The sequence below is a fragment of the Paenibacillus sp. 32352 genome (assembly GCF_002042965.1).
Lineage (GTDB): Bacteria > Bacillota > Bacilli > Paenibacillales > NBRC-103111 > Paenibacillus_S > Paenibacillus_S vulneris.
The window spans coordinates 576,716-807,401 of the sequence record NZ_MZNT01000001.1; the positions used below are offsets into that span (position 1 = coordinate 576,716).

The following is a 230,686-nucleotide window of genomic DNA, read 5'->3' on the forward strand; positions in this document are numbered from 1 at the left end:
GATATGAAAATAACCATTTTAGCAGGAAGCAACCGCAAGCAGTCCACAAGCTCGCAATTATGCCGCTATATTCAAACGGTATTGGAAGGTCATGAATGCGATGTAACGCTGATTGAATTAAATCAGCTTCCCATTCCATTCTACAGTCCGGATGCAGAATATGCAGACGAGAATTTGCAATTCATGAAGACACAGCTGCTGGAGGCGGACGGGATCGTGCTGGCGACTCCGGAATACCATGGAGCACCGACAGGGGTATTGAAAAATGCGCTGGATCATGTAGGCTTCGACCATTTCGACGGGAAGGTTGTGCTGTCTGTGAGCTCAACAGGGGGAGCGGTGGGCGTCAGCTCGCTGCAGCAGCTGCAAACGATCGTACGCAACGTGCACGGGATTAACTGCCCGGAATGGATTTCGATTGGCGGAGAGCAGCGGCTCTTTACTCCTGAGGGGGTGCCCGCCGATAGCAAAACGAAGGATCGGGTACACCGGACGTTGTCCTATTTTGTCCAAATGGTGAGCAAGTTTCGCAAGTAACGAAGAGTTGGAGTGGAATCAGGTATGACCATCTTGAACAACGATTGGCAGGCTCTGCTTGCTTCGGAATTTGAAGAGCCTTACTACAAGGAGCTTCGCCAATTTTTGAAGAATGAGTATAACACCCGTACCATTTATCCTGATATGTATGATATTTTCAATGCCCTTCATTTGACCCCTTATGCTTCGGTAAAGGTCGTTATCCTGGGGCAGGACCCTTATCACGGACCGGGCCAAGCGCATGGATTGAGCTTCTCGGTCAAGCCGGGGGTGCCTGCACCTCCTTCATTGCAAAATATGTTCAAGGAGCTTCAGGATGACTTGGGCTGTACCATACCTAATAACGGATATTTGGTACGCTGGGCCGAGCAGGGCGTGCTGCTGCTCAACACGGTGCTTACCGTGAGGGAAGGGTCACCCAATTCTCATAAGGGAATGGGCTGGGAAAGATTCACTGATCGTGTCATCTCGCATCTGAACCAAAGGGAAGAGCCCATTGTGTTTATCCTGTGGGGAAGTCATGCCCAGCAAAAAATGCAGCTGATCACGAACCGCCATCATTTCATCCTGCGGTCGGTTCATCCGAGCCCGTTGTCGGCTTATCGAGGTTTTTTCGGCAGCAAGCCCTATTCGCAAACGAATCAATTTCTTAAGAGTATCGGCTCGCCCGAAATTGACTGGCAAATTCCGAACTTATAATATTCCAAGATCGTCGAAGACCCCGCCGGAGCTGCTCCGTACGGGGTCTTATCATGGGATGACAAAAATAAATTCACTTATAATCTACATTCGCGGTGTACGTATTAACCGCATTCCACAACAAAAACTCGTCTACGCCGTTATCCTTCAAAGCCCTGATTTGCTCTTCAATTTCATGCTTGCCGTATTTGATATAGCCCTGAACCCAGGAGGCGGTGAAATCCTGAATCCACGGTCGGACAATAGGTTGGATGCTGCTGATCGGCTCGAGCTTTTTATGTGTATCCTTGATGGCGCCGTTAATCGTTACATAAGGCTCGGCATCGGGAACCTTGGCGCCGAACCAGCCAGGACCATAGTGGCTTGGATAAATCATCGGGCAGATGACGTCCACATTTTCCGAAATTTTCTCGAAATCTTGTCCGATCCCTTCCGCCGCAGGCACGGAAGCTGCATATCCGAAGATATCCACCGAGACTCTGACACCCAGAGGGGCCAGCTGCTCATGAGCATATTTCACAAATTCGGCTACCGCATCGATTCTTGAACGCTCGTCTTTGTCATATTTTAATGTATCCGCACGTTTCTCAAAGCCTTCCGGGAAGCGGACGTAATCGAACTGGATTTCCTTGAAGCCTGCTTTGGCTGCTTCTTTGGCAATGGCAATATTATAATCCCACACTTCTTTTTTGTACGGATTGACGAAGCTGTCTGGCGTCGCTTTTCCGTTGCCCCAGACGCTTCCGTCCGGATTCAGGAAGGAAAGCTCGGGGTGCTTTTTGGCCAAGACGGTATCCTTGAATACGACAATCCGGGCAATCGGATACACTTGATGCTCCTGCAGCGTGCTTATGAGCTTGGGCATATCGGGAATGATCTTTTGGGTCGTTTCCATCGCCGCCAGCTCGGCGTTGCCGGTATCGTATGTAATGTAGCCCCAGTCGTCCTTAATATCGATAACCATGGAATTAAGCTCGGTATCATCCATTAGCTTCATCAATGTATTGAGCCTGGAACCGCCCGCGCTGTGGGCAGTGACGTATACGCCCTTGACCTTGGGTGCGTCCTTCTGCGGGTCTATCTTGTTAACGGGTCTTAGGTAGCTTCCGTCAGAGCTGTTCGAGCCCGAAGCCTGCTGGACGACGGCATTTTTCGAATCAAGCGAAGCTTGCACCAGCTGTTCGAAGCTGACATCCGGATGATCTGTTTGAACCTGACCCATGACCATCAAGAGCGATGCTAATAATAATTCCATGCTATTCGATCTCTCCTTGCCAGAATGATATGTTTTATTATAATAAAAGAGTCAGTAGGTTCATAGAGAACTTTGACGCATTTTGTAGAAATGTGTGTTTCATTATATTACCCAAAAGAGGACCGGTGCTATGAAAAAACAAATATGGACCCTGCGTGGACTTCTTTTCTCTTATTACGCAACTACAGCGGTTCTAATGCCTTTTCTTCCTATTTATTTCGGACTTAGGGGCTATTCTTCATCGCAAATCGGTTTATTGATGATGTTCGGACCGTTCGTAGCCATATTCGCACAGCCTCTTTGGGGATATTTAAGCGATCGCTATAATACATCGAAGCTGATTATTGGCATTCTGTGGCTGCTTACGTTTCTGTCTAGCGCAGGAATTTTTTATACGAACAGCTATATGTGGGCGTTTCTTTTTATGCTGCTTCTTTATTTCTTCATGCTGTCCTCGGTACCGCTGCTGGATAGTCTGACCATCAAGGCGACGATACAGGCGGGACTTACCTATGGATCGGTGAGGATGTGGGGATCAATGGGGTATACGCTGACGGCGATGACGGCGGGTCTTGCGCTTATCGCTATGGGCGGAGTTCTGCACATCCCTTGGCTCTATTGGTCACTCTGGATTCTTCCGTTTGCTCTGCTCTATTTCTTGAAGGATGATAAGGGCAGCGGCCAGCGGATTTCATTAAGCGCGTTGTCGAGTGTGCTTCAGAACCGGCTGTTTTTATGGTTTCTGTTTCTTGTCTTTATCTTGATGGTGCCGCATCGGATGAATGACGGGCTGTTTGTGCTTTATTTAAAGGATTTGGGTGCCAGCGATTCGATGGCAGGATGGGCTTGGGCGCTTGCCGCGCTGAGTGAAATCCCTACATTCGCTCTATTTGGAAGAATCATGCACCGGTTTCACGAGCTGGCGATCCTTGGCATTGTAGCTGTACTGTATACCGTTCGCTGGATACTGTATGCTTGGATTACGGATCCGAATCTATTGATTTGGTTTCAAATGTCGCACTCCGTTACGTTTGCCGTCTTTTGGATCGTTGCGGTGCAGTATGCCGTTCGGCTGGTTCCGGAATCGATGCGGTCTACGGGTCAAGCCATGCTGTCGGCGGTCTTTCTGGGCCTTGCCGGCATTACAGGAGGATTTGTAGGCGGATATATTAAGGATGAGTGGGGAGGGCACGCCATGTACAGCTTTGGAGCCGTATTGACGGCTGCTGCTGCCGTTCTTATCCTGGGGACGCATGCTTACTTGCTCAGGCAAAAAAAATCATCCGGCCTTGATGGCGGATGAGAGGTTGATTATTTGTTGGTTTGATGGTTTGCGTTATCGTGCTGTTGATGAGCTTCGGCAGCCGATACGAGTTCTTTCTTTGGTGCAGGGGATTCTTCGGTAGAACCTGAGTTGCCGTTGCCTGTTGTAGCGTCTTTAAACTCGCGGAACATCTTGCCGAAACCGCGTCCGAGCTCGGGTAATTTGTTCGGACCGAACAGCAGCAAAGCAACGAGAGCGATTAGTATGATATGCCATGGTGAGAGTGCGCCCATGCGATCAACCTCCGTTTTATAGTCTTGAATCTATCATACCATTATTTAAGGTATTTATATGTATAAATTATTACGAAAACATAAATTTTTTCGGCTAAAGTCGAAAATAAAGACGCCCTCAGTGGAGCAAGGCGTCTTTTTGATGTTCGGAAATGCTGTATTGAATAATTTCCATTGCATCCTCCGCTTCCAACGCTTCAAGCCCGTTACGCAGTACAATCTCAAAATCGAGTTCGGACCGCTTCAGGAAAGGATACAACTCGGGAGTCAATCTCATCACAATCGTCGATAACTTTACTGTTTCCACAAGCATCACCCTTTCTCATCATCTGGTGGAGAAGAATAGGCAAAACTTCCGTGAGCAGAACAGGTAAAGCATGAGGATGGAGTGAAATTACTGACCTCATTATAACATATTTTATGATAAAAGGTATGGGATATGTTTCTAATAATTTCTTTAGACGATCTTGATCTAACCTCGTCTGAACTGCCCCATGATGGAGATGGTTTCCACTATGTTGACGAAGGCGTCGGGTGCCGCTCTGCGGATCAGATGCTGCAATTCGACGAGCTCGTATCTTGTCGTTACGGTCATAAGCATGTGCTGCTGATGCTTGGTATAAGCGCCTTCGGTGCTCAGGACCGTCACACCCCGCTGGATCTTCATCAGCTGCTCAAGCAGCGCGTCTTTATTGCGGGTCACGATGAATACGGTCACCTTCAAATGCCGGGTATGGATCGTATCGATAATTTTGCCGCTAATGAAGATGGAGAGCATGGAGTATAAGGCCAGGTCCCAATTTTCCTTGAGATAGCCGAGAGTGACTATGACGATTCCATTCAAAACGAACAGAGAGGTCCCTAACGGGAAATCCCGTTTTTGCGTAATGATGGAGCCGATAATGTCGAACCCGCCGGTGGAGCCTCCCACCCGCATGCAGATGCCTGCGCCTATCCCGACTAGAACCCCTCCGGTCACAGCTGCCAGTATCTCGTCTTGAGCAAAAGCATGCTTAGGAATGATGTTCATGAGCCAGGAGGTGACAATGACAGAGACGACGCTCAGAATAATGAATTTACGCCCGATCTTCAGCAAACCCCATATAATGACAGGAAGGTTGCTGATAAAATATAGCATTGCGATATTCCAGCCGGTCAAGTATCCGACAATCATGGAAATGCCGGAAATGCCGCCGCTTAGCAGCTGATGCGGAATAAGAAACGAGTTGAAGCCGATGGAAACCAGTACCGAGCCGATAATCGTTACTATGATAGAACGGGCCCAATGATAAACCATAGAAGGTGCCTCCATAATGTCATTGTACATCTATATACAGTATGGAGCTTGTTTCCTGATTTCAATCATGAGCGGTACATAACGGGAACCATATACGCAAGAAATAGCCCTGCGGCAGCGAAGGACTTTCGCCAGCAGGGCTGGGTACGGCTTATTTTCTTTTGAATGAACCCGATCGGGTGCTTGTGCTTGGCGAAGATTTCGAGCTGGAGCTAGGAGCTTTGTAGGTTGGGCTCGAACCGTCGTTCTTGCGAATATTGCTGCTTGAGCTGCTACTTCCTGAGGAGGAAGGAGGCGTTGTCGCTTTCGAACCGGTGCTGAAGCTTCCTTTCCGCTCGGTGGTCGACGGCGCCGTCGTGCTGCTTCCGGATTTGGATGTCGACGAATTGGGCGAAGCCTGATTTTTGCCGTAATCGTCATACCGCTGCGTACCCGTATATCCGCGATAATCGCTGCTTCCCCGGCTGCTGTTGAACCAGCCGCCCCCGAACAAGGACTGCAGCAAGGAGGCCGCTACATAGCCTTGAAGGAAGGAGGAGTCATAATTTTGCTTGGCATACTCGATGGAATCCAGCTCTACCAAGGTGTTGCTTGCGTTGTTAGGATCCTTCTGCAGGTTGATGATTTTATTATCGTATACAAGGAACATTTGATCCGCCGATTCCTTGCTCGTTTCCTTCGGCTTTTCGTTGCCCGCGATTTCCTTCGCTACGGTAGGAACGTCCTTGCCTTCGACGGAATAAATTTTGGCCGTGCTTTTACCCTGGCCCTGAACGTCAATTAAGGAGTAATTGTCTTTAATATAATTGCCTGCGTTGCCGCATGCCGTAAGAAGGGCAAAGACCAGCAGCATGGCAAGCCACTTGAACGATCGCTTTTTCATCGCAGTATCACCTCCATACAAAGATGCGAGCGAATCTTGGGCGGCAGCAGGTCAAGATTAACGGCTGCCTTTGATGAACTTGATTTGTCCCACCGGCGTCTTGCTTCCCTCCATCGCGATAAACTTGCCGTCCTGCCATTGAAGGAAGAAGTATCGTCCGTCCGGTCCGAAATAGCGCCAGATCATGAGCTCGTCATTGCCGCGGAAATCCGTATGTCCGTCCGCCCGAACCATGTCGCTGCGATGGTTTTCCAGCTGGAACGTAGCTTCGCCGTCAAGATCGAGCTCGGTCGGCACGTCATGAGGGCTGTCCAGCGAGCCTTCAACAAATTGGCAGAGGAAGCATTCGTAGGTGCGACCCTTTTCGACCAGCAGGCAGGCGAAGGAGTTGCCGTTCTGCAAGTAATAGGCGTACCGGTGAGGCGGAAACCCTCTATCAAAATAAGTAAGCTTTCCCGAGACCACATATTCCTCGAGATCCACGTTTATAATATCTCCGACCTGGGTTTCTTCAACAGGATTTGAGGCCTTAACAGGAGGCTCTTCTTTGTTGCTTTTAATGATGTTACCCACTCTTTTCCAAATCGACATAGCCATTTCCCCTTTACGATATATCATAAAAAGATGATCTTCTTGAGACTATTATACATATTATATACGATCAAGCGGAACTTAAGGTTTCACCGTGAAATTTCTGGAATATCATTTCCGTTTGTGGTATAATACTAAAGATATTCTTAAGTACGGCCTTGCGTATTTAAATTCGAATGCTTCGGACGCATTTTGCAGATACAATATAAGGATATAGGAGTCGCACTTAAGGGTAAAAATAACAAAGAACCCTACATTAAAAGGAGATTAGATCATTTGAAAACTTTTGCAGAATTCGGCTTAGAGCCAAAGGTACTTCGAGCCATTACAGAGATGGGTTTTGAAGAATCCACACCAATCCAGGAAAAAGCTATTCCCATCGCAATGGATAACCGCGACCTGATCGGGCAAGCACAAACCGGTACAGGAAAAACCGCTGCCTTCGGAATTCCGTTGGTTAACAAAATCGATGTGAAGGAAGAAAAAATCGTCGCTTTGATCATGTGCCCTACCCGCGAATTGGCCATTCAGGTGGCTGAGGAGATCGAGAAGCTTGGAAGATTCAAGGGGATCCGTTCCCTTCCGATCTACGGCGGTCAAGATATCGTGAAGCAAATTCGCGCATTGAAAAAGAGACCACAAATCATTATCGGTACTCCAGGCCGTTTGCTTGATCATATCAACCGCAAAACCATCAAGCTGGACGACGTGCAAACCGTTATTTTGGACGAGGCGGACGAAATGCTGGATATGGGCTTCATGGAGGACATTCAATCCATCCTGAAGTTGGTTCCGGAAGAACGTCATACCATGCTGTTCTCCGCAACGATGCCGGTCAACATTCAAAAGCTGGCTCACCAGTTCCTGAACAACCCGGAGCATGTATCCGTCATTCCTAAGCAAGTTAGCGCACCTCTGATCGATCAGTCGTACATTGAGCTGCACGAAAGACAAAAATTCGAGGCTCTGTGCCGCCTGATTGATATGGAAGCTCCAGATCTTGCGATTATTTTCGGACGTACGAAGCGTCGTGTCGACGAGCTGTCCGAAGCGCTGCAAAAACGCGGCTATACGGCAGAAGGTCTGCATGGTGATTTGTCCCAGAATCAGCGTGACAATGTCATGCGCAAATTCCGTGACGGAAGCATCGACGTGCTGGTAGCAACGGACGTGGCAGCCCGGGGCTTGGACGTTTCCGGCGTAACCCATGTTATTAACTTCGATTTGCCTCAGGATCCTGAGAGCTACGTTCACCGCATCGGCCGTACCGGCCGCGCTGGTAAGGAAGGCGCAGCGTATACGTTCGTAACGCCAAGAGAAATCGATCACTTGTACTTTATCGAGAAGATCACTCGCCATAAAATTACAAGAAAACCGATGCCTAGTCTGGCGGAAGCGATCGAAGGCAAACAAAAAATTACAGCCGAGCGCATCCTTGAAGTGCTTCAAAAGGATGACCACAATGAATATAAAGGCTTGGCGATTCAATTGTTGGAGCAGCATGACTCCGTTCATCTGCTTGCCTCCGCATTGAAGCTGCTGACAGGCGATAAGAAGGAAATCGAGATCGAATTGACTCCGGAAGAGCCGCTGCGCGCTAAGAAAAGAAGACCAGACGTACGCAGCTCCGGCCGCAGACCATCCGGTCCTTACGGAACAGCCGGCGGTGCACGCCGCGGCGACGGCAGATCGTATGACCGCGACCGTTCCGGTTACTCTTCGAAACCTCGCAGAGACGGCGGCGGAAGAGACTACTCCCGCGATAACCGCGGAGGACGCTCCGAGGGCCGTGAATATAATCGCGACCGCGGGTTTAACCGTTCTACTTCTTCCCGTTCCAACGAGGAATTGGTTAAAAATTAATGAAAAAGGTGGAGCTTTCTTTATGAAAGCCCACCTTTTTTTTGATGCAAACGGATTGGAAATGCATATCGGGATGGTTCTCGCGGGAACCCTCGAAGCCATCTTAAAAGAAGCAGCCTTGAAGAATGATAACAAGCAGGATAAACAGGACAAGGATGATGCCGGTTGAGGTCCATACATTTGCTCCAACGGACATGGTTGCCAACCTCCTTTACTTGTGTGAATGCCGGGTGCTACTATAGCATATGACTATAGACGAAAACCGCATAGACAGCTACCTAGTTGATGAAAAATAGGCTATAATATAGCTTATATAGATATCAGCACATGTAGATCGCTAAGGAGGGCTTATATTGGAGTTTAGAGGGTTAATGGGGGGATTTTACCGTATATCGGAATGGATCATGCGGTTATCCGTTATAAATGTGTTATGGGCGCTTTGCTCGCTGCCGGTTTTTATCGTAGGGCTGATGGGCCTCATGTCGCTCCAGATTGACGAAACCTTTTCGCAATTTTATTTCTTCCTTCTGATACTCGGCGTTTTGTCACCGTTTACACTTTTTCCTGCAACTGCGGCCATGTTTTCGGTTGCCCGCAAGTGGCTGACCGGTGAAGAAGATGTGCCGTTGTTCAAAACCTTTTTCCGCGGATATAAGGAAAACTATAAGCAAGCCATGCTGGGCGGTCTTATCTATTTGGTGTTCGGGATCGTTATCGGTGTCAATTTATATTTCTACAACACGAGGCCAGGTAATTTAAGTCTGTTGAAATATTTGATCTTGATGCTGACCGTGCTGCTTACGGTATCGCTGTTTCATTTTTTCTCCATCTTATCCCATCTTCATATGAAGCTGCTTCAAATAATTAAAAATGCGGTGCTGATCTCGATTGGACATCCTGTCCGCTCGATTTCAATGCTGGTATTAAATGGAGTTGTCATTTATTTCAGCTTCGCCAAATTTACGTTCCTGATCCCGTTCTTCATGGGCAGCATTGTTGCCGTTATTTCGTTCTGGCACTTTAACCATATCTTCGGCCGGCTGCAGGAGAAGCAGCAGGAGTTGGCCGAGAAGGAATCGGAGGCGCAAGCCGCCAGTGACGAGCAAACAGCGCTTGAATCCGGTACGGATCAAGCAGAGGCAGACCATGCAGAGAAGAAGGAACCGTCCTCAGCTGCGGCAATGAATCAACAGGATGATGGCGGGCATACTAAACCTGACAAACCATAGAAATTTTGCTATGGCAGCAAGTTCTTCTTGTTCAAGGTTTACATTCCGTCGAGAAGATCATATAATGAATGTACAACAAAATCCTGCGATGTTCGTTTCGGTTTTAAGTTGTTTTGAACCAATGACTGTTTCTTGGGAGTCCTACATTGTAGCGTTGCTGACATGCCCCCGAAAAGGGACCTCAAACACGCTTCTGCGGACACCCACCTGCGAGAGCGGGTTTGAAACGCTAAATCGGACGGCATATGCGGGTTTTTTGCTGTAATTTCGCTGCTTTAATTCATAGTCTGTATTGAAGCAAGTGCCAAAAGCGTTCCTGTTGAATTCGTTTATCATTTCATGCTATGTCTACGACCTGCATCTTTTGAATTCAGGAGATAGGGGACAAGCTCTTTGGTATCTTACCTTCATTGCATTAAAGCGGTGTAGAAACAGATTGAAGGAAAAGATATGAAAGGGTGACTAGGTTTTGAAACTGTTTATCGACACAGCCAATGTGGAAGAAATTCGCAAAGCAAATGATCTGGGAGTCATTGCGGGGGTTACAACCAATCCTTCTCTTATCGCTAAAGAGGGCAGAGACTTCTTCGAAACGGTTAAGGAAATTGTTTCCATCGTAGGAAATGTTCCTATCAGTGCCGAAGTAATTAGTCTTGAAGCTAAAGAAATGGTTGAGCAAGGACGCAAGCTGGCCGCATTGGGCGAAGGCATCGTTGTTAAAGTGCCAATGACGGAAGAGGGCTTGAAAGCAACCAAGATTTTCACGCAAGAGGGCATTAAAACCAACGTAACCCTGATTTTCAGCTCTACTCAAGCATTGCTTGCAGCACGTGCAGGAGCAACTTATGTGTCTCCGTTCATCGGCCGTTTGGACGATATCAACCAAGTGGGTATGAACCTGATTAGAGAAATCAGCGAAATTTTCAAAGTACACAATATTTCCTCGGAAATTATCGCGGCTAGCGTTCGTCATTCCGCTCACGTGATTGAAGCAGCTTTGGCAGGTTCGGATATTGCAACCGTTCCTTATAAAGTCATTCAGTCCATGGCCAAGCATCCTTTGACAGATGCAGGAATTGAACGTTTCCTCGCCGACTGGGAAGGCGCGAAATTAAGCCAGTTCTAATTTCGGTACATATAAAAAAGCCTGTTCAGCTAACTGAACAGGCTTTTTTAATTTCATAGGGTATCCCGCAATTATCTTGATATCGGTCAGCCTAGAGGCCAACGCCACACTTAGCAACGCCCCGGCCTTGCCATTACCCTTCCGAAGAGGAGGAGGCCAGATCCGTTAATTGATGCAATGTCGATTTGAGAGTGGGGTACAACGTACGGAATACTTCATAGTATTTCTCGTACTGTGCTTGATTCTCAGGCTTTGGTTCTACCCGGTCGACAACTTGTATCCATTGCTCGCATAAATCGCTTATATCCCGTTGTAGAACGCCTGAAGCGGCCATGACTGCGGCACCATAGGCAGGGCCGTCCGTCGAATTGACGGTGACGACAGGATAACCGAAAATGTCGGCGATCATTTGTCTCCAGAACAAGCTGCGAGCACCGCCGCCATTGACGCGCAATTCTTTGATTTCAATGCCGGAGGCCTTAATGAGCTCCAGCGAATCGCGCAGGCCGAAGGTGATTCCTTCAAGAACGGCGCGGGTAAGGTGAGCTTTGCCATGACGCAGGTTCAGGCCGATAAAGCCGCCGCGAGCCTTAGGATCGGGATGAGGCGTACGCTCACCGGTTAAATAAGGCATGAACAGCAGCCCTTCGCTTCCGAGCGGAGCCGATGCTGCAAGCTCTGTCAGCAGCTCATACACATCGCGGCCTTCTGCCGCGGCTTGTTTTTGCTCCTCCTGTGCAAGGTGGTTCTTCCACCATTGGAACGACCCTCCGGCCGCGAGCATGACGCCCATGCGATGCCATTTGCCGGGAACGCCATGGCAGAAGGAATGCAGCCTGCGCTGTTCGTCGGCTTGATAGGAGTCGTCATGTACGAAGACGACACCCGAGGTGCCCAGAGCGACGGAGGCGATGCCTTGCTTCACAACGCCGACGCCCACCGCGCCGCAGGCCTGGTCGCCGCCTCCGGCGACAACAGGCGTACCGGGTGCAAGGCCGGTACGTTCAGCCGCAGCCGATGTCAGTCGGCCTGCAATATCATTGCTCTCATAGAGCGGAGGCAGCCATTCCATAGGAATGCCGAGCCCTTCCACCACTTCCGTTGACCAGCGGCGGTTAGCCACATCCAGCAATAAAGTCCCGCTCGCGTCGGCCATATCCATGCCGAACTCTCCCGTAAGCTGCAGCCGTACATAATCCTTCGGCAGTATCAAATGTGCTGTCCGCCGGTAATGTTCCGGCTCCTCATCACGAAGCCAGATGACCTTCGGAGCTGTAAAGCCGGTCAAAGCCTTGTTGCCTGTAAGCCTTCCGAGCTCCTCCGAGCCAATCGTTTGTTCGATCCATTCGCATTGTGCAGCTGTCCGCTGGTCACACCAGAGCAGGGCAGGGCGGACCACCTTCCGCTCGCTGTCGAGGAAGACTGAGCCGTGCATTTGTCCGGACAGCCCAATGCCCGCCACGTCTTGACCGCTTATAGCCGCCTTGTCCAATAGTGCACGTATGCAGTCGGCCGTTCCCTGCCACCAATCCTCCGGATGCTGCTCCGCCCAGCCAGGCTGCGGCTGAAGAAGCGGATATTCCACGCTGTGACTTGCCTTTACCTTACCTTGATCATCCACTAAAATACATTTAACAGCGGATGTCCCCAAATCGATACCAAGAAAATAGGTCATGATCTTCACCTCAAGCATAAATTAACTTTGTTTATTAAATAAACAAATGCGTGATATAATATATTCGCAGGCAAATTGAAAATTCCTGCTGACTTTTGGTACCTGGTTATATAAAATAAATTTTGCTAGCGGTTAAAGGAAACGGATGGTGGAAAGCAGTGAAGCGTGGGACAATGTCAGGGGATAGCTCCCTGTTAAAATCGATCAATAAATCAACTTTGCTCAAGTTAATCAAACTACATGCACCTATCTCCCGGGCGGAGCTTGCCAAGCGAACCAAGCTGACCCGGGCAACGGTATCGGCTCTTGTAGAAGAGCTGATGAGCGAGCATTGGGTAGTTGAAACGGGGATCGGAGAATCCAGCGGCGGCCGCAAGCCCATGATGCTGGAGATTCACCATAAGGCAGGCCACATTATTGGCGTCGATCTTCGGTCGACCAACATGCTCGTTCTGGTTACGGATATGTGCGGAGCCGTGATACGCAAAACATGGTATCCCTACGAGCAAGGAGAAAGCGCAGAGGGGACGTTGCGGCAGCTGTTGTCGATCCTGAGGCAGGAGCGTGCGGCTCTGCCTGCTAGTCCACTCGGCTTGCTTGGCGTCGGGATAGGTATTCACGGCTTCGTGGAATATCCGTCCAGCCGCATCTTATTCGTGCCGCATACAGGCTGGAAAAAGCTGAATTGGAAGGACGCGATCGAGGAACAGCTGGGTATACCGGTCATCATTGATAATGAAGCGAACCTGGCCGCTCTGGGCGAATTGGAATTCGGCGCTGCTGCGGATTGCTCCAATATGCTGTATTTAAGCGTCGCCGGAGGGATCGGGGCAGGCCTTGTACTGCAAGGCGAATTATTCAGAGGCAATAACGGCTATGCCGGGGAAATCGGGCACACGACGATGGAATTGAACGGACGCCCCTGCTCCTGCGGCAATCGGGGATGTTGGGAGACATATGCATCCGAGAGAGCGATTGCGAATGATTTGCATGTCGAATATGCTCCGGGATTTACCGAACGGATATTGGACAGGCTGAATAAAGGAGATGCCGAGGCAATCGCGGTGGTTCGTAAAGCAGGTCTGCATTTGGGGGTCGGTATCGGGAATATGATGCATACCCTAAACCCGCAAATGATCGTTATAGGTAACGCCATGGGACAATACGCCCCTTGGATCAACGAGAGCATTCATGAGTCCTTGGATTCGAGATTCTCTTATTTAAGCTCGTTCAGCGTCCGTGTGGCCTACTCCCGGCTGGGAGAGGATTGCTGTGCTTTGGGTGCGGTTTCCGCTGTCATTCGCGAGAAAATGATCGGTTAGAAGCTACCCTTTTGAACGTCCAAAAGGATCTGGTTCTCCAAGTACAATAAAGGCATTTTTTGTCATCCAGCTGTAATATTTCTTCATCTGTTTATCATAAAGATGTCAAAAATGTGAAATAACTCTTTCTCAATCCATCAAACAATGATATGATAAAAGACAGTGTAAACCGGATTTTGTATTGTACTTCAATGAGGAGGGAAGGCTTTGTTAAAGCGCACCTTAATCGGCCTTATTCGCAGCCACGAAACAACAGGGGAAAGAGCGAAAGATCCGGCTTTGAAAACCCGATACTATAAACTTTCGATGGATCAGGTTTGGGATGAAGTCACCAATATGTTTAAGAAAATGAACGGCTACAAGCTGCTTCATGAGGTGAAGAATGTCGGGGAGATCGTTGTAGAGAAAAAGACGATCACAGGTCGTACGCAAGATATTACGTTAACCTTATTTGCTATTAATCCGGTAAAATCGGCTGTGGATATTTATTCAGCATCCAGGGGCTCGTTAGGTGATCTTGGTTCGAATTATCGGACTATCCTTGAGATATACAGACAATTGGATAAGCGGCTTGCTGCTTATAAAGTTGACAAGTAGTAGCGAATTTCTTACAGAACAGGCAGCAAACATAAAAACAGCGGGAGAAGCTGGGCTTCTCTCGCTGTTTTTTCTTGGGCAGCTGTATGTATGATTACACTAACTTCTTAACAGCTTCCACTGCTGCTTCATAGTTAGGATGCTCGGTCATTTCGCCCAAGTACTCTACGTATTGAACGGTGTCGTTAGCATCGATAACGAAGATGGATCTCATCAGCAATTGAATTTCTTTGATCAATACGCCATAAGCTTCGCCGAAGGATTTGTTCTTGTAGTCGGACAAAGTAACGACTTTGTCGATGCCTGCAGCACCGCACCAGCGGGATTGAGCGAACGGAAGGTCAACGCTGACTGTCAGCACCACTACGTTATCGCCAAGCTTAGCTGCTTCTTCGTTGAAACGGCGGGTTTGCGCGTCGCATACACCGGTATCCAAGGAAGGAACTACGCTGATCAGCTTCACTTTGCCTGCATAGTCAGCCAAAGATACTTGCTCCATCAGGTTTTTGTTTACTTTAAAATCAGGAGCTTTGTCTCCTACCTTGATTTCTGGACCTACTAAAGTAATCGGATTGCCTTTAAACGTTGCTACTCCGGTACGTTCTTGTGCCATGGAAATGGGCCTCCTTAAATACAATGAGAATGATTGGTATTTAACCTTCATTTATTATAAACTTTTTATTAGGAACTTGTCCAATCGGAAGGAGAACCGTTGTGGAACTTAGACAGCTGCAATATTTTGTGAAGGTAGCCCGAAAACAGCATGTGACCCAAGCGGCCGAGGAGCTGCATGTGGCCCAATCGGCGGTGAGCCGCCAAATCCATCAACTAGAAGAGGAGCTCGGTGTGTCCTTGTTCGTTCAGAAGGGCCGCAATTTGCAGCTGACTCCAGTCGGCAAATTATTTTTAAGCCGGGCGGAAGCGGTATTGACCGAATTGGAAAGAGCGGTTATTGAGGTCCGCGAATTTCTCGATCCGGAGGTAGGGGAAATTCGGATCGGGTTTCCTCATAGTCTGGGCATTTATCTGCTTCCGACCGTCGTCGCGAACTTTCGCCAGTCCCATCCGAACGTCAAATTCAAGCTGCGTCAAGGCACATATAACAGTCTGATCCGCGATGTGAAGAACGGGGAGATAGACCTGGCCTTTATTTCGCCTCTGCCGAACAGAAATGAGCATGTCAGCGGAGAACTGCTGCTTCAGGAGGAAATGTACGCTATCGTCCCCCAAGGCCATGTACTGGCCGATTATAACGTGATCCGATTGGAGCAGCTGAAGGATGAGGCGTTCGTTATGTTCAGCGAGGAATACTCGCTTCGGAATATCGTACTGGAAGCCTGTGCCAAAGCGGGTTTTGTACCCCGGATAGGATTTGAAGGCGAGGAAACGGACACGATACGCGGCTTGGTTGCTGCGGGAATGGGGGTCAGTCTCCTGCCGGAAATGGCATTGACCGAAATCAGCCAGCTGCAGCCTGCCAAGGTAAGGGTCATTGAGCCGCAGGTTACACGCAGCGTAGGGCTGATTCATAGGGCGGGGGAGAAGCTGCCGCTCGTAGCTGAGGTATTTCAACAATATTTACTTGAATTTTTTAATTGCAAAAAATAAAGAGAAAATGAAAAACGCCGCAGAAGCGGCGTTTTGTTGTTTGTATGCGATTAGTCGTTGTTGCGGTTGGTGAAGATCATAATGTACTTCACGAGCTCAAGGAGAGAGATCAGTGCAGCGGCTACGTAGGTGAGCGCCGCAGCATTCAGCACCTTGGCCACTCCGCGCTCTTCATCGTTCGTAATGAAGCCTTCAGCGACCATCAAGTCTCTGGCGCGGTTACTTGCGTTAAACTCTACAGGCAGCGTCACCAGTTGGAACGCAACGGCCGCGGAGAAGAAAATAATACCGAGTCCGAGCAAGAAGCTGAATTGCTGGAAGATCAATCCCGCGATAATGAGCAGCGGAGACACGCCGGAAGCGAAGTTCACGACCGGGAACATATTGTGCCGGAGCGTAAGCATCGGATAGGACACTTTATGCTGGATGGCATGACCGACTTCGTGACAAGCAACGGAAATGGCTGCGATCGAATTCTCATAGTACACAGGCTCGGATAAGCGCACAACCCGATGAATCGGATCGTAATGGTCGCTCAAGGCGCCTTGTACAGGCTCGATCGGCACATCGTACAATCCGTTGGCGTCGAGCATGCGGCGGGCCGCTTCATACCCCGTCATCCCGGAATAAGTAGGTACTTCCGCCCATTTGTTGAATGTGCTTTTGACTCGGAATTGAGCCCAGAGAGAAAGCAGAAAAGCGATGATGATCAAAAAATCCATCGGGTGAAAAAACATGGCAGCAGACCTCCTTACAAATTAGGAAAAGGGGCTTTTACCCAATAGCAACAGCAAGGCTTCGATACACGCAGCTGTATGCGGTGTGAGCATCTTGTTGAAATATTTCAGCTGGGACGGCTTAAGCTTGTCAAGAATCGGACTGATCTCCTGCACTTCCTTCTGCAGCTGCTGCAGGTGAAGCTGGATATTCGTCAATTTATCGGTAACGATCTCATCGTGACTTACTTTGGTCCACAACTTTAAGCTCGCCTTGATTTCCTCTAAGGTATACTTTTCCCTTTTCATATTTTCAATACGTTTGAGTCGCGTTAAAGTTTCATCGCTATACAAACGATAATTAGTATCTGAACGTTTCTCCGGCTCAATGAGTCCTAGCTTCGTATAATAGTCAATCGTTCTAGGACTGACATTGGTCAAACGGGCCAGCTCACCGATTTTATACAGCTTCATATCCCCATGGATATCCCCTCCTATATAGAATCTTATTAATTAGTATGTATGTATATCTGATGCTCTTTAGTATTTATGATAACTGATATCAAACCATACAGTCAAACGTTATGCTTTTGCATAACGCCTTATGCTTTTTCGTGCAGCTGACGAAGGTAAGGCACCGAGCCTTGAAGGAGGGAAATTATATTATAAAAGCATTAGCTCGTACTCATTTGTCATAAAATATAACATTGAAATAAGAAAAACACTAGTAATTATGTTGTAAAACCGAATTATGCGTATTTTATGTAAGGTTATTTTTCGTTTTTTACCGTTTTTTTAGGAAAAATCTATTGTCAAAACAAAATACGCTGTATATAATGACATTAAGATTTTCAATTCATGTTATATAAATTAACATTAAAGAGGAAGTGGTTAACCATGTTTAAGAAGTTGCTTGTTTCAACAGGTGTCCTATCTATGCTGGTACCTACTATGGCTTTTGCTGCAGATGATAAAACACCGGCACAGCTCGCAAGCGCCATCGACTCTGTATGGGTGATGCTGGCAGCGATCTTGGTTATTTTCATGCAAGCGGGGTTCGCACTTCTGGAAGCTGGGTCCACTCGAATGAAAAATGCCGGCCATGTTGCCGGGAAAACCATTCTTACCTTTGGTATATGCGCAATAGCCTTCTGGGCTATCGGTTTCGGCTTTGCCTTTGGTGACGGCAACAGCTTTATAGGGACGGGGGGCTTCTTCCTGGATGGAACTCAAGAACAAGCGACAGCATCCATAAGCCTTTTTGCAGAATCTCCTATTCCTATCGGTATCTTGTTCTTGTTTCAGCTTGCTTTTTGCGGCGTTTCCCTTGCCATCGCTTGGGGCGGCTTTGCGGAGCGCGGTAAGCTTCCGGTGTACTTCATCTTCGGGATTTTGTTCACGGTATTGATTTATCCGGTAGTAGCTCACTGGGTATGGGGCGGCGGCTGGCTGGGTCAACTGGGCATGCAGGATTTTGCCGGTTCGACTGTTGTTCATTTGCAAGGTGCGACAGCAGCGCTGGTAGCTACTCTTTTGCTTAAACCCCGCATTGGCAAATACAATAAAGACAGAACTCCAAATTTGATTCCGGGGCATAACCAAGTATTATCCGTACTCGGCGTTATCATTCTTTGGATCGGCTGGTTCGGATTTAATGCAGGCTCGACTCTGAGTGCAACGGGCGACGGATTCTTCGGCTATGTGGCCTTAACAACGAATCTGGCGGCGGCAGCCGGTGCGGTAGCGGCTATGGTGGTATCCTGGATGTACTTCGGCAAGGCGGACATTCCAAGCATGTTGAACGGGGTTCTTGCGGCTCTGGTTGCCATCACGGCAGCATGCGCTTTTGTAACTCCACGCGACGCCATCATTATCGGGGCTTTGGCAGGCATCATTACCTTCTTCACGGCACAATGGTTTGAAAAAGCAGGCATTGACGATCCGATTTATGCCTTCTCGGTGCACGGGATCGCAGGAATTTGGGGGACACTGTCCACGGGCATATTTGCAACACCGGAATTGGCTGAGAAAGTGGGAGTCGGTAAAGCCGGGCTTCTGTATGGCGGAGGCGTGGAGCAGCTGGGAGTTCAAGCATTGGGGGTATTCGGAGCGTTTATCTTTGTTCTTATTCTATCCTTTATAATTCTGGCTATTATAAAAGCTACCGTCGGTCTGCGTGTTACCGAAGAAGAAGAAATTATCGGTCTCGATTTGTCGGAGCACGGAACCTACGGTTATCCGGAGCAAATGAAGAAATCGGCAGCGGGCGGTGCCCACACAGTTTAGATAGTTTTAGAGAGACAATAATTCGACAGGCTGAAGGAGATGCTGCATGGAGCTGAACTCAATGGAAATGATTCGAACGGCAATTCAATCGGCAGGCTGCACCGGGCAGCTGCGTCTATTGCGGGATCAATTGCATGAGGAATTTGAGCGGCGTCTCCTTCACGCCTATTCCTTGGATTGGAATCGGGAGTTAAACCGGATTCACGATATGATGATTGCCCGGGTTGTGCAAATAGCCGAGGAAACGATGCTGCAGGAGGAGGGGGCCGCGGTGCCTGTCCCTTATGCCTTTTGTCTCTTCGGCAGCGGAGGGCGTGGAGAGCAGACGCTCTGGAGCGATCAGGACAACGGATTGATCTATGCAGATCCTGCGGATTCGGAAGAGATGGAGAAAGCCAAGACGTATTTCGCAGAACTGGCACAGCGGAGTAGTCAGATGCTGCTGGAGCTGGGCTACCCGCCCTGCTCGGGCGGCGTGATCTGCACCAATGACAGATGGCGTAAATCATGGAGCGGCTATCGCTCGATGCTCTTCGAATGGCTTCAAGATCCTCATTGGGAACACATGAGATATCTGCTTATTATGGCGGATATGCGTGCGATATATGGCGATGGGGAATTAGTCCGGCGCCTTATACAGGAAGTAACGAGCTATGTGGAACGGAATCCCATTATCCTGGAGCATTTGCTTCATAATACGCTTCATCACAAAATATCGCTGGGCCTATTCGGCCAACTCATTAAAGAGAGATATGGAGAAGATGCCGGAGGAGTGGATATCAAATACGGCGCTTACATCCCCATTGTAAATGGTATTCGCCTTCTTGCCATCGAAGCGGGCTTGAGCGAGACGTCCACGGAAGGGCGTATAACGAAGCTGCTGGAGGCAGGGGCTGTTGAAGAGGAGATTGCCCAAGACTGGCTGGAGGCTTTGGCCATCGCGTTGAAATTCCGCTCCCTGACCCCTTTCCAAGTGGAGAATGGAAGCTATACGACGAGAGGGAAGCTTCCGGCTGATAGGCTGACCAAAGAACGCACGAGTGAATTGAAGCTGTGCCTGCGGATTGGGAATGATCTCCAGAAATACGTGAAAAAAGCTGTGCATAAAGAGATAGAGCAAGGTTAGAAGCACGCTAAACTTAAGAGGTGATATCACGTGAAAGACATGAGACCTGCGGGGCGGATGTGGCATCTCTATAAAATGGGCGGTCTCACCCCTGCGCTTACCTCCATGTTTGATGCGCATAGCGCCCAGCAGATGGCTTTCATTCGATCCATTATGAAGGAGCAAAGGAAAAACTCCTTATACGATATCCCCCTGGAGACGGTGGAACTGGTTGTTTTCGACTTGGAAACGACCGGTTTTTCGCCGTATAACGGGGATGAGATCATTTCGTTCGGAGCCGTAGCGGTTAGAGGCGATTCGGTGTTGGAGGAGGAAACCTTCTACAGTCTTGTTAACCCCAAACGGCCAATACCCGATCATATCGTGGAGCTGACGGGAATATCGAATGAAATGGCCGGCAAGGCTCAGGATTTGATCGGAGGGCTTCGCGCGTTTCTCGAGTTTGTGCAGCAAAAGCTGCTGGTTGCCCATGGAACGGGGCATGACAAGCATTTTTTGAATGCGGCCTTATGGAAAACGTCCAAAGTCAATCTATCGCACCGGATGCTGGATACTATGATGCTTGCCAAATGGCTGCACCCGAAGCTGCAGCAGTATGATCTGGATACACTGCTGGAGCTGTACGGCATTGAAGTGACGAACAGGCACCATGCACTAGAGGATGCTAAAATGACGGCTCGCTTATGGGGAGGGCTGCTGCAAGAAATTCGCTCCAAAGGGATTCACAATTTGGGAGATCTGTACTCCCGGCTTAGCCATCAACATTAAAACCTTCAGCACAGTCGGGTGCCGAAGGTTTTTTTGACTTTGTTAAAGATTTCACAAGACTTTCCAGCTTCAAACTGCTGAGGCACTTTTTATAGCAGGTTCTCATAGAGTAGTCCGCCAGTTCACAGGAAGAGCATGAATCGTTTGCTCGTCCGTCTGTACAAATCGGTAGGCTCGGATATCAGGACCATCCAGACGAACCAGGGAGACAATCCAATGGGTCGGAATTTGCTTCCATGAGGTCTGCATATCTTCATCGGATGGAACGGCGGCAGCCATAGGATGGGAATGCAGAATGCCTACAACGGTTCCTTTATTTCCTTCAGCAGGGGCAGGGTATATATATGGAAGCATTGCGGCCGGATCCATGGAAAAATGCCGCAAAGGATCATGCGAAGCATTAGCGATAGGAGCAAAGCCGTCAACAAAGATCCCCACATCGGTTTCAACTCCTAGAAGGAATCCGCATGCCTCATAAGGATGCTGACAGATACAGTAACTCAATATCTCAGTCCTAATCTTATCAGGAAGCAGGATAGTATAAGACAATGACATCATCCTTTTACATTCAGATGATGTCATTATAGCTTGCCGGTTCTTCAGCAATCAACCGATATTCCCTTGCGGCTTAATGAGGAAAAAAACGAGCCCTAGTGTAATGAGTGAAAGGGCAGTAACGGATATAAACACCGTTTGATGTGATATATCCATCATCCAGCTGAACAGCGGCGGACCGAACGCTACCCCCAAAAATCGCAGGCTGTTATAGATGGAGGTGATCATGCCGCGCTCTTCCTTTTGAACGGATCCGGTGATCATTGTATTCAGACATGGAAGCAGCAGCCCTGTACCGATACTGCTTACTGTGAGAAGACCTATCAAGAAATAGATGTTTTTTCCGAGGAAGAAAATACATGCACCCAAGGATAAAGTCATCAAAACCATCCCTATATTCATCAGCCATCTCATCAGTGTTCCGTTTTTCTTAATATTAGCGCCCGTTGTATAAGAGGTCACGACCATGCCTAATAGCGGAATGGCCAGCACTAACCCCTTCATAACGCCTTTGACATTATACGGCGCATCCTCCAGTATGTCCGACAAATAAAACAAGACGCCGAACAAAATAAACAATGCTAATGATCCGGAGAAAAAAGCGGTAATGAGCCAGCGGCCTTTTTGCTTAAGGATGGAGCCGATTTTTTGCAAATAGGGCTTTAGCTTTGGCGGGGCCTGTTCTTTTTTGGGCTCCTTCAGGAAAAACATGACGGATAGCAGTGATAGCAGACAAAACACAGGAAATGCAAAAAATGCCGCATACCAGACGATAAGCGCTAAGAGCGAGCCCAGAATAGGACTCACTACCTTGCCTATCCCGTTAGACGCCTCGGTAAGACCAAGCACCTTGCTTTCGGTCGCACCCTTGTATAAGTCTCCTGCCAGTGCCATCGCAATGGCTGCCGTTCCTGCGGCCCCGAGTCCCTGAATCGCTCTTGCGATGATGACAATCCAATACGATTTCCAAACAGCGCCAAAGCCGGCCAGCACTCCTGCAGCACCATAAATAATTAAAGAAGGGATCATAATGCCTTTGCGGGAAAAACGGTCGGACAAATAGCCTGAAATCGGAATGATGATCCCCGCGGTGACGGAAAACAGGGTGATAACCAAGCTGCTCTGGAATTTGCTGATTCCAAGCTGCTCCTGCATTTGCGGCAGAATCGGAACTAGCATCGAGTTGCCCAGAACCAGCACAAGCGGGACGGAAGCGATAGCGATAAATTCCCATATGGAGCCTTTGGAGCCCCCGGCTTTTTTATTTGACGCTGTATTGCCGGACGTCTCCGTTTGCTCCGGGGAAATATCACTTTCGAACGTGATGTTCAATAATTTTTTCGATTTGGTCTTTTGCATCTGCAGAAATTCTCCTCTTCAGCTGCTTATTTAACGTAATCCTAATGTACCCTTCCTTCAGGCTCAACATTCTTCATTCATATGCCAAGGAAGGGGGAACTAAAAAAGCTCCTTTCTGGGTACAATAGATGAAATGAAAGATAATCGTATGGACCTGTACAACGGAAGATGGCTTCCTAGAGGTTGCTTAATAAGGAGTGCGCGCTCATGAAACGAAATGTTCCTGCTGTATGCATCGCATTATGCCTGGTCGTATTGGCGGCTTACCAGACGCTGCTGAATCCGGGGCTGGAAGCGGAAGCCGCTCCCTTCAGGGAAATGAAATACAATCAGCCTGTCCCGTCCTTTACGCTTCAGGGGCTCGATGGGAAAACGTATCGGGTAGGAGGGCAAAGGGACAAGCCCTTGATGATTAACTTCTGGGCTTCCTGGTGCGGTCCTTGTAAGGAAGAAGCCCCTGATCTGGCGAAAGTGTACGAGAAATATAAGGATAAATTCGACCTGTATGCAGTCAATGTAACGAGAGAGGACCGAATGGCTGATGTCCAAAGCTTCGTCAAACGGAATGGCTTTACGTTCCCCGTGCTGCTGGATAAAGAGGGGACAACGGCGGAGCTATACCGCATACTGTTCGTTCCGACGAGCTTCCTGATCGATAAGCAGGGGGTACTTCGCGAGGTTATCCATGTGCTGCCTCCGGAGCAGCTGGAGCAAAGAATTCAGTCATTGATTCAAGGATAAAAAAAGCTGTCTTCAACGCAGGTCACAGTACCATGCGTTAAGACAGCTTTTCTGTTGAATTGATCAATGATTCACGATGCCTACGCGTTCCTTAAGATCTTCGGAATGCGCCAGCGCCGTTTTGCCGATGAGAGCATAGCGGATACTGTCTACGAGAGCGTCCCAGCTCGCTTCGATTACGTTATCCGACACTCCGACGGTGTTCCACGAATTATTGAAGTCGGTGGATTCGATCAACACACGAACTTTAGCGGCTGTCGTATCCTTCTCATCGAGGACACGAACCTTATAATCGCTTAAATGAACGCTGTTCAGAGTAGGATAATACTGCTGGAGACATTTGCGAAGGGCGTTGTCCAGTGCGTTCACTGGACCGTTGCCTTCGGCCGCGTTGTATACGGTCTCTCCGTTCACTCTAAGCTTAACGATAGCTTCGGTGACTACAGGGTGGTTAGCGGATTTGACTACCATAATCTTGAAGGATTCCAATGTAAAGGCTTCTTCCAGCTTGCCATACGCGTTGCGGATCAGCAGCTCCAAGGTTGCGTCGGCTCCTTCGAATTGGAAGCCCTGATGCTCCATGTCCTTGATTTGCTCTATTAACTGCTTCGTTTGTTGATTGCTGGTATCGAAATCAAGTCCCAGCTCCTGCGCCTTGAATACCAGGTTGCTTTGTCCGGCCAGCTCGGATACGAGAACTCGCTGCTTGTTTCCGACAAGCTCGGGGGCGATATGCTCGTAAGTGCTGGAATTACGAAGGATCGCAGACACGTGAATGCCGCCTTTATGAGCAAACGCAGCCGACCCGACGTAAGGCTGGTTGATGGGCAGATGCATATTAGCGATTTCGCTCACGTAACGCGCTACGGTAGTCAGACTCTCCAGCTGTTCGCTGCTGATACATTGATAGTTCAGCTTAAGCTGCAGGTTCGGGATAATAGAGACCAGGTTCGCATTCCCGCATCTTTCGCCGAAGCCGTTGATCGTACCTTGAACCTGCGTGGCGCCTGCCATTACGGCTGCCAGGCTGTTCGCAACGCCAAGCTCGCAGTCGTTATGAGCATGAATACCTACCGGGCAGGAGACGGTTTGCTTAACCACCGTTACAATGTCCGTAATCTCATGAGGCAGGGAGCCTCCGTTCGTATCGCACAGAACGATCCAGTCCGCACCTGCTTCCTCTGCCTTCTTGATCGTCTGCAGCGCATACTCGGAGTTGTTTTTGTAGCCGTCGAAGAAATGCTCCGCATCATAGATGACTTCCAGTCCGTTGCTTTTTAAATATTTGACGGAATCATAGATCATGGCCAGGTTTTCTTCCAAAGTCGTCTGGATCGCTTGATGAACGTGGAAATCCCACGATTTGCCGAATATCGTAGCAACAGGCACCCCGACCTCCAGAATGCGGTTGAGGTTCACATCGTTCTCTGCGAGAGTATCTTTGCGGCGAGTGCTGCCGAACGCAGTAATTTTGGCATTTTTCAGATCCAATTCCTTGACGCGGTTGAAAAATTCAATATCTTTATTGTTGCTTCCGGGCCAGCCGCCTTCGATATAATGAACGCCAAGAGAATCCAGCTTACGGGCAATTTTCATTTTGTCCTCGACAGATAAGCTTATACCTTCGCCTTGGGTACCGTCTCTTAATGTGGTGTCGAAAATTTTTACGGGATTAGCCATGGATTGTCCTCCTGATCATACTGAACTACTCTAAACATAATTGTAATATTATATCACAATATTTCCCGATAAGGATATTGTTTTCACAAAATAGATGGAATGTCCGCCTTGACCGCTATATCGCAGAATTGTATGCTGAGACTAGCTGTTCTAATGCTATTTTACGGTGAATAGGATGATGGGGGGTACTAAAAACAACATGTCTGAACAAAGAATAAAGCCAATACCGGGTCCGCATCAGGATCGTGCGGAGCTTGCGGCATTGAGTCCGGCGACGGGCCGGCCGGATGATGCGATGATTGCGTTCAAATATAGTGCAGTGGTGCCCGCCGAATATGAGCAGTTTCAATAATGCAGCTTATCCTGTAAACGGAAGGGTCATTCTTCATATCGATATGAACGCATTCTACTGCTCGGTACACGAAGCGGTGGACCCTGAGCAGTACAAGGGCAAGCCGACCGCAGTCGCAGGCAGCGTAGAGCTGCGAAAGGGCATCATTGTTACCTGCTCCTATGCTGCCAGAGCAAAAGGAATCAAGACAGGCATGCTGGTTGGACAGGCGCAGAAGCTGTGCCCGGAGCTGATCCTCATTCGTCCGGATTTTGATTTATACCGGCAGTTTTCAAGACGCTTCATGAAAATTGCTTACGAGTACTCCCCGCTCGTAGAGGCTATGTCCATAGACGAATGCTATATTGACATTACGGGCTCCAAGCAGTTCGGTACTCCGCTGGAGATTGCGGAGCAGATTCAGAAGCGGATTCGCAACGAGCTCATGCTGCCTTGCTCGGTGGGAGTTGCTCCGAACAAGCTGCTTGCGAAGATGGCTTCCGATATGAAGAAGCCAAACGGCATTTCGGTGCTGCGGAAGCGGGATGTCCCCCGCGTTCTCTGGGACAAGCCTTGCGCTTACCTGTACGGAATCGGAGGCAAAACGGCGGAGAAGCTTAAGCGCCTGAACATTCATACGCTCGGACAGCTTGCCCAGGCCAGCGATAAGCTGCTCTCGGAGCAATTCGGCGTACTAGGAGCCCATCTGAAGCGATCGGCTAACGGAGAGGACGATTCACCGGTACAGTCCGAGCAGGATCCAAGCAAATCGATCGGGCATACGACAACGCTGCCGAATAATTATACGGAACGGGCGGATATTCATCGGGTTTTTCTCAATCTGGCCGACCAGGTCGGCAGACGTCTCCGCAGACAGAAGCTGCTGACCCAAACCGTACAAATTACAATCCGCGATCCCGATATGAAGACGATCACGAGAGCATGCAAATTAAATAATCCGACAGAAAATCGGGAAGATATTTACGAGATGGCATGCAAGCTGTTCGAGGATCATTGGCCTGCGGGGAAGCCGGTCAGGCTGCTCGGCATTACCTTACAGAATCTGCTCGACAAGACAGAGGCGCCGGTACAGCTTGATCTGTTCGATTATCAGAAGCAGCCGCTGAAGGAAAAGCTTAACCAGACGATGGATGCGCTTCGCGATAAATTCGGCGAGCACGCTATTCTAACAGCTGGCATGCTAGGTAACGATCCGTCGACATTAATTCGCAATCATAAAGCAAGAGGGACCTCGCTGCAGATGGATCATTTGAAGCAGCATCCTCTGGAGGAAGATTAGGATGATACCGTTCATTGGTTTTGCTGGCTTCTCCGACAGCGGGAAGACCACGCTGATCTCAAGACTCGTGAAGCACTACCAGAATCAAGGAATCCGGGTTGGCGTGATTAAACATGATGCCCATGGGCATTATAAAGAAGCGGCCGGTTCGGACTCATCGCAATATATTCATGCAGGCGCTTCTGCCGCTATCGTCGTCTCACCCGAATCTTATATCGTGTATCGAAGGGAACCCCATACGCTTGAGCAGATGGTGGAAAAGCTTCAATCCGAGGCACTGGATCTGATTCTGGTAGAAGGCTTTAAACAAGGGAAGCACGACCAAATTGCCTTGTTCCGAAGCGAGGAACAGGCGAATATTATAAACCAGCTTCCCAGGGAGCCTGTCGCTGTCGTTGCACCGATGGAACTGACGGGTTGCTGCCCGGATTTTGTTCCACATTTTGCCCCGGACGACATTGCATCCATTGCGGAATTTATTCTTTTACATATAAAGTTTAACGCCTGTGAAGACGGTTGCTAGACTTTATATTTGAACTTTCCTGCGTTTTATATTATATTTTAGGTAAAGGCCGCTAAATCAATAGGGTTCTCAAATATAGGGAGGAATATTACAATGGCAAAATACACTTGGGTTGATAAAGAAACCTGTATCGCATGCGGTGCCTGTGGTGCAACCGCTCCTGACATCTATGACTACGACGATGAAGGCTTGGCAGAAGTCATCTATGAGGGAGACGGCAACAAAGGCGTAACCGAAATTCCGGAAGATCTGTACGATGATCTGCAAGACGCTCAAGACGGCTGCCCAACGGACTCCATTAAAGTTGCTGACAGCCCGTTCAACTAATGCTCTCTAGTTCGATAGTTCATTAGACGATGAAGACCTGTTATTAGGTAAATATACCTAGTAATGGGTCTTTTTGCATGTTTCTTTAATGAATCTTTATGATATGATGGAAGATTTGTGTTACTATTAGGTACGAAACTTGGGTTGGAGGTTGGAAGCACGAATGAAGAAATCATTCAGTAAATCTGCGGTTATTACCATTGGCAATGCATTAGTCATACTGCTTTGTTTTAGTTTTTTGGTTATCGGTCTCTGGAGAGTGCTGTCCAATCAGGCGTTCGATTTCAACTTGAAGCAGTCCATGACCGGACAGCCGCATGAGGATATTGTCGTCGTAGGAATTGATACTGAATCTATCAAATCGATCGGACCCTATCCTTGGGACAGGAAGGTGTATGCGGAGCTGGTAGAGCGTCTTGAGCATGCCGGAGCGAAGGTGATCGGGTTTGACGTCGAGTTCTACACAGAGAGCGGCAATCCGGAAAGCGATAAGACGTTTGCTGAAGCCCTGTCTAAATATAAAAATATTGTTCTCCCGTCCCATGCGGAAGTAGAGAGTGAATTTGCCCGCACCATGAGGATTAAGGAAGGAGACTGGATTACAGCGAGGAGTGTCCAGCAGCCTATCCCGCTGTTCCGGCAATATGCGAATCCATCGCATATCAATGCGACCTACGACAGCGGAGGTACGATTCGTACCAACTGGCTGCAAATCAACACGCCCGAGGGCGTCCTCCCTTCGTTAGGGCTGGCTATGGCGCAGCTGGGTGGAGTGGATGTGAGCAAATATCTGAATGCTCCGGCTATCCAGAACCGGCCCAAATCGGAGATGTACATTAAATGGGATGCGAACGAGCTGGATTTTGAGACGATTCCGGTTTCCCGCGTAGTAAGCGGTACGGTTCCCGATGATGCATTCAAGGACCGTTTTGTCCTGATTGGCTATACCGCTCCAGGATCGGATGAAGGGATAACCCCTATCGAGGAGCACATGCATCTGGTCTATGCCCATGCGAATATATTGAACCAAATCTTGAAGCAGCAGTGGATTCAGCCGGGGAACGGAGCCGTCACAGTCGCTTTGGCGATCCTGATGGTGCTTTTGTACGGTTTTCTGACATGGAAATTAAAGCCTATTACCGGTCTTATCGCCATCTTTATATTATCCATCCTGCTGCTGCTTGGACAATATCTATCCTTTGCCTACAGTGATTATTATATCGATACGATAGGGGCGGTCGGCAGCGGACTCATATCGTATTTAACCAATCTTGCCATGAAAACCTATTTTGAGACCAAACAAAAGAATTATATTACCAAGCAGTTCGGACGATACATATCACCGGATCTGGTAAGGGAGATTGCCCAAAGCGATTCGGAAATCCAGCTGGGAGGCATCAGCAAGGAGCTGACCGTCATGTTCCTGGATGTGCGCGGGTTCACGCCTCTATCTGAAAAGCTGAAGCCGGAAGAGGTGGTAGACTTTTTGAATTTGATGTTCAACCTGATTACGGAGCGTGCATTGGAGAATCATGGAACCATCGATAAATTTATCGGGGATGCGGCTATGATCCTGTATAATGCTCCATTGGATGTGCCTCATCATCCCTATCACGCAGTGAAGACCGCCTATGAAATTCAAAAAGGAATGGAAAAGGTCCGAGCGGATGTTATGAAAAAGTATGGGGTTACCATCAGCGTAGGGATCGGGATCAATACAGGGGATGTCGTCGTAGGAAATATCGGGTCCTACCTGCGGGTCGACTACACGGCTATCGGAGACAATGTCAATACGGCGGCCCGAATCGAGTCGAGCACGAGCGCCAATCAAATTCTTGTTTCGGAATCTACCTATGAGCTGACAAAGTCTTATTTTGAGTACAACTATGTTGGTGAAAAGCTGATGAAGGGGAAAAGCAAGCCATTGAAGCTGTTTGAGGTTGTAGAATGGAAGTCGGCTCCAGATAAGGGGAAGGAAGCGTCCCAGGTGTCATAAATCGCCATTTTTTGCATTGCCAATTGCTGCCTGCCAAATTACAATTAACTAGAGAGCGGCAATCGCCATTTAATAGAATGTCCGTAAGTTGAGAGGAGCATTATTGTGAAATTCGATAAGAGGATTGGGGTACATAACGGCAATAGATTTATAGCGATGTTCGTCATAGGCTGCATGTTCATTTTTATGCTATCCTCCGTTTGGGTTCCATCCGTAGATGCCAAATCGACGCGTGCGGCCATAGTGACCGAGGTCATTGGCGACGTCAGCGTACGGAAAGCCGGCGGTTCAAAAACGTTTACGGCCTATACAGAGATGACCCTGAATCAGGGGGATTTCATCACGACCGGCAGCAATTCGTCCTTAACATTGAAGATAGCCGACCGAGATGATGAAATTACGCTGGGTGACAATACGGAAATCTCCATTACGGAACTGATTGATTCGGGTAATGGAAAGACGTCCAAATTCAAAATGTGGGCAGGGTCGGCCTGGGCCAAGGTCAAGAGCCTTGTCAGCTCCCAGGATGAATATGAGATTGAAACTCCGACGGCGGTCATGGGGGTAAGGGGAACTCATTTCCTGACCATGGTAGATCCTATAACAGGCCAGACCACCATGGTCACTACGGCAGGTGTCGTTCATGCGGAGACTCACAATGCGGATTCAATCGGTTCTGGCCCAGTTAGCCGAAGTGTCAATGTGTATCCTTCACAGCAGATTAGTCTGGACTCCAGAGATCCGTCCATCGATCTTCGGACACAAACGAATTATGCGGATTTTGGGGGAATCATTCATCAAGCATCCCCGAAAGTGCTGGAGACGATAATTAGAGATTATCCCGATATTGCGAAAGAAAATGAAGAGCTCAAGCAAAGATTGTTAAACAATTTCCAAAGCGGTATCCAGAAACCGGACGGCAGCATTCTGAAGCTGCAAAGCCTGGAAGATCTGAACAGAGTGACCGCGAATTTCGATGCGTTCATCCCTGCTCTTGCCAAAGCGGCGGTTGATGCCGGAAAACTAAATCAGGCAGTCATAGACAGAGTGAATGAGCAGCTCAAGGATATGTCCAAAAAGATAGATTTGAACGCGCCGCCTGTCCTGGACACATCGGCAGGCATCGATCCGGACATTCAAGCCTTGAAACAATCACAGCAGGAGAAGCCCGGACGGTTTACCGAGGAATATGCAAAGCTTCAGGAACTCATTCAGATGTACAAGGATGCCATTAATGCAATTAGAATCGAGAATGGACAGTTGGCGGATGCCAACCGGAAGCTGATGGATGAAGCGAATGAATTGGCCAGGCTGCAGCTGAATCGGGCAAATAATGACGGCAGTAGTACAAACCCAGGGAGCGGGGGCACAGCAGTCGGTGGAGGCAGCAGCGGAAGCGGAAGGCCATCGGGAGGAATCCGTCCAGCCCAGCCGGAGCTGGTGAGTCCAACAACCGGTATCACGACTTTCAATCCGGCGGTGTTACGCTGGAAGGCTCCAGTCGGTCAGACGGTGTCCGTGTATCATGGCAGCGAGCTGCTGGGAACGGTAGAAGGGAGGGGCTCTGAGGAAGTAACTATGACTCTGGGCGTTCTTCCGGAAGGAACATACCGCTTGACAGCAGAATCCGTTCGCAATGGAATACCTAGCGTATCGTTATCATTACCTCCTATCACCATCTCGGAAATGCCTATATTGATTAGTCCTACAGCCGATTGGATTACCAACGTGCCGGTGGTAGCAGCTAAAGGTCCGATCCAAACAAAGCTTAAGATCCTGAACCAAGGTCAGGTGATAGCAGAAGCGGACGGCCAGGGGGACCGGGAGGTTACTATTCCGTTAAACAGCCTGGTGACGGACCAATTAAAGGTCTACGATCAATTGACACTAGTAGGCGAGAGAAACGGTAAGCAGACGAAGCCGGTGCCTCTTCCGAAAATAACGACTGACGGCTCCATGGGAGTGCTCCTGAAATCGGCAGTCAAGCAAAATAATACGGTTACGGCAACCCTAGCAATGAAAAACTTCGTGAATGCCAAGGCTCTTTATGCGGCTGAGGTTCATCTGGCCTATGATAACAGGCTTAGCTATTCAGGGGATGGAACGGTAACCAAAAATCCGAATACAGTATTCGGCTCCCTGCCCCAAAGTGTGGAAGTATTAAAACAGTCGAAGGGGACCGGACAATCGGAGCTGATCTATGCGGCGACCAACTTTGGTACCGATGCCGATGCAGGCTTAATTACCGTTGACGGAGAAAAGCTGCTAGCCGCGATTCCTTTGACATTATCCGGAACGGATACAAACGGCTTGAAGGTAAAGCTGCTTTATTACAAAGTGGTTGACAAAAACGGGAATGTCATAGCGGAAGTCAATCTGCAAAACAATCCGGTCGAAATACCGGTTAACTAGACCTTGCATAGAGGGGAACAGAAATCTTATGAAAAAATCAGCGAAGCTGTTATTTTCCTCGGTCGTTGCCGTCAGCTTGATTGGCGGAGGTACCGGGGCGTCGGCAGCATCTATCGCCAAGGACGGATTAAGAAACAGCAGTGGGCAAATCATGATGGATATTACGACCTATGCCGGTCTTGGAGATGACGGCAGTCATGATGATGCGAACAGACTGCAAGCAACGTTCCGCAGCCCGTTCGGCTTGCTAGTGCGCAAAGACGGAACCTTGCTTGTGTCTGACCGGAGCAATCATTTGCTGCGCAGCATCTCCGGCTCCCAGGTAAGCAGTATGGCAGGCATGATCATCGGGAAGGACAATAAGGGCTTCCCCATTGGCGGGCGATATGATGATATTGCCACTCGTTCCGTCTTTCAACAGCCGGCGGGGCTGGCCCAAGATGCTCAAGGGAATCTTTATGTCGCTGATGCAGGCAATAATGCCATTCGAAAAATCGATGCTTCCGGCAAAGTCGTTACGCTTGCGGGTAACGGATTGATCGGGAATAAAGACGCCAAGGGGATGGAAGCGACCTTTAATCAGCCGCAGGATGTTGCAGTAGGGGCAGATGGCAATGTTTATGTAGCTGATACATTAAATCATGTCATAAGGAAGGTCGCTGCCGACGGCACGGTGACCACGCTGAACGCACCCTCCAAAAGAGTCGTGGAGGTAACCCCGGGGCAAGCTGTGTGGAGCGGAGAATATTTGGACGGGGATATCGCCAACGCCAAGTTTAACGAGCCGACGGGGCTTGCCATCGACAGCAAAGGGAATTTGTACGTAAGCGATTCCGGCAATCAAAGGATCCGGTATATAGATTTTGGAACCGGCAAGGTAACGACGGTGGCCGGCGGCACAGCTGTAGGTGAGCCGTTGTATAGTAAGACAAGTCTGTATGCAGACGCTGGGTATGAGGACGGCGATGCCTTGAAGGCACGCTTTAACTATCCGATGGGTATTGCGTTGACGCCTGAGGGCGGTTTGCTTATCGCCGACAGCATGAATCATTCTATTCGGTACCTATATGATGGCAAGGTGGTCACGCTGGCTGGAGATACCGCATTAGCAGCCGGGGAAGCGGACGGAATTGAGCGCTCCGCCCAGTTCCACAAGCCGACGGATGTCGCTGTAGCCGACGACGGATCGGTCTATATTGCCGATGCGTTCAATAATAAGATTCGCCAGCTTCAGCTCTATAAGCTGCCCGCCGGTTTGCTGAAGGATAACCATGTCAAGGTTGTGCTGGAATCGACGGTGCTGGCATTCGAGGCCCAGCCCGAGATCGTGAATGACCGCACCATGGTGCCGGTTCGGGCTGTAACTGAAGCGTTGGGCTATCAAGTAAGCTATGACGAAGTGAACAGAAGCGTTCAACTGACAAAAGGCGGCGTAACCGTAGAGTTGTATGTAGACAAGACCGGGCTGAAGAAACGGGAACAGGGTAAGCCCGAGATGGCCATAGACACAGATACGGCTCCTTATATCAAGCAGGACCTCACATTCGTCCCGGTCCGTTTTTTTGCTGAAGAGATCGGGCTAGACGTACAATGGGATGAAGGGACAAGATCGGTCCTGTTGCGAACGAAGCAAAGGAATAAATAAATTCAGGGTGCAAAGACCTATACTGTAAAGAAAGGAAGTTTTGATTCTTTCACAGCATAGGTTTTTTTGGAAGCATTAGGACCTCATCAGAGTCTCAAACGATTAATGCTGCTTCAAATCATCGCAGTTCATACGGTCATGACGGGAGGAGTAGTCGGTGTCCGACTTGCAGCAGCTTCACGATAAAATTGCTGAATTGGAGCAAAAAAACAACGAGCTTTCCTTCTTGCTCTATTCGGCGCTGCTGGCGTACAGCAGCTTGAATGACAAGGATGAGCTTGTCTCGATGAGCGTGATTCGTTCTTTGGTTCTGGCCTTGGATTCCAGAGACCCGTATACGGCAGGCCATTCCTCAAGGGTTGCCTTATATTCCCTATGGATTGCGAGAGAACTGCAACTTCCGGAAGAGGAGTGCAAGCATTTTTACCGGGCTGCCCTGATGCATGACATCGGAAAAATCGGCGTACCCGACAAGGTGCTTCTGAAGGCAGACAGTCTGGATGACGAGGAGTTTCACATCATGATCTCCCACACGACCATTGGCGCAAGAATCTTATCGAGAATGGAGCCGGAGGAAAGAATGCGTCAGGCGACTGAGGTAGCGAAGTATCATCATGAAAAGATGGACGGCTCCGGTTACCCGGACGGACTTCGGGGGGATGAAATTCCATTCTTTGCAAGAATTGTTGCCGTGGCCGACGCCTTTGACGCGATGACTACGGATAGGCCGTACTCGAAAGGAAGGAGCTACCGGGACGGCCTCAGCGAGCTCATACGCTGTAAGGGCACTCACTTTGATCCCGTCGTGGTGGAGGCGTTCGAGAAGGTCATGGAGCAGCGGGACTATTTGGAGGGGGATTCCAAACTGGCGGAGCAGGTATAATTCCGAAGAAGCATTTCTATCAAGCACACAAGCCCGGATTACCACATGAAGCCAATACGGTTCATTGAGGTTTTCGGGTGTTTTTGTCTGGCCCTTTAAAAAAGCGGGACGGTTGCCGATATTAATGGGAGAAGGTGGAAAGAAGGGGTCGGTCGCCATGAAAGCAAAAGACCATGATGAGCAGCTGCGCCAGTTTTTTCAGCATCATCCGTTGGAAAATCCGGCGTATCTGAAACAATATGTTCGCGAGCATCCGAACAATAAAATGGCCTGGTACCTGCTCGGACGGGAATATGACGCACAGGGCAAGCGCGGAAAGGCGCTGTACTGCTACACGCAAGCAGGCGAGATCTATGAAGCGTTCGAGAACCAAACGATCGCTGTATCGCCTGAATCGGAGCAGTCCTTGCGCCAATGGGAGCAGCAAAGCAGAAGGAAGAAGCTGCAGCGGAGGCTTCGTTGGGCGGCATTGAGTGTCTTCATGGTGCTGGGAGTTTTATTGGCGCCTGAGCTGCGCCAGAATAAGGACGGAGAACGAGCAGCCCTGCCTGCCGGGATGACCCGGGAGCAGGTTCAGGAGACCAAGGTTTATTACGTTACCGGAGCCAAAAGCAAGGAAAATACCGCCGCGGCGCTGCAGGAAATGCTTCTCAAGGAACGGGTGAACCGCTACGCGATTTTGGCGTATGGCAAATCGACCGAGGACGGGAAATGGATTTCCTGGACCAAATCGCCTCCGATTCTTCTTTCTGTCGAGGGGAAAGAGGATGCAGCGTTGCAGCAGATCCAGTATCATGACGCAGAGAGCTGCAGCTGCCAGCCGACAGATGCAAGCAAACCGAAGGCAATTTTCGCGGCTTGGGCGGAACAGCGTGAACAGGAGCTGATCCTGAGGTCTGCGTTGGCTTCATACAAGCAGAGAACCGGCAAACCCCCGGAAAGCTTGAAGGATTTAAGCCAGCCTTATCCTAATAATGTGCTGCCGGGGGTAACCCCTTTTATGGAGCAGCTGTTTGAGCAGGGGAACCCATCGGGGGGCGGAGAGCTTCCCGCAGGCGAGTCCGGCGGAGGAGAAGCTGGCGGCGCAGCATCTCAGCCAGCCGAACCTAACGGTTCCTCCATCGGCACCGGCGGCCTGGTGAAGCCTTTAACCGAGCCGCTTCGCATCGTGGTGGATAAGAGCACGCATCGGCTGGCTCTTGTAAGCGGCCAGATCATTGTCAGAAGCTATCCGGTAGGCTTAGGCGCGGACCGTACGCCGGAAGGCACATTCGAAATATCAGAGAAGGTCCGCAATCCGAACGGGAAGTCCAACGGTGAATTCGGAAGCCGGGGCATGACGTTATCCGATACTCAATATGCCATACATGGAACGAACAAGCCGTCGAGCATCGAAAAGGATCAGTCGCTTGGCTGCATCAGAATGCTGAAGGAGGATGTCGAGGAGCTGTTCGATATGGTTCCTCTCGGGACACCGGTGACCATCGGCAAGGGTCTGCTTCCTACCGAGATCAAGCGGGGGGCCCCGGTTCTCCAGCTGCCGGCACAGACGGAAGAGACGAACCCCGGCAAAGTGTATAAATGGTTAAATTAAAGAGGAGCTGTCCCTTCGTCTTAAGGTTGGAAGGGAGGCTCCTTTGTTTTTTTCTTCATTTAAGCGCTTACTTGTTGAAAATAAAGAGCAAGATCATGATGACAACAATGGCCGCAAATACAGAGCTCGTCCAAATGATAAGCTTCTTGTTGACCGTTTCTTTCGGTTTACGCTGCTGCAAGTACGTAGGTTTTTTTCGATTCATAGGAATTCGCCCTGCCTTTTTCCATAGTTTAAGCATATTTTAACATAATGTCCCCCCTAAACAATATCATTTTGAATAGCCGGTCCTCTTTATTTTTCACGCATAAAACGATAAACTGTTCAAGTAGAGCTACTTACAGAGAACGGTTAGGGGAGAACGATTGCATGCTTTATAAGAAAATAGCAAAACCGGTGCTGTTTCGGATGGATCCGGAAAAGGCGCACCATTTGATCATAGACGGGCTACATACGGTAGGAAAGCTGCCGGGGGGCAAAGCTCTGCTGAAAGGGATGTACGGCGTTCCCGAATATGCGGAGCTGGCAACGACACTTTGGGGTCTTCGCTTCGCCAATCCGGTCGGGTTGGCGGCAGGCTTGGATAAGAACGCCAAGGCGGTCCCCGGCTTTTCTAACATTGGCTTCGGATTTATGGAGGTCGGCACGGTAACGCCAAAGCCGCAGCCGGGCAACGAGCTGCCGCGCTTGTTCCGATTGCCTGAGGATCATGCCTTGATTAACCGGATGGGATTTAATAATGTCGGGATTGATGCGATGGCGGGGCATCTGCGGGAAGCAGGCAACAGAAGCATTCCTGTAGCTGTCAATATCGGTAAAAATAAAATAACCCCGAACGAGCAGGCCGAAGAGGATTACCGCTTATGTATTCGTGGGCTGTACGCTTACGGCGATTTTTTTGTCGTGAACATCAGCTCGCCGAACACACCGGATTTGCGAAATTTGCAGCATGGGGATGATTTGTCCCGATTATTGGCTGCAGTGAAGGATGAAATGCATCAGCAGCATCAAAAGCACGGAGGTCCCGAGAAGCCTGTACTGGTGAAAATAGCGCCGGATCTGGAGCAAGAGGAGATCGGGTACATGGTTGCAACGATAGTGAACAGCGGGGTTTCCGGTATCATTGCCTCCAATACGACCATATCCCGGGCGGGATTGACCGATAAGCATAAAGGTGAAACAGGCGGATTGAGCGGAAGACCGTTGACGGAGCGTTCAACGAAGCTCATTCATACGATTTACGCGGCTACGGAAGGCAAGCTTCCGATTATTGGCTCCGGCGGTATTTTTACCGCAGAAGACGCCTATGCCAAAATATGTGCAGGGGCAAGCCTGGTAGAGGTCTACACGGGAATGATTTATGAAGGGCCGGGGTTGATCAGACAATTGAACGAAGGACTTCGGTCACTGCTGCGCAAAGACGGCTTCAAGCATATCTCCGAAGCGGTTGGATCGGCCCATAGACGTTAGCAGGTTAGCAGGAATGGAGGAACACGGATGGACGGACGAGACTGGAAAAAATTTTTATTGCCTTACGAGCAAACGGTAGAGGAAATGAAGGTTAAGTTCAAGACGCTTCGCACCGAATTGAAGGCTCGCGAAGAGTATTCTCCAATAGAGTTTGTAACAGGACGTGTCAAGAAGATTTCGAGCATTTTGGAAAAAGCCAAACGATTGAATGTTCCTATGGAGCAGTTGGAGACGGGGATTGAGGATATAGCGGGCATACGCATCATGTGCCAGTTTGTAGAGGATATCGAACGGCTTGCCGAACTGATCCGCGAGCGCGAGGATATGACGCTAGTCTACGAGAAGGATTATATTCGCAATAAAAAGCCTAGCGGTTACCGAAGCTATCATATGATCGTAGAGTATCCTGTGCAGACAGCGCTCGGAATGAAGCGGGTGCTGGCTGAAATCCAAATTCGGACTCTTGCCATGAATTTTTGGGCTACCATCGAGCATTCGTTAAATTATAAATACCGGGAAAGCTTGCCTGAGGACGTTATCAAGCGGTTAAGCAAGGCCGCTGAAGCGGCCTATCAGCTGGACGAAGAAATGAGCAGCATCCGCGAGGAAATCGTAGAATCGCAGCAAATGTTTGAGGATAAATCCAATATTGTAACGAGAGTGCTGAACGGCATTCAGGAGCTCTATTTTTACCGTCGAGTGCGTGAGGCTGCTCAATTTCAGCTGAGGTTTAATGAAAATTGGGAAATCGAGGACATGTGGTATTTCAAAGAGCTGCTAAGTGAAATCGATGAGGCGATTGGACGGGCGAAAAAAGGGCACCAGGAATAACGGAGGTGCAGGATGCAGGCTTCGTATGATAGGCTGTATGTGGAGTTTATCTATTACTTTAATAGGACACGGGATTATTTCGAATGCCATGAAGTGATGGAGGAGCTTTGGATGGAGGAAGGCCGGGCTCCTTTGTATCAAGGGCTCTTGCAGGTCGCAGTTGGTCTCTATCATCACCGCAACGGCAATCTGAGCGGTGCTGTCAAGCTCTTTACGGCGGCTTTGGAGAAGCTGGAGCCGCGGCAGGCAGAGGGGCCTGGCATAGACCTGCCAAAGCTGGTAGCGGACAGCAAGCTCTATTTGCATCGTTTGGAACGGATAGAGGAGGAGCCCTTCCTATTTTATGATTTGGATATTCATATCTCCGATCCGGTACTGAACCGCCTTGTGGAAGAGCTGTGCGAGAACCCGCCGAAACCTCATGAAGACGGACATGAATAGGGATCAAGACCGTTGTAGCCCGGAGCTATAGCGGTCTTTTTGCGTTCATATAGGTACATGATAGATTCGGCAGCAATACGTAAACTAGAGGGCGGCTTCATTTGTCTTAGAATAAGACATAAATAGATGAGTTACAGACATTAAAATGTAAGCGTTTCCGTTATAAAATAAAAGCGATGCATTTGAAAAAGTAAAGTAACTAAAGGGGGATACAAAAATGAAAAAGCTGTCCGTAGTCTCGCTCGCACTTTGCTTTACCGTATCGCTGGTTGGCTGTAACGGAACGGAGAAGCCCGCTGCGCCAACAGCCCAAGAAAAGCCTTCTGACACCATTCCCGAGCTCAGTAAGGACAAGGTCACAGTAAAAATAATGGCAAGCGGAGGAATGCTCTCCGATGATGAGGTAAAGAAATATATAGCCGATCCGGTTGCCAAGAAGTATCCCCAAATTACGATCGAAAGGATCAACGCCTCTGCGTCTAAGCTGCCTGAGCTGATATCGGCTGGAGAAATTCCCGACATTGTCGCTAACTATCCGGGGCCAATGGGCAGCAATCTGGCGGAATATAAGCTTTTATTCAATATGGAGCCGTTGATTAAAAAATACAGATTCGACACGAGCCGATTTTCGCCTGAAGCACTGGAAACGCTGAAAATTGCCGGAGGTCAGGATTATTTGGCCGGACTGCCCGCCTATACGAACTCCTTCGCGCTGTTTTATAACAAAGATATATTCGATAAGTTCGCCATTCCTTATCCCAAGGAGGGGATGTATTGGGATGAGGTTGCAGAGCTTGCCAAGAAGCTGACAAGGACGGATAACGGCGTTGCTTACCGGGGAATTTTTCCAGACGGCATCGGCCGCATTCAGCAGCAGCTGTCCATTCCCTTCGCCGATTTTAACTCGAACAAATCGCTTCTTATGAGCGATCAATGGAAAGAGGCCTTCCAGCTGTGGGGCGCTCAATTCAAAATTCCCGGCTTAACCGAAGGCGATTTCAAGGTGCCGAACGCGGGTAAAAATCAAACGGCCTTCGTGAACGGCACTTTGGCGATGATTGCCAGTCACAGCAACCTGCTGAACACGCTAAAAACCGCTCCTCAGATCAACTGGGACATGGTGACGTATCCGCAGCACCGCAAGGCGCCAGGGATCGGGCAGCGGCTCGACTCCCCGATCTTGTCCATTACAGAGCAAAGTAAAGTGAAGGATGCGGCCTTCCTTGTGCTGGACACCATTTTGTCCGATGAGGTTCAAGCCGAGATGATGCGTGGAGGCCGGATGACCGTTCTGAAGGACGAGAAGCTGAAATCCGAATTTGGCAAAGGCTTGAGGGAATTCGAGGGCAAGAATTTGGCCGCGATGACCAAGCTGAAGTTCGCGGTAATGACACCGTTTAAATATTTGCCGGATGGAGATGTCGATAAAATTTTAACGAAAGCATTCAATGCATATATCGTGGATGAGACCGACTTGAATACCGCTCTTCGTACTGCGGATGAGGAAATGAACAAGCTGATTCAGGACAAATTGCGTAAATAAGCTGTGCACAAAGAAAGGATTGCTTTTCATGCTCTGTCTTCTCATCGAAGAAGGGGCATGGGAAGCAATCCTTTTGTTATAGCTGAGGGTAGTTTAACCGTGTTACTGGGAGCTTTTATATTTTTGCAAAAACTGCTTAAAGGTATCGGCGGTATGTCCCTGCTCCCCGGCAGCGGCGATCCCGCCTTCGATCCGCTCCACTTCCTTACCGCCTTTGTAGTAAATCAGCGTAGGAGTGTACTTAATATTATATTTACTCCAGCCGTCCTTGAACTCCTCCAAATTGAACTGCTTCACGTCGAGGTTCAACTCTTTGGTCATCGGATATAGGATTGGCGTGGTGCGTTTACAGTGAGGACACGTCGATGCGAAATAATAAAGGAAAAAATCCTCTTTATTGCTTAATTTCTTATCCAGCTCCGCAGGCATAATCAGATTCTGATAGTTCGGGTCGTTCAGCAGCTTGACGGTTTCGGGATTCAGCTTCTCCGGTGCTACGCCGTAGGGGTTATTGGCGTATTGGCTGTTCTTGGCTTTATCCGATTGTTGATTAATCACGTAAATGGCTGCGAACAAGACAACGATAATGGACAAATAAATAGCGAGCTTTTTCATACATTCCCTCTTTCCGGAAAAAATAGCATGTTTCAAACCTATTCATTCGCCGGAGTGGGCCGGATTTCCTGTTATATTGCCGAGCGATTATTGAAGGAATTTCGACAAAAGCGTGGAATAATTCAATAAGCATTTTCGTTCTGCCTTTATGACTATACAACGAATAGACTGCGGGGAATTTGACTTGCGTAAACAACGGATTTCCATCCATCCTTATCTATGGCTTCTCTTGGGTCTTCTAGTACTGAGCGGCCTGTTTTATTCGGTGTATTTCGTCTTTATACCCAAATCACAGCATGCTTCACAGGTCAATGCCGCAGAAACTACCAAGGACCGGGCTAAAGTATTTACGTCCGCCGCTCCTTATCGTGTGTTGGAGGACTACAAGCTCAAGAATGCAGACTTGCCGATATATGATTTCGGTAAGCTTCAAATAACCAAATCAAAAATTAGCCGGGGGATGGCACTCAACGTCAAGAAGGGTCACGTCTTAAAGCAATATACAACCCCGGACGGGAATGGAATGCTGTATTTTATCCAGAGGGAGCAGAAGCTGGAGAACCAGGCGTGGACACAGGTGGACATGGCAGCCATGGAGCCTCAAGCTGACCAGCCCGTTCAAGAGACGATTGCTTATACCTTCGGTCCCATGACGGAGCCGTTCACGCAATCCACACAGCTGTGCGGTTTTCTGTCGGATCATGAATTTTTGTATACGACTGTCCTGAATGACGAACAGCAATGGGTTTATCAGGTCAACAAAATGAACCTGGCCTCCAAAACCATTACCCCCGTGCTGGAGCTGTTCCGATATGAAGAGCTGCCCAGCAATGCAGGGAAGGCTTTGCCTGTTATATATTCCGCCGTCTTGACTCCGGATATGAAGCATTTGTTTGTTCGAGACAGCATCAACGGCATTACCCATTATGATTTGCAAACAGGGGCGAGGAAGTGGATCGTCAGCGGCTCTAATGAAATTCATCCCGGCGAGCATTTTGAAATCATCGGGAACAGCGGCATAGCTATCTATGGCGCTAACCGCTATCAGAGCGATGTGTCTTGGATCGATATGAACGACGGCTCGATACGCCAGCCTTTTAGTTCAGAGCAGGGGTTCGTTGATCCGGGAACGGATGCAAAAGGCAAGGTTATGTATTATAATTTTACTTATGACCGAAGCGACAGCAACGTTTTGAAGGGTGACAATCAGACGCTGCTCTTGTCCTATGGAGTTCAGCTTGTTGATTTTAAGGGGAATATGTTAAAACGATTCGCGCTTCCAAAGGATTCGAAGGACAGGCTGGAATTCGGCGGGTACAGCGAAAGCAAAAAGGCGGTTCTGCTGCATCAGTATACGATAGGAACGAACAGCAAAGGGGCAGCCTATAAAAAAACGGTTCGCTGGCTGATCGGGGATATGGCCACAGGCACGATGACGGAGCTGAAAAAGGTGGATGTGCCGGACAGCTGGGATAAAAACGATATCGTATTCGGTAAAATATGCATAGAGCCTTATTCTCCTGCAGCCGAAGCGCAGGTTTTTGTCAATGTTGCGGATAACAGCTATTATATGAGCCGCTGGAAAACAAAGCAGGTTGCGCTGCATCAGGATGAGGATGTCGTTATGTTCGCGGACGTGGTCAGCAAAAGAGTGTTCTCGAGCTCTTTCACGCGGCCGGATCTCCTGGTTGCAGCCTTCAGCTATAAGAAATATAATTGGGACAATCAAGATTTCGGCTGGATGAACGGACGCTGGATGGCTCGTTATCAGAACCAGCCGGATGGAGATAAAATTTTCTTTTTTCAAATTAATTAGTGCATAGTTGCGGAAAGTTGGACAACAGGTATGGGCAGTCAGTTGCCTGAAGCATTTGTAACGAAGATGAAATCATTGCTGGGAGAAGAATTTCCGGCATTTATAGCCTCTTATGAGGAAGCAAGGAGGTACGGCCTCCGTGTCAACACTTTGAAATGCAGTGTGAACGAATTTCTATCCTTAATGCCTTCCCTGCAGGAACCGATTCCTTGGACCTCGACAGGGTACTATTACCAAGAAGAAGATAGACCGGGCAAGCATCCGTATTATCATGCAGGGCTGTACTACATACAGGAGCCGAGCGCTATGGCGCCCGCAGAGCTGCTGGATGTTCAGCCCGGCGAACGGGTGTTGGATTTATGTGCCGCCCCCGGCGGGAAATCGACTCAAATTGCCGCCAAGCTGCAAGGGCAAGGGCTGCTGGTTACGAACGATATTCATCCGGACAGAGTCAAGGCATTAGTCAAAAACATAGAATTGAACGGCGTTCGAAATGCGGTGGTGTTGAATGAGCGGCCCGACAAGCTGCAGCACCCGTTTCGGGCGTTTTTTGATAAAATATTGATCGATGCTCCATGCTCCGGCGAAGGCATGTTCCGCAAGGAAGAAGAGATGGCCAAAGCCTGGCATCCCGACTGGGTAACCCGTTATGCTTCCATGCAGCGGGATTTGCTAAGGCAAGCCGCTATCATGCTTCGTCCCGGCGGACGCATCGTCTATTCGACATGTACGTTTTCCCCGGAAGAGAACGAGGCGATGATCGCGCAATTTATTGCTGCCCATCCCCAATTCCGAATTGTCCCTATCCCTATGGAACACGGCTTCCAACCGGGAAGACCGGATTGGCTGGATATAGCGGAGCTAGGCTCCCTGCAAGCGGCGGCTGCAGCCCAGGAGGTAACGGGTACCGCCAGATTATGGCCTCATCATCTTGCCGGTGAAGGGCATTTTGTAGCCGTTCTTGAGTATCAGGCGGATAAAGCATCTCCCGAACGGTTAGCAGCGGAGACCAAGTTTTTGAAGGCGGATAAAGAACGCTTGAAAACCAAAGGCAGAGACCGTTACGGCACAGACAAGTTTTTATTTAAAAAGCAGCCGGTTATCGATCTTCAGCCGTTTTACTCGTTTATGCAGGAGCTGGCGCCGGAGGTGCCTACGGCCAATGTCGTCCTGCATGGAGAGCATATATACCTGTCTCCCGAAGGGCTTCCTGATCTCAGCGGCATTCGGGTCATTCGTCCGGGCTGGTATATGGGCAGTGTCCGCAAGCAGCGCTTCGAGCCGTCCCATGCGTTAGCGATGGGCTTGATGCAGAGCGATGTGAGACGCTGGATTGCGCTGTCCGTAAAAGCTTCGGAAACCGTTCGATACCTTAAAGGAGAAACGTTGGAGATCACGGAGGAGCAAGTGCTTCTGTCCGGAGATTTGGATAAGAAAAAAGGGTACTGTCTTATTACGGTTGACGGGTATGCTGTCGGCTGGGGGAAATGGATGGACGGCATGCTCAAAAATGAGTATCCCGCAGGTTGGAGGTGGACTTAGCATGAAGCAAACGATGAGGCTGGACAAGCTGCTGGCGAATACCGGGTACGGTTCGCGAAGCGAGATTAAAGTGATGGTGAAACGCGGAGCTATTATCATTAACGATCGCCCTGTCAAGGACAGCGGGATGCAAGTGAACCCATGGACGGATGTGATAACCGTAGATGGAGAAACGGTCCGGTATCGTGAATTCATCTATGTCATGCTGAATAAACCGCAGGGTGTCGTTTCGGCTACGGAGGATACAAGAGATCGTACGGTCATTGATCTGCTGGATGACGAATACAAGCATTTTCAGCCTTTTCCCGTCGGGAGGCTGGACAAGGATACCGAAGGCCTGCTGTTGTTGACCAATGACGGAAAGCTGGCCCATAACCTGTTATCACCACGGAAGCACATTCCCAAAACCTATTTTGCGGAAGTGGAAGGCGCCGTGACGGAAGAAGACGGCAAGCAGTTTCAGCAGGGAGTTCAGCTTGATGACGGCTATGTTACGATGCCAGCCCAACTGACCATTTTGCAATCGGGTCATCCCGATCAAGGGATCGTCTCGAAGATTGAATTGACGATTATGGAAGGAAAGTTCCATCAGGTCAAAAGGATGTTTCAGGCAGTGGGCAAACGCGTCGTCTTTCTTAAACGAATTTCGATGGGGCCGTTGCTTCTCGATGAGCATTTATTACCCGGGGAATACAGGGAGCTGACGGAAGCGGAGCTTCAGGAGTTAAAACAAGCGAACGGATAGTTACATTAATAAAAGCGGGGAACCTTAAAACATAAGCATAAATGAAGAAGACCGGAGCTCGTAGAGCCCCGGTCTTGCTGTTTGTGGCGCAAGCTTCATTGCTTTATCTGCATTTGCCTGGTTTATCGGTTGTTTTCTTAAAAGCTGACGAATCCCAGAGCAGCTGTTTATTTTCCTGTCATGGATGCATGACTTTCAAATCGTACCATTACATTATCCTTTATCCGATTACAACCAGCCAGCGCGGGTTACGATAACCAACAGAATAAACAATACGAGAATGACACCGACACTTGTAAATACTCCTCCAACTCCGGACATGCTGATTCCTCCTCGTGATTTGATATCATTCCGATAGGCAAGAGATCCATTACAGTAGTATTCATCCTTTACGCGGCATTTGCGGTGCCGCCCCACTTGGTATCGGAATTACTATATCCTATGACAAACATCATGATCGGTTTGGACTCCTGTCACAAGGTATATATTTTGGGCTTCAGTAGGACACTCTAATTATGGTGGTTTATATAAGGCACTACGACGATAAAAGTCCCATTGGAGGCGAGTATCATGACCGAAATCATGCTTAGACCGGATATGAAAACGGCCGGCGGGGAAGTAAACGATATTTTGTGGGACCATCAATTTGTCGGCAGTATGACCCTGGTATACCGCGAAAATGACCGCATTTGCGGGTCTGTGCAATTGGAGCAGGCCATGCTACCTCCCCATGCGAAGCAGCAGGTTATGGCTTATCTGCAAAGCTATGTTCAATCGTTAATCGATGCTATGGCGATTCATACCTGCGACGTGCTGGTCACTTACAGTGAATATGATCACATCATATCGACCGATCGTTTGGAATCCGGCCTGGAGGTTCAGAATGTCGAGGAGGATTACGATTATAGGCATTGGGCGGATGAGGATCGATTAGAGGATGAGCATCCGAATGAACAAAATGACTATCAAATGGTTACCCCTTCCTGGGATGGTCCTTTGCAAGAGGAGATTGACGATGGTGTCGACGAGTATTATGAGCTGGTCATTGTAGCCGAGTCTCGCAACAAAGTGGAATATCATATATATGACAACGAGCAACTGCTCGTTGCAGAGGCCGATATTCATATTAACGGCAGAGAGGTCAACGGAACGGTCAGCTGGCAGGTCGAGCCGGAGGATGATGAGATCGAGGTGATTACGGATCTTCTGGTCAGCGATTTTGACGAAGATTCGGTGGACGCCTTCGTGATTCATATGGAATGGGACGATAAAATTATTGAAACCATTGAGTTGACGCACGAGGATCTATTAGATGCTGACTTTGATTCCATGGAAGATGACGAGGAAGCAAATTCGTGGAATCAAGACGAATATACTATTGTATTGGCCCGGGATGATGGCGATATGCTGACCTATGAAATTTATCAGCAGTCCCACGGAGGACTGCCGATCGGCACCGCCACGGTTGACATCAGCCAGCGTCAGCTGACCGGCTTTATCGACTTCAGAGAGCCTGGCGATTCCGACGACAGGGAAGAGATTGCTATGCTGCTGATGCAGGAGCTGGATAAGGAAAAAGATTTTGAAACCTTTAACGTCACGATGCTGTTCAAGAACAAGCCATTTGAGGAATTGATGTTCGAGAGTGAGCAGGTCCATTAATCGGTGCGCATCACAAACTAAAAACACTCCGCAGGCTGGGCTTGAAGCAGGAAGTACCCCTTATGGCGATACTCCTGATTTCAAAGCAGCCGGGAGTGTTTTTTGCTGCTGGGCTTAGCAGTGCGGTTCAGTTCACCGCACTACAAAGCGAACTTATGATCCGACTCGGCGCAAGCCCTTCGGATAATGATTCTTTACTTGGCCGCCGCTCAGCTTGCCCCATCCGAGCGGCAAGCCGTCGATGGCGATAAGCACCCAGCCGTTATCGTCAGCCGGACTGTTCAGTGTCTCTCCGCGGAGGTAGCGGCCGATTTCGGGAGACTCCGCCGGGAAGTCGAGCGTACGCCGCGCGGCCCCCCGCGGCAGAGCCAGAGCAAGCGCATGAGACGGCTCAATGCGCGCTTTTTTCACTTCGGCCAGGTGAAGGCCCGGCCGAAGCACCTTCAGTCCGTTCAGCGAGCTCCGCTCGAACGGACAGCCTTCCGCAGCTGGCAGCCAATACAGCTGCTCGCCGAACAGAACGGCTTCTCCCGGAGGGAGCTCGAAGCCGGGCAATGCTTCCGCGGCGAACGCGCGAAAGAGCTTCATCGCCTCCTCCTCGGGTCTAGGGGAGGAGGCTCTTTTGCCGCCGGCTTTGCCGCGGGGGGCTACGGCGGCGGCAGGAGCGCTAACCCCCGCCGCAGCGTCTCCGTCGCCCTTGCGCAGCAGGGCGACAAAATGCCCCTCACCCGCATGAAGGTGAGGCCAGATGCGTTCGAGGCGCAGCAGCTCGAACTCGGGGTAACGGTCGAGCAGAGCGTCGACGGTGCGTTCATTTTCCGCAGTATTGAAGGTACAAGTCGAATACGCAAGCAGTCCGCCCGGCTTCAGCATCGTCACGGCAGCCTGGAGAATATCCCACTGCCTCGCGGCGCACATGCTCACGTGATCCGGCGACCACTCCTCTACCGCATCGGGGTCCTTGCGAAACATGCCTTCGCCGGAGCAAGGGGCGTCGACCATCATTTTATCGAAGAAAGCAGGGAATCTCGCCGCCAACGGGTCCGGGGCCATTTGGGTGACGACTGCGTTCGCTACGCCCATTCGTTCTATATTTTCGGCCAATATTTTGGCCCTTGCCGGATGGATCTCGTTGGTTATCAATAAGCCTTGCCCCTGAAGCTTGGCGGCAATCTGCGTCGACTTGCCTCCAGGCGCGGCGGCCAAATCCAGCACAATATCGCCAGGCTTCGGATCGAGCAGCGCGACGGCGGACATCGCGGAGGGTTCCTGGATGTAGTACAAGCCCGCGGCATGGTAAGGGTGTTTGCCTGGCTTGGCGTTATCGGCATAATAATAGCCGCCTTCACACCATGGGACAGGAGTCAGACCGAATTGCTCCGTCAGCTGTTCAAGTAATCCTTGATTTATCTTGGCAGGGTTTATGCGCAGCCCTTGTGTCCGCGGCAGTTCATAGCTGGCCAGGAAGCGCTCTGCTTCTTCTCCAAGCTGTTCGCGCATTTGCTGTTTAAAAGATTCGGGAAGTGATATCATCTTGAAGTCATTGCTCCTTATATTCCTTGACTTGATGCCGTCGTGTCTGTCAGTTGAAGCAAATACCGGTGAATATGAAGTCTAAGCATCAGACCCTATTATACAAGTTTCTCCTTATGGTGAGAAGTAAAGCACGAGTGACTGCCATGACGGGTACTGTCAGTGCAGTCTAAGAATAACAAAATCCCACTAACCTTCGGCTACCAGCCAAGATCAGTGGGATTTTACTTTTTTCATTTCATTATGGGGAAGGAAGTACGGGTTTAATCCAGTTCATGATTGGAATCGACGCTCGACGACGAGGCCCTTTTCTTATCCCGCCAAAATAATGCCGTCAGCATTCTCTCGATCCATTCCTTGTCCTGCTCCGTGAGTTCAATACCGTCAAAAGTCAATTCATTTTCGCGTATAAACCGGCGTAAATTGACCCTTGGCCGGGAATAGCCCGATTCCCGTTCGGTTTCCGTTTTCTCCAGATATCCGGCGACCTCCATGAGTTCGGAATAGGGGGTGTTCAAGCCCTCGGAGAGCTTCATAAGCACATCAGGGGACGGGACGCCGCGGTTACCGTTTTCAAGTTGGGAGATGTAGGCGGCGGAAACGCCGGAACGGTCGGCCAATTCCCGGATAGTGAAGCCTTTTAATTTGCGCATATCGCGCAGCTGCTCGTAAAAGTTCATTCATGACACCTGCATTTACCAGAAGTAAACAATAGTTTAGCTTTTTAATGATATCAGTAAACATAGGTAATTTCAACGGTCGGCGATACCATAAAATATGGAAGAAGGTACTAAGTTGCAAAAGTAAACAAAAATCATTGCACAAGTAAAACAAAGTAAGTATAATGTTTTTGGGGCAACTGGAAATAAAAGAGAGGAAGACATATCGAATGAAGATTAGAACGAAGACAGATGCATTTGTAAGAGCTCGCATTATCAAAGGAATGTCCCAGAGGGAACTGGCCAAGCAATCGGGACTTAGCCCGTCCTATATCAGCTTGTTGGAGCGTTCGGTCAAAACGGTAGGGCCGGCTACCGCCAAAAAGCTAAGCGAGCTGCTGGAGCAGCCGCTGGATATGCTGTTTGTTATTGAATAGCCGGCATTGCCCGAATATATATCTATTGTGCTGCGGCAAGGCGAAGAACAGTCCCCATGGTCCCGCATCGGTCAAAAGGCGACCACCTTGTTCTTGCCGCTAGTCTTGGCTTTATACATGGCTTCATCCGCCTGCTTGATCAGCTCGTCTGCCGTAATGTTTTTCTTATAGCGGCTGTACCCCATGCTGACGGTAACGATAGTCTCCGCCTCGACCCGGGCCCGTATCCGTTCCGCAAGCTCACTTGTGTCCACCTCGGTATCCGTCACCATCACAACCATTTCCTCCCCGCCGTAACGGCCGCATACCCCAATTTCCTCGGCTTCTTCCTTGACGATTTGAGCAACCTGCTTCAGTACCAGGTCGCCCATATGATGGCCTTTGGTGTCGTTGAGCTTTTTGAAATTATCGATATCGCTGAAAATAATGGATATGCCCACCCGTTGAGCGATATGCTGTGAGACGCGATTGTAAAAGTATTTTCGATTGTAGAGTCTCGTCAACCCGTCCGTAATGGAAGAATTATAAATCGCCTGCATGATTTCAATGATCCTCTCGAAAATAAACAGGAACAGCACGAGATGGAAGGCCATCGGAATCAGCTGCTCAAATTTGTTCAAGATGAACTGTTCGTTGTTAAACAGGTACATATTGGCCATATGGATCATATGGGAGCAAAAATACAGCGTCAGCATGACTTGGTATTTGCCGTTCTGCCCGATACGCGGGTTGATAAGCAAAAAGCTGATGAAAATGAGCAGGAACAAGTACAGCTCCATTCCCAAAGGCTGCATCAAACTTACCTGATCCGTGCTTCCCTGGAGCCAGTCCGGCATATACCAGTAAGTTACCGATACGAAGATAGTTCCGAGCATACATAGGATGAAGACAACCGTATCCTTCCACTTGGTAGGATTATACAATTGATAGATGCCGGTATTGACCAGCAAAAAGGAAAGCACCTTCAGCAAGAGAGCTATGAATTTGGCAAGATCGCTCTCGGTTTGCGTAATTTCGAATACGATGAGCTGCCCGTATTGAACCATGAGAATCAGCAAAGACAGCATGAGGGAGAAATAGCCGATCTTCCGTCGGCTGAGCAGCAGACGAACGGAAGCAAGAAGCGTTACAAGCAGAATACTCAAAATAATGGTGCAGGAGAAGACCGTACCCGATGTACCGGTCCACAAGTCAGTCAATTCGTTCATCAAGAATTAAAGCCCTCACATTCGGTAAAAAGATATAAGAATTCATGGAGAGATCGCCAGCATGCAGTTCTTAGACTGTTCGTTTTCATTTTTATCGGTAACCGAAGTGCAGTTTTTGAGAGGTATTGAAGAATCCTCCTGTTCGGTTGGGGCCAGGATTTCGTTAAGCGCTTTACTCTCTTAATTATACTTGATGGAATGAAAGGAAATCTATCAGAACTGTAAAATAGAACCCGGTAATTGGAAAAGGGAAGCTCCTGCTCTTTTTGCCGGAACTCTTGTAGTGACTTCTCAATGCTGTTACGATGTAGATAGGGATAGTTCGGAGAGCGCGTCCTTTACACCATGTGCCAATGGTGCCTTTAATGAAATCAATGCAGGACAGTCACGGAGGGCTATCATGAACATTTTACAAGCATTATTTTTTCCCCCGGAGCAGCCTGGCGGAGTATCTTCTATGGTTCCTTTTATGCTGGATCGTTTCAACAAACGAGGCTGGGAAATGGAATTGTTTTCGCTGCCTAAACGGGTAAGAAGCAAAGGGACGGAGCCGGTACAGTTCTCAACCTTTAACTGGGAGGATTATGCGGGAAATCCGGTCGTCGATAAATACATTCAAACCTATAAAGATTATGTCTGGTGGACGAAGCTGCGGCTTCATAGCCAATATGATATCATCCATGCCCATCATCCTATTGCCGGCCTTGTCATGAAACAGCTGTTTCCGGACACACCGGTTATAATGACCGTTCATTCCAGCTATGAACGTGAGCTGATCCTTAACGGCAAAATCCGCGTGAACAGTCCGGAGCATAGGTTCCTGACCTCGATATACAGGGAATTGGAGGAGCGGGTCGATCAGCTGATCACCGTTTCGAACGCCTTCAAGCAGTATTTGTCCGACTATGTGCAGGAACCGGAAAAGATCGGCGTCATCCCGAACGGCTTCGACGAAAAGCGATTCCGACCGGTACCTCATGAAAATAAAATTCCGCAGCTGATTACCGTCTGCCGTCTTGTGCCTGCCAAAGGTCTGGATATTCTTCTCCTCGCTTGTGCCGAGCTGAAGAAGCGGGGCAATCCCTTCGTGCTTCATTTGATCGGGGATGGTCCGATTCGTCAAGAGCTGGAGCAGATGGCTATCGAGCTGAACATTTATGAGGAAATTATTTTTTACGGGTATATGCTGCATCCGGAGGATTTCATGCCCTTCTTCGATGTGTTCGTGCTTCCGTCACGTGCCGAAGCGTTCGGCTCTGTGTTTGCCGAGGCGGCTTTATGCGGCTTGGCGCTGGTCGGTACGAATGTAGGCGGCATTCCGGAACAAATCTCACATGGGCAGAATGGGCTGCTTGTTCCGGTCGAGGATGTGCAGGCTCTGGCTAATGCCTTGGAGAAAGTGATCAGCGATCCGATATATCGTTATAACTTGGGAAGGGTCGCCTGGGATAAGGCACAAAAGTCCTATTCGATGTCGCGGGTGGTACAGCAGTTGAAAAGCGTGTACCGGTCGTACCGGAAAAGCGAATAAAGCTTGAATTGGATTAGCGAGGTATCTTTTTTGAAATTATAGAATAAAATGATAACTTCCACTGCTTCCCCACAAATCCCAATTTGTGGGGATTTCATTTGGCAAAAGTAACAATTTAAGAAAAGTTTTAACATTCCCCTATTTCTTTTTAAAGAGTTTTCCTTATTCTTGTTCCAGTAGTAAGTCTAATCGCAGGATGTGCGGTTTAAGATTTGACTTGGCACCGGAAGGGCAGGAGAAAACGAAAATGAAGAAATGGGGTTTTTGGCATGCTTGCTTTAGAAACAACGATACCGCAGCGGCATGGATGTTCCTCTCGCCCAGTCTGATCGGCTTTGCGCTGTTTTACCTGATCCCGTTCGCCCAAGGCGTCGGCTACTCTTTCATGGATCGCGCGGTCGGCGGCCGGTTTGCCGGATGGGATAACTACCGCAGCCTGCTAGCGAGTGAATCGTTTCGGAAGGCAGCGTCCAACACGTTTTATTTTACCTCTGTCACGGTTCCGCTCATAGTTGTGCTCTCCCTGGGCTTTGCGCTGCTGCTGAACCAAAACCTGTACCTGCGTAATGCGCTGAGAACCGCTTATGTGCTGCCGTTGGTCGTTCCCATAGCCTCGATTATCGCCGTTTGGCAGATGCTGTTCGATTGGAACGGAACGCTCAACGCCTGGCTAAGCTACTTCGGCCATGAAAGGGTCGATTGGATGAAGACCAATGCGGCGCGCATTGTCGTGATCGCCGTTTATTTGTGGAAAAATATCGGGTACAACATGATTTTGTTTTTGGCGGGATTGCAGCAAATTCCGAAAGATTATTACGAAACCGCCAAGGTGGAGGGCGCAGGCCGGGTGCGGCAGTTCGTTGGTATTACGCTCGTTTATTTAACGCCGACGATGTTTTTTGTCGTCATCATGTCCATTGTCAATTCGTTCAAGGTGTTTCGCGAAACGTATCTGATCGCAGGCGATTACCCGCACGACAGTATCTATATGCTCCAGCACTACATGAACAATACGTTTATGTCGCTGGATATTCAGAAGCTGACGGCGGTGGCGACGATGATGGTCCTATGCATTTTATGGATTGTGCTGGCTTTGTTTGCGGTTGAACGCCGTTTCCGGCAGTTCACCGAATAGCGGGAGGGTAGATGGATTGCGGAGGACTAACTTTTTGCAAAAAGGGGCGCTGACAATTGTCGTGACCATTATTGCGGCGGTGCTGCTGTTTCCGATAGTGATTACTTTCACAAACTCGCTCATGACCGGACGGGAAATCGAAATCAATTACGGACCCATCGGAACAATGAACGAGGCTTCCGGCGGGGAAGCCGGCCGTTTCGCGAATTTGAAGCTGCTGCCCGATCAAGTGTCGCTCAAGCAGTACGGCGAAATTTTGGTGAACAGTCCGAAATATTTGACGATGTTCTGGAACTCGGTATGGATGGTCGTACCGATCATTGCGGGACAGGCATTTGTAGCGGCCCTGGCGGCGTACGCGTTGTCCAAGCTGCAATTTCGCGGCCGGGATCAGCTGTTTCTCGTTTACGTGTTGACGATGCTTATGCCATTCCAGGTGACTCTGGTGCCGAATTACATTATGGCGAATCGACTGGGGCTGCTGAACAGTGTGTCTGCGGTTATATTGCCGGGTATTTTTGCGGCGTTCGGCGTGTTTATGCTCCGGCAGTTCATGCTGCATATTCCGTATTCGTATATCGAAGCGGCCAAAATTGACGGAGCCGGCCATATACGGATTTTCATGACGATCATCGTTCCGATGGTCAAGCCGGGTGCTGCTGCGCTGATCGTATTATTGTTCGTCGATTACTGGAACATGGTGGAGCAGCCGCTTATTTTTCTGGACGATCCGTTCAGGCAGCCGCTGTCGGTCTATTTATCGAAAATCAACGAGGGCGAGCAGGGGGTCGCTTTTGCTGCATCGATGCTGTATATGACTCCGATGGCGCTGCTGTTTTTGTATGCGGAATCTTATTTTATCAAAGGAATTCAGCTGTCCGGTATCAAGGGGTAGCTGCAACGGTTGGGAGGAGCAGGAAGTGGGGACGGAGCAGCATGAGGAGCTTGGACAACGGCGCCGTAAACGAAGCATTCTAATCGTGTTCGGCCTGTTTATCGGGCTGCTGCTATTTTTTACTTTATTCAGCAACACGCTGCAATCAATGGCGCTCCCGAAGGTGAAGACGGAGAAGCCGACCGTCGGCAGCATCGAACACAGGCTGGAAGGAAGCGGCATATTGCAGCCTCTGGCGGAAGCGAAGCTGACGAATCCGGCGGGCTGGAAAGTGACGGCCATTGCCGTGAAAGAAGGAGACATCGTGAACAAGGGGCAGCCGCTGGTCGCCTACGACAGCAAAACAGCCGAACGGGAACTGCAGGATGAGCTGGCTCAATTGGAAAAGCAAAAGATCGAGCTGCAAAACGTTCAAGACCAATACATTGCATCGGCAACGGGTGGGGATGCAGCGAAATCCCGGAGAGCGGGGCGCGATATCGAAACTCGCAAGATCGATCTCGGCGTACAGGAGCGCAAAATAAACGAGTTGCTGGATCGTTTGGCGAAACATAAGCAGATTGCGGCGCCGTTCGACGGGATCGTAACGAAAGTGAACGCAGTCGAAGGACTGGCGTCCGCCGGAGAGCCGGATGTCGTCATGACGAATAACAGCCGGGGCTACCGGTTGGAGCTTTCGGTCGATGCGTCGCTGCTGTTGAGCTTGGGGATTGCGATGGAGGAGAAGCTGCAGGTCGAAGTGCGAATGCCGTCCGACCCGCTGCCGAAAATCGTCGAAGGCACCGTTTACGAGATAGCCGAAACGGAGCCGCGTACGGACAGCTCGTCCGCCGGCAAACAGGCGACGATTGCACAAAAGACTGTCCGCGTGAAAGTAGCGGACCCCGGGCTGAATGGAGGTGAGCAGGCATTCGTCAAGCTCGCCAAGCCGTCGCATCAGGAGGGGCGAATCGTTTCGAACGAGGCGGTTCATTCAGACCGCGAGGGCAGGTTCGTTTACAAAATCGAAGAGCGGAGGGGCGCTCTAGGCAATGTGTTCATAGTTCGCAAAGCCCGGGTTCAAGCTATGGATTCCAACGACAAGGCAACACGGATCGAATCGAGTGTCGTTCAAGTGCATGATCTTATTATTGTGGAAAGCAGCGAGCCTTTGCAGGAAGGGAATCGGGTCAGACTGGAGTAGAACCGAGTGTGGCGGACGATTTGATCTTACTCGGAACAAGCTCAACCAAAGAGAAAAGAGGGGAACCAGACAATGAAAAAGCAACTATTAATCGGATTTACATGCATGACGCTGGCGGCTGCGACCGGATGCCAAGCCGGAAGCGGAGGGGAGGCGGCGAGCAAGGAGAAGCCAAAGTCGAAGGACGGTAGGACGGTTGTTACATTGTCTTTAATGGGCTCGGACTGGTACTTCGATGAGATGGAGAAGCTATTCGAGCAAAAGCATCCAGACATCGACCTGCAAATACAAGTTTACAAGCAAGGGGAGGCGGAATGGGCCGAAGGCGATTTTGAAAAGTACGTCAAGACGACGAACTCGGCGATTTTATCGGGAGCCGGAGCGGATATTTTCGATTTGAGCAGCTTGCCTGCAAGCAAATATGTCGATAAAAAGCTTCTCCTCGATATGAACGGCATGCCGGACAAGTTGAACAAAAGCGATCTGCATATGAACATATTGGATGCATTGAAAATAAACGGCGGGCTGTACACAATACCGACTTCGTTTTATGCAGGCGTTTTTGTCGGGAACGGGGACATGCTGGATAAGACAATCAAGGTGGACGACAAAAGCTGGACCTGGGAGCAGTTTGAGGAAGTATCGCGCAAATTCATGCAGCAATCGAACGGCAAAGGGGACCGCTACGCCTTGGCGAATTATGCGCCGGAGCACTTTTTGAATATATTGGTGGAAAACAACAGCACGGATTTCATCGATCCGGCGACCCGGAAAGCGAAATTCGATTCGCCTCTATTCGTGCAAAATATGAAGCGAATTAAAAAGCTGTACGACGACCGCATTATGACGGCGAATAAAGCCCAAATCGGCAATCAACTGTTTTACTCTACTTATTTGCTCTCGCCGTTGGATGTTGCCGAAACGGCCTACCGGTTTTACCCGAATCCGAAGCTGCTGCAAAGGCCGCATCCGCAAGGCCATAAGGACGGAAGCACATTCCTCGTTCGGAATCAGCTAGGCATCCTGGCCCATTCGGCGGTCAAGGAGGAAGCGCAGCAATTCATCGCTTTCCTGTTGTCGGAGGAGGCGCAATCGTTGCCGAACCGGGAAGGCTTCTCCATGCTCAAATCGGTCAACGACAAGCAGATCGGCGACGTTCAAAAGCAAGCGGCCGGCGGATCATATAAGCTTCCGTCCGGAGAATCGGTCAAGACGTCCGAGAAACCGTTTGTCGAGCTTAAGCAGCTTATTAACTCAGCCAATCGATTTGCCAAGACGGACAATAAGGTGCTCGACATCATCACGGAAGAATCCCAATCGTTCTTTAGCGGTCAAAAGACGGCAGAGGATGCGGCGAAGCTGATTCAGAATAGGGCAACTACCTATTTGAACGAATAGCGAATGATCTGGCGCAGGAGCAGGTCCGCGAGTGGTCTTTTTTATGAGATTATAGAATAAAATTATACATTCGGAGCTTCCCCACAAATCCCAATTTGCGGGGAATTCCTTTAAGCCGCAAGCCGAAGAATGAGAACACCGATCAGTGCGCAGGTCAAACCGCCCGCTTCCAGGCGGCTGAACCTTTCTTTCAAAATAAAGCGGGCATATAAAAGAACAAAGACCACATTCATCGCTATGACTACAGACACAAGTCCGGTCACGCCCAGCTTGAACGCAGGCATAACCAGCATCATTCCGGAAATATTGGTGATTCCTACGAACATCCCCCAAAATAACGTCTTGGAGCTGCTCCAGCCTCTATTGGCCGAAGCTGCTGGCGGACTAGACTCGGCCTCTTGATCCTCGGCCGCTGCGGCAACCATAGCTCTTGCAGAGGCCAGCCTGCGCCGGCTCATATACCAGGAGATGCCGAACAGGAGGCTTCCTGTCACATACATCATGAGCAAGGTTGGCAGGGTGGCGGCTCCCAGCATGGTAGCCTTCTTCGAGGACAGGTCGGTAATCCCGAAGGCAATCATCGTGATAATGCCCCACTGGGCACCCTGAAGATTGCGCAGGGATATGTCGTTGGAATATCTGATCATGAGAATCCCGAACACTATGACGAGAAAGGCCATCGATTGCCACAGATTGAGCTTTTCGCCCCATAGCACATAAGCCAATATAACGACCACAACGGGAGGGAGACCCGTAAACATCGCGATTAGCGAAGCTTTCCCTACAGCAAAGCCCCGATACATAGAGGCGTTGGAAATAAAGGAGAACAGCCCCATCCATACGCCTACCCAGCAGCCCTCGGACCATGGCTGGCCTGCAAATAGATTGATAACCGCCGCAATGACCGTTCCGGATAAATAAACGCCTAGCAGGAGCAGATTGCGGTCAATCGGCCACTGCGACGTCCATTGATATAAGATGCCCCGCAAACCGAAACATATGGCCGAGGCTGCCGCAAATAGAAACCACATCGTTTTATTAAACCCCTCGCTGTCTGTTTTCTCGCAAAAGGAAAGCCTCCCCCGCACTTAGGAGAGAGGAGGGGCTTTCCTATCGACACCATATAAACAACCGCAGAAAGCGGCCGCTTATCCATCAAAATTGCTTTACTCCTCATAGATCATTTTGACCGTCATCCCGCCGTCGATAACGAGGTTTTGGCCGGTGACAAAGCCGGCCTGATCTCCCGCAAGATAGAGGCAGGCCGCTGCGATATCGTGCGGAGTACCCACGCGCCCGACAGGGTGCTGCAGACGGTCGCGCTCGCTATGTACCGCCTTTTCACGCTTCGATGCCTTCTGCCAATCGCGGGTTTCAATCCACCCCGGACTGATGGCATTCACGCGAATGCCGTAGCCTCCCAAGCTTACCGCCATGGCATGAGTAAGAGCAAGCAAGCCGCCCTTGGAGGCGGAGTAAGCCTCCGTATCTGCTTCAGACATCAGCGCACGGGTAGAGGCCATATTAATGATCACGCCGCTGCGCTGCCGCTTCATGATAGCAGCCGCATGCCGGGAACATACAAAGGCTCCCCGCAGATTGACGCCGATAACTTCGTCGAAATAGGCTACAGGAAGCTCAAGCATGGAGCCGTTGCGGCTGATGCCCGCATTGTTCACTAGTACATCCAAGCGCCCCAGCTCTGAAGTCGTCACGTTCATCCATTTGGAGATTTCGTCTTCCTTGGCGACGTTCACGTACATAAAGAGGGATTTGCCCCCTGCCTCGCGAATCTCCCGAACAACCTCCAAGCCCGCCTCCTTATCCGTGTCGGCGATCGATACCTCGTAGCCCGCTTTGGCAAAAGCGAGCGACACCGCTTTCCCGATCCCTTGGGCACCGCCCGTAACAGCAGCAACCTTATTCATTGAGGAGCCTCCTTATTTAGAAACTCATTGCTTTTTTTACAGTATATAAATACTATAGTATATAGGATTAAGAACGGAGGCGCAATGGATGGAACCCGGACAACGAACCGACCGCGAAATTACATATCATGTAGGCTGGAAGCGGGGGAAAATTACGCAGAATCACGGCACCCATCCTTCGGAAAGCGTAGCGGAAGAGCATGCCCTCGTTGATAGCAGGCTAAAATTATCGGGGTTGCTAGGATGGAATATGCGGTATATGTGGAAAAAGGCGGGGACCGTTCATGAACGAACGCTGCTGATCGTGCTGCCGGTTATTCCGGTGCTTATGTTTGCCCTGTCGTTATGGCTGGTGTACCGGCTAGCCATTCATCCCTACTGATGAGAACGTCTATTGAAGCTCCTTTCATAGATGTGCTTTACCAAAGAATGCTTCAGGAGAAACCGAACAAGAAGCTTCAATAGGAGGATACCGAAATTGAAAATGACATTAGCCATATTAGGCGGAGCAGTCGGCTTGATCGTAACGGCTTCGGCTATTATGCTGATTTGGTTCGTTTATCAGCTGAGAAGCAGCAAGGAGCAGGGGAGCTCCCAGAGCCCGCAGAAGACGGGAGCGGCCTCCTTCCTTCTTCAGTGGACTTTTTTTGATTACGCCTTAGTTGGCGTCTTTGCCATAGGCAGCTTGTTTTTATTCACCGACGTAGTGGCTGTCATCCGGGATGCGGACAGCTACCCGCTCTACCACTACGGGTACTTGTTATGCGGCTTTGTATTCACGCTATTCGGCATGCTGTTCATGGTTGCCAGGCTGGCGGTGGTGCTGTCGTTAGTTCGTACTGGCGGGCCTGCTCCTGCGCCAGATCATCATAGTCATCCAGGCCATGCTGATCATCCCGAATAGCGGATACAAGGTCGACAGGAGAGCTTTAAAGCCGAGCTGGCTGATCAAGTAGCTTAGCAGCAGAACAATCCAGAGAATCCAGTTCCTAGACAGCCGGGTTCGCTGCTCCAGCTGCAGGGTAAGGCCGTAGACATCGGCAATAAACGTTGTGAAGATTTCCCCGTAAATGACAAAGACGAACATCAGCTGTATGGTCGGTCCGACCTTCCGGATCAATTGTCCCATAGGAATTTCGAATTGCGAGATGCCGGGCATCTGAGCGGACAGAGCATAGTGGCCGGCCAGCAGCATCATGCCAATAGCGACTCCTCCCCAAATGCCGCCCCAGAATAGTACGGATCGATCCCGGATTTGTGCGCCGAGCGGGACAAGCACCCCTTGAGCCATGCTGAGATTAAATGCGGCGTACAGGAAGGGGGCGAACCAGATTCTCTCCAGCGGGTAATCGGAAGTCAGATGGAGCCAATTGCCTGAACCGGGCAAGTCCCAGGAATACCAGACGATAAGCATGCTGAAGCTCAGCATTAACGGAACGACGACGGAATTGACGGCGACGATGGCTTGCATCCCTTTGCTCAATACGGCATACGCGAGCAGCAGCGTAACCAACAGACCGGATTGATAAGGCAGATGAAATTGCTCCTCGAAGACGGAGCCGGCTCCTGCCAGCATCACGGTCGTGACGCCGAACAGGGTGACCAGAGTAAACAGACTTACCCATCCTCCTACTCGGGGACCGAAGAGAAGCTTATTCAAATCCTCATAGGAATGCGCTTTAACCTCGTGCGCAATAAACATTAATTTAATTCCGAGCCAGACAAACAGTATGCTGGCGATTCCGATCGTCAGAGTTGCCATCCACCCGTACCTTGTAAAAAAAGTGAGGATTTCTTGTCCGGTAGCAAACCCGGCTCCTACAACGGTGCCGACATAGGTGAAGCAAACTTGCATAATGCTGCCGAATTTTCTCATCATGATAGGTCCACCTTTCATGCGGCTTGTTCCATAATAGTACAAGGTATGAACCGTGGGACGAACACATGACATGAACTTGGGAAAATGCCAGGTTTCTGTTAAAATAGGATAGGCCTCATTTTACCGTTATATAATTTTTTTGCAGGAGCGTGTCTGTGTGCTGGATGATATTTTGCTGCTGATTGAACATTACGGATACATCGCCCTGTTCGGCTTGTTGGCTGTAGGGATAGTAGGACTTCCGGTCCCTGATGAAATCTTAATGACGACGGTTGGTTCATTGACCTCGAACGGAGGGCCCTTATCTTTTTGCAAATCGTTACTAGTCAGCTATGCCGGGACCATGACCGGGATGCTGGTCAGCTATTTCCTGGGGAAGACGGTAGGGAAGCCTTTCCTGTACCGCTATGGCAAATGGGTGAAGCTGACACCGCAAAGACTGGACTTGGCAGAGGGATGGTTCAAGAAATACGGACTGTGGACGGTTGCTTTTGGCTATTACGTACCGGGGGTTAGGCATTTTACCTGCTATTTGGCAGGAGTCAGCGCTGTATCGCTTTGGAAGTATTTGCTGTACGCAGGCACCGGAGCGCTGATCTGGTGCGCATCGTTCCTGACGCTAGGTCATTTTATCGGTGTGAACGCGCCAAAAATTATGCATCTTATTCATCACTACATGGGAATCAGTGCCATAGTGATTGTCATCGTAGCAGCAATCGGCATCGCTTTGTTTATGTGGCTTAGAAAACGAGGGGCGTCCAAACAGAAAAAAACAGGTTGACACGACAAAAAAAGCTTGAGTTCAGCTGAACTCAAGCTTTTTTCAATTTCAGGGTCCCCAGACGGAACGCGGTCATTATTCGGCGAACAGCTTAATGGAGTTGAGCTTATCCGTCTTAGGGTCGATATCGAGCTTCAATACGGCATCCTTGGATTTATAGATGAGGACATAGCTTGTATTGGAGTCGGGCTTGCCTAATGCTTTGTAGATATCGCTTGTGGATTGGCCCAGCTTAAGCCCGTTCAATCCGGGATTGATTTCGCTGCTGCGAATATCGATGAATTGAAGCTGATTTTGCTTGTTGTAGCCCACCATAAAATCCGTATAGTCATAAACAGTAATAGGATCCGTTTCGTCTTCCATTTGAAATTGCTCCTTGGGCTTGCCATATTTACTGGTGACTGCATCAGGCGATGATTTCAAGGTCAAGCCAAGCAGAGTCGGCTTGGTTTGATTGTAGGTCTCTTGAATATCGATCTTCGGCTTAGGTGTTGCCGTCGGTTTGACGGTTTCCGGTATCTCATCCTGCTTTGAGCCGTTCTCGGCGCTTGCGAGCGATACCTTGTCATTCGGATTGACTTGCTGCTGTGATGTAACTGCGGCTTGTTCTTGGGTTGGATCCTTACTGGTTTGCTGAGGCGCAGCAGCAGCCGGCGTAGCTGTCGGAGCTGCGGTAGGCGTAGGGCTTAACGCCTCGGACCCTTGTTTGCATCCGGTTATCAGCAATATGAGGATGAAAGGAACGAGCCAGCGAGCGGCGTATGTAAGTGTGTTCATCATCCCAGTCTTCCTTTCTGGAAAATTTAGAAGGTTGCGTTATAAAGCAATATTAATCATACTCGCTACCCATTGAATCATCAAAGATCGTATACTTACAAATATCGGCGAATTTCATGAAAATGATTAGATATGATTTTCAAAGCACCATTTTCATGGTCTAGGTCCCCGTTTCTTGCTATCTATTCATATAGACGAGTTTGAGGCTGAAAAAGTTGCATAAAGTTTATAAAAGTTTATCCGTTTAGGACTTGAAACCCGGATTCCCGTTATGATAAGTTAACGGAAAAGGTTTTTCGGATGGAGGATACCGAATGGAATTATTAAAGCAAAAAATTAGAGAGGTCGGAGTCGTGATCTCCGATGATATTATTAAGCTGGACGCTATCTTGAATCATGCGGTTGATCCTGCGCTGACGACAGCGATGGGCAAGGAATTCGCCCGATTGTTCAGAGAAGACCGCGTGACCAAGGTGCTTACGATAGAATCATCCGGAATTCCCATTGCGTTTGCCACGGCGCAGGAGCTCAATGTTCCTATGGTATTTGCAAGACGCAAAAAGAGCTTGAATACGGACAATACCGAAATGTACAGCGAACGGGTGCCTTCCTTTACGAAAGGGCTGGTAACCGATATTATGGTCTCGAGAGAATGGCTCGGTGAACAGGACCGGATTTTATTGATCGATGATTTTATTGCCAACGGGGACGCAGCAAGAGGCTTGATCCGGATCATCCGCCGTTCGGGAGCGGAGCTTGTCGGAGTCGGCATTGCGGTTGAAAAATCATTTCAAGCAGGCGGTCGAACCATCCGTGAATCCGGGATTCGCGTTGAGTCTTTGGCAAGGATTGCATCGCTCGCAAATGGCGAGATTGTCTTCGAGTAGAGGCGAATCAAGAATTATTTTCAATTTTATTAACTATTCCCTCCACTGTGTTTTTCCTTTATAATGGATTCAAGCGAAAGAGAGGAGGCATTGCTATGGGGAATGAGATTCCGGCCGATTTTTTTGTAACTAAGTTGAACGAAGCTAAAATTCACTTTGAACGTGCCCTCGATTGTAAACATACAGAGTTTGACGACCTGTATCCCTATATGATTGAACATCCTCAATTTTTTTGGTACAAAAGGTATGTGGCATGGTCTGAATTGTTGACTATCGTTAAGCTATGCGAAGACCTTGATGTAGAGTGGCAGCAGCAGTTTTCACAGCAGCAGGTCGAGTATATCAAGAAGAGAGTCATGTCCAGTAAAGTGCTGGATTATTGGTTTGAGACCAATGACTCGAAAGAACACGTCAGCTGATTAGTGCACTCTGAGATAGATAAAATGACCCCATAAGGTTTCGGATATGATTCAGGTACTTTACGGGAAACGTTTGAAAATGGTAAATTCTATATCCAAAAAACCTACCGTCCTCGAAAGGCGGTAGGTTTTTGTTTATGCTGCGGGTAAAATGGGCTCACGTAAGGTTAGTGAAGCATGTTCATGCTTTCGATATGTTTTTTGGTCTCGGGTGTACCCAGATCATACAGCTTGCGATATATCTCCCGCAGCCAATAATCGGACGCAACGTTGTCCCTGACGTTATGATTAATCGGATGTGCGCTCGAAGCTCCCGCAGCGGTACCTTCCTGAGCCTCGGCCGATTCCTCGAACAAAGCCTGAAGCTGATTAATCTCTTCGTCATTGGCCCTTATTTCAAATTCGAATTGGCCGGTCTCCTCCGGTTCTGTTATTTCCCCTGAGCCGACATCAACGTAATATGTTTTTTTCTCCATTGCGGCACAAAAACTCCTTTCCAAAGTCGGAACGACTGCTTATGTAAAACACTTGTAAAGAAGAGAGCATACGTCTTCTGTTTATTGTACACCTGGAATGGTGTATTCTATTCTTAAACTACAGTTTGTCCAAAGGAGGGTCGTAGGATGATCAGCGAGGAGCAGCTGGACCGGTATAGAATAGAGGGGACCAAGCTTAGAGTGGTGAGGGACGCGGATCCTGCGAATGACGTCAAAGGAATTGTTGTTGCCTGGGACGATACGACGGTCATGATCCGTAAGCAAAATCGAAGAATCGTGAAGCTGGACCGAAGCTATCATTACCAGCCGATGACCGAGGAACGTTATTCGGGCTGGAACGGGAACGAGCTATGACGGGCTTTGCCTCAAATCGCCCAATAACCCCATCGATATCGAATTTGAGATACTATGAAGCGGAAGACGGCTTAAACAGCTACTTTATGATAGAGAGTATCGAACCGCTCCGCACGTTGAATTCGTCGATGTGGGGAGAAGGCTTCGGATGGCATTCACGCCTGATGAACCGACAGGTGGACCGCAGCTATTCCAGCTCGGATCCGCTGGCTGAGATGCATCAATTTATGCGTATGAGAAGCATCGGCATAGAAGAGACAGCGGCCTTATTAACCGCAGCAAGAGTGCAGGACAGAGGCTACTCCCAGGAATCCGGGGATAAGGGGCTGAAGGTATGCACCTGGGCTACTGTCGGCTTAAGCAATAAAGCGAGGGCGGGCTCCTTACGGGACATGCATGAGCTGTTCCCTGGAACCATTAACCTGATCGTGGTCATTGATGGAATCCTGACGGACGCGGCAATGGTCAATGCCGTGATTACGGCGACGGAGTCGAAGGCCGCTGCACTGCAGGACGCAGATATCCGCTTAGCGGACAGTCGGGAGACCGCGACAGGAACAACAACGGATGCGGTCATTATAGCCGCTACCCAGAAGGGAGCTTCGTATCGCTATGCGGGTACAGCTACCCAGCTTGGCTATAGTATCGGAAGAACGGTGTATGAAGCAATGGCTTATTCCATTCAAAGGTATAAGGCCTGGGAACTGTCACAGCAAAAATGAAACCTGGAGCCCGCAAAGTTCTTGCTGAACGGGCCCCAGGTTTTGTATTTCTGAATAAGTGCGGTAATTGTTACCTGCCTTCGGGACCGCGGCCACAGCCTTCGGATTTCTTCGGAGGGTTGTTGCCGTCGGCCATTTTGTCGCCGAATTGGTCCAGACGGGAAGGATGCCCCGCAGGGCCATCGTTGTCGGGTTTATTATTTCTGCCTGCCATTCGTATCACCTCCACATGAGATAGAGTCTCATGCTGGCTGATTTTTATCCGCTGAGGCATTCGTATAATATTGGAGCCTTCAGAGAAACTAACTCTGTAATCGAGATATGTGGGGGCGAGGGTTGACGATGGATGATCAAGTGGTGCATTTGGACGATTTTTACGCGTTAAGGATTCATAGAGAAGGAAAATGCGGGGTCAACGGCGAAATTATTAGATTAAACACGAATTCCATACACCCGCCTACACATTTGTTCGATACTCCAAGCTTTGAGGATGCGGAGGCGTTAAAGGAATGGGCTGCCCGAGCCTTGCAGGCTTACCGGGAAGGGTAGATGAGAGAGGCTACTTTTTAAATGCCCCGACGATGTACAGCAATCCCAGAGTGGCCAGCATGCCGATCATGATGAACATGAGTCCGCTTATAAACAATATGGCTCCTGGAATAATAAAGCTGACAATCAACGTAATTCCGATGGCCCAAAGCATCGTTTGAAAGGTCAGCTTGATAAAACCCCAGACGAATAATGCCACAACCACTCCCATAGCCAGCTGCAAAAAGATCATAATGCTCCCCCCTTGCCTTATATATATGGGCTTAAGCGGGAGATCATGATACAAGCTTCACGAAAGAACAGGAATATCCAAGGATATTCCTGCATACGATGTAATCCGGCAGCTAACGAACGTATTCGATTCTATTCGAACAGCGGGAGGAGATAAGATGTCCACGGAAGGTTCCGCATTGAAAGGAACGGTGTACGGCATTTTGTTTACGCTTCCAATTTGGGGAGCTATCGCCTGGATTGTTTTTGAATGTTTGGATTAAATAGCTCGGGTATCTCTTTTCGTCAGGAGAGGTACCCGATTGTTCTATTGGTTACAGGTTTGATTCCGATTTGGAAATGGCTTTATTGGAGCGGAATGTAATTTTTGCCGACCCGTTCGGGTTTCCTTCCGCTTGGTATTGATAGGTTGTCGTATAATCAGGGGACGACTTATCTCCCGATTCGGAGATGAGCTTGCCCTCGCCGCCTACAATCCCTTTCACTTCATCAGATGTCATGCCCAAATTGATTTTGTCATATTTTTCTTTTGTCATAGTAGCTAGCGGGGCTGGGGTTGGAGTTGGCTGTACAGCATTTCCGCCGGAATGACTGCAGCCGATGCTGCTGCCGGCAATAACTGCTGCGAGCATAAGAACACTGATGGATTTTACCAAGTCTATCGCCTCCGAAGTACGGTTTTGGATTTTCAATATTGCTCTTGCTGTATTTGAAGCAATGTTCAATTCATCTCCAAACCGAATCGTAAATATACGGATTTCATGCTTTTTTAAAATTTTGTTTGACAACTGGGTAAAATAGGTGATATTATACAACTTGTCCCCTTCAAATATGAATGAGACATAATATATGCGGTCATGGCGGAATTGGCAGACGCGCACGGTTCAGGTCCGTGTGGGCTAACCCCCCGTGGAGGTTCGAGTCCTCTTGACCGCACCAACTATAACAAAACCACCATCTGATATCTCCGGATACCAGATGGTTTTTCATTTGGAGAGGCAGAGTGACATGCAATGATTATCCGTAACGCAGTTATTGAAGATGTTCCTTCTATTCTTACCATTTATAACGAGGCCATCCTGAACACCGTGGCAACCTTCGATACGGTTCCGCGTACTTTGGAGCAGCAGGAGACCTGGTTCAAGCAGCATGGCGATCGTTACCCGATTATCGTGGCAGAGCTGGGAGGGACGGTTGTAGGCTGGGCATCCCTTAACGCTTATTCGGATCGTCTGGCGTATGCTCGCACCTCTGAATTGTCCCTGTATATTCACCATGATTTTCGTGGGCAAGGCATTGGGAAGCAGCTGATGGAGAAGGTGCTTGAGGCCGGCAAACAGGCAGGGCTGCATACCGTCCTGTCCCGGATAGTGGAGGGCAATGACAGCAGCATTTACATTCACCGTACATACGGCTTCGACTATATCGGTGTCATGCGTGAAGTAGGCTTCAAATTCGATAAAATGCTGGACGTTATTCTTATGCAAAAAATGCTGTGATCGTTCATAAAGCCGCCGTTGGGCGGCTTTTTTTGCTTTGTACAACGGCTGTAGGGGGCTTGTACCGGCGGAGTACATTAGCAAACATTCAAATTAATCGTATTACCCGCTATTGTTTATCTAATGGAAGGCTCCCCTCCTGCATGTTATCCGGCAGCGAGCTTGGTATGAACAGACAGAGTAGTTGGAAAGGTCATGCTCAGGAAAAAGGTTGGTCGTCTGAAAAAAGTTGGTTGTCATTAGCCTTCTGTTAGGTTACAAAGTAAGTAGCTTACCTGGGTGCAAATGGCGGTTTTTCCCAGGATGCAGGTGGAGCTTGTCGGAGAAATCCGTTCCGCTGTATAATGACTACACCGATAGGGCGGAAATACCCGGACAACCCGTTTTTGTTCGACGAACGAAAGGCGGGTTGATTTATTTTCACATTTCGGGCGAAGCAGTTAGGGTTCACATTGGCTTTCTTGGTTCAAGAAAGATGTGTACGCCGGCTTGATCCTATAGAAGCACTTATCCCATTAATCGTGTAAGGAGTTCATAGGCGTATGGAAAAGACCTGGTATAATCGATTGCTGATGTCGTATTTTCCGATCTTGTTCATCACCGTTAGTATCATTATTTTTGTATCCGTTTCCATGATGAGCGAAATTTCCATTAAGGAGACCGAGAAGGCCAATCGGATTTTTGCCAAATATGTGATTGATTCTATGGAAACCTCGCTGAAGGCAGTGGAGCGGGTTATTTTGGAGGAAGCGGGGAACAGCGACGCCTTCTATGATTTTTTCGAGATGAAGAACAAATCGGAGGGGGGAATGGTTTACTACGAGACGTCCAAGGAGCTGCATAAAATTCTTGACGATAACCCGATGATTCAATCGATTTATTTGTATCGCGCTCAGGATCAGTTGGTGCTGACGACCAATGCGATTCAGCAGCTGGATAACTTCCAGGACAAGGAATTCGTCGAGGAATCCTTCGGCAATCCGAATAATACGGGGTGGTCCTCCGTTCGCATGTATTCCGGCCTCAGCCTGCAGCCTAAGGAGAAAGTCATTTCCATAAGCAAAAAGGCGCTGCTGCCTTTCGGCAATCAGGGCATTATCGTGGTCAACGTCAGGGTCAGCTCGCTTCTGCGCATCGTGGACGAAATGATCAACGCGGATATTACCTTCATGGATATTAGGGATGCAGGGGGGCAGCGGGTATATCCGGTCGAGCTTGAGGAAGACAAGTCGCTCTCGGCACAAGGAAGTGTCATAACGGATATTCATTCCGATGTCATCGGCTGGAATTTCGTCAGCGGCATTAAGGGAGGACGCATGTTCAACTGGGTCTCGGCCATCTCCCATATTTGGCTTGGCATCGGCATAGCGACCGTGCTGTTCAGCATTATCTATACCCTGTATGTAACACGCCGGAATTACAAGCCGATCGAAGGCATCATGCAGCAGATCAACAAATACCAGAGCCGCAGTGCGCCTAGAGGAAAAGGCGGCGACGAATTCTCGTTTATCGGCAAAGTGCTGGACAGTTTGATGGAGCAAACCAACCGTTACGAGAAGCAGTATCAGGAGGATTTGATCATTAGGCGCAAGCAGTTTTTCCTGGAATGGATTGGTGGACAGTCTCCGATGAGCCGGCAGGAATGGGCTGCCCATATGAACCGGTACAAGCTGCCGAGTTCTTATACTAGACTGATTGTTTGTGTCGCAGAAATCGACGGATTCCCGAATTTCCAGCAAAGCTACAGTGTGACCGACCAGAACCTGCTCAAATTTGCTTTGACCAATGTCGCCCAGGAGCTGGCGGATTCCGAATGGCTGACGGTCTGGGCGGAGTGGATATCCGACAAACGGCTGTCGATTCTGCTCATGCTGCATACGGAGGAGGACGCGAAGCTCGAGGGCGTGAGCGATTTGCTTGACCGCTTTCGGACTTGGGTGGCCGTGAATTTGAAGTTCTCCTTAACCGTCGGTGTCGGAAGGAGCACGGAGCAGTTAACGGAGGTATGTAATTCCTTCGAGGAGGCGGTCACAGCACTCCAATATAAAATGTCGCTCGGCAACAATCAGGTCATCCGTTATGAAGAAATAGCGGCGGCCGGCTCCGGAGATACTCATAAATATTTTCAGCTGATGGATGCAATGTGCCAGGAATTTCGAATCTCCGACAGCAGCTGGCAGCTTCATGTTGACCAGTTCGCAGAGTATTTGGAGCAGGATGTGCTGAAGGGAGCGGAGATCCACCATTTGCTGCAATATGGGGTTCGGCTGCTTGAGCGCACATTGGAGGGATTGTCGTCCGATATTATCGAATACTGGAGGCAGCATGTTCTTCCCCGGCTCACAGAGGCGCTGGATACTTCAGAGACAACAGAAGAGCTTCTTCCGATCGTCGTCTCCTCGCTTAAGCAGCTGCACGGACAATACGTATCCCTTCGGGATGCCAAAAATCATCATCAGCTGGCAAGCGACATTCGGCATTATATTGAAGACAACTATGCCAATCCGGACTTATCGCTGAATCTGATCTCGGACCAATTTAATGTGAACGGCAAATATTGCAGCCATTTGTTCAAGGAAGTGTACGGAATGAAATTCGTAGATTTTCTCATGAATTTACGGATGGAGCAGGCCAAGAAGCTGCTATTGCAAACCGAGCTGCCCTTGCAGGATATTTCGGAGAAAGTAGGGTATACCCATTCGATTTCATTCGGACGCACCTTCAAGAAGGTCGTCGGCGTCACTCCCGGGGATTACCGCAAATATATGCAAGCCGAGTAAGGTGCGGAAGGCTCCCATGGTCAGCATGAGGAGCTTTCTTTAGTTTTATACGCTGGTGAAGACGGCGGCTCGTCTATGCGATCCCAATAGGATTGTAAGCGGCTTAACGGAAGAAAGCTCCAATGGAGAGAGGCTTGAGAAATCCGCACGGGAGTAAGGAAGAGAGCACTTCGCAGAGAAAAGTTGGTCATAAGAAATCGGTTGGTCGTCAGGAATCAAGCGCTATCTGACAATCGGTTTATGCGGAAGAATCATGTTGGTTGACCCTTAGCCAGGGCGACCTGTATAACTTGAATTACATCCCGCCGGTCCTCCAATCGGGCGAAGCAAGTGCAAGACAGATATATCTAGGGGGACATGAAGGATATCTTAACGAAGCTCAGATGTAGAGGAGATGAATCACCTTGAAAAAGAAAGCGCTTAAACGAAACGCGGCATCCACATTGGCGGCAGTTACGGCATTCGGTTTATTGGTCGGTTGTACCAGCAACGGGGGTCAAACGCAATCAGGCTCGGCGGGAAGCGGCGGCAGCGGCTCTAAAGAGCAAGTGACTTTGAAGGTCGAAGTGTTCGACCGCGGCAATTCGCCGGCGGGTATGACCGTAACGAACAATTTGGTGACCAAATGGGTGCAGGAAGCGTTCGGCAATCCCAATAACATTAAATTGGAATTCGTCCCTGTCCCCCGGGCTCAGGAAGTAGATAAGCTGAACGTTTTGATGGCGAGCGGGGATGCTCCGGATATTGTGTTCACCTACGACCCGAATCTTGTATACAAATATGTGCAGCAGGGCGGCTTGATGGATCTGGGTAAATTGCTAGATGCAGGCGGCGCCAATCTGAAAAGCTATCTCGGTGAAGATACGCTGAATTACGGCAAATTTGACGGTAAGCAGTACGCTATCCCGGCCAAACGCGTGTATTTGGGCAAGTATTCCTCGATGATCCGGCAAGACTGGCTCGACAAGCTGGGTCTGCCGGTTCCGAAAACGACCGAGGAAGTATATAACACGCTGAAGGCATTCAAAGAGAAAAGTCCGGGCGGCAGCGGTACCATACCGTTAGGCTTCTCGCTGGCGCCGGCCTCCTATGAACCGATCATCTGGCCGTTTATTAAGAAAACGTCCGAGGAAGAACGCTATACGCTGATGCAGCTGCTGGGTTCGGGCGATAAGCCGACGCTGATGCCTGGACATAAGGAAGGCGTCAAATTCCTTAACAAGCTGTACAATGAGGGACTGATCTCGCCGGATTTCGCACTGGATAAAGATAAGAAGAAGCTGCAGCAGGACGTAATGACGGGCAAAGTAGGCTTGTACGCGGAGGACGCAGGGCAAAGCTACGGCACCGCCCCTGAAGTGGTAGGCATCCTGCAGAAGAACGTGCAAGGAGCCAAGATTACGCCTATCGATCCTTATACCAACGAGGAAGGCAAGCACTCCAAGCCTGCGTATCAACCGGCCGGGATGTATATCATGATTCCGAAGTCGAGCAAGAACGGCGAAGCGGCCATGAAATATTTGAACTGGATGGCGCAGAAGGATGTCCTGAACCGCCTTACTAACGGTGAGGAAGGGAAGAACTATACGCTTCAGGACGGACTTCCTATTCTGAAGGACGATGAAGCTACCAAAAATCTGCTGTATAACGCCGGAGATATGAGGCTGGTATCGAACGGATTGGATCTCGGCGACAAAACCAAAAACTTAAAAGCGATGGCGCTTGCGGCACCTGAGGCCTATCGTGCGGATGCAGCTATATCCTTCCAGAACGGATTGGCTGACGGGATCGCTCCGCTTCGCTTCGACCGTCCTATTCAAGCCGAGGTCAAGTACGGAAAAGTACTGCTGGACAAATACGAAGAAATGCTTGTCAAATGCATGATGGCCAAGCCGGAGGATTTTGACAAGGTTTACGACGCGATGCTGAAGGACTATATGTCCAGTGGCGGCGATGAAATCAAGAAAGAACGGACGGAAGCCTACAAATCGATGAAAAAGTAAACAACTTGGAAAATCCCTTGACTGGAAAAGCAAATAGATAGAACCCGGGAGGGGGCTCCGGCTCCCTTCCAAACGGGTTCGCAAGCAAACGGTTAGATGAGGCAGGAGGAGGCTTGAGAGAAGTGCGAGGTGCAGGAACTTATTTAAATCGTTATTGGCAGCTGTATGCCATGCTGATGCTGCCTATTGCTTACTTCCTTGTATTTAAGTACGGCCCGATGTACGGTGTGACGATTGCGTTCAAGGATTTCAACTTGTTTCAGGGCATCAACAAGAGCCCGTGGATCGGCTTGGATACGTTTGGCGAAATTTTCAAAATGGACGCGTTCTATGTTGCGCTGCGAAACACTTTTATGCTTAATTTTTTGGATTTGATCTTTTCGTTCCCCGCCCCGATTTTGCTGGCGCTGATGCTTAACGAGCTGGGCAGAGCCTGGTTCAAGAAGCTTTCCCAGACGATCCTGTACTTGCCGCATTTTATCTCCTGGGTTATTATCGGCGGCATTGTGTATCAGGCATTTTCTACGAACTCGGGTGTGGTTAACCATCTTCTCGGAAACATCGGAATCGGTCCGATTCCGTTTCTATCGGATAAATACTACTGGCTTGTTACGTACTTGGGCACAGGGATCTGGCAGAGCGCCGGATGGGGCACAATCATTTATTTGGCTGCTTTGACTGCCATCAACAAGGAGCTGTATGAAGCTGCTGATGTAGATGGAGCGGGACGGTTTGCAAAAATTTGGAACATTACCCTCCCGGGGATTCGATCTACGATCATCGTGCTGCTTATTTTGAAGCTGGGGGAAATGGTGCAGATCGGCTTTGACCGTCCTTTTGTTATCGGCAATGTGACGGTGGCGGAATTTTCCCAGGTGCTTAGCACGTTCGTATACAAAATCGGGATGCAGACAGGGGAATATTCCGTTGCTACGGCGGTCGGCTTCTTCCAGGCTGTCGTGGGGCTGGTGTTCATTCTGACCTCCAATTACATCTCCAAGAAAACAACTGACGAAGGCATTCTGTAGCCTTTTCCTCGTACAGAGAAAGGAGTACGTTTATGAACACGAAAATGGGCAATCGCCTGTTCGATGGAGTCAATACGGCGCTGCTGCTGGTCGCTCTGATCCTATGTCTGGCCCCCTTTCTGCATATCCTGTCAATATCTCTCAGCTCCAACAAGCCGATTATGTCGGGAGATGTGACGATTTTTCCGGTTGATCTGAATTGGGAGGCGTACAACCGGGTACTGGCTGATGCGGCGATGATCCGCTCTCTGGGCCTGTCGGTCGGACTTACGGTGCTGTTCACCGTTCTGTGCATGGTTATGACCATCTTTGCGGCCTACCCTTTAACCAAGACAGAGCTTAAGGGTCGCAAGGTGTTCATGTATATGATCGTATTTACGATGTTTTTCAGCGGAGGGATCATCCCCGAATACATTCTGGTGAAGGAGCTTCATCTGGTCAATACCATTTGGTCGCTGATTTTGCCGCTGCTGGTAAATCCGTTCTACCTTATTATATTAATCACGTTTTTTAACGGCATTCCCAAGAGCTTGGAGGAGTCGGCGGAGCTGGACGGAAGCTCTCATTTCGGAACGCTGATCCGGATTATTCTGCCTTTGTCGATGCCTGCCATTGCAACGCTAAGTTTGTTCTATGCGGTCAACCGCTGGAACGGCTTTATGGACTCGTTATTTTACATCACCGACCCGAACCTGTATCCGCTTCAGCTGAAGCTGTATCAGATGATTATGAACAGCATGATGACCGATCAGATGCAGATGGAGGGCGCGCAGATCGTGCAAATTTTGCCGGAGAGCCTGAAGGCTGCCAGCATTGTGGTGGCGACGCTGCCTATTCTGGTCGTGTATCCGTGGCTGCAGCGGTATTTTGTGTCCGGGATTATGCTTGGCTCGGTCAAAGGATAAGCGCCGGTTATTAGGGCAACGAATACTGCGGAAAGTATTGCGGGAAGAGTAAGTTCTTACAGAGATCGTTCGTTAGGTAATACACAATGGAGGGGAGCAGAAATGCTGGATAAGGGAGAATACTCGTTTTCGACCTGCTGGAATATTAAGCGGCACATGGTCGGAAGGGAGATGGTGGAGGAGATCCGGTCACTCGGATTTCGTTATGTCGAGCTGAACTATAATGTGACCGACGAGCTTATGACTACGATTGAACCGATGATTGAAAAAGGGGAAATTGGAGTATCCAGCGTGCACAACGTGTTTCCTCATATTGCCGACAAGGATTATGATACCGATTCGGTCATGCTCGGCTTCGACGACGAGGCGAAGCGGGAACGGTCCGTTGAGCTGCTGATCCGGTCAATGGAATATGCTCACCGGTACGGGGCCAAAGCGGTCGTAGTCCATCCGGGAGAGGTTCCGTTCGAGTACAACATAGACTCCGAGCTGAAGAAGGTCTATCGCGAGGAAGGCAAGGAGTCGGCGGCGTACCGTGGGCTGTGGGCGCAGATGCTGGAGCGGAGGGAGAGGCTCAGCCCGATTTATACGAAGCGGATTCAGGAAAGTCTGGAGAAGGCGAGCGAGCATGCCGCACAACGGGGCTGGAACGTCGCCATTGGCATAGAGACGCGTTCGCGCTGCTATCAGATGCCGACGCTGATGGAGGCGAAGACGATCTGTGATAGCCTGCAGGGAGCGCCTGTCTATCTGTGGTACGATATCGGTCATGCGACCATGATGGAGCGGATGGGCTTGTATGATAACGCCGCCGAGCTGGAGCAGGTTAAGCGCTATATCTACGGCGTCCATATTCATGAGACGCTGGAGCTGTCCGACCATTGGTGTCCCTATGTGCACAGCAACGATCTTACAGGCTTTGACCGTTTCCTGGGGGCTATCGAACAGGCGAAGGTGAAGGTGTATGAGCTGAAAGCCGCTTGCCAGCCGGGCGAAATCGGGGAAAGCCACCGGATTATTACCGGCAAGCTGGATGGTTTGAGAGGGTAGGTGGGAGATTTCATGGACCGCGAGCTGGCTCTGAAATATGCGCCTGTGCTGTATTTCGATCATCGGGAGCCGTTTTATCCGGTTAGAGTAGGAGTAACTGTATTTCGGGAGCCGGGGGAATCCCCGTCATTTCGCAGAAAAATACGGTTCACGAATGATACAGCCTGCGTAATCGAATATGCCATTTACTGGGACTACGATATTCAGCATTTGTACGAGCTCGAGCATGTATGGATTTATGTGGGGCAGGATGGGGAGGTCGCGGATGCGGAAGCCAGCTTCCACGGCAAATATTTGAAATCGCTGCTGCCTGGGCGAAGTAATGTCGAGGGGACGCAGGTCCGGCTGTATTCTCAGCCGGGCAAGCATGCCTTTTCGCCGCTGCCCGAGCTGTTCGAGCTCTTGCCGGGCATGCGGTCGTCGGTGAATGAAGACGCCGGCATCGACGGCCTGACGGTACCAGAGATGTTCTGTAGCCGGGTTGCTGCGGATGCGGCGATCCATTGGCTGGTCGAGCGGCATTTGCGTTCGCTGGCATTTGAGCCGTCGATGCAGTTCGAAGCGTATCACATCCCTGATGGGCTGTTCGTAGATTGGGCTGACTTGGCAGAGGAAATCCCGGTTCGCATAGAACGGGAATTGGAACGCCTAAGAGCAAAGTACTTAGCATGATGTAACCAGAAGAGGAGAGAGCCATGGATTCGACATATAAGAAGCTGGTCCTATTATATGATGACGTGACGCAAGCGACCTTGGGCAAGCAGGTAAAGGACGCTTCGAACAAATATGCGGGCGGTATTATGGATGATTCGGGCATCCCGCGGCCGAACCACGGCGGCACGCCTAGTGTGATGGCCTATTGGGCATGCGCATTGGTTAACCCGGATTCAAGGTATTATCATGATCCGGAGCTTCTTAAGGCCCTGGATCTGGCGGCCGATTTCATGCTGAACCGCCAGCATGCGGACGGGACCGTGTCGCTCGGCTCGACGAACTTCAACTCGCCTCCCGACACCGGTTTCGTCGTAGGGGGAGTGACCCAAATGTACCAGCTGCTGCACAGGCACAGCTGGACCGCCGTACAGCCGACGGCAGAGAAGCTGCGGCGGTTTCTGGAGCGGACGATCCCCGCTATGCTGACGGGCGGCTGCCATACGCCGAATCACCGCTGGGTGCTTACGGCGGCGCTGTCGCTGCTCTACGAGATATTTCCGCTGCCGGGGCTTGTAGCAAGGGCTGAGGAATGGCTCGCGGAAGGACTTGACATCACGGAGGACGGCGAATGGACCGAGCGCAGTAACGGCATTTACAATGCCGTCAGCGATATTGCGCTCTATCATACGGGCCGCGTGCTGGGCAGACCAGAGCTGCTGGAGGCGGTCCGCCGCAATCTGCGCATGATGGTATACCTCATTCATCCTTCCGGCGAAATTGTCACCGACTATTCCGGCCGACAGGATTTCGGCCATCCGTATCACCTGGGTACGTATTTTCTCTCCTACCGGCTGATGGCGGCACTCGATAAGGACCCGTTATTTGCCGCAATGTCCGATTGTGCCGGGTCCTGCATTAGCGGACCGGAAGGCGTAAATAACAACGCTCTGCTGCAGCTGCTGCTGTATCACGAGCTGACGGATATAAGCGGTTTAGAGCGTGCCGCGCTGCCGGATCATTACGTCAAGGTGATCAATGGCTCACATCCGATTCGGGAGCATCTCGAAGCTATCGATTCGGTAGGTCATCATATGAAAATCCAGCACAGCAGCATGCATCTGGCGTTCGGTGCCCCGCTCGTCCGCATTCGGGAGCGGGAGACCAGCGTCACGATCATGACGAGGACGCCGTCGTTCTTTTCTCTGCGGCACGGCGAGGTGAGGCTGCTCGGCTTGAAGCTGTCCACGTCCTTTTCACCAGGTATTGTGAAGTTTGATGAGCTGTCCGTTAGCGAAACCGGCTATACGTTGGATATTACGATGGAAAAAGGCTATACAGGACCAATCCCGAAGCACCTGCTTCCGGAAGGGCGCACACAGCTCAGCCCTTGGTATTTGCTTCCGCACCAGCATAGGCCGCTGACGCATGTACAGTCCCACCGTTTGAGAGCAGAGCTGACCCCAGGGGAAGCGGAATGGACTCTTCGAACCGTCCCGGATGACAGGGAGGATGTATTGACTCAGCTGACATTTATTCTAGGCGCTGAAGGCAAGCTGGAAGGCGAGGGCTTGGAAGCGATCGGCGAAGGGCGATATGTGCTGACAAACGGTGCCGCACGCTATTCGGCTGGGGCTCACGCGATCGAGCTCTCTCCCGGGGGGCGCGAGCATTTCGTGACGGAGGTCCGCGAGGACAGCCATCCGGCAGGCTGCCAATATGTCCATCTGAACTGGGTGACGCCGTTCGATAAAACCGTCAGGATCCGATTGCTTTAAAAGGAGGGTGGGTATGACGCATTACTTTCATGAGCAAGAAAGCGTCGCATCGCGGTTCGGCGATGACGATGCAGCCATCCTGAAGGTTTTGGCCGAACGGTACGTGGGTGCCAATCCCCAGGCAGGTTTCACCTATCGGGCGTTTTACGCTTCCGGCATATTGCAAAATGAGGAGGGGCTCTATGAGCTTGATCTGGCCCGGCGGTTTCCAGCTGCATTGCCCGGGCAGACGGCCTACGCCTGCGCGCTCGTATGGAGCGATGGGGAACGCAATCTTGATTTGCTGATTCGCTGTCTCGGTCCTGTGCGATTTTACTTTAACGGGGAGCTGGCCTACCGGTCGAATGTTATAGACGAGATGAAACCGGATACCAGCGCCAAGCTGAATTTGAATTTCGTCAAAGGCTGGAATGCGCTGTTCCTCTCGTTTCGCTGTACGGCTGCCGGCTTCGGCTGCCTGATTGGAGCGGACGAGGCCAAGGTCCGCATTCTGAACGTGCTGTCCCCATTCTCCGAACGGCAGGGACAGGCAGGATGGGCCTTCTCGGAGCCGGTGAAGGAAGACCTCATTCCACAGGGATGGGGCGTGCCGGAACTGCTTGGAGCCGAATATCCTTCTGACATACGCTGGCTGCCACGGATACAGTGGGATGAAGAGGGGCGAAGGCTTCCGACGCTGGAGCGGTTGTTCGGCAGGAGGCCTGGGAGCCAGGCCTATGTCTGGACCAAGCTGGACTGTTCCCGCATGACAGGGGAGTGGGTCACGCTTGAGGGGAGCTCGTCTGGTCCGGCCGAGGTATGGGTAGACGGCGATCTTGTCTTAGCCGTCGAGGCCTCTCACGGAGGCCCCTTCGCGGGCCGCTTCCGGCTGACGGCGGGCAAGCACGATCTCCTTGTTCGCAGCGTTTGCGGCGAGGCATCATGGGATTGTTCGCTGCAGGTTACGGGAGAGGGAACGAGCCGTCCCGAGCTGGCAGCCCCGATCCCGGTGCTTGGAGCAGAAACGCCATGGCTGTACGCGGGACCTTTCGACGCGGAGCTGGAGCTTCCGTACGAGGAATGGGTTCGTACGGATCGACTGTACCCGCTGGATTCGTCAGCGGTTATAAGTGTCGGTGCTGCTGATGCCGTTCAGCCGTCTGCCGATAGCTGGACGTATTGGCAGCTGGATCTGCCGGATGCCTGGATTCGTCCTTATTATGAGAACTCCATGCTGAGCAATAAATGGACCGTTGGGAACGTGACGAACTATGCACGCTGGGATTATCCCCTTGGCGTCACGGTCTACGGGCTGCTGCAGACGGGACGATGGCTGCAGCGGCCCGATTTGGTCCGGTATGCGGCTGAGCATGTGCAGGCATGCACCGATTTGTACGAGTACTCGCTATGGGACCGTGAGCGATACGGCTTCCCGGCCATCAATCAGCAGCTCGTCATGATGAAGATGCTGGATAACTGCGGCTCATTCGGCTCCGCCATGCTCGAAGCGTTTCGCGATTGCGGGGACTTAAGGTTTCTTCCCGTAGCGGACCGGATCGCGGATTTCATGCTGAACCGGTTGGAGCGCAAGGAGGATGGAGCCTTCTACCGCGTATGTGCAGATGAATACTCGGAGAATACGATATGGGCCGACGACTTGTATATGAGCACGCCGTTCCTGTGCCGGTTCGCTCAAGTAACCGGGAGGCCGGAAGCGCTGGATGAAGCGGCTCGGCAGTTCCTGTTGTTCCGCAGCTATTTGTTCTTGCCCAAAGAGCGCATCATGTCCCACGTGTATGATTTCAAATATGGGGCTGCGACCGGTATCCCTTGGGGGCGCGGCAATGGCTGGACGCTGTTCTCGTTATCCGAGGTACTGGAGGCGCTGCCGGAAGATCATGCGCTGCGTCCGGAGCTGCTCGGCTTCTTCCGCGAGCTGTGCGAAGGGTATGCTGCGCTTCAGGCGGATAGCGGGCTGTGGCATCAGGTGCTGAATGATCCGGAGGCCTATGAGGAGGCATCGTGCACGGCGATGTTCGCGTATGCCTTCGCACGAGGAGTCCGCTTCAAATGGCTGCGTGATCCGCAGCGCTTTACTGCCGCTGCTTTCAAGGCATGGGCGGGCTTAACCCGGTGCGCCATCGACCGGCAGGGCAATGTTCACGGCGTGTGCAGCGGCTCGCGGTATGCCTTTACACCGGATTACTACAAGTATGATTTATTGACCGTAACCAACGATAATCACGGGATAGGCATCATGATGCTTGCGGGAACCGAAATCGCCAAGCTGAAGCGGTATCTGGCGGAGGCGAAGCAGAGCGCTGTATAACAGCTCTGCAATTCCTTATCCCCTTATGAAAAAGGCCCCTTGTTGTTCGAGGGGTCAGGGTTGTTGAATAAACCAATAGTTCACGCAAAATAGGTTTTTCAACAGAACCAGGCCCATGAAGTCTAAGGGGCCTTTTTCATGCTTCTTCTCGTCCTCCAGGCAGCCGCACAGTAACCTCCGTTCCGGATTCATCCGAGGTAATCGACAATGTGCCGGAGTGCAGCGCAACAATCTCCGAGCAAATCGCCAGACCTAGACCGGTTCCTTCGCCTTGGGGATGAACCTGATAAAACTTCTCCATGACCCTCGATAAATGCGCTTCAGGAATGATCACTCCCTGGTCATGAATCCTTATGCCAAGATAGCCCGATTCCTCTTCTGTTATCGTAACCCTAATAGCCGTATCGGAATAAGCGAATTTGATTGCGTTGTCCGCAATATTGAGAAAGACCTGCTTCAGCCGGTTTTCATCCCCCGGAATTAGTATGGGTCCGTCGATGCCCTCCTCATCGTATATGAATGTGACTTGTTTGGATTTCGCTTTTGCCGCTAATTGCAGCACCACTTCATTCAATAGCTGAGGCAGATCAACCTGCTGAACCTCCAAAGCCAGCTGCTTCTGCTCCAGCCGGGAGAAATCGAGAAGCTCCTCTACAAGCCCGACCAAGCGGTCCGTCTCCTTGGAGATGACCTTAAGCCCGGTTCTTGTTTCCTCATGATCCTTCATATCGCCCAGCAGGATCGTCTCGCTCCAACCCTTGATGCTGGTTAAGGGGGTCCGCAGCTCGTGGGAGATCGAAGAGATGAAGTCGTTTTTGAGCTGATCGCTTTTTACGATTTCCTGCGCCATGTAATTCAAGGTTTTGGCCAGATCCCCTAATTCGTATTTAAAGCCTTCGTCGACCCGGGTATCGAGCCGGCCCTTGGCCATTAAGGCGGAAGCGGCTGTAATCCGGTTAATCGGCTTTACGATCGAGTTGGCCAGCCCCAGGCTGATTAAGGAAACGGTAGCCAGAATGACCAAGCCGATGAGCAGGGCGATATTAGTCAGATTGCGGATGACATGATCGACCTCCTCCAAGGAAGTGACGTAGCGAAGCAGGGCGATGGGCTGTCCATTCCACTCCAGCGGCGTAGAGACGGCCAGCACCCTTTCTCCGGTATTTGCATTCCTGCCAATCCAGCGGCTCGTATCGCCTTGTGCGGCGGACTTTACATCCTTGGTCCTGATCTGCTCATGGACGGCGAATCCGCTGGTGCTTGCCAGCACCATCCCTTGATTGCTCAGAATCTGAAGCTCCGCATTATCGTGCGCGAAGGATTCGATCACCTCAGGAAGCTGGCTGTCGAACATGAGCACGTTCAGATTATTATGGAACTTGTTGTAGAAGGAAGCGGACACCTGAGCGTGGTTGCTCAAATTGCTCGCTATGCTGTTATAGTAAAAGGTTCTGACCGAATACAGGAAGACACTCTCGGCCAATATTAAGGTCAGCAGCACGACAAGCACATAGTGGGAAACGACGACTCTTTTGATTCCTTTACGTTTCATGACCCATATCCTTCCACCTGTAGCCAAGCCCCCAGACCGTTTCGATAAAGGCCGGCTTGGAAGGATCGTCTTCAATCTTTTGCCGGACACGGCGAATATTGACGTCGACCATTTTCGGATCGCCAATGTAGTTGGCTCCCCATACTTCGTCCAGCAGCTTGTCGCGGCTTAAAGGAATGTTGGGATGCTCCATAAACATGCAGATCAAAGCGAGCTCGGTAGGCGTCACATCGATGACGGAGCCGTTCTTCCTGAACTCCCGCAGCTCCTTATGAAGCTCAAAAGGGCCGGAGCGGAGTATGTCATGCTGGACGGGTGTCCAGCTTTGAAGCTGAACGCGGCGCAGCAAGGATTGTACCCTCGCCATTAATTCGCCGGGACTGAACGGCTTGCTTATATAATCGTCGGCTCCAAGAGAGAGACCGAATATTTTATCTTTCTCCTGAACCTTGGCGGTCAAAAAGATAATGCCCACCCGTTCGTTAGCTTCGCGGATTTGCCGGCATACCTCGAAGCCGTCAGGTCCTGGCACCATGACATCGAGCAGCGCCACTCCAAGATCGGGATGCCGGCGGAACTGCTGCAGCGCTTCTTCACCGGTCGCGGCTTCGATACTATGGAATCCTTCTCTTTTCAAATTGACGACAATGAAGCTTCGGATGGATTCCTCATCTTCAAGAATCAGCACTTTATTCATGGGAACCCCCCTTTTGCTCAAGCTCTATTACAGAATGAAATTGTTGGACGTACGGCCTGCTTTGTTCGGTTAGATGCAAGAGAGTGACTGTTTTTTCGGTTCTTCCAATTTCCTGCCATCCGGGATCGGCGTCGTTCCTGTTTTCGCTCGGAATCGTCTTCCATTCGACGAGAGCTTCATCCCGATCTAGAGCCAGGAAGCGAATCGCATTCCCTTCGGGATCCCTTGCAACACGGAAGGAGTCGTTCCATTCGGCCGGAATATCGAAATAAAAGCTGTTGGTATAATCATAATAGCGCTTATATAGCGGCTGCTTCTCCAACCCCTGCTGACCGTCCCAACGGTAATATTCGGTAATCCACGGCGTAGTGGCGTATGATTCCTCCTCCGAGCCCTTCGGTGCAACGAGAAGCCCGATTTCCATAATGCCGTCTCCGTTATAATCGCCGCTTTTGGTAGACCCCGGGTTAAAGGGAGCTTTGTCACCGGGGAATGCTTTGACAAGCTGACCGCCATCAAAATAAACCAGCTGCGTGCTGGACGAGTGAGCCCCAAGTCCGGCGTCAAGCAGCATGCCTTTCTTTGACTCGGTAACATTTCCTGCAGCGATGTTGTAATACCCGTTCACATAGGGGTCCAGCTCTACGGTTCCGATGGCTTGAAACTGCCGTGAATATTGGACCGTTGTTAACTTGGCGGCAACGCCGCGATCCATAGTTAAAATCGTTATATCCTTCACCTGGTCTTGATTCAGATCGTCCACGACCATTTCCGTATAAGGAGTCTGATACAGCTTGGTTAGCTGCTGTCCGTCCAAGTGGTAGATGACGAGGCCCTTATTGATTTTGGCGCCGCCGGAATAACCGACCAACAGGTCTGTGACGCCGTCCTGGGTGACGTCCTCGAATAGAAGGGTATCGAGCTCATACCCGTCGCCTTCAAATTCGCTCAGCAGCCTCCAGCTGTCGCCATTCTTTTGCCAGAGCATGCCTTTGATGCGGATTTCTTTATCGGGTGTCTGATAGAACACGACCGCTTCAGGCGTGCCGTCGTTATCGAGATCCTTAATATAGATGGAGCCGGTATCGGCCGACTTCTTGGGACGGATAATAGAGGCTCCGCTGGGCAGCGCCGATTGAATCATCTGCTTCAAGCTTTCCTTCTCTTCCGGAAGCTTGGGCATTCGCATATAGGATTGCGGATCATTGGACAGCGAGCATCCGCTGATCAGGACTGTCAGAATCATGAGCAGCAGGATAGTGGGCCAAGATTTGGCTAGCAAGTTGATTTCGCCTACTTTCTGTTTGGCTGGAGGGGTGTACCCTCACCGGAGCCTATTGGCAGTGAGTCAAGCTTCACAGGTTTCCAAGAGACTCCGGGGCCCGCCACGGATCATAACGATTATAACAGCTAATCCATGGCCAAAGAGTAACAAACTCATTACATTTTGCCAGGAAGCTTATGGGAATTAGGGAGGGTGTGATATAAATCACAGTAGGCCGCAGCGGTTCTGGCTACTATGAAATCAATCACATCTACATCTTGGCTAAAAAGAAAAGAGGGGTCTTCAATGAGATTAGGAATCGTAGGAAAAGTGACTTGGCTAGTTGTCATTGCTGTTGTAACAAGTGTTTTGTCCCTGCTTGTCATCGGCTATTACGTCAATTACAAGCAAATCGACCAAGCGGCCGGCGATGAATTGATAGGCTGTGCAAGCATTACCTCGGGGCTTCTGACGCCGGCCGAAATCAAGGAGCTGGCCAACGGTCAGGCTAGCCAAGCCTTGAGGGATAAGGTGAACTGGATCGTCGACCACAAGCCGATTTTCAAAAACGCCGCCATTATGAGTCTGGACGGGAAGCTGCTCGTTCCTGACAAGCGGCTGGAGAAAGAAGGCTTTAAAGCCGGCGACTCCTTTTACATAGATCGTGAAGCCGTCGATATGCTGGTCAGCATGAAGCACCCGATGGCATCGTCTGTCTATACGTTCGGAGAAGGAGCAAGGAAGACAGGCTACGCTCCGATCTATGCAGATCATGACGCTTCCAAAAACATCGTGGCTTTGATGGCCATCGACTTTGACGCCGGCATCCTGGAGAACCGCACATGGACCATGCTGAGGTTCACGCTCCAGACAGGAGGCATCTTCCCGGTCCTTGCCGCATTCATAGCCTTTCTGTTGATCAGCCGGATGATCAAGCCGATTGAAGCGATTAGCGAAAGAGTCCGCCGCATTGCGGACGGCGATTTGACCGGAGAACCGATCGCGTCCAAAAGCAAGGATGAAATCGGCAGCCTGGTGCAGTCTGTTAATCAAATGACTTCGCATTTGAAGGAAATGATCCAAACGATTGATGACACCTCCCGGGAAGTAAACAAGACGACCAAGCTGCTCGCGGGAGATGCGGACCGTACGGTCGCTTCTATTCATACGATGACCTCTGCGATACAAGAAATAGCTGCCGGAGCCGAAGCCCAGGAGAAGGGGACGGAGGATAGCGCCAATGCGATGGAGGAGATTTCCCGCGGTATGAGTGAGATTGCCGACTCTTCGATGGCGATGGCGGAAATGATGTATGACACGTTAAAAGCGGCTGAGCAAGGAAGCGGCAATTTGGATAAAGTGCTGCACCAAATGGATTCCATTCATCATTCTGTCGAATCTTCTTCACAAGCTGTACGTGAGCTGTCCGCCCATTCTGAAGAGATAGGGGAAATCGTAAGGGTGATGAGGGACCTGTCCGCTCAGACGAATCTGCTGGCGCTTAATGCATCGATTGAAGCGTCGAGGGCTGGAGAGGAAGGACGGGGCTTTGCCGTAGTCGCAGGCGAAATCCGCAAGCTGGCCGAGCAGTCGGGCAGATCCTCCGAGCACATCGCGGAATTGATAGAAGCGGTTCAAGGGAAAGTGGCTCACATGGTAGCGGCTATGCAGAGGGAATTGAAAGAGATGGAGCTCGGTAGAAGCTATGTGAATCAAATGGCGGGAGGCTTTCACAGCATTGTAGAGAAGGCGCAAAAAACGAACGAGCAAATTATGGAAATCTCGGCCATATCCGAACAAATATCGGCAGGCTCGCAGGAGGTATCCGCTTCGGTGCTGGAGACGGCTGCCATAGCCAAAAACTCCTCGGTGCAGTCCTCCCAAGCGGCGGGCTTATCTCTCGGCCAGCTGGAATCGATGAGGCAGATTACAGGATCGGTACATAGGATAGAAACGATGTGTGAGGAGCTGAACGTGCTTGTTCGGAGATTTCGCATATCGTAAGGATTTGGCGGGTTCTGCCGCTTGACTCGATTTTTCATGATAGATATAATATGAACATATGTAAATGATGGCAAACTCACAAGACGTATGGCGAGCACCCCGCTTGGGGTGCTTTGTTGCTTGAATATACGGAAACGAACAGAAGATTTCAGGGTGGATGGAAAGGGGTCTATGACGATGAATTATAAGAATATATTGGCGGCACAGCTTGCCTCGAGGCTGGAAGGAGTGACGGAGGATTTCCTTGCAGATTTGGTTGAATACCCGCCGAATCCGCAAATGGGAGACCTGTCCTTACCCTGCTTTAAATTGAGCAAGCAGCTTCGTAAAGCGCCGCAGGCGATTGCAGAGGAATTGAAGCAGCAATGGGAGGAACATCCTGCGTTTCAACGCGTGGAGGCCGTATCCGGTTATTTCAATGTATTTCTGGAGCCGGCAAGCTTCGCATCCAGCGTAATTGGCGAGGTTCTGGAGAAGGGAGACCGTTACGGCTCACAAAATATCGGCCAAGGCCGCAACATCGCATTGGACTTCTCTTCGCCTAATATTGCCAAAGCCTTCCATATCGGTCACCTGCGTACAACGATGATCGGGAACGCCATTTATAAAATTTTTGAGTTTCTGGGCTATAATTGTATCGGAATTAACCATTTGGGCGACTGGGGAACCCAGTTCGGCAAGCTCATCGTGGCGTACAAGCTGTGGGGGGACAAAAGTGTCGTTGAAGCGGACGGAATCGACGAGCTGCAGCGCCTGTACGTGAAATTTCATGACGAGGCCGACGTAAAGCCGGAGCTTGAAGATGAAGCCCGCTCTTGGTTCGTGAAGCTGGAGCAGGGGGACGAAGAAGCGCTGCAGCTGTGGAGATGGTTCGTTGAAATCAGCTTGAAGGAATTCCAAAAAATATATGACCTGCTGGGCGTTCACTTTGATTCTTATGCGGGCGAGAGCTTCTATAACGATAAAATGGCCGCTGTTGTAGAGGAGCTGAAGCAGAAAAATCTGCTTGAAGAGGACCAAGGCGCGCTATTGGTACGCCTGGACGAATACAATATGCCTCCAGCTTTGATGATCAAGAAGGACGGCGGCACGCTGTATCATACGCGGGACGTTACGGCGGCGATCTACCGCAAGAACACCTATGATTTTGATAAATGTATCTATGTAACGGATGCAGGGCAAAGCCTGCACTTCCAGCAATGGTTTAAAGTGATCGAGCTGATGGGCTACGAATGGGCGGACCGCCTTGTGCATGTGCCATTCGGTAAAGTCAGCCTGGAAGGCGCCAAGCTGTCGACTCGCAAAGGCAACGTGATTCGTCTGGAAGAGCTGCTGACGCAGGCGATCGAGAAGACCAAAGCGATTATTGAGGAAAAGAATCCGAATCTGGAAAATAAGGATGAGGTTGCCCGCCAAGTCGGCGTGGGAGCTATCATTTTCAATGACTTGAGCAATAACCGGATTAAAGATATCGTGTTCTCCTGGGATGTTGCCTTGAACTTCGACGGCGAGACAGGCCCTTATGTTCAATATACACATACCCGCGCATGCAGCGTGCTGCGCAAAGCCAACGGCGGGGACTCCATCGCATTCGATGCGAAGCTGGAGCAAATAGATGCCTCGCTGCTGCAAAATGCCGAGTCGCAAGGTCTGCTGAAGCAGCTGTACTTGTTCAAGGAGCGTGTTGAGCAGTCGATGCATAAGCTCGAGCCTTCGATTGTCAGCCGCTATTTGGTCGATCTGTCGCAAAGCTTCAACCGTTTCTACCACGAATGTCCGATTCTGGTGGAGGATCAGGCGCTTCGCCAAGCGCGTCTGGCGCTGGTGAAATGTACGCAAATCACGATCCGCAACGGTTTAGCGTTAATCGGGATCGAAGCCCCGGAAAAAATGTAATCCATTCACCCGATGTCCTCGTGAAAACGAAGGGGATCGGGTGATTTTTTTGTCTCGGTGGAGCTCCACACCATTTCATTCATGCACAAACGTATTGGTTTAGACACGGAAAGTTGGACGTAACCCCCTCGAGGCATCCCCTGCCTCTATATGTAGCATAGTTCGCGCAAAACCGTTTTTTCTCATCAAGGCAAATCCTTCAGCACACGAACTACAGAAACTAGACCTGGAAGGTCTGATGAACTGTGGTTCTATGGCGAATAATTTCATCCTGGAAGAGTATGAGCGCTTGGACAAAGTGGCAACAATGGTACCATATGAACCAGGGAGGCGGATGGCTTATGGCCAAAGGAGATGAGCTGGTCAAATATATGACCGAGCAATTCGTCAAGTATATGGAGACGCCGAGAGAGATTCGCAAGCAAACCCGCGCAACCCAGAGAGAGATGCGGGAGCAATGGCAATACCGATGGTTCGGGATGCTTCCGTTAGCGCTCCGAATGTGGATAGAGAGCCTTATTTGGCGCAAAAAAAAATGAAAAGCTTCTCTCCTTGGCCACGAAGTAGAAATACTCTTCGAGCTTAAGAGGCGGGAAGCTTTTCTATATAGGAGAGGAGGAGAAAAACCTAATGGAATAGTTTGCCCAGCTTGGAAGCTGCGGAATAGGGAATAGCCCTGGGTCCGTCCTGCTCCAGCAGCAGGAACGCTTCTTCATTCGTCCATTGATGGTACCCGGTCACGGCCAAAGGTAAAGTGATGGAGCCGTTGTACAGCTCTGCGACGTACGTGAGCCTGCTTTGCTGCTTGAGAGCGTTTGCAAGCGTCCCGAACGTATCCAATGAAACCGGAGTACCCTTGACCCACGGAAGCCGGTCATAGGGATCGAAGGATTCAAGCTGAAGGCTTGACATTATGGAATGCTTGGTCAGTACGGATGACGCGGGCTCTTTATCCGATGGTACCTCCTCGAGCTGCTTATCGGAGGTAAGCGGGAGTACTTCTCCGCTCTTGGCATCGATGATAAACTGCTCCGTTCCCGAGGTTACTTTCCAGACGGCGTACAAGGGTCCGGAATACCAGCGTTCTGCCTTGTAAGAGGAATGAATAAGTTCAAGCTGTACCAGCGACTGGTACAGAGTGTTCAAGCTGAATAGCGGCTTGCTGCCTCTGCCGTACTCGGCGAGACGATACTTGGTCGGATCATTCGGGTCTGCGGCGTAAATAACCATGTAGCCAACCTCCGCCGTCCCTGCTTTGAGCAGCACGATCCAACCGTGAGTGCCCGGACCGAGAGGGGAGCTCGTCCAAGAGGCCTGCTTCCAGGCTTCAAAGCCCTGCTCGCTGGAAATACGCTTCACCCAGCCGTTGACCGCATCCATGAAGGTCGGGCTGGTGACGGTTAGATCCGATGTCGCGGGTACAAGTGCGGTTGCCGGGATCGGCGGGTTGTCGGGAAGCGCTGCCGTATGAAGCGGCTTCGCTGCCAGGAGGCTTGTCCACAGAAAAAGCCCGGCGAGCCATATTGTCGATCGTTTCATCCTTTCACCTGCTTGTCTTGGATATCGGGCACGGATGCTGTCACTTGAAGGAACTGCTATGCCCTTATTGTATAAAATATGCCTTGAAAAGTTTGTTAGAACCTGTAACGCTGCAAAAAAAGTTTGCTTCTTTTTTTGGCGCAATTCGTCAGTTCATAGCCGGATTTCTTGCGTGAAGGTGAAACAGTCCGCAATTGATGGCGGATATTAGGATGCGGGGCCGGAACTGCCAATCGATTTCCTGCCGGCGGTTAGCATATTGAGCTTCGATTTCCTGCCGTTTTTCAATATCCGTATTAAGAATCAGCGGTTCGTAATAGGAGCGAATCCGTTGAAGCTCATCGGCAAGGCGCAGCTGGGCTTCTTCAGCCCAGGAATGATCGTAGCCATGCAAAATCGTCTCCAGGTGCTGCTCCAAGTAAATGACGGCTCGAGGCAGCGTGAATTTATCAGGAATCATATAGACCTGAGCCGGAATTCTTGGCGACAAGCGTCTGTACCGCAGCCGTTCCTGGAAGTTCTCGCAGATTTCCCCCGTGTTCATCTGGAAGCCGAGAGAATGGATTTCGCTTCGCTTCATATCACATGCAAACTCTACTTTATAATTCACCTGCATCCAGGTTTCGTAGGCCGTTGTAGACAAGGGAGAGGCTTTGCCCTGCTGCTCGGGCTTATGCTGCTCGAATAGATGAACAAACCGGCCCTTGCTGCGGACCGCCTGGAAAATTTGCTCCAGCCTGCGGCTCCCGAACGTGACCTCGTCTTTCGGAACACGGGCGGTCATCTGGGTCGGAACGAAGCCGAAGTAGCGCCCCAGGATACTGTCCTGCTGCGCAGGCGGCCCGGGCGGCCCTCCCGGAGCTGCTCCGGCAGCTTGCGCCGCCATGCCGGGCAGCTGCGCTTGAGGAGCTGGGGATACGGTCTGGCCGGGACCTGCCGCTGTGGCTGAAGCGGCGGAGGACGCCTTGTACGCCTCCGGATCGAAGATGAAGGTGCAGGTCATGGTCTCCGGTGCGACACCGGTGCGCTCTACGAAGCTCCAATAATAGGGCCGGTAGGTAAGCTCCTTATCTGCGGAGGGAGAGAGCTTCACGGTGACATAAGCCGGATGCTTCTCCAGAATGTCGCAGTTCTCCGCTTCCAAGTAGCGCATAACAAAGCTCTGAATTTCCTCCGTTTTCATGGAGACACCTCCGCTTCGCCGGAAATCGGAGCAGTTTGGCCAACGGCATCCAGCATGGCGGTCAGCCTGTTCCCTTCCTGGACCTGGCTCTCTCTTTCTACCTCCGAGCGGATGGTAGACAACGACCGCCCGAGATCGTCCATTTGTCGGCGGATATCTTCTTCTCCGGAGGAGGAGAGAATCATTTGGGCCAAATGCTTCTCCAGCGAATTTGTTTTCTCAAACCGTTCAAGAATGGTATCAAGCTCCCCGATGACGAGCTCGAACATGTTGATTTTTTCATGGAGCAGGGACAAAATATATTCTTCTATCGTTCCCTTGGTAGATAAGTTATAGATGTGTACATCATCCTGCTGGCCGAGCCGATGGACGCGGCCAATCCGCTGCTCCACTCTCATCGGATTCCATGGGAGGTCGAAGTTGATCATGTTATGGCAAAACTGCAGATTGATGCCCTCGCCTCCGGCTTCGGTAGCGACCAGGACCTGGGCGCGGTTGCGGAATAAATCCATCATCCAGTCTTTTTTGCCCCGGTTCATCCCGCCGCGGTAAGGTACAGCCGAAATTTTGTGCTCCTTCAAATATTGAATCAAATACTCCTGAGAGGCCCGATATTCCGTGAAGATGATGACCTTATCATTAATCTCCCGGATCAGCTCCATCACCTTCTCCGCCTTCGTATTCGCTTTAATGCTGCGGATCAGCTCCACCAGCTGCCAAATACGCGGACGTATCGGGGAATCCTCCGCTGTCTTCTTGAACATATTGACCAGCGTTATGAATACAGCATCGCGGCTGCTGCATACCTCCCGCTGAAGGGTTACGAGCGATAAGATGCTGCTGAGATCGCCCTTGGATTCTTCATAGCGGTTTTTGACGAAGTCGGTGACACCGTCGTAAAGCGCTTGCTCCTCGGGGGACAGCGTAAGCGGAATGTTGCGGACGATTCGCTTGGTGAAGTGCACGTTGCCGTCGCTTCGTCGATTGCGGATCATCACCTTCGACAGCTCCTTCTGCAGCTGATCTTCATTTTTCGGAATGCGTTTATCAACGACGAAATTGGCCTGAAAGCTGCCATGCCCGCCAAGCTGTCCAGGCTTCAGCAGCGTAATCAAGTTATACAGCTCGCCCAAATCGTTCTGCACCGGCGTTGCGGTCAAGAGCAGGCAATACTTTTTGCGGAGCTCATTGATGAATTGGTAGTTGGTCGTTTTCTTGTTCTTAAGCTTATGAGCCTCATCGACAATCAGCATATCGTATTCCATCCCAAGGACGATTTCCCGGTGCGGATCGCGCTTGGCCGTATCCATGGAAGCAACGATAACGTCGTACTGCGCCCACATATATTCCTTTTTCTGGGCAACGGCTGCAATGCCGAATTTCTGATTCAGCTCCCGCACCCATTGCAGCACAAGGGAGGCAGGGACGAGAATCAGCACTTTTTTGACCAGGCCGCGAATCATATATTCTTTTAATATCAACCCGGCTTCAATCGTTTTGCCTAAGCCCACCTCGTCGGCCAATATCGCTCTTCCGCGCATTTCGGTCAGCACTCTCTTAGCCGTTTCAATTTGATGGGGCATTGGAGTTACATTTTGGATATGAACGAGTGATTGCAGCTGGTCAAAGCTGGAAATCAGCGTCGACTTCTCGGCTTCATAGGCAAGCTGATACAACGTCCAGTCATCCCACGGACCGTTGCGAAGCGCTCTTTCGTGTAATTGCTCGAACCATTCCCGCTCATAATGCAGCTGTACATGTTCGTTAAAAGGCCGCACGTGTTCTTGTTTGTCTGTTGGTTGCATTAGCATGCCACTCCTTTTGACGCTTCCTTACATAGAAGGAAAGCTGGCAAACATAAGGGTAAAGCGTTAAAAATTAGTATGGACGAAAAGAACTACTTTCATAACCCGCATGAATGCTATATGATGATTAAATACAAGGTGGGAAAGGAAGGATGGGTATTGAAGGTATGGCTAACCTCTCTTGCTGCGGTTGTCCTGATCGGATTTGGCCTGTACCATTATGTAAGCAGGGACGTGAAACCGAAGCTGACTGCGATTGACGCCGAGACCACTCAGGCCATCGATGAAACCGGAGATTTGCTGGTGACCGATAACCATCAGGTATTTTCCGTTAACAGCAAGACACAGCAGGGCAAGCTGATTTTGCAGACGTCACAGCCGATAAGCAGCATCAATTATACCTCGGATCATACGGTGATCACGGTGTACAATCCGGAGGATGCCAAAGCGTTCAAGGGCTTCTATATAAGGGACAAGCAGTCGGACCATTTTGCCCAATATGCCACTCCGCAGCTATCGCCTAAGCACAGCTATGTGTATGGGGATTGGATGTTCGTATCGTCCGCTGAAACAACGGCTCAAAAAGGGGCGGACATGACCAAGGTCGGCATTTACCAGCTCAAGGAGCACAAATGGGTGAAGGAATGGCTCGTGCCCGGCGGCGTAGAGGATGTTAGAGGCTCCGGCAAGGAGGTCTATTTCGTCACCTCCAACAATACGGATACCAGCTCCAACCTGTATAAAGCCGATTTGCAAAGCGGGGACTGGGGCAAGATGATCCAGGAGGCCAGACGGTATCCCCTCGATCAAGTCAGCATCGATTCGAACGGAGAAGTATACATGATGATCTCCCAGCGAAAGAAGACGGAATGGTCCAATAAAATATTCAAGTTTAATCCGCAGCAAGTGCCTTACGAGCTTACAAGCAATTTTGTATCCAATACGAGGCCTTATTCCTTTACGATGTCCGCTCTGCAAGGTAAAATGCTAATTGATCGTTTTGACGTGACGAACAACACTCCTGATATTGAGAAGCCTTTGGCTCTGCTGGATTTGAAAAGCCATAAGCAGATGCAGCTGGCTTGGGATCATCGGCCGGTAAGCATCACGACGCTTGGCGATCAATTCGCCGTTCTCGGAGAGGACGGGGCGATTGCTTTAGTCGGTTTGGATGCAACCGAGAAGCCGAAGCTTGAATTCAAGCTGGAGGAGTTAACGGCGGGCAAGGAAATTTGCGGGAAAAGATGAAAGGCGGTTAGACAGCATGAAGCCGACATGGCGTTTTATTTCCTCGGGATTGCAGCATCCCGCTTATAATATGGCTGTGGACGAAGCGATTCTGATCGCGCATAGCGAAGGAAAGTCGGGGCCTACGGTCCGATTCTACGGATGGAATCCGCCGACGCTATCGATAGGATATTTTCAAAAGTCGGAGGAGGTCCACTTTGAACAGCTCCAAAAGGAAGGGCTTGGCTTTGTCCGCAGGCCGACAGGCGGCCGTGCCGTACTGCATGATAAGGAATTGACGTACAGCATCATCGTCTCCGAGAGCTACCCCGGTATTCCGAGCGGTGTTACGGAAGCCTATCGGGTTCTGAGTGAAGGGCTTCTGCTCGGCTTCCAGAAGCTGGGGCTGGATGCGCAAATGGTTCATCTGGCTACGGAGGAAGAGAAGAGCAAGTATGCTTCCATGGGCTCTGCGGCGTGCTTTGACTCTCCATCGTGGTATGAGCTCGTGGTCGAAGGGCGCAAAATTGCCGGCAGCGCTCAAACCCGGCAGAAGCAGGTCGTTCTGCAGCATGGCTCGATTCTGCTGGACATGGACACCGATCAGCTGTTTCGCGTGCTGCAATTCAAAAATGAGCGGATTCAAGCCAGATTGAAGCAGCAATTTACGCAAAAAGCCGTGGCCATCAACGATATTTGCTCTGAATTAGGCAGAGCGCCTGTACAGCTTCAGGATGTGGAACGCGCATTCCGGGAAGGAATGGCGGAAGGGTTGAACGTAGAGCTGGAGGAAAGCGGGCTGACGGAATACGAGCTGTCGCTAGTCGAGCAGCTGATGGCAGACAAATATGCCAACGATGAATGGAACCTTCGGAGATAATTCTCCGAAGGTTTTTTGCTGCGTAGGGGGAGAAAGATCAGCTCTTTATTGCTGCTTTGGGGAGACGCTCTTCAAAGGCTCTTTGCAGCTTCACTGTGACCGGTCCGGGTACTCCCTGGCCTACTGTTTGCTTATCAATACGGATGATCGGAGTAATCTCCGTGGTCGTTCCGGTAATAAAAGCTTCGTCAGCCGTCCGCAGATCATCTAGGGTAAACGCTTCTTCCCGAACGGGGAGGTTGAGCTGGCGAGCCAGCTGAAGCACAAAAGCCCGGGTAATGCCATGCAAAATCAGGTGGTTGGCGGGATGCGTTCTGAGCTCTCCGTTCTTGACGATCATCATGTTCGAGGCACTGCATTCCGTAACGGTTCCGCTTCGGTGCAGTATGACTTCATGAGCCCCTTGATCCAGCGCATGCTGCTTGGCCATAACGTTAGGAAGCAGGTTCAATGTCTTCAGGTCACAGCGAAGCCAGCGGATATCCTCCATGGTGATTGCTGTTATCCCCTTCTCCATGGTTTCAAGAGGTCTGGCCATCTCCGTCGTATAAGCCATGAGCACCGGCTCAGCTTGTGCAGGGAATGGGTGAGATCTTGGTGCGGCGCCACGGGTAATTTGCATATAAACCGTACCCTCCGCAAGCTCGTTCAGCCGGATCAATTGGTTCAGCAGCTCATCCAGATGCCGCGTTGAATAAGGGAGCGAAATCCGCACATCTCTGGCGCTTTTCTCCAGTCGTTCGTAGTGGCCTTCGGCTTCAAACAAAATGCCGCTGTAGACGCGGAACACCTCGTATACCCCGTCTCCGAAATAGTAGCCGCGATCATCCGGAGATATGCGGACCTGCTCCTTGGAAACAAACTCATTTTGGTATAAATACATTCAAACAGGCCTCCTTAGGGCAAAATATACAGGAACATATGTTTGCTTTTTTTGCATAAACTATGTTATAATACCAATCAACAGATAGGCTGACGATTATCATTTTCACTGCTACTCAAATAGGTTATCAATGATAGAAACAGATGTCAAAATCGAATGGATCGCCCTGAGGGTGCAACGATTTTTAGCAGGATGCCAATAGGTCTCCGGACTCTAATTGACCATTTTTCGCCGCTGGGAAGCACTGATTTTTGTCGAATAAAATGAAGCTGGTGTTAACGAAAAAAAGCGAATAAAGGAGCAAATAGGAGCATTCGGCTCGACGTCTTGTCCTAATTTCCAAATTCCGCTACTGGCCCATTAGAAGCACTATATATTGTATTGTATAATGGATAATGCATACCAGATATTGTGATATTTGTTGTAGTTTAATTTTCGGGAGGTTGTTGTATTGAACATGGTGAACGGCAATAAACTCGAGGGATTAAGTGAAAAAATATTTCTAGACCGCTACGCGATGAAGGACGCGGATACGAACCATACACAGGTTGGAGATACCGTACTTGTTTTAACGAAGGACGATCCTAAATTTCCGGCCAAGGAAGTCGGCGAGGTCATCTCTAGAGACGGTAAGCAAGTTCGTGTAAAGCTTCGCAGCGGAGATATAGTGGAATCTTCCGTAGAAAAGCTTACTTTAACATTGGAGAAAACACCAGAGCAGCTTTGGGACCGGTTGGCCCGGGCCATGGCCTCAGTCGAAGCAACCCCCGAGAAGCAGGACGAGTGGACTCATAAATTCAGATATATATTGGATGATTGGAAGCTGGTTCCCGGAGGCAGGATTGCTGCAGGCGCGGATGCCAGCGATGAGCTGACGCTGTTTAACTGCTATGTTATTCCGTCACCGCATGACAGCCGCGGAGGCATAATGAGCACGCTCTCCGAAATGACAGAGATTATGGTGCGCGGAGGCGGCGTCGGCATCAATCTATCCTCATTGCGTCCGCGCCGCGCTGTAGTAAAAGGAGTTAACGGCTCCTCAAGCGGTGCCGTATCCTGGGGCGGATTGTTCAGCTATACGACCGGTCTGATCGAGCAGGGGGGCAGCCGCCGCGGCGCCTTGATGCTCATGATGAACGACTGGCACCCGGATGTCGTAGACTTTATTACTGTCAAGCAAACGATGGGACAAATCACGAATGCCAATCTGTCCGTCTGCGTCAGCAACGGCTTCATGAAGGCCGTGAAGGAAGATCTGAACTGGGATCTTGTCTATCCTGATACGACGGACCCTGAGTATGATGAGCTGTGGGACGGAGATTTGGACAAATGGAAGAAGCTCGGCAAGCAGGTGAACGTGTACCGCACGGTGAAGGCGCGCGATGTATGGCATACGATTATTGAATCGGCGTGGAAATCGGCAGAGCCTGGCGTCGTATTCATGGAGTACTACAATCAGATGTCCAACAGCTGGTACTTTAATCCGATTATTTGCACCAATCCATGCGGGGAGCAGGGGCTGCCTGCCTGGGGCGTCTGCAATTTGTCAGCAATCAATTTATCCCGATTCTATGATGAGACTAAGCAGGACGTGGCATGGGAAGAACTCGGCAAGGTCGTTCGCTACTCCACACGCTTCCTTGATAACGTTATTGATAAAACGCCGTACCATTTCGAGCAAAACCGGATTAACCAGCAGGGTGAACGCCGTGTAGGGCTTGGTACGATGGGTCTGGCAGAGCTGATGATCAAGCTCGAGATTCGTTACGGCAGTCCGGAGTCGCTCGTATTTCTGGATCAGCTTTACGGTTTTATCGCCAAAGAAGCTTACCTTGCTTCGGCGGATATCGCCGCCGAGAAGGGCAGCTTCGAGAAATTCGAAGCCGAGCCGTTCCTGCAAAGCGGCTTCATGAAGTCGATGACGAGCGTCTATCCCGAGGTTGGAACTGCCATTCAGAAAAAGGGCATGCGCAACGTTACCGTTATTACGCAAGCACCTACAGGCAGCACAGGGACTATGGTTGGAACCTCTACAGGGATCGAGCCGTACTTCGCATTCGAGTACTATCGTCAGAGCCGTCTCGGCTTCGACAAGCAGTATGTGCCTATTGCCCAAGAATGGAAGGACGCTCATCCGAATGAGGAGCTTCCCGACTACTTTGTGACGGCGATGGATTTGTCGGCGGAGGATCATATTCGAGCCCAAGCCGCTATTCAGAAATGGGTCGACAGCTCCATCTCGAAGACGGCCAACTGTCCTTCCGATTTCACCGTAGAAGAAACCAAGCGATTGTATGAGCTTGCCTTCGATCTTGGCTGCAAAGGGGTAACGATTTATCGTGACGGCAGCCGTGATGTACAGGTGCTTTCCACGGATAAGAAGGAGGAGACTTCTGCTCCTGCGGAGACGTTGAAGGCTGAAGCGAAACCGGAGGCGCCACAAGCGGGCGAGGAACTCAAAGCAGTTAGCAGCGTGCTTCAATCCATGGCGGTTTCTACCGATGCGAAGCCTGGCACGGTAGTGGATAAGGAATATAAACGCCGTCCGCAAATCCTGCGCGGCGCTACTTATAAATTCAATACACCGTTCGGAATGGCCTACATTACGATTAACGATATGAACGGCTCTCCGAGTGAAATCTTCTTGAACGTTGGGAAAGCAGGCTCCGATGTGTTCGCGATGTCTGAGGCATTAGGCCGAGTCATTTCTTTGTTCTTGCGATACGGCGACCATGGCAACAAGGTGCAGCTTCTGACAAAGCATCTCAAAGGCATTGGAGGCTCCGGTGCGATCGGCTTCGGTGCCAACCGCGTCGAATCGATTGCGGATGCGGTAGCCAAGGCGCTGGAGATGCACGGCGATTTCTCTGACGAGGCGGACGCTTACGTCACAGCAACTCAGGAAGTCGTCACAGAGACGACGGCCCAATATGCAGTGAACCGCCAGTCGGCGACTTCGCTCGACTTGTGCCCATCCTGCGGCAGTGCTTCACTTATTAACACCGAGGGCTGCAAAAACTGCAGCAACTGCGGCTATAGCAGATGTAGTTAAGGGTAAAGAGAGGGGGAGTCCGGGGGAGTCCCTGTGAAATTCCAGAATTAATTGGAATTGTAACATAATTCGTTAGACAGTTTGTTTCAGAATTCGTTAGAATTTGGCAAGTATGCAAATATGTGAATAAAAATACAAACAACAAAGGCAGACGGATATAATCGTCTGCCTTTGTTTTATTATCGAATAGAAATTGGTGATGATGTTGGAAAAAAGTTCGAAAATGCCTTTTGTTCCAAAGGTAATCAAGGATGAAAGCTTAGTAAGCTATTTACATAGATTATCCAAAGTAAATTATCATGAAATAACATGGTTGGTCAAACAAATAACTAGTGAAAATGAAGTTCGGAGTTATCAGGGGTATAAAAATCAAAATATAAACATCGATACCGGTAAACTTTCTAATATTACGGAAATTGATAAACAAGAATTCGACAATTTATTATGGAATCTAAAAAGTTCATTTACAGATGTTAATAAAAAATTGAGTAAGTTTGCTATAAGAAATACGATGAAAATTTTCTGTCCTTTATGTCTTGCTGAGAAGCAGTACCATAGGAGATTATGGGATCTAAGTATATATACAAGATGTCATATTCATAATAGTTTATTATTGTGTAGATGTACGTACTGTGATAGAAATATAAAATTAAAAGCGATGGTAAATGATTCCTGCACATGTGGCAAAAAATTATCAAGTAATATAACAATAGAGTGTGATAATTCTGCCTTAGGAATTTTATTATTTCACAAAGCTAACAAAAAACAGGATTTATATGATGAAAAATCCATAATCGAGGCACTTCAAAACATGGAAATTGATCTCTTTATATATTTGATTTTAGTATTAGCATTTAATATTGCACGTATTTTTTATCAAAGGAAGACCTTATTCTCAACACCTAATGACTTTAGCTTTTGTGATAAAGTAGTGTATGAAGCTTACAATATCTTTATTGATTGGCCAAACTCATTTCATAAATTTTTAGATAAGTTTCAAACGTTACCTCAAAAACGTGCGGTTGGTGGTTTAAAGAATTATTTTGATGGATTTCATTTACAGATGAGCAAGTTGTCACAGATACCTGAATTTCGTTTTTTAACTGATGAATACAGAAATTATATTGTAAATGTTCGTAATGATAAGTACAGTAAAGATAGATTATTCATCGACAATGTTAGTATTGCTGAAGCTTCTACAATTTTAAAAACAACTAAAAAGAACATTTCAGCTTTAATCAGTGCAGGTTTAATAGAAGCAAAGACGGTTTATTGGTGGAGACAGAAACTCATTTTATTAGATAGGTTATCAATAAATAAATACAAAAACTATCTTGAAACGAATTATATTCAAATTTTCAATAAAATAAATATTGATATTGCAAAACACAAGGGATACATTACTGTAGCAGAAGCGGAAAAAATATTGGAAACATCAAGAACAACTGTGATTAAGATAGCGAGGGATCATTCTTTTAGACAAGGTAGGAATATCCTAATTGAAAAGTCTTTTATAGATAAGCTTACAGATTTGATCACAAGAAGTGAAATATTCTGTGAAGACATTGAACTAATAAATTTTTATTATGCACAAAGGCACTTTATCCGAATTACTAAAAGGTCCGTAGGAGAGTATTACAAGTTTTTATTTGAATCAGAAGTCCAATCTTTTATAAATCCGAACAGAATTGGTTTTGAAAGAATTTATTTTAGTAAATCACAGTTTATTCAAAAACTCGTGACATATTATACGTAGCACCATCTATAAGTCACTGGGACTAAATTAAATAGCATGAAGTCAATCGATAACTTTTTGAGCTATACAAGCTATAATACGAAGTTACCGCGCGAAAAATAAGGCAGATTAAGTACATTTAAGGAAAGACCTTCCTTGCCAACGAATTTATCAAATATACTTTTGTAACTGAGTAGTTTGTAAATAAACTGTTAACTGAAATTATTTAAGGAGAAAAGAAAAATGAAATGGCAAGAAGTAATTCAAGAGGTTACAAAATTTAAGAAGTCTCATAAATATGCCTGGTTTCGAGGGCATAGTGATGTCTCATATGAGTTAAAATCTTCGTTATTCAGACAGAATTTAAGTTCAGTAGAAGATTTTTTAGTAAACGAACGAGCTATATGATATCTGAATGATTACTAATATACAAAATAAACCTAGGAGTGATAAAATGTACAACCTTTTTATTACTAGTGAGGATGAAGGTTGGGAAAAGCTTTGCTATATCATCGAAAAAAGTAGATTTCTAGAATATACAAATATGGAAATAAGTGATCTATTTAAGAGTGCCAATAAAGAACAATTGGATGCACTTAAAGAATTTCCTTGTTTATTCACTTATGAAGGTTTTAAAGGAATATCGAAAGTTGGTTACCTGAAAAAAATATCTGATAGAGGAAGAACTTATTTAATTGAATATTCATTTGATGAAAATATACCACCAATACCATCAATGGAATTAGAAAATATATCTTTGTTATTAGATATTAGGGGGTGGGAGATTAACAGGACGCACTGGGCAATTAAAGATGAAGATCTATTAATAAGGTTGAGTGATGCAAAACTTATTAATTATAAAGGAAATAATGAGAAGGTTGAATTGCCTAAACCATTAGAGAAGGGTAATTTAATGGTAACATCAGTAAAATCATATATTGAAGCGATTTTTCATTTAGGTAATAACAAAGATAATAATACTTTTTATAGAGGACATTCAGATAAAATAGAATATAAACTTGTTCCATCTCTTTTTAGGAAAGATAAATCGGGGAACTATAAATTCCTTGATAATGAAAATCTGATGTTTAATGAAATGATCTTATCAAACTCTTCTGATTTCTCAACGGATACAAGTACTTTAGACAAATTAGTAAGAATGCAACATTATTCTCTACCTACTCGGTTGTTAGATATAACATCCAATCCACTAATTGCTTTATATTTTGCATGTTCGTCAATTGATAAAATGAGTATTGATGGAGAAGTTATTGTTTTTAACGTAAATAAAAGTCATATTAAGTACTTCGATTCTGATAAAGCTAGTTGTATCTCAAATCTGGCGAAGTTGTCAAAACGAGACAAAGAGAATATTGTGTTTCATAGTGATATAGAAGAATTTAACAAACAACAAGTTGTTGGAAGATTACTTCATTATATTATGGAAGAAAAGCCGTTTTTCCAACCAAGAATTATTCCAACAGATTTACAAGATATATTATGTGTAAAAAGCAAAAGATCAAATAGTAGGATAAATTCTCAGTCAGGAGCATTTTTACTTTTTGGTCATGAAGCGGTTATGGATGAAAAAGGGACTGAGGACATTGAAGTAAAGAGGATAACAATTAGAAATAAAAAGGAGATTTTAGATGAACTTGATGTATTGAATATAAACGATAGTACAGTATTTCCATATATAGAAAATACAGCAAGATATATAGCGGCGAAATTCGAATTTATAAATCCTTAGATTTCAAAGTGGCCATCAGAATTAATATTCCACGCTTCGGGATTTGCACCCGGTAATGGGAAGCCGTACACATCCAAGATTTGCTAGGCGTCGATTTAAGCGATATATGAAGCATTTCGCATAACATGTCAAAACTTTGAAGGCATGAAAACTATATCGAAGGATTGGCTTTCAAAGGTATTGATAAGTCTTATAGAGTACAAGCGAAAGCTAACAGGCAGCATCAACTGCCGGCCGCGATGAGGTTAGATGGTTCGGATTTGTTTCCCAGAAGTTGCTTCACCGGATCCACTTCTGGGATCTTGTCGGCCCGATGCAGGAAAGTATTGGATTTGGTAATCTCGTTGCCTAAAGCCCGTATTAGGTCCCTTTGCTCAGAAACGCCGAAGTCATCATATTGCTCTGACATCCATTTGTGATACGCCATCCCAAAAGTATATACATAACCCTATAAGATTCTCGACATGCTTTTCTAAGATATCTTCAGTTGTTGGTTGCGGCTAAAAACATTTTGCCACTCTTATATTTAGTGAAGGTTAGTCTTTATTTTAGAAGAAAAACCTTTAATTATTCGGTACATCAAGTTTATTTAACATTAATACACTCTCTCCAGTTTTTAGTTTTCTGAAAGAAAGTGTTGATGGATCTAGCAACACCTTAATTGGTCGATTTGAGGCATTTACTACAGTATTCTTTTTACTACCAAATCTCAAAATAATTTTCGAATATAAACCTAGATGTGTAATTTTTATTACAGAAGGACCAAGTTGCTTAAGTAAGCTCTCATGACTTCTGTTTGCTGTTATGAATTCTGCAAGTAGTTTCCGTTCTTTACAATAAAGAAGAGCTTTAATCAACCTTTGATGAAAATCTCTAGGCGATACTACATCTCCAATATGAACTTCATATATTCCATCCCAGCGCAAGTAACCTCCGGTTCCCCTATTTTCAACAATTCGCTGTTTCTTCTGTCTGTTGATGTCGATAACATAGAATATAAAAGGTATATAATAAACTATTAAAATGCTCAGTAAAGTAATACGAATGTATAAGGAATTTGATTTTATGATTCCTAACACAATAATCAATAATAATATCCATGCTTCAACAAAGGTGTAATAGAACTGTCTTGAAAACAAGGTTTTTATTGGTTTACATAATATTTGATGTATCAACATAATAACAGCATCTCCATACGGCATTTTATTCCTAAAATTTACTTATTAAGTCCTAGAGGTTGTCCTCAAGGACTTTTCGTCATTATATAACTATACTTCCATTATTGTAAATAAAGTTGTGTGAACAAGATGACGCTAATGACTTTCAACTCTCCATGGTTATTTTCCAATGAATCAAACTGGATGGGTCCGAATGTTTAGGCGGACTCTTAACTGGCGAAACTGATTCTAAGGAATTCTGGAACAGGGGGATTTATACATGAAAATTCCTGCACGTAAGATCAGGCCAACCAGAGGGCGGCACTATAGAAGCAAAATTGGTTCATCCAAAAGCTTGAAGATTATACATGCCGAGAGTCTTCTGGAACGAGATTATGTTCGCATGTGTAATTTTGATCCAACAATTATAAAAATATATTACCAACCGGTGGGGATAAGGTTTCACTATGATGGTCGGAAGCGTCGGTATTTTCCAGATTATTTGATTGTTACTAGGGACAATCGTTATTACCTAGTGGAGGTTAAGTTAAAGGAGTTTGTTGGATCTAATCTAAACCGAGCAAAGTTTTATGCTGCCACTAAGTTGTGTGAAGAAAAGGACTGGACTTTTATTGTCGTTACGGAAGAACAGATTCGGCAAGGACATTTTCAAAAAAACCTTAGGCTTCTGCATGAAGTTAAACGCTATAAAATCAACCCGGCTATAGCCGAATACATTAAAGCTATGTTAGAACATATTGGTCCGCAAACTGTTAGTGATTTGCGGAACGCATGCGTAATAGTTAATGCATCGATGTTCATGCTCAATCTTCACAAATTAATTTACGCAAGTGAAATCGGTACAGACTTAATACACCAACCATTGAATGATAATTCATTAATATGGGACTTGCCCAAGAAGGAGGATACGTGTGGCTAGGAATCGTTTTTCTTATGGCACAAAATTTTTGTTGGACGGGATGGAACATATGGTAAAGCGTTCTGAACGAAATGAAGTTGTCGTTGAGCTTATAAAGTATAAGGAAACCAAAAGCATTTCTATCAGCGAGTTGGAGGAAGCTTGGTACGAAGATCGACTTGCGTTTCAAGATTTAACAGAAAGAGCTAGCAAGGTCAAATTGGATGTTAGTCAACTAAGCGATAGCGAGCGAGAAACACTAAAGATGAAGCTAGATATTCTTCATCCGGTTATACATGGGTATTATCATAAAATAAATCTTGATGATCACTTAACATCCCTTCGTGAAGGTAAGGGTTACAAAGTGTCAAAGGCATCTTTTTATAATTGGAAAAAGCTCTGGGAGCGATATGGTGATGCACGTTATTTAGTTGATCTGAAACCTGGACCCAAAACTCGGCATACTGAAAAAGAAGTAATGGCTTCGTTAGAAAAAATCATGGAGAAGAATCTCTATACTGGTGAAGATGTCGTTTACAGGCAGATTTATCGGTTATATAAGGATAGCATTAATAAAGTGAATGAATTAAGGAATGCAGATCAAAAGCAAGTTCTTCGATCATTTCAGACGATTTGGAGGATATTGAAAGAAAAACGCGACTTGTATCGTCAAAATAAGGCTAGAGATGGACATGTTGCAGCCAAGTTGGAACGTGATGGCTCTAGGAGTATGGCTGAGAAACCAACCCGACCGTTACAGCGGGTAGAACTTGATTGGACACCGGCTGATATATATTTAGTTGATCCCAGAACTCTTGAAAGGAAGAAACCCTGGCTTGTTTACGCAATTGATGTATATAGCGGTGAGCCTATGGGTTTTTATATAACATTTGAATATCCAGACACGTTTGCCATTAAACAGTGTTTGTTACATTGTTTTTTACCGAAAGTGTATTTGAAAAAGTTATACTCCGCAGTTCAGAATGAATGGACTGCTTACGGAATTCCTAAGGAATTGGTGATAGATAATGCCTCACAAAATAACTCTTACGAATTGGAAGAGGTATTCGACTTGTTTGGAATCGAACCGCTTTACCCTGAGGTTCAAGCCGGGCATAAGAAGGGAACAGTTGAACGCGGTCAAAAGACCTTCAATGATATATTACATACACTGAAAGGAACGAGCTTTTCCAATATATACGAGAAAAAGCAATACGATTCTAAAGGAAAAGCTTGTATCACACTCCAAGCATTTTATTATATCGCTCACATCATATTTGTCGATATCATATCTCACAATTGGAGCCATAGCCGAATGGGCGGCACTCCACATCAAATTTGGGAGAAGGCTTTCTCAGAAGATCCCAGTCTTATTAAAGAATTGCCCTTTAGTAAAAAAGAAATCACCTTGGCCTTGTGTGGAGGCAGAGAGAAGAGAATGATTCAAAATAAGGGGATTGTTCTCGACGAAACGTGGTATACAAGTGATGAACTCATGAAATTAAGGTATCGTTTAAAACAAAATGGGGATGACGATACCCAGGTAGTGGTGCGGTTTGATCATTCAAATGTTAAGAAGGTTTATATCGAGGATCCCTATGATAAAACCTCCTTTATCGAGGCTTATATAGACCCCAATCGTATGCATGATTTTGAAAAACATTACGATGTGGACCCGATACTACCCCTTCCCTTTCAACAAATGAGAGCGATCTGTTTATCTGAAGGAAGAAAACGCCGCTCTTTTGATGATACTCATATTATCAATGCTTTAACCAATTTGAAACAAATTCAAGAAGATCAAAACAAGGATAAACGTAATAAGTATAAAAAAACTCTTGCTGAAGAAGCCCGAATAATCGAGGGACTTGCCCTCCAAACTTTTAATTACGAGGACTTAGGTCTACCTGAGAATACCGAAACCCTTCAATACTTAGGTGAGATAACTGAGGCTTTGACAAAAAAAGAGCAAATACGATCTAAGGAAAGAATGACTCATCAGGCAGTCGAAAAAAAAATGGATGAAAGAATACCTGACCAATTGAACTCGATAACTGCAGATGATGATTTGCCGGTTTACGGGGTCTCCCGATTAGGAGGATAGGATGCAGAACTATATCCGCTTGAATGGTTCTCCGATAACTGAAGAAGATTTACAGATTCGACTTTCGGACCTTAAGAAAATTGTTATTCATCACCGGAGGTTTCAGGAGCTTTACCAGGTTATTCACGATTCTCATTTATTAAAGAATGGCGCCGCAATATTAGGGGATACTGGTGCGGGTAAATCTACGTTATTTAAGACTTACGAGGAGCGTCACCCACGGACGAAAAAAATAAAAATACTTAATGGTCACAAAGTAGAGTGTGATATTGTTCCGGTCCTTTGCGTAGAGTTGGATTCAAATTCTAAGCCCGCAAACGTTGCGTCAAAATTACTGCAACAACTAGGTGATCCCTTTTATGATAAAGGAACAGAGAAGCAGCTTACTGCTCGAGTAAAGGAACATCTTAAAGATGCTGAAGTTGAGCTGTTAATCATCGATGAATTACAGCACCTAATCGATACAGAAACACAACGTGTAATAAGGAAGGCTGCGGATTGGTTAAAACAACTTTTGAATGATATTAATATACCTATTATCTTTGGTGGTATCAAGGAAGACGCGAAGCGAATCTTTGCTTCAAACCGCCAGTTAGATGAGCGATTTCCACATAAGCCTTCATTCTTTGGATTTAATTATCTAACTGATGACCAAAGAAAGGAGTTTAGAGGATTTTTAAAAAGTATGGATATTCAGTTACCACTTCCAGAGAGTTCACATCTATATGATCCTTTACTTGCGGAGAAAGTCTTCTACGCTACACTAGGAATACCCCGAACCCTGTATCATCTACTGCATCATTCCCTAATACATGCTCTAAGGTCTGGAAAGGATAAACTGGAAGAACGCGATTTAGAGAATGGATTCACTTTACTATCATTTGAAACCAGACCCAAGGTTGTTAATCCATTTCATGGTAAAACATTTGATTTAAAAGTGGCGTTGGAAAAAGAAAAGCCGAGCAAAAATTAGCTCGGCTTATACCCCATATCAATTAAGCGTTTACGTGCAGCTTCTATTTCAACTACGGAAAAAAGTGCTTTAAATTCTTCATGGAAGCCAACAAGTGCTTCGACTGTAAGATCCAGTCTTCCTCTACTCCACAATTCTGTGAAGCCATCGCTCGGTGTTTCTGACAAAACAAACCTCTTTGCTGTACAAATTGACTCATCTGGAGAAGCAAGCATTTGAACAAATCGGTTTGCCCAAATTTTGAGTAATTATACTATAATAGGATGTCTATTAAACACATTAAGTTGCTTGTGAAACTGAAAATGTCTAATATTTAAGCCAGCATACTCCACCATATGGTAAAATAGGAATGTGAAGAAAGACCTATCAAGGACTATGGAGTGGAAAAGCATGATTGATGGCATAACGCATTCGAAGGAATTTCTTTCTGAACTAGCCCGTTATTATATGGCGTTTTTGGAATCCGATTTTTCCGGTCGCTCAGCCCCAAGTCGCAAGATTGGTGCGGAACCTGAATCGGAAGTTCACTTGACGGATTATCCAGGTGTCAATGAGATGGCACTTAAAGCCTTATTGTCTCATTTCAACATTAATCCTTTCGGAGCGATAAACCGTGACTCCGCAGTAATTCGAATTCCAGAGAGTATTTGTAAACAAGCAGTGAATCAAATCGATGATGAAAATATAGATTTTGCCTCCATTGAAACCTACATTAATCGTGAATTGCGTAAGAGGAAGCTACCGGGGAAATTCAAGATAGAACAGTTGCTTGAAGAAGTTGTGGAGCCGACACTTTCTGATGTAACAAATTATCTTAATGAATATCGCCTTGCCGGTCTATATGATGAGCTTTATGACCTTTGGAAAAATAAACTTTTAACAGATAAGCATGAGTTTTATTTGTATTTCTTTGATATCTGTTACGAGGAGCATCGATATCCCGTCTTCTATATACCACTTTCAGTCGAGCAAAATGAGCATGGTAGTTTCTCCGTTGAGTTTGATTCTGTGTTGCTCATAAACAAGAAGGCCATCGAATACGTAACGGGTTTATACGCGGAAGAACAAAAAAAGGATTGGCAGGTTGAGCTTCCGCCGCGGCATATTTACTTGGCCAATTTTCAAAGTGAAACGGAGTTCATTACTTATCTTAAAAGTATAATCAGTGAACTAACTGACTTCCTAGGGATGCGAACAATCGATCTTAAGAGATCACAAGATTCAGAATTGAAAACTAAGAACGGTAAATATGAGATCACGAATCAATGTTATTTTGTTCTCGCTGACAAGTCAGACGAATCATTGCTTAATGATTACGAGGAATTGCTAACTCTGCTCCAGTCCGGGGAGAATTCCGAGGCTTTGGCTCTATTTAACAAGCTCAGTGAAGACTTTCTCGTCCGCAACCCGAAGTCCTTTGCTAGGGTCATTGAAGAGGATTACGAGAACAAGACATGTAGTGAGAGACTTGGCTATACGAGTCCTATTCCGCTAAACAAAGAGCAAATCCAAGTCCTTAAGTCGATTGATACTGAGGGTTGTGACCGAATCATTATAGAGGGGCCTCCTGGTACCGGGAAGAGCCATACGATCACGGCCATCATTTTTAATGCTCTAATGGGCGGTAAATCAGTTCTGATGGTTAGCGACAAGAAGGAAGCTTTGGATGTTGTCGAAGATAAGATAAACTCAGTCTTGGATAAAATGAAACTCGAAGACTTCGTGCAAAATCCAATTCTTCGCCTTGGTAAGAAGGATTCAAATTTCGCCGGTATTTTCAAAGCAGTCAATTACGAGAAGATCAAGACCCGGCATGGGGCATACCGTAGACATAAGGAACAGGTTGAATCCGAAATTAAGGGTACACATTCCAAAATGAAGTATGATATTGAGAGTGAAATCGACTCCCAATATTTCCTTCATTCAGACCAGGTTCAAAAGTATGTTGCTTATGAATCGACTTTCGAACAGGAATGGAAGAATCGGTTGAATTTAGCTGAGTTAGGAGATGGTAAGAAACCGGAGTGTCTTTTTGATCTGTGGAGATCGTTGTCCGGAATTCTCCATGCTGTGGATCAGTTAAGGGAAATAAGCCAAATCAACTTTCATTTTAATGGAATGACTTTTGACAAATGGAAGTCTAGCCTCGAAGCACTCTTGAAGGAGCTACAGCCAATACATTCAAGCTTGAATAAGGAACAGAAAACCTTCAAGTTTCTTCGTGTTATTGAAGCCACCAAAGTTCAAGTGCTTGATCAATGCATGAAGGAACTCGATGAGCTAAGAAATCCTTTGTTCGGGTTTCTATTCGCCGGGAAAAAGATCAAGGCTCTGGAGCAACGTCTATCTGAAGAGTTCTTCGGGAGTGAGAAATTTTCATTAAAGGTGGAACGGATGACACTTCAAAATGAACTCCAGTATTATAAACAATCGTATAAGCTGGAACAGAAGTGGATAAAAGAATCCCTCGATCTCTTTAGGACGATACGTGAAGACAAACTCTCGAATCTCATGGAGTTGTTAGAGAAAATTATAGGCCAGATCCGTGAAGTAGAGAAAACAAAAAAGGAGCTTGTTAAGACGGTTCTAGCTCTTGGGGTGGATTCGGATCAGCTGGATAATGAGCTGCTCTGGTCATTTGCGAAAACTTCTGAAGAAGAAATACTAAGTGTCGTTTCATACTTGCAAACCCACTACTTTATTAACGAAGGTAAGGAGTCACCGGCTAATTTATATGTAGAGCAGCGAGGAATTTTAGAGAACAGACTCATCTTGAAGATGACCAATATCCTTGATGACAGTGTCGTCCAATTTCGTGAGAATTACAGGAATGATGCTGAGGAGCTGCACAAAATTTTTCGGGCAAAGAAGAAAATCCCTAAACATTTGTTGGAGCCATTAGTGCAAGCCTTTCCTTGTCTCATTGTTGGGATTCGAGAACTAGGAGAATTCATACCATTGGAAGCGAATCTGTTTGATGTTGTGATCATTGACGAAGCTTCTCAGGTCAGCATTGCTCAAGCCTTTCCAGCCATCATACGCGGTAAGAAAACGGTCGTCCTAGGGGATACTAAGCAGTTTGCGAATGTGAAATCACATAACGCTTCCATCAGAGTAAACAACGTCTTATTCAATCGCGTGCGGGATGCTTTCAAGAAGGATATTGTTAACCGTCCTGAATCTGAGCGTGAGAGTCTAGAGATGAAGATCGAAAATTTCAATATCAAGAACTCCATCCTCGATTTTATGAAAAATATACCCAATTACGAATGCAGCCTGAAGAAGCACTTTAGGGGTTATATTGAGCTCATAAGTTATTCAAATAAAAACTTTTACCAGGATTCCCTCCAGGTGATGAAGATACGTGGTGTTAGTCTGAACGACGTGCTGCAGTTTCATGTCATCCATGCGGATCCTCGTAAAGAAAGGCTAAAAAACACGAATGCCGATGAGATTAACTATATCCTTGATGAGCTTAATCGGTTGAAGCAAATGAATTATCAAGGAACAGTTGGAATCATTACACCGTTTACCAATCAGCAGAAGTTGCTGACAAGCAGGATTCTGGCTTCTAAGGATTGGGAGTACTACATGGAGAAGTTTCACCTAAAGATCATGACATTTGACTCCTGCCAGGGCGAGGAAAGGGATATTATCTACTACTCCATGGTTGAGAAACCGGGTGAAGATAGTCTGAAGTACATATTCCCTGTTAAGTTGGATAAGGCTGCAGAGGAGGAGAATGGAACACTCAAAGCGCAACGTCTAAATGTTGGCTTTAGTCGTGCGAAGGAAAGTATTCGCTTTATCCTGAGCAAACAACCGGAAGAAATCCAACATGAGACAGGCCGGGTTCTTCAATATTTCAAGAATATGCTACAAGGTCCGGATGAGGCTAGATTGTTGGAACAAACCGATGGTAGATCCAAAATGGAGCCCATGGTCCTGCAATGGATCCAACAGACAAAGTTTTATAAACAAAATAAGGAACACATCGAGATCATTCCACAATTTGATATTGGCAGGTATATCAAACAATTAGATCCTATGGCTAAGATTCCGGCTTACCGTATTGACTTCCTGTTGATTTTCTGGAAGCCGGGTGATCGGGCGCGTTCTGCGATCATTGAATATGACGGCTTTGAGTTTCATTTTAAGTCCAGTGATTCCATAAATGAGTTTACCTACACTCGCTACTATGTAGAGTCTGATGTTGAGCGACAGAAAACGATTGAATCCTACGGTTACCCCTTCATTCGTCTCAACAAGTTCGTTATTCGTGACAACCCGTTGCAGTATATGGATCGACAATTTGCTCGGACCTTTAAAATAACGGAAACTGAAGAAGATGACGATCTGCGCAAGGAAGTTGCGGAAACCTATGATAAAATCGAAAGCAAGCAAATCAAAAAGTGTGGAAAATGCGGTCAGATGAAGGATTTATCCGAGTTCTATGACCCCAATTTAGCTACCCTGTACGGACGGAACTGCAAGACATGCAAAGGCAAGGATACGGTACGATCTAGATAACAAAAAAAGCAGAAAAGGAGCCCTCTCTTCTGCTTTTTCTCATTCATATAGTTCCTTTAGGATTGTCTTTGCCTTACGAAGTCCCTTAATATCCTGTTCCAAAAGTATTTGTAAAATTTCTCCTAGCTCCGCTTCCTTCTCTGAGTGCACATTGTGATGTGATTTTATATATACAAATAACTCCCCAATATGCACTTCTAATGCCGCGGCAATCTTAGCAAGGTTCAGGATCGAGATATTTTTCTCGGCGCGTTCAATACCTCCAATATAAGAGAAGTGAAAATCTGCCTTTTCCCCTAATTGTTCTTGTGATAATCCGCGTTCTTTACGCAGGTCACGTATTCTAATTCCTATAAGTTTAAGTATTTGGTCGGCCATATCCACACCTCTTAACTGAAGTGTAGACAATGCATAATTAAGCAAACATAGGTTGTTTATTATCAATTACTTAAATTGATATTTATATGTATTAAATCTAAAGGATTGGAAATGATAATGATAGATTAATAAAAAATCATAGATTAATAGTGAGGTGTTCTTAATGCAAATGCTTTCTTCTTATTTATCCCTTGATGTAGCGATTGTAAAAAGTGAAGGTGTCTATTTTCGAGAGAAAATTTACACATGTAACGCTGCGATCAAACAAAAATGGTTTCAAAGAGCTTTAGAGGAAGGTAATTGGGAAGTATTCATTTATTTCGATCCTCAAGTTTCAGACTCCATATTGGTACTATTAGAAGATGGGCGTGTGGCTGTTGCGAATCAAATTGTAATTCAATTGGATAATGTCCTTCCGGAAGATGTAGAACAGTATCACAATAAAATAAATTATTTGAAGGTTATTCGTGCGCGTAATAAACGAAGAAATAAATATCGAAAAATATTCGCTGAAGTCTATGGTAATGACATATCGTAATTGAAATAAAGGGTGAATTATATGGAGAAGTTACGTGTGCGACCATCCATTTGGTCAAAGGAAAGCGTGGCTAGCTATTTGTATAGGTTGGCATTAGTTAATCACTATTCTACCGTTTTCTATTTTGCAACAATGCTTAGTACTACTGTTCCGAAAATGAATAATAATACGTTTAATGAAAAGCAGTTAAGTATGATTAGTTATATCTCTGATACTTGCAGGACTGACCTTTTTCATTCCACCTATTCTGAGCTCGACAATTACCTGGGTCCAAAGCTTCTTAGTAAGATATTGCTAAAGAATAAAGTTAAATTTTGCCCACACTGTATTAAAGATGCACTATATCATCATCATGCATGGGGACTCCTTCCACTTAACATATGTTTTGACCATCATATAGAATTGGTTGATTGCTGCCAATGTTGTGGGAAAACAATACCTTTAAACTCATTCATGAATGGATTCTGCTCCCAGTGCGGGTTCTCATTCGCATCTACGAACGGAGTAATAGTTGACCGCAGTGATTATTTGTTCGTTTCTCAGTTAGACTTAAGCCAAGCGTTTCATTACAACAATAAAAGCATCCTCCCATTGGGCCTTTCTTTAAAGGATTTTTTCCTACTATCTTTTCACACTTTTCATTTACTTGATGGAATGAGGAGCTACATAGCTAATAAAAATGAAAAAGTAAAAATATTTCATAATAAGTCGAATGGTTATCGGGATAGTTCAGCCATGATGATAGCTTTGGGGAACGTTTATTGGATGCTTCAGGATTTCCCAAATCATTTTTTTAGATTGCTGTCTGATTTTCATGGCCATAAATATAAAAAAAAACAAAACTTGTATGGAAAAAAAGAACAATTTGAGCGGATTTTTGGGTTAATAAATCATCCAACACTCAAAGAGGCATACGAACAGTTTTGGCTCGACAAATTAGACAAAGGCATTGTCAGAAAAGATTTTTCCATATTCAAAAAAGCGCCTACCCTCCTGGAACAAAGAAAATTTATCAGTAAAGATGAAATTAGGACGGACGTAGGTATGAGTTACGAAATGGTCGAACAGTTGAGTGAGAACAGCAAATTATTGATGGTAACATCACAGAAAGGCAAACTCAGTCGATATATGATTGAAAAAGACTCGTTGACTTCTGTTTTGGACCAAAAGAATATGTTCATTTCCAAGAAAGAAGCTGCTCTAGTTTTGGGAATTCAGCGGGACTCAGTTCCCAAGTTAATCAATGCAGGTTTGTTAAAGAAATATAAATTAACCCCTAAAGGTGTAGAAAAATTGAATTTAGCGGAATTACAAGATCTCGTAATCCGCTGCCGCGGCGAGCTTGTTAAAGAAATTAACGGAATCAGCTTCCATGAAGCATTAATCAAGTATTCCGTGAATGGATTAAAGATCATTGATTTAATTCAGTTTACTTTGGACGGGCAATTGAAGCCTATTAATGCTAATGCCTGTGGAAGCCTAGCTGATAATTACTTTAATATTCACGAGATAGAAAAATGTCTTCAGATCATTAAAAATAATAAAATCAATGAGCAGGGATATTTCATGTCTGATGTTATGCGTATTCTACGGGTTGGTGAGAAAACGCTAAAACATATGGCGGAACAGAAAGTTCTTGAGCCTGTCAAAGTTATCAGAAGTCGAAATGGACGGAACCGTTATTTCTATAATAAATCTGAAGTTCTAGCGTTAGCCATGATGAGGAAGAATGCATGATCTTAAGTGATTGAGCAAAATTTTGATCAAAGTAACCTTTTCGAAAGGAGAGTGTTTTTATGCAGGTGTCCGTTGAAAATAAAGTCTTAGACTGGAATCGTTGATTTAACGCGGTTTTCGAATTGAAGAAATCTCAGCTTTTGAAATATAAGTTTTAGACTGATCCATTAAAAAGAAACAGCGGCTGACCAAGACTTGAAAAATAAAGTCTTAGACTGCCGCTGTTGTCATTCAACTAACGTACCCGATAATAATAAAAAAAGTGACCACTTGTTAGTGTTGCTTTAGCATCATTCAACTTTGTGTATACAAACAATGAAGCAATTATATGAATTTGCTTATTTGTTGTTGCGCTTAAAATCTTATTATCGATTGATTTCAACATCCTGCCAGTTGGAATTAGTCAGAATCTCTGCATCCTCACCGAAAAACACATTTCCAGCTTCTTTATCACCCTGCAAATAATACCTAAACCATGCTGTCATGTAACCGTCTGCCAAAGGAAGCATATTACCATGATCAGTTTTGACGCGTCTTGCGTAGATTTTTGTTACATCTTTAGAAATAACCTGATAGTTTTCTTGAAGAGAGAAAAGTGGCGCAATACCAGGATTTTTACCATCACCAGCATCCATTTTCAGTGTTCCAGCAGTCATAAAGTATGGAATTTTAATTTTGCTGACGTCATACGGCCACTTTAGTCCTTCAGCAAGAGCATGATGCGTTGTGCTTGCAGTGTAAATCGTTTTATAGCTATTTCCGTTTCCTTGAGCGGATACAGCATTAATTGCACCTACACCACCTTGAGAATGTCCGGCAATACCAATATTATCAAGGTCTACTTTTCTATAAAAGATGCTACTGTCAGTATTGTTTAGTTTTAGAATAAGTTCAAGACTTTTTGCTGAGGATGAACCATCCCATGAGCTTTCGTCTTCGTTACCAATGACAATGAAGCCCCAAGATGCCAAGTGGTCAAAAATAGCCGCATATTTAGATGCCGGCACACCAGTACCGTTTGCCATTACCACCAGCGGATATTTATAGCCATCGTTATCCAATGTGGTAGGATACCATACCTTGTACCTTCCAATTTTTTTATCTTCAGCATCCTGCTCCCATGTAGAGACCGCGTAGTTTCCCTTCAGCGTATACTTCTGTTCCAGTACTCGATCCGTCACAACTTTCTCAAAGAAGGTATCCTTTACGACAGGCTGACGGGAAACAAAGATAAATAAAAGAATCAGTGCAGTAATGATTCCTAAAACGGTCAATAGCACAATTTTGATAGCTTTTTTCATATCATATCCTTCTTCCCTTTTGACTTTTTGTGTGAGACATTTGTATCATTAAGAGTGAGACGAGTTTATCAAAACCTCTAGTGCTTTACAAGAGGTTTGGTAAAAATGAGACAATTACGAGGTATTTGTATCATGAAAAATGAAGAAAAATTATCCTATGTACAGCAACAAATTACAAATTCTTTGCTAGGACTGATGGAACATTATCCTTTCGAAGAAATTACAGTCACTCAGATTGTGCAGAATGCCGGTGTTGGTAGGGCATCTTTTTACCGAAACTATAATAGCCGGAAAGATGTTATTCAACACTATATGATGTTATTAATCAAAACATGGGGAAAAGAATTTGAAGCTGCAGGAGATCCCGATTGGGCTGGAAGTTTATTAAAGCATTACTACAAGCACAAGAATTTCTATTTGCTGCTTTATCGCTGTGGATTATCTCATTATATTCTAATAATTATCAAAGAAGTGGTTGGTGTGGAAAGCGAGTCACAGAATGTTCCTGCTTATATGAAAGCGTGGTTTGCAGGAGCTCTTTTCGGCTGGATCGAGGAATGGATTCACCGAGGTATGCATGAAACCCCAGAAGAAATGCAAGCATTGTTGGAGACTAAAATCTTTGGATAATGTCCAGTACACAGCTTCCTATGAATTTGACGTTAAACTGCACGTTAACGCTAACGCCAGTCTAATACTTTATTTTCCCAGTCTAATGGTTTATTTTCTTTTAACAGCAGGAGATGATTGAAGAAGTTGAAAGAGTTGTTGATGCTTATAAATCGAATATCAACGGTAGAAAAAAATATTATGATTATCCATTCACGGATAACTGCGAACATTATTATCAGCTTATTGTTTTACAGAGAAGTAGATATTTGGACCCGATCTCTCGAATTAATGAAAAAATATTCAGTGATACGATCAGGTGTAAAGGATTTAAACAAGAGCGTTCATTTTGAAAAGCTGATAAATATCAATCAATATGAGTACAAATTGTTACCTAATTTGCATAAAGAAATGATTGAGTACATGAAGATTCTTGAGTGGAGGTTGCAGGAAAAATAATTATTAAGGTTGGAAAAATGAAGCTTGAAGAAACAGTTCTGTGTTTATAAAAAAATGGTTCAGACTTAATATATACATTCCGTTAGGAATCGGACTTGCATGAGTGTGACCTAGGCTCTTACTAAAAGTAAAAAGATCTAATAATTGAGAGTTTGTAAAATATTTTTTTGATATTGTGTAACGATTCAACTGTTCAGCTGCGATTTGAGATTATACTTTTTCTATTATCGTTTTGCATTTCTTTTCCATTAACTCATAAAAGCTTTCCTTGCTGTTTTGTGAAATGGTGTTTGATCTCATTTAACGATATATATTTTATTTCCCCAATAATAATCCTGAAAACAAAAAATAAACAAGAAACAGGTGACACGTCAACTTGGTTTCTTGTTTATTTTTTGCTTCAGGTGAGTTGGGAGGAATTACCTATAAGTTGTCGAATTTTAAGTGTTAAACATTGGAAAAAGAGGGGATGGAAAATGAAAATTCGCAACTTAAAAATAACTAATTTTAGAGGCATTCGATCTTTAGAATGGCATATAACACAATCAGTTAATTGTCTTATTGGGCCTGGTGATTCGACAAAGACAACAATTTTGGATGCGATTGAGTTAGCCCTCTTACCAAGTTGGTACTTTAATGTGGATGATAGCGATTTTTTTAATACTGATATCAGTAACCCAATTGAAATTGCAATTACAGTAGGAGACATACCTACTTCATTATTGAGTGATGACAAGTTTGGATTATTTGTGCGTGGCTGGAACCAGTCGAATGGTATTATTGATGAACCAGGTGAGCTTGATGAGCTAGTATTAACGATTAGTTTGAAAATAGATGATTCTTTGGAACCATCTTGGATGGTAATAAATGATAGGACAGACGGTAAACCAATATCAAACCGTGATAGAGAGCGATTGAACGTAAACAGACTTGGAAATTATGTAGATAGACATTTGTCTTGGAGCAAAGGTTCTCCATTAATGAAGTTGACTGAACATTATGAAGCAGCAACTCAAATTGTAAAATCCGCAAACCGAAAAGTAAAAGATTCAACTGATTTTAATAATGTAGAAGCACTCATCAATGTTGCCGCAAAAGCAGTTGTTGCAGGTAAACGGTTTGGTGTAAAACCGAAATCACATTATGAACCAAGTTTTGACACAAAGTCTTTTTCGGCAGGTTTGTCGGCAGTATTATTACATGATGGGAAAATACCACTGAGGGCACAGGGATTAGGAACTCGTAGACTGCTTACATTAGGGCTTCAATATGAAAATTCATCAGAAGGTGGAATTATTCTAATCGATGAGGTAGAGAATGGTCTCGAGCCGTATAGACTAAGGCATTTACTAAGGCAACTGAAGCACGGAGCTGGAACCAGGCAAGTAATTATCACAAGCCATTCTTCAACAACACTTCAGGAGCTAGGAGTGGAACACTTGTGTGTTGTTAGATCTCATGAGGGGATTACGACTTGTAAATACATATCGAGCGAGATGCAAGGTACAATAAGATCAGCACCTGAAGCATTGCTAGCCAATAAAGTACTTGTATGTGAGGGGAAGACCGAGTATGGAATTTTTCGTTCACTTGAGAATCATTGGGCTACGCAGGGGAAGGAATACTTGGCATACCTTGGTGTTATTCTTATTGAAGGCGGCGGTGATTCTGCACCAAACAGAGCCTTGCAACTTTCAAAACTAGGATATGATGTTTGTTTATTTATGGATTCAGACAAGATCGATGAACTGTCCCCCCCAGTAGAACAATTACAAAGAGAAGGGGTTAAAGTAATTCATTGGGGAGATTCTGTTTCTACTGAAGAAAGAATTTTTTTGGATGTGCCAAATTCATCTTTTAAGTCTCTTCTAGATATAGCAAAGGATAATAAAAGCGAAGAAAGCGTAAAGAGTGCAATTTCATCAAAACTTGGCAGTAAAATAAAAGAATTTGAGGAATTGTATGATTCGTCAAACTTGAGGGTGGACGAGCAAGATTACAGGATAATTTTAGGTAAAGTGTCAAAGCAAAATGCATGGTACAAAAGAATTGATTATGGTGAAATGTTAGGGGGTGTTATTTCAGAAGCTTTAGTATCGATTTCAGACAAAGATCTAAGTATTACTCTAGGGAAAGTTGAGGGATGGATCTATGAATGAAACAACACCAGAACAATTGATAAATTCCAAAAGAGCTGTTGTAGTAGCTCCTGCTGGTTGTGGAAAAACAGAACTCATTGTTAATGCAGTAAGTTTGGGGAGCTCAGGTAAGCAACTAGTACTTACTCATACAAATGCAGGGGTAGATTCTCTTAATCAGCGATTTAAACGTATTGGGGTCTCTTCTTCAAAATATAAAGTGCAGACAATTGCTAGTTTTGCCTTGGAATACTCAGCAGCATTCCCCAAAACATCATCTTTTGTATTAAGAGATGAAAGTTTAATCTGGAATGAAATTTATATAGGTGCGATTGAAGTTTTAAAAAGTAATTTCGGGAAGAAAATTATTTCGGCATCATACAAAGGGGTGTTTGTTGATGAATATCAGGACTGTACTGAAATTCAGCATTTGCTAGTTCAAAATTTGGCTAACAATTTACCCTGTCGAGTGCTAGGGGACCCTCTACAAGGAATATTTGAATTCGAACCGCTTGTTGATTGGGGAAAATCGGTTTTTTCTTTTTTTGAGTCGCTTCCCAATTTAACTTCGCCATGGAGATGGATCAAAACAAATCCTCAATTGGGATACTGGCTGCTTGATATAAGAAAGATTCTAGAAACGGATCAAAAGCTACAGTTAAATTCATTACCAAAAGGAGTAAAAAGATTTAACTCAACACCAGATAATCAGAGAATGAGCTGTTATGCTTTTTTAAGAGAGCAAGGATCGGTTGTAGCAATAAATAAATGGAAACATCAAGCACATCAACTTGCAAGAGGACTTGGCGGCTCCTATATATCGATGGAAGAGGTCGAAGCAAACGACCTAATTCAGACATGTTCTTTACTTGAAAAATCTATTGGAGTGGAAAGAGTTTTGAAATTTCTTGATTTTACTGAGAAATGTTTAACGAAAATTTCAACAGAACTTTCTACAATTAAAGGCAAACTTAAAAAGAACGACTTGAGTATAGGGAGGATATCAAAAAACAGAGAGATTGCAAGTGCCCTGTTTGGATTAAATGAGCAAGGAGGGTATCAAGGATTTTATGCAGTAATGACTATCCTTGAGCAGGTTCCTGGAGCTAGGATTTTTAGACCAGAACTATGGAGCGATATGAAAAATGTTTTTAGAATTTTTAATGGAACCGAGAGTCTTATGGAAGTAGCTAAAAGGTATAGGCAGCACCAACGATTCTCAAAGAAAAAGCTTTGGTCTAAAGTTTCGACTCGAGTGCTTTTAATAAAAGGACTTGAGTATGATAATTCAATAATTCTAGATGCGGATAAATTGACAACAAAAGAATTGTATGTAGCATTGACTCGCGCTAAGAGTTCAATGATAATTCATTCGGAAAGTTCTAATATTAATCTTAATAAATGAACAGGGTAATAGTATTGAACTAAAAATTAATATATTTTTAATAGTAGATTTCGTTCACTATACATACCGACAAATTATCAAAATAAACGATGCATTATATTTAATAGGAATGATTAGAATGACAACGAAAAAGTAGAGTATCATACTAGAGGGAGAACCATGCTAAAATATTTAGAATTTCGGAACATTGAGGCAAAGCTAAATAACAGTATCGAATTTCTCGAAATGATTAAAAAATTAACAATTGAAAGAGGAGTTACCGATACAATTCAAATTATTAAAAGTACTGGTTTGTTAATTAATCAATATCCCGGGCGTCATAAATATCAAAAATTAATAGACGACGTTGAAAAATTAATTGAGTCCTGGCAAGATTCAAAGGCGATAATATTGTGGAACGAAATTAAAGGACAAGCTGAGGTAATTAATACCTTATTTCAGATAAGTTATCAGAGCGATGAATATCTTGAGGCAGAAAATATACCAAGAGAGATAGAAGTCGAAGCTTTTATTGCCGCATTGGAAATATCGTTATCGTCTTTATTAAATGAACCTCTTCCTCTCACTAATAAATTTAATTTTGGCCATGCTTTTTCGAAACACGATTCAATTTCATTGGCTAAGGCCAAACTTTTCGATCATTTTTCGAATATTTCGGGTGCTATCCTTAATTATTTAATATTCCACAAAAAGCCGAAGGTAACAATACAACCAGATTTGAGGTTAATTGAAGGCACAATTATTAACTCAATGAATCATATTACCTCATATGATAAAATCTACATCCTGAAAGATATTGTTGATTATTGGAAATATAATCAATATAAGATGAAACTTACTGGAAAGACTATTTATTTTGAAGCTAAAAACAAAACAAATTATCTAGCAAACGAAATATCACTTTCCAGATTCGAAACCAGAAGAGAAAAAATAAACATTGAAATAGGACATCATCATAAAGAATACGCAGTGCATCCAATAAATAGTGAGGCCAGCGAACTTGCTCCAACTCAATTTATTGATACTGATGAGGTGATGACATTCTACTCGTGTATGGAATATTTTTATTTGGATACTTTTGATCAGATGATATCAGATGTATCGCTTATGGAATGGATTAGAGCACTTACTATACTGAAGATAATGTGCAAGAAGCATAAGGGTAATAGAAAAGTTGACGACCCAATTACATTACTGAGTTTATGTTTGGTTGTTGATAAGAAAGAAATAGAGAATCATTTTACTAACCATGGAATTGCCAAAGATAATGTAATAAAAATTATAGACCAGCTCACATTTTCCACAAAAGACACTGATTTGTTTGATACACCGCTACTAAGAGTTAATGAAAGCCAATTCGTCATAGTCCCATCCATAGTTGCTTCCATGGATATAACTCGAGTATTAATGTGCAACTTCTTAAAGAAAGAATCCAATATGGATTTTAAAGGGTATGGATTTGAAAAAGTTATCATAGCTGATTTGTTAAAGCAGAATATAGTTGCTGGTGGTTTGAATACAAAAGGCCTTTTGGTCAATGGTACGGAAAGAACTTTTCAATGTGATCTAGCTTTTATATTAGGTAATGATCTGTTTTTATGCGAAATAAAGGCTTTTTCACAACCGACAACACATAGAGGATTTTATGAACTCTTGAAAAAGAAGGAAGAAGCTACGGTTCAACTTGAATCTATTTCAGAATTTTATAGCAATAACATACATATAGTAAGGTCTCAGCTAGGCCTTCCAGAAATGTGGTCTCCAACAAAAATTTATAAATTGTTGATAGTGACCCCTCCTGTCGGTATGTGCGAAAATATTAATAATACATTTGTGATAGACTATTCAGCGTTATCTACCTTCTTCGAAAGAAAAAAGCCAGGTATCACTGCATTATCAGCACGAAAGCAGCTCGAGTTTAATATCTATCCAGAATTAAATGGGGAAATTACTACTGAAAAACTTTTAAAGTTTTTGAAAAAGCCAAGACAAGTAATGTTTGAAAAGGACAGAAGAAGACAGTGCATTAAGGGGATTACATATGGTGAGTTCGGTGTAAAGATCTTCGATTATGAAACAAGATTTGATGATAAAATTTCTCAAGAAGATGAGAGCGTAAAAAAATATCTATTAAAAGTTGGAAAGACTGTCTTTAAGAAAAAGCGAAAAAGAAAACGTTGATCTCTGAATGCTGGTTGGAGTCGCACTTCAATTTGGTATGTTGTACAAAGAGGTGTATATTTATACAAACATTGATTTTAGGTGTGAGAATTTATTCTAACGTATTCTGCAACAAATCGCCAATTTCGCCGCGGTTCACATCGAGTTCTAATTATTTCTGAAACAAAAATAACGGAGCCACGCGGGTTTGCGGGCTCCGTTTTCTAATTAATTTTGGAATATCACATCCCTCTCTTTTTTTTATTTAGGCTATGTTAAACCTTATTGTTGATATTTGATGTTTACGAACATTCGTTCTATAGCAAGGGTAATCATATAGCCATAGCGTTGTTCGTTTCGGAAAGTACACAATTACAACACGAGCGGGAGCGGTCAAACGCCAACGTTATCGCTGCAAGTCTTGCCTTCAGACGTTCAATGACCTGACGAATACGCCTCTCCAGCGGACGCGGCGACCTCATCTGTGGGTTCGCTTTATCGAACTGATGATTGAAGGATTTTCGCTGCGAAAATGCGCCGAACTGATGTATGAAGAGGTTTATTCGTGACCCTCTTTTACTGGCGCCATAAAATTCTCGCTGCGCTTAAGCACATTACCGTTTCAAGTCCGATGGGAAACAGCGCGTCAAAGGCGTTTACCATATCCAGAACGTCAACAGCTACCATAGCGTCTGAAGAAGTGGATGGACCGTTCCAACGGTGTGGCAACTAAATATTTGGAGCATTACCTGGCGTGGTTCCGCTATCTTGACAGCAAGGAATATGAGAACACAACGTCGAATAAGAAAAACATGTGGGTGTCCTCATGCCTGTTTTCTGTGAAGAATATGAACGCTAGGCTTCGACGGATGGCATACTGTTGAGTGATCGCGAGTATAGTTTAGGCTGAAACCAGAAATGTGTGCTTTGCGAATGGTCGGACTCAACCATGTTAGAAAAGACCTATGCAATGAACATTAGTTTAGGATTGGAAGGAGGTCGTCAAGTGAAACAAGGGGTAGGTAAAATGAGGGCACTGGTGTATGATACCTACGGAACACCCGATGTCCTACGAATGGAAGAAGTGGAAATCCCCCAACCTTTGGATCATGAAGTGCTGATCAGAGTGCACGCTGCGTCGGTGAATTCCTGGGATTGGGATCTCCTACGTGGAAAACCGTTTGTGACCCGACTTGGCGGACTTCGCAAGCCCCGTTACCGCACCCTAGGCGCTGACATAGCGGGGCGGGTAGTCTCTGTGGGCGCTGCTGTCAATAAGTTTAGGCAGGGGGACGAAGTTTTTGGAGACATTTCTGGTTGCGGTTGGGGCGGGTTTGCTGAATATGTATGCGCTAACGAAGAAGCATTGACGCAAAAACCTGAAGGTTTGAGTTTTGAACAGGCAGCCGCCATTCCACAAGCGGCTGTTCTAGCCTTACAAGGATTACGTGATAAAGGAAAGCTTTCAAAAGGTTATCAGGTTTTGATTAATGGGGCGGGCGGCGGTGTAGGTACATTTGGAATTCAATATGCCAAATTGCTTGAGGTTGATGTGACTGGTGTGGATAGAGCTGAGAAGCTGGAAATGCTGCGTTCAATCGGAGCAGATCACGTGCTGGATTATACGAAAGAAGATTTCACCAACAGCGGTCGGCGTTACGACGTGATCCTTGATGTTGTCGGGAATCGTTCGATTTTCGAGATCAAGAAAGCACTCAAATCAGGAGGCACGTATGTCATGGTTGGCGGTTCTCTGCCTCGGATCCTTCAGGCTCTGCTGGTGTCACCGTTGATCGCTTGGGTTGAAAAGAAGAAAGTGAAGGTACTAGTTCATAAACCGAACCATAACGATCAGTTGGTTTGGAAATCCTTTATTGAAACAGGTCAGGTCACGCCAGTTATAGATCGGCGGTTTTCTTTAAAGGACACAGCAAAAGCACTTGAGTATTTTGGAGAAGGTCGCGTGGTAGGCAAGGTAGTCATTAATTTGGAAACACAGGTTCATTGAGAGTCAGTTACGGAGAACTCTTTAGCTGAAAAACCCGCCGTACAATGGCGGGCATCTTTCAAAACTCGTTCAAGGTGATACGCCAAGAAAAAGCTCGAAACGCTTTGGCAGGAAAAGCTCCGTAGGTACTGCCGGAGGTGGAGCCCTGGGAGCCGTAGTCGGCTCTGCATTGGGTCCTGTAGGCACTATTGTTGGCGGCATTGTTGGCGCTGCTGTAGGTAACAAGGCAGGAGAAAGTGTCGGAGCAAATGTTGACGATAACGATCATGCTGCCGAAAATCATGGTGAAGATCGCTAACTTTATTTGACGAAAGATTGGGACGCGGGAGCAACCTGCGTCCTTATTTATTATCAGACCGGATGCGATCAAGCTGGTAATTTATTTTTAGCATGTGACCTTGTTTCAAATCTATCGTCTTGGGGTAATAAAGGTTGAATCATATGTTCTTTATTATATGAGATATGAGAAAGGAAAGAAGGGCGGACTATGCAGCAATTAACGGAAATCGACCACCAGGTTCTTTTTGAACAAGTATATCGCATTGCTCCCATAGGCATCGCTTTTGTCTCATTAGACAGAAAGTGGGTCAATGTAAATCCCACCATGTGCAGAATATTCGGTTATTCGGTAGAAGAGCTGAGGGAACTTACTATGAGAGACCTGCTCTTTGAAGCAGCCGAAAGCCAGACGGAGGTTCTAATAAGTGAATTGCTAGATAACGGGAGAGAATCCTGCCAAGCGGACGAACGTTTCGTACAGAAAAACGGCGAAATGATTTGGGCTTCCTTGCACGTTTCTCTGGTTCGCGATGAGAATGATGGAAGTCCGCAATATTTCATTTTCCAGATCATTGACAATACGAGGAATAAGCTTGCCGAGCAAAAGCTGCAGGAAAGCATAGAACGCTATACTTCATTAAAAAAATACAATCATGACGCTATCATATCTTTTGGACTGGATGGTAATATTATTAACGGTAATCAAATGGCGGAGCAATTAACCGGCTATAAAATAGAAAAGCTAATCGGAGAGAGTATCTCCAAAATCCTGGGACCTAAAATTTTGGCTGATATTTTTTCCTCAGCTCAGGATTATTCGTCTGTAGAAAAAAATATTAATTATATTTATCACAAAGATGGACATACGGTTGAAGTGCTGGCCACTTTGGCTCCCATTTTTATACATAGTAAGAACTTCGGATTTTATCTCATTGCCAAGGATATGACGGAGCAAAAGCGGCTGCTTATAGAAAAAGAGGCTGCTGAGAAAACGAACAAGGCCAAGAGCGAGTTTTTGGCCATGATGAGTCATGAGATCCGGACCCCTATGAATGGGGTTATCGGCATGACGGATTTACTGTTGGAGACCCAATTGGATTCGGAGCAGCAGGAGTATGTGCAAATTATAAAAAAAAGCGGGAACACACTTCTCACGATCATTAACGATATTCTGGATTTTTCCAAAATCGAGTCAGGGGTTTCTGAGGTCGCTATGGAACCGTTCAATGTTCGAGTCATTGTCTCGGAAACTATCAATATTATTATGCCAAGAGCATTGGAAAAGAGCTTGGTGATTTCTACCTCGGTTTGTCCTAATGTTCCTAATATTGTAGGTGGCGACGACACGAAATTAAGGCAAGTGCTTATTAATTTGCTTAGTAATGCTGTGAAATTTACAGCGGAAGGCACGATATCCGTTTCGGTGGAGTGTCTGTCCCTCGAACGGGATCATGTTTGTCTTCAGTTTTCTGTTCAGGACACGGGGATTGGTATTCCTAAGGACAAGGCCGCATACTTATTTGAACCATTTTACCAAGTCGATAATTTCATGACCCGTAAGACAGAGGGGACAGGCTTAGGCTTAGCTATTTGTAAAAAGCTGGTTCAGCTTATGGGCGGGGAAATCACCTATGAAGCCTCGGCTGAACCATCCGGATCGCGGTTTGTCTTCACGACCCAATTTCAGCTTGAACCCCATTCGGAGACAAATTCCTTAGAATATGCTCTTGATCCTATAAGTACGACGGACAATACTCTTCATATTCTGATAGCTGAGGATAATGCCGTGAATCAGATCGTGTTGAAGAAGATGGTTGAGAAGCTGGGATATCGGCCTGCTATCGTGGAAAATGGCCTTGATGCGGTTGAAGCGGTTCAACGCTTCCCTTATGATATTATTTTTATGGATGTGCAAATGCCGGGAATGGACGGATTGGAAGCCACCCGGCAGATTAAAGCCAATATGACGGGTGGGAAAACTCCATTCATTGTAGCGGTAACGGCTCATGCCATAAAAGGCGATCGCGAAAGATATTTATCCCAGGGAATGGATGAATATGTGAGTAAACCGATTAGTATGAATGCGGTAGCTGCAATTATAGAGAAGTTTATGGAGAACACACCTTAGGGTGTGTTTTTTAGTATGGGATAGATACTTAGGTTAAGATAAGTCCCCTATTCGGATGCGTTGCTCTCGTGCCGACTGGGGCTGGCGTGTTCGAGCTCTCCCAAATGAGCGTTACACCCGAGTTGCGGGGGCGCGGATTCGGGCGGAAGAGCGGATGTGATTATGGATATGGAACTGCAAGCGTCTGCCGGTCATGCTAGAATTTGACAGCCGCTTTTGGGGTCAAGTAATCTAGTAATAGTATTCCCAGAGGAGGCATGGCATTGAAATATTTTACTATATTTGCATCCAGAAACGATACGGACGATATCGAAGATATCATTACGGACCTGTATGCGAAAGACCATACCATCGAGAAAAATAGAAATGATTATACTGTCGAGACAGGCTCGCTGTTCAACAAGCGGAAGACGATTATCCGGGTGTCGAATGAACGCACGAATCCCGCTTACTTCGAAACGAATATTCCCGGGATGATGGGGTTTTACGACCGCATTCCTTTTGCCGACGACCATCGGAAGGGACTGGTCTTAACGCAAATCTCAGTATTGAATACGATAATCGCGCTCGAAGCGGAGAAGGAGCTGAACGAGAAGCAGCTGCAGCTATGCATGGCGCTGCTGTCCAAGGTCGAAGGGATCGGCTTTTTGCAGGATGGAACGCTTCTTGATTACGACGGTCAAGTCATTGTGTATCCTGACGGAACGTCGGGTCCGGCCGATTTCCGGCCCCGGGCCTGCACCGTGAAAGTGCTCGGGCCGGAGGCTGTATCCGATGAGGGCGAGCGAAGAAAAAGAGCCTCCATCGATTATATCCGGGAGCACGGTGTCCCGTATCTGGAAGCTTTGCCTCAGCTGCCGTCCGCAGCCGAATGCCGATGGAAGTCGCAGGAAGAGATCGCCAGGAGAGCGGTTGCTCTGCTGATCGTGATCCAGTACGCTTGCGACATCGCACAAGGCGGCGACCTCGCCGAGTCTAAGGATTTTGTTATGAATACGCTGCGGACATTCGGCGTAGAGGACGAGCTGACCCCAAGCGAACGCCGGCTGCTGGAAGCGGAAGAACCGGCGCCGCAAGAGGCCGTCAATATCGCATGGCAGTACGAAGCGTACTGGCCGCTGATCTGGGCGCTGCAGCTGGTGGAGACGCTGGAGTTCCCCGACCGGATTTGCGATTGCAACTATGCGATTGAGGTCGTCTCCCGCTGCGGCTCGTTCGAGGAATTTTACCGGCAGACGGCTATGCGCAGCCGGGAGGAAATTTTGGATGAGGCGGACAAAATCTATCGCCTGCAATGGGCGTGCGTAAACAGCCGCATCCAGGGACAGGAAGCCCCTGCAGGCATGAACGAGAGCGTCGTGATGGAGAGGCGCAGAGGATTGTTCTGGATGGTCGGCTGCGACGACGAGGAATGGGATCATATCCCGATGGATACATAAATAGCGATAAGAACATGCGCAAGGACCGCTCGGAAGATAACCGGGCGGTCCGTTTTCGATTTCGAACGGCTTAATCGCGCAATGCGGCCGAGGCCAGTTCGGAATAAACTGTATTGCCGTTGCGCTGGTCGTACTTCTGTGCTGCGGAGATCGCAAGCCCGCCCAAATGCTGGGCCAACTCTTCCAAGGACATATCCCCGTTCGCCGATACGAATGATGCCGGCAGCCTGGGCCGGTAAACCGGATCCTCCGCGGCGATCCTTCGCAGCAGCTTTGACGAATACAGGTGGAACAGCATCGTCTGGTATGGATCCTCATGCTGCAGCGTCAAGGCGATATGCTGTTCGAACAATTCGATCCCTTTCTTCTGATTGGCTACCGCCAAATACTCGATATGCCTCGCAAGGGCCCCGACAAAATCCCGCTTTCCTTTGACCAGCCTGTAGCCGCGGGTATGCGCCTTAGCCGCTTCCTCCACGGACCGCGCGCGATACAGCGGAAGCAGAAGATGGGAGATCGTAATATGAGGCACCTCGGCGCAGCGCATCGAGCCGGACAAGATAGGCTTAGCCGCTTCCAGCGCCTTCTCGTCGTCCCCGGCTTCGGCGTAGTACTGCACAATTTGATTTTGCTCGCAGGCGATGCAGTCGCTCATGTCGTCTCTTCGCAATGTTTGAAAGCGTTCCATGAATGTCCCGGCTTCTTGCAAACGGCCCAGATCCATGGCCAGCCGGAAGCGGTAATACCAATACGTGCGGGGGCCATACCCGTGCTCCTGGTATCGTTTGCCCAAATCCTCGGCCAGCGCTTCGATCTGCTGCAGCGGAATATCCGGGAAGTGGGAGATTTCCCCGAGAATCCATTTGTACGACCATAACAGATCGTAGCTGTCGAATAATTCGGGATGCCGGTCGTACTGTCCCAGCTGCCACGAGAACGCAACGACGGCTTTCAGCGGAAATCCGTTAAAAATAGACGTTCGGACGATATCGCTCCTTATATCGTAAGCCAGCTCCAGCAGTCCTTCGGCATCGGCGATGCGCACCGCCGCCTCCAGTACCTCGAGTTTTGCCGCGCCGTCCGGAAGCGATCCTGCCTCCTGAAGCAAAGCCTGCAAATCCTGATTCATTCGGAAGTCCCCCCATTCTTGGACGTGGCGGCAAGTCCCCATTCGATAAAGCGGACGATGCCTTGATTCATCGTATTCAATTCCCGCCGGGTCATCGGATAATGTCCCATCATCAAGGCGTTTGTGTACAGCACTTCTACCGCGGCCGGAAGCATCTGTGGATGAGCAGACGCGAATACGCGCGCTATCATCGGATTGTCCAGATTAAAGTAGAGGGTGGAATAGGCGGATTCGTTCAGTCCCGCACTCAAATTACCCAGCACAGAGGCCAGCAAATCGGGGCTCGATTCCCGGGCATTCTCGATGGAGCGGAGAGCCGACGATTCTTTTGATAACGTATAGAGCGCGGGTAGCTCGGACGGCTTGAACCGTTTCAGCTGCACCTGGCATTTAAAGCTTTGCAGCGCCGCATCCGCCAGACGGATCGCTTCGTAATAACGGCTTTTTTCCTCAAGGGTAAGATCGGCGAAGGCCAAAGATACATCTTCCGGAACAAGGCGTTCCAGCTCCAGTTCCGGTTTCAGGTAGGCCAGCCCCTCCAGCAGCTCTGCATTGTAGATATAGCCCCCGTTCAGGACAAGCTGCGATTGCGCCGCCGCTACATGGGCAATCTGCCGATATTCATCCACAGAGAGGGTATAGTAAAGCTTTCTTCGCTCATTGAGCAGCTCTCCCAGCGTACGCTCGCCATAGGTGCTTTCGAAGGCCAGCCAGCGATAAATAACCGAGAGAAAATCCGCGTCTTCGGCCGCCAGCGCTTTCATGGATAGCACATGAAGTCCGATCACGTGCTGCAGCCGGTCCGGCTCATACTCTCCCATCCGCATCAGCTCATCCCGAATGGCCTGCCCCAGCTCGTTTCTGACTTCCTGCAGTCGTTCATCCTCATAGAAATGCTCGCGCGAGGCGGTCGGCTGCAGCTCGTCGGTCCAAACGAGACATTTGACGAAGAAAGCCCATTCCGGCAAAATGTTGTCCGCTTGATCCGATACAAGCATTTGCTTTAAATAGACTCTGTGCGCCCGCCGTGCGTTCAAGTTGACGGTATGCGGCAGGATGAAGGCTATGCCGCCGGTCCGGCCGTTTGAAGTGCGCAGCGGAATGAAGTCCTGGAATCGTTCCCCGAGCAGCCGCTGTCCGAAAGCCAGTACCTCGTGGCGGCTGCCACGAGCCAATTCAGGCTCTTCGATCCAGGCAGGGCGGGAGCTGTTGATAATCTCCTGCATTCCGTCCGCTCTGAGAGTGACGGGGTAAGGCAGCAGAGCGCCGTAATAGAAGAGCAGTTCCTTGATCGTCTCCGGCTCGAAATATGATTCGCAACCCGGCTTGCTGCGCAAGTAGACGCGGGTTCCCGTGGACAGACGGGTATCCAGCTTGCGGATCGTATACGTGCCGTCAGGCTTGCCGCGCCATTCCATCGAAGGCCCGCCCTCGGCCGATTGCGTCAGGACGATAATTTCATCACTGACCATAAAGCAGGACAGCAGGCCGATGCCGAAACGCCCGATAAAGGACGTTTCGGCCGCCAGGAAATCTTCCCCGACCTTGGAGGAATGGCCGATCATGGCCAGGAAACGGTGGATATCCTCCTCGGTTAAGCCGATGCCGTTATCTTCGATGGTCATCGTCCGATTGGACCCGCTGCCCGCAATGTCCACCGACACTTGTCCCGCGTTTGCCGGGTCGATTGTATTTCTTGCCGTAATGGCGTCCGTTGCGTTCTGCAGCAGCTCGCGCAAGTATACCTTCGGACTGCTATACAAATGGTTGGATAAAATGTTGATCATGCCGCTCAAATTGACCTGAAACCGATATTCATTTTGTTCGTTCATCGGACACACTCCTTTTCTTGCTTTCCTTTCTATTCTACAATCAATCGTGTACTAATTTCCAACTTTTCGGATTTCTTCCCGCCCCACAGTTTCGATGAAAGCACTGCCAGTCGGTAAGGCGGATGATCGAACCGGAGACTGTATTTGGTGATATCAAGAACAATCGGGGATTCAAAAGATTCCTGCTTCGAGGCTTACCCAAAGTAAGCTTAGAGGTCGGGTGGCTTTCGCTTGCCCATAATTTGCTAAAGAAAGCGGCAGTAGACCTCCAAAGTTGTCTTCCACATTTGACGACATGGAAGCTTTCTCTTGAAGGTGTTTTGTTTAGTTTCATGCTGTGGGTCAGTCCCAAACCGCCTATGGGCGGTTTATTTTTTTATAGACATATGTTATAAAATAACATAATATTATGTTGTAAACGAACACAAATGTTATAAATTAACCTAATGCTATGAAAGGATGAACTCTATTGATACCAAAACCCAGATTAAACCGGATGTTCAGCGCCCAGGGAAAATGCTTTGACGTCGCTATGGATCACGGCTTTTTCAACGAGACTTCCTTCTTGTCCGGCATCGAGAATATGAAGCAGGCGATCACGGCAGTCGTCGAAGCGGGCCCGGATTGTATCCAATTAAGCCTTGGCCAGGCTCGCCATTTACAATCGATTCCCGGTGGACGCAAGCCCGGACTTGTTTTGCGTACCGATGCGGCTAATATTTACGGTCATACGCTTCCGCGCTTTTTGTATAGCGAGTTGATCGACAAGGCCGTAGAGCACGCCCTGCGCATGGATGCGGTGGCGGTTTGCGTGAATTTACTGCTGCTTCCAGGCCAGCCGGAGCTTCACCATCAATGCGTCAAGAACGTCTCTTTGCTCAAGACGGAGTGCGAGAAATACGGCATGCCGCTTATGGTCGAACCGCTGGTCATGCTGCCTAACGAAGCAAAGGGCGGCTACATGGTAGACGGTGATATCGACAAGATTTTGCCGCTTGTCCGGCAAGCGGTGGAGCTGGGCGCAGATGTGATCAAAGCGGATCCGTGCGATCATGTGGAAGAATATCATCGCGTTATCGAGATCGCTTCCGGAATTCCCGTTCTTGTGCGGGGCGGCGGCCGGGCCGGGGATGAGGAAATCGTCAGCCGTACCGTGCAATTGATGAAGCAGGGCGCTTCCGGCATTGTATACGGCCGTAATGTCGTTCAGCACCCGAATCCGGCCGGCATGACCCGGGCCTTGATGGCGATTGTTCATCACGGGGCTGCTGAAGCGCAAGCATTAGCTCTGCTCGCCGGGGAATCTGCAAAATAAGGAGAGAAGATAGGTTATGTCAAAAACGATCATACGTTTCGGCGTCATTGGCTGCGGATTAATGGGCAAAGAATTTGCCAGCGCAGCGGCCCGCTGGTGTCATTTGGCCAATATCGATTTCGAACCCCAAATTACCGCTGTTTGCGACGCCAACATCTCAGCGACGCAATGGTTCAAGGAGCATGTGCCAAGTGTGGAGGCCGTGTATACGGATTATAAGGAGCTGCTGGCCGACCCCTCCGTTGACGCCGTATACTGCGCCGTGCCGCATCATCTGCACGCACAAATCTATGTCGATATTATAGAATCTGGCAAGCATTTGCTAGGCGAGAAGCCGTTCGGAATCGATCAGGACGCGAACCGCCTCATTCAGGAAGCTGTCCTGAAGCATCCCGATGTTATCGTACGCTGCTCTTCGGAATTTCCGTTTTTTCCGGGGGCTCAGCGAATCGTTCAGTGGGTGAAGGAGAAGAAGTTCGGTACAATTATGGAGGTGGAGGCGGGCTTCTGGCATTCCAGCGATCTGGACCCGGGAAAACCGATGAATTGGAAAAGGCAAATCGCTTCGAACGGCGAATATGGATGTATGGGGGACTTGGGCATGCATGTCCTGCATCTGCCGATGCGTTTCGGCTGGAAGCCGAAGTCCGTTCGAGCGCTGCTGGCCAACATTATACGGCAGCGGCCGGATGCTTCGGGGAGCCCAGTTCCTTGCGAAACTTGGGACAACGCGATTCTTGCCTGCGACGTCGAGCTGGAAGACCAGCGGTTTCCGATGGTTCTATCGACCAAACGCATCGCCCCCGGGCATGCTAACACCTGGTTTATCCGGATCGCGGGAACGGAATGTTCCGCGGAATTTACGACCAAGCATCCAAAGCAGATCACCTATTTGCCGTATACGCCGGGAGGCGTTCAGGCATGGCATGTGGAGGATGCGCCCTATCAATCGGCCTACGGCACCATTACCGGAGGCATCTTCGAGTTTGGCTTCTCGGATTCGATCCTCCAAATGTGGGCGGCCTTCTGTGATGAGTTAGCGCACGGGAAGGACGCAAGGCTCCCCTTCCACTGCGCGACGCCGGAAGAAGCAGCCGGCAGCCACAAAATCTTCACGGCGGCATTGGAGTCGAACCGGACCGGACAAACGATTCCAATTGACTGGAGGAATTGATATTGAAACCCGATGAGATGGATGTGATTGTTGCCGGACACATTTGTCTGGATATCATCCCGGCAATGGAGGAGACGCATGCGGGAACGAGCGCTTTCCTTGCTCCGGGCAAGCTTGTCAATATCGGACCGGCAATCCTCTCTACCGGAGGCGCCGTCTCCAACACAGGTCTTGCACTTCACCGGCTCGGCGGCAAAGTGAAATTGATGGGCAAGATCGGAACCGATCCGTTCGGTGAGACAATACTGACGATATTACGCCAGCATAGCCCGGCATTGGCTGACGGCATGATCATCGCACCTCATGAGCACAGCTCGTATTCCATCGTCATCAGCCCCCCGCATAGAGACCGCACCTTTCTGCATTCGACGGGAGCGAACGATAGTTATTCGGCTGCGGATTTGACTCCTGCACACCTGCAAGGTGCGAGGCTGTTTCATTTTGGATATCCCCCTCTCATGCGCAAAATGTATGAAAATCAAGGAGAAGAGCTGGCCTTACTGTTAAAGAAAGCAAAGGATCACGACCTTACCGTATCTCTCGATATGGCGAGGCCCGACCCTGATTCCGCAGCAGGAAAGGTCGATTGGACCGCTGTCCTTACCCATGCGCTGCCATATGTTGATATTTTCATGCCTAGCTTCGAAGAGATTCTGTATATGCTGCAGCGAGAGAGCTTCGAGCGCCTGCTGGGGGAGGCTCCTGAAGGTAATCTGCTGTCTTACGCCGCTGACGGAGGGCTTTTGAGTGAAATGTCGGAGCAGTTATTGCAGATGGGAACAGCTATCGCTGCGATTAAGCTGGGAGAGCACGGATTGTACGTGCGAACGACATCCGATGCAGACCGTCTGAGAGCCATGGGGCCGTGTGCGCCTGAACAAGCGATCGCGGAGCATTGGCTCGGGTGTGAGATGCTGACGGCCTGCTACGAGGTGGATGCTGTGGGGACGACGGGTGCCGGCGATTGCACGATAGCGGGTTTCCTGACAGGGTTATTAAGGGGCTTGTCACTGAAAGAGTCGCTTCATGCCGCAGTCGGGGCCGGTGCGTTCAATGTAGAGCGGGCGGATGCGACAAGCGGGATTCCGAGCTGGCAAGAGGTCTGGGAGCGAATCGGCCGGGGATGGGCCAAGCACGGGATGAAGCTAGATCTAACTGGATGGAGCCTGCTGGAGCCTGGATTATGGGTCGGCCCGCACCATCAATTCTATGTTGAAGGGCAGGAATGAACGATGAAAAGAAGCGAATACCAACGGGCTCAAGAAAGGGCGGCGGCCATTCTGAAATCCGGCGGCATTGTGATTGCAGAGCCGGAAGCCGAGCATATCGAAGTCGCGGATTTCGGGCTAGGAGACCTTGAAGTTCAGGGTTTGCAATTAATTACCTATGTAAATTCGGATCGTTACTGCGCCAAGGAGCTGGTCCTGTTCCCGATGCAAACATGCCCCGAGCATCTGCATCCGCCGATAGACCATGAACCCGGCAAAATGGAAACGTTTCGCTGCCGGTTAGGAAAAGTATTGCTCTATGTCGAGGGCGAGGCCGCTTCCGACATTCAGGCCGCGCTTCCGCCGGGCAGTGAGGCATATTACACCGTTTTCCATGAAGTGGAGCTGAATCCGGGAGAGCAGTATACGATCGCACCTGGAGTCAAGCATTGGTTTCAAGCGGGCGAGGAAGGGGCCGTCGTATCCGAATTTTCCAGCACCAGCCGGGATGAGTACGATCAGTTCACCGATCCTCGTATCGCAAGGCTGCCGGTTATCGAAGAGGACGGGCAGGATCGGACATGAGGCTGTACGGAAAAGATTGGTCTCGTCGCGAGTTGGAGGCGCGTGTAGGCAGAGTTGAGCAAATAGCCGGCATTCGGCGATTCCTCAGCACGGAAGGGAAGGAGTCGGGTGTTGAGCAGATTCAGGTTCGCACCGGCGCGGGGCTATGTTATTATGTAACCCCAACCAAGGGATTGGATATTTCCTTAGCAGAATTCGGCGGAACGCCTATCAGCTGGCAGTCCCCTAACACTGACGTCCACCCCGGCTATTATGCCGCACAGGAGAATGAATGGCTTCGCACGGCGTCAGGAGGCTTGCTGATGACCTGCGGCTTGACTCAAGTCGGATCGGCTTGCGAGGATCAAGGGGAGCAGCTCGGCTTGCACGGCCGGGCGCATCATACCCCTGCAGGCCAGGTTGCGGCAACAAGCGTGTGGCAGGGAGACGAAATGGACATGACGATTTCCGGCGTAGTAGAAGAAACGTCCATATTCGGCGGAACGCTTCGTCTCTCCAGGCAAATTCGCAGTCAACTCGGCAGAAACGAAATCATCATCCGCGATGAGGTGCGGAATATGGGCTTCTCTCGCTGTCCTCATATGCTCTTGTATCATTTTAATTTTGGTTTTCCCTTATTATGTGAAGATACGCGGATTTACATCGGCAGCAATGAAGCCGTTCAGGCGAGGGAGAGCTCGGTGTTGATTGACGGATACGACCGTTGGCAGTCACCCGATCCCGCTTTTCAAGAAAAAGTGTACTATCATAGCTGCGGGGCTCAACCGGAAGTCCGTATTGAAAACGCTAACTTCCCGCTGGCGCAAGGTGCCGGAAGGATTCGGGTTAGGCTTTGCTGGTCGGCTGAGACGCTTCCGCTGCTTGTACAATGGTACATGCCAGGAGCCGGAACGCATGTGCTTGGCCTGGAGCCGGCCAATTGCCGTGTAGAGGGCAGACGGAAGGAGCGGGAGCAAGGAACACTTGTGTATTTGGAGCCAGGCCAAATCGTGCGGTATGAAATCAGGTTGAATGTGGAACAGGTTACTGGGATAATAGAAGCATGAAGAAAAGTTACGGGGGTTCACATGTCACAGTCGCATAATCAAGTAAACCAACGCCAACAGCAAATTTTGGATCGGATGGCTCTGACCGGCGAGGTAAAAATCGCCGAGCTGAAGGAGATGTTCGATGTTACCGAAATGACCTTGCGTAGGGACATGGAAAAGCTGGAGCAGTGGGGGCATATAAAGCGCACCTTCGGTGGGGCAATCCTGCTCGGCAAGGATATCGAGCTGCAGGAGCGTATCGGCGTCTTGATCGAGGAGAAGATGCGAATCGGCAGGCGTGCGGCTGAGCTAGTGCAGCCCGGAGATTCGATCTTTCTCGATGGAGGCTCGACGACTCTGCAGGTGGCGCGATGCTTGGCGCCGGACCGCAATATGACCGTCGTTACCAACGCGCTGAATATCGCCGCCGAGCTTCGAGGGAAGCGGATTCCGACTATTATCGTCGGCGGCATGATGCTGGATGCGACGGATACTCTGATCGGCCCCGTTGCAGCCAACGCGCTGTCGACCATGGCGTTCGACCGGGCGTTCATCGGAGCAACGGGGATGGCTGTCAAGCATGGCTTCAGTAATTCCAATATGTACGAGACAGAGATTAAGCGTATCGCTATCGCACAGTCGGCTGAAGTGAATATTGTCATGGACCATACCAAGTTCGGCAAGCAGGACTTGTTCTCCTTCGCGGCTTTGAATGCTGTGAACAGGCTGATAACGGATAGCCTCCCTGACCGGGAGCTGAGCGACGCTTTGCTGGAAGCGTCCGTTGAGGTAGTGGCTGACGCCTAAAGTCAAGTGTATTATAAATCCGAAAGCTCAAGCGGGCCGTCCTGATGTCATCACAGATGACAGGACTACCCGCTTATTTTATACCTATTATTTAAACTCACCCAAATAACGCTGACGACTACACAGATGCAGTGCCGCTTATGGTAGGTAGGGCCTTAAAATGCGGTTTGAAATTTGACTTTCCTCGGTAAATCCCCGGTTTATCGCAAAATCGGAACCTGAAAAACAGTATTCGAACTATCCAATCCGCCGAAATTTCTTTATGGTGAAAGGGAAAACCATCATGAAGAAAGGGGCCGTTACATTTGACAGGGTTTATCGAGGAAATTGTAAAAAAACGCCAGCTCTATTTACTGGCCTTGCCGGGCATTATTTTTTTGGCCATCTTCTCGTATATTCCGATGTTCGGGCATCTCATAGCGTTTGAACGCTTTCAGCCTGTGAAGGGAATATGGGGCAGCCCTTGGGTAGGGCTGGACAATTTTAAGTTTTTTTTCGGAGGGAGCGATTGGCTGCGGGTCACCTTCAATACGGTGTACTTGAATCTGTTATTCCTCCTCTTCGGGATCGGCTTTGCCATCGTGCTCGCCATTCTGATCAATGAAATTCGCTCGGTCATCGTCAAGAAGCTCAGCCAATCACTGATATTTCTTCCATATTTCATCTCCTGGCTGGTCGTCAGCCTGATGATGCTCGCCTTTATGAGCACCGACGGTATTTTGAACAACGGACTGAAGCAGATCGGGATTGGCGGGATCAACTGGTACCAGAATGCCAAACTGTGGCCGTTTATTTTAACCTTGGTCTACGTCTGGAAATTCGCGGGCTATTACTCGATTATATTTTTGGCGGCGATCGTCGGCATTTCTTCGGAATATTACGAATCGGCAAGGATCGACGGGGCGACCCGGTTCCAGCAAATCGTTTTTATTACGATTCCATCGATCCGTTCTGTAATTGTTGTCCTGCTGCTGCTCGGAGTCGGAAGAATTTTCTTCGGCGATTTCGGGATGATCTACGGCATCGTCGGGGACAACTCCATTTTGTATCCGACCACGGATGTGATCGATACGTATTCGTTCCGCGCGCTGCGCCAGCTGGGCAACTTCGGCATGTCTTCCGCCGTCGTTCTGTATCAATCCGTTATGGGCTTGGCGGCCATTTTGATCTTTAACAAAATCGCTAAAAAAATCGACCGCGAGTCGAGCTTATTTTAGGAGGGCTTATGGAACATACCGCTGTGGCTTTACCTGGAAAACGCGCTCGAACCCGAATCCGGGAAGACCAGTCCTGGGGGGAGAAATTATTCGTAGTCCTCATCTACGCCGTCGTTATTTTGTTCAGTCTGGTGTGCGTCATTCCGTTCTGGATCGTGCTGGCGGATTCGTTCGCTTCCGAGACGAGCTTTTTGCAGCATGGCTATCAGCTTCTTCCGAGTGAATGGAGTCTCGATGCATATATATATTTGCTGCAAGGGGAGCAATTTATTTCCAGCTACAAAAATTCACTGATCGTCACCGTCGTCGGAACGGTACTGGCCGTCCTCATGACGTCGATGTTCGCTTATGTGCTTGCCCATCCGATGGTGAAATACCGCCATATTTTATCCTTTCTGACGTATCTGGCGATGGTGTTGGGCGGCGGGCTAGTCGGCTTCTACATCATGGTGGCGAATTGGCTGCATTTGAAGGATTCCTTGTGGGCACTGATTCTTCCTTATTTGTTAAATCCATTCTATGCCTTTATTCTCGTTGCGTTCTATAAATCGCTTCCATATGAAATCAACGAGGCGGCGACGATCGACGGAGCGGGGGAGATGAGGCTGTTTTATACGATCATCATTCCGATATCCACGCCGGTCATTGCGACAGTCTCACTCTTCTATGCGATTCAATATTGGAATGACTGGTATTTGTCGCTCTTATTCATTGACAATCACAAGCTGCATCCCTTGCAGTTAATGATTCGCCAGTTACTTTCCAATCTCAATGTATCCGCTTACGTAGGGGGCGGGGCGAGCTACCAGGTGACGGCGCCGACAAATGCCATTCAGCTGGCGATTGTCTGCCTTACCATCGGACCGATCGTCTTCCTCTATCCGCTGCTGCAAAAGTATTTCGTAAAAGGCATTACCATTGGGGCCGTCAAAGGCTAATTCAACGATACATAGGAGGTCATTTGCACATGAACAAGAAAAAAACGACCGGCGCAGCCGCAGCCATGCTTTTGCTTACAGCTCTGTTGATGGCATGTACGAACAGCGGAGCGGAGCTTTCCGACACGGCCAAGAAAGCCGATAATACGGGAGATGGGAAAAAGCAAGAGCCAGTGACACTGAAAATCATGGTCCCGGGCGACCGCCCCAAGGATTTCGATGAGGTCATCCAGGAGGCGGAGAAGCGAATGGCCAACTCCGTTAACGTCAAATTGGATGTGGTCTTCGTACCGTGGGCCGACCTGGCGCAAAAAACGCAGGTTACCCTCTCGTCCGGCGAAGAGATCGATTTGATCTTCGATGCACCGTGGCTGCATCTTACACAGCAAATCGCTGCAGGCAGCTACGCGCCGTTGGACGATCTGCTCCGGCAGTACGGACCGACGATTTTAAAGAACCGTCCGCAGCAGATGTGGGACGCCAACAAATTCGACGGAAAAATTATGGGTATCCCGAACGGAAATTCCTTCCTGCAGGGCCGCGTTTACTACGTGCGAAAAGATTTGCGTGAGCAGTTGAATATCCCGCCGATCAAGACCTATGACGAGCTGATCCGCTTCGCCTATGCCGTCAGAGACGGAGTTCCTAACATCACACCGTTCATTCCGGCCGGCCAGGACGTGAAGAAAGGATTGTCGGAGGGCGCATTCCGTCATTATTGGGCAGATAATAAGGAGAATATCGCCCCGAGCCCGGCGCTTTCGGAATCGCTCGTCTTGTATACCAAAAATAACGACGGAAAAATTTACAATCTATTCGATCAGATGGAGCCCATGGTCTGGTCCTGGATTCAAAACGCCCGCAAGCTGTATCAGGATAAGATCATCAGCCAGGATGTTCTGGCGATCAAGGACGAAGCCGAGCTGCTCAAGCAGGGCAAGGCGGCCATCATTGCCAGCAATGATTTCGGAGTGAGGGACGACGTGCAGAAAGCGTTGAAAAACGCTAACCCCAAAGCGGAATTGGAAGCGGTGACTTTCATGAATTTGGAAAAAGGCGCCATGGTGACGAATTCCCTTCAATACAACTTCATTTCCGTTCCCGTCGTCAGCAAGCATAAGGAGCGTGCCATCCAATTCCTCGAATGGGCCAATCAGAAGGAAAATTATGATTTGCTGGTGTACGGGATTAAGGATAAAAACTGGGAAGCCGTCGGGGACGACCAGTACAAATTCGAAGGCGACGGTTACAAATGGTTCCCGTTCGTATGGGTTTGGAATCCAACGACCGACAGGCAGGATGCGAGCCAGGACGAGGAGACGAAAAGGCTGAACAAGTGGACCTCCGATGCAAGCAACTTCAAGATCGACAAGCTGTCTGGATTTACATTCAACAACGCAGCAGTCAGCAATGAAATCTCGCAATACGTTAGTATCGAAGCCAAATACTACTCAGCCTTGTTCAACGGCGTGGTAGATCCTGAAACCTACTGGTCCAAATTCAAAGCGGAGGCTGCACCGCTAGCCAAGAAAATTCAATTGGAAGAGCAAAAGCAGATCGACGCATTTCTTGCTGGCAAAAAATAGCGGGACGCTTCATCAAATACGAGAATTTGTGCTTTAATGAATAGGAAAAAAGAAATGAAGGGGAATAAGAATGCTGCGATTACGGCCTGAAAAAACATACCTTCGTAACGTTTTGAATATGGGAATTTTGTTTACGGTGATCATTCTCATCTTCTCCTATTTATTAAGGCAGCAATATGCCAAGCAAGCTTATGACGACATAAACCATTTGATGGAAATCAAGACGGACAGTCTGAGCCAAGGCTTCGAGTACCAGCTGGATCATCTTCGTTCTTACGCCTTAAGCATGTATCAGGATCCGGACATCTTCAACTGGCTGATGTCCGATCTTAACGATCCTTTGGCTGCGGCTTCGTCCTTTAAATCGGTTTCGAAATTCATGAGCCTGCAGTCGTATATTGGAACGACCTATCTGGTGAACACCAAAACGCAGCGGGTAATCGACTCCAAGGAAGGCATCCATACGTTTGCCGAATTTTCGGATCAGAAGATGCTGGCACGCATTAGCAGCCAGCCTCCGATGACTTTAAGATTTTTCGATCATACGCTCGGAGACGAGTCCTTTCTGGCCTTGATCGTGCCTGCGAACCGCTCCCAAATCGCAAGCCAAGGATATCTGGTCATTTTATTGAACAAAAGCCTGCTCGAAACCTATTTGCTGCAAAATCTGAACGATCCCGCCACTGGCATCGTCATTACCGACAGCGAGCAGAACGTCATTCTTGGCAGCTCCGGCGCGTTCCGCGAGAAGCAGATGCTGCGTCAAAACTCGGCTAACCATCAATTCGTAGTTGAAGGCAATGTCTTTCTAATCCATTCCCATGCCTTTAAATTAGAGGACTGGACGCTGTATTCCACCGTCCGACTGAAAGACATCAGCGGCAAAATCGACCGAATCCAAATGGAAATACTGGGGATGTGCCTTTTCCTGCTGCTGCTGCTTTCCGGGCTTACCTACTGGAATTCACGACGCCATTTCCTGCCGTTCAGTCAATTGGCGAGCCAGATCAGGCAGACGGTTGCCACGGCCGTGTCCGTCCCCGAACCCAGCCGAAATACGGAATTCGCCATCATCAAATCGGGTCTAGACCATATGGTCAAAACCGTAGAAGAGATGAACCACATCATAAGAAACCATCAGGAAGTGGTCAAGAACGAATTTTTGCGGCAATGGCTGCTGCAGGGGACCTACCATGAATCCTTCCTGGAAAATAAAAGCATGAAGCTGCTGCTCTTTCCTGAACTATATTTGGCCGTTCTGCGTATTAACCGGTTCAAGTCTTTCTCGGACCGCTATTCCTACGCTTCGAGGAAGCTTCTTCTGTATGCAATGGGCAATATTACAAGTGAAGTGATGGGGAGGCACGGCTTTGCTATCGAGAATGTGGACGTGGGCAGCGATCATTTGGTCGTGTTTATCGGCGGTGGAAAGCAGGAGAGGACTCCGCTCCAGGCACTGAATGAAGCGCGGGAAGAGATCGGCCGCTGGCTGCAAATTCGGGTTACCGCAGCAATTAGCGGCAGAACGCCCAAGGAGGGCAATATGCGCAGCCTGTATGACCGTATTTACGACCTGACTTTGCTGGGATTTTTCAACGAGAAGGACAGCGTGTATGTAGAAGAAGATATGCCGGATTACTGGCCGAAGCCGCAGTCGGGGCTCGACGAGAAGCTGGTTCAGGAGCTGATCCAGGCCGTTCGCAAATCCCGGAAGGATCAGGTTCAAGAGCTATTGGACGCGATCTTCGCCGAGCTTCACCATTTGTCCTATGCGGAATGCCAGTTTCAGCTGAAGCTGCTGTTTTTCTATATTTTCAAAGCTTTCAATAAAGTGATGCTCGATCAGGAGCTGGGCGGGGTGGACTTATTACGAAGATTCGACACCTTAGCCGATGTGAAGGAATGGATCTGCCAGCAGCTTGCCGGTATTATTGACAGCATTGCCATCAAGCATTCCAATTCAAACCGGAAGGAAGAATTGGCTGCGGAAATTTTTGATTATGTCAAACAGCATCTTCAGGATCCGATGCTTTCTTTGGAGGGGATTGCGGATTATTTGATGCTTTCCGTCAGCTACGTCCGATTGGTATTCAAAGAGACCTACTTGATTACACTTTCCGATTTCATACACCAGGAACGGCTGGAGCAGGCCAAGCAATTGCTTGTTTCCACAGATTGGCCAGTGCTTCACATTGCGGAACGATCCGGGTTTCAATCGAAAACGACGTTTTTTACTTCATTCAAAAAGTATACGGGCTTAACACCGAACCAATATCGAGAGCAAAAGAGCGAATAACGGCAAGCCGCAGCAGGCAGCGGCGTGAAAGGGGGTGAAATAGCAAGCAACCAAAAAGCCGGTCAATTGCGGTGTACCGAACCGAATGCTTTGAACTTTGGAGGTGGATGAATGATGTTGACGCGAAAAACCAGAAAATTGCTAAGTTTTGTGCTTGTATGGCTAATGGCCATTAGCAGCATTCCTATCACGCATGCGTCGGAGAGCGGCCAGCCGGTCATGATCAACTGGCTGGAGCAGGATATGGACACCCATTTCGACGGCGGAGTAAGTCCTTTTACGCTGGATAACAGCAGCAGCGGCGGTTCGCAAAGAATCGTGCAATGGAACGGTAACAATGCGCTTGAGTTTCGTGACGCTTCGCTCGGCACCAATGCCGCAAGTTATTTCTATTATCAATTGAACAACGGCAAGCTAAAGGACAGGATTAATGCGATTTACGGTATGCCGACGGGAAGCGCTCCGGTGGAATTCATCCTGGAATACAAGCTGAAGCGCAGCGCCGCCAGCGACAAGCCAGTGGCCAAGGACATCTATGCCCAGCTGCAGTTCGCGCCGTACGACAACGTGTTGATTCCCCGCTTTCCGGCCGGTTATCCGAGCATTTCCGGTACAGCGGCTTATCTGAACAGCGATCCGAATGCGATGGGAACGATTAACGACAGTGACATTCCGAGCTATCGTTTCAAGATCGTTCCGAACGGCGGGCAGAAAACGATTACGAGCATCAAGCTGGCCTTCTCCGTCCGCGTCGACACCGGCGGTACGGATGATGCCTACATCGTCGACGATTTGGCGGTCTACGAGGTGGCAAGCGGGCAAAATCAGGATACTGTACCGCCTGCGGCACCGTCGAATTTGACGGTCACGGGGAAAACAGATACGAGCGTTAGCCTGAGCTGGACGGCTTCGACGGATAATGTCGGAGTAACAGGATACGATATGTATCGAGATGGCAAGCTACTGAAAACAGTAAGCGGTTTCACAACGAGCGATCTTGTACCCGGATTGATGCCAAATACGGCTTACCGGTTTACCGTCAAAGCGAGGGACGGAGCAGGGAACGTATCGGGGCTGAGCAATGAAGCCATCGTCACTACATTGCCCTCGATCAGCGGGATGCCGGAGCCATTCGGAGATACGGATATCGGCAGTGTGGGCACGGTGGGCCGTGCCGTTTATAACCGGGATACCGGCACCTTCAAGGTTCAGGGCTCCGGAACGGATATCTGGGGAACGGAGGATGCGTTCCACTATGTATACCGGCCATGGACGGGCGACGGGCAGGTGGTGGCGCGCGTCTACAGCGTCGAGAATACAGCCCAATGGACCAAGGCAGGGGTTATGATCCGAGGCGATATAACGAAGCAGTCCCCTTACACAATGATGGAGGTGACGCCTGCGGGAGGGGTCTTCTTCCAGGAACGGCTGCAGCCAGGAGCGGACTCCAGCCAGACGGCAGGAACCAAAGCATCCGCGCCTTACTGGGTGAAGCTGGTGCGGCAGAATAATGTGATCAGCGCGTACGATTCGGCCGATGGCACGAACTGGACGTTCGTTAAGAAAGAGGCGATGAATCTGCCGGAAACGGTTTATTTCGGTCTGGCGGTAACAAGTCATAACAACAACCGGCTGGCGGCGGCGGAATTCGATAATGTGAGCGTCGGTCCCATTCCGCCTTCGGACAGCACGAATGCACCTTTTCCCGGCACTTTAGACAGCCGAAGACAATGGCTGTGGGGCAAGACGAAATCGATGTCAGAGCTGGGTGGACAGCTCAATATTACACAGTACGTCGCGCAAATTCTCGACGGGCAGAATGTCACCGCTAATCTTCAAAAGCTCGACGCTATGTTCCAAACGTACGACTGGGAGCAGTACAAAACGGTCGCCAAAATGTATGCCTATTTGCTGGTCGGCGACCGGTTCAGCAGCGCGATGACGGATCATGTCCGGTGGTATTTCTCGCAATATGCCTATGCAAAGCTCCCCCAAACCGAAAATCTCCGAATGAGCAATTACACAGCAGGTTATTTGGTAGGGCAGTATTTGCCCGATTTGAAGGATTTGAACGGCAAGTCCGGGGCTGTGCTGAAAGCTGAGAACCGGGCTAATCTCGAGGAGATGCTCGATTCGGGAGTTCGCTACGGATGGGCCGAATATGAAAGTCCGGAATATACGTTCATGACCTATTTGTGCTTGAACGCCTTGTACCAGTATTCGGATGAACCAGATTTCAAGCAGAAGGTTAAAATGGCCATGGACATCATGTGGTTCGAGTGGGCGAACGACTGGATCAATGGAACGTTCATCTCTACATCCAACCGGGCCAAGGGAGACTCGGTTTCGGCAAGCGATCCGACATGGAGGGGAGCGGACCATACCGCTCTGTCTTGGATGTATTTCGGCTCCTACCGGGCGCAGGAGAGAATCGGCGAATCGGAAGGGATGGCGCCTGTAACGTACCGCCCGTATCTCGAATATTTGGGCCTGGTACTGTACCGAGGTATGAGCTATGCACCGCCAGAAATGGCTGTCCGAATCGGCCAAACCGCTGATAAAAGCTACGTGTCCCGCAAAGCCAATCTGCAAAATTCGAGCGGCCGCAATCTTCGCACGTACCGTCAGGCCTATGTCCGGCCGACTTGGGGCTTGTCTACCGAGGTAACGTATGACCGCGTCGACAACTGGATTGAAGATATCCCCGTGGTGCTGCGCTGGCATTCTCCCAAGCCGAATCCACTCTTCCGTCTGTCCGTCGATCAGGGGGATGCACCCATTGGCAATTATGACCAGCCGGCCAACCATCGGATTATGCAGGACGGTAAAGCGGCGGTGGGCGTGTACAAACTGCTAAATACTCCGAGTTCCAATTTTATTAACGCCATGTTCCCGGACACCGGTTCGATTATTGCGAGAGAAGAGCAGGCGGGATGGGTATTATGCGATGCCGGACCGATGTATTTCGCTTTTAAGATGATTAAGCCGTATTCATGGTATGAACAGACGCCAACCGATCCGGCGAACAAGGTCAAGACGACGGCCCAGCTTCATCCTACCAAACAATTGCTCTACAGCTACCATATCCTTCGCAGTCAGGCCGATACGAATGGATGGGTGCTTGAAACCGCAGACGCTTCCGAGTATAAGGACTTTGCTGCCTTCAAGAACGCGGTTCTTGCGAATACGACAGTCGACAGCACGCATATCAACGAGGCCAACCCGCGTCTGATTTATAAAAGCTTAAGTGGGGATTGGATGGACATTACGTTTGATTCCGCTGCGGACGCATACAACAATACACATAAAATCAACAATACGCCCGTCGATTATTCCGCCTTCAAACTGTTCGACACACCTTGGCTGCAGCAGGGGCAAAACGCCGTTACGTTCACTGCATCTCAGGGAGGCGAGTCGTTGACCTACAATTTCGCCGATTGGACGATCACCCGCTCGGTTGCTCCGGCGGCGCAGCAGGGGAATAGGAAGCAGTAAAATCGGACTTTTCCCCGGTATAATGGTTCTTCACTCCGGTTTTCCGGTCATCCGCTTTCCGATACACTATCCTTTGTAAGCACTTTCTTGCAGGAGGACATGAAGATGGAGCTGGTGACCGCCGGAACCGCTGTTGAAAAGAAGACGACTCCCCGGAGTCGACTTGGAAGGTTATGGAAATACAAGCTGCTATACCTGCTGCTGATGCCTGCTTTTATTTGGGTGTTCCTGTTCGATTATCTCCCCCTGTACGGGATCAGCATCGCGTTTATGGATTACAACGTCATTCAGGGCTTCTCCGGAAGCGAGTGGGCGGGGCTCAAATATTTCCGGATGCTGTTCGAATCCGAGATGTTCCGCAATGCGTTCAAGAACACGCTGCTGATCAGCTTGTACAAAATGATCAGCGGCTTCCTGTGCCCGATCGTTCTGGCGCTTGCCTTGAACGAAATTCGCGCCGTCTGGTTCAAGAAGACGCTTCAAACCGCCGTCTACCTGCCAAGATTTGTTTCCTGGGTCGTATACGGCGGGATCATTACACTGCTGCTTTCGCCAGAGACTGGCGTCGTCAACAAAATCGTCGAGCTGTTCGGCGGAACGCCCGCTTATCTGCTCGTCGAGCCCGCCTACTTCCGGACGATACTGGTCGTGACCGACGCGATGAAGGAGATGGGCTGGGCAGCCATCATCTATATGGCCGCCATCGCCGGGCTGAACCCGGAGGTATACGAGGCGGCGGTGATGGACGGAGCGACGCGGCTTCAGCGGATCCTTCACGTCACTTTGCCGGGCATCACAGGAACGATCGTCGTTATCTTCATCCTTAGAGTCGGATACATCATGAGCGCCGGGCTGGATCAGGTGATCAACCTGTACAATCCGATGGTGTTTGAAGTTGGCGATATTCTGGATACCTACATATACCGGGTAGGCATCGAGCAGTTCAGCCTCAGCCTCGCCGCTGCAGCCGACGTCATCAAAGGTGTCATCGGGCTCGCACTGGTGCTGATCGCCAATCATATCGCCAGGCGCATCAACGATTCCGGCATTTTCTAGCGAAGGAGAAGAGAAACGATGAAGCTCACGAGAGGCGAGACCGCCTTTGTTACCGTCAACTATACCGTACTCACCGCCTTAACCGTACTAATCGTCATTCCTTTCTGGTACGTCATAACCATCTCGGTGACACCGTATCACCTGTTCAGCGAGAAAAACGGATTCATCCTGTTTCCGACCTCCTTCAGCTTGCAGTACTACGAATATTTACTGCAGAAAGGCTCCCTGATCTATACCGCCTACGGCACCACGATCCGCAACACGGCGGCGGGTGTCCTACTGGCTCTGTTCCTGACCACAACGGCCGCTTACGCGCTGGCAGAGAAAAAGCTGCCAGGCAGGCGGATCATCCTGCTGTACTTTCTCTTTACGATGCTGTTCAAAGGCGGGATGATTCCCACCTATATCACGATCAAGCAGCTCGGGCTGCTCAACACCGGCTATGTGCTCATCCTGGTTATGGCTTACAGCGCATTTAACATGATCATTATGAAGTCGTTCTTCGAGGGTATCCCGGACAGCTTGAAGGAATCCGCCTCGATCGACGGAGCCTCGGAGCTCAGAATGCTGTGGCAGATTGTGCTGCCGCTGTCCATGCCGGTGATAGCTACCATCGGTTTGCTGTATTTGGTGGTGTACTGGAACGATTTCTTCAACGCCATGCTGTATGTGACCGATTGGCACAAAGCGCCTGTGCAGCTTGTTCTTCGCACGATCGTCGCCAGCTCCAGCCTCCCGCCGGAGCTGCTGGAAGCGGCAGGCTCGACGCCACCGCCCACGATAGGCATCCAGATGGCTGCCATTGTCATTGTAGCGCTGCCAATGCTGATCATTTACCCGTTCGTGCAAAAATATTTCGAGCAGGGCATGCTGGTCGGATCAGTGAAAGGATAGTGGGATCGTCCGCCGTAAATAGGATTGCAGCCGGGGAGAAATAGACAACTGATTGGAAGGAAAATAAGGAGGTTTATGAATGATGGCGAGTTCAAAGAAAAGATGGCCGCTCGGCATACTGACCGCCGTACTGGCCGGGACCGTAACTGTTGCGGGTTGCAGCAAGGAGAATGGGGTAGGAAGCACTCCGCCTGCGCCCACAGGGGATTCAGGATCGCCTCAGGCGAAGGCGGAACCCCCCTATGAGCTTAAATGGCTCCGGGCTCAAGACATTTCTAAGCCTTACGACCCTTCAAAAGATGTAGTCAAGCAGGCGATCGAGCAAAAGCTCGGTGTGAAGATTGTGCCCGAGCTGGTTGATGTTCAGCAGTACAAGACGAAGCTGAATCTGAAAATGTCCAGCGGTGACATTCCCGATGTAGCAAGAATCGATTTTGCTGACGATTTCCAGAAGTATGCCCTGCAGGGAGCCTTCGTCGATCTGACCAATCTGATTAACGAGAAGGATACTCCGAACATTCTGAAGGAGGTACCGAAGGACGTTTTCGAACAGGCAAAGGTCAACGGCAAAATGTACGGGATTCCTTATCAAGGAGGGCCTGGTGCCGGGTACCGGTGGAATTTGGTCCTTCGCAAGGACTATCTTGAAGCGGCGGGAAGCGCGGTGCCGAAGACGCTTGACGAATATTACAATCTGCTGAAAAAGATCAAAGCGGAAAAGCCGGAGGTTATCCCGCTCGGTGGGTATACAGCTCAAATCGGGCAGCCCAAGTACGCCAACAATTCCTTCGACCACATCTTCGGCGCGTTCGGAGTGACGCCGGGTTATTTTACGGAGAAAGACGGCAAGTTCAGCAACTATGACATCGATCCGAGAATGAAGCAAGCCCTTCAATATTTGCAAAAAATGTATGCGGAAGGTCTGATCGATAAGGAGTTCGCCACCATCAAGGAGGAGCAGCTGCGGGCGAAGCTGTATAGCGGCAAGCTGTTCTCCTGGATGGGCTGGTGGTCTACGGCAAGCGATTACGACACCCAGATCGAGACAAGCGAGCTTAAGAAAAGAGGCAAGCTGGCCGCAGACGGGAATCTCCCGAATCAAGCCGATCAGCCGTTCAAATATTTGACCCTGACCGGTTCGCTTACGGGTCCGGACGGCAAGGCGGTGGCTCCAATGGGAGCGCCTTTCTCCCAGATGCACGCCATCAGCGCGAAAACCAAGGATCCCAAAAAAGTGCTGGGCATTATCGAGCAATCGTTGTCTCTCGACAACCAGATGCTGACCGTTTGGGGCATCGAAGGAGAAGACTACAAGATCGAGAACGGCAAGATGAAGCTGGCCACCGATCTGATCGACCCCAAGACACAGCTGGACAAGAACGGGAATTTCCGCGGGACGCAGGGCTATCTGTTCGCTCCCGGGCTGCAAGGGTGGCCGCGATACCTTGAATCGCTCCCGGTGCGAAATGCACAGGCACTTGATATAGCAATCCATAATCCGTACCAGATTACCGATGCTTCCAATTATCTGGATTCCCCGACCAAAATCGCCAAGCTGGTGGAGTTGAATACAATGCGCGACTCCGTCTTCACACAGATCATTATGGGCGGTGACATCAAGAAATTCGACGAGTTCACGGAGAAGTGGAAGGCGCAGGGAGGCGCACAAATTTTGAAAGAGCTGGAGGAGTCGCTGAAGAAGAAATCAGGCAAGGGGTGATTCCGTAATGAAAAGGTGGTTCGGCAAGATAAGCATGCTGTTAATTGTGACGTTGCTGATACAGCCGCTTCCGGTTTCCGTAGAGGCGGCGGATTCGGCACCGTTGTTCGAGGACAGCTTTGCCGGAGGGCTTGGTAATTGGGATATGTTCGGCAGCACGGCATGGCAAACCGCGGGCAGCGGAGCAGAGGCGGTGCTAACAGGCTCGACGACAGCGACCTCCCCTCAGCGGGCTATTGTGAAGACGTCTTCGCTACCGTACAGCTCCAAGGATTACGTCATGGAGTTTACGGCCAAAGGAGACCGGTTTCGGGCGCTGTTCCGCTACAGCTCCGGTACCAGCTACTATTTCATGGAATTCAAAAACTCCAGTTTCGTCGAACTATGGAAATACCCAGAGTCGCCCTCCGCCGTGCAGGTGGGGGCTTCCGCAGATATTAGCGCAGCAGTTCATGGATTTCAGCTTGCGGATACGCATTCCTATCGGATTGAGATAAATGGAAGCGGTTTCTCATTGCTCGTCGACGGCGCTAAAGCTGCTGCCTTCAACGACTCGTCCCTTGCGGCTGGCGGGGTAGGCTTCTCACTGAAAAGTATCGGTCCGGCCGTTCATTTGAGCGTAGATCGTATCGCGGTCTGGCCGCTTTCCTCACAATCAGCGTTCGGGATCGTTCATACGCCTCTAACCGAGGTTCCGTACAATGCCGATGTACCGGTTGCCTTTACCGTAGCGAATGCCGCCTCGGCAGTGACGGCTCAGATCCGCTATGCTTACGGAAGCGACGGAACCGAACAGACGGTTCAGGCATCGGGAGGCGGCAGATCGTATTCGGGCACGATTCCGGGAACGAACCGGTCCGACCGTATTCGCTATTATATTACCGCCCAAGACAGCTCCGGCCAAACCGCGCGCTATCCGGCAACGGGAGCAATCGAGGTCGCGATCAGGGAAATAACGCCTTACCGGAACGATTTTGAAGCGGAGCCGGCAAATACAGCCCCTGTCGGTTGGTCCGTGACGGGGGCCGGGACGAAGGTGATTCAGCTGCCGGATGGGAACAAGGTGCTGAATCTGAATGGGTCGGGGAGCGCCAAGCTGAATCTTCCCATGTATCAGAATGCCGATAACTTCGTCGTCAAGTTTAAGGCCAAGTATGAGCGGACCAGTACAGCGGTGCAGAACACATGGCGGCTGCGATACCGCGCCGCAGACGACGCGAACAACAATGCGCTGGAATGGGCAACGCATAATTCCAAATATTTTCTCATGCGGAAGACGACGCTTGGGGGCAATTACTATATCGCCAACTATGTCAAATCGCTGCTCGGCGACTGGCATGACTATGAGCTGCGCGTCAGCGGCATTACCCATAAGCTGCTCATAGATGGTGTGGAGACGGCAAGCGGTGACGATTCTGATCCACTCGCTTTGAAGAAAGGCTATTTTCAATGGAATGTTGTTGGCGGAATTAACCTGATGATTGACGATTTTTCCATCGATCCGCTGCCTGTGCCCTATGTGATCGATCTCCAACCTGCCGGCAATTATGCTGGAATTTATTCGAAGGAGGAGTCACCGGGCCTTAGTCTCGCTTTGGAAGCCGGAGCAGAGCCTCATGAGCTGCGGATCGATTATACCGTACGACGGGCGGACGGTGACGGAGCGCTTGCCGCATCAGGCTCAAAAACGTACAGCTTGGCCAGATATGCAAATCAGCGGGACACGATTCCCTTCACCCCGGACCTCAAGGAGATCGGGACCTACGAGGTATCGGCCGACTTTACGGTGGACGGCGTGAAGCAGCCCGAACAATCAAAGCGGATGCGCCTTGCGATCATTACCAAAGCGGCGCCTATCCCGCAAGCCGATCTGGACAACGAGAGTAAATTCGGCTTGAATACGCATTACGCATTGAACTGGAGAGACGATATCATAGACGGCGCGCGGAAGATGGGTGCCCGCAGCCACCGTTCCGGGATTTCTTGGGAGGATGTCGACAGAAATATGAAGGACAGCTCCGGCCGGACGGTTTACAATTACAGCGGGACCGATTCTTTGCTAAATAAGCTATTCTCCTACGGGTTTAATCAGATTCCGGTGCTCGGTATTGACCGGAACGCTTATTATCAACAGGGAACGGCCAACACGCCAGCTGCTCTTAAAGCAATGGGTGACTTCGTTGCGAATGCCGTCAGCCGCTACAAGGGCAAAATCCGGCAGTGGGAAATGCCGAACGAGCCTGAGATTTTCTCCAAGCCTTATATCCCGGAGGAATTCGTACAGCTGCAGAAAACCGCCTATCTGGCGATGAAAAAGGCGGATCCGGACGCCATGCTGCTGGCCGGTGACCACACATCCAGCGTATTGAGCGTGCTTCCAAGCGAGCTGGAGCTGGGCTCCTTCGACTATGCCGACGCTTATTCTTATCATCCGTACGTATACAATTCGATGCCGGACGGGAATCTCCAAAATATGATGGATGGAGTCAAACAGCTTGTAAACGCTTATGGAGGCTGGAAAGATTATTATTTGACCGAGGGCGGATGGCCGACGGCCAAAGCAGGCTACCCGTCAGTTTCGGAGGAAACCCAGCGGGACTATATCGTCCGGGCTTTTCTCAACTATATGATTACCGATCAAGTGAAGGTCTACGAATATTATAACTATAAAAACGACGGTACGGATGACCGGTACTATGATATTTTCTGGGGTATCACGGACAATGACGGAAGACCGAAGCTCGCTTATACTGCGGTCAATCAATTGATGACCTCTCTGGACAAGGCGCGGTATGTCGGAACGTACGATACCGGAGATGCGGATGTCGCCGTGCAGGTTTTCCTGAACGAAGGATTACCGGTGACGGTCGCTTGGAGAAAGGTCGACCACAAGGACGATCCGGCGGTTCGCGCACCTGAAAGCGCCATCACACTGCCTTTTGCTGCGGCAGGGGTGAAGCTGAAGAATGTTAACGGCGCGGAGCTTCCGGTAACGGGTGCAGGTGGGGGTGTACAGATCACTGTCAGTGGATCACCCGTTTACCTCACGGGTGTGCCTGAGGATTTCGTGCTTGGCGCTGCCGCACAGCTGCTGAAAAATAAGGCGCAGGAGGCGGCCGCCAAGCTGGACCGGATGCGCACGCCAGCTAACGCCGTCCTTGTGGACGGGGATAAGGCGGAGCTTAGTCGCATAACTATGGAATGGGAGACAGCCTTGGGGAGCGGAAGGAGCTCGTCCGGACTGGAACAGGGAATCAAGGACATCTACCGGCTGATGACCCGGATAGCGGGTCAGATCGAGGCAGGCTCCCTAGAGCGAGCTCCCGGCTACGTGGCTCTGGAGGCACTGTATAACGCGGCGGAGAGCGCCTCTGTTACCTTATCCTACACACTTCAAGGCGTGGGCGCGAATACCCTCGATTATGCGGCAGCCGTGCAGACGGCCACCGCCGCCTTCAACACGAAGAAGGGCGATTACAGCGTAATGCCCGTCTCGGCGTCTGCCGTGCTCCGCATGAACCGGTACGGCCGCTTGGCGGAAGCTGCTTCGGCCAGAGGCAGCTATGCGGATAGCTACGCCTACAATCTGCTGGCACGGGAATTCGCCGGTGCGGCATTGGCGATAGTTCGTTCCGAGCCGGTTAAATTCGTCGGCGTCAAGGCTAGTGTCGTACCGACGGAAATTACCGGGGAAGCCGGCCATCCAAGCGGATTCCAGCTATCCCTTGTCAACGATACAGATACTCCGCAGCCAGTGACTGTGCGGATGAAGCTGCCGGAGGGTTGGGAAGCCGCACAAACGGATCCGGCGGAAGCCACCGTGATGATTTCGCCGCACGCATCGCTTGATCGGCTTTACCAAGTGAAGGTCCCGGACCGTACGGTCAAGGGACGTTATGAAATCGCATTAGATATCGTCTTCGACGGAGCGGTTCTGGATACAAAGAAGGTTCAACTGACCATAGAAGACGGCATCGGCCTGAAACTGCTGCCCGTCAAAAAAACGATCGAACAATTGGATGTCGTCTCCGTGCAGCTGACGGGAACGTCGTCGTTTGAGAAATCGGGCCGAGTAACGGTTAAGGGCCCGGATGGCGTTGCGCTTGAGCCTATCACCTCCGATACGTTCAGCAGCTTGAAGAAGGGCGACCGGCTTCAGCTGGATTTCCGCTGGACGTATCATAAACCTGCTGCATTCAACGAATACGGCATCGACCTGCAAGTCGAGGATACGGCAAGCGGTAAAGTGATCTTCCGCGATCCTGCGATGCCCGTCGACTTCAACCTGGTGCAGAAGGCACAGGCCATAACGATCGACGGTGATCTGAGCGATTGGAACGATGCTTATCCGTTCCATCTCCGCAGGAACGATCAGAATGCGGACGGCTTTCACGATCCCGGTAATCTGGAAGCGACGGCTTATGCCAAATGGGCCGAGGACGGGATGTATTTCGCCGTGTCGGTCCGCGATAATATCCATAAGCAATCGGAGAATGCGGCGAATATGTGGAAGAACGATTCCGTTCAGATCAGCCTGGATCCTCTGAGCAATCGGGAGGCTCCGTACGGGGCGGACGATACCGAATGGGGATTCGCTTTGACGAACGACGGTAGTCTGCCCGTTCATATTTTCTATTCAGCCCCGCCCAATCCGAACGGCGAAGTAAGCGGCCGTGTTCCTTTCAAGGCGGTTCGGGATGAAACGGCCAAACGGACGATTTATGAATTCAAAATTCCATCCGCTTATGTGAAGGATTTGAAACCTGGACTCGGAGGGAAAATCGGCTTGAATGTCGCAGTGAACGACGCGGATCTGCAGAACGGAAGGGACAACTTCATCCAATGGACCCCCGGCACGGCGGATTCGAAGAATACGGCCCTGTATGATGCGTTTACGTTCATTGATTATCAGCCACAGCTTCCGGCAACCGGCGTTTCAGGTGTTGCGGTGCAGCCAGAGGAGCTGCTGCTCCAGCCGGGACAGGGGGCTGCGTTAATAGCCGTCGTTACGCCGAAGGACGCAACGGATAAGTCGTTGTCCTGGTCGACCAGCAACGCATCAGTTGCCGAGGTCACTTACGGCGGCGTCGTCACCGGCGTTAGCGAAGGCAGGACCGCTGTGACGGCGACGACCACTGACGGCAGCTACAAGGCCTCAGCTGCCGTGATCGTGGACGGCACGCCACCGGTAACGGCCGACGACGCTGCTCCAGGGTGGCAGCGAGCAGGGCAGACCGTAACCTTGTCCGTTTACGATGCCTTAAGCGGTACCGCCCGGACGGAGTATCGGCTTGACGACAGGCCTCTGTCGGAAGGGACATCGGTTCAAGTGAACGGTGACGGAATGCATGTACTCGTATACACAAGCACGGACCGGGCTGGCAACCGGGAAGTTCCCAAAACGGCGGTGATCCGTATCGACTCCGCTCCGCCGTCGTTTCAAGTGATCGGGCCGCTTACGGTGTCCCGTGCGGCTTACGGAACCCTGACCTTTGTCGCGGAGGATACGCTAAGCGGCGTAAAGGAAGTCTCGTACCGGCTGGACGGCAAGCCGATCCAAAGCCCTTATACGATCGAACCGATGTCACTGAGCGTTGGGGAGCATCAACTGATGCTGGAAGGCACAGATGCGGCAGGCAACAAGACGACGGTGCAGCAGGTGTTGACAGTTATGTTGACCGTAGAGGAGCTGGGCGACTTGATTAGGTATGGGTACAACAAAGGCTGGATCGATGGCCGGGGCATCCGTGACAGCTTGCTAGCCAAAGTGGAGGCCGCTCTGAAAGACGCCGCCCGAGGCAATCAGAAGTTCGATTTCACGCCGCTGATTCATGAAATGGAGGCCCAAGCTGGCAAACACATAGACGCAGCATTCGCTTCACGCTTGTTGGAGGATATCGAGTATTTGCGGCGAAGCATGAAATAAAGATACTTTTTTTAAGATAAGCGGGGATAGGGTACGGTACCACAGCCTGGCCCCGGCAAGCGGGTGCCGGTCCGAAAGGCTTTGGTAAGCCGGGCATGATTTTCGGAGGCATAGGGAGAGCTTCATCGGATCGGGTCTGTCTCGGCTGATGAAGCTCCCGCTGGATGAGAGCAATAGAGAGAGGGGGGACGATGATTTTGCTTATATCCAAGCGGACCGGGTATTCCGGCTTGTTAGCCAGGCTCGGGATACCAATCTTCGTGTTGATCGTCACCTTCATCGCTCTTTTTGCAGCAGCGGCCAGCTACATCCTCATCCGGGTGCAAAATGAACATAACCTCAAGCTGGCGGAGCAGTCGATGAAATTCGTCGATAGAAACATCGAATACCAGTTCGATACGATGAATAACATGGCGGCGTTTATTATGAGCAATCAGTCGATAGAAAATTTGCTGGAGAAGACGCACCCGCAGCCGTATGATGCCGTCGACGACTTTTACACGCTGCAGATGAATTTGCAGAATTTGTCCCTATTGTCGCTGCTTAACAATTTCGGCCCCCTCTCGGTTGCACAGCAATCCTACGTTGTGGCAGTCACCCTGGCTCCCGGCAGCGGACTGTACACTATGGCCTCGGACCATTTCGATCCTTCCACGGGAATTTTCAAGGAGGCGGACTTGAAAAACGAGGAATGGTTCCAGCAGCTGCAGCATGGGGAACGACAGACCGTCTGGTGGGCGCAGAACACGGACACACTGCACGCCCCGATGATTTATTCCGCGAGAAAGAAGACGAGCATCAAGGACGGCAGGACGATCGGCACAGTTATCGTTGGCGCGGATACGCGCAGCATTCAGGGGGTATTTGACAATGCTCCGCTCGAGAAAGGCTATCATCTTCTGCTTGATGAAAAAAACCAGGTTATATACAGCGAGCGGTACGCTTTTCTGGAAGATGCGGGAGCGCTTCCTTTCGTTGACTCGCTATCCGGTAGCAATGCCTCAGTTGTGACGAAGATCGACGGGGAGAACCACCGTGTGATGTCCGAAGCGTTAGGAAACGGGTGGAAGCTGCTGGCGGTTGTACCGGAAAGCCACTTCAGCCGCTATACGTTCGCCATATCAGCTATCGCGGTCGCGACCGCCCTTATCGCGCTGCTGGTTGCTGGCATCTGGCTGCGAAGCATTGTCGTACGGGTGACCGTTCCGATCTCCAGATTGGTTGGCGCCATTCAGCGCCCAGGGGTCGTCGAGCGAAAGGAGCCGTTCGTGTACCGGAATACCGGCATCTATGAAGTGGATGAGCTGAATGAGAAATTTGCTTCCATGCTGAAGACGATTCATGATTTGATCGAGCAATCCTTTAAGGAAGAGCTGGAGCGCCGGGAGCTGCGTCTGGAGCTGCTGCATGCTCAGATCAATCCGCATTTTTTGTACAATACGCTCGATCTTATCAACTGCCGAGCCATTATGGCAGGTGACCGGGAAACAAGCCGGATCGTTCGTTCCTTGGCCAATGTATTCCGCTACGGGCTAAATCAAGGACAAACCTGGATTACTCTGGAGGATGAGCTGAAGCAGGTTGAAGCCTATCTCCACATCCAGAAGATGCTGATGAACGACCTTCACGTGGAGATTCATGTGCCAGACTCCTGTTTATCCGCGAAAGTTGTGCATCTGACACTGCAGCCGCTGGCGGAGAACGCGATTATACACGGCTTTGCCGGCCGACGGTCCGACTGCCGGATCGTCATCTCAGCCCGCAAGGAAGGAACGGAGCTGGTGCTGCGGGTGAAGGACAACGGCCGCGGCTGCGACGCGGAGCGAATGAACCGGATGCTGGGGCAGCAGCCGGAGATCGATACAGGCGGCAAACTGATCGTTGCCAACGGCTATGGTACAATGAATGTCCACCGGAGAATCCAGCTTCACTGCGGAGAAGCATTCGGTCTGCGTTATGTGGATGCAGTGGAAGGTACCTGCGTGGAAGTCGTGCTGCCTTATAGCCAGGCTGTACGGGAAGCGGCTGGACAACGGAGGGGAACAGATGTATAAACTATTGATTGCCGAAGATGTAAGAACGGTCAGGGAAACGCTGGTACGCTCCGTTCCTTGGCATGCCTTGGGCATCGAACTGCTGGGCGCTGCAGAGGATGGGGAAGAGGCACTCGACCGGCTTGTGCGAGAAGAAGCGGATTTGCTCCTAACCGATATCGGGATGCCCGGCATGAACGGCCTGGAATTGATCGAGTCGGCAAAAGCTCTTAAGCCGGAGCTCGCATGCATCATCTTATCCGGACTGAATGAATTTGATCATGCACGGCAGGCTATCAAGCTGCAGGTGCTCGACTATATTCTGAAGCCGATCGACATGGATGAGCTGGAACGGGTCGTATCAAGCGCGGTCGAGTCGCTGCATAAGGGGAGGGAAGAGCGGCGGACACTGGCGTTCGCGGAACAAGCCGCCAAGGATCATCTGCCGCATTTATCGGAAGCGCTGCCTCCCGCGGAATGGGCAGGAAGCGTGAAGAAGAAAAAGCTGGCGGAGCGTGCGCTCCGCTACATGAAGGAAGCAGATCTGCGTCAAGAGCTGATGCTCTCGGACGTGGCGGCGGCAGTCGGGCTGAGCGACAAATATTTGAATCAGCTGTTTAAAGAAGTGACCGGAACGACCATCCATCATTCGATGATTCGTCTGCGAATGGAGGAAGCGGCCCGGCTGCTGAAAGACCCATCCGTCAAAATATACGAGATCTGCGAGCGGATCGGGTATTCGGATCAGGATCATTTCCGGGAGAGCTTCAAGAAGCAGTTCGGACTAACTCCAACGGATTATCGTAACCGGTACTTATAGGGGGGGGGCCATTGCCCCCGGAGGTTCCATTATGCGAGTCTACCGTACCTCTCATGCCTATGTATCCATCGGATATAAGGGAAGGAACATAGGATTACAACTTGATGCTGCCTGACTACAATTCATATGAGAGAGGACCTGCCTAATGTTCTCGATCGATGGTGTAAGGGTAAATGGTCAATGTAGTATCGGCTGTACTGCCTTACAACCTTATACCGTCCGTTCCCCGCTTTATAAGTGATGATGAAATAATCCCATGGGCACCAAGCTTAAGCTGTTCCTTCCAGGATTTCCAATGTAGGCCGATTGGGTAAATAGAGATCGATTATCGCATGGTTGTCCGCAACAAAGTAAACTGTTTGGCAAGAAAAAGCGGCGTATAAGGCATGTCATTTCGAAGCCAAGAAACGATTGTCCCGATTAAGGCGGAAGAACCGTACCAGATAGCAATATCTTTTTGAATGCCGTCTGTCGAACGGGAACCGCCCTCCATGATCTCTTCTATTCTTGCGCTAATCAATTCTGACAATAGCTTTAACAGACGATCCGTAAAGATCGGAATACGTTTGGATGCAAGAACGACTTTATAAAATGAGGCATGCTCGGCAATATGCTCGAGTAAACTAATCAGCGCCGGCAGCTCTTCTTCCGAGGAATTAGAGCTAGTCGGTGTTTTTTGCAAAACCCCTGTAATTTCTATAATCATGTCATCCGCCATCTTCTCCAGCATATCTGGAATATCCCTATAATGCAGATAAAAGGTAACTCGGTTAATGGTTGCCCTCTCAGAGAGGCGATTGACCGATATTTTCTCAATCTCCATTTCCTGAAGCAATTCAATTAAAGCATTTCTAAGAAGTTGACGTGTACGAAGTACACGGGGATCCATACGAGGCGGCGTTTTGTCCATCGGATTCTATCCTTTCCTTTTTATATAAAAACTACAAATGATTTGCCGGACGTAGTATTTTTTCAGGATTAGCTACAGAAATAATGTGTTCTGTATTCTAATTTACACTTCATCATTATGTGTCGCTTGTAAATACGGCTGTCTTATTTATAATCTAATTTATATATTGTTAACTATACAACAAGATGTAAACTAAGTCACGATCAGCTTGATGACTAAAATAAGAAGATGGTGAGATTCTTGAATGATCCTCATTGAGGCTGGAAAATCTTCATATCTCAGTAAACTATTTGGAGGGATTTATTATGCGTTTGGAAGGTAAAGTAGCGGTCGTTACCGGGGCAGCCTCAGGCATGGGCAAAGCCATTGCTGAACTGTATGCAAAAGAAGGAGCAAAGGTGGTCGTCTCCGATTTGAATATGGAAGGTGCTGCAGCAGTTGTAGAGAGCATTAAATCCAACGGCGGCGAAGCCATTGCTGTGAAAACGAATGTTGCCGACTTGAATGACATTAATAGTATGATCGATACGGCTGTTAATGAGTACGGAACGCTTGATATTTTGGTTAACAACGCCGGCATTATGGATAACATGGCACCCGTATGCGACGTGGACGACGATAAATGGGATCTTATTTTTGATGTAAATACGAAAAGCGTTATGCGTGCAATCCGTAAATCGATTCCCATCTTCCTGGAAAAGGGGAAGGGCGTTATTATAAACACAGCCTCTACGGGCGGTTTCAGCGGCGCCCATGCGGGAGCAGCCTATACAGCTTCTAAGCATGCCGTTGTCGGTATCACCAAAAACACAGGCTTTATGTACGCGCAAAAAGGCATACGCTGCAATGCGATAGCACCGGGTGCGACGATGACGAACATCACATCATCGATCCATAACGTGAATGAGTTCGGTGCTTCCCGAACAAAAGTAACCCAAGGAGTTATTCCGCGCATCGGCCAAGCCGAAGAAATCGCACAAGTGGCTCTCTTCCTTGCATCCGATGAATCAAGCTTTGTGAATGGCACGGTCATCACCGCAGACGCCGGGTGGACAGCAGGCTTCTAAGAAGCCGATCTTTTGGATCTATATTTCGTGTACGAAATAAAACGAAGGGTCAATAACAAATGAGCAAAATGCACATCGGCGAATCTATAAATAAACTGACTATTATTTTCAATACTCCGATGGGGATTGAGGTAGAGAGTCTTCTGGAGGATTTGGCACCGGAGGAACTGGATAGCATTATCCGGTCATTGGATCTGCTGACCAGTTATTTGGAGAAGAAGGTTGAGGAAGAACCATGAACAGGAAATATATGATTCTCGCCGTATCGATGATTGTTGCAGCTGGGGGCGGGTGCTCGTTCTGGTACCAAGTCAAGAGTAAATAGGAGGCATTAAACATGTCAGACCCGTCTCAAGCTGCAGCAGCGGCCCCTCCGCTCGATCATACGGAGGAGTCTAACTTTTGGCTGCCTCTTATTGCTATTATTCTGGCTACCTTCGTTTCGGTACTAAGCAGCAGCTTGGTGAACGTTGCGCTTCCCAAGCTGTCAACTGTATTCGGAGTACCGACGACAACAATTCAATGGGTTGTCACCGGTTTCATGCTGGCGTCGGCGGTTGTTATTCCGGCGAGCGGCTTTTTGTCCGCCCGATTCGGCAGCAAGCAGGTGCTCCTTCTTTCCGTTATCGGTTTTACGATGGGATCTTTATTGTGCGGCCTTGCGTGGAATGATACAAGCTTGATTGCATTCCGGATTTTTCAAGGGTTGACGGGCGGTTTCATCATGCCGGTCGGTATGGCTGTTATCTATACGATCGTACCGCGACAGCAAATCGGTCTGGCGATGGGGATCTGGGGTGTTGCAGCAATGGTTGCGCCGGCCCTCGGTCCTACGCTAGGCGGCTTTTTGATTCAGTACTACAGCTGGAGAACGCTGTTCTTTTTAAATGTGCCGGTTGGCGTTGTCGCTGCAATAGCCAGCTACTTTTTTCTAAAGGACGGCGTGAAGCAGACCAATCTGAAATTCGATACGCTTGGGGCCGCAATGTCGGTCATTTTTTTCGGATCACTGCTGCTTGCCTTGAGTAAAGGGCAAACGGAAGGATGGACCTCCCAGTATATCGTCACTTTGTTCTTCATTTCCGCAGTAAGCTTTGCACTGCTTTTATGGGCAGAATTGACCGCTGAGGCGCCCCTTCTCAATTTGAAGGTGTTCAAGAATCCGCAATTTAGCGCAAGTACGTTGACCGCAGGACTTATCACTATGGCCATGATGGGTGGTACGTTCATGATGCCGATTTATCTGCAGAACGTGCAATCCATGACAGCACTGGATTCCGGTATTTTACTGCTTCCACAGTCGGTAGCTATGGCACTTATGATGCCGATAAGCGGGAAGCTCCAGGAGAAGATTGGTGTTCTCCCGTTAGGCGTCATCGGGCTGCTCATCCTTGGTGTAACAACGTATGATCTTTGTAAGCTTACAGCGGATACATCTCATCTGTGGATTAATGTTGTATTAACGATTCGTGGCTTTGGTATCGGGCTATGTATGATGCCGATTTCAACGGTCGGGATGAGCAGCGTCCCAAAAGAACTGATCAATGATGCGTCGCCGCTTTCTAACGTAACCCGTCAAGTAATGAGCTCCATGGGGATCGCAATCTTGACCACCATCATGAATTCACGGCAATATTTTCATTACTACCGCATTACAGAAGATGTGCCGAGCTATTCGGAGGCTGCCGCTTCCTTCATCTTGACTTTATCCGGGGTGCTTATGCAGGGAGGCGTCGATTCAGCGACCAGCAACAGCACGGCGATAAGTTATCTGGCAGGCATAATGCAAAAGGAAGCGCTGGTTCGCGGTATCGCAGATACTTTCTACGTTTCAGCTATACCAGCATTCATTTGTATTCCTCTTGTCTTTTTGCTGAGAGAAAAAAAGAAAGCAAAGGAGCAGCCCGCTTCGGCTTCGGTTTCTTCCGAAAGCTCAGAAATCCATGCGGCAGAGCCTGTTAAAGCATAAGTTTGTGCCAGTATTTCGACAACGTGTCGGATGACAAGGAAGAATACTATTTCAGACCCACATCAATCGTGGGTTTTTATTTTTATCTTTTCGAACGCGGAGGAGCAAAATGACAGAGTATACATCGGCTATCTCAATGCAATAAGTCACCGGGCAAACATGATAGGTTTATAAAATTTCGTGAAGGTTCTTCCACCTTGTTTTTGTAGTGAAGATAAGTATATATGTCAAAATGTAATATATATGTTGCATTATGACATATATATTTGTTACAATACACACGAGAAATCTTATACAGAGGAGTGGGAGTCATGATTTGGACCAGGAAGAGCGCTGTGGAGGATGAACGTATTGTTAACATGAAAAACAAAATTTTTAAAGAAGCTTATGCGCTGATCATGACGATCTGCAGTATTTCCGTCATTGTGAAAACCTTTATGTCCTCCGATATGGAATCCGTTATGCTGGAGCTGCTCATTCTTGCGGGAGGGAGCCTTTATTGCTTTATCCGCAGCGTAACGCTGGGATTGTATTCCGACGAAGTAGAGGTGCACGACAGGAAAAGAAAAATGTCGTTCAGCAAACGAATCGCATTTACGGGTCTCGTTATCGGCTTTTCTATCGCCATGCTGCTCGGTATTCGAAGCGCAGTACTTTATGGGGATGGCGGCGGTGCAACCACAATCAAATATTTCTTTATCGTCTTCTTCGTCTCGCTAATCATCTATATCCCGTTTTTTGTGGCGGCCGTCTCGGGTCTTCATTATTTTGCCAACAAAGTAAGCCGGAATATGTCGCACAACGATCTGGAATCGTAGAGAAGAGATGAGGCGGACGCGCAATGAAAAATATCAAACTCAAGATGGCTCGGGTGGAAAAGGATCTTTCTCAGGAAGAGCTTGCCCGGATCGTCGGTGTTTCCAGACAAACCATAGGATTAATCGAATTGGGCAAATATAATCCGTCTCTCAGTTTGTGTGTGGCCATTTGCAAGGCGCTGTCTTGCACGCTCGACGATCTGTTCTGGGAAGAGGAATAGAACACGTAAAGGAGAATAGTCTACCATGAAATCAATTTCTAGTATAAGTAAAGTTTCTGCGGCATTTCTGCTGACGGTCTCCATTCTGGGAGCCGCCGTTACTTTAGAAGGAGGTTCTCGGACGGCTTATGCCGCCGAAAATTCTCAGAACCAGGCTGCCGAAGGGAAGGGCGCCCGTACATCCGATGAAAAAATCGCTGATTGGAAATCATGGGCCAAAGAGAACGTATACCGTCTGGATACGATCCAGCCCTCTAATGGTGATGGTGGGACGGACTCGTTCCGGGATCTGAACATGCTGAAGCCTCTGCTGTATGACAAACGTATTGTTTTTCTGGGCGAAAGCTCCCATGGTGTTGCTGAGTTCAACCTCGCGAAGACCCGGCTCATTCAATTTCTTCATCAAGAAATGGGCTATAACGTACTGGCCTTTGAGAGCTCCCTAGGAAACGCCGCTTTGGCTTACGGCAAGTCCGGACAACAGAGTGCGGAACAGACGTTGAAGCAGTCCATTGTCGGTGTGTGGGCATCCAAGGAAACCTTGCCCTTATTCGATTATATTCATGCGTCACAAAACAGCCGGCAGCCTCTCATATTAACAGGCTTCGACATGCAGCTGCAGTACCCGTTATTTGACGGTACATGGCTTAAAGATGAGGCGGTAGCCAAGCGGCTTGCCGAAGCGGAGCAAAAACTGTCCAATTACTCGCTCGGCAAAGAGCTGGAGGCTTACCGCCAAGAGAAGAAACCGTTGATCGAGGTATATAAGGAAGCGTTAGTATCATTGCAGTCGGATGCGAATCAAGATTATTTAAAAATAAACTATCCCAATAATCCAAAACTCGCAGTTCTGCTCGAAAGAAGCCTGAACGACCGGATTCGGGTAGCGGAGGAGTATGTGGAGATCTCGATCAGGTCCAACATCGGCCTGGAAGCCGGTGATCCCGCCCCTTTTTACGAATCGATGACATGGCGGGACAGGGCCATGCTTGATAATCTCATGTGGCTCGCTACCCAGGTATATCCTAACGAGAAGTTTATCGTCTGGGCTCACAACGATCATATCCGTAAAGCGCACTCTGAAGTGATGGGCACGCCGTACCCGGTTTCATTGATGGGGGAAATGCTCTCCGATGAAATGAAAAAGTATAGTTACGTGCTTGGTCTTTATCCAGCCAGCGGGAAAACCGCCGATAACTTAAGAAAATTGCATGACGTTGCCCCACTTGATCCCGGCTCGATCGAATCCATTTTATCGTCTGCCGGTTCTCCTTATACCTTTGTTGATATGCGCTATCGGAACAATGGAGCTGGCAGCTCATGGATGTTCGAGCCCCGTTTTGCCTACAGCTGGGGAATGATTCCGGAAAGCATCATCGCCCGCGATCAATACGACGGAATTCTGCTCATCAATAATGTGAATCCGCCTCAGTATTTGTCGAAGTGAATAACCGGCTGCATATTCAAGCTGCAGCACAACTAAAAAAGAACACCAATTATGCCGAGGCCTATCCGGGCCCCGGCTTTTGTACGTATTTCGAAGGACTGTACCTACGGGCATGCACTGCAAAATTGACAGTGCTCAAATTAACTTTTCTCTAAACGCGAATCTCAATGTTTTTTCAATGCAAAAAGTCACTCAACCACAAAGTAGTGTTATTTTTTCACAAAGTAGCGTTACTTAAGTAAGCGCATTCTTGATATGCTAGGAAGCAGGAGGCGAAGTTGTGAAACGGGGAGCGCGCTAGGCAAGAAGCCCGATTTGCAAACTAGGAGCATCATATGCTAACGAGGATTTAAAGGAAAAGGGGAGTATGTATGAACAAGATTATGAAAGCGGTATCTATCACTATGGTTCTGGTTTTGATGACATTAATGGTAGCTGCTTGCTCCAAGAAAGAGCCGGGGGATGCCGGGAAGGCGGCCGGTGCCAAAAAGAACGCAAAGCTGGATTTCGTTTGGTTCTCGGACGGCAATGAAGGCGAGATCATGAAAGGCATCATTAAAGATTATGAGGCTAAAAACACGAATATCAAAATTAATATGATCGAGGTTCCTTTCAAGGACTTGAATACGAAGCTGAAAACGATGATCGCTGGCGGACAACCCCCTGCGCTTGCCCGCGTCACGACAGATCTTGGGGCATTCGCCAATCAAGCGGTAGATTTGAGCCAGAACAGCGGCGGTTTGGATTCCTTTACCGGTCAGTTCCTCGATTCATTGAAACCGTTCTATGTCGTCAATGGCAAAGCGGTGGCTGCTCCCATGGACGTGACGGCCAACGGATTGATCTACAACAAAACTCTGTTTGACAAAGCGGGGGTCAAAGTGCCGACATCTCCTGACAATGTCTGGACATGGGACGAGTTCTCCGCTGCCTTGAAGCAGGTTATGGACAAGGGCGGAGCCAAATACGGTCTCGTATGGGACTATACGCCGCAGCGCTGGTCGACCTTGCTGTATCAATTCGGAGGCAGCATGATGAGTCAAGACGGTGCGAAAGCGACGATCAACAACGAAGCAGGCGTGCAGGCGGCGGAATATTTTAAGAAGCTCCATACGGACGGCATCGCCCCGACATCTGTTTGGCTAGGCGGGGAAAACCCGAATAATTTGTTCCGCACCGGAACGGTTGCCGCTCATTTCGCAGGAAACTGGATGATCAGCAACTATAAAGATATTACGAACTTTGAGTGGGGCGTTACGTATATGCCGAAGGGCAAAGTGCGCTCCTCGGTGCCCGGCGGCAAATTCGCCATGGCGTTCAAAAATTCCGGCGTGGAAAAAGAAGCGACGGATTTCATCAACTACATTTCGAGCAAAGAAGTGAACTCCAAATTTACACAAGAAGCGCTATTCCTGAGTCCGCGCAAAGACAGCGCCAAGCTGGACTACGCTTTCGGCAAAGACATGATGGAAGTGTTCTCGAACGAACTGAACAACACGGTACCGGCTGCGGCGGAGGATTGGTCCAGACAAACGGTCGTGCCGAAATTCAGCAACGATTTGAAAACGACGATATCGGAAATCGTTGCAGGAAAAACGACGGCGCAGGCAGGTCTTGATAAGATTGCCGGCTTGATCGATAAAGCGATTAAAGATGAAAAGAGGGGGCAACCCTGATGTCTGCACAAGCCTCGGCCGCCAAGGCGATACAAAAAAGGAAGCGGCCCAATCCATCCATGGGTTGGATTCCGTATCTGTTTGTGCTGCCTAACTTGCTCATTTTCACCACGTTTATCGTCATTCCTATGATTACCGGGTTTGTCTATTCATTTCATGAGTATGACGGATTGAATCCGATGGAATTCGTCGGTCTGGATAATTACAAAGAGCTGTTTACCAACGGCGAGTTTTGGACGGCGCTGGGAAAAACGGCCCTCTATGCGCTTATCGTAGTGCCCTTGATTTACTGCTTGTCGCTCGCCGTAGCGATGATGCTGATTCAGCCGCTCAAGTGGAAAGGCCTGTTTCGCTCCGTCTTTTATTGGCCTACGATGATTTCTTATATCATTGTCGGTTTGACTTGGAAATGGATTTTCGGTGATTTCGGCGTTTTGAATTACTTCCTGACGCTTTTTGGTATCGAGCCCGTACATTTTCTGTCCGATTCCTTTTTTGCGAACGGTTCCGTTATTATCGCCACCGCCTGGTCGCGTCTTGGATTTTATATGGTCATTTTTATGGCCGGTTTGCAAGCCATTCCGACCGATTTTTACGAAGCGGCAAGACTGGATGGGGCTTCCAAGCTTCGGGTATTCCGGAGCATTACACTGCCTCTGCTCAAGCCGACGACCGTTCTTGTCATTATGCTTTCCCTGATCGAGGCGGTAAAGGCCTATCCTCTATTGTTTGCTCTGACAGGCGGCGGACCTGGCAAAGAAACGACGTATGTCGTGCAATATATTTATGAAACCGGCTTTGCCAAGCAGGAGCTGGGGATGGCCAGCGCCATGTCGGTGCTGCTGTTTATACTGATTTCGCTGTTTACCGCATTGCAGTTCAGACTGTCCAAGGGAGGCGCCGACTAACGTGGAACTGAAAACATCTGCCAAAATATCCTTGTACCTTCTTCTGTTTGTACTGGCTGCCGCATGGCTGTTTCCCGTGCTTTGGATCGTCCTCTCGTCCTTCAAGACGAACAACGATTTGTACAGCTTTCCTCCGCGGTTTTGGCCCGAGCCGTTTACTTTCGAGCACTTTACCGATGCTTTCGAGAAGGGTAATTTCGGCCGGTACTTTATGAACAGTGCCATAGTAACGATTAGCTCGACGGTGCTGCTGCTGCTGATCAACTCGATGGCGGGGTTCGCGCTGGCAAAATACAAATTTAAAGGGGATTCCCTGCTGCTTGTCGGATTCGTGTCTACATTGATGATTCCGCTTGAGGTGATTATGATCCCGATCTTTAAGGTGCTCAGCTTTCTGGGTCTGTTCAACACCCTGCTGGCTCTTATCATTCCTCCTGCGGCCACCCCGACCGGGGTATTTCTGATCAGACAGTACTTGCTTAGCGTTCCGGACGAGCTGCTCGAAGCAGCGCGGATGGACGGGGCAACCGAATGGCGGATTTATTCGCGGATCATTTTGCCGCTGTGCAAGCCTATATTATCGGTTCTTGCGATTTTCTCTTTTATGTGGCGGTGGGACGATTTTCTATGGCCGTTGATCGGCATCAGCGATCCGTCCTTGTATACCATTCAATTGGCCCTGTCCAACTTTATGGGGGAATTCAATGTGGACTGGGGCAGTCTGCTCGCGATGTCTGTTATTACGATGATCCCGGCGCTTGTTGTATTCATTATTTTCCAACGGCAATTTGTGAGCGGAATGGTGACCTCCGGCATGAAATAACGGCAGGGTCTGTAGGAAACCGCAAAGTAGTATTATTTTTAAACAAAGCAGCGTTACATGGGGCTCTGTATTCTTGATATGCTGGGAGCAACCAAACGATGGGAGGCATAAGAACGTGTTGAAGGTAGCTATTATCGGAGCGGGCGCGATTTCAGCGGCGCATATGGAAGGATATTTGCAATTTCCGGAGCGATGCCGCATTGTTGCAGTCAGCGATATTTATGTTGAAAAGGCGCAGGAGCGCATCGACCAGTTCGGGCTTGAGGCCCGGGCGGTCAAGGATTACAAGGAGCTTTTGCAGGAGGATATCGATCTCGTCTCCATCTGCACGCCGCCCTATACGCATGCGGAATTGGCTGTCCAATTTATGGAAGCCGGTGCTCATGTTCTGGTGGAGAAGCCGATGGCCTCTTCTCTTGAAGAATGCGACAGGATGAATGAAGCGGCCCGAAGGACAGGCAAAATGCTATCCGTAGTGGCGCAGAACCGGTTCAAAACGCCCATGATGAAAATGAAGGCGGTTCTGGAGAGCGGCCTCATCGGAAAAGTCCTCCATGTGCAGGTCGATTCGTTCTGGTGGCGGGGACACTGCTACTACGATCTGTGGTGGCGCGGAACCTGGGAGAAGGAAGGGGGAGGGCCGACCTTAAACCATGCCGTGCATCATATCGACGCACTGCTCTGGATGATGGGAAGTCCGGTGGAGCTGCAGGCTATGATGAGCAATGTTGCGCATGACAATGCGGAGGTCGAGGATCTTTCGATCGGCATGCTCCGGTATGCGGACGGCGCTCTGGGACAGCTGACCAGCTCGGTTGTCCATCATGGCGAAGAGCAGCAGCTTATCTTCCAGGGGGAAAAAGCGAGGGTTTCGGCACCATGGAAGGTGAACGCGTCCAACTCGCGAGCGAACGGGTTCCCCGAGCCGAATACAGCGCTGGAAGCTCAGCTTCAAGCTTTGTATGACGGGCTGCCCGAGGTGGCCTATGAAGCGCATACGGGACAAATCGATAATGTATTAACCGCTATAGAGACGGGCGCTCCCGTGCTGATTGACGGTATTAGCGGCCGCCAGACCCTGGAGCTCATCACCGCGATCTACAAGTCGGCCAGCACCGGCGAGAAGGTCAAGCTTCCGCTTACCGAACAAGATCCGTTCTACACAAGAAGCGGGGTTCAAGCTAATGCCACGCGATTTTATGAGAAAAAAACGTCGATTGAAAATTTCGCGTCACAGTCGATTACAACGGGAAGCACTTATCAATAAAAAAAGGGGATCTATAGAACATGCAAAAGAGTGACGGAATGAATTACGCGCCGAAAGGCAATTTTAATGCGGTCTGCGGGCCCGGAGAGTTCATCTTCGCTGCGGCGGCACTGGACCATGGTCATATATACGGCATGTGCAACGGATTGAGGGAGGCGGGCGGCCAGTTAAAATGGGTGTATGACCCGGATCCGGCGAAAGTGGAGGCATTCGTGAACGCTTATCCGGAAGTGCGGGCGGCCCGCTCGCTGGAGGAGATTTTGCAAGATGATGAGGTCAAGCTGGTCGCTGCAGCCGCCATTCCTTCGGACCGCGGGCCTCTCGGGCTTCGCGTCATGGATCATGGCAAAGATTATTTCACGGACAAAGCGCCTTTCACGACACTGGAGCAGCTGGAGGCGGCCAGGAAGAAGACGGCCGAGACCGGACGTAAATATGCGGTCTATTACAGCGAGCGTTTGCATGTGGAAAGCGCGGTTTATGCCGGGCAGCTTATCCAGCAAGGGGCTATCGGCCGCGTCCTTCAGGTGATTGGCTTAGGGCCGCACCGGATCAACGCCAGCAGCAGACCGGACTGGTTCTTTGAGAAGGAGAAGTTCGGCGGTATTCTGTGCGATATCGGCAGCCATCAAATCGAGCAGTTCCTTTATTTCACCGGGGCGAAGGATGCCAAGGTTGTCCACAGCAAGGTCGCTAATTATCATTACCCTCAGTACCCCAACTTTGAAGATTTTGGCGATGCGACGTTGATCGGAGATAACGGGGCGACCGGTTATTTCCGCGTCGATTGGTTGACGCCCGACGGGTTAAGCACCTGGGGGGACGGGCGCTTGACGATCCTCGGTACGGATGGATACATCGAGCTTCGCAAATATGTGGATATCGCCCGCGATCTGACAAGCGACCACGTCTATTTGGTAAATCAAGAGGGTGAGCATCATTTTGCCGTAAACGGAAAAGTCGGCTTCCCTTACTTCGGACAGCTGATTCTGGATTGCCTCAACCGCACGGAGACGGCGATGACGCAGGAGCATGCCTTCAAAGCAGCGGAGCTGTGCCTGATTGCCCAACGCGATGCGATCGATATTGTTAAAAGTCGGGAGTTGTCGTAAAGACGGATTGGTTTTGCCACTGCTTCCGGTATTGGTGCGGTGTGACTCCCAGTTGTTTTTTAAATGTTTTGCAAAAAAAGGAGCAGTTGGGCATCCCGACGGATTCCCCGATGTACGCTACGGATTGATCGGTGGAGATAAGCAGCTTCACGGCCTGCTGCATCCGCCTCGCGATCACGTAGTCGGAAATGCTGGAGCCTGTGCACTCCTTGAACAAGTGGGATAGATGGTGCGGAGACAGATGCAGCTCTCCCGCCATCTTCTCCAGACGAAGCGGTTCGGTATAATGCCCCTCCAGCCAGGCGAGAATTCGCTCGGCTTGGTGGGGTTTTCGCGTTACGCTCTTGCTGATCTGGCCCTTGCTTTTTTGCTCCCAAAGCGGCTTGAATTCGCGGAAGAACGAGATGAGAAACAAGGAGTATTCTTCGAGCGCATCTTTTTTGTTTAAAGCGGGCAGTCTGTGCTCCATGCTTTGCAGCAGCGAGTGAAACTGCATCGACGGTTCAAGCTGATACAGGCACGGATATGGCAGCTTGCTTGTATGAATATGTCTGAAAAAAGCCGCCAGACTGGGCCATTTCTCGAAATAAGCTTCATAGAGCGAAGGCTCAAACTGAATGATGGAGCGAATGAAAGGTGTCTGCCGGGTAACTTCCATTTGGATATGATGCAGTTGATAAGGCTGAAAGAGACAAAGCGTGCCCGAGGTGACTTCGTAGCTTTTTTGATCGACGATCAGCGTTCCTTTCCCTTCATGGACGATCAATATTTCAATGCCTTGATGGGCATGGAACGTGCCTCGAAACGGCTCGATTTCCGTGCTTTGTCTTTTGTAGGCAAAATAAAGCTTAAGCTCATTCAAGTCGAGAGATTCAATATAAGACATATCCTTCACTCCTATCCCTTTTAGCTTACAAAAATAAAGGGGAGTAGGCAAGGAGCAGCGAAAGCCGAAACCTGTCCGGGATTCGGCTTTTGTTTGTATTTCCGAAGGACTGTACCTACGGGCATGCACTAAAGTACAAGTATTAGGGGGAAGATAATACTATAATAGGATTTAAAAAGAGGTGGTAAAATGGAATCTAGCCCAAGCCATGAGCAATTATCCGTTTCAAGGGGCCCCATTCTTATTTGGCTTAGCCTGGTCTATCTCACAGCGATCATTTTAGAAGTAACATCCGCTCCGTTACTGACCCAAATGCTTCTTTTTACAGGACTCATGTGCCTTCATGCGGGTTTGTATTGGTTTTCAAGCCAGCTTGTAACTAAGAGAGCGTGGATGTATTTTGTTATCCAAGGATTCTTGATCCTGGCATGCGGTTACGTTATGCCGAGCGGCTTTGAAGCCGTTCTCATTGGCTTATTCCCGATATTGATCGGTCAGAGCGTTGGAGTTTATTATAACGTGACGAAAGTTTTTTTTGTATGCCTGTTCGTATACATTTTGTATTATTCCGCTTTCGTTTATATTAAAGAAACAAACTATCCGCTGCTATTTTTATGCTTTTTAATCCTGTATACGATTATTACCGTTGCCTATGCCACGTTGTTTTTTCAACAGGTGCACGCCCGAATTCGAACGCAAACGTTTCTTCGAGAGCTGGAGCATACCCACCGGAAAGTAGAGGAGCTGACCTTGGCCAACGAGCGCCAAAGAATGGCAAGGGATCTGCACGATACGTTGGCGCAAGGCCTGGCAGGGCTCATTATGCAGTTAGAGGCGGTAGATGCCCATTTGTCGAACAACAATATACGAAGGGCTCAGGACATCGTGACACAGTCTATGGCTCAAGCAAGAAGAACACTGGGCGATGCCAGAGGAGCCATCGACGATCTGCGCTCCAAGCCTGCAGCGGAAACGGATTTTGCTGAAGCCGTCCGCGAAGAAATCCAACGTTTCACAAATGCCACAGGCATCCATGTGACCTCGGACATAAGAATTCAAGCTCCATTATCCGGTCTCATCATGGAACACGGGCTGCATCTCGTAAGTGAGGGATTGACCAATATAGCACGGCATGCTCAAGCCGAACGAGCCTGGATCGAAGTAATCACTGACAGCGATTCCCTTCTGATCGGGATCCGGGATAACGGCATCGGATTTAACACCCATACAATTGGTAAACAACCTAGTCACTATGGTTTACTGGGGATGATGGAGCGCACCCGATTAATAGGAGGAACGTTGGATATCAGCAGCGGGACTGAAGGCACTCACATAGAGGTCAAGGCTCCGCTTAGGAAAGGAGATTTGTCATGAAACATCAAGTGCTGATCGTAGATGATCATTTTGTCGTTAGAGAAGGACTCAAGCTAATACTGGAAACCAATGATCAATTTCAGGTCATCGGGGAAGCGGAGAACGGAGAGGTGGCTTTACGTTTGCTGGAAGAGCTGCGGCCCGACGTGATCCTGATGGATTTGAATATGCCCAAAATGAGCGGTCTGGAAACGATGCAGGTGTTAAAAGAAAGACAGTATGACGTTCCTGTCATTATTCTTACCACCTATAACGAGGATGAGCTGATGATAAGGGGGCTGGCGTTGGGAGCTAAGGGGTACTTATTGAAGGATACCGGCCGCGACCATTTGTTTCGAACGCTTGAATCGGCCATAAGAGGAGAGACGCTGCTTCAACCGGAAATTACGGCTAGAGTATTTGCCATGAAGGAGCAGGACATGACTCCTGTCTCCAAACCTGAAAAACCGATGATGTCCGAAAAGGAGCTGATCATCCTGCAGGCCGTCGCACGGGGCTTTCGAAGCAAAGAGATCGCGTTCGACATGGGGATTTCCGAACGGACCGTCAAGGCGCATCTGACGAATATTTATAACAAGCTTGGCGTAGATTCCCGTTCCGAAGCTGTAGCGGTTGCCGTGGAGCGTGGAATTCTGCACCTTTAATGCCCGATCGTACATAAGGCGTCTGCCCTTAGGTACGATTTTTTTTGTGCTCAAAACCTATAAGATGAGGAGGCAGATTGAATGAATCGAAGGTCATGAAAGGAGTGCAGGAATGAATCAATTAACGCGTTTTTCTATGAAAAACGTCTCGGCGTTATTCATCATTGTAATCATGCTTTTTGTGGGCGGTTTTTATTCAACGACCAAGCTGAAGGTAGAAAACATGCCCGATGTGTCGTTTCCGGTATTGGTTATAACGACAACGTATACGGGGTCTCCGAAGGATGTAATGGATGAGATTACCGATCCGATCGAAAAGAAACTGGCGAATGTGGAGGATCTGGATTCCATGTCCTCGACATCCAGCGATAATTATTCCACGATCATTCTCATGTTCAAACAGGGAGTGGATATGGACAAGAAAAAGACGGACGTCCAGGATTTATTGGCCGAAGTGACATTGCCGCAAAGTGCGGGCACGCCCAAAGCCTCAACCTTCGGGGCGGCATCATCCCCATCCAACTATTTGGTTGCTTATGCCGGCAGCGGGATGAGCCAGAGCGAGCTGGATAAAGATTTTAAAGACATCATCAAGCCAGGCCTGGAAGGGATTAAGGGAGTCGACCATATCGATTTCATCGGCAACCGCGAGACATCGCTGGATATTCAACTGGATGCGGGCGCGCTGGATTTCTACGGTCTGTCCCCGTCGCAAGTCAGCAATGCCATTAATGCGGCTGCAACCAAGAGCCCGATCGGCAGCGTGGAGATTAGCGGAAACAGCAAAATGACCCGGGTCACAGGCGATCTCCAAAGTCTGTATGACCTGGAACGAATGGAAATAACAACTCCAAAGGGAAGCATCGTTACTCTTAATCAATTGGCGAAAGTCAAGGCTATCTCCGAATCGAAATTTAAAGGAAGACTGGACGGGCAGCCTGCTATTGCCATGATTTTATATAAAGCAAGCAGCGCGAATGCGGTGGATTTCTCCGATGCCATTCATAACAAGCTTCAAGAATGGCAAACCACGCTGCCGAATATTACGTTCAAAAATACGTTTGACAGCGCGGATGAAATCAAGCATTCGATAGATGGCTTGATTCGTGAAGGTATAGTAGGAGCCATTTTGGCAGCGGTCATGATTTTGTTATTTTTACGTAATGTGCGGATGACCCTAATCGTTCTCGTATCGCTGCCGCTGTCCATATTGATTACCTTGCTGTGCATGTATGAGCTGGGAATCACGCTCAATACGATGTCGCTGGGCGGCATATTTATGGCCATAGGACGGGTCGTCGACGATTCAATCGTCGTCATCGAGAACATTTATGCCAAGCTGGAAAAAGCTCATGAGCGGAATGAATCCGTCATTGCCTTGGCCACCAAGGAAGTATCGTCCGCCATCACGTCTTCGACGTTGGCGACCGCGGGTGTGTTCGTTCCGTTGGCGCTGGTATCCGGCTTTATTGGAGAATTTATCAAACCGTTCGCAATAACGATCGTCTGTTCCCTATTGGCTTCCTTGCTTGTTGCTTTAACGGTGATCCCTATGCTGGCCAAGATTCTGGTACTGCGGGGGAAACCGCCGAAGGCGCATCATGACGATTCCAAGCCATCCGGGTTGACCGAGTTCTACGAGAAGGCGCTCATCTGGAGCTTGAAGCATCGTGTCAAGACGCTGCTTCTATCAGGTCTCGTGTTTGTGGCTACGATTGTCGTTACTGTTCCTTCGCTATCGGTATCGCTGATGCCGAGTGCAAAAACGTCCCAAACCATGTACTTTCAAATCAAGATGCCTTATGAAACCTCGTATGAATCAACTGACGCAAAGACCAAAGAGCTTGAAATGATCTTGTCGGATAAAAAGGATTCCAACGGTGAACCGGTGTTTACCTTCGTCGAAGCGTTGGTAGGGTACGCCGGCGATGATAAAGAACGAACTCCTTACGCGTCGCAAATTTTCGTTGAATTGAACGATAAGGTTGATGCTGATAAAGTGAAGGATCAGGTCAAAGCTTTCATCCTCTCCGAGCTGCCTGCCGGCTCTGAAGTAGAGCCCAAATCGATGGGAGGAAGCATGGGGACATCGCCCGACTTTGAGTACAGCCTGCAAGGGGAGGACCAGCTTCAATTAGAGAAGGCGGCGGCGATGGTAAAAGCCAAGCTTAACACGATACCTGAGCTTACGGAAGTGGAGGACAATCTCAGCGACGCCAAGACGGAGATCGAGATTGCCGTTGACCAGAGCAAAGCCAGAGCGTTCGGCTTAAATCCCGCAACCGTGAGAGACACCGCGCGCGCGTGGATCCAGGAGCAGAAGCTGGGCGACTTGAAGTTTGACAATATTGTCTATGCCACCAAGGTGTCTATGGATAAATCGGACAAAGATACGCTCGAAAAGCTGGGCAACATTCCGTTGAAGAGCGATAACGGCTCGGTTGTTTTATTGAAAGAGGTCGCTAAAGTGAATGAAATCAAAGGAGCTGCGTCATTGACGCGCGAAGGTCAGCAGCAGCTTGTCAAAGTGACCGCCAAAATTACCGGACAAGATAAAGGCGGCATCAGCAGCAAAGTCGGGCAAGCTCTGAAGGAGCTGGAGCTTCCCGACGGGGTAACGCCGAAAGCCGGCGGGATAACGGACGATATTAACGAAAGCTTCTCCCAATTGTTCGTTGCCATGGCTGCAGCCGTGCTTATTGTTTACTTGATCATGGTTCTGGCCTTTGGCAATGCGAGCGCACCGTTCGCCATCCTGTTCTCGCTTCCGCTTGCCGCTATCGGCGGACTGCTGGGTCTATTCCTTACAGGTGAACCGCTTAATGCCACCTCCATGATAGGATTTCTGATGCTTATCGGAATTGTGGTCACCAATGCCATTGTTTTGATAGATAGAGCGCAGCAGCTACGGGAAGAAGGCTTTATAGTCCGCGATGCGTTAGTCCAAGCCGGCAAGGTGCGGCCGCGTCCCATCATAATGACCGCCGGAGCGACGATTGTCGCGCTGCTTCCGCTCGCGCTGGGATTTTCAGGTGAAGGGGTTCTGATCGGCAAAGGACTCGGCATTGTAGTTATCGGAGGCTTGCTGACATCTACGGTGTTGACACTGGTTGTCGTTCCGATTGTCTACGAGCTGATCGAGCATATGAAGCTTGGATTCGCAAGGAAATTAAAGCGGCAGACAAGCAATGAGCTCCAAGCATAATAGATAGAGATACAGAGGAGGTTTTCCGATGAAGAAGGCTAGTCGGGGGAGAAAAGGGAAAAAAAGAGCGGTTTTATTACTAATGTTCATTGCAGCGGTCATCGCGACGTCAGGCTGTTCCGCAGGCACAGGTCTGGCTACCGTGCAACTGGAGCCAAGACCGGTCAAGACGGAGCTGATCAAGAAACAGACGATCGGCGCGCCTATAGAGCAAGTAGCGGAAGTTAAGGCGGGAACGACGTTGGATGTTGTCGCCAAAGCGAACGGGGAAGTGGTGAACGTCCTGAAGAAGCGCGGAGATTATGTTGAAAAAGGAGACGTGCTGTTTGTCATCGACAGCAAGGAAGCCGAAATCTCCAAAAGGAAAAGCGAGGTTGCGCTTCAAAATGCACAGGAAGCATTAAAGAAAGCGAAGGACGACAAAGCCATCAATCATCAAAGCTTGCAGGATGAGGTTACTCGCGCACAGACCGCTTTGCAAAATGCGCAGCAGGATTACAATAAGCTGCGCAACGATTTCGACTCGGGTGTCATCACGCAGCACGAGGTCGATCAAGCGAAGCAAGCGGTGGATAATGCGGCGATGAGTTTGCAATCCGCTCAGAACAAGCTGAACGCCAATGATAATTCCAATTCGTTGGCGTCCTACGAAACCCAGCTTCAAACAGCGCAGCTGACTCTCGATGAGGCTGCTATGTCCTTAGAGAATTACAGTTTGAAAGCGCCCGGAAGCGGTGTTTTAACCGATTTTAATGTTGTGGCGGGCCAAGTGGTATCGTCTTCCTCAGGGAAAATAGGCCAAGTCCAGCAGATCGATCCGATCAAAGTGACGGCCGAATTGTCGGAAAACAATGTTCAGCTGGTTAGAGGGAAGCAGGAGCTTGTATATTATGACCCCGATACTCCCTCGGTCAAAGGAACGGCCAAAATCAGCTATTTGGCGCCCATTATGAGCGCAGCTACCAAGACGTACTCGCTGGAGCTGGAGATTCCGAACACAAACCGGCAGCTTCAACCGGGCAAAAGATTCATGGTTCAGCTTACGACGGAAGCGGAAGAGCAAGTTATTGCCGTGCCTACGTTAAGCGTGATCCGTGAAGACTCCGACGCCTACGTTTTTGTGCAGCAAGGCAATCAGTATCAGAAGCGTAAAGTTTCGCTTGGGCGTATTAACGGGGAGTATCAGGAGGTGCTGACCGGTGTTAAAGACGGCGAGCAGCTCGTTGTAACCGGACAGCATACGCTCAAGGACGGCCAACAGGCTGAACCTGCGGCACCGGCAACGAATGCCAAATAAGCATGGAACATCATCAAGAAGGAGCGGTAGATCATGAAGAACAAAACGTGGAAAACGAGTCTTACAGCCATGCTGCTAAGCGCAGCGATGATTCAGTCAAGCGTCCCGGCTCTTGCGGCTTTGGCCCCGGAACCGGCTGTATCGGCGCCAAGTAGCAACTATGGGTTAACGGACGACATTCGCGCCGCAATCAAGAATGTTTCCGTTATTCCAACGGCATCGGGATCGCAAATTGCGGCAACAGTGCGTCTGTATAACGGGGGGGCTGCTCAGAACCGGGTGCCGGAGCATGAACTCCGCGTGCGAACGACGGGCGGCGTAGAGTACAAGCTTGTCCCGAGTGCAAATAACAAGACGGCTTTGCAGCCTAAGGAAATTAGCGAATTGGTGTATATGGCGACGGTGGAGAGTAAAGAGATTACCGGTATCGACCAGCTATCATTTGTTCACACCGATGTTTATACGTATCCGAAGCAAGAAACCACGCTGCTCTCCATGCCCGCAACGTCAGTATGGTACGGGAATAACGGAACGAATCAGATGGTTTCGCTCCCATGGGGCCAGCCTTTCAGCATCCCGGGAGTCAATTCGGATCTGGTGTACACGCCAGCCGAAGTTTCTAAACAAAGCGCGAGCGCAGCTCCTGCGGCATCGGCTGAAGCTTCCAAGCAAAGCACGGCGGCCGGGCCGGTTCTTCTGGTCACTTTATTAGCCGAAAATCCGAGTGCAGGCCGGCAAATGATCCCATCATTTCGGATCGACGCTCGATCCGGCCAAAAAACGTACGAAGGCAAACGTTCAGAAACCGATCCGGTTTCGTTGGAGGCAGGCGAAAAAGCATATATTCATTTTTCCATCCCGGTTGATCAGGATGCAGCCATGACGGATCTGCTCGTGGTTTCGACAGATGCGTTTATTTCCAAAACAGGGAATCAGGAAGTGCCCATTTCCACAGGAAAAGCGGCCATAGCTTGGCCGACTGCGGATCAAATGAAAAGCCCTGCGGTGTCGTATACGATGGGAACCCCCATCCCTTTCGATTCCTTAACCAAGGTGATCGATAAACAAACCGAAGTTTCGCTGGTGGAGCTCCATTTGCACGAAAACCCGGAATCCGGGTACAAAACGGCCATTGCCAAGCTCAAATTTACGAATAACGGCAGTTCTCCCGTCTCTATGCCGGAGCTTCAAGCTGAATTGGCCGATAGCAACAGCTTAACCTTCACAGGTGTGCGTCAAACGAACGTATCTCCAACACTGGAACCTGGATTAAGCTACATTGCAGCCTACTCCTTTCATCTGCCTCGTTCCGAGAGCGGCGGTCAATTCCAATTAAAGCTTCTTGATCCGCTTACGGCAGCTCCTTACAAGACAACTGTCGCTTCGATTCGGACGGGGGCGCAGCAGGAAGAGGGCGGGGATACGTTCTCCATGTATCCGTATGATATTACACTGAATGATTATAGCGTCAGCTACTCGACTATGGCCGGTAATCCTATTACCTATACGTACAAGATTAATGTTGATATGGATATCAAACAGAAGGAGAATGTCGTTGTCGATACGAATTTCCCGATGCTGCGATTCGAAATTGTCGATCCTGCGGGCCGGATTGTCGGCACGACGGACGCTTCCTTTACGGGTCCCAAAAAATTGATCAGCGGCAAACAGACGATTAATTCAAACAGCATCCAATCCGACGAATTCTCGTCTCCAATCACCGTGAATATGTACGAAGTCATTACAACGCCGAACGGCGAAGCTGAACGTCTGGTCAAGAGCTTTCAACAATAGCCTGCCCTTAAAGTGAAAGCGGGCCTACCAAAGAACCTTCCTTTTATGCCGGAAGGTTCTTTTATTTAGAGGAAAATGTAGATTTCATCGTATGTTCTCATCATAAGGAACTACACGAATAATCTCATCAATTCCTATCCTTCTTCCCCTCAAATTATTATTTGGTATATTTTACTGTGCAAAACAAATGGAAACAACAAAAATGATTGGCAGCCTGTGATGGGGTACGGGTGCTGCTGGCGGAAGTTGGAATGAAAAGCCGTTATATGGATAAAATAATGGTGCGTTTACAAGATGAAACGGCCAGTAAAGGAATCGATTGGCAGGGAGAGTGCTATGCGGACACGAAATTCTACCCGTAACGTCAGCTTCGAATCCGATGATCACACGGCATTGGGTCCGGAATTGGACCGTAATGTTGAGGCACTCAAACAGGTATTGGGTGAAGCCGACGATGTTTCGTTCCGCTCCTTCTTGATAGCCGGAAGGGTTAGGGCGGAGCTTGTCAGCATCCCCGGCATGTCGGACAAGCAGGAGATTGACAACAGTGTACTAAAGCCGCTTATGCAATCCCAGGACGTGGTGTGTGCCGATTTGCAAACGGTTAAGCACAGACTTTTGCACGTCGTGTCCGCCGATGAGGCTTCGACCGTTGAGGAATGCGCGGGACAATTAATCAAAGGGTATCCCGTGCTTCTGATTGACGGTTGCACCGGTGCTTTACTGCTTGGAATTCCCCAATGGGACAAGCGAAGCGTAGAAGAGCCGAAGACCGAACCGTCGCTTCGGGGGCCGCGAGAAGGTTTTACTGAATCGATTGAGACCAATCTGTCGCTGTTGCGGCGCAAAATCCAGAGTGTCAAGCTAAAGCTCAAATCGCAAAAGATCGGCCGCTATACAGGGACGGAAGTCTATATCGCTTATATGGATGACCTGGCTAAGCCTTCCTTGCTGCAAGAGGTGCAAAATCGACTCGAACGTATTGATCTGGACGGTGTACTGGAATCCGGATACATCGAAGAACTGACGGAAGACAGCCCGTTCTCGCCGTTTCCTCAACAGCAATTTACAGAACGGGTCGATATAGCGGCTGCTAGTTTGCTCGAAGGCCGTATCGTTCTGCTGGTTGACGGTACGCCCGATGTGCTGATCGTACCCGCGACACTTGCGACACTTCTACAGGCTGCGGACGATTATTACAACCGAGCGTTATACACCAGCGTTCTGCGCTGTTTACGCTACATAACGTTGCTCATTTCCATGATTCTTCCGGCGATGTACGTCGCGATTTTGAATTTTCATCATGAAATGGTACCGGGCAAATTATTGACCAGCATTGCCTCCGCACGTGAGGCAATTCCGTTTCCGACGTTCGTGGAGGTGATGATGATGGAGCTCGCATTCGAGGTGCTGCGAGAAGCTGGGCTTCGCCTTCCGCGGCAGATCGGTTCGGCCGTTACGATTGTCGGCGCGCTTGTTGTTGGAGAAGCTGCAGTATCGGCGGGGCTCGTGTCGGCGCCGATTGTCATCATCATCGCGTTCACGGGTATTGCGGGATTTACGGCTCCCCATTATTCGTTGGAGCTCGCCATACGCCTTTTGCGGCTGCCGCTGATCGTGCTAGGAGGGACGCTAGGCATGCTTGGAGTTATGTTCGGAATTATAGCTGTTGCCATCCATTTGTGTATGCTTCGCTCTTACGGTGTCCCTTATTTATCTCCGTTCGCGCCATTTGAGGCAAGTGAAATGAAGGACACAGCGATTCGGGCTCCAAGGTGGAAAATGACGATGCGTCCCGGTTTTTCGAGTATGCGAAGCCGCCGGCGACTAGCCCGAGGACAGAAACCGGAGCCCGGTAAAGGAGGCAGAAGCTAAAGGAATATGGTGAGTAAATGGGCATCTTCCTGGATATTTGCCTGCAAATGGCTTACATTCGCGATGGTGGTGACAGCTTTGCTATTGTCGACTGGCTGCTGGGACCGAAAGGAAGTGAACGATCTGGCGATCGTAACAATCGCCGGGATAGACCGGAAAGACAACGGGGAGATCGAGTTGTCAGTGGAGATCGTCGTGCCTAAGCAGGAAGGCGGCAAGACACAGATAAGCGGCAACGCTTCTAAAGAAAGCGGTCCAACTTTAATCTGGTCCGCTTCAGGAGCTACGGTTGCTGACGCAGTCTCCAAGCTGCAACGCAAGCTATCTCGCGCCATCTATTGGGGGCAACTGGAGCTGTTGGTCGTAGGGGAAGCGTTGTCCCGCGATCGTTTTCGGGAACAGTTGGATTATATCGTGCGCGATAATAATATTCGCCTGAGGGTGCAACCGTTCGTCTGCAAGGGGGCCGTGAGCGATTTTCTCGCTTCTGCCTCTCCACTCGAACAAACAAAAGCGGACTTTCTGGGTGGTGAAGCTGATCGCGTCTTCCATCGGTCGATAACGCTTAACCTCTTGGTGCAAGGGCTTGGTAAAAATACGCAATCGGCAATGCTGCCATACCTCGATATCACACAGGAGGGTAACAAAAGTATACCCTATGTGAAAGGTTATGCCGTATTTTCCCGCGAGCGTATGGCTGGAGTGATCCAAGGGGATTCGTTCTCGGGAGCGAAGTGGATACTTCATCAAGTTAAAGGTGATGTCGAGACCGTGAAGATGAGGAAGCCCATTTCGTCACTCATATCAATTGGCATTCTTTCATCCAGCACCCAGCTCGTTACTGAACTGCAGGAGGGAATGCCAAGAATTGAGGTCGGGATTGAAGCCGAGGTGAACGTCGTTCAAAATACAACTCGCTTTAAAACGTCTGATCCGAATTTCATCCGTCAAGTCGAAAAATCGGCATCCGACGACATACGACGCAATGTAGAGACCGCAATTAAGCAATCCCAAGAGATGGGGGCTGACATTTTCGGTTTCGGCGAAGTGATTAATCGCCATTATCCTGGAGAATGGCAACAATTGCAAGACCGCTGGGACATGATTTTTCCTTCTATGCAAGTCAAAGTGGAGGTCAAGGTGAACGTTCGACATATCGGGATGTACAACGAGCCCACCGGATGAACCGCAATAAGAGGTGTGAGAGCCAGTGACTTGGTTGAACTTAACTGGAGTAACGTGCGTAACCGCGTTGATGGTTTGGGCCGAATGGCGCGGTCTCGAATTCGATTGCAAGAGGGAACGGGCGGCCTTAATTGCCATCGCTGCCGCCGGCTGGCTTGTAGCCGTGCTAGTCCTTGTTTTTCCGAATATGCCCGGACCGATCGAGCTATTCAACAAAATACTCAAACCGCTAGCCAGCGGGTTAAAGTGAGGGGAGAGGTTTGCTGATGGTAGAAGGAGGGAAAATTTCCGCATCACAGCTAGGGCTTCTTTTTTATGCGGTCGCCGCTTACGATGGGATCCTTTTTATTCCGAGGATAACGGGGGAGGAAGCCGGACGAGATCTGTGGCTATCGCCGATCTGGGCTCATTTGATCGGTTTGCTCTTCGTGCTTGCGATGCTTTGGCTTAGCCGTATGTTTCCGACGGAAACCATCATACAGTACAGCGGGCGTATACTTGGTTCGTGGTTAGGCAAAGCGGCGGGCCTTACTGTGATCATTTACGGTGTCAATTTGACTTCTGTCGTTTTAAGAGAGTATGGCGACTTCATTTCTGTCGTCTTTTTGCAAAAAACGCCGGCTGTTGTTGCTATAGGGGGGATGCTGCTTCTTGTGTCCTTCGCGGTCAGGGGGGGCGTGGAGGTGTTGGGTCGGTTGGCGCAGCTGTTCCTGCCGATCACGTTCTTGGTGTTCGGGCTGCTAGTCGTCTTATCGGTTCCCGATTGGGACGCAAATCGTATTTTGCCGATCATGGGTAAAGGGATCGCTCCTTCCGCTAAGGGGGCCATCATCCCCTTAAGCTGGTTCTCCGGCTATTTGATGCTTGGATTGTACTTTCCTTTTGTGTCAGATCAGAGGAAAACGACGAGGTACGTAATAATAACCTGGTTTGGACTCATGGTTACGCTGTCCGTCTCTGGGCTTGTATCGGTTTTACTGTTCGGCAAGCATGCTCATACGTTGAATTATCCGTTCATTGAGGTTGTTCGCTATATTGGGGTTGGGGAATTCTTCCAGCATATTGATGCTTTAATGTTGGCTGTTTGGCTTCTCGGAACGTTCGTTCAATTGACCTCCTATTTGTATACTGCATCATTGGGGGCGGCCCAATGGCTTGGGCTCAAACAATACCGGGCACTGGTTTTCCCGATAGGCTTTTTTATTCTCGCAATCAGCATGTGGGGACCTTCCAGTGTAGACGTTTTCGAGACCTACTTGGGAACGAGTCAAGTCGTGTTCGATTTCTTCTATGTTGCTCTTGGCCTGCTCCTATTCGTAACGGCATGGATTCGGGTTAAAATTCTCCAAAATTAATATGAACTATGTCGTCATAGAACAATCATATGGAGAAAAATTACAAAGGTTTCATATAATATTCCAAAAAGCTGATGTTCACCTTTGGCCTTAAGGGGAACACATGGAACGTGAGGGAAAGCATGGATTTTTATATTGTAGACGTTTTTGCTGAAGAAAAATATCAGGGAAATCAGTCAAATGTGAATATTGCCGCCAAATTAACAAATGGGACCTATGATATCCAGATTGGCGGTAAGGTACAACTGGTTGCAAAGGGAGACTGGTTACTAAGTGTCTAAATACGATTATGGCCCAAAAGGAAAGTTCAGTGTTGAGGTACTACATATGAAGAACCTTTTATGTGGTTTTTATGTTGTAAGTTCCAAGTGAATTTATGAAATGAACGATATTACGTTGTAATTAAATTGTAAATGATGTTATTCCCCGTGGATTCTTTGGTGTGATTCGATTAAGATAAATGTAATGGAATGACATACAAAGTGTGGAGGGTAAGGATGCATTCTTCCTATAGTGATGTGGAGAAAAGAAGGAAAGAGATCTTAAAGGAACTAGAGGAGCACGACAAAGTCTATGTAAAAGAGCTTGCTGAGAAATTCGGCGTGACAACTGAGACCATTCGTCGAGACATGGACAAGCTGGAGAGTCAGAATAAATTAAAAAAAATATTTGGCGGTGCGATCAAAACGAGCCATCAAAAGCTGGAATGGGCATATAACGATCGGGAGTCGCTTAATCTGGAGGTCAAAAGAAAACTGGCGGCCGAGGCAGCCAAATGGGTGGAGGACAACGATATTATATTTCTCCAGGCAGGGAGCACCATCGCCCAAATGCCATCATTCTTAAGAGACAAGAAGGAGCTTACGGTAGTCAGCAATTCCGTTCCGATCATTTTTGAATTTGCTCAATATAAACGAAATGGAGAGTTTGACGGGCGAGTGATTCAGATTGGCGGGGAGCTTCAAGTTTCTTCGATGGGGATGTCGGGTGTACTCGCTCAAGACATGTTAAGGGACATTACTGTAAATAAAGCTTTTTTTTCTTGTGGAGGCTTTACTCCAGAAAATATCAGTACGTTTCAAAGTGAGAGCGCAGTAATGATGAAAATTTTGTTGGCACAAAGCCAAAAGAAGGTGCTGGTAGCGGATGCATCTAAAATAGGAGTCAAACATCTATATAAAGTAGCAAATTTACATGAAGTGGACATCATTATTACGGATACGGATTTGCCTGAAGAATGGAAATCATACATCGAATTATCCACATTAAAATGGGTTTCTACCTAAATTCAAGTGATTTGAGATAAAACAACACGTCGTTTGGAAACAAATGGCGTGTTGTTTTTATTTTGTAATATATTTGTTTTTATATAATTTACAATATATTTACGTTGTTTTTACGCTTGTATTACATTTGTATGATAAGATTTATTTGTAAAAACAACATGAAACGAAAGGGGCAACAACGTTGAAATACCAACTTAGTCATCGTGTCAGTGCGTTAAATCCTTACATCGGAGCGGAATTAAGGGATAAAGTTGAAGCGCTCCGCAGATCGGGACGCAAGCTCATAGCTCTTAACGTGGGCGAACCAGATTTTTCCACACCGGTCCATATCGCTCATGCAGGTATAGAAGCAATAATTAAAGGCGTAACGAAATATACCCCGGTGCAGGGTACATATGAAGTTCGGCAAGCAGTCTGTGAAAAACTCAAGCGGGACAACGGTCTTAGTTATGCCCCGGAGGAAGTGATAATCACCACTGGGGCCAAACAGGCAGTGGCCAATGCGTTGCTCTCGATATGCAACGAGGGGGACGAGGTTCTTCTGCCGATTCCTTGCTGGGGTAGCTACCCGGAAATGATCGCGCATGCAGGGGCGGCTCCCGTGTTTGTTGAAACCGACCCGGAACAAGATTTCGGACTAAGCGTGGAGCGACTGGAAAGTAAAGTAACTTCCAAGACGCGAGCTATTTTGCTCACAAATCCCAACAATCCGACCGGAACGGTGCTTAATCGAGAAACGTTGTATGCCATTGGCATGATCGCCGTTCGTCATCATCTCTACATTATCGCGGATGAAATCTATGAACATTTAATCTACGGCGATAAAGTTCCTTCGATCGCATCTTTAAGTGAGGAAATTAAATCGCTGACGATTACGATAAACGGGTTATCCAAGGCGTTCTCCATGACAGGCTGGCGAATCGGTTACGCCTGCGGCCCACTGCCTGTGATTCGTGCAATGACAATCATTCAAAGCTATACGACCTCCAATCCAAGTTCGATCGGTCAATATGCAGCGATTGCTGCACTGATAGATGAAGGTGACTCGGTAAAGGAAATGACAAAGTCTTTTGATGAACGGAGGAAATATCTGATTCGTGAAATTCGATCGATTCGAGGATTGACGTGTCCCAATGCAAGAGGCGCATTTTACTTGATGGTTGATGTGTCCCGGTATTTTGGTTCTGTTTATGAGAAGGGGACGATCGCCAATAGCAAGGACTTTGCCGAATACTTGTTAGATCAAGCCGGCGTCGTTGTGACGCCAGGGGAAATGTTTCAGGCTCCCCGTTTTATTCGGCTTTCATACGCCACATCTATGACGCAATTGCAAGAGGCAGTTACATTGATTAAGGCGGCGTTGTCTCAATTGGTAATGGGAGAGGAGGATCCGAAATGAATCCATCATCGCTACGTTCATTGTTACAAGAGGGACGATTGCTCCGATTTTTAGAGGCGCATAACGGATTGACGGGATTAATTGTAGATCGGGCGATGGCTACACTCGAGAATGGACAAACCAAGGCTTACGATGGCATGTGGTTAAGCAGTTTATGCGATTCCACTGCTAAAGGTAAACCGGACATCGAACTTGTTGATTTTACCTCCCGACTCGAAACTTTGCATCAAATTCAGGAAATATCTACAAAACCTATTATTCTCGATGGGGACACCGGCGGTCAAATTGAACATCTGGTATTTCATATCAAGACCTTGGAAAGATGGGGCGTCTCAGCCATCATTCTCGAAGATAAGATTGGTTTGAAGAAAAATTCTTTGTTCGGAACGGAGGCCGATCAACAACAAGACAGCATTACTCATTTTCAAAGCAAAATTAGAGCATGCAAGCAAGCACAAGTTCATTCGGACTTTATGGTGATAGCGCGTATTGAAAGTTTGATTTTGAACAAAGGCCTGCCGGATGCTTTGCAGCGGGCCGAAGCGTATGTGCAAGCGGGGGCGGACGGGATATTAATCCATAGCAAAAAGGAACAGCCCGATGAAATCTTTGCTTTTCTGCGGGAATTCAAACTGCAGTTCAAGGATATCACTGTCGTTGTAGTACCCAGCACATTTTCAAGTGTGACGGAGACGGAGTTGGAGTCAGCGGGAGTGAATATCGTCATTTATGCCAATCATCTGCTGCGCAGCGCTTATCTATCGATGAACCGGGTAGCCCATACTATCCTGCAGCAAGGAAGAGCTTACGAAGTGGAATCCGAATGCGAGCCAATTCCAAATATTATTCGAATTCTGTGAGTCATCAATGGATACAAAGGAGTGCATATGGATAATCATAGGGTTTTGGGAAGGCAGAGGGGTTTGAGCGAGCCATCGGTGAAACGCAATAAAAGTATAGTCAAATGGGCGTATGCGAACTTAACTGCTTATTTATTAGTTTTTCCAGCTATTGTTCTACTTTTTATATTTCATCTTTATCCGATGTGTATGACATTTTTTCTAAGCCTGACGGATTGGAATCTGATTGCCCCTGATTTTAATTGGATTTTCGCAGGCAATTATACGAAGATGCTTACCTCGTCCGAATTTTGGAAGGTCGTTGGAAACACGTTTATATTTGGTGTCTTCTCGGTCGGCTTTACAGTCTTACTGGCTACTGTACTTGCTGTTGTACTGGACGAAAAACTGCGGGGCGTCAGGTTGTTTCGTTCGGTCGTATTTTTACCCTACATTACACCCATGGCAGCTATTGGAACCCTATGGGTATGGATGTACAGCCAGGATTTCGGTCTTATCAACTGGGCGCTCGGTTTATTCTCCATTCCTCCTGCCCCCTGGCTGGCAAAGCCGGGGTGGGCAATGGTTGCACTAATCATCACGAAAGTATGGAAGGTGGTTGGCTACTACATGGTGGTGCTGCTTGCCGGCAAGCAGAACATAGCAGAATCGCTGTATGAAGCGGCCAAGATGGATGGAGCAGGAAAGCTGCAGTTGTTTAAACATATTACAATGCCATTGCTCTCTCCATATATCTTTTTTGTTCTTATTGTCGCATTAATCGGCGCTTTTGAGGATTTTGATCTTCTGTATTCGATGACGCGAGGCGGGCCTGCTGAAAGCACAAATATGATGATTTATTACATTTACCAGCATGCCTTCGATTTTTTTGATATCGGCTATGCTTCCGCAGCTGCGACAGCACTTTTTGTTATCCTTCTGCTCATTACATTTATCCAGATGAAGGTTTCCAAAAGGTGGGTGCACTATCAATGAGATGGCAACAATTTGTATTTCGATGGTTCGGATACGCCTTTTTGAGTCTTTTTTCATTCATTATGCTATTTCCTTTTGTTTGGTTGTTGAGCACTTCATTAAAGAGCTTTGACCAGGTGTACGTGTTTCCGCCGACCTTGATCCCGGAAGTATTCCGTTTGGAAAACTACGTAGAAATATGGAAGTCGGCTCCGCTGCTTCGGTATCTATTCAACAGCCTGTTTACAGCAAGCGTCATTATCATAGTGCAACTGCTTCTGATCATCCCGGCGGCTTATGCTTTTGCCAGACTACGGTTCAAAGGAAGCGGCATTCTTTTTCTCTCGGTTCTGGCTACCATGATGATCCCGAACCAAATTACGTTTATCCCTAATTTCTTGACGATCAAACAATTAGGCTGGGTGGATACGTATGCGGGCTTGATCGCGCCATTCAGCGTGAGCGCCTTTGGCATATTTATGCTGCGGCAAGCCTTTATGCAAGTACCGAAGGAGTTGGAGGAAGCCGCCATTCTCGATGGCTGCGGACACGCCAGAATCATGCGCCATCTCATGCTCCCTTTGTCGGGAGCCGCCGTTGTGACGTATATATTGTTGTGCTTTATCAAGAGTTACAATGAATTGTTCTGGCCGCTTATTGTGACCAATAATGAAAATTTGCGAACGGTTCAGTTAGGACTGACGCGATTTATTACAGAAGGAGGAACGCAGTGGAATCTGGTCATGGCCGTTGCTACAGTCATTATCGCGCCATTGGCCGTACTGTTCATTTCCATGCAGAAGTTTATTGTCAAAGGCGTGGCCACTACGGGCTTAAAGTAAGAGACAGGCTATTAAAATAACGAGGTGAAACCATTGAAACGTAAATTCATTAGTAGTGTTCTCGCGACGTCATGTTTGGTTACGGTACTTGCAGGCTGCGGACAAGAAGCTTCCTCCTCATCACAGAACAAGCAGGGGAACCCGGTGCAAATTGAGTTTTGGTATGGTAATGGCGGGGTGATCGGGGAAGCCACGAAGAGTTTGGTTGAACAATTTAATCAATCGCAGAATGAAGTAAAGGTCAATGCGGTGTTTCAGGAGACTACGAATAATATAGGCAAGAAGCTATTGACGGCCATTGTGGGCAATGCTGTACCGGATGTTATTCAGTTGAACGCAAGATTCTGGCCAACCTTTGCTTACAATAAAGCACTGCTGCCGCTTGACTCTTATATTCAAAACGATTCGAAGTTTGATTACGGTGATTTTGTGGACAGCTTTGTAAAGAACACCTTAATCGATGGAAAGACCTACACCCTTCCATTCAATCGGAGTACATCGATCTTGTATTACAACAAAGATATCGTGAAGGAGATCGGGCTTGATCCGGAGCATCCGGTGTCCACATGGGACGAATTGGTGGCTGCTGCGAAGAAAGCGACCGTCGTTAAGGATGGGAAAACAGAACGATTCGGCTTCTCAACCTATTTGCCGCCCCTCTACTACTACTCGTTGATGTGGTCCAATGGCGGTGATCTTTTCAGCCCGGATCAAAAGGAGGTTGTGCTCGACCAAGCGCCGGCGGTTCAAGGTTTGGAGATGTACCGGAACATGATCTATGAGACAAAAACGATGATGCAGCCTACGGGCGGGACGACTACCGACAGCGGGCAGGAACTCGTCAATTTTAAAAATGGCAAGGTGGCTTTCCTGGTGGCCTCGACAGCCGACTTGAGTGAGATTCAAAAAAGTATCAAATTTAACCTTGGCGTCGGTTTCGTGCCAAAATTTAAAGAGTATGCCGTAACTACGTCTTCCGGGGGAAATCTCGCTATTGTAGCGAAGGCCCCTAAGGAAAAGCAAGACGCGGCCTGGAAGTTCATCAAGTTTCTTACCGATAAACAGCAAACCATTTATTTCACCCAACACACCGGATACATGCCGATTCGAAAATCTGCCGTTACAGCGCCTGAAATGGTGAAGTTTTATGAACAAAATCCATTCTTTAAAACCGCTGTCGATGAGCTTCCCTACGGAAAGGCGCTCCCGGTCGTACCTGACTTCGATAAAATCGAAGCAGAAATCCAAAAGGCAATCGGTAAAACCTATGCACAAAATGTTCCGGCCCAAGAATCGATGAAGGAAGCTGCCGCCCAGATACGTGCGATCATGAAGAAATAAAGCATAGCGAAAAAAACGGATGACTATAAAACAAAAAGGAATGAAATCCATGGGAAAAACAGCTGAAAAGAAGAGTCCTTCGGGACGGCGGGTACTCATTATCGGAACGGACGGATTAAGGCCGGATCAGGTTAAAGCCGATACGATGCCTACGTATTGCCAGTTAATGAAAAGCGGGACGGTATTCAAATCTTTTTATTCCGTATATCCGTCTCTTACACGGGTATGCATGGCCTCTTTAACTACAGGATGCTATCCGGGAGAGCATGGACTGATGAACAATCTTATGTATGCTCCTGGTTTTTCGGAAGACGGACTGCTCCAAACAGGAGACCATCGAGAATTATTCCAATTTCAGAAACGAACAGGGGAAGCGTTGCTCTTGCGGCCGACGTTAGGGGACCGATTAGCTCAAGCGGATTTGCGGTTGACAGTTTCGGCTGGAAGCTCGCCCGGTGCTTCGTTGATTTGGAATTTTAATCATCCGCAGCATGTCATGAATCCTTCTACCGACTACGGGATATTGGAGCTTAGCCGGTTGCATGCCGATCGAGGCGCAGCCGCTGCCGAATCGGATGCCTCGATCCGAAAGAAGGAACGCACTTTATGGGCGACTCGGACGCTCATTGAACAGCAATTGCCTGATGAAAAGAATACCGTTATGGTGCTGTGGCTTCCTGAACCGGACGATACGCAGCATTATTTCGGCATCGCATCGCAAGAGACCAAGCAAGCCCAGAGGCTTGTGGACCAATGTCTGTCCGAGATTTTGGAAGCTATCTCACGACTTGGCATGGAGGATGAATTGGATATATTGCTCATCAGCGATCACGGGCATTCGACAGCAAACATGATAGGCAGCCTGGAACATTATTTGGATCAAGCCCGGAGGGAATTGAACAGAGAACTGAATTTCGTTGCAGTGGATGCTTTTATCTACGGGGACGAAAATCAGGTAGAGGAATTGCAGGCGCTCGCTGACTGGCTATCTGCCCAAACCTGGTGCGGTATGCTGCTGGCGAAAGAACCGCTTCATCAGCAATTGAATCATGCGCTGCCTTTAAGCGCGGTGCTCGGAAGCATTACTCACGACAGAGCCCCTCTGTTAGCCGTTGTTCCAACATGGACCGATGAAGCGAATCAGGATGGCGTTCAAGGAGTTGTTCATTACTTAAACGCCAAAACGGAGAATAAATCGTACCATGGCTCTATCCGAAATGAAGATATGCAGCCGTTTTGCATGGGAATCGGCCCCAGCTTTAAAAAGGGCTATGTAACGCATATTCCGGCGGGCATTATTGACATTGCGCCAACGGTTTTGCACTTGATTGGAGTTACTGGAGAAAGCGGCTTTTCAGGAAGAGTTTTATATGAAGGTTTGCAAGGCTGCGAGGAGCAGGCGGTGCGGCACGATACTGTTAAGCATGAGGACCTCTATGCGGATTCGGAACGAACAAAAGGAATTCGGATCGCGGATGTGAATGGATCGAATTATCTCATCGATTGTTTTTGTGAAAATACAAGAAAAGCGGAAAAGAAAGGATGAGGCGCGATGCCAACAAAATGTTGGGAAGCTAAGGAAGCGGATATGCTCAAGCTGCTGGAGAAGCTTGTTAATATCGATAGCGGGACGTTTTATAAAGCGGGTGTGGATCGGGTAGGGAATGTGCTGGCTTCTGCATATCAGGCTCTGGGATTTCAAGTTAGTGTTGACCGGCAGTCGGAACGAGGTGATCATTTGATCATCGTTCATCCCGAGGCGCAACATCCAAATATTTTGATGATTGGACATTTGGACACCGTATTTCCTGTAGGTACAACGCAAAGCCGGCCTTTTTCGCGCGATGAATTTTTTGCTTACGGACCCGGTGTATATGACATGAAGGCCAGCTTGGTCATGATGCTGTTTGCGATACAATCTTTGATCGAAGCAGGGGACGAGAGTTTCAAGCAGATCAAAATCATTCTGAATTCGGACGAAGAGCACGGTTCGATTTATTCAAGGAATCTGATTGAGCGGGAGGCGGCAGGCGTTAAGTATGCTTTGATCGTTGAACCGAGCGATATGACAGGGAAGCTTATAACCGGTAGGCGCGGTGGTGGTAAATTTGAATTGCTTGTAACTGGGAAGGCGGCGCATTCCGGAGAAGAACCGGAAAAAGGGCGAAGCGCAATTGGTGAAATCGCGTATAAAATTGTTCAACTTCATGCATTGACCGATCCAAATGCGGGCGTACATGTCAATGTCGGGGTGATTAGCGGGGGAACAACCAGCAACACGATTGCTGCACATGCCAAGGCTTCGATTGATGTACGAATGGAGACACCGGAACAGGCTATGGAGCTGGAGCGCAAAATCAAACGCATTTGCTCGACTACAATGATTGAAGGAACAACATCAGTCTTGCAAGGCGGTATTACAAGACTACCGATGATCAAAAGTGCGAATTCCGAGCATTTATTGAGTATCGTTCAAGAAGAAGCGATACAATTGGGAGAGTCGTTAACCGATAAGAGAATAGGGTCAGGGTCGGACGGTAATCTGACTGCGGCCGTAGGGATTGCAACGATTGATGCCTTAGGTCCACGTGGTGGAAATGCGCATACTGCGGACGAATTTTTGGTTATCGAAAGCTTGGTGCCAAAAACAAGGCTGCTCGCTAATATAGTGAAACGATTAAGTCGTGAATAAACCATTTCCTTATCAGGCCAAGTAGGGAGTGCCCCGCCTTCTTTGAGTCAAGCGAAACGACCTGATCCTAAGTTCCTACGGATGCAGCCAACCCGATGTTGTTCAAAGGTGGTATTCGGTAAAATATCAGGCAGAAAAGGAGATGCTGTACTTATGAAATACAGAATAGAGTATGATACAATGGGCGAAATTCAAGTGCCGGCCGACAGGCTGTGGGGAGCGCAAACCCAGCGCAGCATCGAAAATTTCAGAATCGGTTCGGAGCGGATGCCGATGGAGATTATCAGGGCTTTTGCCATACTGAAAAAATCAGCTGCACAGGCCAACAAGGATTTGGGTAAGCTGGATCCGGACAAAGCAGTGGCTATCCAGGCTGCTGCCGAGGAAATATTAGCGGGACAATGGGACGATGAATTTCCGCTGGTCGTATGGCAGACCGGTAGCGGCACGCAGTCCAATATGAATGTGAATGAAGTGATTGCACATCGCGCCAATCAGCTTCTTGAAGGCCAGGGAATCGATAAAAAGGTGCACCCGAACGACGACGTAAACCGTTCACAAAGCTCTAACGACGCGTTTCCTACGGCAATGCATATCGCGGGAGTTCTTGCTGTAGAGAATCATTTGCTACCGGCGCTTGCGAAGCTGAAGGGAACTATGCGCTCCAAAATGGAGCAGTTCGCTGACATCATCAAAATTGGCCGCACCCATCTCCAGGATGCAACTCCGTTAACCTTGGGGCAGGAAATCAGCGGATGGTGGGCTATGCTGGAGAAGACGGAGCAGATGATCACAAGCAGCGTGGATACGATGAAGGAGCTCGCGATCGGCGGCACGGCAGTCGGTACAGGCTTGAACGCCCACCCGAAATTCTGCGACAAGGTAGCCGAGGCGATCAGCAAGGATACCGGCATAACGTTCTTATCTGCAGCTAACAAGTTCCATGCTTTGACAAGCCATGACCAGCTTGTGTTCGTACATGGAGCGTTGAAAGCATTGGCGGCTGATTTGATGAAAATCGCTAATGACGTTCGATGGCTCGCGAGCGGGCCGCGGTGCGGCATTGGAGAGCTGGTGATTCCTGAAAACGAGCCTGGAAGCTCCATCATGCCTGGTAAAGTGAATCCGACCCAGAGCGAGGCCATGACGATGGTTGCCTGCCAGGTCATGGGTAACGATGCGGTGATAGGCTTCGCGGCAAGCCAGGGCAATTTCGAGTTGAATGTGTTCAAGCCGGTGCTGATCCATAACTTTCTGCAATCAACCTGCCTGCTGGCGGACGTTATGGTGTCGTTCAACGATCATTGTGCAGTAGGTATTGAGCCGAACCGGGAAGTGATTAACCGGTACCTGCAGGAGTCGTTAATGCTCGTCACTGCATTAAATCCTCATATCGGGTACGAGAAAGCGGCTATTATCGCCAAGTTGGCTCACAAGGAGCATCTTACCTTGAAGGAAGCGGCGATTCAAAGCGGATTTTTGTCTGCGGAACAGTTTGACCAATTCGTCCGCCCGGAGCATATGGTGAGCCCGCAGAAGTAATCGGAGGAAGAGATTAAGGATGCTCTGTTCGATGGTCATCGAGTGCCTCAGGATGGCAAAGAAGCGGGTTATGTACCGTCATAAGTGTAAAGGTACGAAAAAATGCCGAGTTCAGGAGCAACTTAAGCTCCGACTCGGCTTATATTTAGCGATATCTCGGCAATCAGGTTGATGAAGGCCATGTGGCGTTCGAAGGCAAACGCTTTAAGCATCATGGCTTACTTAAAAATACTTAATCCAACTCCAATCAAGTAAGGTACTAACCACAATCCCCAAACCACCAAGCTAAATGTATGGAATTGACCAATTTGCTTTTCCTTCTTCCTCCATAATACAATTGCTGCCCATATTGCATGAATTAGCATCAATAATAGGGCGACCATGCCGGTAATACCATGCAAATTAATCTCTTTGTTTGGATTCAGCTGCCCCATAAAACCAGTGCCAATTCCATCAAACAATAAACCGGAAAAGAAGAAAGCAAGATGCTTCGGTTTCAGTCGCCCCGAAATTTTTTCAGCCCAAACACCGATAGTATAAGCAACCAACGCCAAGTTTATAAACAAAACCGCAAAAAATAGCAACATAATTTCCTCCTGATTAGTTTGTGGTTGAATAGTCAATTACGACTAATACACGTTGATTATATACCCCGATTTTCGAATAGTCAATCCTGACTATTCCGTTTGTGACTATTTACCAATTTGCTTTGAAATATACAGGTTAGAACCTATATAAAAAGGGCTCTGCGCTGCTGCGCAAAGCCCTATAAAAATAATTGTACCGATCGAAATTTATTCATTTTTTAATTTTTCAATTACAGATTTCAACCAGTCCCTCTCAGCCTGTTTGCATACAAGATGATGTTCGATAGATAAATCAATCCCTCTTGAGAAATTATGTTTAGGTGTTTGCTGCAATTCTTCGATCTGTTCAGTCAAACCATTCAAACGTAACAAGAGACAATCGATCGCTTCTTCCTTGGACAGATGGTCCATAAACATAAGTCCAATATCACCTTTGAAAGAAGTAGTATCCTGCTCGGACAGGTTCCCACGAAGTAGTAAGTAAAATTCCTCTTCCCCGGCAGGAGTAATGGAGTATACTTTTCTTGGCGGGCGATTTCCTTCCTGGTCCTCGCGTACGCTGATAAAGCCTGCAGTGTTCAGCTTGTCCAAAATGGAGTAAGCTGTAGCTTTTTTCATGGAGGTAATCCGGCTCAAATTTTTATCGATAAATTCATTAATTTGATAACCATGCAGACTTTGAGACTTCAATATTCCAAGCAGCAGCAGTGTTCTTTCATCCATAGACTTCCCCTTCTGCTCTATCCAATTTGTTTTATTATATATTACAGCAATTTCATTATTTAATAAAGTTTCGTGGAATATTCCACCATTATGAAATATTTATAATACCTTAATAGGACGACGAAAGCTGCTCATGCAGGTTCATACAGACCTCGATGGGCAGCTTTTTTTACCCGCCGGCAGCTTGTATTCGACGATATGGTGGTTTCCACAAGGTTGATATTTTTAAAAAATTGGTTGAGATCCTTTGTCGTCAAGATTTCCATATTTAGCTATAATTCATTTGTAGCGCTTTCATCAATACAACATAATGGGGGATGAGAACTTTGAAAAGAACTCTGTTTATTGCGTTGGCCTTTGCCTTAGCTACTTCGGCTGTGCTAAGCGCTTGTACCAGCAAGCCCGACAACACTGCAAAACCGGGAGCGCCAACGAAGCTAACGTTCTGGACGTTCGTCGACCTGCATCAGAAATATTGGGAGAGTATGGCGCAGAGCTGGAACCAATCGCACCCGGATGAGCAGATTCAATTGGAAGCGACGACCATCCCGTATGATGATATGCATTCCAAGCTGCTCATTGCTCTGCAGACCAAGACGGGGGCGCCCGATCTGGTCGATATCGAGCAAAGCAAATTTCCGAATTTTGTTCGGGGACAAACGAATCTGGTTCCGCTCGACGATATCGTGACTCCGGCATTACCTGACATCGAGAAATCACGCGTTGATATTTACAGCAAGAACAGCAAATATTATGGAATCGATTATCATGTAGGGGCTACCGTGATTTATTACAATAAGGAGATTTTAGATAAGGCCGGTGTGAATCCGGACACTATCAAGCTATGGAGTGATTTGGAAGCAGCAGGCAAACAGGTTCTTGAAAAAACAGGCAAGCCGATCATTACTTTTGAGGGAAATGGTAACTGGTCCTGGTGGCCGGCGATTTCGCAGCAGAAATCGGATCAAGTCGACGCACAGGGCAACGTGACGATCGATAATGAGGTTAATATTAAGACGATGCAATTTTTCCAAAAGCTTGTTAATGAGAAGGTAGCGGCAGTAGCGCCCGGTGCCGGTCATGATACAGAAGAATATTTTGGCTATATGAACAGAGGCGGTGCTGCATCGGTATTTATGCCGTTCTGGTTCATGGGACGTTTTACCGATAAAATGCCGGATTTGAAAGGGAAAATGATCATTCGTCCGATGCCTGCATGGGAGCCGGGCGGGAATCGATCCGCAGGCATGGGAGGCACTGCGACCTCCATTACCGATCAATCCAAGCATGTGGAACTGGCAAAAAAATTCCTTGCCTATTCTAAGCTGACTAAGGAAAGCGGGATTCAAATTTGGAAGCAGCTTGGATTCGATCCTATCGTCACGGCAGCCTGGACGGACCCGGCAATGAAACAATCGAACAAATTCACGGACTACTTCGGCAACGATATATTCGATACGTTATTGAAAGTGAAAAATGAGATCGTGCCAGTTAACATCACCGATAATGAGCCGCTGGTATTTGACGCCATTCGCAATAAAGCGATGCCGCAGATTTTCCTGGAAAAGAAAGATCCCGCTCAGGTATTAAAAGCCGTAGGGGACGAACTAAGAAAAAAATAGTCGGTATGCCTGTCGCTGGCATAGCTAAATTAGTCTATGCCAGCGTACAGGATGGATGCGGGTGAAGGGGTTGAAACATGCTCAGTGAAAATGGAATAGCCAAGGTGCATGCGGTCCGCAAGAAGAGAACGAAAACGGTTCGTTGGGCACCGTACTTGTTTATATCGCCATTTATCCTATCTTTTTTGCTTTTTTTCGCGTACCCGATAGTCAGCTCTTTCATCATGAGCTTCCAGCATATTGAGTCAGGGGAAGAGACTTTTATCGGCTTCGATAATTACATCAAGCTGTGGAATCCCGATTTTTTCAAAGCGATCCTTAACAACGTCAGCTATACCTTTTGGACTATTCTTGTACTAATTCCGATTCCCATGGTGCTCGCAGTGTTCCTGAACTCGAAGTGGCTGCCGGGACGCAACGTCTTCCGTTCGGCTTTGTTCATACCTGCATTGACTTCGGTTGTCGTGGCCGGGGCTATTTTCCGGCTTATCTTCGGCGAGCTGGATGGATCGTTGATGAACTCCGTGCTGCATGTATTCGGACTGCCCAGCCAAAAATGGCTGCTGCATCAGCATTCGGCCATGTTCGCTATGGTTGTGTTGGCTTCCTGGCGATGGATGGGCATTAATATTCTCTACTATTTATCCGCACTGCAAAGCATACCGCGGGATTTGTATGAGTCTGCCGAGATCGACGGGGCGGGGATAGGTGCAAAGTTTTTTCGTATTACCGTTCCCATGCTAAGACCGATCACCATTTACGTTCTAACGATCAGCATTTATGGCGGGTTCGCGATGTTTACCGAGAGCTATATGCTGTGGGCCGGGAAGCCTTCACCCCAAAATATCGGACTCACTATCGTCGGATATATTTACCAGCAAGGGTTTCAGTACTTTAATCTCGGTTACGGTGCTGCGATTGGGATAGCCCTGTTGGTTATTACCATGCTCATCAATCTGATTCAACTACTCTGTTTTGGCTTGTTTCGGAAGGAGGAATGACCGGTATGGAATCGAAACGGACCCGGATCGTGCCCCGTGCGATTCTCGCGCTCCTGTTTGTTATTTTATCCATCATGGCACTGTTCCCGCTCTATGCACTGCTGCTCGGTTCCATGAAGCCGGCGACCGAATTTTTCCGCTATGGGCTGAATGTCCGGTGGGATTTCTCGTTGATGAGCTTCAAAAACTATCAGGCGATTTTCGAGGCTAAGGGCGCAGCACGCCATTATTTTACTTGGTATAAGAACAGTATCGTCATTACGGTCTTGTTCACTGTCATCAGTCTATTGTTATCCTCTTTGGTCGGATACGGTTTAGCCATGTATAAGTTTGTTGGCAGAAATTTAGTGTTTTCCCTTGTGCTGCTAACTATGATGGTTCCAGTAGAAATCATTATTCTTCCTTTATACAAGGAAATGATTGCCCTTCGGCTGATCAACACGATCTGGGGTATTATTTTACCTTTTGCGGTTGCTCCGCTGCCGATATTTTTCTTCCGCCAGTTTGCTTTAAGTCTGCCCAAAGAGTTCATGGATGCTGCGCGGATGGACGGCTGTTCCGAAGGTGGCGTATTTTTTCGGATTATGATGCCACTATTGGTACCTGCCTATGCCTCCATGGCAATTCTGCAGGCGCTGGCTAGCTGGAACAATTTCTTGTGGCCGATCATTGTTTTGCGTACGACCGATCAGTTTACTTTGCCTATTGGGCTGGCTACGTTCCTGTCTCCACTCAGCGATAACTATGATGTTTTAATTGCCGGAGCTGTGCTGTCTATTGTGCCGATATTCATTTTATTTGTGTTCTTCCAGCGCTTCTTTATTGAGGGGCTTACCGTTGGCGGGGTTAAGGGATAGAGAAAATAAGAAGATGAGAGTGGTGCTTGCATATGACGAACCAAAAGCCGATAATCGAGAGCGGTTCAATTTCATTACACGTACGAATCGCAGACCCTTTCTGGTCCCCCTATATTCAGCTTGTCAAAAACATCGTGCTTCCCTACCAATGGGATGCATTGAACGATTTGATTAAGGGCGCCGAACCAAGTCACGCCATACGGAATTTCCGGATCGCCGCGGGTGAAGAGCACGGGGAATTCGGCGGCATGGTCTTTCAGGACAGCGATGTATACAAATGGCTTGAGGCTGTCGGGTTTATGTTACAGGCAGAGCCTGACATGGAATTGGAGCAGGTAGCGGATGATGTCATCGAGCTGCTTGAGAAAGCGCAGCGGCCTGATGGCTATTTGAATACGTATTTTACATTGAAGGAACCGGACGGCCGCTGGACGAATCTGGCGGAGTGCCATGAGCTTTACTGTGCGGGCCATTTGTTTGAAGCGGGTGTTGCGTATTACCAAAGTACAGGCAAGCGCAAGCTGCTGGATATATGCTGCCGGTACGCGGATTACATAGATACGGTATTCGGAAGCGAGCCTGGGAAGCTGCAAGGTTATGACGGACATCAGGAAATTGAGCTTGCCCTTATGAAACTGTATGAAGCGACAGGGGAAATGCGGTATTTGCGTCTTAGCCAGTTTTTCCTTGACGAACGCGGGAAGCAGCCCGGCTTCTATGGTCAGGAATTTGTGAAGCGGGGGAAGAAGGTGCATTTTCCCGAGCTGGATATCGTCCACGATTTGAAATACAGTCAGGCGCACCTGCCCGTCCGCCAGCAGGACACAGCCGTAGGTCATGCCGTTCGTGCCGTATATATGTGCACAGGGATGGCCCATGTTGCGGCAGTCACTCAAGATGAAGGCTTGATTGAAGCGTGCCGCAAGCTGTGGTCCAATATGGTCAGGAAGCAGATGTATATTACCGGGGCTATCGGCGCCATGGCTTATGGGGAGTCTTTTACGATAGATTACGATCTGCCGAACGATACGATCTATGGGGAGACGTGCGCTTCCATCGGTCTTATCTTTTTTGCGAAGCGAATGCTGGATTTGGAGCCTAGAAGCGAGTATGCCGATGTGCTCGAACGGGCCTTATACAACGCGGTTCTAAGCGGGATGGCGAGAGACGGCAAGCATTTCTTCTATGTCAATCCGCTCGAAGTGTATCCCAAAGCTATTCAGATTAACCCAAAGTACGCCCATGTCAAATTACAGCGGCAGCCATGGTTCGGCTGTTCCTGCTGCCCTCCGAATATTGCCAGATTGATTGCATCTTTAAATCATTATGTATATTCTCAGAGGGATACGATTTTATATACTCATCTCTATATTGGAAGCGAGGCCAACGTCGTTCTTGGGGAACAGCACGTAACCGTCGTCCAAAGCTCCGATTACACTACAGATGGCTGTGTCCGGTTCCGGGTGCAGACAGAGAAGACGTCCGCCGCTTTTACCCTGGCATTTAGACTGCCGGAATGGTCCGACCGGATGGATTATCGGGTAAACGGTGTACGTTATGAACCTGACATGATAAGGGACGGCTATGGATTCATCACAAGAGATTGGCAAAACGGCGATACAATCGACTTGCAGTTTGACATGACGGTCCGGAGGGTAAAAGGGCATCCGCTCATCCGGCAAACCGCCGGACAAATCGCTCTTCAGCGGGGACCGTTCATCTATTGCATAGAAGAAGCAGATAACGGGAAGGAGCTTCACTTATTTCAGCTGCAGGGAGACAATACTTACAAAGTAGAGTACGATTCGAATTTGCTTGGAGGGGTGTATAAAATTATGGCCCCGGCAAAGCGCATCGAGGTCCCAGCAGAAAAGGATCATTTGTATTTCAACGATGCGCAGTGGAAGCTGCACCCTGTTCAATCCACCTTCATCCCGTATTATGCTTGGGGCAACCGCGGAGCAGGGGAGATGCGTGTCTGGGTGAAGGAAGGCTAAGTGTCCTTGCTTAAGATGAGCTTTAGATGCCCGCCCGGAAATTTCAAGCACCTAGTGTCGAAGTTGAAAGATAAAAACTCCCTTCAGAACAGGGGAGTTTTTTTATCGTAAGGGTCGGTTTAGTCGTGCATAGGGCGCCCCGGCACAGGTTGGCCGGTGAAATTTTTGCGGAAGTTTAGCGGAGAGATACCTTCTTTATTCGAAAAGCAGGAGGAAAAATAGGAGGCATGCTGGAATCCGCTTTCTTCTGCGATCCTTGCCATCGACCAGTTTGTTTGAATTAATAGCTTCTTGGCTTGCTCGATGCGATATTGAAGCAAATAATCATTCGGTGTCATACCGAACACTTTTAGCATGCATTTGGCCAAGTAGTTGGGATGATAGTTCAAATGCTCCTGCAGCATGGCATTGGAAATTTTTTGAGTGTAGTTTTGACGGATGAATAGTTCGACCTTTTCGGCCAAATGGAAAGCCGTCATATCCGTCGTTGCGATCAATTCCCGGCTAATATGCTGCATAAACAACTGGAAGGCGTTTTGCTTTCTCCAGTTGCGGATCGAACGCGATTCATGCTCCAGCTGAAAAAAATATTCGATGCTGCCCAGTGCCTTCTGCGTTAACTTTACATATTTCGGGATAAAGATCGAGTTTACTTCGGCATGATTCAAAAAAGCGCTCTGCTTATGGTTCTCTATGAGGGAAGCTTGATTTTCCAGACATGCGTTCATATCCTCATATTCTTCCCAGGCACCATGCGTATAAAAATGAATCCAAATGATCTCCGTTTCATGCTCGCAAGGGGCGCTCCCGTAGTGGTGCAAGTCCGGTCTAAGAATAAGGGCATCGTGTTGTTGGATCTGCCAAGTATGCGTGTCCTCTCCTATGAAAAGAGATCCTTTCTTAACTACGATTAAATCGAAGGCTCCGATGTTAGTTCTGCTAATATGCCGTTCTCCCTTTTTGTAGAAAGCGCTTCCGAAATCCAGAAAATAAGGGATCGGAGGGGCAATGAAATGTAATATTTGCGGCTTCATAGACATCCCTCAAAGAATAAATATTTGGACAGCAGCTGTTACGATAATCATACTTGATTCGCTTTCCAAAATAAAGCATCGGTTCAGCAATTATGAACTGATTCTGCAGATTCATTTTGTGGAACTGCTTTTTATCATTCTTAAATGAAGTTTACTCTTTGTTTTACTGAATTAGGGTTTTGGACTTCATTTTCGCATGGATAAATGAACAGAGGTTCGACTCCCGCAGCATACAAGAACCGCTGTTATTTGCGCGCAACGCAGCAGGTTTTACCGTCACACACAGTGATTATTGTGTTAAGGGGGCGTTATGTTCCAAAAAAATACTATAGTATTCGACGCAAAATAATAGAATTACTGAGAATTTTAGATTCTACCACTTTGCATAAAAGTAAGAATCTGATAGAATATAAACAAATACTATAAACTTAGTAGGGATTAATAGGAGGCTCCTTTCCATGCAAAAACTGACGCAGCTGGATCAACTTGATTCCACGCAAGAAATGACGCATTTGGATCAGCTCGAAGCTGAAGCGATTTATATTATACGAGAAGTAGCGGCGGAATGTGAGAATCCCGTGATGCTGTATTCGATCGGGAAGGATAGTTCCGTGATGCTGCATTTGGCGCTGAAAGCTTTTTACCCCGAGAAACCGCCATTTCCTTTCATGCATATTGATACAACGTGGAAATTTAAAGAAATGATCGAATTCCGCGATCGCAAAGCTAAAGAATTTGGGATCGAAATGATTGTTCATTCGAATCAGGAAGGTATTAATCAAGGGATCAACCCATTTGATCATGGTTCCGCGTATACCGACATTATGAAAACCCAAGCATTAAAACAGGGATTGGACAAGTACGGATTTACGGCTGCGTTCGGCGGTGGAAGACGTGACGAGGAAAAGTCGCGTGCGAAGGAGCGGATTTTTTCGTTCCGGAATAAGAACCATGCATGGGATCCGAAAAACCAGCGGCCGGAAATGTGGAAGCTGTTCAACACAAGAATTAATAAAGGCGAAAGCATCCGCGTCTTCCCAATATCCAACTGGACGGAAAAAGACATCTGGCAATACATTCGCAGAGAAAACATTGATATTGTGCCTCTCTATTTTGCAAAAGAAAGACCGGTCCTCCAGCGTGATGGACATCTCATCATGGTCGACGATGACCGATTGAAACTCGAACCCCATGAAAAAATTGAAATGAAGAAGATGCGGTTTCGCACATTAGGCTGCTATCCTCTTACTGGCGGAGCCGAGTCTGAGGCGGATACGCTAGATGCCATCATCGAAGAAACACTTGGTGCAGTTTCATCCGAACGGACAACTCGGGTTATTGACCAAGAAGCGGCTGGAAGTATGGAAAGACGGAAACGGGAGGGCTATTTCTAAAATGAAAAGTCTACTTAAATTTATTACATGCGGAAGTGTAGATGACGGAAAGTCCACTTTAATTGGACATATGCTTTATGATGCTAAGCTCTTGTTCGCCGATCAAGAAAGAGCATTAGAGCTGGACAGCAGGCTTGGCAGTCGCGGTGGAAAAATTGACTATTCCCTGCTTCTTGATGGGTTACTGGCAGAGCGCGAACAAGGGATAACGATTGATGTGGCCTATCGGTATTTTACGACAGATCATCGTTCCTTCATTGTAGCGGATACACCGGGACATGAAGAATATACACGTAATATGGCAGTAGGCGCATCCTTTGCCGATCTCGCAGTCATTCTTGTGGACGCAACAAAAGGGGTCATTACCCAAACCAAACGCCATGCACGGATTTGTTCACTCATGGGAATTAAGCATCTGGTATTAGCTGTGAACAAAATGGATTTAGTGGATTTTGATCAAACCAAGTTTGCGGAGATCAAAGAAGATTTCTTCCAAACGACCGCTGAATTCAACCTTCAAAGCATACAGGTGATCCCTGTTTCTGCTACAGAAGGGGATAATATTACAAAAAAATCGCAAAATACACCTTGGTATGAAGGCCTTCCTTTATTGTCGTACTTAGAAAATGTGGATGTTCATAACACGGATGAAGCGAAACACTTTATGATGCCAATTCAGCGTGTATGCCGGCCAGACCACACGTTTCGCGGTTTCCAAGGCCAGATTGAGGCAGGCAGCATCGCGGTAGGCGATGAGCTGACGACTTTACCTAGCCGCGAAAAGGCGAAAGTCAAACGCATCCTAGTGACAGACCAGGACAGAGACTCAGCCTATGCTGGACAACCTGTAACCATTCAATTGGATCGCGAGGTCGACGTTTCGCGGGGCTGTGTGTTCACCAAAGACAGTCATATAAAAGAGGCTGATAGTTTCAGTGCCACAATTCTTTGGATGGATGATTCCGTACTGACACCAGGTAAAAATTATTTGGTCAAAGTAGGAACGAAAGTCCTGCCAGGCACCTTGACAGCAATTCTGCATAAAATCGATGTTAATACTGGAAATACAGTTCCGGCAGATCGTATTGTCAAAAATGAACTGGCAAAATGCGAGTTTTCCTTATCGGATAACATTGTGTTTGATTCCTTTGAGCAGTACAAAAGCATTGGCGGATTTATTCTGATCGATCGCGTAACCAATATGACATCCGCTTGCGGCGTTATTGATCAAGCCCTTCAAAGCTCCGATAGATTGGTCAAGTTAGATACGGAAATCACCAGAGAGGTTCGTGCACAACAAAAAGGACAGAAACCATTAACCCTCTGGTTCACCGGTTCGGTTTCGGATAAATCACCCCTTGCGAAGGAAGTAGAAAAACGGTTGGTATCGGCAGGCTACCATACCATGTTACTTGAGAATGGCCAGGGAGAATCAGCGCGGCGAATGGTGGAAGTCGCAAAGTGGATGAATGATGCAGGACTTATTGCATTGGTATCGATTGATTCCCCATACGACAACGACCGGGAAATTGCGCGGGACATCCTTGGAAAAGATTATATAGAAGTATATGTAAACGAACCGCTTGCAGGAAGCTCGAGCACAAATGATGCCACCGGGAACCCGGTAATTGAAATCGATACAAGCAAGTATTCAATCGAAGAAGCTGCGAATGTTGTAGCGAAACAAATGATGAAATACTTAATCAATTAGCAGCGCAATCGCGCGGCGATAAAATCTTTTCATTATGCCTACATCCTCGTTAATAGTGATGTGGGCATCCTTTTTTTTATATTCGCAGCATGGGGCAAAAGAATCCTATACTTTTCCAGACTCCATTTGGCTAATTCTTCACTTCCGGCTATTATAGTACTAGAGCGAAAAAAGGGGATGATTCAATGAAGCTGCTCATCAAAGTGGCGCTTGCCGTCGCCGCACTTATACTGATTATGATTATAGCATTTCGCTTACATACGCTGCTCGGGTGGGGACTCGTTATCGTACTAGCCGGGGCTATGGTGTATGTCTCCAGATCAAGCTACTATGCCATTCGAGGCAGCTCGGCGTTCGCAGCCGACCAGTTCGAGCAGGCGCTTGCCTGGTACCGGAAGGCATATAACAGCAAGCCGTGTCCGGAGAACCATCAGATCGGATACGCCTATATGCTGATGAGGACAGGTGAGTCGGTGCAGGCGGAAGCCGTGCTGCAGAAGCTGCTTGGCCGCACCGGCAATCACGAGATCAAGATGCAGGCTTCCTGCAATCTGGCTACCGCATACTGGCTGCAAGGGAAGCGGGACGAAGCCGTCAAAGAACTGGAAGACGTGTTCGAGCAATACAAAAACACGCTAATCTACGGCAATCTGGGCTATTTCAAGCTGATGCACGGCGACCTGAGAGAATCGCTGGAATTCAATCTCGCAGCGTATGAATTCAACAGCGACGATAAGACGATTCTGGACAACTGCGCATTGAACTATTACATGCTTGGCCAAATGACAGAGGCAGAGGCACTGTTCGAGAAACTGATGTCCAAATCGCCGAAACGCGCCGAGCCGTACTATTACTATGCGTTGACCCTTAAAAAGCTCGGGAAGAACGAGGAGGCTGCTGAACAGATGAAGCAGGCGCTCAGCAAGGATCTGTCCTTCCTGACAACCGTCACACGCAGTGAAATTGCTGAAGCAGCCAAAGAGATGAATGTGGAAGAATAGCGATGCTCGGTATGTTCTTTTATTGGGAGTTGGATGACGACGAAGTCGGAAAAGCCCGATCACGTTACTTCAAAAAGATGCATCAACCAAATGGGAGGGAGGGATACGAATGGAGCGACTTTCTACGCTCATCTCCCATACCATCGGTTCATTCGCTCCCACAACATTTCAGCCTCACCCTTAATGTCTAGGGGGAACTGCAGCTTGGGAAGCTTGAGTTCCTCAGAAACGTGCATGCCCATAAGGAGATTTCCTAAATGATTAACATGCAGCGGGTCGCGCATCAGCCTTGTGTATTCCTCGGGCTCGTGGAGGTAGAAGGGCTCGAAACGACTGTATGTGTCGAGATGGGTCAGGTTCATCTCCCTGGACAGCAGCCGGTTGGCTTCCACAATATCCTTGAAGATTTGCTCAAATCCCTCAGGATGAAGGTGATACAGCGGGCAATAATACGAATGGAGCACCGGTTCGGATTTCAATTCCCGCAGTCTCGAACAGATTTGACGTACATTGTCGATATACTGTTCGACTGACCCGCCTTTCGCAGCATCGTTCCCGCCGACCGTAATGATGACGGCTGCAGGCAGAAAAGACAGAACGTCCCGGTCCAGCCGCCGCAGCAGATCGGAGCTTGTGTCCCCGCCAATTCCTTGATTGATTATGCAAACATGTTTTCCAATATGTGCCCTCAGATTAATCCCGAGCCAATCCACCCAATTGTGTCGGCCTTCGCTCGACCATGTCAGCTCAGTATTGCTGGAGCCAAACGCAATAATACGGTAAGAAGTCTCCGGCTGATTTTTCCACAACTGTACGTTAATCATATTTTCGCTCCGTTCGTTTCGAGAATCCATTTTAGCCTTCTCTGATCATTGATTATTAAATCTCCTCAATTATAACTCCCTTTGTCGTTGATATGCACGAAAAATAATGAGCTTGCAGCGCTGGAGGAAAAGAATATGAGTGTGTTATCAATCGGAAAGTACCATCATGATCTAAGAGTTTTTTGGTTTGAAAATAACTCTTCTTACAAAAAGTATCACAAAAATAACAACATATATCATTATTAATGAAGTGAAATAAACCCCTAAACCTATCCAAACTCCTTTTTCGAATGTTCTTATGATACTATCGGGGTTAATAATAAGTCTAAGAACGAATTTAATACTGAAGATCAATACAGTCAAAATCGCCGTGTCTTTTAAAATCTTCTTCAAAATCAGACCCCCCTTTTTTTTACATATAAGGTTATACTTCGATAATGAGTGATTGGTTTCAATTAATAAAAATGAAACATAACTTATTAAAAGTCGACAACGGAAGGGCTCTTTTTTTATAACACTATGTGAAAATGCAGTAGACTCATAGATTTTACAAAAAAATCATGCATTGCGAAGCGTTATTAAAAAACTGAAACTTTTCGAAATCCATGTCGTATTCAAATAGCAAGCATTTCGGTCGGGTTTTCTAACCCTTCTTACCCAAATGCTTGAATTCTGGCTTCGCTCCACTTTTGGCGAAGTCCTTATCGACCGGCGAAAGGGGGTGATTACGTGACAAAGCTTCTGAAAGTTTTCCTGGCAGCGATTATGATTATCCTGTGCTGTCTTGTCTCCATTCAACTACCAAGCGGAGCTGTTGCAGCTTCTGCTCAGCCTTTACTGCTTGATCACTCATATATCGATGAGCACGCAACTTTGCTGAAGGAAAGGGACCATTCCCTTTCGTTCACGAACATTCTTCTTCTGTTCTGTTTATCCGCAGCACTTTTCCTTATGTTCCCCGAATATAAAATAAGGCGATATATTTATTCCTTTATCCCCATCTTTAAACGCTTCTTTCTGCTTTACCCGATCAAATATGAATCCTGTTACATAGACCAGCCCCATTTCAACGAAACATTACATTGAAATGGGGTACGAACTGAATGATAAAATCTTCAAAAATACTATGGTTTATCTTGATTGTTGCCGTAACCGGCACGTTGTTTTTTTCTACAGCACCCAACATTGCCAAGGACATTAATCTCGGGCTTGATTTGCAGGGCGGCTTCGAGATCTTGTACAAGGTGGAGCCATTGCAGCAGAGCGAAGCCGTGACGATGGACACCTTGAAAGCGATGGCGACAATGATCGAAAAACGCGTCAACATTGGTGGTGTAAAAGAGCCGGAGGTTACGATCGAACAGCCTGATCGCGTCCGCGTCAAATTAGCCGGGGTGACAGACCAGGAAATGCTGCGTTCCTTGATCGGCAAACCGGCGGTACTGACATTCCGTGATGAACAGGGAAACCGCGTGATGCAGGGCAGTGACCTCGCGCCAAATGGGGCAAGCGTAGGCTATGACGATTTGCATCGGCCATTAATTTTGTTGAAGTTTACCAATGCAGATAAATTTACTCAAGTGACCCGGGAAAACCTGCACAAAAAGGTGGTTATCTACCTTGATGAAACGCTGCTGACTGATCCGGTCATTGACGAAGTGATTACAAGCGGCAGCGCACAAATCAGGGGTCAGCGCACCGTGGAGGAAGCGACTCAAATCGCGAAAATTTTAAATACGGGGGCGCTTCCTGCCAAGTTGGTCGAGCTGCAAGCCAACTCGGTCGGTGCCAGCCTGGGAGCGTTGGCGTTTGACAAGACAATGTTTGCTGGATACGTCGGTTTTAGCGTCGTTCTCTTGTTCATGCTGTGGGTCTATCGCCTGCCGGGGTTGATCGCCAACATAGCTCTTGTCTTTTTCACATACGCCAGCCTGGTCGTGTTGTACTGGATGCAAGCGACCTTGACCTTGCCGGGAATCGCCGGATTCATACTCTCGGTGGGAATGGCTGTCGACGCCAACATCATCACCTACGAGCGAGTTCAGGAGGAGATCCGCAGCGGCAAGACGATTCTGTCCTCCTTTCGCATGGGTCAGCGCCAATCGTTCATCACCATCGTCGACTCGCACGTGACGACGATCATCGCGGCCGCGGTGTTGATGCTATTCGGCTCCAGCTCGATTCAAGGCTTCGCGATCATTCTGATCATGACGTTGATCGTTAGTCTTCTGACGAACGTCTTCGGTTCCCGTTCCCTGCTCTGGCTGCTGATCAAGTCCAATTTGTTTAAAAAGCCTGCCTGGTACGCGGTAGCTGAGCAAGACATTGGCAGGTCAGCCCCGGTCGCCCCAGTCAAATTCGACATCGTTAAAAGCCGGCGGAAGTTTTACGCCTTCTCCTTGAGTATTTTGGTGTTGGGGCTGGCTAGCATGCTGATTTTCGGACTTAACCTGGGAGTCGACTTCAAAGCTGGGACGAGGCTTGACGTGATGATCGGCAAGCAGTTTAACACGGCCGACATCGCCGGTGTGATTCAAAAAAATGTTCCGGACATTGCCTTTAAGCCTGTTACGACGTTTGGCAACAACAACGAATGGGCGACGACAACGTTCGATCAGCCTGTTTCCAAAGCTCAGCTGGAGATGATTCAAAAGGACCTGCAGCAAACATATGGCGATCAGGTTAGCAGGCAAGAATCGACGGTCTCTCCCGTCATTGCTGACGAGCTTGTGAAAAAAGCAGCGATTGCCTTGCTGCTCGCAGCGGTCGGGATTTGTATCTACATCGCCATCCGGTTTCAATTATTGTTTGGGGTGGCGTGTATCATCGCGCTCCTGCATGACGTGTTTATTCCGCTTGCTCTCTTCTCTGTGTTCCAACTGGAGATTGACCTGACGTTCATTGCAGCGATTCTGACGATCGTCGGCTATTCAATCAATGACACGATTGTCATTTTTGACCGGATTCGGGAAAATCTTAGGACGATGAAAGTCAAAACCGTTGAAGAGCTGCAGCAGATGGTCAACATTAGCTTATGGCAGACGATGCGCCGCTCGATTTTTACGGTAGCGACCGTATTCATTACCGCATTGGCAATCGCCGTACTCGGCAGTGAAGGAATCCGCAATTTCTCACTGGCGCTGATTTTCGGATTGGTCAGTGGAACGTATTCCTCTATTTTTATCGCAGCACAGATGTGGGTATCGCTGAAAAAGCGGGAATTTTTGCGGAAGAACGTGCTTTAACTAACTTTTCATATAAATAAAAAGTTGAAAAAGAAAAGTGGCTAAACATAATTATGGGTAAGACGTCAGCACATTATTGCTTTATTGTGTTGGCGTTTTTTTTCTTATACCTGAACACAAGAAAGAATAAAATAAGGGCCCCAAGCTGGTATATTTTAATAGAAACTGACAAAAAAGGATCCCGACATTATAATTGATATAAATATGTGGCGCGGACCTGGAGGACGGCATGCAATTTCAACCAATCTTTTATAATGGGGAGCTATTCCTGCCTAAGATCGAATTAAATATGACATCGAACCAATCGATTGGCATTATAACGGACTTGAAGCGTAAGCAGCTATTAATGGATCAATTGACGGATCATTCCATGTATTATGTATTTCGAGTTCAACAAGGCGAGTATATGCGTTTAACCGTGGAAGAGCTGATCACTTTTCTAATCAAAGTATCGGGGCGGGATGAGCGTGTCGCTCGGTTAATGGATTATTTTGCATTAAACGAAGAACGTAAAGTGAAAATCAAGGATCTAAGCTCATCAAAAAGGATGTATGTGACATTGCTGCGTGTCTTTTTTGCGCATCAGCCTACACTGGTGTTGGAAGAACCCTATTTTTATTTGGAAGAAGAAGATCGTCGCCATTTGAAACGGATTTTGGATGACCTTTCGAACGAAAAGCAGATTTTGATTTTAACTTCGAATTTAGAGGACGCCATCATTTCCTGTGATGCCATTTATCGATTGAACGAACTCGGATTTCATCCATTGGATATTCGGGACTCCGAAGAGGATAAGCAGGAAGTGCAGGAGCAAGATCAGGCCATTATCACCTTGCAGAAGATTTCTACGAAAAAAAATGACAAAGTGATTTTATTTGATCCGCCGGAAGTCGATTACATAGAAAGTATGGATGGTTCGATCCTGGTTCATGTGGGTGGAGAAAATTATGTCTGTGGTTTGACGCTAACCGAGCTTGAGCAGAGATTGGTAAATTTCGGGTTTTTCAGGTGTCATCGTTCCTACATCGTTAATCTGCAAAAAGTAAGAGAAATTATTACATGGACGAAGAATAGCTACAGCTTGCGATTAAACACAGGCAAAGATGCCGTGGTTCCGTTATCTCGTTCAAAATTGCATGAATTAAAAGCACTACTTAATATTTAATTTCCTGGGCAATAGCGAACCAGTCAAGCATTCCATGGTACCATTCGGGCGACAACGGCTACATTTCGGCGGGTTTTGATGGCTGAAAGCATGCAATCTTTATATGCTTAAGGCATCAACTTGAAGGAAGTGGTGTTCATGGATGTTATTCAAGTAGAACATATTCGAAAGAGATTCGGAAATAAGGATGCGTTATCAGACGTGTCCTTTTCCATTCCGAAAGGGGAAATTTTTGGTTTCCTGGGTCCGAGTGGTTCGGGAAAAACAACATTAATTAAGATTTTAACGGCGCAATTAAATCCGACAAGCGGACAGGCAAGTGTATTTAACCAGCCAGCGGAGATGATGCAACAGTCTGCACAGAAGATGCGTTTTGGCATTTTGACGGATAACAGCGGTCTATATGAGAGATTAACGATTGAGGAAAATCTAGAGCTGTATTGCCAATTATATGATCTTCCTAAATCATCGATCGATAAGGTGCTGCAATTTGTTAACTTAGGCGGAGAACGCAAAAAGAAAGTCAGTCGATTATCGAAAGGGATGCGTCAGCGTGTCATATTGGCATGCGCCATTATCCATGAGCCGGAATTATTATTTTTGGATGAGCCTACTTCGGCTTTAGATCCGGTAAACTCCGCACACATTTATAAAGGCTTACGGTACTTAAATGAGAAAGGGACAACGATTTTTTTAACTACGCATGATATGGCTGAGGCGGAATTGCTATGTAACCGTGTAGCGATTTTATATCAGGGACAAATCCAAACCATCGGCTCACCCAAGGAGCTTAAAAAACAGCATCGGGAAGACGTAGTTAGTGTTGAGTTAATCAATGGGCAAGCCTACGAGCTTCCGATCGATGAGGGAACGGCTGATCAAATAGCTGACTGGATGAAACGAGGATTAATTGATAGATTGGAAACAAAAGAGCCAAGTCTAGGTGATATTTTTATTAAAATGACAGGAAGTGAGTTACTATGAGTATCTCATTAAAACGTGCGCGAGCGATATTTGTGAAGGATTACAAAGAGTTTTCACGCAATTATGCGATCTCCATTATTTTGACTTTTCCAATTATGTTCGCATTACTTTTTCGGGTTTCTAGCCCGTCTTTGACTGTAGCTGCCGGTTTTGTTCTAAATACTTCGTTTGTGATTCTAACGAGTTTAGCACAAGCATGCTTGATTGCGGAGGAAAAGGAGCGTAACACTTTACGATCATTAATGATGACTCCGGCCACGACCATGGATGTTCTAATCGGTAAAAGTACTTTAGTCTTTGTTATGTCTGCTGTTGTTCTGGCTATTGCTACCTATATATTAGGCTATGTGCCAGCTAGTCTGTGGGCGTTTGTGGCGACCATCATTTTTTCGATTATTCTATACACCGCAGCTGGGACGATATGTGGTTTGTATTCCAAGACGTTACTTGAAGCATCATTATCTATAATGCCTGTAGCGCTCGTATTCACTGGGGCACCATGGGGGGTGTTGCTAGCGGATGATTTTCCGATCTTCAAAGTGCTGGAGTATGCGCCAAGCGTTCAGCTTGTGCATCTGCTAAATATACGTAATATAGGCTTTACGACGGTAGATTTATTAAAGCCTGTCCTTATTACTTTGGCATGGACGGTTGTATTAACGATTGTGTCTGTTGTTTTGTATCAACGGAGGTTAAAAGACGAGTAAGAAAATATAAAAGAGCATCTGGCTTTGTGCCGGACAGCCATTATAGAGTTGTGTATCGCCGCCGAGCCGGGCTTTTCCGGCAAGGTGTCATGTTAATTCAATAAAGACAAAAAGGCAGCCGTTTGATATCGGTTGCCTTTGTTGAGCTAACGAACAATCAGGAAGGGTCAAACTTCTGTGTTAGCCGTTATATTTTTCGTTTTCGAGGCAAAAACAAGGTGACAATCGCGCCGAGAAGGATGCCGAGCGCCGCCATATAAATAGCTGTCCGATTACCCACAGCTAATGCTTCACGCAGAGCTTCACCCGTTATTCCCCGAATGCCCGAGTTGGCGATGGCAATCAAAATGGCAAGCCCGATGGCATTGCCGATGTTTAATGTGGTCGACGCTATCCCTGACGCTACACCTTGATCCTCCGGGGCTACGCCGTTTGAAGCTGCGATCCACATGCCGGTCCATGTGATGCCCTGGCCGATGCCGGAAATAATGAGCCCCGGAACAATCATCAGATAGCTGCTGCCGGTGTACGCCCCTAACGGAATCAGCAGCGTCCCGACAATTCCGATAATCATACCGATAAGCAATGTGCTTCGTGCCTCCAAACGGGTCGCGAGCCGTTCGCCGAGCTGGGTGCCTGCTGCAATCGCCAATGAAGGAATGATGAAGGCAAGCCCGGTTTGCAGAGCACTGTATCCGTGCACGTTCTGAAATAAGGTTGTCAGGAAGTAAGGTAGAGCACCGAATGTGGCCATGTAGATGAATGTTATGACCATGCTGGTAACCAGGCTGCGGTTATGGAAAAGATGTATCGACATTAAAGGAGCGGTGCTGCGAATTTCGATAATGGCGAAGATCGACAAGAGGATCAAAGAAAGCACGGTGCTAATGATAATTTCTCCGGCACCCCATCCCAATTCGGGTCCTTGTACAAGAACATAGACTAGAAGAGTAGCTCCTGCGGTTACGGTGGCGGCGCCGGGTAAATCAAACGGACGTTTTTGGTTCCGATGCTCATCACGGGGAATCACGTACAGCGCAGCCAGTGCAACAATCCCTGCTAATGGAACATTAACCAAGAAGACTGCTTCCCAGCCGAACGCATTGGTCAGTACTCCACCCAGGATAGAGCCGATTGTCAATCCGCTGGCTCCGGCACCGCCCCATACGGCAAGAGCCCGATTGCGACGCGGACCTTCCTCAAACAATCGATTGATTAGCGATAATGTGGCCGGGAACAGAAACGCTGCTCCTATACCTTGAATGGCACGGGCTATAATGATGACGAGCGGGTTCCAGGCCAAGCCTCCCAATAAAGACGAAAGCGCGTAAAGGAGCAACGCGAAAATAAACATTCGTTTTTGTCCGAGTAAATCGGCAGCACGCCCTCCAAGAAGCAGGAAGCCCCCACAGAAAACAGTGTAGGCACTGACCACCCATTGCAGCGACTGTTCCGAGAATCCAAGACCATGGCCGATCTCAGGCAAAGCTACGAAAACGATATTGATGTCGAGCCCGTAAATAAGCTGGGCTAAAGCGAGCAGTGCCAAACTCCACCCCATGGCCTGCTGTTTAACAGCAGCCAATTCAGATGCAGAAGCACAAAGTCGAGTTTGTTGATCGTTAGACACTAGTATATCACCTCTATAATTCAAATATTTTTGAAACGTTCCAGGTCATTATATTTCAAAAATATTTGAATTGTCAACATGGAGCGAGTATAATGATTTCATGAGACATGATCATGAATCTGAGGTAGCCCAAGCGGCCAATGTAATCAGCGATCCGATACGGCTCACCTGATGTAGACGGGATTCACGAATCATATCATTGGGGCAAACAAACATTGTTCACTGACAGCAGGTTCAAGTCCTTTAGTGCAACAAAGGAAGCTGCATAGGCTGCTTCTTCTGCATATTTCGCCGTTATGACTATTAAGCCGAACCTTACCGCAAGGAATGGCAAGTTGTTAAAAATAAAAATTTTGTGCAATGTAGAAATCAGCACAGCTTATACGACATTATAGTGAAACCAAATCTTATACAGTTTGAAGAGAGGAGTTTTTGTATGAATTACACTTTGATGTTTTACGAAAGTCAGGAGGACTTTGCGGCGAGAACGGATCCAGCTAGACAACAACAATACCTGGCAGGCTGGACGCACTATGTGCATGCTTTGCGGCAGGCTGGAATTGTAGTATTCGGTTCGGGTCTCTATGCCCCTGAGACAGCTGCAACGCTGAAGCGGCGCGGCGGCGAGATGGAGGTTCAGGACGGGCCATTTCCCGAGACGAAAGAGCAGCTCGGCGGGATATTCGTGATTGATGTTCCAGACATTGACACTGCATTGGAGTGGGCTGCTCGAGGGCCTGTCGATACGGTTGAGGTCAGACAGAACATCCCCGCGTTGAAGTAATCGTTCTATGGAAACTCATCAGATCATTGAAGAAACGGCACGTGCTGCTTATGGTCGATTGCTCGCCTATTTGGTTGTAAATTGGCGGGATCTGCAGGCTGTCGAGGATGCCGTTGGAGATGCTTTTCTCGCCGCGTTAGAAACTTGGCCCAAGATCGGCATACCCGATAAGCCTGAGGCATGGCTGGTTACGGCCGCCCGCAGGAGGCTTATTGACCGTGCCCGTCGTACACGTATCTCCGAAAGTGCTCTGCCGACACTCCTTGCCATGTCCGAGGATACGCAGTGCCTAACTTCTTCAAACGCTGCTTTTCCGGACGAACGCCTAAGGATGATGTTTCTTTGTACTCACCCGGCAATTGATCCAGTGATGCGCACACCCCTTATGCTGCAGACAGTGCTGGGAATCGATGCAGCTAGAATAGCGTCTGCATTTATCATCAAGCCCTCAACTATGAGCCAGCGTCTTACACGGGCAAAAGCAAAAATCCGTGCCGAACGCCTCGTATTTGAAATGCCTGGTGCGGAAGAGATCCCGAATCGTCTCGATTCCGTTCTGGAAGCCATTTATGCTGCTTATGGGAGCGGGTGGGACGAGGCAGCTATTGCCGATTCACCTCGCAGGAGCTTGGCGGAGGAGGCGATTTACCTGGGAAAGCTTCTTCTCCAATTTGCCCCCCGCGAACCGGAGGTTTATGGTCTGCTGGCGCTAATGCTGCACTGTGAGGCACGCCGCGAGGCACGATATGATGACGAGGGGAACTATGTTCCCCTCTCTGAGCAAAAATGTACGCGATGGGAGCAAGACTTGATCATGGAGGCGGAGCGTTATCTGCATACCGCTTCGCAAGCTGGTGGAATCGGCCGCTTTCAGCTCATGGCCGCGATTCAATCGGTACATGCTCAGCGTTTATGGACTGGGCGTACCGAGTGGGAGGCGATCGCGCAGTTATACGAGGGCCTCATACGTATGCACCCAACATTGGGCGCATTAGTCGGTCGAGCTGCTGCGGTCGCAGAGGCTTACGGACCAGAGCGGGGCATTACCTTGGTGGAAGCTATTCCATCTGAAAAAGTGGTGAATTATCAGCCGTATTGGGCGCTTGCCGGTCATCTATACAAACAGATGAATCGAAAAGAAGCTGCCCGTTCTGCATATAGCCATGCTATCGGATTAAGTACAGATGCTTCTGTTCGACGATTTCTCAGCCGCCAAGCCTCCGCGATATAAACGTGGCATTGATAAAAAAGATCTCCGTATCTCTGTGAGGCACCCCATGTGGGTGCCTTAATCTTCGTTACAGGTAGCAACATTTCAGCAGCAGCCCGTCCCGTTATAAAGGTGCGATAAAAAAAGAAAATGAGATTTTTAAAGCGCCGATCGATTTAGTTTCCAATATCAATCGGCCGGGCTGAGATAAGAAAATGGTTGTTAATGCAGGTGTTAATTTGGAGGCAGCAAGCTTTCGCGTCTTCGTCTGCATCGGGACGGCGACGAGGTGACGGGGAGCGCCTGAAGATTATATCCATTTTTATATCTGAGCGATAGAGTGATTTCGAAAGAACTCAGTACCTTCTTACCGGCTTCTTTACAGTCAGAGATATCACGTGTTATCATTCGTGCCATAGGGATTTTGCCCATAGGCATTTCCCCCTTATTCTGGTTATCTCCAAGTCCCGAAGGAGGACAACATGAAGAAGTCCTGGTTTTATCGTTTACTGTTCTCATATTTCCCCATATTCTTTAGCCTCACCTCGATACTCATTCTGGTTACCTTCCTGCTGCTGAGCCAAATGTCCCAACGGGAAACAGCGAACAGTAATCAGCAGCTCGTGCGGCATCTCATGCAATTAATCGACTATTCGCTGAAGGAAATGGATAGCGCTCTCATCAAAGAGCTGGAATCCGATGAGAAGCTCAGCGGGTTCTTCCAGGGCCAGGGCGCCATTTCTTATTTTGACAATTACGAAATATCGAAGCGGATTCATCAGATGGAAGGAATCGATAATCTGATTGATTCTATCTATTTGTACCGTTTCACGGATCACATGGTGCTCAGCCCCAATACATTCATCCCTCTGGAACAGTTCGGAGACCGGGAGTTTGCATCCAGCAGGGAGGAGCGGGGATTGCTCTATGAGCTGTCTGGCCCTCGCACCTATATGGAGTTTCAGGGCCAGGAACGGTTTCCGGTCTCCGTCGTATCCATGGTACGCAAGTACCCGCTGCTTCAAGGAGGCCAGGGCTTGGTCGTTGTCAACATCAGCCTGGCCAAGATAGGCAAGCGGCTTGCGGAGCTGACAGGCTCCGGCAGCTTCATCGAAATACGCGATGCGAACGGCAATGTCATAGCAGGTCCGGCGGACGGCGACGGACAGCTGCCCGGCACAACGCTGTCCAGGCTCAGCTCCGACTACACCGGCTGGTCTTATACCGGCGGTGTACATGACGACAATATGATGCGATATGTATCGATATTTTCGTACGTATGGATTGCGGCGGGTCTGGTCGTGGTGATCGTAGGTACCGTTTGGATGACGTATGTCACCCGGCGGAACTATAGGCCGCTGGAATCGATTATAGATCGCATTCAACACTACTCCGCAAACCGCAGCTCCAAGTTATCGCGCAGCGGACAAGACGAGTTCAAATTTATCGAGCAAGCGTTGGACAGCTTAATCGATCAGTCCAATACGTATCAGAAAATGCATGAAGAGGACTCCGTCTACCGGAGCCGGCATTTTTTCATGGAGCTGCTGGAGGGGAGCCGGCCCATCGGCCGTGAAGAATGGGACAGGGAAACGGAACGCTTCGGTCTGCAGGGGGAGTTTCGCACGCTGGTTGTCGTGACGTATGAAATCGACAAATACGCCTCGGTGCAGTCCAATTATTCCCAGCGGGACTTGTTTTTGCTGAAATTCGTGCTGAACAGCGTCATCAAGGAGCTGGCGGAGACGCATCGGGTGACGGTATGGACGGAATGGACCGCTCAGCAGCAGCTGGCCGCCCTGTATGCTTGCATACGCGAGGGGGAGGAGGCGGAGGAACGGGTACGGCAGATTGCGGACGAAGTACAAGCCTGGGTGAACGCCAATCTGGAATTTACGGTAACGGCCGGTCTTGGCGCTTCCGTGGACGACACGCTGCACGTAACGGAATCCTATGCGCAGTCGCTGCAGGCGCTAGGCTTCAAGGCGAGCCTTGGTTTGAGCCGCGTTATTTCTTACCGCGATGCGGATTTCAATGAGGGCGAGACCTACCGCTACCTCCAGCTGATCCGCAACTTCGCCCGAGCCTTCCGGACGGGAGATGACGAATGGAGGGACATGGTTCAGTCTGTATTTCGTGAGCTTCGGACTCAGCGGCTGCCTAGAGATGAGCTTGTGCAGGTGCTGAATGCCTTCATCGATCATTTGTATCGGGAAATGGTCGAGCTTCCGGAGGGCGCTCAGGAGATATGGAGGAACGAGACGGTCGGGAAGCTTGGCGAATTGCGCGATACATTCGACTGGAGCGGGGAAATGGAGGGGCGGTTCACTGCCATCCTCGAAGACCTTAGCGGCAAGCTGCGGGAGCAGCAGGAGAACCGCAGTCATTACAAGCTGATCTTGGAAGTCAAAAGCTACATTGACCGTGAATATGCCGATCCCAACCTCTCCCTGAATCAGCTCTGCGATAAATTCGGTCTCAACGGCAAATACATAAGCCGGCTGTTCAAGGAAACTTTTGGCGAGAAGCTGGTCGATTATCTGGTGGGCGTCCGGATCGCTCAAAGCCGTCGTCTCCTCGAGGAAACTTCCTTGTCGCTCAAGCAAATCGCGGCGGAGGTCGGCTACCTCCATGATATTTCGTATATCCGCGCCTTTAAAAAGGTAATGGGGACCACGCCGGGCGATTACCGCAAAAACTATGATAAAAACGTCTAACGATGCCTTCTCATAGAGGTGCGACCGCGATTAGCGGAAGTTTTTATCGCCAAATAGAATGTTGCTTCCGAGACTCAGAATCTTATCAAAGCCCGTCACGACGGGCTTTTTGCTATTCGGTTCATCGTTGTAATTTGGTTCATTCCGCGTTTTTGGATAATCGGTTAGCCCTAAGAATCATATCCATTGCTGAAAAATGCAGCCATGAGGTATTCTGCAATCAGGGCAACGAGCCGCATGGAAATCACGTCAACCGAGGGGAGCATGATTCAATGATCAAGAGACAAAGACAGTTCATTAGAGCGGGCATGACCGCCATGGCACTGGCAGGTGTTGTAGTCGCAGGATGCAGCGCAGAACAGACGCCTTCCTCCAAGGAGGGAGAGAAGGACACCTCCCCCGATAAACGGGGAAGCATTACCGTCTCGATGTATGAACGCAACAATATTCCGCCGGAGGAGGGCAACTGGGACAAAAACCGCTGGACGGAATGGGTGAATAAAAACGGTCCCGTCGATGTGAAATATATAACTGTGCCGCGCTGGGAGTCGCTTCAGAAGTTTAATGCGCTGTTCGCGACCGGCGGCGCGCCCGACCTGATCCTGGAGTACGATACGGGCTACCGGAATCAATGGTACTCGCAGAGACTGCTCATGCCGCTGGATGAGGTGATCGACAAGTACAGCACCACGTACAAGGACCTGATGAAGCAATTCCCGCAGCTGAAGAAGCTCGGTACCAAGGATGACGGTAAGCTCTATGAAATCGGCAAGGTCACCCCGCTGATGGCGGGGCATCGGATCTACATCCGCGAGGACTGGCTGCAGAAGCTGAATCTCAAGATGCCGCAAACGTCGGAGGAGTTTCTGCAGGTGGCGAAAGCGTTCGCCGCCCAGGATCCGGACGGCAACGGCAAGGCCGATACGTTCGGCTTGAATCTTAGCGGCAACGGCATGTCGATCATTCAGCATATGTTCGGTTTTGGCGAGGTGCAGTGGCGCTTTGAGGGCGATACCTTTGTTCATGAATGGGACCGGCTGAAGGCCGCGACCGCCTTCCAAAAGCAGCTGTTCGACGCGGGGATCGTGGATAAGGACTTTCTCACGGACAAAAACGGTGAGAAGGCCAAGCAGGATTTCTTATCTGGCAAGCTAGGCATGTACTTATATCAGGAGATCGCGGACAAGGATTACGATGCGCTGAAGAAAAACGACCCCGGCGCGAAATTGGCAATCCTCCCTTTACCCAAATCCCAGTTTGGCCAGTTCAGCCCGGTCATCGGCAGCCCGATTCAAATGGTCGGTGCAATCAATGCGGGAGCAAAGGATCCCAAGGCGGTCATGCAATATATTGATTTCATGATCAAACCGGAGACGGCACGCACGCTGGAGAGCGGTGAGGAAGGCATTCATTGGAGCAAGGACGAGGCGGGATGCCCAAAACCGCTGGACGCGGAGAAGAACAAGAAGGAAATCTCCTACACCTCCGATCTGCGGATGATGTCCTCCGTGCTTCTGCTGGGCAAGTGCTCGTTCGTGGAACAGCGTCCGCAGGATACGGAGACGCAGAAGACGCTGCGCGAGCTCGCGATTAAGGCGAATCAGGCTTATGTGAGCAAGGAGCGCCAGATTCCGACGCTCAAGCCGGAATATCTCCCTGTCCTGCCGCAGGATCTGGCATTGATCGTGAAAAACACGGAGCAGCAGATGAAGGACATGTGGATGAAGGCGGTCGTGAGCGGCGGCAACTATACCCCGGACCAGGCCGAGAAGGATGCCAAGAGCGTCTGGGAGAAGTCGGGCGGTCTGCGAGTCGACGAATTCTACGCCAAGTGGTACGAAACGAACAAGGCTAACGCCTTCCTGCTGAAGGACCTGTATCAGTTTGGTGAGGATGCCGCGAAACTGTACGCCAATAAATAATAGGGAGGGGGAACGGGTCCGGTCGGCTGCCGAACGGGCCCGGTTTCATCCTCGGCCAGAATACAAAGCCATTAAAGGATAGGAAACCATGAGGAGGAGCTGTAATGAAAACTAAGGAAAGGGCAATAGAAGGTGGCGTGAGCCTCACCGGCCAGCAAGCCAATGCTTCGGCTGTGGGCGGAGTACTGCGGACACAAGGCCGCAGCAGATTCCGGCGTAATGTGCCGCTGCTGATGATGTTTGCGCCGGTCATCGTATTCTTCATCGTATTCCGCTATGTGCCTATGTTGGGCAATATTATCGCCTTCAAGCATTACAATCTGATGCAAGGCATCTGGGGAAGCCCTTGGGCGGGACTGGATTATTACCGGATGATGTTTTCCAACCCGCAGTCCATCGCCATCATTCGTAACACATTCATCCTTAGTCTCCTTAAAATCGTCATTGGCTTCCCATTCCCGATTCTGATTGCGGTCATGCTGAACGAGGTGCGCAAGGCATGGTTCAAACGCTCTGTGCAGACGCTGCTGTATTTGCCTCACTTCTTCTCCTGGGTAATTGTCGGGGGAATCGCCGTCATGCTTTTTGGATCCCAGGCAGGCGCCTTGAATGCGGTTATCAGGTACTTCGGCGGCGAACCGGTCAATTTCCTGTATCAGACCGGTTCCTGGCTCGCGATCTTCTTCGGCTCCGGCATTTGGAAGGAAGCCGGATTTTCGGCCATCATCTATCTGGCGGCCATAGGCTCCATCGACCCTTCGCTGTATGAGGCGGCGAGTATCGACGGGGCGAGCAAGCTCAAGCAGATCGGGTACGTAACGCTGCCGGGGATTATGCCTGTCATGACCCTGATGCTCATCATTTCTATGGGCAATGTCATGGAGGTCGGCTTTGATCAGGTATACAATCTGCAGAATGCGGTTGTATCGGATGTGTCCAACGTCATCAGCACTTATATTTATACCGTCGGGATTCAAGGCGGGCTGTACAGTATGACGACGGCAATGGGACTGTTCGAAGCCGTCATCGGTCTCGTCCTGGTGGTGGGGGCCAATCGTTTGGCCAAGCTGTTCGACCAAGCGTTGTGGTGAGAAAAACGTCTATCGACACCCTTTCATGGATGTTCGACCACGGTTAAGGTAGTTTTTATCGCCAATCAGAATGCTGTTCATACGCTCTTTATCGCTGTAAAGAACTTAAACATTCTGATGTGGTAAGAAGGGAGGAAGGTCATGAGACTTTCACGCAGTGAAAAATGGTTTTATGCGATCAATAACACTTTGCTGTTTATTGCCGGGATGAGCTGTCTGATTCCTCTTCTGAATCTGGCGGCCATCTCTCTCAGCGAATACGAGGCCGTCGCAGCAGGCCGAGTCGGCATTTGGCCTGTGGGCTTCTCGTTGGAATCCTACAAGATGCTGATCGACGGCACGCCAATTATGCGCACGTTCCGCAACAGTCTGGTCATTACCGGCCTTGGGGTCCTGTTCAGTATGCTGTTTACCGTTTTGGCGGCCTATCCGTTGTCCAAGAGCTATTTCTACGCCCGGCGGTTTTTTACATTGGGGATCGTTTTCACGATGCTGTTCGGTATCCAGGCGATTCCTGCCTTTCTTGTCAACCGGGCGCTTGGAATCGTAGACACGTACTGGGCGCTGTGGCTGCCGGGGCTGGTCAGCGCTTATAACATGCTCGTGCTCAAGTCCTTCTTTGAACAAATTCCTGAAGAAATGAATGAGGCCGCCCAGATTGACGGCTGCAGCGAGTGGCGGCTGCTCTGGCAGATTGTGCTGCCGTTGTCGCTGCCGGTTCTTGCGACATTGACGCTGTTCTACGGTGTCGGCTACTGGAATTCCTTCCAGAGCGTGTTGATCAACATCCATGATTCATCCAAGTTCAATCTCGCTGTACTGGTGCAGAATATGGTCGCCAACCAGTCGCTGCTGCAGAACCTGAACAATGTGCAGCCACAGGAGGCCGATCAGATACTGACGCCGGAGTCGATCCGATCGGCAGGGATTATGGTTATGCTGATCCCGCTGCTTGTGGTATACCCGTTCCTTCAGAAGTACTTTGTGAAAGGCGTCCTAATAGGAGCTGTAAAGGGATAAGAAGCGTCTCATGGCATGGTTCCTGCTGCTCCCCGCCGGTTACGGCAGAAAGGAGGTGATGCGGCTTGGCTTCCAAGCGAGGCCGCCAATGACTGGGCTGGATCATTAAAAAGTCGATGAAAGGAGAGAGGAAAGAATGTGGAAATCCATGCATCGCATAAGGGCAATGTGGCTGGCAGGGATGCTGATCGCCGGTCTGCTGCCGCTTCAATCGGTCCCGGCTCTGGGGGCAGGCACGCAGGCTCCGGGGATTCCGACTAACGTAGAGTCCGTCTGGCGCACCGATACCTCGGTGCAGCTGACTTGGTCGCCCCCGTCTGACTCTACCGGTGTGACCGGCTATGACGTATACCGGGACGGCGTGCTGCTGGGGAGCGCAAGCGGCGCCCCGCTGTACCAAGCGGACGGCTTAATTCCCGGAACGGATTATGCGTTCACCGTGAGAGCGAAGGATGCAGCAGGGAATAGCTCTGCCGATAGCACCCCGTTCGTTGTCAATCTCGAGGAGCTCGACCGTGCGTTGTGGACGGTTAGCGCTTCGCATAACAACGGAGGGGGGGCGCCCCGTCAGGCGGTAGATCCGCTATCCTCCTCGCGCTGGAGCAGCGGCACGGCTCAGGTGCCGGGCATGTGGTTTCAGGTCGATACCGGGCCGGGGGCAAAGTCCTACCATAAGCTGGTACTGGATTCGACGGGCTTCAGTGGAGACTATCCTCGGGGATACTCGTTGAGCGTATCCGACGACGGTCTGACTTGGAGCAGCCCGATTGCATCCGGTAACGGCAGTGCACTGACTCAAGTCGAGTTTCCGGATCAGACGGCCCGTTACCTGCGGATCACGCTGACCAAAAGCGTCGGAAGCTACTGGTCGATTCAGAATTTGAAGCTGTTCGGTTCACAAACGGAAGATTTGGAAGCGCCTACAATTCCAAGCGCTTTAACAGTGAATTCGGTTACGGACACGGAAGCTTCGCTGTCGTGGAGCCCAAGCGCCGATAATGTGGCAGTACTCGGCTACGAAGTTTATTCCGGGACAGCATATGCGGGGTTCACGCGGCAGCCCGCTTTGACCTTGAAGGGGCTGGTTCCTCATACAGCTTACACTTATCAAGTTCTGGCAGTGGATATGGCCGGTAACCGGTCGGAGGCCAGCCCGCCGTTAAGCCTTACAACGCAAGCCTCGCTGGAGCGGGCCTTATGGAAGCTCAGTGCTTCACATGGCGGAAGCAGTACAGCGTTAGCTGTGGACGGCGCCCCTTCCACCCGATGGACGAGCGGGGCAGCCCAGTCGCCCGGCATGTGGCTGCAGCTAGATACGGGAGGGGGAGGCAAGTCGTATAACAAACTGGTGCTCGACGCCACCGGTTCAAACGGGGATTATCCGCGCGAATTTCAGCTGTCCGTATCCGAGGATGGCGTGAACTGGAGCGCTCCCGTCGGGACATTTACCGGAAATTCCGCTATCGTCAGCGCGATATTTCCGGCCCAGACATCCCGGTTCCTCCGTCTTACTCTGACGAAAGCGAGTGGCAGCTATTGGTCGATTCACGAGCTGAATCTGTACGGGGTGCCCGACCCTGATTATAATCCGCCGACAACGCCAGGGAATTTAACGGTCAGGAAGTTGATGGATACCCAATTTGACGCGGTCTGGGATGCTTCCACCGATGATACCGGGGTGGCGGGATATAACCTCTACTTGAATTCCGCCAAGGTCGCGTCCACTCCGGCGGCAGTGCGAACCTATCGCTTCACGGGCCTGACTCCGAATTCGTCATATTCGCTGGAGGTCAAAGCCCGTGATTTGTACGGCAATGAATCCGCTCCCGCCGCTCTATCGGTCACAACACTGCCGGTGATGGAGCTCCCGCTGATCGCGAAGTATGAAATGGAGCCCCAGGCTTCCGCCCCAACTGCCATTTGGGATACGCATAATCCGGCCCAGCCCGAGAATGCCGGCTTGCTGAAGGCTCCGGCCGCATATGCTCCTGGACGCCCGGGAGCAGGCCAGGCGCTTGTCCTTAGCGGAAGCGACCAGGCGACGATTACGAAGCCTGGCCTGTTAAACCGGGTTTCCTCGGCTTTCACGATCTCCGCTTGGGTCAAGCCCGATGATCTGAATGGATACCAGCCGATCGCATCCAAGAGGGATGCCAATTGGAAGGGAACGACCTTCTACCTTGGTCTTCAGGGGAACAAGCTGTACTTTGGCTCCGACTACGGGGAGAAATGGTACAATTGGTCGTTCGCGGCCCCCGAACTGACCGCCGGCCAATGGTCGCACGTAGCGGCTGTCTTTGAGAAGTACGAAGGGGTCTGGCTTTACGTCAACGGCAAGCTGGTCGGTCAGGTACCGGCAAGCAGCGTATTTACCGATCTGCTGCCCAATGATCTGCCCATACTGCTCGGGACCGAGTGGCATTACGACAGCACCACCCGTTCGATGGTGAAATACGGCTTCCGGGGAGCGATCGACTCACTTCGAATGTATGCCGCCCCGCTGTCCCAGCCCCAGGTTCAGGCGGATATGAACAATACGATTATCACACGATCAGCTGAAGACAGCGACTTCACTGCCCCGACTAAATACGTAACGCTGCGGCTGGTCCGTTTCGATACTCCGACCGGATTGTTTACCAAGGGAAATGCCAAGATTCATCAGAATGCGATGCGAAAGGGCGGGCCTGATGCGGTGGATTGGCCTCAGATGGAGCTGGCTCTTCCTCAGGATAACCAAGGTTCCTCCATCCGTAGGGTACAGCCATTCGCTGACGGAGCGGAATACAAGACGGAGATCCTGCTGCATCAGCAGCCCGCGAACATGCCCATTGTGCAGCAGTCCTATGACAATGTACTCTCGCCGGGAAACCATTGGTTCCGTGGAGTTGCATGGCGATGGGGGCAGACCAACGTGTATACCACGGATCTGACGGCCCGCTCATGGACCTGGGACTATGAGCTGTGGACCTTCCCGGTCAAAATCACCGGGGACGTTCCGGGAGCGGTACAATCCGTCATATTGAAAAATGACGGCAAAGAAATCTACAATAGCGGGACGCAAACCCTTAATTCCCTAACCCTGCTGCTGCCGCAAAATGAAACGGGCAAGCCTTACGAGTTATGGGTGGACGGCCGGGGACCGGTGGCATTCGACGTCGGGCTGGCACCGGTGGTTCCCGGTCATCCTAAGGATGTGCCGCTGAAGCTGAACAAGACGGTACCGGGTACGGGGCCGAAGTTTACGGTTACCAGTGTGGAAGCGCCTGAAACGTTTCCGCATCAGAGCGCGTGGGATGCCGATGTACAAGCACTGGCTGGGGCAAAGCCGTCATCGCCGAAGTATGAGCAGGAGACAGGCTCCATTGCGCGGCATCTCGGAACGGAGGTACCCCGTTCTCCGGAGACGATCAACTTTGTGTATTTACCCCATGGGATGAGCTCCGGCGGGTTCTATCATTCGGAGCACCGGGACATTGCTCAAGCGTATCAGGATCTTGGAACGGTCGACGACTATGCGGCCTATGTCGGCGACACTGGCTATGATCGAGTCTTTGAATTCGGCACGTTCTCCGAATCTTCCAGCGCCAAGAGCCACGAGAATATGGCACAGGCGCTTGCACGCCGTGGTGTTCAGCTGGGCATTATCCCGCGCACGGATTGGGATGTGGTAGACGCCGCCAGCCAGAACCTGCCGTTTTACAGTTCTTACATCGCGGATTTTCACGCTCCGCTGTACCGGGAGCTTCAGCTGGGTCTGCAGCGGCTGAGCCGCTATCCGAATTTGGCCGGGATCAGTCTGGGTGCCGACAATGCGGCTTATGCCCAGTATTGGGACTGGGCTCCGCCTAATCCGAACCGGCCTTGGGGGCGGGCGTTCACGCCGTTCCAATCTGCTGCGGGCGAGCCTCCGACGACGCCGATTGCCCCGAGTTTGCAGGGGCAGTACACGCTTAAGTCCCATGAGTATTGGGCCAGCGGCAGCAAACCGTTTCTGGATTATATCGCTCGGTATAACGATACGTTTAAGGGATACGGCTATTTTGCTCAAGCAGCCGCCGAGGTGAAGCCATCCTATATAACGACAACGGGTTCCTACGGAAGCTCTCCCGGGGTAGGCGGACGCGGGGGCTGGCTGTGGGCCACCATTCCCGGTAAGGAAATGCATGAATCATTGCCGGTACAGAGCGCTTACGACTGGAACGAGCTAAGCTCCTCCAAGCCGCTGCATCTGGTCTCGCTGGTCGACAAGCTGCGCAGCTATGCACCGAATAAAACGACATGGGCGCTGCAGGACGATTTCTCCCTGTTCTTCGGCAAAGCCGACCGGGAGAAGTCATATGCGATGACGCTAACACGTGGCGTACAGGCGATCGGCACCAATGTGCTGCCCAACGACCGCGGCTCGCTGGCCCGCCCGCAGATGATTGCGGAGCAGAAGGAGCTGTATGACTGGATTCACAAATACGGCGGGGTGTATTCCATAACGGAGCCTACGCCGTCAATCGGTATTATGTATGTGAACGATCAGGCGCTGCTGCGGGGTGTTGTCGGGGGTGAACATCCGACCGAAACGCAACTGCTGAAAGGCTCACATGAAGGCAAGGTCACGGAAGCTTTGTTCCTGACGCATGCGGCAGGTTGGCCTTCTAAAATCATTACGCCGGAAGAGTTAAAACGCGGGCTTCCGTCGTCGATCAAGGCGATCCTGCTCGTTGGGCTGAATGAATTCGACGCAAGCTGGCGATGGTATGACGGTCTCGTTCCTGAACTACAGAGCTTCGTCGATCAAGGCGGATTGATTCTGAAGGACGACGAATCCGTCTCCCCGGTAAGCGCTATCGGAACGGGCATGCAGGTTGCATCCTACGTGATTCAGAGCAATACGGACCAGACGAATTTGCTCTTGAGCCGTAACGAGGCGAATATAGCCAAGCTGCGGTCGGCGATGGCGGCTGTGCCAAGACCGGCGGCATCCTCGAGCAGCACCACCGTTTGGGCCGTTCCTGCCCGGGCGGGCGATACGGAATACGTTACCGTTCTGAACGAGCAGCATGACCCTGCTGCCGGAGAAAGCCAGCATCTGGTTGGCCAGACGGCCGCGCTGCAGTGGAGCACGTCACGTCCGATTTATGATATTAGGGCAGGGCGGAAGCTCACTTCTGCAGAGGCGGCACAGGTTGACCTTCAATCGCACGGGTTCCAGTGGTATGCATTGCCCCCTGCCGAGGTCACTGCGCCGGAGATCACAGTCACCCCGTCCAGTACCGGGTATTACGAGGCTTTCACGGCGATCCGCAATCCCGATGCCATGGCCGGCATCCCGGTGGAGGTGACGGTGTCGAACGCGTCAAGCGGCGATAGCGCAACGGTATATACGGCGACCGGCTTGACCGCCAAGCTGCCGCTGCATGTCACCGATGTCCCCGGGCTCTATCATGTGAAGGCAAAGGAACTGCTGAGCGGCCTGGAGACGACCGTGCAAGTAACCATACAGCCTGCGGCCTCTGAGCCGGAAACGTCCGTTAAGATGGACCGGGCGGCAGCTATTCGCACTTTCGGTTCCCGGACGGATGTTCCGCTGACGATCGCGCTGACGAAGGCACAGCAGGCTGATCCGGTCTGGTTGGCGCAGGCTGACCGGCTTGCGCAGCATTATACGCGGCAGGGCAGGAGCGTATCGCTCGGCTTGGCTGAGCCCGGAGGTGTCGTGAAGAGCCTGCAAACCTACCAATCGATCAACAAATATCCGCAATGGAGCACGATCGATTCCGA

General features: G+C 48.7%; 189 protein-coding genes, 1 tRNA gene, 1 other RNA gene and 2 pseudogenes (1 of these 193 only partly in view). 145 read left to right on the forward strand and 48 right to left on the reverse strand.

Annotated elements, in window-relative coordinates:
• Window positions 1-3: 3 nt before the first annotated feature.
• Entirely contained in the window at window positions 4-537 is a 534-nt protein-coding gene (locus B1728_RS02670) for an NADPH-dependent FMN reductase (protein WP_079908612.1), read from the forward strand.
• Window positions 538-561: 24 nt separating this feature from the next.
• Window positions 562-1,236, forward strand: coding sequence for a uracil-DNA glycosylase (locus B1728_RS02675; RefSeq protein ID WP_079908613.1), 675 nt, complete (start codon window positions 562-564; stop codon window positions 1,234-1,236).
• Window positions 1,237-1,309: 73 nt separating this feature from the next.
• On the opposite strand, the gene B1728_RS02680 is transcribed toward B1728_RS02675, so the two are convergent.
• On the reverse strand, window positions 1,310-2,491 hold the full coding sequence (locus B1728_RS02680) for a putative glycoside hydrolase (protein WP_079908614.1): 1,182 nt from the start codon (window positions 2,489-2,491) through the stop codon (window positions 1,310-1,312).
• Window positions 2,492-2,621: 130 nt separating this feature from the next.
• On the opposite strand from B1728_RS02680, the gene B1728_RS02685 reads away from it, so the two are divergent.
• Complete coding sequence (locus B1728_RS02685) at window positions 2,622-3,794, forward strand: MFS transporter (protein WP_079908615.1); 1,173 nt, start codon at window positions 2,622-2,624, stop codon at window positions 3,792-3,794.
• 8 nt (window positions 3,795-3,802) lie between these two features.
• On the opposite strand, the gene tatA is transcribed toward B1728_RS02685, so the two are convergent.
• The 5 genes from tatA to B1728_RS02710 form a co-directional block, all read right to left on the reverse strand.
• Entirely contained in the window at window positions 3,803-4,048 is a 246-nt protein-coding gene (gene tatA / locus B1728_RS02690; protein WP_079908616.1) for a twin-arginine translocase TatA/TatE family subunit, read from the reverse strand.
• Between the two features lie 118 nt (window positions 4,049-4,166).
• Window positions 4,167-4,361: a hypothetical protein gene (locus B1728_RS02695; RefSeq protein WP_028547871.1), complete on the reverse strand. Its 195-nt coding sequence runs from the start codon at window positions 4,359-4,361 to the stop codon at window positions 4,167-4,169.
• A 159-nt stretch (window positions 4,362-4,520) separates the two neighbouring features.
• Complete coding sequence (locus B1728_RS02700) at window positions 4,521-5,345, reverse strand: YitT family protein (protein WP_079908617.1); 825 nt, start codon at window positions 5,343-5,345, stop codon at window positions 4,521-4,523.
• A gap of 151 nt (window positions 5,346-5,496) precedes the next feature.
• Entirely contained in the window at window positions 5,497-6,228 is a 732-nt protein-coding gene (locus tag B1728_RS02705; protein ID WP_079908618.1) for a DUF4247 domain-containing protein, read from the reverse strand.
• Between the two features lie 57 nt (window positions 6,229-6,285).
• A complete protein-coding gene (locus B1728_RS02710; protein WP_079908619.1) occupies window positions 6,286-6,819 on the reverse strand; it encodes a DUF4178 domain-containing protein in 534 nt (177 codons plus the stop codon).
• Window positions 6,820-7,095: 276 nt separating this feature from the next.
• Between B1728_RS02710 and cshA the strand changes: the two genes are divergently transcribed.
• Window positions 7,096-8,682, forward strand: a complete 1,587-nt coding sequence (gene cshA, locus B1728_RS02715) for a degradosome RNA helicase CshA (protein WP_079908620.1) — start codon at window positions 7,096-7,098, stop codon at window positions 8,680-8,682.
• Between the two features lie 103 nt (window positions 8,683-8,785).
• On the opposite strand, the gene B1728_RS36640 is transcribed toward cshA, so the two are convergent.
• Window positions 8,786-8,878, reverse strand: coding sequence for a YjcZ family sporulation protein (locus tag B1728_RS36640; protein ID WP_225947869.1), 93 nt, complete (start codon window positions 8,876-8,878; stop codon window positions 8,786-8,788).
• Between the two features lie 157 nt (window positions 8,879-9,035).
• On the opposite strand from B1728_RS36640, the gene B1728_RS02720 reads away from it, so the two are divergent.
• From B1728_RS02720 to fsa, 3 genes are all read left to right on the forward strand, one after another.
• Window positions 9,036-9,911 carry a YesL family protein gene (locus tag B1728_RS02720; protein WP_079908621.1) on the forward strand — a complete coding sequence of 292 codons (876 nt, stop codon included), beginning with the start codon at window positions 9,036-9,038 and terminating at the stop codon, window positions 9,909-9,911.
• 77 nt (window positions 9,912-9,988) lie between these two features.
• A non-coding RNA gene (ssrS, locus tag B1728_RS02725) (6S RNA) lies at window positions 9,989-10,169 on the forward strand.
• A 211-nt stretch (window positions 10,170-10,380) separates the two neighbouring features.
• Complete coding sequence (gene fsa / locus B1728_RS02730; RefSeq protein ID WP_079908622.1) at window positions 10,381-11,037, forward strand: fructose-6-phosphate aldolase; 657 nt, start codon at window positions 10,381-10,383, stop codon at window positions 11,035-11,037.
• 133 nt (window positions 11,038-11,170) lie between these two features.
• On the opposite strand, the gene xylB is transcribed toward fsa, so the two are convergent.
• A complete protein-coding gene (gene xylB, locus B1728_RS02735; RefSeq protein ID WP_079908623.1) occupies window positions 11,171-12,712 on the reverse strand; it encodes a xylulokinase in 1,542 nt (513 codons plus the stop codon).
• 158 nt (window positions 12,713-12,870) lie between these two features.
• Here xylB and B1728_RS02740 point away from each other — a divergent pair, with 158 nt between their 5' ends.
• Together B1728_RS02740 and B1728_RS02745 are read left to right on the forward strand one after the other, a co-directional pair.
• Window positions 12,871-14,034 (forward strand): ROK family transcriptional regulator, encoded by a 1,164-nt coding sequence (locus B1728_RS02740; RefSeq protein WP_144027735.1) that lies wholly within the window; start codon window positions 12,871-12,873, stop codon window positions 14,032-14,034.
• A gap of 207 nt (window positions 14,035-14,241) precedes the next feature.
• Window positions 14,242-14,631, forward strand: coding sequence for a DUF1499 domain-containing protein (locus B1728_RS02745; protein WP_079908624.1), 390 nt, complete (start codon window positions 14,242-14,244; stop codon window positions 14,629-14,631).
• Window positions 14,632-14,725: 94 nt separating this feature from the next.
• Here B1728_RS02745 and tpx read toward each other — a convergent pair whose 3' ends face one another.
• A complete protein-coding gene (gene tpx / locus B1728_RS02750; RefSeq protein ID WP_079908625.1) occupies window positions 14,726-15,244 on the reverse strand; it encodes a thiol peroxidase in 519 nt (172 codons plus the stop codon).
• A gap of 101 nt (window positions 15,245-15,345) precedes the next feature.
• Between tpx and gltC the strand changes: the two genes are divergently transcribed.
• Window positions 15,346-16,239: a glutamate biosynthesis transcriptional regulator GltC gene (gltC, locus tag B1728_RS02755; RefSeq protein ID WP_079908626.1), complete on the forward strand. Its 894-nt coding sequence runs from the start codon at window positions 15,346-15,348 to the stop codon at window positions 16,237-16,239.
• Window positions 16,240-16,289: 50 nt separating this feature from the next.
• Here gltC and B1728_RS02760 read toward each other — a convergent pair whose 3' ends face one another.
• Both B1728_RS02760 and B1728_RS02765 read right to left on the reverse strand, forming a co-directional pair.
• Entirely contained in the window at window positions 16,290-16,976 is a 687-nt protein-coding gene (locus B1728_RS02760; protein WP_079908627.1) for a zinc metallopeptidase, read from the reverse strand.
• A gap of 21 nt (window positions 16,977-16,997) precedes the next feature.
• Window positions 16,998-17,429 (reverse strand): MerR family transcriptional regulator, encoded by a 432-nt coding sequence (locus B1728_RS02765; protein ID WP_079908628.1) that lies wholly within the window; start codon window positions 17,427-17,429, stop codon window positions 16,998-17,000.
• A gap of 423 nt (window positions 17,430-17,852) precedes the next feature.
• Between B1728_RS02765 and B1728_RS02770 the strand changes: the two genes are divergently transcribed.
• Genes B1728_RS02770 through B1728_RS02780 form a run of 3 tightly spaced genes read left to right on the forward strand, consistent with a single transcriptional unit; the run spans window position 17,853 to window position 21,135 of the window.
• Window positions 17,853-19,241, forward strand: coding sequence for an ammonium transporter (locus tag B1728_RS02770; protein ID WP_079908629.1), 1,389 nt, complete (start codon window positions 17,853-17,855; stop codon window positions 19,239-19,241).
• 46 nt (window positions 19,242-19,287) lie between these two features.
• Window positions 19,288-20,367 carry a DUF294 nucleotidyltransferase-like domain-containing protein gene (locus B1728_RS02775; RefSeq protein WP_079908630.1) on the forward strand — a complete coding sequence of 360 codons (1,080 nt, stop codon included), beginning with the start codon at window positions 19,288-19,290 and terminating at the stop codon, window positions 20,365-20,367.
• Window positions 20,368-20,397: 30 nt separating this feature from the next.
• Window positions 20,398-21,135, forward strand: a complete 738-nt coding sequence (locus B1728_RS02780) for an exonuclease domain-containing protein (protein WP_079908631.1) — start codon at window positions 20,398-20,400, stop codon at window positions 21,133-21,135.
• Between the two features lie 102 nt (window positions 21,136-21,237).
• On the opposite strand, the gene B1728_RS02785 is transcribed toward B1728_RS02780, so the two are convergent.
• Window positions 21,238-21,717 carry a M67 family metallopeptidase gene (locus tag B1728_RS02785; protein ID WP_144027736.1) on the reverse strand — a complete coding sequence of 160 codons (480 nt, stop codon included), beginning with the start codon at window positions 21,715-21,717 and terminating at the stop codon, window positions 21,238-21,240.
• Window positions 21,718-21,741: 24 nt separating this feature from the next.
• A complete protein-coding gene (locus B1728_RS02790; protein ID WP_079908633.1) occupies window positions 21,742-23,049 on the reverse strand; it encodes an MFS transporter in 1,308 nt (435 codons plus the stop codon).
• A gap of 207 nt (window positions 23,050-23,256) precedes the next feature.
• On the opposite strand from B1728_RS02790, the gene B1728_RS02795 reads away from it, so the two are divergent.
• Window positions 23,257-23,790, forward strand: coding sequence for a TlpA disulfide reductase family protein (locus B1728_RS02795; RefSeq protein ID WP_079908634.1), 534 nt, complete (start codon window positions 23,257-23,259; stop codon window positions 23,788-23,790).
• Window positions 23,791-23,853: 63 nt separating this feature from the next.
• Here the strand turns inward: B1728_RS02795 and cimA are convergent, their stop codons facing one another.
• Window positions 23,854-25,470 (reverse strand): citramalate synthase, encoded by a 1,617-nt coding sequence (gene cimA / locus B1728_RS02800; protein WP_079908635.1) that lies wholly within the window; start codon window positions 25,468-25,470, stop codon window positions 23,854-23,856.
• 199 nt (window positions 25,471-25,669) lie between these two features.
• On the opposite strand from cimA, the gene B1728_RS36075 reads away from it, so the two are divergent.
• The 9 genes from B1728_RS36075 to B1728_RS02840 all read left to right on the forward strand — a co-directional run bounded on the left by B1728_RS36075 (window position 25,670) and on the right by B1728_RS02840 (window position 36,481).
• Window positions 25,670-25,822, forward strand: a complete 153-nt coding sequence (locus B1728_RS36075) for a hypothetical protein (protein WP_179135853.1) — start codon at window positions 25,670-25,672, stop codon at window positions 25,820-25,822.
• On the forward strand, window positions 25,806-27,101 hold the full coding sequence (locus B1728_RS02805; RefSeq protein ID WP_079908636.1) for a DNA polymerase IV: 1,296 nt from the start codon (window positions 25,806-25,808) through the stop codon (window positions 27,099-27,101). The genes B1728_RS36075 and B1728_RS02805 overlap by 17 nt, the downstream gene beginning before the upstream one ends.
• Window position 27,102: 1 nt before the next feature.
• Complete coding sequence (gene mobB, locus B1728_RS02810) at window positions 27,103-27,624, forward strand: molybdopterin-guanine dinucleotide biosynthesis protein B (protein ID WP_079908637.1); 522 nt, start codon at window positions 27,103-27,105, stop codon at window positions 27,622-27,624.
• A 93-nt stretch (window positions 27,625-27,717) separates the two neighbouring features.
• Entirely contained in the window at window positions 27,718-27,951 is a 234-nt protein-coding gene (locus B1728_RS02815) for a ferredoxin (RefSeq protein WP_079908638.1), read from the forward strand.
• A 163-nt stretch (window positions 27,952-28,114) separates the two neighbouring features.
• A complete protein-coding gene (locus tag B1728_RS02820) occupies window positions 28,115-29,947 on the forward strand; it encodes a CHASE2 domain-containing protein (RefSeq protein ID WP_079908639.1) in 1,833 nt (610 codons plus the stop codon).
• Between the two features lie 105 nt (window positions 29,948-30,052).
• Window positions 30,053-32,359 carry a FecR domain-containing protein gene (locus tag B1728_RS02825; RefSeq protein ID WP_079908640.1) on the forward strand — a complete coding sequence of 769 codons (2,307 nt, stop codon included), beginning with the start codon at window positions 30,053-30,055 and terminating at the stop codon, window positions 32,357-32,359.
• Between the two features lie 28 nt (window positions 32,360-32,387).
• Window positions 32,388-34,004, forward strand: coding sequence for a stalk domain-containing protein (locus B1728_RS02830; RefSeq protein WP_079908641.1), 1,617 nt, complete (start codon window positions 32,388-32,390; stop codon window positions 34,002-34,004).
• A gap of 157 nt (window positions 34,005-34,161) precedes the next feature.
• Window positions 34,162-34,887, forward strand: a complete 726-nt coding sequence (locus B1728_RS02835; protein WP_079908642.1) for an HD-GYP domain-containing protein — start codon at window positions 34,162-34,164, stop codon at window positions 34,885-34,887.
• 157 nt (window positions 34,888-35,044) lie between these two features.
• Window positions 35,045-36,481: a L,D-transpeptidase family protein gene (locus B1728_RS02840; RefSeq protein WP_079908643.1), complete on the forward strand. Its 1,437-nt coding sequence runs from the start codon at window positions 35,045-35,047 to the stop codon at window positions 36,479-36,481.
• Between the two features lie 67 nt (window positions 36,482-36,548).
• On the opposite strand, the gene B1728_RS36080 is transcribed toward B1728_RS02840, so the two are convergent.
• Complete coding sequence (locus tag B1728_RS36080) at window positions 36,549-36,686, reverse strand: hypothetical protein (RefSeq protein WP_179135854.1); 138 nt, start codon at window positions 36,684-36,686, stop codon at window positions 36,549-36,551.
• 164 nt (window positions 36,687-36,850) lie between these two features.
• Here B1728_RS36080 and B1728_RS02845 point away from each other — a divergent pair, with 164 nt between their 5' ends.
• The 4 genes from B1728_RS02845 to B1728_RS02860 all read left to right on the forward strand — a co-directional run bounded on the left by B1728_RS02845 (window position 36,851) and on the right by B1728_RS02860 (window position 40,766).
• The gene (locus B1728_RS02845; RefSeq protein ID WP_079908644.1) at window positions 36,851-37,951 is read left to right on the forward strand and encodes a quinone-dependent dihydroorotate dehydrogenase; all 1,101 of its coding nucleotides are present in this window, start codon (window positions 36,851-36,853) and stop codon (window positions 37,949-37,951) included.
• Window positions 37,952-37,978: 27 nt separating this feature from the next.
• Window positions 37,979-38,782 (forward strand): GTP diphosphokinase, encoded by an 804-nt coding sequence (yjbM, locus tag B1728_RS02850; protein ID WP_079908645.1) that lies wholly within the window; start codon window positions 37,979-37,981, stop codon window positions 38,780-38,782.
• A 12-nt stretch (window positions 38,783-38,794) separates the two neighbouring features.
• A complete protein-coding gene (locus B1728_RS02855; RefSeq protein ID WP_079908646.1) occupies window positions 38,795-39,223 on the forward strand; it encodes a DUF309 domain-containing protein in 429 nt (142 codons plus the stop codon).
• A gap of 217 nt (window positions 39,224-39,440) precedes the next feature.
• Window positions 39,441-40,766, forward strand: a complete 1,326-nt coding sequence (locus B1728_RS02860; protein WP_079908647.1) for an ABC transporter substrate-binding protein — start codon at window positions 39,441-39,443, stop codon at window positions 40,764-40,766.
• 102 nt (window positions 40,767-40,868) lie between these two features.
• Here B1728_RS02860 and B1728_RS02865 read toward each other — a convergent pair whose 3' ends face one another.
• Window positions 40,869-41,381 carry a thioredoxin family protein gene (locus B1728_RS02865; RefSeq protein ID WP_079908648.1) on the reverse strand — a complete coding sequence of 171 codons (513 nt, stop codon included), beginning with the start codon at window positions 41,379-41,381 and terminating at the stop codon, window positions 40,869-40,871.
• A 184-nt stretch (window positions 41,382-41,565) separates the two neighbouring features.
• On the opposite strand from B1728_RS02865, the gene B1728_RS02870 reads away from it, so the two are divergent.
• Genes B1728_RS02870 through B1728_RS02880 form a run of 3 tightly spaced genes read left to right on the forward strand, consistent with a single transcriptional unit; the run spans window position 41,566 to window position 45,484 of the window.
• Window positions 41,566-43,197 (forward strand): hypothetical protein, encoded by a 1,632-nt coding sequence (locus B1728_RS02870; RefSeq protein ID WP_079908649.1) that lies wholly within the window; start codon window positions 41,566-41,568, stop codon window positions 43,195-43,197.
• Between the two features lie 30 nt (window positions 43,198-43,227).
• A complete protein-coding gene (locus B1728_RS02875; RefSeq protein ID WP_079908650.1) occupies window positions 43,228-44,739 on the forward strand; it encodes an RsmF rRNA methyltransferase first C-terminal domain-containing protein in 1,512 nt (503 codons plus the stop codon).
• 1 nt (window position 44,740) lies between these two features.
• Window positions 44,741-45,484, forward strand: a complete 744-nt coding sequence (locus B1728_RS02880; RefSeq protein ID WP_079908651.1) for a pseudouridine synthase — start codon at window positions 44,741-44,743, stop codon at window positions 45,482-45,484.
• A gap of 228 nt (window positions 45,485-45,712) precedes the next feature.
• Here the strand turns inward: B1728_RS02880 and B1728_RS02885 are convergent, their stop codons facing one another.
• A complete protein-coding gene (locus tag B1728_RS02885) occupies window positions 45,713-45,805 on the reverse strand; it encodes a sporulation protein YjcZ (RefSeq protein ID WP_079908652.1) in 93 nt (30 codons plus the stop codon).
• A gap of 249 nt (window positions 45,806-46,054) precedes the next feature.
• On the opposite strand from B1728_RS02885, the gene B1728_RS02890 reads away from it, so the two are divergent.
• Window positions 46,055-47,146 carry a hypothetical protein gene (locus B1728_RS02890; RefSeq protein WP_079908653.1) on the forward strand — a complete coding sequence of 364 codons (1,092 nt, stop codon included), beginning with the start codon at window positions 46,055-46,057 and terminating at the stop codon, window positions 47,144-47,146.
• Window positions 47,147-47,299: 153 nt separating this feature from the next.
• Here the strand turns inward: B1728_RS02890 and B1728_RS02895 are convergent, their stop codons facing one another.
• On the reverse strand, window positions 47,300-48,679 hold the full coding sequence (locus tag B1728_RS02895) for an RsmB/NOP family class I SAM-dependent RNA methyltransferase (RefSeq protein ID WP_079908654.1): 1,380 nt from the start codon (window positions 48,677-48,679) through the stop codon (window positions 47,300-47,302).
• Between the two features lie 263 nt (window positions 48,680-48,942).
• A complete protein-coding gene (locus tag B1728_RS02900; RefSeq protein ID WP_079908655.1) occupies window positions 48,943-49,359 on the reverse strand; it encodes a helix-turn-helix domain-containing protein in 417 nt (138 codons plus the stop codon).
• A gap of 209 nt (window positions 49,360-49,568) precedes the next feature.
• Between B1728_RS02900 and B1728_RS02905 the strand changes: the two genes are divergently transcribed.
• Entirely contained in the window at window positions 49,569-49,775 is a 207-nt protein-coding gene (locus B1728_RS02905) for a helix-turn-helix domain-containing protein (RefSeq protein WP_079908656.1), read from the forward strand.
• A gap of 71 nt (window positions 49,776-49,846) precedes the next feature.
• On the opposite strand, the gene B1728_RS02910 is transcribed toward B1728_RS02905, so the two are convergent.
• The gene (locus tag B1728_RS02910) at window positions 49,847-50,983 is read right to left on the reverse strand and encodes a GGDEF domain-containing protein (RefSeq protein ID WP_079908657.1); all 1,137 of its coding nucleotides are present in this window, start codon (window positions 50,981-50,983) and stop codon (window positions 49,847-49,849) included.
• Between the two features lie 400 nt (window positions 50,984-51,383).
• On the opposite strand from B1728_RS02910, the gene B1728_RS02915 reads away from it, so the two are divergent.
• The 5 genes from B1728_RS02915 (at window position 51,384) to B1728_RS02935 (ending at window position 57,125) form a co-directional block, all read left to right on the forward strand.
• Window positions 51,384-52,514, forward strand: a complete 1,131-nt coding sequence (locus tag B1728_RS02915) for a glycosyltransferase family 4 protein (RefSeq protein ID WP_079908658.1) — start codon at window positions 51,384-51,386, stop codon at window positions 52,512-52,514.
• Window positions 52,515-52,761: 247 nt separating this feature from the next.
• Window positions 52,762-53,649 carry a carbohydrate ABC transporter permease gene (locus B1728_RS02920; protein WP_079908659.1) on the forward strand — a complete coding sequence of 296 codons (888 nt, stop codon included), beginning with the start codon at window positions 52,762-52,764 and terminating at the stop codon, window positions 53,647-53,649.
• A 16-nt stretch (window positions 53,650-53,665) separates the two neighbouring features.
• Window positions 53,666-54,544 (forward strand): carbohydrate ABC transporter permease, encoded by an 879-nt coding sequence (locus B1728_RS02925; protein ID WP_079908660.1) that lies wholly within the window; start codon window positions 53,666-53,668, stop codon window positions 54,542-54,544.
• A gap of 25 nt (window positions 54,545-54,569) precedes the next feature.
• A complete protein-coding gene (locus tag B1728_RS02930) occupies window positions 54,570-55,727 on the forward strand; it encodes an efflux RND transporter periplasmic adaptor subunit (protein WP_256865202.1) in 1,158 nt (385 codons plus the stop codon).
• Between the two features lie 72 nt (window positions 55,728-55,799).
• The gene (locus B1728_RS02935) at window positions 55,800-57,125 is read left to right on the forward strand and encodes an ABC transporter substrate-binding protein (RefSeq protein WP_079908662.1); all 1,326 of its coding nucleotides are present in this window, start codon (window positions 55,800-55,802) and stop codon (window positions 57,123-57,125) included.
• Between the two features lie 110 nt (window positions 57,126-57,235).
• Here the strand turns inward: B1728_RS02935 and B1728_RS02940 are convergent, their stop codons facing one another.
• Complete coding sequence (locus tag B1728_RS02940; RefSeq protein WP_079908663.1) at window positions 57,236-58,156, reverse strand: EamA family transporter; 921 nt, start codon at window positions 58,154-58,156, stop codon at window positions 57,236-57,238.
• A gap of 135 nt (window positions 58,157-58,291) precedes the next feature.
• A complete protein-coding gene (locus B1728_RS02945) occupies window positions 58,292-59,053 on the reverse strand; it encodes a glucose 1-dehydrogenase (protein WP_079908664.1) in 762 nt (253 codons plus the stop codon).
• An 88-nt stretch (window positions 59,054-59,141) separates the two neighbouring features.
• Between B1728_RS02945 and B1728_RS02950 the strand changes: the two genes are divergently transcribed.
• Both B1728_RS02950 and B1728_RS02955 read left to right on the forward strand, forming a co-directional pair.
• Complete coding sequence (locus B1728_RS02950; protein WP_079908665.1) at window positions 59,142-59,435, forward strand: hypothetical protein; 294 nt, start codon at window positions 59,142-59,144, stop codon at window positions 59,433-59,435.
• Between the two features lie 96 nt (window positions 59,436-59,531).
• The gene (locus tag B1728_RS02955; RefSeq protein ID WP_079908666.1) at window positions 59,532-59,957 is read left to right on the forward strand and encodes a hypothetical protein; all 426 of its coding nucleotides are present in this window, start codon (window positions 59,532-59,534) and stop codon (window positions 59,955-59,957) included.
• On the opposite strand, the gene B1728_RS02960 is transcribed toward B1728_RS02955, so the two are convergent.
• The gene (locus B1728_RS02960) at window positions 59,883-60,929 is read right to left on the reverse strand and encodes a YkvI family membrane protein (RefSeq protein WP_079908972.1); all 1,047 of its coding nucleotides are present in this window, start codon (window positions 60,927-60,929) and stop codon (window positions 59,883-59,885) included. The genes B1728_RS02955 and B1728_RS02960 overlap by 75 nt on opposite strands.
• Before the next feature lie 160 nt (window positions 60,930-61,089).
• On the opposite strand from B1728_RS02960, the gene B1728_RS02965 reads away from it, so the two are divergent.
• On the forward strand, window positions 61,090-61,713 hold the full coding sequence (locus tag B1728_RS02965) for a DedA family protein (protein ID WP_483310961.1): 624 nt from the start codon (window positions 61,090-61,092) through the stop codon (window positions 61,711-61,713).
• A gap of 75 nt (window positions 61,714-61,788) precedes the next feature.
• Here the strand turns inward: B1728_RS02965 and B1728_RS02970 are convergent, their stop codons facing one another.
• Window positions 61,789-62,493 (reverse strand): DUF4309 domain-containing protein, encoded by a 705-nt coding sequence (locus B1728_RS02970; RefSeq protein ID WP_079908667.1) that lies wholly within the window; start codon window positions 62,491-62,493, stop codon window positions 61,789-61,791.
• 311 nt (window positions 62,494-62,804) lie between these two features.
• On the opposite strand from B1728_RS02970, the gene B1728_RS02975 reads away from it, so the two are divergent.
• Both B1728_RS02975 and B1728_RS02980 read left to right on the forward strand, forming a co-directional pair.
• Window positions 62,805-63,377 carry a xanthine phosphoribosyltransferase gene (locus B1728_RS02975; RefSeq protein ID WP_079908668.1) on the forward strand — a complete coding sequence of 191 codons (573 nt, stop codon included), beginning with the start codon at window positions 62,805-62,807 and terminating at the stop codon, window positions 63,375-63,377.
• Between the two features lie 95 nt (window positions 63,378-63,472).
• Complete coding sequence (locus B1728_RS02980) at window positions 63,473-63,796, forward strand: hypothetical protein (RefSeq protein ID WP_079908669.1); 324 nt, start codon at window positions 63,473-63,475, stop codon at window positions 63,794-63,796.
• 167 nt (window positions 63,797-63,963) lie between these two features.
• Here B1728_RS02980 and B1728_RS02985 read toward each other — a convergent pair whose 3' ends face one another.
• Window positions 63,964-64,272 carry a hypothetical protein gene (locus B1728_RS02985; protein ID WP_079908670.1) on the reverse strand — a complete coding sequence of 103 codons (309 nt, stop codon included), beginning with the start codon at window positions 64,270-64,272 and terminating at the stop codon, window positions 63,964-63,966.
• Between the two features lie 147 nt (window positions 64,273-64,419).
• On the opposite strand from B1728_RS02985, the gene B1728_RS02990 reads away from it, so the two are divergent.
• Together B1728_RS02990 and B1728_RS02995 are read left to right on the forward strand one after the other, a co-directional pair.
• A complete protein-coding gene (locus tag B1728_RS02990) occupies window positions 64,420-64,647 on the forward strand; it encodes a hypothetical protein (RefSeq protein WP_079908671.1) in 228 nt (75 codons plus the stop codon).
• Window positions 64,648-64,691: 44 nt separating this feature from the next.
• Window positions 64,692-65,369, forward strand: coding sequence for an adenosylcobinamide amidohydrolase (locus tag B1728_RS02995; RefSeq protein ID WP_256865203.1), 678 nt, complete (start codon window positions 64,692-64,694; stop codon window positions 65,367-65,369).
• Window positions 65,370-65,439: 70 nt separating this feature from the next.
• Here B1728_RS02995 and B1728_RS36085 read toward each other — a convergent pair whose 3' ends face one another.
• The gene (locus B1728_RS36085) at window positions 65,440-65,583 is read right to left on the reverse strand and encodes a hypothetical protein (protein WP_179135855.1); all 144 of its coding nucleotides are present in this window, start codon (window positions 65,581-65,583) and stop codon (window positions 65,440-65,442) included.
• Between the two features lie 128 nt (window positions 65,584-65,711).
• On the opposite strand from B1728_RS36085, the gene B1728_RS03000 reads away from it, so the two are divergent.
• Entirely contained in the window at window positions 65,712-65,918 is a 207-nt protein-coding gene (locus B1728_RS03000) for a hypothetical protein (RefSeq protein ID WP_079908673.1), read from the forward strand.
• Window positions 65,919-65,928: 10 nt separating this feature from the next.
• Here B1728_RS03000 and B1728_RS03005 read toward each other — a convergent pair whose 3' ends face one another.
• The gene (locus B1728_RS03005) at window positions 65,929-66,150 is read right to left on the reverse strand and encodes a hypothetical protein (RefSeq protein ID WP_079908674.1); all 222 of its coding nucleotides are present in this window, start codon (window positions 66,148-66,150) and stop codon (window positions 65,929-65,931) included.
• A 313-nt stretch (window positions 66,151-66,463) separates the two neighbouring features.
• Window positions 66,464-66,805 (reverse strand): hypothetical protein, encoded by a 342-nt coding sequence (locus B1728_RS03010; protein WP_144027737.1) that lies wholly within the window; start codon window positions 66,803-66,805, stop codon window positions 66,464-66,466.
• Between the two features lie 195 nt (window positions 66,806-67,000).
• On the opposite strand from B1728_RS03010, the gene B1728_RS03015 reads away from it, so the two are divergent.
• The 10 genes from B1728_RS03015 (at window position 67,001) to B1728_RS03060 (ending at window position 80,151) form a co-directional block, all read left to right on the forward strand.
• Window positions 67,001-67,088, forward strand: a tRNA-Leu gene (locus tag B1728_RS03015).
• Between the two features lie 74 nt (window positions 67,089-67,162).
• Window positions 67,163-67,648, forward strand: a complete 486-nt coding sequence (locus tag B1728_RS03020; RefSeq protein WP_079908676.1) for a GNAT family N-acetyltransferase — start codon at window positions 67,163-67,165, stop codon at window positions 67,646-67,648.
• 542 nt (window positions 67,649-68,190) lie between these two features.
• Window positions 68,191-70,428 (forward strand): helix-turn-helix domain-containing protein, encoded by a 2,238-nt coding sequence (locus B1728_RS03025; RefSeq protein WP_079908677.1) that lies wholly within the window; start codon window positions 68,191-68,193, stop codon window positions 70,426-70,428.
• 404 nt (window positions 70,429-70,832) lie between these two features.
• A complete protein-coding gene (locus B1728_RS03030; RefSeq protein WP_256865204.1) occupies window positions 70,833-72,431 on the forward strand; it encodes an extracellular solute-binding protein in 1,599 nt (532 codons plus the stop codon).
• Window positions 72,432-72,601: 170 nt separating this feature from the next.
• Window positions 72,602-73,459: an ABC transporter permease gene (locus B1728_RS03035; RefSeq protein WP_079908975.1), complete on the forward strand. Its 858-nt coding sequence runs from the start codon at window positions 72,602-72,604 to the stop codon at window positions 73,457-73,459.
• A gap of 32 nt (window positions 73,460-73,491) precedes the next feature.
• Entirely contained in the window at window positions 73,492-74,364 is an 873-nt protein-coding gene (locus tag B1728_RS03040; protein ID WP_079908678.1) for a carbohydrate ABC transporter permease, read from the forward strand.
• 102 nt (window positions 74,365-74,466) lie between these two features.
• Window positions 74,467-75,414, forward strand: coding sequence for a sugar phosphate isomerase/epimerase family protein (locus B1728_RS03045; RefSeq protein WP_079908679.1), 948 nt, complete (start codon window positions 74,467-74,469; stop codon window positions 75,412-75,414).
• 12 nt (window positions 75,415-75,426) lie between these two features.
• Window positions 75,427-76,086: a hypothetical protein gene (locus tag B1728_RS03050; RefSeq protein ID WP_079908680.1), complete on the forward strand. Its 660-nt coding sequence runs from the start codon at window positions 75,427-75,429 to the stop codon at window positions 76,084-76,086.
• 23 nt (window positions 76,087-76,109) lie between these two features.
• On the forward strand, window positions 76,110-77,843 hold the full coding sequence (locus B1728_RS03055; protein ID WP_079908681.1) for a hypothetical protein: 1,734 nt from the start codon (window positions 76,110-76,112) through the stop codon (window positions 77,841-77,843).
• Window positions 77,844-77,856: 13 nt separating this feature from the next.
• Window positions 77,857-80,151, forward strand: coding sequence for a glycoside hydrolase family 88/105 protein (locus B1728_RS03060; protein WP_079908682.1), 2,295 nt, complete (start codon window positions 77,857-77,859; stop codon window positions 80,149-80,151).
• A gap of 136 nt (window positions 80,152-80,287) precedes the next feature.
• Here B1728_RS03060 and B1728_RS03065 read toward each other — a convergent pair whose 3' ends face one another.
• From B1728_RS03065 to B1728_RS03075, 3 genes are read right to left on the reverse strand one after another with little or no spacing between them, the layout of a single operon-like run.
• Window positions 80,288-81,703, reverse strand: coding sequence for a sensor histidine kinase (locus B1728_RS03065; protein WP_079908683.1), 1,416 nt, complete (start codon window positions 81,701-81,703; stop codon window positions 80,288-80,290).
• Window positions 81,693-82,400: a response regulator transcription factor gene (locus B1728_RS03070; protein WP_079908684.1), complete on the reverse strand. Its 708-nt coding sequence runs from the start codon at window positions 82,398-82,400 to the stop codon at window positions 81,693-81,695. Before B1728_RS03070 ends, B1728_RS03065 begins: the two co-directional genes overlap by 11 nt.
• A complete protein-coding gene (locus B1728_RS03075) occupies window positions 82,393-83,682 on the reverse strand; it encodes an FG-GAP repeat domain-containing protein (protein WP_079908685.1) in 1,290 nt (429 codons plus the stop codon). Before B1728_RS03075 ends, B1728_RS03070 begins: the two co-directional genes overlap by 8 nt.
• 288 nt (window positions 83,683-83,970) lie before the next feature.
• On the opposite strand from B1728_RS03075, the gene B1728_RS03080 reads away from it, so the two are divergent.
• The 3 genes from B1728_RS03080 to B1728_RS03090 all read left to right on the forward strand — a co-directional run bounded on the left by B1728_RS03080 (window position 83,971) and on the right by B1728_RS03090 (window position 88,103).
• Window positions 83,971-85,668 (forward strand): methyl-accepting chemotaxis protein, encoded by a 1,698-nt coding sequence (locus B1728_RS03080; RefSeq protein WP_179135856.1) that lies wholly within the window; start codon window positions 83,971-83,973, stop codon window positions 85,666-85,668.
• Window positions 85,669-85,845: 177 nt separating this feature from the next.
• Entirely contained in the window at window positions 85,846-87,564 is a 1,719-nt protein-coding gene (gene argS, locus B1728_RS03085; protein ID WP_079908687.1) for an arginine--tRNA ligase, read from the forward strand.
• A 341-nt stretch (window positions 87,565-87,905) separates the two neighbouring features.
• The gene (locus B1728_RS03090) at window positions 87,906-88,103 is read left to right on the forward strand and encodes a YqzE family protein (RefSeq protein ID WP_079908688.1); all 198 of its coding nucleotides are present in this window, start codon (window positions 87,906-87,908) and stop codon (window positions 88,101-88,103) included.
• Between the two features lie 88 nt (window positions 88,104-88,191).
• Here the strand turns inward: B1728_RS03090 and B1728_RS03095 are convergent, their stop codons facing one another.
• The 3 genes from B1728_RS03095 to B1728_RS03105 form a co-directional block, all read right to left on the reverse strand.
• Window positions 88,192-89,103: a hypothetical protein gene (locus B1728_RS03095; RefSeq protein ID WP_079908689.1), complete on the reverse strand. Its 912-nt coding sequence runs from the start codon at window positions 89,101-89,103 to the stop codon at window positions 88,192-88,194.
• Between the two features lie 148 nt (window positions 89,104-89,251).
• On the reverse strand, window positions 89,252-90,286 hold the full coding sequence (locus B1728_RS03100; RefSeq protein ID WP_079908690.1) for a YqhG family protein: 1,035 nt from the start codon (window positions 90,284-90,286) through the stop codon (window positions 89,252-89,254).
• The gene (locus B1728_RS03105) at window positions 90,283-92,091 is read right to left on the reverse strand and encodes a DEAD/DEAH box helicase (protein WP_079908691.1); all 1,809 of its coding nucleotides are present in this window, start codon (window positions 92,089-92,091) and stop codon (window positions 90,283-90,285) included. Before B1728_RS03105 ends, B1728_RS03100 begins: the two co-directional genes overlap by 4 nt.
• Window positions 92,092-92,250: 159 nt before the next feature.
• On the opposite strand from B1728_RS03105, the gene B1728_RS03110 reads away from it, so the two are divergent.
• Entirely contained in the window at window positions 92,251-93,339 is a 1,089-nt protein-coding gene (locus tag B1728_RS03110; RefSeq protein ID WP_144027738.1) for a hypothetical protein, read from the forward strand.
• Window positions 93,340-93,355: 16 nt separating this feature from the next.
• A complete protein-coding gene (locus tag B1728_RS03115; RefSeq protein WP_079908693.1) occupies window positions 93,356-94,198 on the forward strand; it encodes a lipoate--protein ligase family protein in 843 nt (280 codons plus the stop codon).
• Window positions 94,199-94,235: 37 nt separating this feature from the next.
• Here B1728_RS03115 and dat read toward each other — a convergent pair whose 3' ends face one another.
• The gene (dat, locus tag B1728_RS03120) at window positions 94,236-95,081 is read right to left on the reverse strand and encodes a D-amino-acid transaminase (protein ID WP_079908694.1); all 846 of its coding nucleotides are present in this window, start codon (window positions 95,079-95,081) and stop codon (window positions 94,236-94,238) included.
• Window positions 95,082-95,538: 457 nt separating this feature from the next.
• On the opposite strand from dat, the gene B1728_RS03125 reads away from it, so the two are divergent.
• The 4 genes from B1728_RS03125 to B1728_RS03135 all read left to right on the forward strand — a co-directional run bounded on the left by B1728_RS03125 (window position 95,539) and on the right by B1728_RS03135 (window position 101,618).
• A complete protein-coding gene (locus B1728_RS03125) occupies window positions 95,539-98,133 on the forward strand; it encodes an adenosylcobalamin-dependent ribonucleoside-diphosphate reductase (RefSeq protein WP_079908976.1) in 2,595 nt (864 codons plus the stop codon).
• Between the two features lie 199 nt (window positions 98,134-98,332).
• A complete protein-coding gene (locus B1728_RS03130) occupies window positions 98,333-99,889 on the forward strand; it encodes a TniQ family protein (protein WP_079908695.1) in 1,557 nt (518 codons plus the stop codon).
• 222 nt (window positions 99,890-100,111) lie between these two features.
• Window positions 100,112-100,276, forward strand: a complete 165-nt coding sequence (locus tag B1728_RS36090; protein WP_179135857.1) for a hypothetical protein — start codon at window positions 100,112-100,114, stop codon at window positions 100,274-100,276.
• Window positions 100,277-100,322: 46 nt separating this feature from the next.
• The gene (locus tag B1728_RS03135) at window positions 100,323-101,618 is read left to right on the forward strand and encodes an FRG domain-containing protein (protein WP_079908696.1); all 1,296 of its coding nucleotides are present in this window, start codon (window positions 100,323-100,325) and stop codon (window positions 101,616-101,618) included.
• Window positions 101,619-102,181: 563 nt separating this feature from the next.
• On the opposite strand, the gene B1728_RS03145 is transcribed toward B1728_RS03135, so the two are convergent.
• Window positions 102,182-102,796 (reverse strand): hypothetical protein, encoded by a 615-nt coding sequence (locus B1728_RS03145; RefSeq protein ID WP_079908698.1) that lies wholly within the window; start codon window positions 102,794-102,796, stop codon window positions 102,182-102,184.
• A gap of 259 nt (window positions 102,797-103,055) precedes the next feature.
• Here B1728_RS03145 and B1728_RS03150 point away from each other — a divergent pair, with 259 nt between their 5' ends.
• Genes B1728_RS03150 through B1728_RS03160 form a run of 3 tightly spaced genes read left to right on the forward strand, consistent with a single transcriptional unit; the run spans window position 103,056 to window position 106,771 of the window.
• Window positions 103,056-103,715 carry a TnsA endonuclease N-terminal domain-containing protein gene (locus B1728_RS03150; RefSeq protein WP_079908699.1) on the forward strand — a complete coding sequence of 220 codons (660 nt, stop codon included), beginning with the start codon at window positions 103,056-103,058 and terminating at the stop codon, window positions 103,713-103,715.
• Window positions 103,708-105,798 carry a Mu transposase C-terminal domain-containing protein gene (locus tag B1728_RS03155; RefSeq protein WP_079908700.1) on the forward strand — a complete coding sequence of 697 codons (2,091 nt, stop codon included), beginning with the start codon at window positions 103,708-103,710 and terminating at the stop codon, window positions 105,796-105,798. Before B1728_RS03150 ends, B1728_RS03155 begins: the two co-directional genes overlap by 8 nt.
• 1 nt (window position 105,799) lies before the next feature.
• On the forward strand, window positions 105,800-106,771 hold the full coding sequence (locus B1728_RS03160; protein ID WP_079908701.1) for a TniB family NTP-binding protein: 972 nt from the start codon (window positions 105,800-105,802) through the stop codon (window positions 106,769-106,771).
• On the opposite strand, the gene B1728_RS36095 is transcribed toward B1728_RS03160, so the two are convergent.
• On the reverse strand, window positions 106,768-106,938 hold the full coding sequence (locus B1728_RS36095) for a hypothetical protein (protein ID WP_179135858.1): 171 nt from the start codon (window positions 106,936-106,938) through the stop codon (window positions 106,768-106,770). The two genes, B1728_RS03160 and B1728_RS36095, sit on opposite strands and share 4 nt — an antisense overlap.
• Window positions 106,939-107,161: 223 nt before the next feature.
• On the opposite strand from B1728_RS36095, the gene B1728_RS03165 reads away from it, so the two are divergent.
• Window positions 107,162-111,301, forward strand: coding sequence for an AAA domain-containing protein (locus tag B1728_RS03165; RefSeq protein ID WP_179135859.1), 4,140 nt, complete (start codon window positions 107,162-107,164; stop codon window positions 111,299-111,301).
• A 39-nt stretch (window positions 111,302-111,340) separates the two neighbouring features.
• Here the strand turns inward: B1728_RS03165 and B1728_RS03170 are convergent, their stop codons facing one another.
• Window positions 111,341-111,679, reverse strand: a complete 339-nt coding sequence (locus tag B1728_RS03170) for a helix-turn-helix domain-containing protein (protein WP_079908703.1) — start codon at window positions 111,677-111,679, stop codon at window positions 111,341-111,343.
• A 163-nt stretch (window positions 111,680-111,842) separates the two neighbouring features.
• On the opposite strand from B1728_RS03170, the gene B1728_RS03175 reads away from it, so the two are divergent.
• Together B1728_RS03175 and B1728_RS03180 are read left to right on the forward strand one after the other, a co-directional pair.
• Complete coding sequence (locus B1728_RS03175) at window positions 111,843-112,217, forward strand: hypothetical protein (protein WP_079908704.1); 375 nt, start codon at window positions 111,843-111,845, stop codon at window positions 112,215-112,217.
• A 21-nt stretch (window positions 112,218-112,238) separates the two neighbouring features.
• On the forward strand, window positions 112,239-113,954 hold the full coding sequence (locus B1728_RS03180) for a TniQ family protein (protein ID WP_079908705.1): 1,716 nt from the start codon (window positions 112,239-112,241) through the stop codon (window positions 113,952-113,954).
• Between the two features lie 365 nt (window positions 113,955-114,319).
• Here B1728_RS03180 and B1728_RS03185 read toward each other — a convergent pair whose 3' ends face one another.
• Window positions 114,320-115,255: a poly(ethylene terephthalate) hydrolase family protein gene (locus B1728_RS03185; protein ID WP_079908706.1), complete on the reverse strand. Its 936-nt coding sequence runs from the start codon at window positions 115,253-115,255 to the stop codon at window positions 114,320-114,322.
• A gap of 132 nt (window positions 115,256-115,387) precedes the next feature.
• Between B1728_RS03185 and B1728_RS03190 the strand changes: the two genes are divergently transcribed.
• The 9 genes and pseudogenes from B1728_RS03190 (at window position 115,388) to B1728_RS03240 (ending at window position 127,880) form a co-directional block, all read left to right on the forward strand.
• Window positions 115,388-115,885: a TetR/AcrR family transcriptional regulator gene (locus B1728_RS03190; RefSeq protein ID WP_079908707.1), complete on the forward strand. Its 498-nt coding sequence runs from the start codon at window positions 115,388-115,390 to the stop codon at window positions 115,883-115,885.
• Window positions 115,886-116,799: 914 nt separating this feature from the next.
• Window positions 116,800-118,482, forward strand: coding sequence for an ATP-dependent nuclease (locus tag B1728_RS03200; RefSeq protein WP_079908709.1), 1,683 nt, complete (start codon window positions 116,800-116,802; stop codon window positions 118,480-118,482).
• A complete protein-coding gene (locus B1728_RS03205; protein ID WP_079908710.1) occupies window positions 118,475-119,866 on the forward strand; it encodes a UvrD-helicase domain-containing protein in 1,392 nt (463 codons plus the stop codon). Before B1728_RS03200 ends, B1728_RS03205 begins: the two co-directional genes overlap by 8 nt.
• Before the next feature lie 159 nt (window positions 119,867-120,025).
• Complete coding sequence (locus B1728_RS03210; RefSeq protein WP_079908711.1) at window positions 120,026-122,047, forward strand: hypothetical protein; 2,022 nt, start codon at window positions 120,026-120,028, stop codon at window positions 122,045-122,047.
• A gap of 317 nt (window positions 122,048-122,364) precedes the next feature.
• Window positions 122,365-122,910, forward strand: a pseudogene (locus B1728_RS36645) (transposase); the annotation flags it as partial.
• A 122-nt stretch (window positions 122,911-123,032) separates the two neighbouring features.
• Window positions 123,033-124,034: an NAD(P)-dependent alcohol dehydrogenase gene (locus B1728_RS03220; protein ID WP_256865205.1), complete on the forward strand. Its 1,002-nt coding sequence runs from the start codon at window positions 123,033-123,035 to the stop codon at window positions 124,032-124,034.
• A 169-nt stretch (window positions 124,035-124,203) separates the two neighbouring features.
• Window positions 124,204-124,332 carry a hypothetical protein gene (locus B1728_RS03225; RefSeq protein ID WP_483310962.1) on the forward strand — a complete coding sequence of 43 codons (129 nt, stop codon included), beginning with the start codon at window positions 124,204-124,206 and terminating at the stop codon, window positions 124,330-124,332.
• A gap of 189 nt (window positions 124,333-124,521) precedes the next feature.
• Window positions 124,522-126,441: a PAS domain S-box protein gene (locus B1728_RS03230; RefSeq protein WP_079908713.1), complete on the forward strand. Its 1,920-nt coding sequence runs from the start codon at window positions 124,522-124,524 to the stop codon at window positions 126,439-126,441.
• A 263-nt stretch (window positions 126,442-126,704) separates the two neighbouring features.
• Window positions 126,705-127,880 (forward strand): DUF4272 domain-containing protein, encoded by a 1,176-nt coding sequence (locus tag B1728_RS03240; protein WP_079908714.1) that lies wholly within the window; start codon window positions 126,705-126,707, stop codon window positions 127,878-127,880.
• Window positions 127,881-127,950: 70 nt separating this feature from the next.
• Here B1728_RS03240 and B1728_RS03245 read toward each other — a convergent pair whose 3' ends face one another.
• Both B1728_RS03245 and B1728_RS03250 read right to left on the reverse strand, forming a co-directional pair.
• Window positions 127,951-129,009, reverse strand: a complete 1,059-nt coding sequence (locus B1728_RS03245) for a hypothetical protein (RefSeq protein ID WP_079908715.1) — start codon at window positions 129,007-129,009, stop codon at window positions 127,951-127,953.
• The gene (locus tag B1728_RS03250; protein ID WP_079908716.1) at window positions 129,006-130,841 is read right to left on the reverse strand and encodes an HSP90 family protein; all 1,836 of its coding nucleotides are present in this window, start codon (window positions 130,839-130,841) and stop codon (window positions 129,006-129,008) included. Before B1728_RS03250 ends, B1728_RS03245 begins: the two co-directional genes overlap by 4 nt.
• Before the next feature lie 110 nt (window positions 130,842-130,951).
• On the opposite strand from B1728_RS03250, the pseudogene B1728_RS03255 reads away from it, so the two are divergent.
• The 18 genes and pseudogenes from B1728_RS03255 to B1728_RS03340 form a co-directional block, all read left to right on the forward strand.
• Window positions 130,952-131,101, forward strand: a pseudogene (locus B1728_RS03255) (transposase); the annotation flags it as partial.
• Window positions 131,102-131,310: 209 nt separating this feature from the next.
• Window positions 131,311-132,156 carry a class I fructose-bisphosphate aldolase gene (locus B1728_RS03260; protein WP_256865206.1) on the forward strand — a complete coding sequence of 282 codons (846 nt, stop codon included), beginning with the start codon at window positions 131,311-131,313 and terminating at the stop codon, window positions 132,154-132,156.
• Window positions 132,157-132,172: 16 nt separating this feature from the next.
• A complete protein-coding gene (locus B1728_RS03265) occupies window positions 132,173-133,330 on the forward strand; it encodes a Gfo/Idh/MocA family protein (protein WP_079908718.1) in 1,158 nt (385 codons plus the stop codon).
• 2 nt (window positions 133,331-133,332) lie between these two features.
• A complete protein-coding gene (locus B1728_RS03270; protein WP_256865207.1) occupies window positions 133,333-134,559 on the forward strand; it encodes a carbohydrate kinase family protein in 1,227 nt (408 codons plus the stop codon).
• A gap of 3 nt (window positions 134,560-134,562) precedes the next feature.
• Window positions 134,563-135,123: a D-lyxose/D-mannose family sugar isomerase gene (locus B1728_RS03275; protein WP_079908719.1), complete on the forward strand. Its 561-nt coding sequence runs from the start codon at window positions 134,563-134,565 to the stop codon at window positions 135,121-135,123.
• Window positions 135,120-136,169 carry an aldose 1-epimerase family protein gene (locus B1728_RS03280; protein WP_079908720.1) on the forward strand — a complete coding sequence of 350 codons (1,050 nt, stop codon included), beginning with the start codon at window positions 135,120-135,122 and terminating at the stop codon, window positions 136,167-136,169. Before B1728_RS03275 ends, B1728_RS03280 begins: the two co-directional genes overlap by 4 nt.
• Before the next feature lie 21 nt (window positions 136,170-136,190).
• A complete protein-coding gene (locus tag B1728_RS03285) occupies window positions 136,191-136,958 on the forward strand; it encodes a DeoR/GlpR family DNA-binding transcription regulator (RefSeq protein WP_079908721.1) in 768 nt (255 codons plus the stop codon).
• A 305-nt stretch (window positions 136,959-137,263) separates the two neighbouring features.
• Window positions 137,264-138,175, forward strand: coding sequence for an ABC transporter permease (locus tag B1728_RS03290; RefSeq protein WP_079908722.1), 912 nt, complete (start codon window positions 137,264-137,266; stop codon window positions 138,173-138,175).
• An 8-nt stretch (window positions 138,176-138,183) separates the two neighbouring features.
• Entirely contained in the window at window positions 138,184-139,113 is a 930-nt protein-coding gene (locus B1728_RS03295) for a carbohydrate ABC transporter permease (protein WP_079908723.1), read from the forward strand.
• Window positions 139,114-139,142: 29 nt separating this feature from the next.
• Window positions 139,143-140,699 (forward strand): DUF3502 domain-containing protein, encoded by a 1,557-nt coding sequence (locus B1728_RS03300; RefSeq protein ID WP_079908724.1) that lies wholly within the window; start codon window positions 139,143-139,145, stop codon window positions 140,697-140,699.
• Window positions 140,700-140,769: 70 nt separating this feature from the next.
• Window positions 140,770-142,995, forward strand: coding sequence for a helix-turn-helix domain-containing protein (locus B1728_RS03305; protein ID WP_079908725.1), 2,226 nt, complete (start codon window positions 140,770-140,772; stop codon window positions 142,993-142,995).
• Window positions 142,996-143,106: 111 nt separating this feature from the next.
• Window positions 143,107-146,490 carry a fibronectin type III domain-containing protein gene (locus tag B1728_RS03310; protein ID WP_256865208.1) on the forward strand — a complete coding sequence of 1,128 codons (3,384 nt, stop codon included), beginning with the start codon at window positions 143,107-143,109 and terminating at the stop codon, window positions 146,488-146,490.
• Between the two features lie 105 nt (window positions 146,491-146,595).
• Complete coding sequence (locus B1728_RS03315; protein ID WP_079908726.1) at window positions 146,596-147,546, forward strand: ABC transporter permease; 951 nt, start codon at window positions 146,596-146,598, stop codon at window positions 147,544-147,546.
• A gap of 18 nt (window positions 147,547-147,564) precedes the next feature.
• A complete protein-coding gene (locus B1728_RS03320; RefSeq protein WP_079908727.1) occupies window positions 147,565-148,440 on the forward strand; it encodes a carbohydrate ABC transporter permease in 876 nt (291 codons plus the stop codon).
• 79 nt (window positions 148,441-148,519) lie between these two features.
• Entirely contained in the window at window positions 148,520-150,160 is a 1,641-nt protein-coding gene (locus B1728_RS03325) for an extracellular solute-binding protein (protein ID WP_079908728.1), read from the forward strand.
• 7 nt (window positions 150,161-150,167) lie between these two features.
• Window positions 150,168-156,086, forward strand: coding sequence for an OmpL47-type beta-barrel domain-containing protein (locus B1728_RS03330; protein WP_079908729.1), 5,919 nt, complete (start codon window positions 150,168-150,170; stop codon window positions 156,084-156,086).
• Between the two features lie 191 nt (window positions 156,087-156,277).
• Window positions 156,278-158,140 (forward strand): cache domain-containing sensor histidine kinase, encoded by a 1,863-nt coding sequence (locus B1728_RS03335; protein ID WP_179135860.1) that lies wholly within the window; start codon window positions 156,278-156,280, stop codon window positions 158,138-158,140.
• Entirely contained in the window at window positions 158,133-158,939 is an 807-nt protein-coding gene (locus B1728_RS03340) for a response regulator transcription factor (protein ID WP_179135861.1), read from the forward strand. Before B1728_RS03335 ends, B1728_RS03340 begins: the two co-directional genes overlap by 8 nt.
• A 325-nt stretch (window positions 158,940-159,264) precedes the next feature.
• Here the strand turns inward: B1728_RS03340 and B1728_RS03345 are convergent, their stop codons facing one another.
• Entirely contained in the window at window positions 159,265-159,849 is a 585-nt protein-coding gene (locus B1728_RS03345; RefSeq protein WP_079908732.1) for a TetR/AcrR family transcriptional regulator, read from the reverse strand.
• A gap of 305 nt (window positions 159,850-160,154) precedes the next feature.
• Between B1728_RS03345 and B1728_RS03350 the strand changes: the two genes are divergently transcribed.
• The 11 genes from B1728_RS03350 to B1728_RS03400 all read left to right on the forward strand — a co-directional run bounded on the left by B1728_RS03350 (window position 160,155) and on the right by B1728_RS03400 (window position 171,157).
• Window positions 160,155-160,916: an SDR family oxidoreductase gene (locus tag B1728_RS03350; RefSeq protein WP_079908733.1), complete on the forward strand. Its 762-nt coding sequence runs from the start codon at window positions 160,155-160,157 to the stop codon at window positions 160,914-160,916.
• Window positions 160,917-160,975: 59 nt separating this feature from the next.
• Window positions 160,976-161,155, forward strand: a complete 180-nt coding sequence (locus tag B1728_RS03355) for a hypothetical protein (protein WP_079908734.1) — start codon at window positions 160,976-160,978, stop codon at window positions 161,153-161,155.
• 98 nt (window positions 161,156-161,253) lie between these two features.
• On the forward strand, window positions 161,254-162,885 hold the full coding sequence (locus B1728_RS03360; RefSeq protein ID WP_079908735.1) for a DHA2 family efflux MFS transporter permease subunit: 1,632 nt from the start codon (window positions 161,254-161,256) through the stop codon (window positions 162,883-162,885).
• Window positions 162,886-163,196: 311 nt separating this feature from the next.
• Window positions 163,197-163,703 carry a DUF6773 family protein gene (locus B1728_RS03365; protein ID WP_079908736.1) on the forward strand — a complete coding sequence of 169 codons (507 nt, stop codon included), beginning with the start codon at window positions 163,197-163,199 and terminating at the stop codon, window positions 163,701-163,703.
• A gap of 23 nt (window positions 163,704-163,726) precedes the next feature.
• The gene (locus B1728_RS03370) at window positions 163,727-163,924 is read left to right on the forward strand and encodes a helix-turn-helix transcriptional regulator (protein WP_079908737.1); all 198 of its coding nucleotides are present in this window, start codon (window positions 163,727-163,729) and stop codon (window positions 163,922-163,924) included.
• Between the two features lie 25 nt (window positions 163,925-163,949).
• On the forward strand, window positions 163,950-165,371 hold the full coding sequence (locus tag B1728_RS03375; protein WP_079908738.1) for an erythromycin esterase family protein: 1,422 nt from the start codon (window positions 163,950-163,952) through the stop codon (window positions 165,369-165,371).
• A 371-nt stretch (window positions 165,372-165,742) separates the two neighbouring features.
• Window positions 165,743-167,047 (forward strand): ABC transporter substrate-binding protein, encoded by a 1,305-nt coding sequence (locus B1728_RS03380; protein WP_079908739.1) that lies wholly within the window; start codon window positions 165,743-165,745, stop codon window positions 167,045-167,047.
• Window positions 167,047-167,955 carry a carbohydrate ABC transporter permease gene (locus B1728_RS03385; RefSeq protein WP_079908740.1) on the forward strand — a complete coding sequence of 303 codons (909 nt, stop codon included), beginning with the start codon at window positions 167,047-167,049 and terminating at the stop codon, window positions 167,953-167,955. The genes B1728_RS03380 and B1728_RS03385 overlap by 1 nt, the downstream gene beginning before the upstream one ends.
• Window position 167,956: 1 nt before the next feature.
• Window positions 167,957-168,778 carry a carbohydrate ABC transporter permease gene (locus B1728_RS03390; protein ID WP_079908741.1) on the forward strand — a complete coding sequence of 274 codons (822 nt, stop codon included), beginning with the start codon at window positions 167,957-167,959 and terminating at the stop codon, window positions 168,776-168,778.
• A gap of 115 nt (window positions 168,779-168,893) precedes the next feature.
• Window positions 168,894-170,045: a Gfo/Idh/MocA family protein gene (locus tag B1728_RS03395; RefSeq protein ID WP_079908742.1), complete on the forward strand. Its 1,152-nt coding sequence runs from the start codon at window positions 168,894-168,896 to the stop codon at window positions 170,043-170,045.
• Between the two features lie 20 nt (window positions 170,046-170,065).
• On the forward strand, window positions 170,066-171,157 hold the full coding sequence (locus B1728_RS03400) for a Gfo/Idh/MocA family protein (protein WP_079908743.1): 1,092 nt from the start codon (window positions 170,066-170,068) through the stop codon (window positions 171,155-171,157).
• Here the strand turns inward: B1728_RS03400 and B1728_RS03405 are convergent.
• A complete protein-coding gene (locus B1728_RS03405) occupies window positions 171,135-172,043 on the reverse strand; it encodes an AraC family transcriptional regulator (protein ID WP_079908744.1) in 909 nt (302 codons plus the stop codon). The genes B1728_RS03400 and B1728_RS03405 overlap by 23 nt on opposite strands.
• Before the next feature lie 393 nt (window positions 172,044-172,436).
• Between B1728_RS03405 and B1728_RS03410 the strand changes: the two genes are divergently transcribed.
• From B1728_RS03410 to fumC, 19 genes are all read left to right on the forward strand, one after another.
• Window positions 172,437-173,417 (forward strand): sensor histidine kinase, encoded by a 981-nt coding sequence (locus tag B1728_RS03410; protein WP_256865209.1) that lies wholly within the window; start codon window positions 172,437-172,439, stop codon window positions 173,415-173,417.
• On the forward strand, window positions 173,414-174,061 hold the full coding sequence (locus B1728_RS03415; protein ID WP_079908746.1) for a response regulator: 648 nt from the start codon (window positions 173,414-173,416) through the stop codon (window positions 174,059-174,061). Before B1728_RS03410 ends, B1728_RS03415 begins: the two co-directional genes overlap by 4 nt.
• A 112-nt stretch (window positions 174,062-174,173) precedes the next feature.
• Entirely contained in the window at window positions 174,174-177,266 is a 3,093-nt protein-coding gene (locus B1728_RS03420) for an efflux RND transporter permease subunit (RefSeq protein WP_079908747.1), read from the forward strand.
• A gap of 28 nt (window positions 177,267-177,294) precedes the next feature.
• On the forward strand, window positions 177,295-178,563 hold the full coding sequence (locus B1728_RS03425) for an efflux RND transporter periplasmic adaptor subunit (protein ID WP_079908748.1): 1,269 nt from the start codon (window positions 177,295-177,297) through the stop codon (window positions 178,561-178,563).
• A gap of 33 nt (window positions 178,564-178,596) precedes the next feature.
• Entirely contained in the window at window positions 178,597-180,357 is a 1,761-nt protein-coding gene (locus tag B1728_RS03430; protein WP_079908749.1) for a hypothetical protein, read from the forward strand.
• A 336-nt stretch (window positions 180,358-180,693) separates the two neighbouring features.
• Window positions 180,694-182,232 (forward strand): spore germination protein, encoded by a 1,539-nt coding sequence (locus B1728_RS03435; protein WP_079908750.1) that lies wholly within the window; start codon window positions 180,694-180,696, stop codon window positions 182,230-182,232.
• Between the two features lie 6 nt (window positions 182,233-182,238).
• Window positions 182,239-183,417: a Ger(x)C family spore germination protein gene (locus tag B1728_RS03440; protein WP_079908751.1), complete on the forward strand. Its 1,179-nt coding sequence runs from the start codon at window positions 182,239-182,241 to the stop codon at window positions 183,415-183,417.
• A 25-nt stretch (window positions 183,418-183,442) separates the two neighbouring features.
• The gene (locus B1728_RS03445; protein WP_079908752.1) at window positions 183,443-183,667 is read left to right on the forward strand and encodes a hypothetical protein; all 225 of its coding nucleotides are present in this window, start codon (window positions 183,443-183,445) and stop codon (window positions 183,665-183,667) included.
• Between the two features lie 16 nt (window positions 183,668-183,683).
• On the forward strand, window positions 183,684-184,772 hold the full coding sequence (locus B1728_RS03450; protein ID WP_079908753.1) for a GerAB/ArcD/ProY family transporter: 1,089 nt from the start codon (window positions 183,684-183,686) through the stop codon (window positions 184,770-184,772).
• A 122-nt stretch (window positions 184,773-184,894) separates the two neighbouring features.
• The gene (locus tag B1728_RS36100; protein WP_179135862.1) at window positions 184,895-185,053 is read left to right on the forward strand and encodes a hypothetical protein; all 159 of its coding nucleotides are present in this window, start codon (window positions 184,895-184,897) and stop codon (window positions 185,051-185,053) included.
• 216 nt (window positions 185,054-185,269) lie between these two features.
• On the forward strand, window positions 185,270-186,058 hold the full coding sequence (locus B1728_RS03455) for a DeoR/GlpR family DNA-binding transcription regulator (protein ID WP_079908754.1): 789 nt from the start codon (window positions 185,270-185,272) through the stop codon (window positions 186,056-186,058).
• A gap of 181 nt (window positions 186,059-186,239) precedes the next feature.
• The gene (locus B1728_RS03460) at window positions 186,240-187,457 is read left to right on the forward strand and encodes a pyridoxal phosphate-dependent aminotransferase (protein ID WP_079908755.1); all 1,218 of its coding nucleotides are present in this window, start codon (window positions 186,240-186,242) and stop codon (window positions 187,455-187,457) included.
• Entirely contained in the window at window positions 187,454-188,317 is an 864-nt protein-coding gene (aepX, locus tag B1728_RS03465) for a phosphoenolpyruvate mutase (RefSeq protein ID WP_079908756.1), read from the forward strand. Before B1728_RS03460 ends, aepX begins: the two co-directional genes overlap by 4 nt.
• A gap of 189 nt (window positions 188,318-188,506) precedes the next feature.
• Complete coding sequence (locus tag B1728_RS03470; RefSeq protein ID WP_256865210.1) at window positions 188,507-189,292, forward strand: carbohydrate ABC transporter permease; 786 nt, start codon at window positions 188,507-188,509, stop codon at window positions 189,290-189,292.
• Window positions 189,289-190,113, forward strand: a complete 825-nt coding sequence (locus tag B1728_RS03475; protein WP_079908758.1) for a carbohydrate ABC transporter permease — start codon at window positions 189,289-189,291, stop codon at window positions 190,111-190,113. The genes B1728_RS03470 and B1728_RS03475 overlap by 4 nt, the downstream gene beginning before the upstream one ends.
• A gap of 24 nt (window positions 190,114-190,137) precedes the next feature.
• Window positions 190,138-191,454 carry an ABC transporter substrate-binding protein gene (locus B1728_RS03480; protein ID WP_256865211.1) on the forward strand — a complete coding sequence of 439 codons (1,317 nt, stop codon included), beginning with the start codon at window positions 190,138-190,140 and terminating at the stop codon, window positions 191,452-191,454.
• A 49-nt stretch (window positions 191,455-191,503) separates the two neighbouring features.
• Window positions 191,504-193,000 carry an alkaline phosphatase family protein gene (locus tag B1728_RS03485; RefSeq protein WP_079908760.1) on the forward strand — a complete coding sequence of 499 codons (1,497 nt, stop codon included), beginning with the start codon at window positions 191,504-191,506 and terminating at the stop codon, window positions 192,998-193,000.
• A gap of 6 nt (window positions 193,001-193,006) precedes the next feature.
• Complete coding sequence (locus B1728_RS03490; RefSeq protein ID WP_079908761.1) at window positions 193,007-194,146, forward strand: M20 family metallopeptidase; 1,140 nt, start codon at window positions 193,007-193,009, stop codon at window positions 194,144-194,146.
• A gap of 153 nt (window positions 194,147-194,299) precedes the next feature.
• Window positions 194,300-195,688: a class II fumarate hydratase gene (fumC, locus tag B1728_RS03495; RefSeq protein WP_079908762.1), complete on the forward strand. Its 1,389-nt coding sequence runs from the start codon at window positions 194,300-194,302 to the stop codon at window positions 195,686-195,688.
• 218 nt (window positions 195,689-195,906) lie between these two features.
• On the opposite strand, the gene B1728_RS03500 is transcribed toward fumC, so the two are convergent.
• Both B1728_RS03500 and B1728_RS03505 read right to left on the reverse strand, forming a co-directional pair.
• Window positions 195,907-196,272: an HsmA family protein gene (locus B1728_RS03500; protein WP_079908980.1), complete on the reverse strand. Its 366-nt coding sequence runs from the start codon at window positions 196,270-196,272 to the stop codon at window positions 195,907-195,909.
• A gap of 210 nt (window positions 196,273-196,482) precedes the next feature.
• Window positions 196,483-196,998 carry a PadR family transcriptional regulator gene (locus tag B1728_RS03505; RefSeq protein WP_079908763.1) on the reverse strand — a complete coding sequence of 172 codons (516 nt, stop codon included), beginning with the start codon at window positions 196,996-196,998 and terminating at the stop codon, window positions 196,483-196,485.
• 317 nt (window positions 196,999-197,315) lie between these two features.
• Here B1728_RS03505 and B1728_RS03510 point away from each other — a divergent pair, with 317 nt between their 5' ends.
• The 4 genes from B1728_RS03510 to B1728_RS03525 all read left to right on the forward strand — a co-directional run bounded on the left by B1728_RS03510 (window position 197,316) and on the right by B1728_RS03525 (window position 202,475).
• Window positions 197,316-198,620, forward strand: a complete 1,305-nt coding sequence (locus B1728_RS03510; RefSeq protein ID WP_144027739.1) for an extracellular solute-binding protein — start codon at window positions 197,316-197,318, stop codon at window positions 198,618-198,620.
• A gap of 77 nt (window positions 198,621-198,697) precedes the next feature.
• Window positions 198,698-199,621, forward strand: a complete 924-nt coding sequence (locus B1728_RS03515) for a carbohydrate ABC transporter permease (RefSeq protein WP_079908765.1) — start codon at window positions 198,698-198,700, stop codon at window positions 199,619-199,621.
• On the forward strand, window positions 199,618-200,478 hold the full coding sequence (locus B1728_RS03520; protein ID WP_144027740.1) for a carbohydrate ABC transporter permease: 861 nt from the start codon (window positions 199,618-199,620) through the stop codon (window positions 200,476-200,478). Before B1728_RS03515 ends, B1728_RS03520 begins: the two co-directional genes overlap by 4 nt.
• A 32-nt stretch (window positions 200,479-200,510) precedes the next feature.
• The gene (locus tag B1728_RS03525; protein WP_079908767.1) at window positions 200,511-202,475 is read left to right on the forward strand and encodes a glycoside hydrolase family 127 protein; all 1,965 of its coding nucleotides are present in this window, start codon (window positions 200,511-200,513) and stop codon (window positions 202,473-202,475) included.
• 119 nt (window positions 202,476-202,594) lie between these two features.
• Here B1728_RS03525 and B1728_RS03530 read toward each other — a convergent pair whose 3' ends face one another.
• Window positions 202,595-203,509: a helix-turn-helix transcriptional regulator gene (locus B1728_RS03530; RefSeq protein ID WP_079908768.1), complete on the reverse strand. Its 915-nt coding sequence runs from the start codon at window positions 203,507-203,509 to the stop codon at window positions 202,595-202,597.
• 458 nt (window positions 203,510-203,967) lie between these two features.
• Here B1728_RS03530 and cysD point away from each other — a divergent pair, with 458 nt between their 5' ends.
• The 3 genes from cysD (at window position 203,968) to B1728_RS03545 (ending at window position 207,615) form a co-directional block, all read left to right on the forward strand.
• Entirely contained in the window at window positions 203,968-204,903 is a 936-nt protein-coding gene (cysD, locus tag B1728_RS03535) for a sulfate adenylyltransferase subunit CysD (protein WP_079908769.1), read from the forward strand.
• Entirely contained in the window at window positions 204,791-206,614 is a 1,824-nt protein-coding gene (locus B1728_RS03540) for a GTP-binding protein (protein ID WP_306293501.1), read from the forward strand. Before cysD ends, B1728_RS03540 begins: the two co-directional genes overlap by 113 nt.
• A 185-nt stretch (window positions 206,615-206,799) precedes the next feature.
• On the forward strand, window positions 206,800-207,615 hold the full coding sequence (locus tag B1728_RS03545; RefSeq protein WP_079908771.1) for a tetratricopeptide repeat protein: 816 nt from the start codon (window positions 206,800-206,802) through the stop codon (window positions 207,613-207,615).
• Window positions 207,616-207,743: 128 nt separating this feature from the next.
• Here B1728_RS03545 and B1728_RS03550 read toward each other — a convergent pair whose 3' ends face one another.
• Window positions 207,744-208,439: an SGNH/GDSL hydrolase family protein gene (locus B1728_RS03550; protein WP_179135863.1), complete on the reverse strand. Its 696-nt coding sequence runs from the start codon at window positions 208,437-208,439 to the stop codon at window positions 207,744-207,746.
• Between the two features lie 1,103 nt (window positions 208,440-209,542).
• Between B1728_RS03550 and secD the strand changes: the two genes are divergently transcribed.
• The 4 genes from secD to B1728_RS03580 all read left to right on the forward strand — a co-directional run bounded on the left by secD (window position 209,543) and on the right by B1728_RS03580 (window position 214,540).
• Window positions 209,543-211,684: a protein translocase subunit SecD gene (gene secD / locus B1728_RS03565; RefSeq protein ID WP_079908775.1), complete on the forward strand. Its 2,142-nt coding sequence runs from the start codon at window positions 209,543-209,545 to the stop codon at window positions 211,682-211,684.
• A gap of 229 nt (window positions 211,685-211,913) precedes the next feature.
• On the forward strand, window positions 211,914-212,849 hold the full coding sequence (locus tag B1728_RS03570; protein WP_079908776.1) for a LytTR family transcriptional regulator DNA-binding domain-containing protein: 936 nt from the start codon (window positions 211,914-211,916) through the stop codon (window positions 212,847-212,849).
• Between the two features lie 138 nt (window positions 212,850-212,987).
• Window positions 212,988-213,833, forward strand: a complete 846-nt coding sequence (locus B1728_RS03575; RefSeq protein WP_079908777.1) for an ABC transporter ATP-binding protein — start codon at window positions 212,988-212,990, stop codon at window positions 213,831-213,833.
• On the forward strand, window positions 213,830-214,540 hold the full coding sequence (locus B1728_RS03580; RefSeq protein WP_079908778.1) for an ABC transporter permease subunit: 711 nt from the start codon (window positions 213,830-213,832) through the stop codon (window positions 214,538-214,540). Before B1728_RS03575 ends, B1728_RS03580 begins: the two co-directional genes overlap by 4 nt.
• 187 nt (window positions 214,541-214,727) lie before the next feature.
• Here the strand turns inward: B1728_RS03580 and B1728_RS03585 are convergent, their stop codons facing one another.
• Window positions 214,728-216,170, reverse strand: a complete 1,443-nt coding sequence (locus B1728_RS03585; protein WP_218672285.1) for an MFS transporter — start codon at window positions 216,168-216,170, stop codon at window positions 214,728-214,730.
• 436 nt (window positions 216,171-216,606) lie between these two features.
• Between B1728_RS03585 and B1728_RS03590 the strand changes: the two genes are divergently transcribed.
• The 7 genes from B1728_RS03590 to B1728_RS03620 form a co-directional block, all read left to right on the forward strand.
• Window positions 216,607-216,954 carry a YciI family protein gene (locus B1728_RS03590; RefSeq protein WP_079908780.1) on the forward strand — a complete coding sequence of 116 codons (348 nt, stop codon included), beginning with the start codon at window positions 216,607-216,609 and terminating at the stop codon, window positions 216,952-216,954.
• A 7-nt stretch (window positions 216,955-216,961) separates the two neighbouring features.
• Window positions 216,962-218,185 carry an RNA polymerase sigma factor gene (locus tag B1728_RS03595; RefSeq protein WP_079908781.1) on the forward strand — a complete coding sequence of 408 codons (1,224 nt, stop codon included), beginning with the start codon at window positions 216,962-216,964 and terminating at the stop codon, window positions 218,183-218,185.
• Between the two features lie 461 nt (window positions 218,186-218,646).
• Window positions 218,647-220,881, forward strand: a complete 2,235-nt coding sequence (locus tag B1728_RS03600; protein WP_079908782.1) for a helix-turn-helix domain-containing protein — start codon at window positions 218,647-218,649, stop codon at window positions 220,879-220,881.
• A gap of 272 nt (window positions 220,882-221,153) precedes the next feature.
• Window positions 221,154-222,803 (forward strand): extracellular solute-binding protein, encoded by a 1,650-nt coding sequence (locus tag B1728_RS03605; protein ID WP_079908783.1) that lies wholly within the window; start codon window positions 221,154-221,156, stop codon window positions 222,801-222,803.
• 104 nt (window positions 222,804-222,907) lie between these two features.
• Window positions 222,908-223,894, forward strand: coding sequence for an ABC transporter permease (locus B1728_RS03610; protein ID WP_079908784.1), 987 nt, complete (start codon window positions 222,908-222,910; stop codon window positions 223,892-223,894).
• 141 nt (window positions 223,895-224,035) lie between these two features.
• On the forward strand, window positions 224,036-224,914 hold the full coding sequence (locus B1728_RS03615) for a carbohydrate ABC transporter permease (protein WP_079908785.1): 879 nt from the start codon (window positions 224,036-224,038) through the stop codon (window positions 224,912-224,914).
• A 136-nt stretch (window positions 224,915-225,050) separates the two neighbouring features.
• A protein-coding gene (locus B1728_RS03620) for a fibronectin type III domain-containing protein (protein ID WP_079908786.1) crosses the window boundary here: on the forward strand, window positions 225,051-230,686 show its 5' portion. It continues 1,201 nt past the right edge of the window; only the first 5,636 of its 6,837 coding nucleotides appear in the window; its start codon is at window positions 225,051-225,053; the stop codon falls past the right edge of the window.

Excerpts from the sequence above, each read along its gene's own strand:
- B1728_RS02670 (WP_079908612.1), top strand. The coding sequence starts at position 4 with ATGAAAATAACCATTTTAGCAGGAAGCAACCGCAAGCAGTCCACAAGC.
- B1728_RS02675 (WP_079908613.1), top strand. The coding sequence starts at position 562 with ATGACCATCTTGAACAACGATTGGCAGGCTCTGCTTGCTTCGGAATTT.
- B1728_RS02680 (WP_079908614.1), bottom strand. The coding sequence starts at position 2,491 with ATGGAATTATTATTAGCATCGCTCTTGATGGTCATGGGTCAGGTTCAA.
- B1728_RS02685 (WP_079908615.1), top strand. The coding sequence starts at position 2,622 with ATGAAAAAACAAATATGGACCCTGCGTGGACTTCTTTTCTCTTATTAC.
- tatA (WP_079908616.1), bottom strand. The coding sequence starts at position 4,048 with ATGGGCGCACTCTCACCATGGCATATCATACTAATCGCTCTCGTTGCT.
- B1728_RS02695 (WP_028547871.1), bottom strand. The coding sequence starts at position 4,361 with ATGCTTGTGGAAACAGTAAAGTTATCGACGATTGTGATGAGATTGACT.
- B1728_RS02700 (WP_079908617.1), bottom strand. The coding sequence starts at position 5,345 with ATGGTTTATCATTGGGCCCGTTCTATCATAGTAACGATTATCGGCTCG.
- B1728_RS02705 (WP_079908618.1), bottom strand. The coding sequence starts at position 6,228 with ATGAAAAAGCGATCGTTCAAGTGGCTTGCCATGCTGCTGGTCTTTGCC.
- B1728_RS02710 (WP_079908619.1), bottom strand. The coding sequence starts at position 6,819 with ATGTCGATTTGGAAAAGAGTGGGTAACATCATTAAAAGCAACAAAGAA.
- B1728_RS36640 (WP_225947869.1), bottom strand. The coding sequence starts at position 8,878 with ATGTCCGTTGGAGCAAATGTATGGACCTCAACCGGCATCATCCTTGTC.
- xylB (WP_079908623.1), bottom strand. The coding sequence starts at position 12,712 with ATGACCTATTTTCTTGGTATCGATTTGGGGACATCCGCTGTTAAATGT.
- tpx (WP_079908625.1), bottom strand. The coding sequence starts at position 15,244 with ATGGCACAAGAACGTACCGGAGTAGCAACGTTTAAAGGCAATCCGATT.
- B1728_RS02760 (WP_079908627.1), bottom strand. The coding sequence starts at position 16,976 with ATGTTTTTTCACCCGATGGATTTTTTGATCATCATCGCTTTTCTGCTT.
- B1728_RS02765 (WP_079908628.1), bottom strand. The coding sequence starts at position 17,429 with ATGAAGCTGTATAAAATCGGTGAGCTGGCCCGTTTGACCAATGTCAGT.
- B1728_RS02770 (WP_079908629.1), top strand. The coding sequence starts at position 17,853 with ATGTTTAAGAAGTTGCTTGTTTCAACAGGTGTCCTATCTATGCTGGTA.
- B1728_RS02775 (WP_079908630.1), top strand. The coding sequence starts at position 19,288 with ATGGAGCTGAACTCAATGGAAATGATTCGAACGGCAATTCAATCGGCA.
- B1728_RS02785 (WP_144027736.1), bottom strand. The coding sequence starts at position 21,717 with ATGACATCATCTGAATGTAAAAGGATGATGTCATTGTCTTATACTATC.
- B1728_RS02790 (WP_079908633.1), bottom strand. The coding sequence starts at position 23,049 with ATGCAAAAGACCAAATCGAAAAAATTATTGAACATCACGTTCGAAAGT.
- B1728_RS02795 (WP_079908634.1), top strand. The coding sequence starts at position 23,257 with ATGAAACGAAATGTTCCTGCTGTATGCATCGCATTATGCCTGGTCGTA.
- cimA (WP_079908635.1), bottom strand. The coding sequence starts at position 25,470 with ATGGCTAATCCCGTAAAAATTTTCGACACCACATTAAGAGACGGTACC.
- B1728_RS36075 (WP_179135853.1), top strand. The coding sequence starts at position 25,670 with ATGTCTGAACAAAGAATAAAGCCAATACCGGGTCCGCATCAGGATCGT.
- B1728_RS02805 (WP_079908636.1), top strand. The coding sequence starts at position 25,806 with ATGAGCAGTTTCAATAATGCAGCTTATCCTGTAAACGGAAGGGTCATT.
- mobB (WP_079908637.1), top strand. The coding sequence starts at position 27,103 with ATGATACCGTTCATTGGTTTTGCTGGCTTCTCCGACAGCGGGAAGACC.
- B1728_RS02815 (WP_079908638.1), top strand. The coding sequence starts at position 27,718 with ATGGCAAAATACACTTGGGTTGATAAAGAAACCTGTATCGCATGCGGT.
- B1728_RS02820 (WP_079908639.1), top strand. The coding sequence starts at position 28,115 with ATGAAGAAATCATTCAGTAAATCTGCGGTTATTACCATTGGCAATGCA.
- B1728_RS02830 (WP_079908641.1), top strand. The coding sequence starts at position 32,388 with ATGAAAAAATCAGCGAAGCTGTTATTTTCCTCGGTCGTTGCCGTCAGC.
- B1728_RS02840 (WP_079908643.1), top strand. The coding sequence starts at position 35,045 with ATGAAAGCAAAAGACCATGATGAGCAGCTGCGCCAGTTTTTTCAGCAT.
- B1728_RS36080 (WP_179135854.1), bottom strand. The coding sequence starts at position 36,686 with ATGAATCGAAAAAAACCTACGTACTTGCAGCAGCGTAAACCGAAAGAA.
- B1728_RS02845 (WP_079908644.1), top strand. The coding sequence starts at position 36,851 with ATGCTTTATAAGAAAATAGCAAAACCGGTGCTGTTTCGGATGGATCCG.
- yjbM (WP_079908645.1), top strand. The coding sequence starts at position 37,979 with ATGGACGGACGAGACTGGAAAAAATTTTTATTGCCTTACGAGCAAACG.
- B1728_RS02855 (WP_079908646.1), top strand. The coding sequence starts at position 38,795 with ATGCAGGCTTCGTATGATAGGCTGTATGTGGAGTTTATCTATTACTTT.
- B1728_RS02860 (WP_079908647.1), top strand. The coding sequence starts at position 39,441 with ATGAAAAAGCTGTCCGTAGTCTCGCTCGCACTTTGCTTTACCGTATCG.
- B1728_RS02865 (WP_079908648.1), bottom strand. The coding sequence starts at position 41,381 with ATGAAAAAGCTCGCTATTTATTTGTCCATTATCGTTGTCTTGTTCGCA.
- B1728_RS02875 (WP_079908650.1), top strand. The coding sequence starts at position 43,228 with ATGGGCAGTCAGTTGCCTGAAGCATTTGTAACGAAGATGAAATCATTG.
- B1728_RS02880 (WP_079908651.1), top strand. The coding sequence starts at position 44,741 with ATGAAGCAAACGATGAGGCTGGACAAGCTGCTGGCGAATACCGGGTAC.
- B1728_RS02885 (WP_079908652.1), bottom strand. The coding sequence starts at position 45,805 with ATGTCCGGAGTTGGAGGAGTATTTACAAGTGTCGGTGTCATTCTCGTA.
- B1728_RS02890 (WP_079908653.1), top strand. The coding sequence starts at position 46,055 with ATGACCGAAATCATGCTTAGACCGGATATGAAAACGGCCGGCGGGGAA.
- B1728_RS02895 (WP_079908654.1), bottom strand. The coding sequence starts at position 48,679 with ATGATATCACTTCCCGAATCTTTTAAACAGCAAATGCGCGAACAGCTT.
- B1728_RS02900 (WP_079908655.1), bottom strand. The coding sequence starts at position 49,359 with ATGAACTTTTACGAGCAGCTGCGCGATATGCGCAAATTAAAAGGCTTC.
- B1728_RS02905 (WP_079908656.1), top strand. The coding sequence starts at position 49,569 with ATGAAGATTAGAACGAAGACAGATGCATTTGTAAGAGCTCGCATTATC.
- B1728_RS02910 (WP_079908657.1), bottom strand. The coding sequence starts at position 50,983 with ATGAACGAATTGACTGACTTGTGGACCGGTACATCGGGTACGGTCTTC.
- B1728_RS02915 (WP_079908658.1), top strand. The coding sequence starts at position 51,384 with ATGAACATTTTACAAGCATTATTTTTTCCCCCGGAGCAGCCTGGCGGA.
- B1728_RS02920 (WP_079908659.1), top strand. The coding sequence starts at position 52,762 with ATGAAGAAATGGGGTTTTTGGCATGCTTGCTTTAGAAACAACGATACC.
- B1728_RS02935 (WP_079908662.1), top strand. The coding sequence starts at position 55,800 with ATGAAAAAGCAACTATTAATCGGATTTACATGCATGACGCTGGCGGCT.
- B1728_RS02940 (WP_079908663.1), bottom strand. The coding sequence starts at position 58,156 with ATGTGGTTTCTATTTGCGGCAGCCTCGGCCATATGTTTCGGTTTGCGG.
- B1728_RS02945 (WP_079908664.1), bottom strand. The coding sequence starts at position 59,053 with ATGAATAAGGTTGCTGCTGTTACGGGCGGTGCCCAAGGGATCGGGAAA.
- B1728_RS02950 (WP_079908665.1), top strand. The coding sequence starts at position 59,142 with ATGGAACCCGGACAACGAACCGACCGCGAAATTACATATCATGTAGGC.
- B1728_RS02960 (WP_079908972.1), bottom strand. The coding sequence starts at position 60,929 with ATGAGAAAATTCGGCAGCATTATGCAAGTTTGCTTCACCTATGTCGGC.
- B1728_RS02970 (WP_079908667.1), bottom strand. The coding sequence starts at position 62,493 with ATGATGAACACACTTACATACGCCGCTCGCTGGCTCGTTCCTTTCATC.
- B1728_RS02975 (WP_079908668.1), top strand. The coding sequence starts at position 62,805 with ATGGAATTATTAAAGCAAAAAATTAGAGAGGTCGGAGTCGTGATCTCC.
- B1728_RS02980 (WP_079908669.1), top strand. The coding sequence starts at position 63,473 with ATGGGGAATGAGATTCCGGCCGATTTTTTTGTAACTAAGTTGAACGAA.
- B1728_RS02985 (WP_079908670.1), bottom strand. The coding sequence starts at position 64,272 with ATGGAGAAAAAAACATATTACGTTGATGTCGGCTCAGGGGAAATAACA.
- B1728_RS02990 (WP_079908671.1), top strand. The coding sequence starts at position 64,420 with ATGATCAGCGAGGAGCAGCTGGACCGGTATAGAATAGAGGGGACCAAG.
- B1728_RS36085 (WP_179135855.1), bottom strand. The coding sequence starts at position 65,583 with ATGGCAGGCAGAAATAATAAACCCGACAACGATGGCCCTGCGGGGCAT.
- B1728_RS03000 (WP_079908673.1), top strand. The coding sequence starts at position 65,712 with ATGGATGATCAAGTGGTGCATTTGGACGATTTTTACGCGTTAAGGATT.
- B1728_RS03005 (WP_079908674.1), bottom strand. The coding sequence starts at position 66,150 with ATGATCTTTTTGCAGCTGGCTATGGGAGTGGTTGTGGCATTATTCGTC.
- B1728_RS03020 (WP_079908676.1), top strand. The coding sequence starts at position 67,163 with ATGATTATCCGTAACGCAGTTATTGAAGATGTTCCTTCTATTCTTACC.
- B1728_RS03025 (WP_079908677.1), top strand. The coding sequence starts at position 68,191 with ATGGAAAAGACCTGGTATAATCGATTGCTGATGTCGTATTTTCCGATC.
- B1728_RS03035 (WP_079908975.1), top strand. The coding sequence starts at position 72,602 with ATGCTGATGCTGCCTATTGCTTACTTCCTTGTATTTAAGTACGGCCCG.
- B1728_RS03040 (WP_079908678.1), top strand. The coding sequence starts at position 73,492 with ATGAACACGAAAATGGGCAATCGCCTGTTCGATGGAGTCAATACGGCG.
- B1728_RS03045 (WP_079908679.1), top strand. The coding sequence starts at position 74,467 with ATGCTGGATAAGGGAGAATACTCGTTTTCGACCTGCTGGAATATTAAG.
- B1728_RS03050 (WP_079908680.1), top strand. The coding sequence starts at position 75,427 with ATGGACCGCGAGCTGGCTCTGAAATATGCGCCTGTGCTGTATTTCGAT.
- B1728_RS03055 (WP_079908681.1), top strand. The coding sequence starts at position 76,110 with ATGGATTCGACATATAAGAAGCTGGTCCTATTATATGATGACGTGACG.
- B1728_RS03060 (WP_079908682.1), top strand. The coding sequence starts at position 77,857 with ATGACGCATTACTTTCATGAGCAAGAAAGCGTCGCATCGCGGTTCGGC.
- B1728_RS03065 (WP_079908683.1), bottom strand. The coding sequence starts at position 81,703 with ATGAAACGTAAAGGAATCAAAAGAGTCGTCGTTTCCCACTATGTGCTT.
- B1728_RS03070 (WP_079908684.1), bottom strand. The coding sequence starts at position 82,400 with ATGAATAAAGTGCTGATTCTTGAAGATGAGGAATCCATCCGAAGCTTC.
- B1728_RS03080 (WP_179135856.1), top strand. The coding sequence starts at position 83,971 with ATGAGATTAGGAATCGTAGGAAAAGTGACTTGGCTAGTTGTCATTGCT.
- argS (WP_079908687.1), top strand. The coding sequence starts at position 85,846 with ATGAATTATAAGAATATATTGGCGGCACAGCTTGCCTCGAGGCTGGAA.
- B1728_RS03090 (WP_079908688.1), top strand. The coding sequence starts at position 87,906 with ATGGCCAAAGGAGATGAGCTGGTCAAATATATGACCGAGCAATTCGTC.
- B1728_RS03095 (WP_079908689.1), bottom strand. The coding sequence starts at position 89,103 with ATGAAACGATCGACAATATGGCTCGCCGGGCTTTTTCTGTGGACAAGC.
- B1728_RS03100 (WP_079908690.1), bottom strand. The coding sequence starts at position 90,286 with ATGAAAACGGAGGAAATTCAGAGCTTTGTTATGCGCTACTTGGAAGCG.
- B1728_RS03105 (WP_079908691.1), bottom strand. The coding sequence starts at position 92,091 with ATGCAACCAACAGACAAACAAGAACACGTGCGGCCTTTTAACGAACAT.
- B1728_RS03115 (WP_079908693.1), top strand. The coding sequence starts at position 93,356 with ATGAAGCCGACATGGCGTTTTATTTCCTCGGGATTGCAGCATCCCGCT.
- dat (WP_079908694.1), bottom strand. The coding sequence starts at position 95,081 with ATGTATTTATACCAAAATGAGTTTGTTTCCAAGGAGCAGGTCCGCATA.
- B1728_RS03125 (WP_079908976.1), top strand. The coding sequence starts at position 95,539 with ATGGTGAACGGCAATAAACTCGAGGGATTAAGTGAAAAAATATTTCTA.
- B1728_RS03130 (WP_079908695.1), top strand. The coding sequence starts at position 98,333 with ATGATGTTGGAAAAAAGTTCGAAAATGCCTTTTGTTCCAAAGGTAATC.
- B1728_RS36090 (WP_179135857.1), top strand. The coding sequence starts at position 100,112 with ATGAAATGGCAAGAAGTAATTCAAGAGGTTACAAAATTTAAGAAGTCT.
- B1728_RS03135 (WP_079908696.1), top strand. The coding sequence starts at position 100,323 with ATGTACAACCTTTTTATTACTAGTGAGGATGAAGGTTGGGAAAAGCTT.
- B1728_RS03145 (WP_079908698.1), bottom strand. The coding sequence starts at position 102,796 with ATGTTGATACATCAAATATTATGTAAACCAATAAAAACCTTGTTTTCA.
- B1728_RS03150 (WP_079908699.1), top strand. The coding sequence starts at position 103,056 with ATGAAAATTCCTGCACGTAAGATCAGGCCAACCAGAGGGCGGCACTAT.
- B1728_RS03160 (WP_079908701.1), top strand. The coding sequence starts at position 105,800 with ATGCAGAACTATATCCGCTTGAATGGTTCTCCGATAACTGAAGAAGAT.
- B1728_RS03165 (WP_179135859.1), top strand. The coding sequence starts at position 107,162 with ATGATTGATGGCATAACGCATTCGAAGGAATTTCTTTCTGAACTAGCC.
- B1728_RS03170 (WP_079908703.1), bottom strand. The coding sequence starts at position 111,679 with ATGGCCGACCAAATACTTAAACTTATAGGAATTAGAATACGTGACCTG.
- B1728_RS03175 (WP_079908704.1), top strand. The coding sequence starts at position 111,843 with ATGCAAATGCTTTCTTCTTATTTATCCCTTGATGTAGCGATTGTAAAA.
- B1728_RS03180 (WP_079908705.1), top strand. The coding sequence starts at position 112,239 with ATGGAGAAGTTACGTGTGCGACCATCCATTTGGTCAAAGGAAAGCGTG.
- B1728_RS03185 (WP_079908706.1), bottom strand. The coding sequence starts at position 115,255 with ATGAAAAAAGCTATCAAAATTGTGCTATTGACCGTTTTAGGAATCATT.
- B1728_RS03190 (WP_079908707.1), top strand. The coding sequence starts at position 115,388 with ATGAAAAATGAAGAAAAATTATCCTATGTACAGCAACAAATTACAAAT.
- B1728_RS03200 (WP_079908709.1), top strand. The coding sequence starts at position 116,800 with ATGAAAATTCGCAACTTAAAAATAACTAATTTTAGAGGCATTCGATCT.
- B1728_RS03205 (WP_079908710.1), top strand. The coding sequence starts at position 118,475 with ATGAATGAAACAACACCAGAACAATTGATAAATTCCAAAAGAGCTGTT.
- B1728_RS03210 (WP_079908711.1), top strand. The coding sequence starts at position 120,026 with ATGCTAAAATATTTAGAATTTCGGAACATTGAGGCAAAGCTAAATAAC.
- B1728_RS03230 (WP_079908713.1), top strand. The coding sequence starts at position 124,522 with ATGCAGCAATTAACGGAAATCGACCACCAGGTTCTTTTTGAACAAGTA.
- B1728_RS03245 (WP_079908715.1), bottom strand. The coding sequence starts at position 129,009 with ATGAATCAGGATTTGCAGGCTTTGCTTCAGGAGGCAGGATCGCTTCCG.
- B1728_RS03250 (WP_079908716.1), bottom strand. The coding sequence starts at position 130,841 with ATGAACGAACAAAATGAATATCGGTTTCAGGTCAATTTGAGCGGCATG.
- B1728_RS03265 (WP_079908718.1), top strand. The coding sequence starts at position 132,173 with ATGTCAAAAACGATCATACGTTTCGGCGTCATTGGCTGCGGATTAATG.
- B1728_RS03275 (WP_079908719.1), top strand. The coding sequence starts at position 134,563 with ATGAAAAGAAGCGAATACCAACGGGCTCAAGAAAGGGCGGCGGCCATT.
- B1728_RS03280 (WP_079908720.1), top strand. The coding sequence starts at position 135,120 with ATGAGGCTGTACGGAAAAGATTGGTCTCGTCGCGAGTTGGAGGCGCGT.
- B1728_RS03285 (WP_079908721.1), top strand. The coding sequence starts at position 136,191 with ATGTCACAGTCGCATAATCAAGTAAACCAACGCCAACAGCAAATTTTG.
- B1728_RS03295 (WP_079908723.1), top strand. The coding sequence starts at position 138,184 with ATGGAACATACCGCTGTGGCTTTACCTGGAAAACGCGCTCGAACCCGA.
- B1728_RS03300 (WP_079908724.1), top strand. The coding sequence starts at position 139,143 with ATGAACAAGAAAAAAACGACCGGCGCAGCCGCAGCCATGCTTTTGCTT.
- B1728_RS03305 (WP_079908725.1), top strand. The coding sequence starts at position 140,770 with ATGCTGCGATTACGGCCTGAAAAAACATACCTTCGTAACGTTTTGAAT.
- B1728_RS03310 (WP_256865208.1), top strand. The coding sequence starts at position 143,107 with ATGATGTTGACGCGAAAAACCAGAAAATTGCTAAGTTTTGTGCTTGTA.
- B1728_RS03315 (WP_079908726.1), top strand. The coding sequence starts at position 146,596 with ATGGAGCTGGTGACCGCCGGAACCGCTGTTGAAAAGAAGACGACTCCC.
- B1728_RS03320 (WP_079908727.1), top strand. The coding sequence starts at position 147,565 with ATGAAGCTCACGAGAGGCGAGACCGCCTTTGTTACCGTCAACTATACC.
- B1728_RS03325 (WP_079908728.1), top strand. The coding sequence starts at position 148,520 with ATGATGGCGAGTTCAAAGAAAAGATGGCCGCTCGGCATACTGACCGCC.
- B1728_RS03330 (WP_079908729.1), top strand. The coding sequence starts at position 150,168 with ATGAAAAGGTGGTTCGGCAAGATAAGCATGCTGTTAATTGTGACGTTG.
- B1728_RS03335 (WP_179135860.1), top strand. The coding sequence starts at position 156,278 with ATGATTTTGCTTATATCCAAGCGGACCGGGTATTCCGGCTTGTTAGCC.
- B1728_RS03340 (WP_179135861.1), top strand. The coding sequence starts at position 158,133 with ATGTATAAACTATTGATTGCCGAAGATGTAAGAACGGTCAGGGAAACG.
- B1728_RS03345 (WP_079908732.1), bottom strand. The coding sequence starts at position 159,849 with ATGGACAAAACGCCGCCTCGTATGGATCCCCGTGTACTTCGTACACGT.
- B1728_RS03350 (WP_079908733.1), top strand. The coding sequence starts at position 160,155 with ATGCGTTTGGAAGGTAAAGTAGCGGTCGTTACCGGGGCAGCCTCAGGC.
- B1728_RS03355 (WP_079908734.1), top strand. The coding sequence starts at position 160,976 with ATGAGCAAAATGCACATCGGCGAATCTATAAATAAACTGACTATTATT.
- B1728_RS03360 (WP_079908735.1), top strand. The coding sequence starts at position 161,254 with ATGTCAGACCCGTCTCAAGCTGCAGCAGCGGCCCCTCCGCTCGATCAT.
- B1728_RS03365 (WP_079908736.1), top strand. The coding sequence starts at position 163,197 with ATGATTTGGACCAGGAAGAGCGCTGTGGAGGATGAACGTATTGTTAAC.
- B1728_RS03370 (WP_079908737.1), top strand. The coding sequence starts at position 163,727 with ATGAAAAATATCAAACTCAAGATGGCTCGGGTGGAAAAGGATCTTTCT.
- B1728_RS03375 (WP_079908738.1), top strand. The coding sequence starts at position 163,950 with ATGAAATCAATTTCTAGTATAAGTAAAGTTTCTGCGGCATTTCTGCTG.
- B1728_RS03380 (WP_079908739.1), top strand. The coding sequence starts at position 165,743 with ATGAACAAGATTATGAAAGCGGTATCTATCACTATGGTTCTGGTTTTG.
- B1728_RS03385 (WP_079908740.1), top strand. The coding sequence starts at position 167,047 with ATGTCTGCACAAGCCTCGGCCGCCAAGGCGATACAAAAAAGGAAGCGG.
- B1728_RS03400 (WP_079908743.1), top strand. The coding sequence starts at position 170,066 with ATGCAAAAGAGTGACGGAATGAATTACGCGCCGAAAGGCAATTTTAAT.
- B1728_RS03405 (WP_079908744.1), bottom strand. The coding sequence starts at position 172,043 with ATGTCTTATATTGAATCTCTCGACTTGAATGAGCTTAAGCTTTATTTT.
- B1728_RS03410 (WP_256865209.1), top strand. The coding sequence starts at position 172,437 with ATGTATTTTGTTATCCAAGGATTCTTGATCCTGGCATGCGGTTACGTT.
- B1728_RS03415 (WP_079908746.1), top strand. The coding sequence starts at position 173,414 with ATGAAACATCAAGTGCTGATCGTAGATGATCATTTTGTCGTTAGAGAA.
- B1728_RS03420 (WP_079908747.1), top strand. The coding sequence starts at position 174,174 with ATGAATCAATTAACGCGTTTTTCTATGAAAAACGTCTCGGCGTTATTC.
- B1728_RS03425 (WP_079908748.1), top strand. The coding sequence starts at position 177,295 with ATGAAGAAGGCTAGTCGGGGGAGAAAAGGGAAAAAAAGAGCGGTTTTA.
- B1728_RS03430 (WP_079908749.1), top strand. The coding sequence starts at position 178,597 with ATGAAGAACAAAACGTGGAAAACGAGTCTTACAGCCATGCTGCTAAGC.
- B1728_RS03435 (WP_079908750.1), top strand. The coding sequence starts at position 180,694 with ATGCGGACACGAAATTCTACCCGTAACGTCAGCTTCGAATCCGATGAT.
- B1728_RS03440 (WP_079908751.1), top strand. The coding sequence starts at position 182,239 with ATGGTGAGTAAATGGGCATCTTCCTGGATATTTGCCTGCAAATGGCTT.
- B1728_RS03450 (WP_079908753.1), top strand. The coding sequence starts at position 183,684 with ATGGTAGAAGGAGGGAAAATTTCCGCATCACAGCTAGGGCTTCTTTTT.
- B1728_RS36100 (WP_179135862.1), top strand. The coding sequence starts at position 184,895 with ATGGATTTTTATATTGTAGACGTTTTTGCTGAAGAAAAATATCAGGGA.
- B1728_RS03455 (WP_079908754.1), top strand. The coding sequence starts at position 185,270 with ATGCATTCTTCCTATAGTGATGTGGAGAAAAGAAGGAAAGAGATCTTA.
- aepX (WP_079908756.1), top strand. The coding sequence starts at position 187,454 with ATGAATCCATCATCGCTACGTTCATTGTTACAAGAGGGACGATTGCTC.
- B1728_RS03470 (WP_256865210.1), top strand. The coding sequence starts at position 188,507 with ATGACATTTTTTCTAAGCCTGACGGATTGGAATCTGATTGCCCCTGAT.
- B1728_RS03475 (WP_079908758.1), top strand. The coding sequence starts at position 189,289 with ATGAGATGGCAACAATTTGTATTTCGATGGTTCGGATACGCCTTTTTG.
- B1728_RS03485 (WP_079908760.1), top strand. The coding sequence starts at position 191,504 with ATGGGAAAAACAGCTGAAAAGAAGAGTCCTTCGGGACGGCGGGTACTC.
- B1728_RS03490 (WP_079908761.1), top strand. The coding sequence starts at position 193,007 with ATGCCAACAAAATGTTGGGAAGCTAAGGAAGCGGATATGCTCAAGCTG.
- fumC (WP_079908762.1), top strand. The coding sequence starts at position 194,300 with ATGAAATACAGAATAGAGTATGATACAATGGGCGAAATTCAAGTGCCG.
- B1728_RS03505 (WP_079908763.1), bottom strand. The coding sequence starts at position 196,998 with ATGGATGAAAGAACACTGCTGCTGCTTGGAATATTGAAGTCTCAAAGT.
- B1728_RS03510 (WP_144027739.1), top strand. The coding sequence starts at position 197,316 with ATGAGAACTTTGAAAAGAACTCTGTTTATTGCGTTGGCCTTTGCCTTA.
- B1728_RS03515 (WP_079908765.1), top strand. The coding sequence starts at position 198,698 with ATGCTCAGTGAAAATGGAATAGCCAAGGTGCATGCGGTCCGCAAGAAG.
- B1728_RS03520 (WP_144027740.1), top strand. The coding sequence starts at position 199,618 with ATGACCGGTATGGAATCGAAACGGACCCGGATCGTGCCCCGTGCGATT.
- B1728_RS03525 (WP_079908767.1), top strand. The coding sequence starts at position 200,511 with ATGACGAACCAAAAGCCGATAATCGAGAGCGGTTCAATTTCATTACAC.
- B1728_RS03530 (WP_079908768.1), bottom strand. The coding sequence starts at position 203,509 with ATGAAGCCGCAAATATTACATTTCATTGCCCCTCCGATCCCTTATTTT.
- cysD (WP_079908769.1), top strand. The coding sequence starts at position 203,968 with ATGCAAAAACTGACGCAGCTGGATCAACTTGATTCCACGCAAGAAATG.
- B1728_RS03540 (WP_306293501.1), top strand. The coding sequence starts at position 204,791 with ATGCCATCATCGAAGAAACACTTGGTGCAGTTTCATCCGAACGGACAA.
- B1728_RS03545 (WP_079908771.1), top strand. The coding sequence starts at position 206,800 with ATGAAGCTGCTCATCAAAGTGGCGCTTGCCGTCGCCGCACTTATACTG.
- B1728_RS03550 (WP_179135863.1), bottom strand. The coding sequence starts at position 208,439 with ATGATTAACGTACAGTTGTGGAAAAATCAGCCGGAGACTTCTTACCGT.
- secD (WP_079908775.1), top strand. The coding sequence starts at position 209,543 with ATGATAAAATCTTCAAAAATACTATGGTTTATCTTGATTGTTGCCGTA.
- B1728_RS03570 (WP_079908776.1), top strand. The coding sequence starts at position 211,914 with ATGCAATTTCAACCAATCTTTTATAATGGGGAGCTATTCCTGCCTAAG.
- B1728_RS03575 (WP_079908777.1), top strand. The coding sequence starts at position 212,988 with ATGGATGTTATTCAAGTAGAACATATTCGAAAGAGATTCGGAAATAAG.
- B1728_RS03580 (WP_079908778.1), top strand. The coding sequence starts at position 213,830 with ATGAGTATCTCATTAAAACGTGCGCGAGCGATATTTGTGAAGGATTAC.
- B1728_RS03590 (WP_079908780.1), top strand. The coding sequence starts at position 216,607 with ATGAATTACACTTTGATGTTTTACGAAAGTCAGGAGGACTTTGCGGCG.
- B1728_RS03595 (WP_079908781.1), top strand. The coding sequence starts at position 216,962 with ATGGAAACTCATCAGATCATTGAAGAAACGGCACGTGCTGCTTATGGT.
- B1728_RS03600 (WP_079908782.1), top strand. The coding sequence starts at position 218,647 with ATGAAGAAGTCCTGGTTTTATCGTTTACTGTTCTCATATTTCCCCATA.
- B1728_RS03605 (WP_079908783.1), top strand. The coding sequence starts at position 221,154 with ATGATCAAGAGACAAAGACAGTTCATTAGAGCGGGCATGACCGCCATG.
- B1728_RS03610 (WP_079908784.1), top strand. The coding sequence starts at position 222,908 with ATGAAAACTAAGGAAAGGGCAATAGAAGGTGGCGTGAGCCTCACCGGC.
- B1728_RS03615 (WP_079908785.1), top strand. The coding sequence starts at position 224,036 with ATGAGACTTTCACGCAGTGAAAAATGGTTTTATGCGATCAATAACACT.